The sequence below is a fragment of the Iodobacter violaceini genome (genome assembly GCF_011601265.1).
Lineage (GTDB): Bacteria > Pseudomonadota > Gammaproteobacteria > Burkholderiales > Chitinibacteraceae > Iodobacter > Iodobacter violaceini.
In genome coordinates this window covers 403,700-634,385 of record NZ_JAAOLX010000001.1, presented here as the reverse complement: position 1 = coordinate 634,385, position 230,686 = coordinate 403,700, and the positions used below count along the sequence as shown (strand labels likewise).

Here is a 230,686-nt window from a genome sequence, read left to right as displayed (position 1 = left end):
GCCATGGTTGGCCTTGCGTTTGGTGCTTATGGCCTGACGCAAGCCTTATTGCAACTGCCTTTTGGTATGTGGTCAGATCGTGCAGGCCGCAAAAAAGTGATTTATATCGGCCTTGCCCTGTTTGCCCTTGGCAGCATGATGTGTGCCATGGCCGATCATGTGGCATGGCTGATTGTGGGCCGTGCCGTGCAGGGAGCGGGGGCGATCTCGGCGGCCATTACCGCTCTGCTGGCCGATTTAACCCGCGAAGAAAACCGTACCAAGGCAATGGCGATGATAGGCGGCAGTATTGCCAGCACCTTTGCGATTTCTCTGGTGGCAGCGCCCACTTTGGCTGCATGGATTGGTTTACCCGGCATTTTTATCCTGACCGCCGTGCTTACCGTTGCCGCCATGATAGGCGTAAAGAAGATTATTCCTGATCCCATTGTTTCGCGCTTTCATTCCGATGCCGAAATCAGCGCCACCCGTTTGCCCGCCGTATTGCGCCACCCGCAACTTTTACGCATGAACTATGGTGTATTTGCCCTGCATGCGGCGCAAATGGCCATGTTTACCGTGATGCCATTATTACTCACTAAGCTGGGTGGAATTAGCCTGGAGCATCATTGGTGGGTGTATTTACCGGTGGTGCTGGTGGGCTTTGTGCTGATGGTACCTGCCGTGATTTATGGTGAAAAAAAGCAACACTTAAAAGAAGTGTTTATTTTTGCCATCAGCCTGATGCTGCTTGCCCAGCTGGGTATGGCGCTGTTTATGCCCAATCTGGTCATGATTGTGGTGTGGCTGTCGGTGTATTTCATCGCATTTAATATTTTGGAAGCCACTCAGCCCAGCCTGATTTCCAAAATTGCCCCAAGTGATGCCAAGGGTACGGCAATGGGTGTCTATAATACTTGCCAGTCTTTAAGCATGTTTTTAGGCTCAGCCATTGCGGGCTGGCTGTATCAGCAGCATGGCAGTGTGACGGCGATCTTTTTGCTTTGCGCTGCACTGATGGTGATCTGGCTGTTTTTTGCCGCTGGCATGCAGCCACCGCTGCCGGTGAAAACACAAATGTTCCACATCGGCGATAATTGGGCAGGCGACGGGCAGGCACTGTCTGTTAAACTTGCCGCAATTGACGGCGTGAAAGAAGTCGTCGTGTTAATTGATGAACGCGTGGCCTTGCTTAAAGTCCTGCAAACCGGCTGGGACGAAGCTGCGGCGCGGCAACTTATTGAAGAGACGGCTGGTTTGACTGTCCCGTCTGCCCTGTAAAAGATAAAACAAGAGATAAACCAATGGCTTCATTGAATAAAGTAATTCTGATCGGTAACCTGGGCAAAGATCCTGAAAACCGTTTCCTGCCATCGGGCGGCGCAGTCTGTAATTTCAGCATTGCCACCACCGAAAGCTGGAAAGACAAAGCCACCGGCCAAAAGCAGGAAAAAACCGAATGGCACAATATCACCATGTACAACCGCCTGGCCGAAATCGCCGCACAGTACCTGAAAAAAGGCTCATCGGTTTACATTGAAGGCCGCCTGCAAACGCGTAAATGGCAAGATAAAACCACCGGCCAGGACCGCTACACCACCGAAATCATCGCCGACCAGATGCAAATGCTGGGTGGCCGCTCTGGCGGCAACAGCGCACCGGCAGACAGCGGCTATGACGATGGCGGCTTTAACCAGCAGCCCGCCTACCAGCAAGCCGCCCCAGCCCCGGCCCGCCGCCCGGCCCCCGCCCCGGCAGCTGCCGCACCGAAGAGCTTTGATGATTTTGAGGATGATATTCCGTTTTAATCGGAGTATCGCCCAAATGTATTAAGCACAAAGCCCGCAGAGATGCGGGCTTTGTGCTTTTTGAAGCTCAATTTATTGAGTTAGTAGTCGATCCATAAACTTTGAGTATTCCTCATGCGAAGCTAGCTCAAGCTCAGTTTTGATGACGGTTCTGTTGCTGATTGTTTCGGTGTTTTTAATAGGGTTATAACCTTTAATTTCTTCCTGATCCCAGTAAAGCCCAACGCCCCGTTTCTGCCATAAAGGCAAATTTTCAAAATCAATGCCACGGTTTAGCAATATGTTTTTTTTCTCTTCACTTGATTTACTTTCTATCAATGAATTAGATTTGGATTTGCTTAGGCCTTCTTTTCTAAGTATCCAGTAACAATGAGCATTCAGTGCATTTCTATGCGCATCTTCATTGCGCCATCTAAAGTAATCGACAACAAGTTGCTTGCTGGGGAGCTGGCTTATGCGGCAATCAAATGCGGCCAGAGTTTGCGATAATAAAGTAAATTTAGCGGATGCTTCACCGGCTAGAATAGAGTTGTATTTTCTAAGTTTTCTATTGAAGGCACTGATATTTAAATCAAATAATAAAGATATTTCATCGCTTTCAGTGTAGGCATAAATGACTTTAAAGCCACAGTTCATCAGATGTTTTGTAGTTTCAATCATCAAGTCTCTGAATTTTATGTCAAATGGAATTTCAAATAGTCCAGTTTCTTTAGTAAGCGTGGTGAAGCTTCTGCCATCAATTCTGGCAACCATATAAATATCAGCGGCGACGCTGTAATCAGATATGGTTTCATAGGGTCGCATTAATTGCTCAAGATCATTAAATTTCATCGCACCATTCCTTGCATAAAAATTTTCCTTGAGTAAAATCTACATAAAAAATTTTATCAAATCCTTCTGCAGATTCTGGACATTCCAATCTTTTATATGTGCCTAAAATACCTGCTTTAGGAATGTTTTCTTTGCCGCTGCGATTTTCATTCCACTCAAGGGATCTGCTGATGTCGGGCTTAAAGTAATAGCACTTGATAGTAAAATTCATTGCTTTAATTAATTGAATATATCTTGATCTGATATCTTTGCTAACGTTGGTGTTGTCAAGAACAAAAGGCATCTTGGTTTCTTTACATAGATCCAGCAGCAACTTTTCTCTGTTTTTAGTTTTTAATAAATCATTGCTAATTCTAATATGCGAATTAAAAAAATTGTTTTTATAGAATGTAGATTTTCCACTGGCTTGTATTCCAACAAATATAATGGCTTCCAATTGTAGCTCCTTGCTTGGAATCAATGCTTTTAGCTGGGCTGAGTACCAGTATAAAAAAGATGAATAAGATCAGTCTGTTTTTACTGCGATACGATAGCTTACGTTTAATTCCATACAGTTTACATCTAAACTATGCCGCTGCTGAACAGGGACGGCTGAGGTTTTAACTTCGTCTGTAACTTAGTAACAACCGTACACCCTAAAAAAAAGACCTTCAAACGTTTAGATTTGAAGGTCTTTTTTTACCTGTGCCAAGAGCGGGGTCAGGCAGTCTTTGCCACAAAACGCCCTCGCGCCGCATGCAGTTTTCTGTAGCTGTCGATCAGGCGGTGGTGCTTATCCAGGCCTTCCAGTTTCATACTGGTTTCTGTCAGGCCGAAGAAGCGTACGCTGCCGTTGGTGGAGCCTATGGCTGCATCCATGCGTGGGTGGCCGAACATGCGGCGGAAGTTGACTTCGTAGTCGGCCAGTTCCAGCTCGTCGTCCAGCAACACATCCAGCACCGCATTGAGGGCCTGGTAAAACAGCACGCGATCTAAGGTGTTGTCATTGTATTGCAGGAAGGCACCGACCAGATCGTGCGCGTCTGCAAAGTGCTGCAAGGCCAGATTAATCAGCAGTTTTAATTCCAGCACGGTCAGCTGGCCCCACACCGTGTTTTCGTCAAATTTAATGCCAATTAAATCTGATACCTTGGAATAGTCACCCAGCTCGTTGTCTTCCAGGCGATAGAGCAGTGCCAGGAGGGCGGAGTCATCCAGCCTGTGCAGATTCAGGATGTCTTCGCGGAACAGCAGCGCTTTGTTGGTGTTATCCCAGATCAGATCTTCTACCAAATAAATCTCTGAATAGGCGGGTACCAGAATGCGGCAGGCTGTGGCGCCTAACTGATCGTACACCGCCATATAGGATTCTTTACCCAGCTCTTTCAGAATACCGAACAGGGCCGCGGCTTCTTCGCTATTGGCGTTGTCGCCCTGGCTGGAGAAATCCCATTCCACAAACTGGTAATTGGATTTCGCACTGAAAAAGCGCCAAGAAACAATGCCGCTTGAATCAATAAAGTGCTCAACAAAGTTATTTGGCTCGGTTAAGGCGTGGCTTTCAAAGGTTGGGCGGGGCAGATCGTTCAGGCCTTCAAAGCTGCGGCCTTGCAGCAGCTCGGTCAGGCTGCGCTCTAATGCGACCTCCAGGCTGGGGTGTGCGCCGAAGGATGCAAATACACCGCCGGTACGCGGGTTCATCAGGGTGACGCACATCACCGGGTAAACACCGCCCAGCGATGCGTCTTTTACCAGCACCGGAAAGCCCTGCTCTTCAAGGCCAGCAATCCCGGCCAGAATGCCCGGGTATTTTGCCAGCACTTCTTGTGGCACATCGGGCAGGGTGATTTCGCCTTCCAGAATTTCACGTTTGACTGCACGCTCAAAAATCTCTGAAAGGCATTGCACCTGCGCTTCGGCCAGCGTGTTGCCCGCGCTCATGCCATTGCTGACATAAAGGTTTTCGATCAGATTGGAAGGGAAATACACCGTCTCGCCATCGGACTGGCGCACAAAGGGCAAGGAACAGATACCGCGTGCAGTATTGCCTGAATTGGTGTCATACAGATGCGTGCCCAGTAATTCGCCATCCGGGTTGTAAATTTCACGGCAGTAGTCGTCCAGAATTTCAACGGGCAGGGCGTTTTTGGGGCCGGGCTGAAACCAGCGCTCCTGCGGGTAATGCACGAACTCGGCATTAGCGAATTCTTCGCCCCAGAATTGGCCGGCATAAAAATGATTGCAGCTGATGCGCTCGATATACTCGCCCAGCGCCGAGGCGAGTGCAGATTCTTTGCTGGCGCCCTTGCCATTGGTAAAACACATGGCCGAGTGTGCATCGCGGATATGCAGCGACCACACATTAGGCACAATATTGCGCCATGAGGCGATTTCAATTTTGATGCCCAGATCGGCCAGCAGGCCGGACATATTGGCGATGGTCTGCTCCAGCGGCAGATCTTTCCCCAGAATAAAGGTAGCGGTATCGCTGGCGGGGTTGAGGGTAAGCAGCGCCTGGGCGTCTGCTTCCAGGCTCTCTACTTCTTCAATCACAAACCCGGGGCCGGTTTGCACGACTTTTTTAACGGTGCAGCGGTCGATAGAGCGCAAAATGCCCTGGCGGTCTTTGGCAGAAATATCCGCAGGCAGCTCGACCTGAATCTTGAAAATCTGCTGGTAGCGGTTTTCCGGATCAACAATATTGTTCTGCGATAAGCGGATATTTTCGGTAGGAATATTGCGGGTCTCGCAGTACAACTTCACGAAGTAAGCAGCGCATAAAGCGGATGAAGCTAAAAAGTAATCGAATGGTCCAGGTGCCGAGCCATCGCCCTTATAGCGGACAGGCTGGTCTGCGATCACCGTGAAATCATCGAACTTGGCTTCCAGGCGAAGCTTGTCGAGAAAGTTGACTTTAATTTCCATGGGTAATTCCTTAAATAATGCGCATTTTTGGCCGCATTATCCCTTGTTTTTCAGGCATCGTCCTGTGCTTAACTGCCAGCCGGCCTGAGATGGCTTTATAAGGCTGCCGGATAAAGTTGATTGGTGCTTCATCTTGCTGGGAGTTAGCTGCCGGAAGGGGCGTGTTTATCTGGATGTGAAATATCGTTTTTTGACCAGATCAGATATCTGCAGCCGATAAGAGTGGCGCTATTGCTGGCTGGTGCACATACTGAAGCTGCCAGGCTAAATGTGGTGCAGAGAAAGGGGCAGGGTGCATGGGGTAACGAGGTGAAATATGGGTGCTGATCCAGGCGCTGCTGCTGATTGTACTGCTGTGGCTGCCGCATATTGGCCCCGCCTGGCCGCAGCCGGTGGTGTTTAATGCGGTAGGATGGGGTATTGTTTTTATGGGGGGCATTTTGCTGGCGAAAAGTGCAGTTGATCTGGGGCGCTCACTCACGCCTTTTCCCACGCCATTGGCGCAGAGCGAGCTGGTCATTACAGGTTTTTATCGTTTTGTGCGCCACCCGATTTATTTGGGGGTTTTGTCTGTTGCGCTTGGAATTTCATTCGTCAGCCAAAGTAATTTACGAATTCTGATGACGATTATTTTATTTATATTCCTTGATTTAAAAGCGCGTCGTGAAGAGTTTTGGCTGGAGCAGCGATATCCTCAGTATCTGGCTTATAAAATGCGGGTCAAAAAAATCATTCCATTTTTTTATTAAAATTATTTTTATAGTAGTGCTCATTACTGTTAGTGTTAAATTATATTGTACGGCTGATCTATAGTTTAAAAATTACCAGTGTTTTTTTATTGTGTTTATCGCTGCGAAACGACGCATGAAACTTTTTTTAACAGCTTTGCTGAGTATATTGAGCATATTCTCGCCCGTGATGGCGAATGATAAGGTGACGCTGCAATTAAAGTGGGAGCATGCCTTTCAGTTTGCAGGCTATTACGCTGCAAAAGAGCTGGGCTTTTATGAGCAGGCAGGCCTGAATGTAGATATTAAACCCGCCTTGCCTGGCACAGATCCCATTGCTGAGGTTGTATCCGGGCGGGCTGATTATGCCACCGGCACCAGCAGCCTTTTGCTGGCCCGTAAAATGGGCAAGCCCCTTGTTGTTTTAGCCGTTATTTTGCAGCACTCCCCCTTTGTGCTGATTGCCCTTGAAAAATCATCCACACAAAGCATTCATTTCTTAAACGATAAGCGGCTGATGCTTGAGCCGCTTGCCGAAGAGCTGCTCGCTTATTTAAAGCGGGAGGGCATTGCACTGGATAGCCTGAAGTTAGTTGCTCATAACTTTAAAACGGATTCGCTGCTGGGGGGGAACGTAGATGCCATTTCTGCCTATCTGACTAATGAGCCCTTTATTCTGGATAAGGCGGGAATTAAATATCAGATCTATACACCGCGCTCTGTTGGCATTGATTTTTATGGTGATAACTTGTTTACCAGCGAGCGTGAAATTGAGCAGCATCCCGAGCGGGTAAAGGCTTTCAGGGCTGCCAGTCTGCGGGGTTGGGAATACGCGATGGCGAATCCTGATGAAATTATTCAAATGATTTTAAGAAAATATGCGGGTAGCAGAAATCAGGCGCAGCTTGAATTTGAAGCCACCCAAATGGCGGCACTGATGCGGACCGATCTGGTTGCAGTAGGGTATATGAACCCCGGACGCTGGCGGCATATTGCCGATACCTATGCAGAAATTGGCATGCTGCCTAATGGCTTTTCTCTGAAGGGTTTTTTGTACGATGAACACCCTAAAGTGGATCTTTCCTGGATCTACAGGCTGCTTGGCATTTCATTCAGCCTGCTGGTGCTGGTGGGATCTATTGCGCTTTATATTCATTATCTGAATGGCAGGCTGGCCAAAGCGCTGGCAGAAGGCCGTCTTACAGAGCAGCGCTTAAAAGTTTTTTCAACCGTGATTGAACAAAGCCCCACACCCGTTTTAATTACCAGCCCTGATCGGGTAATTCAGTATGTAAACCCCAAGTTTTCTGAAGAAACAGGCTATGCAGCGGATGAAGTACTTGGCAAAACGCCAGGCTTTTTGCGTGCAGACGGTGTGGATGAATCGGCCTACGTAGAAATGTGGAGCCATCTGGTAAGAGGCCATCGCTGGGTGGGGGAGCTGCTGACCAAGCGTAAATCGGGTGAGCAGTGCTGGGAAGAGGCCTATGTGGGGCCGGTCAAGGATGGCTCTGGGCTTATTACGCATTTTGTGGCGGTGCTGCTGGATATTAATGAGCGCAAGCAGATTCACCAGCAGCTTGCACACTCAGCACATTACGATTTGCTGACGCAGTTACCTAACCGTATTCTTTTATTCGAAAGAATCAGCCAGGCCCTCAGCAGGGCAAAGCGTAATCAAGGCAAGCTGGCCATCTTATTTATTGATCTGGATAAATTCAAACCGGTCAATGATCTTCACGGCCACGCCACCGGAGATTTGCTGCTGGAAGAATCAGCAAAAAGAATGGTGGGCTGCCTGCGGGATTCGGATACCGTAGGGCGAATAGGCGGGGATGAATTTATGGTGCTCCTGCCTGAAATCAATAGTGAAAGCGACGCCCGGGCCGTGGCAGAAAAAATACGCGAAGCACTGAAGCTAACCTTCATTCTTGAAGAAAAATCCCTCGCCATCTCATCCTGCATCGGCATCGCCCTATTCCCCGATCACGGCACAAATGTGGCTGAACTGGCTAAAAATGCAGATGCAGCCATGTACCAGGCTAAAGCTTTGGGCGGGGATGGGGTGAGTGTGTTTGTACCGCCTTTAGTGAATTAACCCTGCTTTAAAAAACAAGTCTGAATATCAAATGGGTCTATGGATTAAAAACCTTTAGCCTCTGCTTATTTGCCAGAGTTTCCAGCTTGTTTTTTAATTGGCATTATCGGTAAGATTAAAATAGTTTCATGATAATATTGATTTTAATGTTTGGAGAATGATTTAGTTATTTAAAAAATTCAGGAGAGCGGCGTGTCGGGTAATTGGGACTTTTATCTGTGCCAGGTAGAAAATCAGCCTGCTTCAATGTTTGTTGATCTGGATATTGCTGCGCCTGTTGATGGCTTTGCCGTGATGGGCTATATCCGGGTATTTATGAATTCACCCCGCGAAGATGGCTTGTCCAGCCAGGAAGAAGCTGCCACTTTAAATCAAATAGAAGACCATATTGCACAGCTTGTTAATGACACTATGCTTTATGTGGGCCGCTGCACTAAGGATGGCTGTCGTGATTTTATTCTTTACTTAAAGGAGGCAGATTTATGGGCGGAAAAGGCCGGAAAAGTAATGGAGGCCTTCCCGGAATATGAATACGAGACCGGAGTTCAGGATGACAGGGATTGGTCGGTTTATCTGAACTATCTTTCCCCATCTCAAACAGACAGACAAATCATTAATAACCGCCGTATATGCAACACTTTAAAAAAACACGGGGATGCTTTGGATCAGGCCAGAGATCTTGATCATTGGGCGTATTTCTCCGATGCAAAGTCAAGAGCGGTATTTATCGAAAAAGTATCCGCATCAGGTTTTCTGATTGAAAAACTGATTGAGCCTGATGATGAATATCCGGAATATGGCGTTAAATTAAAGCGCAGTGATATACCAAGCCATTATCGTATTGATCAGATTACCTTGCCTTTATTTGATCTTGCGGCCGAATTGGGTGGCAAATACGATGGCTGGGCAACATACCTTGTAAGCTGATTGATTTTTAATTGATAAACAGCAGAGCGATCTTATGTCTCAGCACACAGCAGAAATTCTTTGGATTCGGGGTGAGCAGGATTTTCTTAGCAATCGCTACAGCAGAAAACATCTGCTGCGCTTTGATGGTGGTTTAGAAATCCCCGGCTCATCATCACCACATGTGGTGCCCTTGCCGATGTCTGATGCTGCAGCACTGGACCCGGAAGAAGCTTTTATTGCCTCGCTTTCCAGTTGCCATATGCTGTGGTTTTTATCGATTGCCGCCCGGCAAAAATTTTGTGCAGACCGCTACTTTGATGCGGCCTTGGGCGAGATGGCTGAAAACGCGGCAGGCAAAAAATGGCTGGCGGTGGTCACGCTCAGGCCGGAAGTCAGTTTTTCAGGGGATCGCCAGCCTACCAAAGAAGAGCTGGCCCAAATGCACCATCAAGCGCATGAAGAATGCTTTATTGCCAACTCGGTTAAATCAGAAGTGCGCTGCCAGCCAGTGTGGAGAACCTGATGTTTGTTGCAGAGCGATTGCTGCAGCGTGAGCTAAGTGTGGCCAAAGAAATACATGCGGTACAAATGGCGGCTTATGCTCAGGAGGCTGAGCTGATTGGTGCAAAACACTTTCCGCCTTTAAACACCACGCTTGATGATATTTTGCAGAGCCATGAGCATTTCTTTGGCATTGCCGATGAAGGCGGATTGCTGGCTGTAATCAGCCTGTGTGAAATGAATATCTGCTCTTTAGTTGTGGCCCCAAATCATCAGCGTAAGGGCCTCGCAACTTGTTTATTAAGGTTTGCAACTGAGCACGCTGAGGAGTTAACAGTGATGACTTCAGTTAAAAATACACCCGCCTTAGCTTTATATGCCGCGTTTGGTTTTGCAGAGTACCAGCGCTGCTTTAAAGGCCCGGAAGCCTTAGAGCTGGTTTTTTTACGGCGTAAGCCTGCTGCCTGATAGCGATTTTTTGAATCACTTTTTGCGGGCCGCCTGGCAAGGCTTCCATATCGCTTAAATACGGAATCAGCATGCAATATGTATTAGTCAGCGCCTGTTTATTGGGGCGGCCTGTGCGGTATAACGGCCGGGCTGCGGCGGGAGATCATCCTGTGCTGGCCGCCTGGGAGAGCGAAGGCAGGTTAATTGTGGTTTGCCCGGAAGTGGCAGCAGGATTGCCTGTACCACGGCCTCCGGCTGAAATCACGGCGATGCAAAGTGGCAGGGATGTATTGCAGGGCAAGGCTCAGGTGCTGGAATCAGGTGGCCGGGATGTGAGCCGGGTTTTTGTAAGTGGCGCTAAGCAGGCCTTGGCTGTCGCAAAAGGAAAAAATATACAAATCGCCATTCTAAAAGAAGGCAGCCCATCCTGTGGCACGTCTTTTATTTACGATGGCAGCTTCACCGGCACTAAGCACCCACAAGCCGGGGTGACTGCGGCGCTGTTACAAGATGCTGGGATTCGGGTATTCAGCGAGCTGGAGCTGGACGAGGCGGCTGCATATTTAAAGGGCTTAGAGGCAGAGATTTCTGATGAAAATGGCCAGCATAATGGCATGAAAATCACAGAGTAAATATTTTGATTCTGCACGAAGCGCAATTTAAAGAATTAATTTCAAATTCAGGCTGGATTAATCAGGCTATTGATATTGCAGAGACGCTTGCTATACCCAATTACTATATTGCAGGCGGTGTTGTGGCACAGGTAATCTGGAATCAGCTGACCGGGCAGGATATTCATTCAAATATTAAAGATGTGGATGTAATTTATTTTGATGCCAGCGAATCTAAGGCGCAGCGTGCAGAAAGAGAAGCCTCGTTTACGGCTTTATCCAAAAATCAATTCTTGCCGGATATGACTAATCAAGCCTTTGTGCATGAATGGTATCGTAATCAATCAGGCGGGCAAGTTAAACCTTTGACGAGCGCCGGGCATGGCATCGATACATGGCTGTCTGCTTTTGCGGTTGGAATAAGGGGGCGTGATTATCAAATCTATGCACCCTATGGTTTAACTGATTTATTTGCAATGCAGCTTCGGCCAAATTCTTTACAAATGGGCAAGGCAGTTTATTTAAAAATGGTGGCGGGTTATACCCGGCGATGGCCACAATTAAGGGCTGATCCATGGGATGATTCTTCGCAAGATCACTGATTTTTATGCTATCTTTTGCACTTGATTTTTGGATATTTAAATTTATATACATTCACTTTGGTGGAATCAATGAATATCGAAACGCTACAAAATCCACCTGCTGCTTTATTTGAAGAATTAGAAGAAAAAATCACTGCATTTAATGAAGAGCGCTGGGAAGTTAAAACGAAATACCCTTTAGCAATTGCGGTTCGTGATGAGAATGGAGCGTTATTGGCGGGGGCAAGTGCCAGAACATTTGGCCTGTGGCTGCTGATTGAAAACCTCTGGGTGAGCGAGGCATTACGCGGGCAGGATATGGGCTCCAAAATATTGGCGCAATTAGAGGCAGCTGCAATTGACCGGGGCTGTCAATTTGCCATTTTAGATACGCTTAATTTTCAGGCCCGGCCATTTTATGAAAAATTTAATTATCAGGTGGGCTGGGTGCAGCCATCGTATCCGGCCACAGGGTGCAAATATTTTATGAGTAAGCAGCTTATTAGTATTTAAGGCAGGCATTGATGGCGGCAAATCTTAATTTTGAAATTAAAAAAGCCATACAGGACGATTGCCTGAGCATCGCTCAAATCCATGTGTTGTCTTGGCAGCACGCCTATTGCGATTTATTACCTGGCGGGTATTTGGCGCAATTATCGGTCGAAAATCGTGCAGAAACGTGGCGCAATGCGCTGAAGGCGGGCAGTAGCCAGGTTTTAGTGGCTCAGTCTGACGGCACCCTTTTGGGTTTTATCTCTTTTGCCGCCTGCCGGGATGAAGATGCTGCAAGCGATCAGGCAGAAATCTGGAGTTTGTACGTCTGCCCGGCTTACTGGTCCACAGGTGTGGGGCGAGCTTTGTATACGGCGGCCAGGGCGCTGATTCAGGATCAGGGCTTTAAAGCGCTAAGCCTTTGGGTGCTTGCGGGTAATCAGCGGGCACTGCAGTTTTATACTAAGGCGGGCTTTGCTCCAGATCTGTCTAAGACTTTTGAGTTGGCAGGGGTAGAGCTGCAAGAGCTGCGTCTGGTGCAGGGAATTGTGTGATGAAGCTTGTTGCCGTGTTGCTGTACCCTGGCTGTATTTTTTTCGAGATTGCCGCCGCCGTGGAGCTTCTTGCCCAGCATGGCAGGGTGCAATATTTTACGCCCGACGGCAGTCCTCATGAGTCATCCAATGGCGCATGTATTGTGGCTAAGGGTTCGTATGCTGATTTGGCCGGTTTGACTGTAAATGCAGTATTAGTGCCGGGAGGAAACCCGGATTCGATTCTGGAATTAAAGCTGGCGAATGAATGCCTGCAAGCGGCTTATGCCAAAGGGGCCGTGCTGGCAGGAATTTGCGCAGGGGCTTTAGTAATCGCTGCAACTGGCTTATTAGCAGGGCGGCGTGCTACGCATAATTACACCGCTGAGTTTACGCCATTGCACATCGTGAATTTTGTGGCTCCACTGTGGCAGGGGGTTATGTATGAGCGGGCAAATGCGGTGATCGATGGCCGCATAATTAGCGCTCAGCCTTGGGCGGTGTTTGAGTTTGCGGCCTTAATCGGCGAAGCTTTGAGCGTAATGAACCCTGAAGAGCGGGCTAAATATCTGGCTTATTATCAGCCTGGTCGCTTGGGCTAATAAGCTTTATCACTCCATCTAACCTATAGGATTCATCACAATGCAATCACTCAGCCCTGCCGATGTTATTCAACGCCAATTGGATGCTTATAACGCCAAAGATGTCGATGCCTGGCTTGCTACTTATGCTGCTGATGCGCAGCAGTTTGCCTTGCATGGCGGGCTGCTGGCGGCGGGGCATGCGGCGATTCGCTCGCGGGTTCTGATCCGGTTTGCCGAGCCTGATTTACACGCCGAGCTTTTACAACGCACAGTAATGGGGCCGGTTGTGGTGGATTATGAGCGCATCACGCGTAATTTTCCTGAAGGGAAGGGTACGGTAGAAATGCTCTGTGTTTATGAAGTGGCCGATGGCTTAATTCAGAAGGCTTCGTTTGCTTTTGGTGAGCAGGTGGTGACTGTTCCAGCATTAGCCCTGTAGCTTGGGCTGATTTATCAGCCTGAGACATCACGATGCATTTTCATCAGCAATTAACGCTCTGGCTAAAGGCCGACCCTTTACGCTGCCAGGCGCTGCGTCAGGCGGCAGCGCTGGGTTTGCCTGATTGGTGCATTGCGGCAGGCTTTGTGCGTAATCTGGTCTGGGATCGCCTGCATGGTTTCACCAGGCCAACACCTTTGACAGATATTGATCTGATTTATTTTAATACAGAGGATATTTCGGAAGAGGCGGACAGGGCGCTGGAGCAGCGCTTGATGCAAGATTCGGATCTGCCCTGGTCGGTTAAAAATCAGGCCAGAATGCATGTCCGCAATGGCGATGTGCCGTATTTAAATACGTTGGATGCGATGTCCTGTTGGCCAGAGCCAGAAACGGCGGTTGGCGTCCGGCTGGAGCCTGATCTGGCGTTTATTTCTCCATTCCCCTTAGAAAACCTCCGCGATTTACAAATTACGCTGAATCCAAAACGCCCCAAAATAAGTGATTTTGAGGCGAGAGTGGCAGAGAAAAAATGGCTGGAGATCTGGCCAAAACTACAGGTGAACAGGGAGGGGGATGATGAATAGGCTGCTAATAATTCGCCATGCAAGGGCTGGCGATGCTGAGGAGGCCGCTGTTTTGCTGGGGCAGCTGGGTTACCCGAATGATGCTGATTTTGCCAGACAAAAAATAGCCAGGCTGCATGGTCCGCAAGACGCGGTGTTGGTGGCAGATCTGGCAGGGCAGGTAGTGGGCTTACTGGGTTTGCATCTGATCCCTACCCTGCATGATGCTGGTTTTTTGGGGAAGGTGACGGCATTGGTGGTACTGGAGACGTGCAGTGGGCAGGGTATTGGCTGTGCTTTATTGGCAGAGGCGGAGCGTTTTGCCGCGGCGGCAGGTGCATTAAGGATGGAGGTTTTGAGCGGTAATCATAGGACTGAAGCTCATCAATTTTATCGGGCGGCTGGGTATAGCGGGAGCGATCATAGCCGCTTTGTTCGTGCTTTGGGGCCAGGTAAATAATCGCTTCCCGTTTCCGCAGCATTGTCATCCCCGATAAAAATACCGGGGGATGATCGTTTTTTTGATCATTTATGAATGAATGTGTTCCGACCCACATCCTTGGCCCGGTAGCTAAATTTGGAGCCTCTGAGGTTTAAGGCGCGGGTTTTGCCATTTATTTCAGCATGGCTTTATGCCGTTCTGGCATAAATCCGCGTATTACGCAGTGTGCCGTCAGGGGCTGATCTTTCATTTTTTAGTATGCCTTCAAGCTCAAACCCAGCTTTTTCGGCAACCCGCCAGCTGGCTGTATTTAAATCATCTGCAATAATCTCTAAACGTTTGGCTTTTAAGTGTTCAAAAGCAAACTGGCTAAGAGCGCTGACGGCTTCGGTGATCAGGCCGTGCCCGTGTAATGAAGTGCGGCACCAATAGCCTATTTCAAATTTGGGAATCTCCCAATCGATTCGGTGCAACCCTGAAGCGCCCACAATTTGCCCGGTTTCTTTTAAAAACACCAGCATATTTAAATTGCTGCGGCTCATAAAATCAGCATGGCTCTGGCGGCAAAAAATTTCTGCATCGTCTGCTGTTGGCTCGTGCATGGCCCATGGCAGCGAGGCGGGAAACTGGCGTAATTGCCGGATCGATTCTGTTTTGGCCTCGTGCATGGCCAGGCCATCGCCCGCACGCGGGCAGCGGATAATCAGCCGTTTAGTGGTGATTTCATCAGGAAAATCCAGAAGGATTGGGTTCATGCTCATGCTCTGAATTGGTTTATTGGATAGCCCGGATGGGGACGCTGGCACCGCATAAATCGACATGGCCTGGGCTGTTAATAAACCATTGCTCAGCCCTGATACGGCGGGCTTGCAGCAGGTTTTGCCAGCTTTTGCTGTCGGTACGCAGTATTTCCAGCCTGGGGCGCTCGCTGTCAGGCAGATCGCTTAGCAGCCTTACCCGGTTGATTGTGGTTCTTTGTTCTGGTTTTTCATAAAAGCCCATCGCCGCTGTGCCTCGTGGCAGGCCGCTCAGCCATTGCATACCTTGCAGTACCCGGCCAACAAGGGTGATGTTTAAATCCAGGCCGCGTGGTGCCTGGCCAATAACGGTGTACAGCTCACTGCCATTACTGCTGTCAGCGGCCATATCGCGCCCTGCACCCACCATTCCATAGCAATGTGTGAGCCAGGCGCGGCCTGTTTTTGGATTAGCCGCTGCAGGCATGCCGTTTACCCAGCCTGTTACCGGGGCAAAGGGATCGGTTTCTTTAAGGCGGGTCAGGGGCAGGTTTTTGAGGGGGATATCAAATTCGGCCGGGAGTTTTGTTTCTGCACTGCCTAATGATTTGGGGCTGCTTTCGCTGTTTGGATCGCCCCACTGGCTGACATAATTATCTTGCACACGAATAATCGCCAGCTGGTCAAAATATCCTTCATGGGCCAGTTTGCGGATATTGGCAACGTGGCGCGGGGCAAAACGGGGGGCCAGCTCGATGATGACCTGTCCTGCTGCTAAATCCATGATCAGGGTGTTGTCCGGGTCCAGTGGCCGCCAGTCGCTTGCGGGGGATTTTTCTAAAACCTGAGCACTGGTGATGCCCTGCTGTTTACCGGCGGCAAAGCTGTTGGCGGCCAGTAGAAGGCCAAGGGTAAGTGCTGTCCATTTGCTCAACATAGAAACTCCAGAAAGGACCTGCAGGCTGAAAAGGAGGGCTTAACTGCTTAAGGCTTGTAAGAATTCATTGCTGTCAAAGCCATCTTTCATCTGGTGGCCGCGTACAATCAGAAAAGGGGTGCCCACTGCGCCATAGGCGTTAAATTCCTGCTGGCAGCGCTGATCAATTGTCATATTGCATTCGGTAAATGTAAAACCATTCTGATTTAACCATGATTTAGCCTCTCTGCAATAAACACATTCTGTAGTGGAATACATGGTGACTTCGCCGGGCTTTACGGCCGATGCTAATTGGCTCATCTGGTTTGTGCTGTATTCGGTATTATTATTTGAATAATGTTTCCAGGCAAATTGCAGTGCACCGGCAATAATTAATAGTGTAATTAACCGCAGCATGGGAGGATGTCCTGTTTTAAATCAGCGCAAATACTTATTTTAAATAATCCGGATAAAAAAATGCTTCAGGCCTTGGCTTGAAGCATTTGTATATTACGGCTTTGAGCATATTTATTGCAAATATGTACTTACATATGAATATTTTTGTGTTGTTTATTGCGGTATTAATCAATCACTATGGGCCGCTTTGTCTGGCTGTCCAGTATTTTTTGTAAGGGGCTGTCGGCGGTTTCATATTCGCTGATCAGCTGCTGCTCTGTGCTATTGGGGGCTCCCAGCCAGCGTGCACTGGCGTCATCCGTTTTGTAGCGGGCAACAATCCGTTTTTGAGCGGGTGAATAAAGCATGCTAACCGAGTGGCCGCAGTTGTGTGGTTCGCATACGGAGCTAAGCAAATAGGGCTGCTTTGCGATCAGCAGCGGGGTTACCGGGCTTGATACCCCTTTGCCCACCCAGCGTGGCATTTTTATGCCTGCAGTTTTAAATATTTTATCCAGCTGCTGGCGCAGTGGTTTATCTGCAGCGTAAAGATCAAAGAAGTAGGCACACTTGCTGCTGTCTGTGCAGGAGAGCGCTTCTTTGCTGCTGATCTTTTGAGCCTCTGCGTTTAAAGGAATAAAAAACAGCGCAAATAATGCGCTGCAGATTGAAAAATGGCGTAGTCCTTGCATGATTGTTCCTTAGCTAAGACAGCCTGCAGGGGGGGGGCTGATTCACCTGCAGGCTTTGTTTTATTCGTTTATGGAATGACGGTGGTAAATAAATAAACGGCAAAAATCACCAGCAGAACCACGCCCGGCAAGACCGTTGTTTTACCTGTGCCTAAAGACAGCATGGTGGTAAAGAGCGACAGCACCAGTAATACGGTGGATTTGATATCCAGCCCAAGGGTGAGTGTTAAGCCGCTGATCAGCGAGAGCACGGCAACCGTTGGAATCGTCAGGCCAATACTGGCAAGCGCCGAGCCCAATGCCAGATTCAGACTGGTTTGCAGGCGATTTGCCCGAGCGGCATGCACGGCCGCAATGCCCTCCGGCAGCAGGACAACAGCCGCAATAATAACGCCAACCACGGCTTTGGGCGCACCCATACTGGCTACGCCCTGCTCGATACTGGGTGCCAGAGCCTTGGCAAGCAGTACGACTGCGGCAAGGCATACCAGCAGCAACAGGCTGCTGATGGCGGTGGTGCTGAGCGATGGAGGGGCCGCATGTGCTTCTTCATCGCCTGCTTCGCCATGGCTGGGCAGAAAATAATCGCGGTGCCTGATGGTTTGAACCAGCACAAAAGTGCCATAGAGCGTGAGTGTGACCACGGCAATAAAGATCAGCTGGCTGGAGGTATAAACAGGGCCAGGGGCGCTGGTTGTGTAATTGGGTAATATCAGCGTAAGCACTGCAATGGCGGCCAGTGTTGTGAGTGCCGCGCTGACACCATTCAGGCTAAAAGTTTGCTCTTTATAGCGCGCACCGCCAACCAGCAGGCAGATACCAATAATGCCGTTAAGAATAATCATAACTGCAGCGAAAACAGTATCTCTGGCCAGTGCCGTGGTTTCCGGCCCGCCTGCCATCATCAGGGAAACAATCAGAGCGACTTCAATAATGGTGACGGCTACAGCCAGCACCAGCGTTCCATAGGGCTCGCCAACACGGTGGGCAACAACCTCAGCGTGGTGAACCGCCGCTAAAACGCCGCCAAATAAGCCAATAGTTAATAAACCAAGATAAACAGCGCCCATGCCCTGCCCTGGGATCAGATAAAGCAGCCAGGCAATGATGGGGGCGGCGATGGTCCAGACTGGTAGTGTTACTTTCATCGTGACGCCAGAGAGAGAGGATTCAACATAAGATGCTCCAGTGTGAGGTCAGGCTGTGGGGGACAATCTATTGTGCACAGATATGCATATCGGGCACATAGCTGATCTGCAGATTTGTGCAAATCAGACGCTATTGCTCATATTAAGGAGGGTATTGCAGGTAAAGTGTCGTATGAATGACGGGGCAACGCGAAAGACTATGCGCTGGTTAGAGCGGCAGGGATATAAAAAGTTCATTGTAAACAGATGTTTTTTTGAACAAGATAAGCATGCTGCTGTGATCGTTTTGTAATATAAAAAAACCACAGCAAAAAGTGGCTGTGGTTTTTTAAAGGCAAATCAAAAAGTTGTTTTTTTATCTGATTTGCTTGCGGCGGCGTGAAACCCATACGCTGACGAGGCCAAGACCAAGCAGTGCATAGGTTTCTGGCTCTGGTACCGGGGTAGTAACAATATTATCAAACTGGCTGTTTGCACCTGCCCAAGATACTTTTGTCAGATCTGTTTTATTAAAAATGGCAGTTTGCAAACCTTTGGCAGAATCAAAAACGACTGTTTCATAGCTCGTGCCCAGTTTGCTGAAAAAGCTGAATGTAATTGAGCCTGTTTCACCCTGGTTAAAAACATCTGCCAGATCAATAGAATTAAAATTAAATAAAGATTTATTGGCCAGCTCAATACTGGTTTTACTGCCGCTGTAATTTACAAAAACTGCGGCATGGCCAGTATCTGCCTGAAAATCAGAATTGGCACCCCAAACGCCTAAGCGCTCATCCCCCAGGCTGTCATTACTAATTATATAGCCATTGGAATTAATCGAACTGAAACCATGATAATAATCGTCATGGCTTAAATCATTGAAATCAATTACGGTAGCATTTGCAAAAGTGCTTAAAGCAAAAATTGAGCTGGCAAGAAACAGCCTGGTTCGCAGCATAGCGTGTCCTTAGATTAGAAAATAACGATATTTGAGTATTTTCTGTCCCAGGACTTGCGTATGTCAAAACAATAATTTAATTTGTTGTAAGTCTGGTGTTTGTTTTTGTTGTGGTTTGCTTCGTATCCCGAATGAGCGTGTAGAGAGCTTGCCTTGCGTAGTGGTGGCACCCGCAGTGGCAAGCCGGATCGGTTTAGTTGTCTGCCTGGTCTTTACGCTTAACCGTCACAATTTGATAAACCCCGCCAAATATCGTGCGTTTTTGCCAGATGTATTGATCTGCATGGCTGGCGAAATGGCTGATTTCATGATGCCAGAGTGCTTCTGCAAAAGGCTCTAACTTAGCGTTTACCCATTTTAAGATCCAGCGTATGGGTTGCCAGACGGATGGCTTATGGTAATCCACAAACAAGACTTTGCCGCCAGCGGGCATTTTGTTCAGCATATGGTCAACGATGACACGCTTTTTATTATCGGGGACTTCATGCAATAAAAAGAAGCTGCAAATCAGATCAAATGTTTTATCGCACTGATAAGTTGCTGCATCTGAGCGGATGACTTTGGCCCACGGGTAGATGGCGAGCTTGCGCTGGCCATGCTCGATTTGTGCCGGAGTGATGTCGGTGAGGTGAAAGCAGCCATCCGGCCCTGTTTTTTGCGCCACTTTACGCACTAAATCACCATAAACATGGGCTACTTGCCAGACTTTCATGCCCGGTTGAATCTCATTCAGATAAGCCCGCATCAGTCGCTGATCATTGCCAAACAGCAGTACCTTGACCACCAGATTATGGTCCAGCTGATTTACACGGCGCGGGTTGACATAAGCCCAGTCGTATACCTCGGTCATGTAATCAGGAACGCCTTCGTAATAAGGGTTCTCAGGCAGTTTGGGATGATTTTTTGTCATGGCGGCGCTTCCTGAATAATGTCATTAGCTTAGTTCGGTTTTGCCCATGGGGTTTTGAGCTGGACCAAGATTTGCGCCTGACATATTCACATCCCTGGCTGTTTATTGAGCGCAAAAAAAAACGGCGCTGAGCGCGCCGTTTGGGGATGTATTAAAGCTTAATGATGACGGCCGCCAGAGCGCTTGATCGGTGCAAATAGTGCTGCAACCGGGGTATTTTCATTGCTCAGTGGTTGTTGATCGCCACGTGGCTTGGCTGCCGGGCGCGATGCGCTGTTGCGGGCATCGCTGCGCGGGGCACGATCAGGATAGCCACGATCTTGCGGTGCACGCGAATCACTGCGGCCGGTACGCGGGTTGCTGCGGCCGTCGCCAGCCGGACGAGGGCTGGAGGATGTACGTGCTTCACCGCGCGGATTGGTGTTAAAGCGGCCTTCGCCAGCCGGGCGCGGGCTGGCGGAGGTGCGTGCTTCACCGCGTGGATTGGTGTTGAAACGGCCTTCACCCGCCGGGCGTGGCGTTGCGGGTGAACGGGCTTCGCCACGTTCATTATTGAAACGGGGGCGTGCATCCGGGTTAAACGGCGGGCGTGCAGGGCGTGGCGCATCGCCAGCCGCTGCGGCTGCCGGGGCACGATCGCTGCGATTATGCCCGCGTGGCGGACGGCCGCTGTTTGGGTTGCGCGGGTCATGCTTGCGCTGTGCGCCATTGCGGCCATTTAAAATTGGCTCGGCTTTGATGCTTGGATCAACCGCAAAACCTTCCACGCTTTCACGGGTGATCTCACGTTTGATCAGGCGTTCGATATCGCTCAGCAGCTTATGCTCATCTACACAAACCAGTGAAATCGCTTCGCCTTCTGATCCCGCACGGCCGGTACGGCCAATACGGTGAACATAATCTTCGGCGACGTTAGGCAGCTCAAAGTTCACCACGTGTGGCAATTCTTCGATATCAATACCGCGGGCGGCGATATCGGTGGCGCACAATACTTGCAGCGTGCCGGATTTAAACTCGGCCAGTGCACGGGTACGGGCGGCCTGGCTCTTATTTCCGTGAATCGCCAGTGAGTTAATGCCTTCTTTAGTCAGCTGCTCGGCAAGGCGGTTTGCGCCGTGCTTGGTGCGGGTAAACACCAGCACCTGAAACCAGTTTTTATCTTTGATCAGCTTGGTCAGCAGTTCACGTTTACGCTCACGATCAACAAAGTAAACCTTTTGCGTAATCATTTCGGCGGTGGCATTGCGGCGGGCCACTTCGATCAGCGCAGGGTTATCTAAGAGGCCATCAGCCAGTGTTTTGATTTCGTCAGAAAAAGTAGCGGAGAACAGTAAGTTCTGACGCTTGGCAGGCAGTAGAGCCAGCACTTTTTTGATGTCACGAATAAAGCCCATATCCAGCATGCGATCGGCTTCGTCCAGAATCAGCACTTCAACACCGCTTAAATCAACGGTTTTTTGTGAGATGTGGTCAAGCAAACGGCCGGGTGTGGCCACCAGAATATCAACCTGGCTGCGCAGCATTTTGATCTGCGGATTAATGCTGACACCACCAAACATCATCATGGATTTCAGTGGCAGATATTTACCATAATCACGCACACTTTCTTCAACCTGAGCGGCCAATTCACGCGTCGGGGTCAGGATCAGCGCACGGATTTTTTTGCTGGCCGAAGGTTTGCTGCTCAGAATATGCAGCAGTGGCAGGGTAAAGCCGGCGGTCTTGCCGGTGCCGGTTTGTGCACCAGCAAGTAAATCACCACCGGATAACACAGCAGGAATAGCCTGCTGCTGAATAGGGGTTGGCGTGGTGTAGCCAAGTTCAGTAACGGCGCGGACGATATCGTCCGCAAGCCCTAGGGCGGAAAAACTCATTCAAACTCCAGAGGAGAGTATCGGCCTGTCGCTAAGGATAGCGCCAGTCAAAGGCAGATGGGGTAGGTGTTTAGAAACCTTAGCCAAGTAGGATATCAAGATAGATCACTCAGCTGCATTCTGCTTAGCTGAATATCAGCCAGCTTTAAGCGACTCAGGCTGCACTTGCTTCACCTGATTTTAAAACCATCGTGAACAGACTGGTTGTGTAAATCCGGCCAAACATGGCGCTGAGTTGTCTTTCACTTCAGCCCGCTAAGCCCAGTAGTTTGCAGGGTTGACCGTGAATGATTTTGTAACAGCTGAGGATGAATATGCTTGATGGCGTACCTGGATTGTGCAGCGCGCTGACTGGGTAACGTGCTCACTGCGGGCATTATACCTGTGTACGTGCCGTGCCGTGCAAAGCAATCTTCAATTAGTTGGAAATACCGCTGCTGACCGGAATGGCACAGCGGCGATTATTCACTGTGGACGCTTGTTTTTATTGCGTGTTTTGATGGGTTTAATGGCGTATTTATTTGGGTTAAAAAAGAGAATAAAGGCATTCTCTGCCCTTTTTTTGCTTGATTAGTGATGTAAATGCTATTTTCATAATATTCAATTTCTTTCAGCTAAAGAAATTATGAAGAAATAAAATCGTTGTGTAGTATATGAGCTCTTTTTATCTGGCCCGGGCTGGAAATGGGTATTACTTTTCGCTTAGTTTTAACTGGCAAATTATTGCCCGGCGCCACTTTTGATAGTGCAGCAGCCGCTCTTGCCCAGTTACTGAGGCTGGATCATGCAAGGGCCGAATCACTTTTAGCCAGCGCACCTGCGGTGATTAAAAAAACGCTGCCGCACAGCGAGCTGGAAACCTATCTGAAAATACTGCAAAAAACGGGGGCAGAGGTTCTGGCCGAAGCCAGCAATGCTTCTGTGCCCGCACCGGCCTTGCCGCCTGCTGTGGATACGTCTGCCGCTATTCTTGAGCTAATTGAGCCTGCCAGTACCATCACTTGCCCTAAATGCCACAGAGAGCAGATACGGCGTAATTTATGTATTGAATGCGGCACAGATATGCCGCGGGCGCTGGCTATGCAGGCAGAGCCGATTATTGCTCGTGCGCGCCCTTTGCCCATTGTGATTAAAGAGCCAGAGTTTGATACCCCTTCCTTTTGGGGCGTGAGCACAGCGGGGCGGTTGGGCCGGGTGCGTTATCTGACCTCCAGTTTATTAGTGCTTTGTCCATTTATAATTCTCGCTATCTTTGCGCCATTCATGGGAAGCAAAACGATGAGTGGCGGGCTGCTCGTGCCGCTTTTTGGTCTGATGGCATGGACGTTATGGCAGTCTTTCAGGCTGATGATTTTGCGTTTACATGATTTGAATAAGCCTGCCAGCTGGATAGGATGGTTTCTGCTGGCTGCCGCGCTTGTCGGGATGATGCCAAAGGCTTTGGGTTTAAATGGTGTCAATGTTCTGGGCTCTTTATGCATGATTATTGCTTCATGTGCGCTTAGTTTTGCACCGGGTGATCATGATGAAAATGATTTTGGGTTTCCGGCTGAGCCGCCCGCTTTATGGCATTCAGCCTTAGCGCTGGTGGTTTTGCTGATTTCATTATTTAGCCTGCCAAGTCTGTTTGTGCGTGGAAAATCCGTGCCTTTATATCAGGGTCAGTCGCTCAGCGAGGCAGATATCCAGGCCCGTTATCAACAGCAGCGCAAAATCTTGTCTGAGCATGATCTTGATCTGATTGTTAAAAATGAATCCATGGAAAACAACGGTGCGGCAGTCAATCGTGAAGAAGTCAGAAGAAGGGTGCAGCAAAGTCTGGATGAGCAAGCCATGAAAGAAGCGCGTACGCCGCCCGAAGATGCTGCTGGTGCTATCCCGAACCGCAGGATACTGAGCGAGAGCGAGCTGGATGAGCTGGTGCGCAATATTTCCAGGGAAAATGGCACAGCTGCAAACCGTGAAGAGGTCAGACGCGAGGCTCAGCGGATGATGGATCAGCAGGCAAGAAAAAAAGCAGGAATGGTGAGTGGCTGATGATGCGCTGAAAGGCTGCAGCTTAATCTGAAAAAATCTGAAAGATATTTAGCCCGCTTTGCAGGGCATAAAACTTGGGCCACAGGGCACACAGGGCAGCGTGCTTTTTTGTGAACGCTGTGGCTCAAGTTTGGATTGATTTATAAAGCTGAAGCCGCTTTAAGCGTCAGAAACGCTTAAAGCGCTGTACTCCTCTGGTTTTACTCGCCCAGAAAACGCATCTTAAAGCTGCGGCCTTTGATATTGCCCTGGCTCAGGCTGTTAAAGGCCTTGCTGGCAACGCGCCTGTCGATGGCCACATAGGTTAAAAATTCAAACACATTGATTTTGCCGACTTGTTCTTTCGTTAAGCCCGCGTCGCCAGTCAGCGCACCAAGTAAATCACCAGGGCGCAGCTTGTCTTTCTTGCCGCCCATAATGCACAGCGTGACCATAGGCGGGCGCAAAGGGCCGCCTTCTGCAGGCTCCAGCTTTTCCAAATCAAACCAGCGTACCGGCCCGCCTTGGTATTCTTCGATCAGCGTGACCCATTTTTTTTCATTGGGCGCGGCAAGGCTTAGCGCCAGGCCTTTGTCGTGGCCGCGGCCGGTGCGTCCAACACGGTGGATATGCACTTCGGTGTCTTTGGATACGTCCACATTAATCACCGCGCCCAGGCTTTGGATATCCAAACCACGGGCGGCTACATCGGTGGCGACCAGAATCGAGCAGCTTTGGTTAGCAAACTGCACAAGGATCTCGTCGCGCTCGCGTTGTTCTAGCTCACCATAGAGCGCCAGGGCACTAAAACCTTGATCCCGCAGCTCTGCTGCAAGCTCGCGGCAGTGGATCTTGGTATTGCAGAAGGCCAGTGTCTGAACCGGTTTGTAGTGATTGAGTAGCTGCGCCACGGCGGCATTACGCTCTTCGTGGGCAACGGAATAGAATCGTTGTTCGATTTGGCTGTCAGCATGTTGCGCCTCTACTTTCACTTCGGCAGGCAGCTTCAGAAACTTTGCGCTGTCTTTACGAATATTGTCGGGATAGGTGGCCGAAAACAGCAGGGTTTGGCGCCGGCCCGGGCAGGCGCTCACAATACCGGCAATCTCGTCGTAAAAGCCCATATCGACCATGCGGTCGGCTTCGTCCAGCACCAGTGTTTGTACCGTGGATAAATCAATTGAAGCGCGGCCAAGGTGATCGCGCAGGCGGCCAGGCGTGCCCACAATAATATGCGCACCGTGCACCAGAGAGGCTACTTGTGGCCCCATTGGAGTGCCGCCGCAGAGCGTTAAAATTTTGATATTTTCAGTAAAACGGGCCAGGCGGCGCAGTTCTTTAGCTACCTGGTCGGCCAGCTCGCGCGTTGGGCAAATCACCAGGCCCTGAATGGCAAAATAACTGGGATTGAGCTTATGTAACATGCCAATCCCGAAGGCTGCGGTTTTGCCGCTGCCGGTTTTTGCCTGGGCAATGAGATCGCGCCGCGCCAGAATCAGCGGCAGGCTTTGCGCCTGAATTTCCGTCATTTCGACATAACCCAGGCTATCCAAGTTTTGCAGCATGGCCGGCGAGAGAGGTAGATTGGCAAAAGATGTAGTGTTCACAATGACTTAACTCGCTGGCCGAAAGGGGCAGTAGTCTAACAGGGGAAGCGCTTCAGAGCCAGCCATCACTACAGATGGTTTTATTTAACGAAAACTACGGGGTAAATCTTTCAGGCTGATGACAGGGGATGCAGCTTATGTGAGTGTAGTTTCTGCGTGAAACTACGTGTTCTCTGTGGCCTTACTGCTTCAAGATTTGGGTTTCCGTTGCGTTACATCAGCTAGTAATATAGCTGCCGTGGGTGATCCCCGCACTCTGAAGACACAAGGAATCCAATGAATCACAAAGCACGCCGCCCCACTTTGCAGGATGTGGCGGATAAAGTGGGTGCGTCCAAAATGACGGTCAGCCGCTATTTGCGGGAGCCACAGCAGGTGGCTGAGGCGACGGCTAAAAAAATTGCCGTGGCGATGGAAGAGTTGGGCTACATCCATAACCGCGTGCCCGATATGCTGGCTAATGCCAAAAGCCGTGCGATTGGCGTGTTGCTGCCTTCGATGTCAAATCAGGTTTTCTCCAGCGTAGTGCGTGGTATTGAATCGGTCAGCGGCCCTGCGGGCCTGCATGCGCTCTATGGGCACTATGGCTATAGCATGGAGCGGGAAGAGCAGCAGATCGCGCAATTGCTGTCTTTTAATGTAGACGGGCTGATTTTGTCTGAAACCCAGCATACCGATCGCACCTTACGGATGCTGGAAACCGCTGCAATCCCCGTTATGGAAGTGATGGAGCTGCCGGAGCATCCGGTTGATCTGGCTGTCGGGCTGAACCACACAGCGGCAGCCAAAGAAATCGTGGGCCTGATGATTGCCAGAGGAAGAAAGCGGATTGCCTATTTAGCCGCACGTCTGGATCATCGTACCCGTCAGCGTGAAGCGGGTTATTTGGCTGCAGTTACTGAGGCAGGGCTGATCCCTGTTTTGATCCATACCGATCAGCCTTCCAGTTTTACCTTGGGAGGCCAGCTGTTACGTAATGCCCTGCAAGCCGCGCCCGGTCTGGATGGTGTGTTTTGCACCAATGATGATATCGCCGCAGGTGCATTGCTTGCCTGCCAGGCCATGGGGCTGAGCGTGCCAGCGCAAATCAGCGTGGCGGGTTTTAACGCGCTGGATATTGGCCATGCCCTCGCGCCGCAACTCGCCAGCGTTATCACCCCCCGTGAAGCCATTGGCCGCGTCGCCGCAGAGCGTTTAATTGGCAGAATGGAAGGAAAAGTGTATCCGGACAGGGTATTGGATATGTCTTACGAGATTTTCCTGGGGCAGAGTTTGTAATGGTTTTGGGGATATGCGCTAAGCAAAATAAATAAAAACTTGTTTAGTGCCTTCAGCAGGTTGATTTTGGAGCGGTGACCACCGCGGGCATAAGTATCTGCGCCCCTTGATGGCCGCACTTCAGTGCTGCAACTCCTCCTTGCCCCCCTTTTTCAAAAGGGGGGGCCAAGTGTACTGACTTGTGCAGATGGCTGTGTTTTTACCCTTCTGTACCTTCTCCTTTTACCTCTCATTTGATCTGCAACAAATTTATTGCTTGGCAGTTTTTTTATTGCGAGAGATACTGTCGCTACAAAATGTTACCAGTAACATTAATAACCAGATGATGTAACAGGAGTCGATTCAATGAGTCAGATCGATCAGGTAATACCACACCAAGTATTTGTTGTAATGGGTGTTTCAGGAAGTGGTAAGTCTGCAGTGGGCAGTGCGGTATCCCGCGCGCTGGACTGTGGATTTCTGGATGGCGATTTTCTGCATCCCCGCGCCAATATCGACAAAATGGCTTCCGGCCAGCCTTTAAATGACGACGACAGAGCGCCATGGTTAGGTGCATTAAGCACCGCTGCTTATGCCATGCAGCGTACTCAGACTATTTCGGTGATTGTGTGTTCTTCACTGAAAAAAGCTTATCGGGATATTTTGCGCGAAGGGAACCCTAATCTCTCTTTTATTTATCTGGGTGGCACGTTCGAGCTGATCGAATCCCGCTTAAAAGCGCGGCAGGGTCATTTTCAAAAGCCAAAAATGCTGGTTTCTCAATTTGCCACACTCGAAGTGCCGGGCAGTGATGAGCCAGATGTTGTGCATATCGATATCGATCAAAGCTTGGAAAACGTGGTTGCCGCTGCCGTGCAACACATCCGTGCAAAAACCGCTCAGGAGTAAGCAGCAATGGATACATTAACCTTACTGGTCACCGCGATTGGCTCGGTGCTGATGTTGTTGTTCCTGGTGATGAAGGCACGTTTACATGCTTTTGTTGCCTTAATGCTGGTGTCGATTGCTGCAGGTATTGGCTCGGGCATGCCGCTGGATAAAATTGCCGACACTATGCAAAAGGGCATGGGCGGCACCCTGGGCTTTTTAGCTGTGGTGGTAGCGCTGGGCGCGATGTTCGGCAAAATTCTGCATGAAACCGGGGCGCTGGATCAGATTGCCGTCAAATTATTGGCCATGTTTGGCCAGAGCCGTGCCAACTACGCCCTGGGGATTGCCGGGCTGATTTGCACCCTGCCTTTGTTCTTTGATGTGGCGGTGGTGCTGTTGATTGGCGTGGTGTTTGCTGTGGCCCGCCGCACAGGTGGCAATGTGGTGAAGCTGGCGATTCCGCTATTTGCTGGGGTGGCTGCTGCTGCAGCTTTCCTGTTGCCTGGCCCGACCGCCATGCTGCTGGCCTCGCAAATGAAAGCCGATTTTGGCTGGATGATTGTGCTGGGTCTGGCTGCTGCGATTCCTGGTATGCTGCTGGCTGGCCCTGTGTACGGTAATTTCATTAGTAAACACGTGCATCTGGCATTGCCTGCGGATGTGAGCGAGCCTAGTCTGGGTAAGGGCCAGATGCCTTCCTTTGGTTTCAGTCTGGCGCTGGTGCTGTTTCCGCTGATTCTGGTGGGTTTAAAAACCATCGTGGCACGTTTTGTTGACCCGACAGGCTCAGCTTATCAATGGCTGCAACTGATTGGTCACCCTTTTATTGCCATCTTGGCGGCATGTCTGGTCGCAATTTATGGCCTGGCTCTGCGCCGTGGCATGAGTAAAGACAAGGTGATGGAAGTATGTAGTGCTGCCTTGCAACCCGCCGGGATTATTCTGCTGGTGACGGGTGCGGGTGGTGTGTTTAAGCAGGTGCTGGTGGATTCCGGGGTTGGCCCTGCGCTGGGTAATGCGCTGATTGGTGCAGGCCTGCCAATTGCCGTAGCCTGCTTTGTATTGGCTGCAATGGTGCGTGTGATTCAGGGCTCGGCTACTGTTGCCTGCTTAACTACGGTTGGCTTGGTGCTGCCGGTGATTGAGCTGGCTGCTTATTCAGGTGCACAGCTCGCTGCATTATCGGTATGTATTGCGGGTGGTTCAATCGTACTGAGCCATGTGAATGACTCCGGTTTCTGGCTATTCGGTAAGTTTACCGGGGCGAATGAATTGCAAACCCTGAAAACCTGGACGGTGATGGAAACCATCCTTGGCACAACCGGTGCCTTGGTGGGGATGGCTGCATTTACCATGCTGTAAAGTGAGCATGCAGTAATAAGAAGCCCTGTCTTGTATGCAGACAGGGCTTTTTTATGCCTGGCATCCTGAGCGCTTGAATATAAATTCTGTTTAATCAGGCAGGGCAGAGCGAGGAGCTAAAGCGACTCACATGAAACCACTTTGTTTCTTCCGCCATTTTTTGCAAGATAAAGCGCCTTATCGGCGCGGGCTTCAACCATTGCAATCGTGTCGCCCGGCTTGTAGCAGGCTATGCCAAAGCTGGCAGTACGTGTTCCGATGTTGGCAAAGTCATATGCTTCTATGCAAGATCTGAGTTTTTCTGCCACGGTCAGTGTGTCGGCCAGGGATGTGCCGGGGCAAAGCACCAGAAATTCTTCTCCGCCCCAACGGCCGACGATATCGCTTTCCCGCATCGTGTCTTTCAGTATTTTGCTGATGGTTTTGAGCACGTCGTCACCAGCATGATGGCCGTAAGTATCATTAACCTGCTTGAAGTGATCAATGTCGATCAGGATAAGAGAAAAAGAGCTTCGCTGGCGTGTCACCGCGGCAAACTCGCGTTCCAGCATCTGATCCAGAAACAAGCGGTTGTAGAGATGGGTTAAGCGGTCTGTGATAGCCAGTTGTGCCAGCTCCTCATTTTTTTCAACCAGCTGGCGTGTGCGCTCACACACAATATGTTCAAGCTCTTCATTAATGCGCTGTAATTCCAGATTACGCTGTTGCAACTGATCGTCCAGCTCGTAAGCCCGGATGGCGGCTTGCACCGTAAGAACAATATCTTCGTTTTGCCATGGTTTTTCTAAAAAGCGGAATAAATTGGCCTCGTTGATTGTGCGCTTAACCCCGTTTAAATCGCTTTGGCCGGTCAGCATGATTTTGATGGCCTTGGGGTGTTGCTCGTGCACTTTTACCAGAAGCTCATCACCTTTCATGCCGGGCATAATGTAATCAGCAATGATGACACTCAGGGCTTCGCCATCTTCGGCCAGCTCTGCAATGATTTCGAGCGCTTCATTACCGTTTTCCGCAATTTCAACAGACTGATGATGTGGCAAACGCTGGCCAAGCAAAGATCGCAGTGCGCTTAATACATTGCTGTCGTCGTCTACACACAATATGGTGGTCATGGGGCAGTCTCAAATGACAAGTGTTGCTGCTTTGTGGCTTGTTTAAGCCCTGTCTTTGCTTGTTGTTGCTGACTTTTTACAGGTAAATAACTTACGTGTTTTTTGCTTTGTAGTTCAAAAGATGCCGTTTGCATGGCATTTGCGACTACTGAGCAGATGCTTGGTTAATGATGCTGATAGGGAATAAACACCGAAAAGGTGCTGCCTTGCCCTTCCAGACTCTCTACTTCGATACGCCCCTGATGTTTTGCGACGATTTTTTTCACAATATCAAGGCCAAGTCCGCTGCCTTCGCCTGCCGGCTTGGTGGTGAAAAAAACATCAAATATTCTGGAGCGGATATTTTCAGCAATGCCGCAGCCGTTATCCGAAATGGCAACAACGGCTTCATTTCCCTTCCGGCTGATCGCTATGGTCAGTACGCCTGAAAACTGCATGGCTTGCAGTGCATTGTGGATAAGATTAGTCCACACCTGATTCAGCTCGTCAGGAAAGCAAATAATGGGTTCGATATCCTGATAGTGACGGATGAGCTCAATATTTTGTTTAATTTGATTCTGATAAATGGTGAGGACGGTTTCCATGCCTTCTTTTAAATCAGACTCAACGCTCACGCCCTCATGATCAAAGCGGGAAAAAGATTTAAGGGCAAAAATAATTTTACTGACCCGCTCCACTGCCGTATTGATATTGTCGGTATTGCTGATAATGCTGGCGATACTGTAGGCAGTGTCAAAGATCAGCGGGCTGTCCGGGTGATGCAGTAAAGGCAAATAGTCTGCAAACGTATCTTCAGCATGTAATTGCACCAGAATACCTGCCATATACCTGGCATCAGCAACACCAGCGGTTTCCAGCAGGGGCTGCAGCTGGCGGATTTTGTTTCTTTCCTCCCTGGGGCTCAGCATGCGCTGGGGTTTGTAGCCGATCAGCTGCATAAAGCGCTGCTGATTATGCTGATCCAGAAGCTGAAAAAGCTTAGGCAGGTTTTCCAGGGCATGGTTGAGCGAGTCGGCGATGTTTTTGCCGCTGGATTTCACTGCGCCGATAGGCGTATTGATCTCATGCGCCACGCCCGCAATCAGCTGGCCCAGCGCTGCCATTTTTTCGGATTGAATCAGCTGGCCCTGCGCCTGGCGCAGGTTTTCCAGGGCATCCGCCGTTTGTGCTCTGGATGCTTCAGTGGCCGCATAAGCTGTTGCATTGGCCAGCGCAATGGCTGCATAGATGGCGATAGAGCGCAGCAGCTCCAGCTCTCTTTTTTGAAAAGCATTGGCCTGATGGCTTCGGATAGAAACAACGCCAATGCGTTGTCTGTTTACAATGAGGGGGCGCAGTACAACAGAGCGCATAGGAGATACCGGGCAAATGCCATTTGGAACAGGTGCTTTTTCTATCAGCGATTCATCCGCAATAATCAGCTCATGCTCGCCTTTAAAGGCTTTCACTGAAAGTGAATCCGGATGATCCAGCATCACAAAATAAGGCGGGGCAAGCTGGCCGTCTTCGATATAGTAAATCTGGTTTAAGCGGTCTCCTTCCGGGGTAAGCAGGGCCACGCTAAAGGCATCAAGGGGCAGCAGTGCCTGCAGGTGCTGATAGAGTGCCTGGCAAATGGCATTGGGATTAAGGCTGGTGGTGAGCTCCCTGCCAATATCGCCTAGTTGCCGCAGCGTTTCTGCGGAGCTTGCCAGCGCTTTATTAACCTCAGATAACTCCGCAGTGCGCTCTGATACCCGGTCGGCCAGGTGATCGCGGTGTTCAGCCAGCTCGCGCTCGTACAGCTGCTTTTGCTGTAAGTAATCAGACAAACTGTTTTGCAAATGATTAATGCCTGATACAAGCATGGAAAGCTCATCCTGGCGGGCCGGAGAGCGAGGCATTACAAGGGGCTGGTCTAAATTGGCGGGGCTTAACTGGGCAAGGTGGCGGGCAATCCGCTGCACATGCACGGTAACGGAGCGGTTAAAAATCAGCATAATAAAACCGGCAAGCAGCAGGGACTGGATAATCTGCGTAATGACGATGGCCACCACCTCACTGCGCAGCCGGGACCAGAGAACACGCTCATCCCCCAAAAGAATTAATTTGCCAACCTTTTGGCTGGGTGAATTAAAAAAGGACTGGTAGCTTAAAGTAATTTCCTGAGAAGGCGCGATGCTCGATTTTTTCCAGCCGGGCTGGTTAAAAGAGAAGGTTTCTGCCGCCAGCTGCTCCGGCATGATGGTGATTTCAATTTGGCCAACGGATGCAATTTTAGAGGCGCTGGTTAAATGTGTATGCAGGGCATCCCGGTCCATTTCCCAAATAGCTTTACTTAATGTGTGCTGATAAACCTGTGCAATCAGATTGAGCTCTGAGTGCATCGCAGCCAGATTAATCTGCCATGCAGACCATGTTTTGACCGCCACTGCAGCAAGCGTAAAGACAAAACAAAACACCAGCGTAGCCAGCACCATTCGGCTTCCGAGGGACAGACCAGATTGTGTGTTAGGTGGCATGGTTTGATAAGTTTGCTTGAAAGGTTTTGTATGTTGAGTCAATGATTCAGCTGGGGCTGATTAAACTGTCTCCAGTTCATTGATCAGAAAAAGCTGATTAATAAACAGCCTTTTCTTTTTATGAAATTTAAGTGCTTATTAAAGTTGATAAAGATGCGTTGCACAAATTTAATTTATCTCTGCTGAAGTCCACTTTTTTTTAATCGTATCAAACGTGCCATTTTTTTTAATGTTTTCCATGCCCTGCCTGAACCGGTTAACTAATTTATCTGATGTCTTCTGGCCAAAGGCCAAAAAATAGCCATTTTCGCTCAGATCCAGTTTATAAACTTTTACGAGTGTTTTTGCCGGGTCATCGCCTGACTGGCGAACCAAATGATAGGCTGCCATTTCATTCATTACCCACAGATCGATACGCCCAAGTTTTAGTTTCTCGTAATTAAGCTGGTATTTCACACTGGATTGCAGGTTTTTCCCTTTAACAAAACCCTGAGATTCTAAAAACTGTTCACCAATATCGGTGTTTACACTGCCTGTCTGATATTTTTTTGCATCTGCCAGCTGCCTGATTTTAATATCATGGCCTGCATATGCAAAAAGGTAATTGCTTGCCGGAGCAATAGCCCCAACCCATTTAAATAATTTTTCTCTTTGCGGTGTCCGGCCTATTGAATAGATCAGTACGTTTTCATTATTGATTGCGCTTTCGTAAGCTCTGGCCCATGGCATGGATTGAAATTTACCCTCAATTTTTATGTCTTTAAGAATGGCCTGAACTATTTCGGTGCTGAATCCGGTTAAAACTCCTTTCTCTGTGTAGTTATAAGGGGCGAGCTCCTCTGTGACAATCCGGATTGTTTCGGCACCCGCCATGGCCCCGTTCGCTATCATCAGCAACAAGATAAAAAGATAGTGCAGCCCTGGCAAAATTTTCTCCATTTTATTATTTAAGCCCGCTGAAATTATTTTTTTCCATTATTTTTTTTAAATGGCCTTCTGCTTTGATTTTGTCAAAAGCGGCTTGTGTCTGTTTAACCAGTTTATCTGATGTCTTTTTACTATAAGCGATGTATATCCCGCTGCTTAACTCATTCAGTGTAAACAGGCTGTCTAATTGATTACAATCAAACTGATGCTGTTTGCAGAGTGTGGCGATATCGCCTTCAAATAAAGCAATCAGATCAACCTGATGATTTAATAATTGCCTGAATGCGTCTGATTGCTGGGCGGAAATGCTTAAGCGGGTAAATCCATTTTCCTGCAAATACTGCTGGCGGGCATCATCTCTGACTACAGCAATAGAGTAGCGTTTAGCATCTTCCAGCTTTTTAATGCTGATGTCGCTTCTTTCTTTAAGCCTGACTAAAAAACACTGCGATTTAAATAACTCGCCTACCCATTTAAAATTTGTTTCTCTGCCAGGTGTGCGGGCAATTAAGTAGATAAGCACATTGGCTTTTTTTAAGGCCATATCATATGACCTTGCCCATGGGTAAATGCTGATACTGTAATCTGTAAGCCCTGCGTTTTTAAGGCTTAATTCCACAACCTCGGTTGCCGGGCCTGCTACTTTTCCATCTTTAATATAAGAAAAAGAAGTTGTTTCCGTGACTGCATTAATCCGCTCTGCGAGGCAAAGCGCAGAATAGCTTGTAATTAGTAAAGTCAGAATGGGCAAGGTTTTCATGCGTTTAAATTTCAGCCGTTCAGAGCGTGTCATTTAAATAACATTGATAGCAGAATAGATCCGGCATGCCGGGCAAAATAAACAATCTTCAGCACTGAACGGGGGAATGTAAGTTAAATACTGAGAGGACAATTGTGCAGCGGCAGCCGGGCTGTTCAGGCTTCACGCCAGGCCAACGGGTGCTGGCGGGGTAAGCGCATAGATGGGGAAGGGGAAATCAGGGTGGCAGGACAAAAAAAGGCTGCATATCGCACTGGATATGCAGCCTTCACCGCTATTTTAAATAACTTGCAGCACAATTTTGCCACGGGCACGGCCGCTTTCGCTGTGCTCATGGGCGAGGGCAGCCCCGGCTAATGGGAAGACACTGTCTATCACTACTTTGATGTGCCCGGCATCCAGCAATGCAGCAATTTCATTTAACTGAGCTGCGTTGGGTTGTACAAAGCAAAAATGAGCACTCACTTGGTGTTTTTGTGCGGCAGCCGCATCGGGCTGATCACAAATTGAAACAAGGCGGCCACCTGCTTTTAGTGTTTGCCAGCTTTGGGCCAGAATATCGCCACCCAAAGTATCAAACACCAGATCCAGATCGCGTAAATCTGCGAAATTGGCTTGTGTGTAATCGATGACATGATCGGCACCGTGTGAGCTGACCAATTCAGCGTTTTTACCGGAGGTGGTGGTATATACCTCGGCACCGCGCCACTTGGCTAATTGAATGGCGAACAACCCCACACCACCGGCACCAGCATGGATGAGCACTTTCTCGCCGGCCTGCAATTGGCCAATCTGAAAGAGTGCTTGCCATGCAGTCAGCGCAGCTAAAGGCACGGCGGCGGCTTGTTGCCAATCCAGGCTTTGTGGTTTTTTGGCAATTTCACTGGCTCTGACAGCAACAAACTCTGCATAAGCGCCATTACGGGCAATATCAGGGCGGGAATAAACGGCATCGCCGATCTGCCAGCCTGTGACTTGCTCGCCCAGGGCAACAATTTCACCTGCCACATCCCAGCCTAAAGTGAGCGGCATTTCATAAGCCAGCATGGATTGCAAATAGCCTTCACGGATTTTCCAATCCACCGGATTAACCCCCGCTGCATATACTTTAATCAGTACATCATCAGCGGCGATTTGAGGTATAGGCGCGTTTTCCAGTTGTAATACATCACGCTGGCCGTAGCGGTACTGGCGAATGGCTTGCATGTTTGCTTTCATTTTTATTCTTCCGGCGGGTAAGTGAATGAGGTCAGTTTAGCGGTGAACCGCTGGATTGATTAGTACTGACAAAAGCATTACATTGTTGCCAAATTTGCAACAATAGGTCGAAGGAATCATTCATGCCACTTTCTCTGGATACCTTGCCTGGCCTCGTTTTGTTTTCCTGCGTAGTACGCCATGGCAGCCTGACGGGGGCGGCACAGGAGCTGGGCCTGAATCGCTCGTCGGTGAGTAAGCAACTGGCACGGTTTGAAGCACAACTTGGCGCAAAGCTACTGCAAAGAACAACCCGCAAGTTAGCTCTCACCGAATTAGGCGAGCGGGTATGGCAGGAGGCGCAAACCATTGCTGCGGCTTTGGAAAATGTGGATGCCATTACCGAGGATTACCGGCAAAACGTGCGCGGGCGGCTGAAAGTAAGCTGTTCTTCGTCTTTAGCCAGGGTGCATTTAGTCCCTTTGCTGCCCATATTTAACCAGCGTTATCCGGAAGTGGATTTACTCTTGCAGCTGGAAGACCGCTTTGTGGATTTAACCACCGAGCAAGTTGATATCGCCATACGGGTGGGGCATTTGCCTGATTCATCCCTGGTGGCGCGTAAGCTGGGTGAATTGCAGTGGCAGCTGGTAGCCAGCCCTGGCTATCTGGCAAAGTACGGCGCTCCACAAACACCTGCAGATCTTGCCGGGCACGCCTGCCTTTTTTACCAGAATGGCCTGCGTGCGATGAATCTGTGGACGTTTACCGGGCCCAAAGGCGAGGAGCAGGTGCGGGTGAAGGGGGCTTTGGCGATGAATGATGCCTGCGCCCTGGTTGATGCGGCCATTAATGGGTTGGGCATATTATTGATTGACCGTGCTTTACTCTCATTACCACTTGCCAGCGGCCAATTGTTGCCGCTGCTGCCCGATTACCAGCTGGCCGCCGGATTACCAGTCTATGCCGTTTATCCGGCACGAGAGTGGCTGCCGGCTAAAGCCGCCGCCTTTGTTGAGTTTATCATTCAGGAATTCGCCCCCAGACTGGCAACGCCCCGGTTATGAAAATGAAATGAGTCATTCCCTCAGCAAAAAGATCTGCAGGCACAAAGCACACAGAAAAGCCCTGATTATGTCCGGTTTTTCTCTGTGTTCTTACGGGGCTGTGTGTCTGCTGGTTTGAGGTTTTTGAGGGGGCGCAGCAGCATGCAGCCCAGGGCGCTTCTTATAAGCCGCCGTTTTCCATCATGGTGCGGATCACCCGGTTAAATGGCTCAATCCAATCCGGATCAAACTGCTGATCAGACGCGTTGACTTCGGCAATGGCCCGCAGCACTGATTTGTTCTGGCCGCGATGGCTGTGTTTAAGCATGACGGCTTCAAAGGCATCTACCAGCGCCAGAATCTTGGCGCCCGGCACAATATCGTTGCCACTGAGTTTATTGGGGTAACCGTTACCTTCAATGCTTTCGTGGTGCTGCAAACACATGGTGGAAGCGTCTTGCCAGCCATCCATTCTGGCTAAGAGGCCTGCAGCCCAGGCTGGGTGATCAACTAATTGTGCCCGCTCGGTATCGGACATTCTTTCTACTTTCAGCCAGAGCGATTCGGGCAAAAACATCATGCCGATATCGTGCATATAGACGGCCGCTTCAAGCTGGGTGCTGGATACCACGCCGCCAGCGGCTTTATTTGTGGCTAAGGCCAGTTGTAAATTGCGTGCGGTACGGCCACGAAACAGTGGTGAGCGCATTTCCAGTTGCAGCGCCATATTGCGAAAAAATCGTAAATCCTGGCTGCGTTCTTCATTTGAGCGTTCTACTTCGGCACGGGTACGGTCTGGCAATGTCACTGCGGCATGTTTAAAACCGGTCACGGCTTCGATCAGCCGGGAACAGGCAGGATCAAGCTCTTCAGCCTGCAAGGTGGAAAGCCCGTCAAGGCCACGGGCTAAAGTTGGCAAATGCAGGCTGCTGGCCGATGAATTATTGCTGAGCGATTCAACCGCTTGCTCAAGCCTGTCTAAAGTTAGCAGCAAAACTTCAGATAAGACTTCGGTGAGCTGCAGCTCGCCCGCCCGCATTCTGGAAAGCAGGGTTTCTATGCCGTGCACCAAGGGCACAACAAACTCTACGCGGCACAGCCCGGCATCGCCTTTTATATTGTGAAACGCACGGAATAAATCAGAAATTAAAATCATCTTGCCGGGATCACGCTTCAGCTCAGCAATAATCTGCTCGATTCTTGGCGCATGATCTGCAAGGCTTTCCCGAAAATCCTGGAAAGTATTGATATCGTGAATTTTCGGTGTGAGTAAGCTGTCGTAGTTCATAGGGACACCTTCAGATGGATTTGGTTTAAGCATAAGTCGTGCTGGCTGCAGAAGATATTCAATTTTCAGATTAAATGCGCGGAGTGGCAGTAATAGCTTGTCTTTGTTGGGTAATATTCGCCGCATATAATGTAATTTATGCAACGACGCAATTATTCTCTGAAATTAGAATGATGGCTGCTGAAACGTAATGTGAACATTGAATCGAATTCGATGTTGTTTCATCTCTCTCCTCTGTATGTATTTACGCCACCGGCCCGGTGGCGTTTTTTTTTGCCCGTAGCGGGTACAATGGCAGATTGCTCTTATGAAAAGTATTACGACCATGACTGAATCCATCCGCTTATCCAAACGCATGACCGAACTGGGCATGTGCTCACGCCGCGAGGCCGACGAATTTATTGAACAAGGCTGGGTAAAAGTCGATGGTGTAGTAGTCAATACGCTTGGCAGCCGTGTTTTGCCTGAGCAAAAAATCACGTTAGAGCGCCAGGCTACGGTATTCCAGGCTGAGCGCGCCACCATTTTGATGAATAAGCCTGTGGGCTATGTATCCGGCCCTGCCGAGCCCGGCGAGCGCCCGGCCTGGACGCTGATCAAGGCTGAAACCCGTTTTATTGGTGATAAATCCGGCATTGTTTTCCTGAAAAAACATATGCACAACCTGGCGCCTGCCGGTCGTCTGGATGTGGACTCATCGGGCTTGCTTGTATTAACGCAAGATGGCCGTATCGCTAAAAAGCTGATGTCTGATGCAGATGTAGAGCGCGAATACGTGGTGCAGGTTGAAGGCTTTTTGTCTGATGAAGGCATGAAGCAGTTAAATAACGGCTTAAGCCTTGATGATGAGCGTTTAAAGCCAACAAAAGTCAGCTGGCAAAGTGAAGATGCATTGCGCTTTGTTTTGCGTGAAAACCGCCCGCGCCAGATTCGCCGGATGTGCGAGCTGGTTGGCTTAAAAGTAATCAATATCCGCCGCCTGCGTATTGGCCGCGTATCGCTTTCTGATTTACCGGTTGGCCAGTGGCGCTATTTGCGTATGGAAGAGCGGTTTTAACAGGCTCTCTGCCTGAGCGATTGCTGCCCGTGATTTAAAAACACAAACCCTTGTCTCGCAGTTGAGCAAGGGTTTGTGTTTTTTTCAGGGCAGAATTTTTGATGATCTTTTTGTCATGCTCATGCATGACAATTTTATAAGGCTTTTTTGCGGACTAAGAACTTTTTTTGATGCAGGCAATCAGAAGACGGGCTGGGTGATTGAGCAAGATACTTGCCAAGCAGTCGCATCAGCATAGACAATTCAATTTCAATCTCATTTAAGAAGTGTATGCAAGCCTCCGACCATAACAGCGCTCACTCTAATATTTTAGGCAAAATCATTTTTGGCAGCCGCTGGTTGCAGCTGCCTATCTATCTTGGTTTGATTATCGTGCAGGGGGTTTACGCGTATAAATTTCTGTCTGCACTCTTTACGATGATGACGAATCTGACCACGCTGACAGAAACCCAAATTATGCTCTCGGTACTGGGCCTGATTGATGTGGTGATGATTGCCAATTTACTCTTGATGGTGACCGTGGGCGGCTATGAAACATTTGTATCCCGCTTGCGCATCAGCACGCATCCTGATCAGCCGGAATGGCTGGATCATGTAAACGCCACGGTGCTGAAAGTTAAATTATCGATGGCGATTATCAGCATTTCGTCGATTCACCTGCTGCAAACCTTTATCAACGCCGACAAAATGAACCCTGTTACCATGCAATGGCAGGTGATTATTCATTTGTCTTTCCTTGTTTCTGCTGCTGCTTTGGCATACACGGATAAGCTCTTGCATTCGGTTGCTCCGCAACACCATAAGTAATCGGATAAGCGAAGCTTTATCCCGCTGAATTGAAAAAGCCTCCTTGGTTTAAAAGGAGGCTTTTTTATTTAACAGATGTTTTCCCAATGAAATTTTCGTGTGCCGTGTGCTTCATGGTGGCTCTGTTACATCGCTGAATCAGGGGCCGGTTTAAGCCTCTTCTCTGTGCTGATACATCGTCAGCAGCAGTGCCTTGGCCATTTCTGCAAAGCCCTCATCGGCGGGCAGGCTTTGCCCGCGCCAGGCCATTTCGTACCATGTTTCTGTTTCTTCGCCGGCAAAGCCGCGCAGGCTGTTGCCGTGCCATCCCTCGAAGGCGGCTTTTTCTGCGGCGCTTTCAGTGCCGTCTTCCTGGCTAAGTGCTTCGGCATATTTGGCGCTGCTGCGGGTGGCAAAGGGCAGGCGGGCGGAGAGGCCTTGCCAGTAGTAATGCAGCCATTTTGCAAGCTCTGCACCGGCGTTTTCCACCGGCCCAAAGCACCAGTGGCCTTTCTGGCTGACGATGCGGGTTTCCTGTTGCACGCCTTCGGGGGCGGCGTGGCAGAGGGCGAGGTGTTTCAGCCAGCAGGCGATCAGCTCGATGGGCGAGCTGTGGTCTGTCCAGACTGCCACCTGCCCGTTGGGGCGCAGCTGGTGCAGTGCGCCATTGAGCTGCATATCGTTCGCAAATTTAAACAGAAAAGTATGCGGCGCCAGCGTGGCATCGCTGAGTAATGGCTCGGCGGCGTTATAGAGCTTACGCAGCGTGGCGGATTGCTTGGCGGCGCTCATATCGCCAAAACCACCGTGCGGCAGCAGGCCCGCGGCGCGGCCAGTAGCGATGGAATCACTGCTCCAGCCCTGCTCGAGGGATTGCCAGATCACCTGGTTTAGCTCGCTTTTTGCAGAAAAAGACAGGCTGAATGGCTCGTTGCTTTCAAACTCTACCGCCTCGTCGGCAAGCCGGATGCCGATGCGGTTTCTGAGTAAATAGCGGGTGGGGTTGCGCCAAAATGCGAGTAAATCGTTAAATGCGATGTTTTTAAATTCTGGGTCGGGCAGCGGCAAGCTTTCTGCCAATACCGAGAGCGGCAGGCACTGTGGCTGGCCTATGGCGGTGGCTGCAGCAAACCAGAGCGGTGAATAGGCGGGCAGGTTTTTACCAATGGCCGAGTCTTTAAAATAGCGAGGGCTAAAGGGCTGCAGCGGGTGTTCGGTAATCAGATGCTTAAAGAGGCGCTCGCGCTCAATGCGCCGCCATTTCAATGCCTCGTTGCCAAGGGCCGGTTGTGGCGGGGCGTCTTCCAGCACAAAGCTGCGGCCTACGGCATCGAGTAAATCAGATACCACCACTGATGGCGGAATCACGCCATTATCCTGGATACCACGGCCTACATAGCTGAGATACAGCACATCGCTGGCCGAAAGCAGGGTTTCCAGGAAAAGATAACGATCATCGGCGCGGCGGGATCGATCACCATATTGCGGATTGTGCGCCATCAAATCAAAACCCGGCGGGCGTGACTCGCGCGGGAAAGCGCCGTCATTAAAGCCCAACAGGGCAATCACTCTGAAGGGCAGGCAGCGCATCGGCACCATGGCGCAAAATGTCACCGCGCCGGTTAAAAATCCACCACTTGGAATCTTGCCGGACAGCGCACCATTGAGCCAGCTGCGTGGCACGGATAAATCCACCGGCGCATCGTAGCTGGCGGCGCGGCTTTGCTCGGCAAATTCAATAATCTGATCACGCAGCTCAGCCAGAACCAGCGCTTCATCGTCATCCGGCGCAAACAGCGCCTCTATCATCTCTATTAATTTTTTATGCCACACCTCGGGTGTGTGCTCCCCCGATAGCGATGTGGCCTGCTCAAACAGCGTCTCGGCAAAAGCCGCGAGGCCCGCCGCCAGCTGTGCCTGATTGCCCGCTACGCCAGAGCCTGGCAATGTGCCGGCAAACAGCGGTGCGGCAGCGCCCGCCACGCCAGCGGGCAGGGCGATGCTCAGCAGCAGTCTGTTCAGCCCAAAGCGCCAGGTGTGCTCAAAAGTATTGGGCAAACCCAGCTCGGCCTTATGCTCGCCATCTCTGCCCCAATGGATGCCCAGCTCGCTGATCCAGCGGTGGATGGTGGGCAGTTCGGACGCCGGGATTTCAAAGCGGCGGGCAATGGCGGGGATATCCAGGAGTGCCATCATCCAGTCGCTGGCAAAGCGGCATTGCGGCAGGGTGAGCAGCTCCAGCAGGGCTTGCGCCAAGGGCGCTGCGTCCTTCAGGCTGCGGTCGGCAATGGCAAAGGGCACATGGGGAGCGGCGAGCAGAGATGCGCTGCCCTTTTCCAAATGGCGACCGAATACGGCCTCAATATAGGGAATGTAATGCTCGATATCGGGCATCAACACCACAATATCGGCCGGGGTGAGCGTGGCATCGCTCTCGAACAGTGCCAGCAGCTGATCGTGCAGCACCTCAATTTCGCGCATGGCCGAATGGCAGATATGCACTTGCAGGGATTTATCATCTGCCGCCACCCGCTGCGCGGTTTCCGGGCTGCGGGCCACCAGCTCAAGCACATCGCTTTTTAGCGTTTGCAGCATGGTGTCGTGGTTGCCAGGAAAAGGCGTGAAGTATTCGACGATCTCCGGCTCGGCAATCAGCTGGTTAAAAAACTCCCGCCCCTGCTTGCCCCATACCGCCAGCAGCGGATTACCGACTTCCAGATACAGGTCTTCAGGATCAAAACCATCAGAAAGCCGCGCGATTTCCGCCGCATCCCGAATTTCGCCCCAAGGCTCGCCGCAAGGGTTGAGCGCATGGATAAACACCTCGCAGCGTTTGGATAGTGCGCGCAAAATCTCCATATACACCGGCGGCAGGCTGGATATGCCAAACAGCGAAACACGGCTGGGTAAATCCAGCGGGCGAGGGTCAAGCAGCCGCGCATGGGTAGCCGCCAGCAAAGCGCCGCGATGCCCGCCATCCACACGGATATCCAGCTCATCTTTGGATAAATAGCGCCACAGCGCAGCCTGCCAGGCCTCATCATCCCCCAGCCCCAGGCTCTGATTTTTTTCCCAGGCCAGCAGCCAGTCGGCGCGGTAAACCAGATATTGATCGAATACATCGGCAATGCGCGTGGCGAGTTCAAAACGCCGAAAATCCCCGCCTTCACGCAGATAATTAAGCAGCACCGGCGCATTGGGCTGCGAATCCAGCCAGGCCAGCACCCGCCAGCCCATAATCTCCCGCGAAAACGGCGATTTCTTCGGCAGATTGCCACCCAGCGTGCGCTGCATTAAATCCCAGAAAAAAGACGCCAGCAGCGGATAGCCCATCTGCGCTGTCATTCCCTGCTTTTCTGCCAGACGAAAATTCAACCACCGCCCCATCCCCTTAGACTGCACCACAATCTTTTCCTGCTCGAAAGGGGATGCCAGAGGTGAGGCCTCTAACTGATGCGCCAGCGCCGCCAGCAGAACATCGATACGATTGGATTGGAATAAATGCAGCACGGGAAAGTCTTATTCAATGGGCTTGGGGGAGAGGGTAGCGGAAAGTGGGGGGGAATGCAGCAGGTGGAGGTTTGTGACTAGGGCAATTTTTTTGAAAACCCCATATGATTGAGCCATTTTTGTTCATTGTTTCTTTATAAAAGAAACGTAAGGAAGAAATAAATGTATTTCTTGAGCCATATGAAAAAATCAGCTTTGCTGGTTTCAATGCTTTTATTCTCTGCTTCTGTGTATGCAAACGTTGCCGGTCAGACTGAAATGGTTTGTTTAAAGCGCAGCCAGATTAGTATTCATAGCGTGAATCTGCTGGATAAAAGTGATATCGTTTTTAAAAAAATAGGCCAGCCAGAGCAAACCAAGCGCTATAAATATCATTCAGAAGGTAATGCTGGTTCTTATTTTCTTAAAGATTTAATCTATCAGGGTTTAACCATTACGATTGCAGATGAACAAAAAAGAGAGAAGCAAATAGAGCGGATTAGCTTATCAAATCCAAAATATAAGCTGGGAACTCAGTTTTATATCGGGCAGAAAAAGTCAGAAATAATGGCTTTGCTGGGCATAAAATCAGAGAAAGAAGTGATGAGCCTCGCTGAAAGAGACATATCACTCAGAGGAAAAACGATACAGCTATCGGCTGCAAGTAAAAAGAACTGGGCATTAAGTCAATGCGGGGATGATGTTGGCACGATTAATATCGAATTTTATTTCGATGCCGATCATAAGCTATCGAAAGTTAAAATATATTTTGACGATAGTTTTATTTAAACGCGTTTAAATTGATAGCGTGTCGCATCTTTATAAGGCTTTTCCTTCTAAACTAAACCCCATGCCTAAACCCAAACTCCCCCCATTAAACGACGCCATCCGTGCTGATTTGTTTACCCATCTGGCAACGATGGAGAAAGCAGGTTTGCCGGTGGCGCAGGCTTTTTTGTCCTTGCGGCTGGCCAAGGCCGCCCAGCCAAGGGTGGATGAGGCGCGTAAGTGGCTGGGGCGGGGCAAGGATGTGGCGGCGGCGGGGCGGATGGCTGGCTTGTTTAGCGATCTGGAAGCGGATTTGCTGCACGCGGCGATTAGTGCGGGCAGCCCGGCGCTGACCTACTTTCGCCTGGCTGAGCGCTATGCGCTGAAGGCTAAATTAAGCCAGCAGATGCGTTCCAAAATGATGCTGCCCATCGTGGTATTTGTGCTGGCTTTGCTGGTGCAGCCTTTGCCTGATTTGGTCTTGGGCGCGCTTAGCCCTGCTGCTTATTTGTGGCGCTGCCTGCGGCCCATGCTGTTTTTTATCAGCATCTATGGTTTGTTCAGAGGGGTTTCAGATTGGCTGGAAGTCTCTGGGCCGTCGCGTTTACGGCTTCAAATTGAAACGCTGCTGATCAAAATGCCGTTGTTTGGGGCCATGCATGTACGGCGCAATGCGCGGGATTTTTTTGAAAGCCTGGCGCTGATGCTGGAGGCTGGCCTGCCGATGTTTGATGCCCTGCCCAAGGCGAACCGGGCGATTCATAACCAGCTGATTCGCAGCGAATACAGCCGCATTCTGCCCAAAATGCAGCGTGGGGCAAGCCTTGCCAACGCGCTGGAGCAGCAGTCTTTTTTGGGGGAGGAGCGGGTGATTGGTTTTGTGCAAACAGGGGAAGCCAGCGGCACTTTGCCAGAAATGCTGCTGCGGCATGTGAATATGGAAAGTGCTTCAATTGCTGATTTCCAAAGCAAAGTGGCCGAGTGGTTCCCAAGAATCATGTACGGCCTGCTGATGCTGTGGATGGCTTATGGCATGGTGATTGGAAGTGGCGCGCCGCAGATGCCTGCTGATTTGTAGATTGCATATTTTTCAAAAAGTGATGTTATGCAACAGAAACTCAAATCTTGAACTACGGAGGGCAGAGAGTTTCACTTAGAAAAACCGCACCTGAATCAAATGTGCCGAAGGCACCAAAAAGCAGATTGCGGCTTAACTCACCTATTTTGCACTGCAAATAATATCCGCCAGTTGTTTGACCTTTTCATCCATACGCTCACAAGGCACCTGTGCATAGCCAAGAATAAAGCCGTTGACGGGGCTTTGATTGCCTGTGGTGTAGCTGCTTAATGCGCGGGCCACCAGGCCTTGTTTTAAGGCGGCTTCGCTAATGGCCTGGTCAGAAAAAGCATGATCCAGCGCAATGGATAAATGCATGCCTGAAGAACCTCCATAAATCGTAATCAAACCACCCAAGTGCTTATTGAGTGCCTCGCTCATGGCATCCCGCCTGGCTGCATAAAGCTTGCGCATCGCGCGTAAATGGCTGCTAAAGCCGCCGCTGTTAATAAATTCGGCCAGTGCTGATTGCTCTGTCTGGCGGCCTCGCGGCTGGCACTGGCTGAGCATATTTTCGACCATGGCTGCTAAATGGGCGGGAACCACCATAAAGCCTGTGCGTAAGGCGGGGAACATACTTTTGCTGAAGGTGCCAAGGTAAACAACAGGCGCATGGGGCATCAGCCCTTGCATTGCGGGCAGGGGCTGGCCATCGCGGCGAAATTCACTGTCGTAATCGTCTTCGATGATTAAGCTGCCGTATTTCCGGGCCTGCTGCAGCAGCATTAAACGCCGCTCAAGGCTAAGCACGCTGCCAAGTGGGTATTGGTGCGATGGCGTCAGGTAAATCAGCCTGGGCGGGGCCGTCTGCCAGTCTGTTTCTTGTGGTGCGATGCCATCCTGATCAAGTGCGATGCCCGTAATATTAAGCTCGGCTGCGATAAATGCATTGGCTGCTCCGGTATAGCCGGGGTTTTCTATCCACGCTGTATCGCCTGCATCGGCAAAGAGCCTGGCGCATAAATCGAGGCTGTTTTGGGTGCCATCGGTGATGAAAACCTGGCTTGCATCACAGACCACGCCGCGGCCAGCCCGAAGGTGTGCCGCAATGGCTTCCCGCAAAACATCTTCTCCGGCCGCATGGCCATAGGCGAGTTTGTCTGGCGTGCTTTTTTGCCAGCTGCGGGCCAGGGCGCGCTGCCAGCGGGCGATGGGAAAATCTGCCAGTGATGGCACACCAGGGGTAAAGGCTTGCAGTGTTTCATCGGAAAAGCGTGCAGCAAATGGCTGGCAGCGCCGGGATAATAAGCTTACTGATGAGTTTGCAGGTGGGGTTTGGCTGCTGCCCAGCTTTAAAGGGGCGACTTTGGTACCGCTTCGGTCTGCAAGCAGAAAACCTTCTGCTGCTAATTGCTCATAAGCGTAAATCACCGAATTACGCGCCATGCTTAATTCTTGTGCCAGCTGCCTTGATGAGGGCAGGCGTGTGGCGGGGGAGAGCGTTCCTGCCAGAATAGCCGCTCTGAGTGCCTCATACAGGCCATGCTGGCGCGAGCGGCCTGTAGTTTGACCGGGTTTAAGCAGGAGTGAGTAATCCATTGCTGGCTCTAAATTTTTTGCAGGTATTGGATCTTATCCTGGGGCCAGTGCTTGAGATAGTCTGTATGCATATCAACTTCACACAGAGCACATCATGTCCAGCTATCCAAGTGGCCGCACCCGTATCCGCCGTGTTCCAGAATTAGCCAAATACGATCAAGACACGCTGTATCAGATTATTGATGCGGCTTATGTATGCCATATCGCTTTTTATGATGGAACGAGCACGCACTGCATTCCTACAGCTTGCTGGCGCAGCGGCGGGCATTTGTACATTCATGGCTCTAACGGCGGGCGGCTGATGAAGCTGTTGTCCAAAGGGGTTGAAGCATCAGTTGCAATTACCCATCTTGATGGCCTGGTGCTGGCCCGTTCGGCATTTAATCATTCGATGAATTATCGCTCTGCGGTGATTTATGGCCAGTTTGAGCAGGTGATCGCTGAGGCGGATAAATCGGCCGCATTAGACGCACTGATGGATAAGATTGCCATTGGCAGAAAAGATGAAGTGCGGCCCGGTAATTCAAAAGAAACTGCTGCAACCATCGTGCTGCGTGTTTCATTAACCGAAGCCGCTGCCAAGGTGAGATGTGGCGGGCCGCTTGACGATGCAAAAGATATGCAAATTGGCGCATGGGCAGGGGTTTTACCTTTAGAGCAAGTGCAGACTACACCTATGCCTGATGGCAAGTATTCTGCGATTCCGAAGTATGTACAGGAGTGGGGAGGCAGCTGGCCGGTGATCTGCAGCACCATCCTGGCGGGCCTGGGGATCGCTTCGTCATCGCACTCTGAGTGAGCTTTGCTGGATACCTGATTCAAAGCACTGGGGAATAATGTCTTTTTGAGATGTGCTTTGAGGGGCTTACCCCGGGCCTTCTTTAACGTTAGGGGTTATGCTGAATGAATATATTCGGGCATGGTTGAAAGTTTTTATTGACTTGGGTGTAAGTAGCTGAGTATGATTCGCAGTCTTGATGGAGAGTTGGCCGAGTGGTCGAAGGCACTCCCCTGCTAAGGGAGCATACGGGCAAAACCTGTATCGAGGGTTCGAATCCCTTGCTCTCCGCCAAGTGTTTCTTACTTGGCAGAGTCAAGTAGTAATAATGGGAACTGAGCGAGTTTAAATGCGCTTCAAACGCCCCGGAAAAAACAGCCCTTGTTGATCAAGGGTTTTTTTTCGTCTCAGGGATGGCAATAGCCCACCACCATCAGCTTTGTCTTTCAGTGTTTTCCTCCCCGCAACGCTGAATTCTCAGTGTATTAAAATTTGGGTTTTACCGGGTAACATCAGATCCAAATCAATAAGCAAGCAGATCTGTCTGCCTTTCTCTCACCCTTAAATCTAAAATCAGATATTGGGGGATTTATGACGACATCTTTTGATTTTAATCGTGCGCCGTTTAATAGCCTGAATACCGCAGAGCGGGATCGTGTGGCTGCAGCGCTGGATGTGGCTTATTACGCGGCCGGATCGGTGATCCAGCAGCAGGGTGAGGGGGTGGATGCCTTGCTGGTGGTGATGAAAGGCCTGGTCAGGGAGGCGGGCGAGTCCGGCTTTTATGGCTGCTTTGATGTGCTTGATAGCAAATCGCTGCTTAGTGGCAATGCCTGCTGCACTTTGCATGCGCAAGAAGACACGCTGCTTTGGCATATCCGGCGCGATGTGGCGATGAAAATCAGCGATGCCAACAGCCAGTTTGCGGCGTTTTTTTACGCCGATGTGGCGCGTAAACTGGCCGCGCTCAGCCAGCCCGTGCAAGAGCTGCAGCCCAGGGTAGCTGATGCGGTCTTGCATACGCCTTGCTGGCTGGCAGAAAGCGCCACGGTGATGGATGCGGCGCGGCTGATGAAACGTGCGCACAGCCGGGCGGTGTTGGTGCGGGAAGCGGAGGGCGTGGGGATTTTTACTCAAAGCGATTTACGCAATGTGGTGGTGGATGGGCTGGATGCCAATCATGAAGCCATTTACCGCCACCTTAAGCGCCCGCTGATTTGCGTAAAAGCCGAAGATGATTTGCACCACGCCATGCTCTTGATGATGCGTCACTCGGTGCAAAGGCTGGTGGTGCTGGAGGGTGACGAGGTTTGCGGCGTGCTGGAGCAGGTGGAGCTGATGTCGGCGTTTTTTAATAACGCCAATAATCCACGTGGCATTACCGCGCAAATTGGCCGTGCAAATCACCCTGATGCGCTTTTGGCTGCGGTGAAAAGCACGCAGCAATTAATACGCACACTGCACGGCAATGGCATGAAAATCACCTTGCTGGCCGAGCTGGTCGGGGAAATTCGTCAGCGTTTATTCAGCCGCTTGTTTACCCTGCTGGCCCCGCCAGAGATGCTGCCGCATGTGTGCCTGCTGGTTTTAGGCTCGGAAGGGCGGGGCGAGCAAATCTTAAATACCGATCAGGATAATGCGCTGATTATTGAAGATGGCTATCAGCATCCGGATCTGGAGCGCGTGTGTCGTGAATTTAATCAGCATCTGATCGCCTTTGGCTATCCGCCTTGCCCGGGTTTAGTGATGGTTTCTAACCCGCTGTGGCGGCAAAGCGTGTCGGAGTATAAGCGGCAGATAAATACCTGGACCAGCAGCGCCAGCGGCGAAAACGTGATGCATATGGCGATTTGGCTGGATGCACGGCCAGTCTGCGGGCAGCTGGCTTTGTTTGAGAGGCTGCGCCAGTATTTGCAGCAGGATTTAGGCGATAACGCGGCATTTTTATCGCGCTTTGCCTTCCCTGTAGAGCAATTCTCTCCGCCGATTAATCTGTTTTCCAGGCTGATTGCTATAGCCGGGCCGGATAAGGATGCGCTGGATATTAAAAAAGGCGGCATTTTCCCTGTGGTGCACGGCCTGCGCAGCCTTGCTCTGCAATATGGGATAGATGAGTGTAATAGCTACCAGCGCATTCAGCGTTTAAGCGATACCGGCCATTTAAATGAGAATTTTGGCCGTGATTTGGCTGAGTCTCTGGCGTTTTTACAGGGCCTGCAGCTGAAAGCTGGGCTGCTTAATCAGGCTATGGATAAGCCGGTTGATCATCTGATCGATCCTGCTGCTTTAACTACCTTAGAGCGCGAGTTATTAAAAGATACACTATCGGTGGTGAAGCAATTTCGCCAGCTGATCAGCCATCATTTCAAGCTGGGCATGTTATGAGTGCCTTTACCCCAGTGCCTGAGCGATTAAAAGGCATGCTGCCGGTGGTGAAGAAATATTGTCAGCTGATCAGCCATCATTTCAAGCCGGGCATGTGATGAGTGGCCTGATGGATTATTGGCAACGCTGGCGCAGATCGCGCAGCCAGGCGCTGGCAAACCCGGCGTTTGCCTGTTTGTGGGATGAGGCCCCGGCTGGGGAATACGTGAGCCTTGATTGCGAAATGAGCTGCCTTGATCCAAGGCAGGCAGAGATTTTAAGCATCGCCGCAATCAGAATAAAAGGCTCGCGGATTATCGTCTCAGAGCATCTTAAATTATTAGTAAAACCTGCTGGGCAGATTGATCCGGCCAGCATTGCCGTGCATGGTTTGCGCCATCAGGATGTGCAAGAGGGCATGGCGATAGAGGAGGCTCTGTCGGCCTTGCTGCACTTTATCGGGCCACGGCCCCTGGTGGGTTATTATTTGGAATTTGATTTGGCGGTGCTCAATCGTCTGCTCAAACCCATGCTGGGTGTGGCTTTACCTAATGCCAGCATCGAGGTGTCCGGCTTATTTTATGATCAAATGGTAACGGCGCATCGCCCTGATGTGGATCTGAGCCTGAGCCATATTCTGCAAACGCTAAACCTGCCCGACTTGCCCCGGCATGATCCGCTGAACGATGCGCTTCTGGCGGCGATGGTGTTTTTAAAATTGCGCCGCCAGCCCGTTGTTTAACCCCCGCGTATATATCTCAATAGCCTTCCCTTATAAGCACTGCCATCGTGCAAAGGGGTATTGATCAGCGTTTCATAAAGCCCAAAGCCGTGCCCGGCCATCTGGCGGTTGAAGGCGCTGCGGTTGCCGCGGTTGGGATCAATAATCAGCACCTCGGCAAAAGCAGCAGCATGCAAATCAATAAAGAGCGCAAGGGCTGCAGGCTGGTTGCGCTCGTACAGAATATCGCTGCCAATGATGAGATCAAACTTCCCTAATTCAGGATTGGCCCTGTCCCAGTTGCCGGTGCTGTATTTCAGCGCAGGCAGGGTATTGAGCTGCAGATTGGCATTCAGAAACGTTTCGGTTAAGGGGTGGCAATCGCTGGCGGTGATATCGCCATGTCTGCGGTGCACCACCATACTTGCCAGTGCCAGGCCACAGCCAATTTCCAGAATCCGTCTTTCCCCAAGGGTATAAATCTGCATTAAATCGGCCAGTTTTTGGGCTGAAGGCCAAACCAGACCAAAGAGTGGCCAGCTGGCTGCAGAGATGCCTGCATCTTCGGCTTCGCCATCGGGATCGAAATACTGCTGAATATCGAGCAAAGAGCGGATATTTAAATTTAAACCGCCGGCAACGGCAATATCATGAGTTTTGACTTGATAGCCAAGAGGGGCGAGATGGGGCATTGGGGCCTTTTGCAGGTGCGGCGTAGGATGCTTTTCGAACCGACGCAACGCTTCTACAAGAAGGGTTTTGCAAGAAGGATTAGTATTCGGCGGGGCAGGTACATAGTCAGGGGAATCTGATGCTAACACTCATTGGCTATTGCAGTACTGCATTCTGGCCTTAAAGGTATTAGGGACATTATGGGGTGGTGCATTGTTTGTATATTGCTTACATTGCACTGTATTTGTTCATTTTCTTAGTAAGCAGCTGCTTTGAATTGTGCGTACTTATGATGTTATTTTTCTGCATTTTATGTGCTGTTTTTTTATAAGTTTTATGCGGAAATACTCATACGTCCGGGATTAAATGCGGCTACTCTTACGTCTCAATCCTTCTCCTTTTTAAAGGGTGATGCCCATGGGAAAGCTTGGTTTTCGCGCCAAAATAATGCTGACAGTGCTGGGCTCTTTATTTGTTATTTTAGGATTGATGCTGTCTGTGCTGGCCTGGAATACGCGGCAGGAAATGAGTGCCGAGTCTTTTAGCAGTGCAGAGAATATGGCGAAACGCTATGCCTTATTTGCGCAAAACGAGCTGGAAAAACCACTGGGCCCCTTGCAGACACTGGTCAGCGGATTGGAAAGCAGCAAGCAGCACGGCCTGTTGCAGCGTAATCAAACCAACAGCCTGCTGCTGCAGGCATTAAAAGATAATGCTGATCTGTATGATCTGTGGCTGATTTATGAGCACGGTAAATTTGATGGCAAAGATGCTGAATTTACCAAAGATAAAACGGCTTATCCTTCCGGGGCTTATGCACCATGGGCTTTGCGCAAGGGCGAAAAAACAGAGCTGATGGAATACGCCTACAGCGAGGGAATGGATGAGGCGGCTATCCGCAAATGGGAAGAGGCTTATTATGGCGGCGCCTATTACACCGCGCCTAAAGCTTCTGGCAGGCAAACTGTCATTGAGCCCTATGTGGATAGTGATACCAAAGTCTTAATGATGTCGTTTGCTTTGCCTTTGCAGTATCAGGGCCAGTTTTTAGGGGTGGCGGGCAGCGATATTCCAATGAGTGATTTACAAAAAACGCTGAGTCAGGTCAAAGTCTTTGAAAGCGGTTTTATCAGTTTAATCAGTGCGGGAGGGCTCTATGGCAGCCACCCGGATTCTGCGTTTTTAGCCAAGCCTGTTAATAGCAGTGAAATACCTGCCAATGTATTGGCAGAAGTTCAGACGGGTAAATCTTTGCATATTGAAAATGGCGGTTTTATTCGATTTTTTATGCCGGTTAAAATGGGCAAAAGCGGCACAGTCTGGAGTCTTATAATTAATGTGCCCATTTCCGAGTTTTATGCACGCTCTGATCGCTTGTTGCGAATGTCATTTTTAATTGGCGGGCTGGGTTTAATTTTATTGTCGCTTATTCTGTCTGCCACGCTCAGCTATTTAACTCAGCCTATTTTGAGATTAAATCAGGCCATGATGCAATTGTCGGCAGGGGATGCTGATCTAAGCCATCGCTTAGAGGTGAGCAGCGGCGATGAAATTGGCCGTACTTCGCAGGCCTTCAATCTGTTTGTAGCGTCTTTGGCCGAAATGATCAGCATGGTGAAGCTGCAAGTTAGAGAACTGAACGCACAAATTGCCCATCTGGCTGGCCACGCGGATACGGTAGCGCAGGGCTCAACGATGCAGGCTCAGGCTGCAGAGCAAACGGCAGGCGCGATTGAAGAAGTGTCAGTGGGGATTAATTTAATTGCCGAAAATGCCCTTGCCACAGAAACCATGAGTCACGTTGCTGAAACCAATGCGCGCCAGGCCGAATTTGGTGTGCGGGCCACCTCGGGTGAAATCGCTAAAATTGAGGCCGTAGTGAAGGCGCAATCCGTCTTGATGAATGGTTTAAGAGCGCGCTCAACAGAGATTTCAAATGTGGTTGGTGTGATTCGTGGCGTAGCAGATCAAACCAATTTACTGGCTTTAAATGCAGCAATTGAAGCAGCCAGAGCAGGAGAGCAGGGCCGTGGCTTTGCCGTGGTGGCCGATGAAGTCAGAAAGCTGGCAGAGAACACCAGCAATGCCACGCTGGATATTGGCAAAATGATTACGCTGATTCAGGATGAAACAATGCAGGCGGCGCAGGGTATGGAGCTGGCTTTGCAGCAGGTGGAAGAAGGCGTGGAGTTATCCAGGGAGGCGGCAGATCAGATTGCTGAAATCACTGCGGGCACAAATAAAATGTCGGAAAGCGTTCATCACATTGCCAAAACAACGGCGCTGCAATCCAAGGCCACGGAGGATATCTCGCACAATGTGGATAAAATCAACACCATGGTGCACGATAATAACCAGGCCTTGCAGCAGGTGCGTGATGCAGCCAGAAACTTAAGCGATCTTTCTTCTGATTTACAAAAAGCAGTGGATCGCTTTAAGGTTTGAGTGGATTATATGGATTCATCATCTTGTTTTTTGCTCAAAAAGAAGCATGCTGGCTCTGCCGTATTCATAAATGCTTCATTGAGAAAAGCTATGATGAAGATGAACTTTGTTGATTGGACAGAGTCCGACTAATTACCCCAGAATACAGCGGGTTTAATTTTTTAAAACAATTAGGAGCATCAGCATGGCCGTACTCGTTGGTAAAAGCGCACCAGATTTCACCGCAGCAGCCGTTCTCGGTAATGGCGAGATCACAGAAAGCTACAACTTTAAGGCAGCAACCGCTGGTAAATACGCCGTGGTGTTCTTTTATCCACTCGATTTCACTTTCGTTTGCCCATCCGAGCTGATCGCTTTTGATCACCGTCTGGAAGAATTCAAAGCACGTAATGTAGAAGTAATCGGCGTGTCGATCGACAGCCAGTTTACTCACGCTGCATGGCGTAACACTCCGGTAGAAAAAGGCGGTATTGGCCAGGTTGGTTACACCCTGGTTGCCGATATCAAGCACGAAATTTGCCAGGCTTATGATGTAGAGCTGGCTGGTGCTGGCGTTGCATTGCGCGGCTCTTTCCTGATCGATAAATCAGGCGTTGTTCAGCACCAGGTAGTAAACAACCTGCCACTGGGCCGTGATATCAGCGAAATGCTGCGCGTGGTAGATGCACTGCAATTCACAGAAGAGCACGGCGAAGTTTGCCCGGCTGGCTGGAACAAAGGTAAGGCAGGGATGAAGGCAGATGCTGCTGGCGTTGCTGACTACCTGGCTAAAAACGCTAAAGATCTGTAAGCACTAAAAAGCTTTTTATTTAGTCAAAAAATCCCCCGCTGGCCTTGTGCCTGCGGGGGATTTTTTTTGAAGCTTAAGATTGCTGTGAAGTAATGATTTCCAGCCGCTGGGCAATATCTCTTACAGAGCTTGCTTGCTGTTCGGATGCACCGGAAATTTCGCCGATCAGATTACGCATCGCGCCTACATCCTGCACGATCCGAACTAAAGCTTTTTCTGCGCTTATCGCTTTTTCCTCGCCAGCTGTGACATCTTTTTCACCCGAATTCATGGTGCCTACTGCACGTTCGATTTCCATTTGGATGGAGTGAATCAAAGCGCCAATTTCGGCGGTGGCTTTGGCGGTGCGTTCGGATAATTTACGCACTTCATCGGCGACCACCGCAAAGCCCCGGCCTGTATCGCCTGCTCTCGCGGCTTCAATGGCGGCGTTCAGTGCCAGTAAATTGGTCTGATCGGCGATATCTTTAATTACGCCTACAATCACACCAATTTTGTCGGATTGGGTATTGAGCTGGCCAATAACACCGGCTGTGGTGCGGACTAATTCAGCCACATCACGCATACCGCGCACCGCGCCTTCCACCACAACCTGCCCTTCATTGGCGCTTTCAAAGGCGCTATTGCCCCGGTTGCTGGCTTCGGCCGTGGTATGGGCCACTTCATCAATACTGGTGCTGACTTCTTCCATTGTGGCTGCAATATAAGAAACCTGTTCGTGCAGCTCATTAGCCTTGCAGGCAACATCTTTTTGCAGCTCTTCGTGTTTTACTTTGCTGGTGATATCTTCCCAGCAGGCCAGATAGCATTTCACTTTACTGGAGTCTGCTGCGTCCCAGATTGGGTAAGCCTTAGTGCGTAAAGTAATGCTGCCTAAGGGAATATCAGCTACGTGGGTGGCATTTTTTGCACCGCTGCCCAATTCTTGCAAAATACGCCTGACCCTTTCCGGATTATGGTGAAAGCGGTGAATAGAGCTGCCCTGTGCCGTGGATGGGTCTGCCCCCCGTAAAACTTGCGTCATTTCATTGCGATATTTTTCAAAAACATTTTTTGCGGTCTGATTCACATAAAACACATTGTTTTCATGGCTGGTATCGCAGAGCAGGATCATATTATCTACATGATCAAGAATTGCTTTCATCGTGTCGAGTTGAACATCTGCTGTGTTTTTTGTTTCTGTTTTTTGAGTAAAACCAAACATAAGATGACCCTCTTGAGAGACTGATTAAAAGCAGATGCTTGTCATCTTTATAGAGCGGTTTTGATTAAAATCAATTGCCGTTAATTCAAATGTGCCCGGGACGGTTTTATCTGGATGAATGGTCTGTTTTTTCAGAATGATGATTTAACGGTTCTCATTTAAAGCTGAGTTATTTCTGAAATAGAAGTAAAGGCTTGCAATCGATATTGATTTAATTCAGAAAGGATTAAGTCTTTGCCAGGTAAATTGGGCCTGTTGCGGATATAGTTGGCAATAGGCCCAATTTTTCTGACAGTAAACTAAAGAATTAATGTATTTAATTTGCAGGATTAGGGCTTTGCTTATGAATCGCTTCAATCGCTGCATCTAATTCTGGTGTAATCACGATATCCAGACTGCCAATGTTTTCTTTAAGCTGAGCCATGGTGGTGGCACCAATAATATTGCTGGCCACATACCAGCGGCTGCTGACCCAGGCCAGCGCCATTTGTGCAGGCGATAAGCCATGCTCGCGGGCAAGCTTTACATAAGCTTCAATTGCGCCAGGTACAGCGGGTTTTAAGTAACGTGCGCCAAAATTGCTAAAGCGCGTCATCCGGCCAGCGGCTTGCGGGTTGTCAAAATACTTGCCTGAAAGCAAGCCAAACGCCAGCGGGCTATATGCCAGAAGGCCTACATCCTGACGATGGCAGGTTTCAACCAGGCCATTTTCGAAATTGCGGTTAATTAAATTAAATACATTCTGAATGGTGGCAATGCGTGGCAATGACTGTGTTTGTGCGACGTGGCAGGCCTCCATCACGCCCCATGGGGTTTCATTCGACAGGCCGATATGGCGCACCTTACCGGCCTGCACCAGCTCATTGAGTGCCGAAAGCTGCTCGGTAAAATCCGGCGTATGGGCAGGCTCTTGCTTGGGGTCGTAATAGCTTTGCCCAAACATCGGTACATGGCGGGCAGGCCAGTGCAATTGGTAAAGATCGATATAGTCGGTTTGCAGGCGTTTTAAGCTGGCATCACATGCAGCATGAATCTGTTCCCGGTTTAATTGTGGCCCGCCGCGTATCCAGTCCATGCCGCGATTAGGGCCGGAAATCTTGCTGGCCAGAATAATCTTGTCGCGGCTTTGCTTAGCCAGCCAGCTGCCTACATAGCTTTCGGTTAAGCCCTGAGTCCCGGCCTTGCCTGGCACGGGATACATTTCGGCGGTATCAATAAAGTTGATCCCCGCAGCCACTGCGTAATCCAGCTGCTCGTGCGCATCGGCTTCGCTGTTTTGCTCGCCAAAGGTCATCGTGCCAAGGCAGAGGGCTGAGATATTTAAATCGGTTTTGGGTAAAAGGTGATATTTCATCGGGCTGGTCTCGTAAGGCGTTTGCGGTGCACTGCGCTGAGTGTCTGATCTGCGGGGGGTAAGCACTGGCACAAGTTCATGGCACCCCTTCAGCGCCATGACTTGTGCAGATACTTATCGTGCGGGAGGATGGTGTACAGCCTATTTCACCGGGCTTACCCGGTAGCCTTGATCGCGCAGGCTTTGAATCAGGCCGGTTTTGCCTGGCAGATGCAGGGCTCCCACGGCAATAAAGGCATTGCCTTCTTTTAGCTTGTCACCAAGACGCCCGGCCATGCGCGGGTTGCGGGCTTCGAGTAATTGATTCCGCCATTGGCTGAGCCACGCCTGATCTGCCATTTTAAAATCGTCTTGTGCGGCATACTCAGCAAGGCCATTGATATCTTGTTTCAGATATAAATCCAGAATCTTCTGATAGCTTTTTTCAAGCTCGGCCTGCTGATCCAGCACAGCGTAAAGCAGCTCGATTTGTCTGTTTTCCGGAATTGTTTCAAAAATACTCAGTTGCTCATCCAGTGTTTCCAGGCCGGAATAATCCTTTTGTCCTTCAATGGCCATTTTGGCAAATAAAAGATCAAGCGGCATCTGCCCTGGCTGACGTACTGGCGTCATCAGCAGCATGGCAGCGCCCCATGGCCTTAGCTTGGCGGTAGCGACTTCCGGATAGCCGCGCGCTTCAAGCGCGGGTAAAAGCTTCTGATAATGTTCTTTATCAATAATTTGCGCAAGCGATGGCTCTGGCGTCAGCATGCGCTTACCCATTTCCATCATCATGCCAAAATCGAGGCGAATTTCTGTCACCACTTTTTTGGAAGTCTCAAAAGCCGCTTCGGTTTTAGGGCTCAGCTGGGTCACGCGCGGATCGCCCACATGGGCGGTGCCGTAAAGCCAGGAAGCAGGTGTTCCTTTTTTCTCGATTTTCCACAGCAGGCTGTTGTTGTTTTCTACTTTATTGCTGGCTGAAACCGCTTTACTGACGGCAGCATGGGAGAGGGGGGCAAGCAGGGTTGAGGCGACGGTGACGGCAATAATCAGAGGGCGAAATCGAGCAAGCATCCAAGTCTCCGGCAATTTTTATGTTTGGATTGCCAGTATAAAGCGAAGCGGCGGCAGATGCCTTAGTGAAGCGCATAGTCCTGCGATTTCTTTAGCTTTGCCAAGGGTAAATTGATTGCATTCAGAAAGGCTGATCGCTATTTGTTTGTCATTATTCTTTTGGTATGCTGACAATTGTTTCACAGCATGAAATCTTTCAGGCCACAGCAAGTCATTTTGCATGGATTAGTTATGCACTGGCTTATGGCTGCCACCGTTGTCATCACATCAGAGTCAGCATGCAAGCAAATAATACGTTTCTAAAAGCGTTCAAGTACAAGGCATGGGCAAATGCGGAGCTTCTTTCCTGTGGTGAGCAGCAGCTTCATTTGCTGTCGGATGATGATTCCATTTTCTTTGCCCGTATCCTGAACCACACCACCGTTGTGGACAGTCTTTTTATTAGCCGCATATCGGGCAGCCCAGAGCTGTATACCAATAACAATACCCCTGAAACGCCTTCACTTTCTGAGCTAAAAGAGCGGATGCAGCAGAATGATGCCTGGTTGGTGGGCTTTACAGAAGCGGTTAGCCAGAATGAGCTGGGCAGACAGATTTGCTTTCAATTTACAGATGGGGATCAGGGGCAGCTTTCTGTTGAGGAAATTCTGCTGCACCTGTTAACCCATGGCAGCAACCATCGGGGCATGGCCGCCCGGGTTTTGGCCTCTAATGGACTTGAGCGCCCTAAAGATACCTTTACCCGTTATCTGCACCAAGTTGAGCCTTGGCGGCGGGACAGGCTTGAAAATTTGTAAGCGGAAAAGGTTTTGCTAAATATGAGCGGCAGGGTTCACATTCATCAGCGACAACTACAGATTGCAAATCGACGCATTCTTTTGGCTCTGGTGCTTGCCGCTTACACCTTACAGAAGGCAGAGCGGCATGAAACAGCTAGTAGAAGCAGTCGGTATCGTTGAAGCAGTGCGCCCCCATGCAGAAGACGATTTTTGGGGAGGGGAAGAGTCTTGCATCTCGCTGTTTGAGCCTTTTACTGCCGAAGCGTTACAGGGCCTGGCAGACTTCTCACATATTGAGGTGTTATTTCTTTTTCACGAAGTGGAGCCGTCTAGAATCGTTTTTGGCGCCCGTCACCCAAGAAATAATAAGGAATGGCCTGCCGTGGGCATCTTTGCCCAGCGGGGTAAAAATCGCCCCAATCGTATTGGCAGCACGATTTGCCCTCTTGTGCGTGTGGAAGGGACAAGGCTGATTGTTACTGAGCTTGACGCAATTAACGGCACGCCGGTGCTCGATATCAAGCCCGTTATGATTGAGTTTTTGCCCCGCAAAGAAGTGCTCCAGCCTGCCTGGTCGCATGAACTTATGCAGGCGTATTGGTTGAAAAAAGACCCGCAAGGTCACTTGGGCTAAAGTTTTACCCGCCCAATATTTCTCCGCAATACACTGGTTTCACGCTTCGGGTTTGGTTTAATCAATCCCAATTAAAGTCTTTACCGCATCTACATACTGATCAGCATGGGTGCGTGCTTTGCTGGACTGGCGCAGGGCCATATTCCAGCGGGCAATGACTACTTTGCAGTTACTTTCATTGCATTGCTGTATTTCTTCAATTAATGATCTGGCCATAATGCCGAGGCAATGCCGGGCGCTTTCTATCATCAGCTTTTTGGCCTGCTCAAGCAAAAGAGGGTCGATGCTGAGGGGGCTGATTGATGGCGGAGCAGTTGGGGCGGCTTGTGCAGCAGCAGGCGCTTCTGCTGCCCTGGTGTTTATTTCTTCCTGCCGGGCAGGCTCTTTTAATTGAATAAAACCAAGGCCAACTAATTCTTCCAGTCTGGCTGAAAGCTCAAATTCCGCCAATAACACGGCCAGCTCGCTGCTGGATTTTGTGCCGTCAATTAAGATCAGCAAACGGCGCTGTCTGGCCGGAAGGCCTGAGCTGCGCTCAGCAATCTCTTTTTGACCCCGGGGCGTTTTGATATAAATGCGATCAAGCAGCTCACTTGAAATACTCATGGATCACTCCCCAAAGTCATATAGCAGCCAGAATACCAGCGGGGTATTACAGTTTTTAGAACGCTGGAAAAATAGACGTAAGACTGTGTGAAGCCCACTTACTGCCAGCCGCTGCTTATTTAAGGAGAAGAGCAAGAAACGGGTCGCTCGCTCTGTTTGGGCTTTGTATGCTTTGAGCTTGATTGCATGAGGAGCAGAAATGATGAATTTCCAGGTTCAGGCACTGGCAAAAGAGCTGTTTCAGCCGTTTTTTACAATGGATGATGCTCAGCTCGCCAGCCATGGCGCAAGGCGCGTCATCGCCGATAAACCCCTGGGCTACCCTTGCCGGGTAGGCCTGCGCGATGCTGCTGTGGGGGAGCGCTTAATACTGTTGCCCTTTAAGCATCACCAAGTGGACTCACCCTATCAGGCAAGCGGGCCTATTTTTGTACGCGAAAAGAGCGAAGCTGCTGCTCTGGCAATGAACCAATTGCCTGAGGAAATGAAATCAAGGCTGATGTCGGTACGCGCTTACGATGCTGAAGGAATGATCAACACAGCTGAGGTAGTGGATGGCGCTCAGCTGGCTTTGCGTTTACAGCAGCTATTGCAAGTGCAAAGTATTGCTTATCTGCACTTACATTATGCGGGCTATGGTTGTTATGCCTGTAAAGTGGAGAGGGTGCAGGAGCGTTCACTCCAGATGAGTTAAGCGATTTTCTATTGGTAATCAGCAAAATAATCTGTCAAGCCACAGCGTTTTTATCGGGGATCCGGTTGTTCAGCCGGGCCCCCGCCAAAGGAATGTGGAAATGGCGACGTTTTGCCGGGACCACATATCAGGCAAGTGCTTACAGCTTAAACCGCTCCACAACCCCTTGTAAATTTGCTGCCAATTCAGATAAATCTGTCAGGGTGACACGGGTGTTTTTCAGTGCGATGTCGGTTTCTGTAACCTGATGGTTGATCTTTTCGGCAACCTGGGCGATTTGTTCGGTGGCCATCGATTGCTCGCGGGTAGCGGTGGATATTTCAAAGATTTTGCCCGATACCGATTGCATTTCTGTTTGCATATTGCCGATGCGTTCGGCGATGACCTGGGCTAGTTCCTGATTGCCGCTTACCATCTCTTTGGTGGCTTGCATTTTGCCTACGGCGTGTTCGGTTTTCTCACTGATCGATCCCAGCATGTGTTCGATTTCTTCGGTGGCGCGGGCGGTGCGCTCAGCGAGTTTTCGCACTTCATCGGCCACTACCGCAAAGCCGCGGCCCGTTTCGCCTGCACGAGCGGCTTCAATAGCGGCGTTCAGTGCCAGTAAATTGGTTTGGCCGGCAATGTCTTTAATGGTGACAGTGATCAGGCTGATTTGCTGCGATTGCTGCAACAGCTCGTGCATGGTGCTGCTGAGTTCACCAACTGTTTCGGCCATTTTATTTGTGTCGTCCCGCATGGTGTTCACCGCTTCGGCACTGGCGCTGGCGCCTGAATCGGCTTCACGCACGGTGTCTTCAACTTGCTGGGTGCTGTCGGCAATATGAGCAATACTAACGGTGACTTCTTCAATATTGGCGGCAGATGCAGAGGCCATATCGGCTTGTTTATGCGATTCTTGCGATAGTTTTTGCGCCATTTGTTCGATATCGGCCACGCCACCAGTGAGCTTGCCGGCCTGGGTGCGAACCTGAGCAATGATTTTATGTAAATCGCTCAAAAATTGATTAAATGCGCTGGCAATTTGGGCCGTTTCATCGCGGCTGCTGCTGTCTAAGCGCACGGTCAGATCGGCGTTGCCGCTGCTTAAGTTTTGCATCGCAATTTTTAAGCGATTAAGCGGCCGGGTGACTAAATTAGCCAGCCACAGCGATGCCAGTGTGGAGAGCAAAATGGCAACCACGCCTAAAATCACCGATTTGAGCAAAATGTTGTTCAGGGTTTCTTTCACTGAAGATAAATTGGCGTCGGCCGCGGCAACAATGGTTTCACCTTTGCTATTGGTGAAGGGCAGAAAAATGGTGCGAAAGCTGCCAAACTTGCTGTCGTATTCATCAAACGTTCGCTGCTTGCTGCTGATTGCCGCTTGTAATTGCTTGCTGGTTGAATCTGATGGGGTGAGGTAAACCTCGGCATCGGGCTTGCTTTCTTCTTCTGGCGATAAGGACGAGAGTACGTAATAGGTTTTATCCCGCTGAATATAGCCATAAATAAACGGCAGGCCCAGCTCTTTGCTATAGCGGGTAAGCCGCTCTGAAAGCTGACGCATCTGGTGCAGATCGGCTTGCTCCCGGGGTTTTAGCTCTGAATGAAAACCCTCGCCTAAAACATAACGGTAGCCGGTAGCTGCGGCCATCAGCTGGCTGTCAATGGCTTGCAGGGCATGGCTGCGTGCTTGCTGATAGCTGAAGTAGGTAAAGAGCGCGACAGTGATTGTCGTTAAGATAATCATGACGGCCTGAATTTTGCCTTTAAGTGTGTAAAACATATGTATTTTCCTCTATCCAGCTTGTTTATTTTGGTTTTTTAATTTGGCGGATGGTATTACAAATAAATAAGGCAAGTTGAAGAATCTATGGAACTAATATGAAAGGTGCTCCTTATTTTTAATAGGTGCAACCAATTGGGTGCAACCTTGGGGATAGTCCTTACATTTTAAGGTGCAACTCAATTTATAATATGCCATCTTGATCAAACAGAATGTGAAAAATGGCCAGCACAACTCTAGGTATAAAGGTAGACGATGATTTGCGGGCGCGGATTAAAATCGCAGCGCAGCAATTAGACAGAACGCCTCATTGGCTGATTAAGCAATCGATTTTTGCTTATTTGCAACAGGTAGAGCAGGGCGCCCGTCCGCAGGAGCTGGCGCAGGATGGCGAAGCGCTGCCCGTGCTGGATGATGCCGATGGCGCTGAAAGCAATCTTCCTTTTCTGGAGCTGGCCCAGAGCATTGCGGTGCAAAGTGTTTTGCGCTCTGCTATTACCTCAGCCTATCGCCGGCCAGAGACCGAATGCCTGCCGGTACTGATTGAGCAAGCCAAAATGCCAACGGAGCAAATGGCTGGGCAAACTCAGGCGCTGGCGTATAAATTGGTGGCGGCATTACGCGCCAAGCGCACCGGTGGCGGCGTTGAAGGCCTGATTCACGAGTTCTCTTTATCCAGCCAGGAAGGCGTGGCGCTGATGTGCCTGGCCGAAGCCTTGCTGCGTATTCCTGATCGCGCCACGCGTGATGTATTGATCCGCGATAAAGTCAGCAAGGGTGATTGGCATGCTCATCTGGGGCAATCGCCATCGTTGTTTGTGAATGCCGCCAGCTGGGGGCTGATGCTGACAGGTAAGCTGGTTGCCACCAATAGTGAAGCAGGCTTGTCTGCCGCGCTGACCCGTATGATTGGTAAAGGTGGTGAGCCATTAATCCGCAAGGGCGTGGACATGGCAATGCGCCTGATGGGAGAGCAGTTTGTTACCGGCGAAACCATCGCCGAAGCGCTGGCCAACAGCCGCAAATTTGAAGCACGTGGCTTCAGATATTCTTACGATATGCTGGGTGAAGCGGCGACTACCGCGGAAGATGCCAAGCGTTATTACGCCGCTTACGAGCAGGCGATACATGCCATTGGTAAGGCATCAGCCGGGCGCGGTATTTACGAGGGCCCGGGGATTTCGATCAAGCTTTCTGCCCTGCACCCGCGTTATTCACGCGCGCAGCAAGACCGTGTTACCGCAGAATTATTACCCAGTGTGATTGCGCTCGCCCGCCTCGCCCGCAGCTACGATATTGGTTTAAATATTGATGCCGAAGAAGCAGACCGCTTAGAAATCTCGCTCGATTTACTGGAAGCCATGTGCTTTGACGAAGAGCTGGCAGGCTGGAACGGGATTGGTTTTGTGATTCAGGCTTACCAAAAACGTGCGCCGCATGTGATTGATTATGTGATTGATCTGGCCCGCCGCAGTGGCCACCGCCTGATGATTCGTCTGGTCAAAGGCGCGTACTGGGATAGCGAAATCAAGCGTGCGCAATTGGATGGCCTGGAAGATTATCCGGTATACACCCGTAAGGTTTATACCGATGTGGCTTATCTTGCCTGCGCTAAAAAACTGCTGGCTACACCTGATGCGGTCTACCCGCAGTTTGCCACGCATAATGCGCAAACACTTTCTGCGATTTATCACCTTGCCGGGCAAAATTATTATCCCGGCCAGTATGAATTCCAGTGCCTGCACGGCATGGGCGAGCCTTTATACGAGGAAGTTACCGCGCGTGAAAAACTGGGCCGCCCTTGCCGCGTGTATGCGCCGGTGGGCAGCCATGAAACGCTGCTGGCTTATCTGGTGCGCCGCCTCCTGGAAAACGGTGCCAACAGCTCGTTTGTAAATCGTATTGCCGATGAAAATGTGGCTATCGAAGAATTGATTGTTGATCCGATTGCTCAGGCTCTGGCGGTGGTTCCTGCTTTTGCGCCGCACGATAAAATCCCTTTGCCACGGCTCTTATTCGGTGCAAGTCGCTTAAATTCCAGCGGTTTGGATTTATCCAATGAGCATCGCCTGGCTTCACTCTCTGCGGCTCTGCTGGCTGGCGCAAATACAGAATGGCTGGCTGCCCCGATGTTAGGCATGGCAGGCGAGCTGGATGTGTCCCGTAAACAGGCAGTTAAAAATCCGGCCGATCATCAGGATGTGGTTGGTCATGTGATCGAAGCTGATGTGAGCGAAGTGGCCGCAGCCTTTACGCATGCCGCAAATATCGGCCCGATCTGGCAGGCAACTGCGGTTGCAGAGCGCGCAGCCTGCCTGAACCGCGCAGCGCAATTGCTCGAATCCGGCATGCAGCCGCTTCTGGGTCTGATTGTGCGTGAAGCAGGTAAATCGCTGCCCAATGCAATTGCCGAAGTACGCGAAGCGGTCGACTTTTTGCGCTATTACGCCGTGCAAATTGAGCAGGATTTTGCCAACGACAGCCATCGTCCGCTTGGCCCTGTGGTTTGTATCAGCCCGTGGAATTTCCCGCTGGCCATCTTTATTGGCCAGGTCGCCGCAGCTTTGGCTGCAGGTAACCCGGTGCTGGCTAAGCCTGCCGAGCAAACCCCGCTGATCGCCGCCGAAGCAGTACGCATTTTGCGCGCGGCCGGTGTGCCTGCCGGTGCGGTGCAACTCTTGCCTGGCCGTGGTGAAACCGTAGGCAGTGCCTTAATTAACGATGCGCGCTGCAGTGGTGTGATGTTTACCGGCTCTACCCAGGTGGCGCGTTTAATCGCCAGCAATCTGGCTAAACGTCTTGATAAAGATGGCCGTACTATTCCGCTGATTGCCGAAACAGGCGGCCAGAACTGCATGATTGTCGATTCATCGGCACTGGCAGAGCAGGTGGTGGGTGATGTGCTGATGTCGGCCTTTGATTCGGCCGGCCAGCGCTGCTCGGCGCTGCGTGTGCTGTGCCTGCAGGAAGAAGCTGCAGATCACATCTTGCATATGCTGAAAGGCGCAATGCAGGAGCTGAATATTGGCAAACCTGATTCTCTGGCCGTGGATGTAGGCCCGGTGATTGATCTTGAAGCGCAGCAAAATATCGCCAGCCATATCGCTGCATTCAAGAGCCGTGGTGCTGAAGTATCAGAGCTGCCGCTGCCTGCGGTCTGCCAGCAGGGCACCTTTATTGCGCCAACGCTGATCGAAATCAATAGCCTGTCTGAGCTGAAGCAAGAAGTCTTCGGCCCGGTGCTGCATGTGATTCGTTATCGCCGTGAAGCGCTGGATCAGCTGATTGATGATATCAATGGCACCGGCTTTGGGCTGACTTTTGGTGTGCACACCCGAATCGATGAAACCATTGCTCATGTGGTGGAAAAAGTTCAGGCGGGGAATATCTATGTAAACCGCAATGTGATCGGTGCTGTGGTTGGGGTGCAACCTTTTGGTGGTGAAGGTTTATCCGGGACAGGCCCTAAGGCCGGTGGCCCGCTGTATCTGCCACGCCTTCTTTCCCGCCGCCCGGCACAAACCCTGCCAGGGGACCAGGCAGCGCTTGCTCCGCTGCTGGCGTATCACGATCATTTGCAAGCTCGTCAGGAAGACGATGCAGCTGCACGTTGCAGCCGCTATCTGGCCGGATCTGGCTTAGGTGCAAATATCGATTTGCCAGGTCCTACCGGCGAGCGCAACCGTTACCTGCTGCATCCGCGTGGCCCGGTGCTGTGTATTGCCGCAACGGAGCTGGGCGCAAAAGCGCAATTTGCTGCGGCTTTAGCAAGTGGTAATCCTGCCGTGTTTATTGCGCATCCTGCGGTAAAAGCGATGGTTGAAGGCCTGCCCAAAGCGTTGTCTGGCGGCGTCTTCATGAAGGCTTCGATTGCCGAAGCGGGCGTGGTTGGAGCAGTCTTGTTTGAAGGAGACAGTGATGCGCTTGCTGAGGTCAACCGCAAGGTTGCAGAAATCGCCGGGCCTATCCTGCAAGTACAAGGCTTATCCAGCGAAGCCCTTGCTGCCGGTGAAGATTTCGATCTGGCCCGCCTTCTGGCTGAGCGCTCTATCAGCGTAAATACCGCAGCAGCAGGTGGTAATGCCAGTTTGATGAGTATTAGTTAAGGGCGAGCTGTGTGCATTAAGTGGTTTGCTTCAGCAAACAATGAAATAACGTAATGACCACACTCATGGCATAGGGCTTTTTCCCCCCTTGAAAACACGCTTCGCTCCGAACAAGCGGGGTGGGGCCGTCGTCAATTCGTGTTTGAGCGAAGCGAGTTGACACAACGCCACTGTCCGCAGCGAGGAGTCTTCGTGTTTTGAGGTTGTGGCTTGGCTTCGTTTCCTGGCCGCGCAAGAAAGGAAGGTCCAGCGGGACGCCCGCAGCAAAATCAATGTGCCGAAGGCACTAAAAGAGGTCTTTTTTATTTTGGCTGGCATGTATGGGGTGAAGCTCCCGGGCTTCATTCCATACATTTTTGCAATTGAATTTAGTAAGCTTCGCATCATTTAAGTGCATAATAAACCCATCTGCCTGATCTGCCGGTGATCTATGACTTTCCTCCTTTCCCTGCTTGAAACCCGCATTCTGGGTGTGTTAATCGAAAAGCAAATTACTGTTCCTGATACCTATCCTTTATCTTTAAATTCCCTTGTTTCAGGTTGTAATCAGAAATCCAGCCGTGATCCTGTCATGTCAATTAATGACACCGAAGCGGATGAGGCACTGGTGCATTTAAAAGAGCTGAAGCTGATTGAGTCTTCACACTTGGGCGGGCGTATTGCGCGTTATTCGCAGCGCTTTGCCGCCGTGTTTCAAGTGCCATCGCAATCGGTAGCCATTTTAACGGTGCTGATGTTGCGTGGCCCGCAAACAGCAGGCGAGCTGCGTCTGGCTTGTGAGCGTTTGCATAAGTTTTCGGATATTTCAGCGGTAGAGGCTTTTTTAGAAGAGCTTGCATCCCGTAGCAGCGGGGCTTTAGTCGTAAAACTGCCTCGCCAGCCAGGGGCAAGAGAGTGCCGCTGGGCGCATTTATTATCCGGCGAGCCGGTGATCAGCGAGACTGCGCCAAGTGCCAAAGGCAGTGCCGATTCAGCCTTGCAGGCTAAAGTGGATCTTTTAGAAATCGAACTCTTTGAATTAAAAGAAAAAGTGGCCAGAATTTGCGCTGAATTAGGCGTGGAATAACTGGCGATGCTGACGTTTGACTGGCAGTTTCGATAAGCCTTTAATCAGACGTCAGGCCCATGCTGGCTTGCCATGCGGCAAAGAATGCCGCCTGGCAGGGGTATTAAAGTCTTCTTATATGCTGCCGATGATCTGGCTATGTGGCTTGCAAGCTTTCGGAACTTTGGCACGATGCTTGCATAGTTTTTTGATAACGCTTGATCATCAGGATGTTTATCATGAGCACTTTTGTCATCCACCCTATTTGGCCGGTCAGTGAACCCGAAGTAATGGAATACGGCCTTTTCCGTGTGACCCGCCATGGCGAGCTGGAGCTGCTTCGCAGTGCTTGTCTGGAAAGTCTGACCGATGTGCATCACAAGATGCTGCATTTGGCAGAGCATGCTAAAAACCCCAGGCAGTGCAGGGCGGATTGAGCTTTAACATTTAGGGTAAGATGCGGGCTTATTTCATTTTTCTCGTGATCCGCTATGGCCCTGAAGGCAACTATTTTTAAGTCTGATCTGCAAATTGCAGATATGGATCGTCATTACTACGCTACCCATTCTTTAGTGATTGCCCGTCATCCTTCTGAAAATGATGAACGCATGATGGTGCGCCTTTTAGCCTTTGCTTTGCATGCCAGCGAAACACTCGCGTTTACTAAAGGCTTAAGTGATACCGATGAGCCGGATATCTGGCAAAAAGATTTTACTGGTGCAATTGAATTGTGGATTGAATTAGGCCAGCCGGATGAAAAGCGAATTCGCCAGGCCTGTGGTAAAGCGCAAAAAGTAGCGGTGTTTACTTATAGCGGCAATAGTGCGGATGTTTGGTGGAAAGGCATCGCCAGCAAATTAGAGCGTTTGGATAATCTGCAAGTGATTAATGTGCCGGTAGAAATGACCCAAACATTAGCCGCCCTGGCTAATCGCAATATGCAATTGCAATGTACGATTCAGGATGGCCAGGTTTGGCTGGCAGATAACAGCCAGTCTGTTGAAACACATTTCACTATTTTAAAAGCATTTAAATAAGACCGGGTGGGTGAGCATTTATGCCCACGCGCCATTGATGATTACATATCAATAAGAGCCGCCATTTATGGATTTAAACCAGCTTATGCTCGATGTCCGCCAGTTTGCACAAGCGCGCGATTGGGAGCGTTATCACACGCCTAAAAATTTATGCATGGCGATGTCGGTAGAAATGGCCGAGTTAGTAGAGCACTTTCAATGGGCAACGCCAGAGGAATCTCAGCAATTAGATTCAGCTAAGCGTGAAGCGGTAGAGCAGGAAATGGCCGATGTATTGCTTTATATGATCAGGCTGGCCGATGTGCTGAATGTAGATTTAGAACGCGCCATTCGGGCAAAAATGGTTTTAAATGCCGTTAAATATCCACCTTTGTAAATATGATGAATTTATCCAACGATCAAATTATTCAGGATACCGAGCGCTGGCTGGAAAAAGCCGTGATTGGTTTAAATCTTTGCCCCTTTGCTAAAGCGGTGCATGTTAAAAAGCAGCTTCGCTATGCAGTGAGTGATGCTCGTAATATTGATGTGCTGATTGAGACATTAATTAAAGAGCTGGAGCTGCTGGCAGAAACAGACCCGGCAAAAATTGAAATGACGCTGCTGATTCATCCCTATGTACTGGGGGATTTTCTGGCTTATAACGATTTTCTTGAAATTGCCGATTCTGTACTGGAAGAGCTTGATCTGGACGGGATATTTCAAATCGCCAGCTTTCACCCTCAGTATCAGTTTGAAGGCAGCGAGCCGGATGATATCGACAATTACACTAATCGCAGCCCCTATCCTACTTTGCACTTACTGCGTGAAGACAGTATCTCTAAGGCGGTTGAGGCTTTTCCAGATGCGGATGTTATTGTTGATCGTAATATTGCCACTCTGCGCAGCATGGGCCATGAGGGTTGGAAAAAGCTCTGGGTGTAGGGGCTGAGGCAGATATGGAGCAGATACGCAGCATTTACATTAAAGATTAAATGAACTTTGGCGCTGTGGGTCATCCTAATAAGGATTGATTGCCAAGGATGATTTATGCTGCCCCGTTTTGCCATCTTGATCGTGGCCATTTTACTGAGTGCTTGCCAGGAAAAAAGTACGCCGCCTGCAAAAGCGGTTGCCAGGAACGAAGCCAGTACGCCTGATCTGTTTTTTAAGAAAAATCAGGCAGAGTGGGACAGCCTTTTGCAGTTTATCGGCCAGAATCCGCAGGATATCAATTTGTGGGAAAGGCCGCCTCTGAAGCACGCGCTGCGCCTCTTGCTTGGGCCCCAGCTTAATGTGTTTAAGCAGTATATGGAAAAATGCAGCCCTGTATTGCAGGATGAAGTGCTTTATATCAGGGGCAGTATGCAGGATGAAAGCAAGGGGCAGGCCTATCTGTTGATTGATATTGAAAACAGAAAGCTGGAAGTGGGGCTGATTAGCAATGGAAAACTGGAGGTTCTTTCAACACCGGGTGAGGCTATCCGGTTGCCGGATGATTTAAAGCCGCTGACAGATAATCTAAGTATTCAAATGTAAGTTTGCTTAAAGGCAGTAAGCGATAACGGCCTCAGCGTTTATGTTTTCTGCTCTCTGCGTCACCGCCTCTGTGCCGGGTAAATTTTGCATAAGCATTTACTCCTGTCAGATGACAGGTATAATACGCCCGCTGCAGCAATCATGGTCCTCGTAGTACAACGGATAGTACAAGTGCCTCCTAAGCGCTAGATACAGGTTCGATTCCTGTCGGGGATACCAGCGCAAACACATCAACCCGCTTTACGCGGGTTTTTTTGTGGGCGGCGTTTGGGCTAAGCCTTGCCGCCATCAACAGCCTCGTTAAGGGCTGCTGATGGCTCAGGGCTAAAGCTTGAAGCGGCCAAACTGCTCGGTCAGGTAGGCGGCCAGCTCGTTTAAATCATGCACGGTTTTGGTGGCATGCTGCAGATTAGAATCAGACTGCTGCATTTGATTGGTAATGTTTTCTGCGCTTTGCGCCATGGCGGTGGTGGCGTTTTGTTGCTCCAGCGTAGCGTGGGCAATTTCGCCAATCTTGGCCATCACTTCATCCATATTTTCGCGAATCGTGCCAATTTTGGCTGCGGCTTCTTCGGATAAGTTCACGCCGCTTTGCACTGCGGTAATGGTGGTTTGCATATTATTAACTGCAATGCCTGTTTCACCCCGAATCCCGTCAATCATGCCGGTAATTTCAATGGTGGCCGAAGAGGTGCGTTCCGCGAGTTTACGTACTTCATCCGCTACAACAGCAAAGCCGCGTCCTTGCTCGCCAGCCCTTGCGGCTTCGATTGCCGCATTAAGCGCAAGCAAATTGGTTTGGTCGGCAATTTCTTTAATCACCCGAATAATGCCGCTGATATCCTGAGCTCTTTGATTCAGCCGGTCGAGCAGGCTGGATAAATCACCGACTTCTCTGGCCGATTTGCCGACTTCATTGGCGACTTCTTTTACTGTAGAGGCCGATTGCCCGGATAAAGCACCGGTACTGGTGACCAATTGATTGGCATCTCTGGAATTATCAGCAATATGCGAAATGCTGACGGTGATTTCTTCAATTGTGGCGGCATTGGAGGCGGATAAATCGGAAAGCCGCTGTGAGTCATTTGCCAGATCATTCAGAACCGAATTAATAGCACCAATACCCGTGGTTAAATTAACTGTTTCCTTGCGAATATCGACAAACATGGTGCGTAATTGTTCGGTAAAGCGATTAAAGGCCTTAGCGGTCGCCGCAATTTCATCGTTGCCTTCAATTTCTATTTTGCTCGTTAAATCACCACCGCCCTGTGCAATTTCCTGCATGGCAATGCGGACTTTATCCAGACTCCTGAGCATTCTGCTAATCAGAAAGCCGGCAACGGGGATCACTATAATTAATAGAATGACCAAGGCTGCTATGGCTTGCCACACTAATTGATTAAGCGGCTCCAGAATGGTGTGTTTATCAATGACAAGGATAAGGTCGATATCCGTTCCCTCTACAGGCTGAACAAATACGTATTTATCTTCGCCACCAATGCTGATTTCTGCCAGCTCACGGCTGTTTGCAATTGTGGCCATACTGGCAGCGTTAAGGTCGCTGGCAATATCAGTAGTGGGTTTGTTTAGTTTATCTTTGTCTGCATGGGCCAGAATTTGCCCAGTTTTATCAGCAAGCACAGCATAGCCATTGCCTGTGAGTTTAATGTTTAAAACATCTTTTACCACCCCTGCAAGTGATATATCCACTGCAGCAACGCCTTTAAACCCGGCATCGCCTTTTACCGGGGATGCAAAAGATAAAATAAGCTGTTTGCTTTCTGCATCGATATAAGGCGGGGTGAGAATGGTTTTTCCTGCTGCCATCGCTTGCTTATACCAGGGCCTTGATGTCGGATCAAAATCAGCAGGCATATTAACGACATGGCCGCTGATAAATTTTTTATCCGGGGTGCCGATATAGGCTAAATCGAATTTAGCACTTTTTTCGGTTTGATATAAAGCCGGCACCGGATCTGTGGCTTTTGATATTGCATCCGCGAGGCCTGAAACTATATTTTGTTTTTCTTCTACCCAATTACGCAGCACGACATTGTAGCCAGTGCTAATCCCGATAATTTCATTATGCAAACTGACATTAATCATTTCGTGACGCATTTTTAAATAGCTGCCATATGTAAGTATGGCGCCAGAAATAAGCGTGAGTAATGAAATAAATGCGATCAGTTTTACTTTCAGAGATTGGTTCATGATCGGGCTCTTTTATGCAAATAACATGATTTATACAGAAAGAGCAAAAGGCCATAGCGATTGAATTGCGAATGAATCCTGATTCACAATAAAAAAGCAAGCCCTGCTTCAGGTATTTACATGGTAAGTATTGCATATAAAAGAGCAAGCGCCAGGATTAATTAGCCTTTGCTGATCTAAGGTATTACCCGCGTATAACACGGATCACTTCATTCACGTCTTGCAATTTAATTAAGATTCTTTGTAATTGTTCGGCATCCCGGATTTCCAAAGTAAATCTCATTAATACCCGCTGATCTTTGTTTTGCGTATTCACGGCAGTGACATTGATTCGCTCTCTTGCCATGATGTCGCTTAAATCGCGCAGCAAAGTACCGCGGTTATGCGCTTCAACTAATAAATCTGTGGCAAAAACATGGCCGCGCTGAATGCCCCAGTCTGCATTAATTAAACGCTCTGGTGCTGCGCTGGCCAGGCGTTTTAATGTGCTGCAATCACTGCGGTGAATGGAGATGCCGCGGCCCTTGGTCACAAAGCCCATGACATGATCGGGCGGCACTGGCTTGCAGCATTTGGCGAGCAGGGTCATCAGTTTATCTACCCCCTCAATCAGAATGCCCTCGCCATTGCCATTTGCCCTTGCTGCTTTGATAAAGTCGTTAGGCTGCTCTGAGATGGGCTCGATAGGGGCCAGGCTTTCCCTGAAGGCCTGATTAAGCTCGCGCTGAGAAATCTCGCCCTGGCCAAGCGCCGCAAACAGCTCTTCGATATGCTTGCAGCCTAATTTAACGGCGATATTGTCCTGATTGGCATCTCTGGCTGCACAGCGGGCGGCTTCTTTATCGTAAATTGAGCGGCCTGCTTCAATGGCGATATCCTGGTGCTGCTGGCGTATCCAGTGGCGAATTTTGCTGGCGGCACGGTGGCTCTTTACATAGCCCTGATGCAGCCAGTCAAGGCTTGGGCCGCCTTCTTTGGCCGAAAGGATTTCTACCCGCTGGCCGTTCTCCAGTGCGGTATAAAGCGGCACAATCTGGCCGTTTACTTTTGCACCACGGCAGCGATGCCCAAGATCGGTGTGCACGTGGTAGGCAAAATCGACCGGCGTGCTGCCTTTGGGCAGGGTGATCACGCGCCCTGCCGGGGTGAGTATATAAATAGTGTCGTCAAACAGCTCGGCTTTGAAGGTTTCGGCAAATTGCGTTTCGCTGGCCATATCTTCACGCCAGTCCAGGAGCTGGCGCAGCCAGGCAATTTTTTCTTCGTAACGTGCATCGCCCTGGCCGCCTTCTTTATAGCGCCAGTGTGCGGCCACGCCGTATTCGGCGTGTTCGTGCATTTCTATGGTGCGAATCTGTACTTCAACCGCTTTATCATTTTCACCGATCACAGCGGTGTGCAGGCTGCGATAAAAATTGCCTTTGGGGTGGGCGATATAATCGTCAAACTCGCCTGGAATAGGCTGCCAGAGGTTGTGCACAATACCAAGCGCGGTATAGCAGTCTTTTAAATCAGGCACCAGAATACGCACGGCGCGGATATCGTAAAGCTCAGAGAAATCGAGCTTCTTTTTCTGCATCTTTTTCCAGATACTGAAAATATGCTTGGGCCGCCCCATCAGATCGGCTTTTACACCCGCGTTATTCAGCTCAATTCTGAGGGTGCTTAAGACCTCATCAATAAATTTTTCCCGGTCAACCCGGCGCTCATCCAACAGTTTGGCGATTTTTTTATAAGTGTCGGGGTGCAAGTAGCGAAAGCCCAGATCTTCCAGCTCCCATTTGATTTGCCATACGCCTAAGCGATTGGCCAAGGGGGCAAACAGATCCAGTGTTTCCTGGGCAATACGGCGGCGTACATCGTCCGGAGCCTGAGCCAGCTCGTGCATGGTTTGGGTACGCCAGGCCAGCTTGATCAGCACGGCGCGAATGTCTTCCACCATGGCGATCAGCATTTTGCGTACGGCCTCGATCTGCTGTGCGGCATCTGCCGCTTTGCCACCGGCAGGATGGGCCAGGCTGCGTAATTGGCTGACCTTGCTTGCACCGTCAAGCAGCCGCGTGACATCAGGGCCAAAGTGGGTGTTGATCAGCTCCATAGGCTGATTCAGCTGGGTAGGCAGGGCAAATAAAAGGGTGGCGATGACGGAATTGGCATCAAGGCGTAAATCCGCCACGATAGAGGCGCTGGCAACGGCGTGCTGAAAGAGCGAGCTGCCGGTATCGGTATGAATGCGCTGGCCGTACTGTTCAAAGACCCAGTCCAGTGCTTGTCGTAAGCGTACGATATCTGTTGGCGGGTAGCGCTCTGTTAAGGCACTGAGCCAGCGATCAGGATCTGCCGCTTCTGCAATAGATTGGGCAAGCGGGCGGGTAACGGCAACCATATCGAATCACTACGAAAAATTAGAAGCTAATTTTGCCTACTTTGCGTGGCTAGTCATAGAGTGAACTGTGTTTATTGTAAATAATTTCTTGTTTTTATATAAGAAGACTGCTGTTTTTTACTTACAAGAAACAAATCGCAGATTAAATGTGCCGGTATTGTTCTGAAGCCTGGCGCTTTGTTGTTGGCATATTATCTGTAAACCGAAACAGGCTTAGCCGTTTTCTCTGGTTTAATTGAAGGAATGCTCAGAGTTTAAAAAATTGAATTTTATCCTGCACAAGCTGAGTTTGAGTGCCGATATCAGAGGATGTTGCGCCCAACTCCTCTGCAAGCGCGGCATTGATGCTGGAGATGCTGTTAAATTGGCGCATGGTTTCACTCATTTGCCCAATTGCACCGGATTGGTTGGCCGCAGATTCGGAGATTTGCGAGATAAGATCGGCTGTACGCTGAATTGAGTTTTCAATCTGATCCAGCGCCTGGATGGCGGCATCTGATTTATCGATACTTTCTTTTGCCAGCGCTTCAATATCAGAGGCTGCAATCTGGCTTCTGAGCGCCAGCTTTTGCACTTCTGTGGCGACAACAGCAAATCCTTTGCCGTGTTCTCCCGCTCTGGCGGCTTCAATGGCAGCATTCAGTGCCAGCAAATTAGTCTGGTAGGCAATGTCGTCAACAATACTGACTTTTTTGGCGATTTTACGCATCACACTGACTGTTTCTCTGACGATGTGTGCGCCATTTTTAGAGGCTGCAACTGCGTCTTTAGATTGCGTAACAGACTGCTGGCTGTTTTTAAGCGTGTGGCGTGTGGTATCGCTGAGCAGATTTAAAGTGCTGGTATTTGCCTCAATGCCGCTTGCCAGCTCACCACTGGAGTCCCGCAGCTGCTGTGAGGTTGCGTTAATCTGAGCAGAGAGGGTAGAGAGCGTTGCAACGCAGTTTTGGGTTTCTGAAATAACCAGCTTTAAATGCATCCCCATGGCCTTAATACCTGCCAGCAGGCCCGTTGCATCTTGTGGATTCAGTGCGGTAACGACTTGTAAATTACCTGCTGCAATGTGGGTCATCACATTCGCCATAGCAGGCTCGGCTTCTAATATGCGGATCACTTTCCTGTAGGTGGAGGCCACAATAAAGGTAATGATGATCAGGGTGATGATTAGCAAGCCCAGTGCCAGCTTACTGCTTTTTTGACTGGTTTCAGTGGCGGCTGTTTCTTCCTGCTGCTGGTAAGCCAGCGCAAGCGGAACGACGGCATCGATGGCTTTGCGGTGAGTTACATAGAGTGCTTGTAATTTGAGGGCAGTTTCTTTTAAAGAAAGGCTGTCGTAGTTTTCTATTGCGGGCAGCAGCTGCTGATTTAAAAGGCTTAAGTACTGCCGGGCCGGGGGATAAGCCGCATCACGCATGGCGTTAATAATGGAAGCGGGAAATGCGCTGTTTTGCCAGTATTTTTGCCGCTCTTCGAAGTTTGCGACGGCTTTTTTCAGGTCCTGAATCAGCAGGGCCCGCTGCGCACCATCGTTACTGTTAATTAATTGCTGGGCCAGTAAATGTGTTTCTACCAGATTGGCTGGCGGTGGGAGTACATCGGCAATTAAATCTTTACTTGTGATAATGCGCTGATAGCGTGGCCCATTGATCAGTACTTCAGAAGAAATGCGCCAGATAATGGCTGTTTGTGTCAGCAATAATAAAATAATAAGCAAAAGCAGGCTGATAAATTGCCTGCGAACGGTTATTGCTTTGCTCATTAATCATCCCTCGCTGTTGAAATAAGAAACCAGGCCGCTTGCAGAGTAAATCGCATTCTGCAAAATAAAATATGGATACGGGATATTTTGGGCTTAATTTCTTATTTAGCTTAGCTTAGGCTGTGCATTTCTCAAACATACATAAAGTGCTGCTGATTTATTTAATAGCGGCTGCCAGAGCTTAATTCATCTTGTAAGCGATGAAGCAGAGCAAGCCTTTGCGGGCTGATCGTGCCTTCTTCCACTCCCGCCCGCATACCGCAATCGGGCTCCTGGCGGTGGCGGCAATTATGAAAACGGCAGGTGCCGATGCGCTCTCTGAACTCCGGGAAATAAGCGGGTAAATCTTGTGCCGTAATATGTGCCAGGCCAAATGACTGCAGGCCTGGCGAATCTATCAGCGCTGATTCGGCATCCAGGTGATAAAAAGTAGCATTCGTGGTGGTGTGTTTACCAGAATCCAGCGCAACCGAGATTTCATTGACCCGGGCATTGGCATCGGGCAGAAGGGCATTGGTAATGGTGGATTTACCCATTCCTGACTGCCCTACCAGCACAGAAATATGCCCGACTAATGACTCACGCAATGGCGCGATATTATCCAGCGCTGAAATCTCTACCAGCTTGTAGCCCAGGTTTACAAAGTATTCCAGGCGCTCTCTGGCGGCCGCTGCTGAGGGTAAATCGCATTTATTTAAGCAAATCAGTGTTTGAATGCCACCGGCTTCGGCGGCAATGGCACAGCGGCTGATCAGCTCGGTTGAAAAGCTGGGCTCTGAAGCTACCACAATAATCAGCTGGGTGACATTGGCGGCAATCAGCTTGCTTTTCCATGCATCCGAGCGGTACAGCAGGGTTTTGCGTTCTAAAACACGTTCAATGACGGCTTGTTCATCATTTAAAATTTGAATATCGACTAAGTCGCCACAGGAGTAATCCGTTTTCTTACCACGGGTGCTGGCCCGAAGGCGCTTGCCACCCGCGCATTCAATAATATAAGACTTGCCGTGGCTAGCGACGATACGGGCTGTTTCGGTCATGTAGTTGCTTTTTAAAGTGAGGGCGTTCCAGTAGGGCAACGCAGATAAATCATTCAGGCAAATGCCATCAATACGAGTAAATACCGGGGCCGGGCGCTGGCCCCGGAAGATGCTTAGCTTTTCTTATGCAGTGCGTCTGAGCGTGCGGCACAGATAAAATCATTACGGCTGACACCATTGGCGCTATGGGTATTCCAGCGCACGCGGCAGCGGCTGTAGCTGACATCCAGATCCGGGTGGTGATCTTGCTGATTGGCCATCCAGGCGACTGCGTTTACAAAGCCCATGGTTTCATAAAAGTTTTTAAAGCGAAATGTTTTCTCAAGATAGGCTTCAGTAACGATCCAATCCTGCAAATCGGTAGAGAGCATTTCTGCTTCAACTTCACTGAGTTTAGCGGCATCGTCCTGGCAATTTTCTGTGCTTAGCATTTTTATTCTCTCTCTGAGGGGATCAATATTAGCAATTAGTCTAATTCAGTTTTTTCAATGCTGCGATCCGTAATGCTGCAGGCGGGTGACTATCGTAAAACATGCTGTGCAAAGGATCGGGCGTCAGCGTGGCGGCATTATCACGATAAAGCTTTACCAGTGCATTAATCAGATCATGGGCTGATTCTTGTTTGGCAGCGTAGGCATCGGCTTCATACTCGTGTTTGCGCGAAGACATTGAGCTGACCGGGGCAAAAATAAAGGTAAACACCGGCATCACTAAAAAGAACAGCAGCAGTGCTGTTGCCGTGGACTGGCTGCTGACGCCAAGCCCCTGATAAAACCAGAGTTCTTGTTTTAATTGCCCTAAAACCCACAGCATGCCCAGCATCAGGCCAAAGGTCCAAATCATGCGTTTGGCAATATGGCGATGCTTAAAGTGGCCTAATTCATGCGCCAGGACGGCGGCTACTTCACTGGCATTTAAATGCTTGAGCAGGGTATCAAAAAATACAATTCGCTTGGCTTTACCAAGGCCGGTGAAATAAGCATTGCCATGGCTGGAGCGCTTAGAGCCATCCATCACAAAAATGCCATTGGTTTTAAAACCGCAGCGGCTTAACAGCGATTCGATCCGCTCTTTTAAATCCGGATCAGATAGCGGCTCAAATTTATTAAAAATAGGCGCAATAAAAGTTGGAAAAGCCCACATTAATAAGAGTGAAAAGCCCACCCATACGGCCCAAACCCATAGCCACCAATATGTGCCCATCTGCTCCATCAGCCATAACACGCCAGCTAAGAGCGGCAGGCCAATGACGGTGGCCACAGCGGTGGTTTTAAGTGTGTCGGCAATAAATAATTGGGCGCTCATATTATTAAAGCCAAAGCCAGCTTCAATTTTAAATGTGGAAATCAGAGTAAAAGGCAGCGTGATTAAGCTGTGGATAAGGGTAATGCCCATAATCAGGGCTACGCCCGCCCAAAGCGATGAGGTAAACCAGCCTGATATCAGCTGATTCAGCCATTCAATCCCGCCGCCCAAAGTAAATGCGCCCAAAAGCATGGCTTCAAACAGAGTAACGATCATGCCAAAACGTGTTTTTGCCACAGTGTAATCGGCGGCGCGCTGATGCGAGGCCTGGGTAATTTCGGAGATAAACTCAGCAGGAACGCTGCCTCTGTGGCGTTTTACATGGTTGATATGGCGCATTGCCAGCCAGAGTTGCAATATTACGCTGGCCGTTAAGGCAAACAGAAAGAGGAGGGAGAACTGATTTGCGTTCATTTACGGGTAAAATAGCATTTTTGTGTGTTGAATAGGGCCAAGTATGCCACAAGACAAGAACCACCTCATCTGGGTTGATATGGAGATGACTGGGCTTGATCCCGAGAAAGAGCGCGTGATCGAAATTGCCGTCATTATTACCGATAGCAATCTGAATATGATTGCCGAAGGCCCCGTGCTGGTGGTGCATCAGGATGACAGCGTCTTAGATGCCATGGATGACTGGAATAAAAATACCCATGGTAAATCAGGCTTGATTGATAAAGTAAAAGCATCGGTGATTACAGAGGCCGAAGCACAAGCGCAATTGATCGCCTTTTTGGAAGAATATGTTCCTAAGGGCGCATCACCACTGTGCGGTAATTCAGTTCATCAGGATCGCCGCTTTTTGGTGAAATATCTGCCTGAGCTGGAAGAATTCTTCCACTACCGCAATCTGGATGTTTCTACCCTTAAAGAGCTGTGCAAACGCTGGCAGCCAGAAGTTGCCAAACAGTTTAAAAAGCGTGGCGCGCATACGGCATTAGCAGATATCCAGGAATCGATTGATGAGCTGAAGTTTTACCGCGAAAACTTTATTCGTGAGCCAGCGGTGGCGGTTGCAGCCGGGGTTTAAAAAAGCGGGCCGGGCAGGATTTTCCCATCGCCCTGGCCGCAACTCCTGAACTGCAGAGCAAACAATCTTATCTGTGAATCTCTGTATTTTCTGCGGATTCAGGTGTTGCTTTCTCAGTATTCAGCTGAAGCATTTTGATGATCAGTGACTGTGATGCCCCCGCGCAGCGGCGTTTTATTTTCAGCCGTGCGGGCATCACATCCTGCCCGTCTTCAGAGTTTGTTTGAAATATAAAGGTGTCACCCCCATGTTGGTACTAGCAACACAACTCGGACGCTTGCTGCTGGCGCGTGGCCAGAGTGTTACAACTGCAGAATCCTGCACTGGCGGCCTGATTGCCGGCGCAATCACCGATGTGGCAGGCAGCTCGGCGTGGTTTGAGCGTGGTTTTATTACTTACTCCAACGAAGCCAAAATGGATATGCTCGCCGTTCCGCCGGATTTTATCGCAAGGCTTGGCGCCGTGAGTGAGCCTGTTGTTGCAGCCATGGTGCAGGGGGCGTGTCATTTGGCGGGAGCTGAATGGGGTGTTGCTGTGAGTGGTGTGGCAGGCCCCGCAGGGGGCAGCGCTGATAAGCCGGTGGGTACCGTTTGCTTTGCATTTGCAGGGCCGGCAGGGATTATCACCGAGCAGGAATTATTTGATGGCGACAGAGCCGCAGTGCGTATGCAAACCGTACGCCATGCCCTGATTCGCCTGATTGAGTTGATTGAAGAACAAGATTGAAACGACTCTGAAAAAAAGAAATGAAGGAAAATAAATGACCACGGTAGTAGTCGTTAAAAAAGGCGATCAGATCGCCATTGCGGCGGATAGCCAGTCTACTTTTGGCGATACCCGGCTGGGTGCCGGGGATGATGCATGCTGGAATAAAATTTTTGCCGCGCACGATGGTTATTTCTCGATTGCAGGCAGTGCTGCACATGATCTGGTTTTGCAGGCCGCGCTTAAAAAAGTAAAAAATCTGGATTTCAGTGACAGGCCCGCCATTTTTGAAAGCTTCAGAAAGCTGCATCCCAAGCTTAAAGACGATTTCTTTTTAAAAGTAGACGAAGAAGAAGACGATCCTTACGAATCCAGCCAAATGACCGTGCTGCTGGCTAATCCGCATGGCATTTTTGCTGTCTACAGCCTGCGTGAAGTCTATGAATACCAGCGTTTCTGGGGCATAGGCAGTGGCCGCGATTATGCGATTGGCGCGATGAATGCCGTTTACGATAATCCGGATTTAAGCGCTGCCGATATCGCTCGTATTGGCGTTGAGGCTGGTTGTGCTTTTGATGTCAGCTCATCGATGCCGATGACCAGCTATTCGGTCAACCGGGTACAAACTGCCACTGCAAAAACGGGCAAATAATAAATATATTTGTGGTTCGGCAGTCTCTTGACTGGCGAATTGCAGCTTTTTAGGTAGAGAGTAAAACATGAAAGATTCACTAGAGCGTTTTTTGTTTGATGGCCTGCCAGTGCGCGGCGAAATTGTTCAGCTTGATGGCACTTATAAAGAAGTGCTTACCCGCCACCCTTATCCGCCTGTATTGCAAAAGCGGATTGGCGAGCTGCTTGCTGCTGCCGCCTTACTCACTGCAACCATCAAGCTTGATGGCACTTTAGTGATGCAATTACGCGGTAATGGCCCGCTTAAAATGCTGGTGGTTGAATGCACCAGCGAAATGACCATGCGCGCTACAGCACGCTGGGAAGGCTTGCTTTCCAGTGATGCCACTCTGGCCGGGCTGATTGGCCAGGGCCAGTTTTCTATCATGATTGATCCGCAGGATGGTGAAACATGGCAGGGCGTGGTGGGCTTTGAAAAAGGCCAGAGCGTGGCAGAGATTATTGAAAACTATATGCAGCGCTCCGAGCAGCTCGATACCAAAATCTGGCTGGCTGCCGATGGCGAAATGGCCGGTGGTCTCTTGATTCAAAAGCTGCCGGAAGGCCAGGGCGATGCCGATGGCTGGGACAGAGTTACCGCCTTATCGCAAACCATCCAGGACGAAGAGCTGCTTACCCTGCCGCTGCGCGAAACACTTTATCGCCTGTATAACGAAGAAAAAGTCCGCATCTTTGACCCGGTATTCCCAAGCTTTGCCTGCACCTGCTCCAGAGAGCGCGTGGGTGGCATGCTGAAAATGCTGGGTAAAGAAGAAATCGAAGGCCTGCTCGCCGAACACGGTCATGTGGATGTGGGTTGCGAGTTTTGCAACGAGAAATACCAGTTTGATCAGGTGGATGTGACCCAACTCTTTATCGGGCACGGGATCACTGAAGTGAATCCGCAGCTGCATTAAGGATAATGATGAGAAGCCCTGCCCAGCTTGCTCAGGATCAGCTGGAAGCCTACAACGCTAAAGACCTGGATGCTTTTTGTGCCTGCTACAGCCCGGATGTGCAAGTCTGGCACCCGCCTGCGGCCAGCCCGGGATTGCGGGGCATGGATCAATTCAGGGCGCGTTATGCCGCCAGCTCTTTTGCTAATCCAGCGCAGCGGGCAGAGGTGGGCCAGCGCATCGTGATGGGCAATAAGGTGGTGGATCATGAATGGGTATACGGGCGCAGTGCGCAGCCTGAAGCGGTGATCGTGATTTATCACTGTGAGGATGGGCTGATTAAGGATGTGTTCTTTTTTAGTTCCTGATCCGGATCACATTCAATGATCTGTTCTTGCAGTTAAAAAAATGCCCCATTATTTTGGGGCATTTTTTATGGCTTAAGAATTTACGGCTTATTGCTCAACCGCAGGCTGTTGCCAGGGCAGCGGTACATTGATGCCATTGAGCGTGAAAGCGCCTTTTTCCAGCGAAGCTTTTGCTGAGAGCAGGCCGTTTTCGCTGCGGATCAGGTTTTGATCGGTCAGCTTATTGATCTGGCCTTCTACAAATTGGCCTGCCAGATAATCCAGATCGTCTGCTGCTACGCCGCTGTCCGGGCCGCCGAACATATTGCGGGCTTGCCACATCACCATGGTTTCGATCACTTTGCGTGGTACAGAGAAATCGGCTCTGGCGTGAAGCTTACTTACAAATTCGACTGGTTTATCCAAGTCTTCAGGCTTAAAGCCTTTGAGGCCAACTTCGGTGGTAAAGCGGATTGAGCCGTCAGGCAGTTTAACGTCAAACTTTTTAATGGCCAGCAGCGGGTCGTGCGTCAGCAGCGGCATGCCGTGGGTTTTAACCAGCTTAACCAGCTCGGCTGAGAACTCATCGCGCTTCAGTTGTTTTTTCTGCAGTGCGGTAAATTCATCCGCCAGCTTTGCAAGCGTCGGGCCGTGTAAATGGCTGGCAGAGGCTTGCAGCTCGGCAGGACCATAAGGCTGATCGTCGAGGATTAAGCGGGCAAGGTTGATATTGGCGCCGCCGTTAATAAACTCGCCTTCTTCTGCAATATTGCCAGCGTACTTCAGGTTTTCTAATTTAAGCTTAATCGGGGTGCCTTCCGACAGCTGCATATTAAAACCTGCCAGATTGGCATTGGTTGTACCCAGCATCACGCCGGTTTTACCACGCACATGATCAAAGCCAAAGGTTAAATCATTAAAGGCAAAGGAGAGTTTGCCCTTGGCTTCACCCGATAAACCAGGGGCATTGGCAATGAGTTTTACGCTGTTGAAATCACCACCATAATTAAGAGTGGCATCAAAGCCTTTCCATTTGGCTTTTACGCCAGAAATGGCTTCTTCATAATCAAAGCTCGGTACTTTTACAGAAATAACGCCATCGTCATTAAAGCCAATTCTGTTTTCAATATGAATGGGTTTTTGTGTGCCAAAGAATTGGGTTAAAAACTTTTGTGTTTCCGGCGAAAAAACGAATTCAGATTCAACCACTGCTTTATATGGACGCAGATTAAAGCTGCTTAGCAGTGGGAAGGGGCCGTGCTTAATATGCTGGGTATAGGTCACTTCAAATTTAGGCAGCTCAGTGCCTGCACGCTCAATAAAAAAGCGATAAAGCTCAGGATTAAGCAATAGCGTGGTTTTTTCGTTTGAGCTAAACCAGCCGGGCTGATATTCACGATTTTTTACAATAAAGTAGGGCAGGCTGCTTAGCCATTCATGCTGCTTTTGCAGTGTTTTTTCAGCGGCTTTTCCAGCTACATAGGCACCGCCAATATAGGCTGTGGACAGGATGGCGGCTGTGATTGCACTACCCAGTAATACTTTACGTTTCACCATTGTCTCCGACATTCAATATCGTGCCTCGCGCATCAAAAAGGCGTTTCAGATGCAAGCTTGGCAGAAAAACGGGCGCTTGTGGCGCCCGTTAAGATTGGATTTTATATCCGTTGCGCGAGTTCTACAGCTTTACCAATGTAGTTGCTTGGTGTCAGCTCTTTGAGGCGGGCTTTTTCCAGCTCGGGAATTTCTAAACCATCAATAAATACAGCCAGTGCTTCGCGGGTCATACCGCTCTTGCCACGGGTAAGCTCTTTTAGCTGCTCGTAAGCATTAGGCACGGCATAACGGCGCATGACAGTCTGGATTGGCTCGGCCAGCACTTCCCAGTTGGCGTTCAAATCATCAAGCATGGCCTGACGATTGACTTCCAGTTTGTTCAGGCCTTTTAAGCAGGCACTGTAAGCCAGCAGGCTATAGCCTAAACCAACGCCCATATTACGCAATACGGTAGAGTCGGTAAGGTCACGTTGCCAGCGGCTGACTGGCAGCTTTTGCGAAAGATGAGTCAGCATCGCATTGGCCATGCCCAGATTGCCTTCGGAGTTTTCGAAGTCAATAGGGTTAACCTTATGCGGCATTGTGCTGGAGCCAATTTCGTTCTTATTGACGCGCTGTTTAAAGAAGCCCAGCGAGATATAACCCCAGATATCGCGGTTCATATCAATAAGAATGGTGTTGGTACGGGTAAACGTGTCGTACAGCTCGCTCATGTAATCATGAGATTCGATTTGCGTGCTGTAGGCGTTAAAGCTGATGCCAAGGCTTTCTACAAAACGGCGGCAGAAGTTTTCCCAATCAAAATCAGGGTAGGCCGAGATGTGGGCATTGTAGTTACCAACCGCGCCATTGATTTTGCCCAGCAGTTCAATTTTTTCGATTCGAACAAGCTGACGCTCAAGGCGGTAGGCCACATTGGCCATTTCCTTGCCCATGGTGGTCGGTGTCGCTGGCTGGCCGTGGGTACGGCTCATCATTGGCGCATCGGCTAAATCGTGGGCCAGTTCTTTGAGCTTAGCGATCATTTCTTTGAGCTTTGGCAGCATCACCGCGTCACGCGCGCCTTTTAACATCAGGGCGTGGCTAAGGTTATTGATGTCTTCCGAAGTACAAGCAAAATGGATGAATTCGTTGGCGGCGCTGACTTCGGCGTTGCCGGACAAGCGTTCTTTCATCCAGTATTCCACGGCTTTCACATCGTGGTTGGTGGTGCGCTCGATGGTTTTCACTTCCAGCGCGTGCTCTGGTGAAAACTGGGCGACAACCGCATCGAGTTCAGCGATGGTGGCTGCAGAGAAGGGCTTAATCTCTTCAATGGCCGCTTCTGCGGCAAGGGCTTTTAGCCAGGCAATTTCAACGGCCACGCGGCTTTTAACCAGTGCGTATTCGCTAAAATGTGGACGTAAATCGGCGAGCTGTTTTTCATAACGACCGTCGAGCGGGGATAGGGCGGTAAGGGCTGAAAGTTCCATTCTAAGCCAAGTCTCACGTCTACAAAAATCAAGGCGCTAATTTTACCACAGCACACGCCTGCTGCTCTTGCCAAACTGCATTGACCAGACAAATGAAATGGTAAAAAAAACGATGCAGCCGCCGTTTTACAACGGGGGCGGGGCCGTTATATTCATTACCCTGGCTGGGCGGTTATTTAATATCCTACTTTAATGTTAAGTATTTGATCAGTTGAGTGAAATTTTACCAAAGTATTTATCTTGTGTTGTTTGCAACGCCAGAGCAAATAAGGATGACAGCAGAGGCTGAGTCTTGTAAGAATATCACTACAAATAAATCAATAAGAGGATGGGACGATGAATACTGAAATTACAGCAGACTGGCAAAATTGGATTGTTGAAAACCTGGCCAGGGGCTGCGTACCACAATCACTGGTTGAGGTGATGGCAGGAAAAGGCTTTGACCCGATTTTTGCCAATGCCATTGTTTTTCATTTTTCTAATTTATCAGCGCAAACGACAGCGGCCGTGCCTGCCGCAGCTTATGTGCCTGAGCGCCCCCGTTTTCCAATGGAAGGCGGGGTTATTCAAACGCATGACCGTGTTGTCCGGGTGAGTGCCAGAGTGAATAAGCCTGTTGTGGCGATTTTGGATGATGTTTTGTCGCCGGATGAGTGCGATGAGCTGGTGCGCTTATCTAAGAGTAAATTAAAGCGCTCGACGATTGTTGATCCGCAAACCGGTGCTGAAGAGGTGATCGATGATCGCAGCAGCTACGGTACTTTTTTTACGGTGAATGAAAATGAGTTTATTGCCCGGCTGGATCGCCGCATTGCTGAAGTTATGCACTGGCCGATTGAAAACGGTGAAGGCATGCAAATTTTAAATTACAAAATCGGTGGTGAATATAAGCCGCACTTTGATTATTTCCCGGTTGCCGATAAAGGCAGTCAGGTGCATTTAAAAAATGGCGGCCAGCGTGTATCCACTCTTGTGATGTATTTAAATGATGTGGACGAAGGTGGTGAGACGATTTTCCCGGAGCTGGGGCTTGCCGTTGCGCCAAAAAAAGGCTCGGCTGTTTATTTTGAATACTGTAATAGCCAAAGCCAGACGGACCCAATGACTTTACACGGCGGTAATCCGGTCAGGAAGGGCGAAAAGTGGATTGCCACTAAATGGATGCGCCAGGGGAGGTTTGGTTGATGCAGGTCGGGTCAGACGGTTTATTCGCGGGTTTTGGCGAATTGATGACAGCACTTCTGTGCTGCAGCCTCCCCTTTTATTAAAGGGGGCTGAGGGGGGAGGGGGATTTGCCTTTGGTTTTTGGCTAACTTCAGCCCAACATCAACTGCAAATCAGCCCCCCTTTTACAAAGGAGGAACGTGTGCTGACTTGTGTAGATACATTGGCCCTAAGCCTGATCTGCCCGACGTAAATTCAGCGTTTCGCCTCGCCCGGTAATCGCTTTGATCTGCTCCAGCCAGGGCTGAATATCAATCTTCCGTTCTGCCAGCCACGCATCGTTGTAATAAGAATGCGCGTAGCGCTCTCCGCTGTCGCAAAGCAGGGTCACAATGCTGCCACTTTGTCCTGCAGCTTTCATTTCTAAAGCCAGAGCCAGTACGCCAGCTAAATTACAGCCAGTGGAGCCGCCGACTCTGCGGCCCAGTTTTTCTGCCAGCCAGCGCGTTGCGGCAATTGACAGTGCATCGGGCACTTGAAACATGCTGTCTATCACAGAAGGGAGAAAAGACGCTTCAACTTTAGGGCGGCCAATGCCTTCAATCAAAGATCCACAATGCAGGCTTAAGCTGCGATCCTTACTGCAAAATGCATCAAAAAATACCGAGTTATCCGGGTCCGCGCAGGCAATTTTTGTGCTGTGCTGGCGATAACGCACATAGCGGCCAAGGGTGGCTGATGTGCCGCCCGTGCCACAGCTGGCAACAATCCATTGCGGAATCGGGTGAGGCTCTAATGCCATCTGAGCAAAAATAGATTCGGCAATATTGTTATTGGCCCGCCAATCGGTTGCGCGCTCTGCGTATGTAAACTGATCCATAAAGTGGCCGCCGGTTTCTGCGGCAAGCCTGAGTGATTCACTGTGTAAGGTGGTTGGATCATCAACCAGATGGCAGCGCCCGCCATAAAAAGTAATGGCTGCAATTTTTTCGGGGCTGGTGGAGGCAGGCATAACCGCAATAAAGGGCAGGCCTAACAGCCGTGCAAAATATGCTTCTGAAATCGCGGTTGAGCCGCTGGAGGCTTCAATGACCGTGCTTTTGGCATGGATCCAGCCATTTGCAAGGGCATATAAAAATAATGAGCGGGCTAAGCGATGCTTTAAGCTACCTGTTGGATGGCTGGATTCGTCTTTTAAATAGAAATCGATGTCAGGAAAACCCGGTAAATTGAGCGGGATTAAATGGGTATCTGCAGAGCGGTTAAAATCGGCTTCAATCGTGCGAATAGCACGGGCAACCCAAGTGCGGCTATCAGTCATATGCGTCATTACTTTGGTGCGAAAGATATCAGAGCATTTCATGGGGGGCGCTCTGGTTCAAGTAAAAAATGCGGGCAGGGCAAATAAAGCTTTAAGAGTAGGTGGGGCAGGTATAAAAAAAGGCACCAGCGGTGCCTTTTGTACTGAATTGTGAGCTTATTTTTTAGCTGGCTGACTGGCTTTCATGGCTGCTTTAGAGGCCGCTGCAGCGGCAGGTTTTTCGGCCTTGGCCGGGGCTGCTGTAGCTGCTGCTTTACCGCCAACAGAAATCTCGCCTTTTACTTTGTTGTAAACACCATCTTTAATGCCGGGTACTTTTTTAAGGTCTTCAGCGCTCTTAAAGGGGCCATTTTTGCTGCGGTATTCAATGATAGCTTTTGCTTTGGCAGGGCCAAAACCATTCACCGCTTCCAGTTGTTCCTGGCTGGCAGTGTTAATATCTACCGCAGCAAGCGTCATACCGTGCAGTGCAAATGCACCGAGTAATGCGATTAGCCATTTCTTCATGAGATTCCCTTTATTTAAGATAAACAGACGGGCTCAGTGCCTCGGCGAGGCAGTGCAGCTTTAATATAGCACGCCCTGTGTGTTTTTCGTGTCAGATTAGGTTCAGCTTATGGTTGCCATTACATCAGAACAAGCCGTTGGGCATTATGAGAATTTTCCTGTTGCGTCTTTGGTTTTGCCCCGCAAATATCGTAAGGCCGTTGCGGCTGTTTATCACTTTGCCCGTCATGCCGATGATTTGGCCGATGAGGGCGATGCCACGCCTGAAGAGCGTATCAGTGCGCTGGGGCAGTGCCGTGCCGAATTAGATTTGATTGCTGCAGGGAAAACACCTGTGACGGCGCGCTATCAGGCGCTGGCTGTGGCGACGCATCAGTACCAAATCCCTGCTCAGCTTTATCACGATCTGTTGGATGCGTTTACGCAAGACGTCACCAAGCATCGCTTTGCCGATTTTGGCGAGCTGATGTATTACTGCCGCCGCTCAGCCAATCCGGTCGGGCGTATTTTGTTGTATATCTTTGGCCTGGCTACGCCGCGAAATCTGGCGCTATCAGACGGTATTTGCAGCGCCTTACAGCTGATTAATTTTTGGCAGGATGCTGAAAAAGACTGGGCCAATGGCCGTGTTTATTTTCCACAAGCTGATTTAGAACGTTTTGGCGTAAGTGAAGCACAAATTGCCGCCGGTGAAGTGGATGCAAACTGGCGGCGCTTAATGGCATATCAGGTGCGGCGCAGCCAGAAAATGCTGCACGCTGGCGCGCCGTTGGGAAAGATCTTACCTGGCCGTATCGGGCTGGAGATCCGTCTGACTATCCTTGGGGGGGATGCGATTTTAGAAAAACTAAAATTGCAGCCCGATGTGTTCCGTCATCGCCCTGTTTTAGTCTGGCAAGACTGGCCACGCTTGCTGTGGCGGGCGATTCGGGCGAAGTAAACAGAGGTCATTTTTAGCTACTTCATTTCAAAATGGCGATGGATGCGCTCTTTAAGTAAATCATGCGCATCGGCTTCGCTGATATTTGCCAGCTTTTGAAAGATATCCGCTGCCAGCGGGCGAAAAACATCCATCACGCCGGGATCAAAGTGGCTGGCCCTGCCTTTTTCCAGAATGCCCATTGCATCCTCAAAACCCATGGGCTCTTTGTAAGGGCGTTTAGAGCACAGAGCGTCAAATACATCGGCTACGGCAAAAATACGGGCGGAAAGCGGAATTTCTTCGCCTTGTAACTGGCGCGGGTAGCCAGAGCCATCCCATTTTTCATGGTGGGCTGCCACTACTTCATGCGCACCATCCAGCCAGCCCATGCCTTTTACAATTTGCTCGCCCTGACTGACATGCGTGCGCATAATGGCCAGCTCGGCCTCATCCAGCTTGCCCGGTTTTAATAAGATGGCGTCGGGGATGCCGATTTTGCCCACATCATGTAAAAAACTGCCTGCAATCAAGCCCTGCATTTCCCTGCCTGAAGGCCCTGCTTTCATCTGCTCGGCAATAAAGGCGGCGATCCAGGCAACGCGGTAGTTATGTGCGCCGGTATCAGAATCCCGCTTGGCAATGGCCCGGCCCAGTGCTTCCATCATTGAAATATGCGAATCGAGCACTTCGCGGGCTTTGCGCTCATTATCTGCTGAAAGATGCACCACCACCGGGTAAAGCGCAGCGCCGCAAAGGAGCGCCGCAAGGCAAACCATCAGCGCGACCGTGAGTGATGATGAAAGTATTTGCCGGTGCTGCCATGCGGGCACTACCCGCACTCCTTCAAAATAGCCTGTTACTCTGTTGTCTGAGCCATGCAGAGGCACAAAAACTCTTAAAACCCAGCGATTGCCAGGAAGCTTTAAGCTCTCATAAGATGCCTCGGTGTAGCCAGGGCGGCCATGTGCGCTCAGATAAAAATCGACGGCCTCACCTTCGCTGGTTAAGGATTCGGCCAGTTTTTGCCCGGCAGCGTTATAAATCTCCGCAATATCAAATAAACCGCCGGAAATGGTTTGAGCGGCGCTTTTAGCATGCTCTGCAGTATTGGGGCCGCTTAAATTGATGGCATCGTAGTGGTGCAGTAAGCGCCTGGATTCTTCAATAGCCAGCGATACGATTCCTTCCTCTGTATTTTCTTTTTCTACATACCATGCCACGGGGCTGGCTAAAGAAGCGAGCGCAATACTGACAGCGGCAATCCGAATTGCAGTACGCTTTTTGAAGGCATTCATGTGTAAATTGCTGCTTTATCTAAAATGATGAGTAGAAGATAGGTAAGCCGGAGGCATGTTTAAATCCTGGCTTGCTGATTGCAATGCTGGGTTTTGTGTCAGCTCAATATATATATTAGTAGGCAATGCCTTGGAAGCAATAGCCAGCCTTGCCGGGCTGGTGTGTTTTATCTGATCACTCAGATTGCAAGCTTGGGTAAAGGAGGGGGGATGTGGCGGGGATGTTTACTGATTTTATTACTCAGCGCCTGCAGGGCTGAACAAGCGCCAGTTGCCCTGCTATCCGGTATGGTTATTAAGGTGAGCGATGGAGATTCACTGCTGATACGTGATGATCAAAACCAGGAGCACCAGCTGCGCCTGGCATATATTGATGCGCCTGAATACAGCCAGCCTTTTGGCAGCGAGGCAAGGCGCAATCTGGATCGCCTTGTGTATCGCAAGCAGGTTTTGGCGAAGGTAGTGGATACTGATCGCTATCAGCGCAGCGTGGTGGTTTTGCAGCTGGGAAATACAGATATTAACAGCGAGCAAATCAAGGCGGGCTTAGCCTGGCACTATCAGCACTTTGCCAGGGGGAAACAAAGCAGCGCTGATTTTGAGCGCTACCAAAGCCTGGAGCAGCAGGCAAGGCAGGCCAGGGCCGGGCTTTGGCAGGAAAGCGCACCTGTGCCGCCATGGGATTATCGCAAGGCTCACAGGGGAGGTAATTAGCTGAAGGCAGGAGAGGTTTTAGCCGCGAAAGCTCAGCGGCTTGCAAGTCATTTGCGTAAAGGCACTCCTGCAAAAAACATCAAAACAAGCTGGATTTACGCTTATATCTCCAGCGCAATCAATTCTTGCACCGTCTGGCGGCGGCGGATTTGGGTAATCTGATCGCCATCAACCAGCACTTCCGGGATGAGGGGCCGCGAATTGTAATTGGATGACATGCTTGCGCCGTATGCACCAGTGTCGTGAAACACCAGCAAATCGCCGATTTCACAATGTGGTAAATCCTGAGTAGTGACTTCCCCGCCTTCAATCTGGGTAAATACATCGCCAGATTCGCATAAAGGCCCGGCCACAACGGTGGGGCGAAGCGCACCGCTGCGGGGGGTGCCATCAGGCGCATAGCTGCTGATCCGGTGATAGCTGCCATACATCGCCGGGCGGGCCAGATCATTAAAACCTGCATCAACCAGGGCGAAAAAGTTGCTGCCCACTTGTTTTTGCGCGCGCAGCTCAGAAATTAAGCAACCTGATTGCGCCACTAAAAAGCGGCCGGGTTCGATTTCCATGTTGATTTTGTGGCCAAGGAATGCCTCGATTTCCTGACGCGCTTTATCCCAAATATGGAAATAATGATCGGTATCGACAATCGCCTCGCCAGCCTGGTAGGGGATTGATAAGCCACCGCCAATCGAAATCGCGGATAAATCCTGAGCGCAAGCTTTTACCTGGGCAATCATGGCATCGCAAACGCTTTGCAAATGATCATAATCGACGCCCGAGCCAATATGCATATGCAGGCCAATCAGCTTGAGCTTGTATTGGGCGATCAGCGCTAGGCTGGTTGCAAGATGCTCAAACCAAATACCATGCTTACTTTGCTCGCCACCGGTATTGGTTTTACGGCTGTGGCCGTGGCCAAAGCCGGGGTTGATACGCAGCCATACCGGATGGCCAGGGTGCGCCTGCCCCAGTTGCTCCAGCATTTGCGGCGAGCCACAGTTCACAGGGATATTGAGCTCCACCACGCGTGCCAGTGATCTTTTGTCTAAGAGATCGGCGGTAAAAACAATCGGCGCATGTTTGGCTGTGCTGTCTGGCACAAAGCCTGCTGCCAGCGCACGCTCGACTTCGCCCAGCGAAACTGAATCCACCAGCACACCTTCTTCACGCATCAGCTTGAGTAAATGGATATTGCTGGAGGCTTTTTGTGCAAAGCGAATCACATCAAATTGGCGCAGACGGGCTATTTGTGCCCGGATGGTAGCCGCATCATAGGCCCAGCAAGGGGTAGAAAACTGGTCGGCAATCCGGGCAATCTGGCAATTTGATATCATGGCTTGGCACAGTAAGTAGATATAATGGGCTTATAATTTAGCAAGGTATTCGTTTGGAATACAGGGCATTTCATAAGTAAATGCCGGATCCAGCCTGAGTTTCACCGGAAATGAACCAAGTATACTTATGAATCCGAAAATCGACCTTTTTGACCAGAAAATACTCCAGCTTTTGCAGACGGATGCGCGTATGTCGCACGCAGAAATAGGGCGGCAAGTGCACCTGAGCCAGCCCGCGGTTTCTGAGCGGATTAAAAGACTGGAGAGCAGTAATGTGATTCGTGGCTATCGGGCTGATATTAACCCTAAGGCGCTGGGCTATCAGATTACCGCCATGATCCGGCTGTCTACCCGGCAGGGCAGGCCCTATGCGCAATTTGTGGCGGACTGCCCTGAGATTATTGATTGCTATACGGTCACCGGCGAGGATGGCGCGGTGATGCGGGTGCTGGCCACCGATGTAGAGCACTTGCAGCGCATAATTAATGAGCTGAATGCTTTTGGCTCAACCTCTACAGCCATCGTTTTAACCACTCATGTGCTGGGGAAAACGATTTCTATCGTTTAGGGGGAGCACGTTTTGCTGCCCGCTCTGTCAAATTGAACGGCATGGTTCACGCAGGCACGATATGCCGCAGTGCCTGTTTATTTGGATGCAGCAGGTGCGCTGGCCGTGGTGCTGGCTGGCTTTTCAGGCAGATAAAGGCCACCTTTAAAACCGCAGGCTGTAAGAGTGGCAATGGTCAATAGTAATAACAGCGCACGTATCATTTTGGCTACTGGTCAGTATTTAGTGGCAGAATCGCAATTCTAACATGCAGGGAATAGATTGAATGACCGAGTCCGAGTTTCTTGACCTCAGCGATAGCGTATTCGCAAAAATCGAAGCGGCACTGGATGAGAGCGGGCTGGATACAGATACCCTGCTCTCTGGCAATGTATTAGAAATTGAGTTTGAAGACCGCAGCAAAATTATTGTAAACCGCCATGCCGCCAACCAGGAGCTGTGGATTGCCGCGCGCTCAGGGGGCTATCACTATCGTTTGCTGGATGGTGTGTGGCAAAGCACCCGTGAGGCTGGTGAGTTTTTTGCTGATTTAAGTAAAGCAATCAGCGCCCATGCCCAGGAAGATTTTAGCTTTTGATGATTGAGCCAGCGTGGCTGTCGGGCTTGTTTGCCTCGGCTTTTTTATCGGCCACCTTGCTGCCGGGTAATTCTGAAGCAGCCCTTCTGGCCTATCTGCACTTTAATTCCCAGGGATTAATTCCTGCCTTGCTGGTGGTGACGGCCGGTAATACGCTGGGCGGATTACTTACGGTATGGATGGGCCGCCGTCTGCCTGCCGCGCCCAAAGGGAAGGCTGTGGCCTGGGCTGAGCGAATCGGCCCGGTGAGTTTACTGCTGACCTGGCTGCCGGTGGCGGGTGATGTTTTATGTGGTGTGGCTGGCTGGTTGCGCTGGCCATGGCGACAGGTTGCGCTGTGGATGTTATTAGGTAAAACCGCACGCTATCTGGTGCTGGCGGGCGCAGCAAGCTGGCTGACAGGAGCTTAATTTGTCCCGACGTTTATTGGCATTGATTCTGGCGGCAAGCCTGGTTTCTGCACCCCTGCAGGCCGATGTACAGTTGCCCAATTTGGGTGAATCCTCGCAAGAAGGATTAAGCCCATTGCAGGAGCGGCAGATTGGCGAGTCGGCCATGCGCGAGCTGCGGCGCAGCGGTGCCATGAGTGAAGACCCGGAGCTGGTTGCTTATTTGCGCCAGCTTGGCGGGCGCTTACTGGATGCCAGTGGCGAAACCGAAACCAATTTTGTTTTCTTTCCCATGCTCGATCGCAGCGTTAACGCCTTTGCTATTCCTGGCGGCCTGGTGGGCGTGCATACCGGCCTGATTGTGCTGTCCCAGCATGAATCAGAGCTTGCATCTGTGTTGTCGCATGAAATTGCCCACGTCACTCAGCATCACTTTGCCCGCCTTTTAGAAGGGCAAAAAATGGCCCCCTGGGTGACGCTGGCGGCTTTAGGCTTAGCGATTGTGGCTGCCAGTGCGGGCAAGGGCGATGTGGCGATGGCGGGCCTGATGGGCAGCCAGGCCTATATGATTCAGCGTCAGCTTGATTACACTTATATGTTTGAGCAGGAAGCAGACCGGCTTGGCATGCAGACCTTACAAAAGGCGGGGTTTGATCAGGCTGCCATGCCGGTATTTTTTGATCGTATGCAAAAAAACTCACGACTGGGGGAGGGGAATGCTCCTGAGTTTTTACGCACCCACCCCGTGACGTATAAGCGGATCAGCGACGCGCAAGCCCGTTTAAAAGATAAGCCTTACCAGCAGTTTAAAGATTCCTTGGATTTCTTATTTGTGCGCGAAAAAGCGCGATTCTTGCAGATGGATGAGCAAGACGCGCTGAATTACTATCGAAAAACCCTGGCAGAAAAAAAATACGCTCATCTGCCATCGCACCTTTATGGTCTGGCTTTGGCGCAATTAGCGGCTTTTGATGCCGATGGTGCATGGGCTTCTTTGCAAAAAGCAAAACAAGCTCTGGGTAAAACGCACTCTTCACTGGAATATCTGGCTGGCAGCATCCGCCTTGCACAAAAGCGCCCTGATGATGCTTTGCAAATATTTAAAGAAGCCAGTAAACGCTTTCCCGCCAGCCGGGCCCTTGTTTATGGCGAAATCGACGCGCTGATTGCTAACCAGCAATTGGGCGATGCCTTGGCCAGTGCCCAGTACGCCAGTGAGCTTTATCCTTCAGACGCATATCTCTGGCAGCGTATTTCCAAAATTCAAAATGCACGGGGCGATGCGGTACGCCAGCATCAGGCCCAGGCCGAGTACTACACCCGTCTTGGTGAATACACCGCAGCGATTGAGCAGCTGCAGCAGGCGCAAAATGCCGGTGCTGGCGATTTTTATCTTTTATCGGCGATTGAGGCGCGTTTAAAAGAGCTGAAGCAATTGCAGCTGCCGCTTAAATAAGCAGGCAGATAAAGCGCTGATGCAAAGGTTTTTCACTCCAGGCGTGGCTTACCATCGGTATGTGTAATGCAGCGGGGAGGTATTTCTGGCGGGAATTTTATACCGGAGCCCTTATTTCAACTGCCCCACCTTAAAACGCAGTATTTCTAAATACACTTCAGGATCGGGCGGGGTGTTGTTTCTTTGGGCTTGCCACATCATTTCACCCAAACCATCCATCATGGCATGCAGGGCGGTATGTTCCAGCGATAATCTTTCGCAAAGCTGCTGATATAAAGCTTTAACGCCAGCGGGCTGATCGATTGATATTTGCTCTTCAATGGCAAGGTGCATACTGATATGTAAAAAAGGATTGGTTTCGCCATATTCAGGGGGCCAGTCTTTATCTAAGTATTCTTCAGACAGAATCGGCTGGTATTCGGGGTGATGCAGCAAAATGCCCGCGATGATTTTTTCGATATCTGCCAGCGGCGCATTCGCCTGATGTTTCTGCCATGCTTGAATAAAAAAGCGGCGGGCTTCATCGCGGGATGGATTAAATAGCATGTGTTCTCAACTAAGGATAAATAATGAGCAATATTGGTGATTTTAGCGTGCAAGGCATAGCTGGGGAAACGGTTGATTTGGCTCAGTATGCCGGTTCGGTAGTTTTGGTGGTGAATGTGGCGAGCCAATGTGGCTTTACGCCGCAGTATGAAGGCTTGCAAGCGCTTTATGAGCAATATAAAGACCGTGGTTTTGTGGTGCTGGGTTTTCCGTGTAATCAGTTTGGTGCGCAGGAGCCGGGCAGTGAGGCGGAGATTCTGGATTTTTGTACTACTAAATTCAATGTGAGCTTCCCTCTCTTTGCCAAGGTGGATGTGAATGGAGAAAACGCGGCTCCGCTCTTTACGTGGCTAAAAAGTGAAAAGCCTGGTTTGTTGGGGATTGAGGCAATCAAGTGGAATTTCAGTAAATTTTTACTGGATAAGCAAGGTAAGGTGGCAGATCGCTTTGCTCCGATGACAAAACCCGAAGAACTCAGTGCTGAGATTGAAAAGCTGCTGTAAGACTGTAATCTATTCATAATGAATTTGGCTTCACATTGATAGATAAGGGCTTTTACGGTACAATGTGGCTCAATTTTGTGCGAGCGGGATAGCTGGGGCTATCCCGTTTTGCCATCCTCAGAAATATCCGAACTCAATCTTGTGGGCGCAATGCCCAGGAGCCGCCTGTGTCAAAACCAGCCCTTCTTGCGCTTGCCGACGGCACCCTCTTTCATGGTATTTCCATCGGATGCGATGGCTCAACCATTGGTGAGGTCGTGTTCAATACGGCGATGACCGGTTATCAGGAAATCCTGACCGATCCATCGTATACCAAGCAAATGGTCACTCTGACCTACCCACATATCGGTAACTACGGCGTAAGCCCGGAAGATGTTGAGTCACATTCCGTGTTTGCCGCAGGCCTGATCATTCGTGATTTGCCACTCTTACATTCTAATTTTCGCTCTGATATGAGTCTTGGCGATTACCTCGTTAAGAATAATGTTGTGGCGATTGCAGATATTGATACGCGTAAGCTCACGCGTATTTTGCGCAGCAAAGGTGCACAGCCAGGTTGTATTGTTACTGGTGACAATATCGATGCGGCGGCTGCTGTTGAAAAAGCCAGGTCTTTTGGCTCAATGGCAGGGCAAGATCTGGCTAAAGTGGTGAGCTGTAAAGAATCTTTTGCATGGACAACTGGTGAATGGAAGCTGGGCACGGGTTACACCGCGCAAACAAATCCAGAATTCCACGTTGTTGCCTACGATTTTGGCGTGAAGTACAACATTTTGCGCATGCTGGCTGAACGCGGCTGTAAATTAACCGTTGTGCCTGCGCAAACGCCTGCCAGCGAAGTATTGGCCCTGAAGCCCGATGGCGTGTTTTTATCGAATGGCCCGGGAGATCCTGAGCCTTGCGATTACGCGATCAGCGCGATTAAAGAAATTCTGGCGACTCATTTACCCGTGTTTGGTATTTGCCTTGGCCATCAGCTGCTGGGCCTTGCCTCTGGCGCCAAAACCAGCAAGATGAAGTTTGGCCACCACGGTGCAAATCATCCTGTGCAGGATTTAGTCAGCAAGCATGTGATGATCACCAGCCAGAATCACGGTTTTCAGGTAGATGAAACCAGCTTGCCAGCCAATGTAACGGTGACCCATCGCTCACTGTTTGATGGCACAGTGCAAGGGATTGCCTTGACTGACAAACCTGCGTTTTCTTTCCAGGGGCACCCGGAAGCAAGCCCGGGGCCAACCGATGTAGCTTATCTGTTCGATAAATTTATTGGTTTGATGCGCGAGCAAAAAGCAGCGGTTTAAGGGGCGTACTGTGTGGCTTCTGGCCGCACAGCCTAGCGAATAGTGGTTTGAGGGTAGAGCAATGCCAAAACGTACAGATTTAAAAAGCATCTTAATCATTGGTGCTGGCCCGATTGTGATCGGCCAGGCTTGTGAGTTCGACTATTCCGGAGCGCAGGCATGTAAGGCGCTGCGTGAAGAGGGTTACCGCGTTATTTTGGTGAACAGCAACCCTGCCACCATCATGACTGACCCAAATATGGCGGACGTGACTTACATCGAGCCAATTACCTGGCAGATGGTTGAAAAAATTATTGAGAAAGAGCGCCCGGATGCGCTGCTGCCAACCATGGGTGGCCAGACTGCTCTGAATTGCGCGCTGGATCTGTGGCGCAATGGCGTACTGGAAAAGTACAGCGTAGAAATGATTGGCGCTAAGCCGGATGCCATCGATAAAGCGGAAGACCGCGGTAAGTTTAAAGATGCAATGACCAAAATTGGCCTGTCTACGCCAAAATCGGGCATTGCTCATAATATGGAACAAGCGCTGGCTGTGCAGGCCTCGGTTGGGTTTCCAACACTGATTCGCCCTTCCTTTACTATGGGTGGATCGGGCGGCGGTATTGCTTATAACCGCGAAGAATTCCTGGAAATATGTGATCGTGGTTTTGAAGCTTCGCCAACCAATGAATTGCTGATCGAGCAATCGGTATTGGGCTGGAAAGAGTACGAGATGGAAGTGGTGCGTGACCGCGCCGACAACTGCATTATCATCTGCTCGATCGAAAACTTTGATCCGATGGGCGTGCATACTGGTGATTCGATCACCGTGGCTCCTGCGCAAACGCTGACCGATAAAGAATACCAAATCATGCGTAACGCCTCTCTGGCGGTATTGCGTGAGATTGGCGTGGATACGGGTGGTTCAAACGTCCAGTTTGCTACTAATCCAGAAAATGGCGAGATGATCGTTATTGAAATGAATCCACGCGTAAGCCGCTCTTCAGCACTGGCTTCTAAAGCAACGGGTTTCCCGATTGCCAAAGTGGCTGCCAAGCTGGCTGTAGGCTTTACGCTGGATGAATTACAAAACGAAATCACTGGTGGCAAAACACCTGCTTCGTTCGAGCCATCGATTGATTACGTTGTAACAAAAATTCCGCGTTTTGCTTTTGAAAAATTCCCGCAGGCCAATGACAAGCTGACCACACAAATGAAGTCGGTTGGTGAAGTGATGGCGATTGGCCGCAGCGTTCAGGAATCCATGCAAAAAGCTTTGCGTGGCTTAGAAACCGGCATGTCTGGTTTTGATGAAATGACCACTGACCGCAGCGTGATCGAAGCAGAAATTGCAACGCCAGGCCCTGAGCGTATCTGGTATGTGGCAGATGCATTCCGCGTAGGCATGAGTATGGCAGAGGTATTCAATCTGACTAAGATTGATCCCTGGTTTCTGCGTCAGATCGAAGATCTTGTTCAGGAAGAAAACGCAATTCGCGGCACGGCGCTTGAGTCAATTGACTATGCCACCATGCGCCGCTTAAAGCGCAAGGGCTTCTCGGATCGTCGTCTTGCTGCATTGTTGGATACCGATCAGGCCGCGGTGCGTAAAGCGCGTCATGCCCTGAAGATTCGTCCTGTGTACAAGCGTGTGGATACGTGTGCGGCTGAATTCTCTACCGATACTGCGTATATGTATTCCACATACGAAGAAGAGTGCGAAGCTGCGCCTACCGATAAGCGCAAAATCATGATTCTGGGCGGCGGGCCAAACCGCATCGGCCAGGGGATTGAGTTTGATTATTGCTGCGTGCATGCCGCACTGGCGCTGCGTGAAGATGGTTTTGAAACCATTATGGTGAACTGTAATCCGGAAACCGTATCCACCGATTACGACACTTCGGATCGCTTGTATTTTGAGCCGCTGACACTTGAAGACGTGTTGGAAATCGTTAATATCGAAAAGCCGGAAGGCGTGATCGTGCAATACGGTGGCCAAACGCCGCTTAAATTAGCCCGTGCGCTGGAAGCAAACGGTGTGGCCATTATTGGTACTACACCAGATATGATTGATGCCGCTGAAGATCGCGAGCGCTTCCAGAAATTATTGCAGGATTTAGGTCTGCGTCAGCCGCCAAACCGCACTGCACGTAATGAGCGCGATGCACTGTTGCTGGCTGCTGAAATTGGTTATCCGCTGGTGGTTCGCCCCTCTTATGTATTGGGCGGCCGTGCGATGGAAATCGTGCACCAGCAGTCTGATTTAGAGCGCTATATGCGTGAGGCCGTGAAGGTATCGAACGACAGCCCGGTGCTGCTCGACCGCTTCCTGAACGATGCTATTGAAGTGGATGTGGATGCGATTTGTGATGGCACCGATGTCCTGATCGGCGGCATTATGGAGCACATCGAACAAGCTGGCGTGCACTCGGGCGACTCAGCTTGCTCTTTGCCTCCGTTTAGTTTGCCGAAAGAAATTCAGGATGAGTTACGCCGCCAGACTGTTTTGATGGCAAAAGGCCTGAATGTGGTGGGTCTGATGAATGTACAGTTCGCGATTCAGGGCAAGGGTGATGCTGCTATCGTGTTTGTGCTTGAAGTTAATCCGCGTGCATCACGCACTGTGCCTTATGTATCTAAGGCAACAAGCCTGCCATTAGCTAAAATTGCCGCACGTTGTATGGCCGGGCAGAGCCTTGCCTCGCAAGGCGTGACGCGTGAGGTGATTCCTCCATACTTCTCGGTTAAAGAAGCGGTATTCCCGTTTATTAAATTCCCGGGCGTAGATTCTATTCTTGGCCCGGAAATGAAATCGACCGGTGAAGTGATGGGTGTAGGTGATACATTTGCGGAAGCTTTTGTAAAATCGCAACTCGCTGCAGGGGTGGCATTACCAACACTGGGTAATGTATTTGTATCTGTGAAAGATGGCGATAAGGCAGGTGCTTTAGAGTGTGCCAGGGTGCTGACAGACCTGGGCTTTAAAGTTTTTGCGACCAAGGGTACTGCTGCTGCCATCGGTGAAGCAGGCGTTGTTGTTCAGAGTGTGAATAAAGTAACTGAAGGGCGTCCGCATATTGTGGACATGATTAAAAATGGTGAAATCGCCATGATTGTGAATACTGTCGACGAACGTCGCCAGGCCATTCAGGATTCTTACTCGATTCGCCATGAAGCCATGAAGGCCCGCTTACCTGTGTTTACAACGATTGCAGGCGCAAAAGCGGCGTGTATTGGTATGCGTGATTTGGGTGAAATGCGGGTTTATGATCTGCAGGGCTTGCATCGTACGATCAAACACTGATAATTTACGCCCTAAGGTTCGTGGATGATGTTTTACCTTAGTCAGATATCACCCGCTGGAACTTAAGTAAAAGCCGCCGTCCACTCGTGACGGCGGCTCTTCTTTTTGGATGGAGACTGTAAAGAAATGATAAAAATTCCGCTCACCGTACAAGGTGCGGTAAAACTGAAAGCCGAACTGCAAAATCTGAAGAGCGTAGAACGCCCTTCTGTGATTGCAGCGATTGCCGAGGCACGCTCGCACGGTGATTTGTCGGAAAACGCTGAATACGATGCAGCGAAAGAAAAACAAGGCTTCGTTGAGGGCCGAATCGCTGAATTGGAAAGCAAGCTTTCCAATGCCCAGCTGATCGAGCCTGCCAGCCTTGCAGAAACCGCCGAAGGCCGCGTGGTATTTGGCGCAACGGTTGATCTTGAAGATCTTGAAACCAGCAATAAAGTGACCTACCAGATTGTGGGTGATGATGAGGCTGAAATTAAAGAATTTAAAATCTCCGTATCCAGCCCTATCGCTCGTGCTTTGATCGGTAAGTATGCCGGTGATGTTGCCGAGGTCGTTGCCCCGGGCGGGATTCGTGAGTATGAAGTACTCGACGTAAAATATATTTAAAAGCCCTGGCGCAAGCTGTACCTTCACTGATCGTATGCCGGAAATGGCTTAAAATCTTATTGCCAGCGTGGGTGATGGTTTTTCGTCATTTTGCCGGGTACTTCAGCTTGTTATGACGTTTTCAACTGATGATTAAATCTGGGAATGCAATGGGCTTAGGTTCAGGTTTAAAAAACCTTCTCACCGTACTGTGGATCGGCGGTATGTGGACCATAGGCGTTATCGCAGCTCCTGCTTTGTTTGCAGGCTTAGATAAAGCGACTGCTGGCATGGTGGCAGGAAAGCTGTTTCATGCGATTGGTTGGGTGGGGATTGTTGCAGGTGTGTACCTGGCCATTTGGTGTGTCTGGCAGATGGGTATGCGAGGATTTCAGAGTAGTAAGTTCTGGCTGGTGATGGGGATGCTGTTTTGCACCCTGATTAATCAGTTTGCTATTTTTCCCTTAATTGCCAGTTTAAAGCCTGCTGTAAGCACGGCAGCAGAAGGCGTGTTTGGCGGTGGATTAGCGCAATGGCATACTATTTCCAGTCTGATTTATCTGTTGCAAAGTGTGTTTGGTATAATTTACATATGGTCAGATAGTGATCGCTAGACACAAAAGATTAGGGCGACCTGAGTCGCCCTAACGTATGTAAAACCCGTTTATTTGGCTTTTTTTGCCTTGGGTAGTACGATTCGTGGCTTGTCGCTGTTCGATGCGCGGTAAACAATTAATAGCTTACCAATGTGTTGAACGGCGGACGCGCCTAACTCAGAGCAGATCTTTTGCATGTATTCTTCACGCAGGGCACGATCATCACCCAGAACTCGGATCTTAATGAGTTCATGTGCATCTAAATTAACAGCAATTTCGCGGATTACCGCGTCTGCTAGGCCATTATTCCCGATCATCACGACTGGATCGATATGATGAGCCAGGCTTTTCAGATGGCGACGCTGATCCGATGTGAGTTCCATTGTTTCAAATCCTTGACTAAACAGGCAATTTTACCTCATGGCTCGTAGCAATTCCAGTAATGCGTGGATGAAGGAACACGTCAACGATCATTATGTTCATCAGGCGAAAAAAGAGGGCTACCGCGCGCGCGCTGCTTATAAGCTGCTTGAGATTAATGAAAAAGATAAATTATTCAAACAAGGCCTGTGGGTGGCCGATCTGGGAGCTGCACCAGGAAGCTGGTCGCAAGTCGCCAGTCAGCATGTTGGTGAATCAGGGCGCGTTTTTGCGCTAGACTTACTGGATATGACGCCGATCCGGGGAGTGGACTTCATTCAGGGGGATTTCAGAGATGAAGAAGTGCTGGCTCAGTACACAGAATTACTTGCTGGCCGTCAGGTAGACCTTGTGATTTGCGATATGGCCCCCAATATAACGGGGAACGCGGTGATGGATCAGGCTCGCAGTATGTATTTATGTGAGCTGGCTTTGGAATTTGTTCGTGAACAATTGAAACCAAACGGGTATTTTCTGGTCAAGGTATTCCAGGGTTATGGTTTTACCGAGTACATGAATGCCATGCGTGAGACATTTACTAGTGTTGTAACCCGTAACCCTAAGGCTTCGCGTGATCGCAGCAATGAAACGTATTTGCTCGGCAGGCAAAAAAAAGCCTGAAACAGCTTGTTGGATTTAAGTACCTGCAGCAGGCAGTGCTAAGCTTATGCAGACTTCCAGCCATAAACGCGTGGAATTTTTTCTTTCATCCCCTTGGGGATAATCAGGAGTAGCGCCGTGAACAATCTCGGCAAGAACATCGCCATCTGGCTTGTCATTGGTCTGGTATTGATGACAGTCTTTAATCAGTTTTCCCGCAAGCAAGATGCGAGCGGGCAAGTGGCGTATTCACAATTTATGGCCGATGTAGAGGCTGATCGTATTGCGAGCGCAGAAATCGAGGGCAACCCGATTCGTGGTCAGATTATTAAAGGCAAGCGCAACGACGGCACGGCGTTTTCTACACTGGCTCCATTTGATTTTCGTATGGTTGATACGCTGATCAAGCACAACGTGAAGTTTGCGGCCAAAGCGGAAGAGGAACCCAGCTTCCTGATGAATTTATTCATCAACTGGTTCCCAATGCTGCTCCTGATCGGTGTGTGGGTCTTTTTTATGCGCCAGATGCAAGGTGGCGGTAAAGGTGGTGCTTTCAGTTTTGGTAAATCAAAGGCGCGTCTTTTAGACGAAGCGACCAATGTGATTACCTTTGCCGATGTAGCGGGCTGCGATGAAGCCAAGGCTGATGTATCAGAAATTGTTGATTACCTGCGTGACCCTAGCAAATATCAGAGCTTAGGTGGCCGTATGCCACGCGGTATCCTGCTGGTAGGCCCTCCGGGTACGGGTAAGACACTGCTTGCTAAAGCGATTGCTGGTGAAGCAAAAGTGCCTTTCTTTAGTATTTCTGGTTCAGATTTCGTGGAAATGTTTGTGGGTGTGGGTGCTGCCCGTGTTCGCGATATGTTTGAAAATGCCAAGAAAAATGCACCATGCATTATCTTTATCGATGAAATTGATGCTGTGGGTCGTCAGCGCGGTGCCGGTATGGGCGGTGGTAATGACGAGCGCGAGCAAACGCTGAATCAGATGCTGGTTGAAATGGATGGTTTTGAAGGCAATTCCGGCATTATGGTGATTGCAGCCACCAACCGCCCTGATGTGCTTGATCCTGCTTTGCTGCGCCCGGGCCGTTTCGATCGCCAGGTGATGGTGTCCTTGCCGGATATCCGTGGGCGTGAGCAGATTCTTGGTGTGCATATGCGCAAAGTGCCGATCTCTAACGATGTGGATGCGCAAGTGATTGCACGTGGTACGCCTGGTTTCTCTGGTGCTGATCTTGCCAACCTGGTGAATGAAGCGGCTTTGTTTGCAGCCCGCCGTGTAAAACGCCTGGTTGATATGGATGACTTTGAGTCGGCTAAAGATAAAATCATGATGGGGGCGGAGCGCCGCACCATGGTGATGAGTGAAGAAGAAAAGCAAAACACTGCTTATCACGAATCAGGCCATGCCGTTGTAGCTAAGCTTTTACCTAAGTCTGATCCTGTGCATAAAGTCACCATCATTCCGCGTGGCCGTGCGCTGGGTGTAACCATGCAACTGCCAGAAGCGGATCGCTATGCTTATGATCGCGGCTATCTGATGGATCGCATTGCCATTCTGTTTGGTGGCCGTATTGCCGAAGAATTGTTCATGAATCAGATGACCACAGGCGCATCGAATGACTTTGAGCGTGCAACTTCTTTAGCCCGCGATATGGTGACTCGTTATGGCATGACTGATGCTTTAGGCCCGATGGTTTATGGGGAAAATGAAGGTGAAGTATTCCTGGGCCGCTCGGTAACGACGCACAAGAATATGTCTGAAGCGACTATGCAGCAGGTTGATGCTGAAATTCGCCGCATTATTGATGAGCAATATGGCTTAGCCCGTCGCCTGCTGGAAGAAAATCGCGATAAAGTTGAAGCGATGACTGCAGCCCTGCTGGAGTGGGAAACCATCGATGCAGAGCAGATTGAAGACATCATGCAAGGGCGTACTCCAAAGCCACCTAAAGCTTTGCCTGTAAAGCCTAATGCTCCCAGTGGGGGTGATCGCCCAAGTGGTGAAGCACCTGCAACTCCTGTGATTACAACTCCGGCAACAGAAGCATAATTGGGTTGTAAATAAAATGGGCGGCCTTACAGGCCGCCTTTTTTATGCCAGCACTGCTGAAAGCGGCTATTTAAAAAGACTGATTTCGAGGAATATGATGGAAGCGTTGCAATGCGGGCGTTTTAGTTTGGAGCTGAACCGGCCCCTGGTTATGGGTATTCTGAATGTCACACCTGATTCTTTTTCTGATGGCGGGCATTACAGACAAATTGATGCGGCTTTAGCCCATGCAGAAAAATTACTGGATGATGGCGCCGATATCCTGGATATCGGCGGTGAATCGACGCGGCCAGGTGCTGCTTTTGTCCCTGCAGAAGAGGAAATGAACCGGGTTATTCCGGTAATTAAATCACTGCAAAGTTTGAATGTCCCTTTGTCCATTGATACACGTAAATCCGCTGTTATGCGTGCTGCTTTAGATGCAGGGGTGGATCTGGTCAATGATATTGCCGCGCTGGAAGATGAAGGTGCTTTGGAGCTGCTTGCGCAAAGTAATGCGGCAATTTGTCTGATGCATATGCAGGGAGAGCCGCGCAGTATGCAGGCAACACCCTGCTATCAGAATGTGGTGGCAGAGGTACTGTCTTATCTGGCGGCAAGACGGGATGCTGCATTAGCAGCAGGAATATTGCATAACCGGCTGCTGCTGGATCCGGGGTTTGGTTTTGGTAAAACGCTGGAGCATAATATCGCGCTCTTTAAATCTTTACCGCAGATGAAAGAGCGTTTGGCAACACCATTATTGATCGGTGTTTCACGTAAAAGCATGTTGGGGCAAATTACGGGGCAGTCTGTGGCTGAAAGAATGCCTGGCAGCATTGCAGCTGCACTGATGGCAGCACAAGCGGGCTCTGCAGTTATTCGTGTCCATGATGTTCGGGAAACAGTGGATGCTTTAAAAATTTTGCATGCCTTACAATAATTGCCAGTTGGTAGTTTGTTGTTGAGCAATACTCTTCTTCTCAGAATGAGTAAGAATGCAAATTAATGATGATTGGGGTGAAGAATGGGTCGCAAGTATTTTGGAACAGATGGCGTACGTGGTTTAGTGGGTGAGTACCCAATTACCCCTGATTTTGCAATGAAGCTGGGTTACGCTGCAGGGAAAGTACTTGCTGCTGAAAGTAAGCGTGGCAATGGTGATCATGCAGCTGTTCTGATCGGAAAAGACACTCGTGTGTCAGGTTATATGCTGGAAGCCGCCTTGCAGGCGGGTTTAAATGCCGCTGGGGTGGATGTTTACCTCACTGGGCCCCTGCCTACCCCTGGCATCGCTTATTTAACACGCGCCTTGCGTTTGTCTGCTGGCGTTGTGATTTCTGCATCGCACAATCCTTATCATGACAATGGAATCAAATTTTTTGGCGCTGGTGGCAAAAAACTTGCGGATGATGTGGAGTTGGCCATTGAAGCGGCAATTGATGAAGTGCAGCCCTGTGTTTCACCTAAGAAAATTGGTAAATCCTGGCGTGTGGATGATGCCGCAGGCCGTTATATCGAGTTTTGCAAATCCACTTTTCCAAATGAGCTGGATCTGCGTGGCTTAAAGCTGGTGGTCGATTGCGCCCACGGTGCAACTTACGATATCGCTCCCCATGTATTTCATGAGCTGGGCGCTGAAGTCATTAAGATTGGCGTGACGCCCAATGGCTACAATATTAATGAAGAAGTGGGGGCTACTCACCCGGAAACCGCGCGTAAGGCCGTGTTATCCGAAGGTGCTGATTTTGGTATCTCTCTCGATGGCGATGGTGACCGCCTGATTATGATTGACCGGGACGGCACCATTGTTGATGGTGACCAGCTTCTTTATGCGCTGGCTTGCTACCGCCAGGATAAAGGGACTTTAGGGACAGGGGTAGTTGGCACACTCATGACCAATTTAGGCGTAGAAAATGGCCTGAAAGCACGCGGCATCGGATTTGAGCGTGCCAAGGTGGGCGATCGTTATGTGCTGGAAAAACTATTGGCGAATAACTGGCTGGTGGGCGGAGAAGGCTCCGGGCATTTACTCTGCCTTGATAAGCATTCCACTGGGGATGGCATTGTCTCTGCACTGCAAGTACTGCAAGCCTTAAAAGAAAGCGGTAAGACTCTGGCTCAGTATTGCCACGATCTGGTGCTCTCAACCCAAGTGCTTAAAAATGTCCGTATTGCTAAAGGTTTTGATTGCCATGCTTCAGAGTTAATTAAGGCTGAAGTTGTAAAAGCAGAAGCAGCAATGGGTGAAGAAGGGCGTGTTTTGCTGCGTCCTTCAGGTACCGAGCCCGTTGTGCGGGTGATGGTAGAGCATACCGATGCGGCTATTGCCCGTGATTGGGCAGAGCGAATTGCAAAGGTTGTGAGCAGCGAAGCTACTGCTGAATAAAACAGAAAGGGCTGATTAGTTCGCAGGATTAAGGGCGGACTTTTATGTCCTTTAAATGTAAGGGAATTCTTTTAATGATTTGTCATGGCAATTAAACAATTCTGTAACTTAATCCTTTTAGAATCGTATTAGTTAATGGCCTGCAACAGGGTTATCTGTTGTCACAACAATCTGAGAGAATGATCTTATGAAATTAGCCCGCCTGATTTTGGTATCCAGTGCTTTAGTTTTTGCTATGGGCACAGTGAATGCTGCAGATACACCTGCTATTCCGGCTTTGAGTGGTGATGCATTAGCTGCTGCAGTAAAAGGCAGCCTGGATAATGATTTGGTTCTGCAAAAATATAATTTGAAAGTGAAAGGCAAAGAAGCCGATGTAACGATCGAAGGCAGCGTTGATGAAGGTGAGCAAATGGCGCGGGCCGGTAATGTTGCAGAGCAGGTTAAAGGTGTGCGTTACGTATTTAATAATATTGTTCCAAAAAACTAAGCACATCTTATTTAACAAAAAAAAGCAGCCTTGGCTGCTTTTTTGTTATTAAATACTGGAAATTTAATAGAATACAGGCTTGTCTATGTATAGACAGGCATAAAAAAAGGCAAGCTTATGCCTGCCTTTTTTGCCGGGGATATTTAATTAACCAAATTTACCCGTAATATAATCTTCAGTTGCTTTCACTTTTGGAGTTGTAAAGATGGTATCTGTTTCACCGACTTCAATCAGCTCGCCTAAATACATATAGGCAGTAATGTCTGAAACACGTGCTGCCTGCTGCATATTATGCGTCACCATTGCGATGGTGTAGTCCTGTTTTAATTCATGAACCAGCTCTTCAACGTGTGCCGTAGAGATTGGATCTAGCGCAGATGTTGGCTCATCCAGTAATAAAATTTCCGGCTTAACTGCAATCGCACGGGCAATACACAAACGTTGTTGCTGACCACCAGAAAGGCTTAAGCCCGATTGCTTGAGTTTATCTTTGGCTTCATTCCAGAGCGCTGCTTTTTGCAATGCCCATTCAACCCGGTCGTCCATTTCTGATTTTGGCAGTGTTTCATATAATTTCACGCCAAAAGCAATATTGTCATAAATAGACATTGGGAATGGTGTGGGCTTTTGAAATACCATCCCAACCTTGGCACGCAGCATATTTAAATCAACGTCATTTTCTAAAATATTCTTGCCATTCAGGATGATTTCACCCTCTGCACGCAGCTTTGGATAAAGATCGTACATACGATTAAATGTGCGCAGCAAGGTTGATTTACCACAACCAGAAGGGCCAATAAACGCCGTAACTTTACCTTCCTGAATATCCAGATTTACATTTTTTAAGGCGTGGAAGTTGCCGTAATAAAAGTTCAGATTTTTAATCGCAAGTTTTGCGGGATTTTTAATAATCATGATTAAGCTGTTCCGTATTGATTTATTAGTTTTGTTTCGGTTCGCGCAGCATGACGCGCGCAATAATGTTTAAACCGAGTACAAACAGGCCAATTAATAAAGCACCTGTCCAGGCTAATTGATGCCATTCATCATACGGGCTCATCGCAAACTGGAAGATGACTACCGGTAAATTAGACATCGGCTGGTTCATATTGGAGTAGAACTGGTTATTCAGTGCAGTAAAGAGCAGTGGCGCTGTTTCACCCAAAATACGGGCAATCGCAAGTAAAATCCCTGTTGCAACACCAGCTTTTGCGGCACGCAAGGTCACAAACATAACCATTTTCCATTGCGGAGCACCCAGCGCATAAGCGGCTTCACGCATTGCGGTTGGTACCAAACGCAGCATGTTTTCTGTGGTACGGAGCACCACTGGAATTACCAGAATGGCAAGTGCCAAAGAGCCTGCCCAGCCAGAGAAATGCTGAGCATGAGCCACATACATTTCAAAAATAAACAGACCAATTACAATGGATGGCGCAGAAAGCAGAATGTCGTTAATAAACCGGGTGGTGGGGGCCAGCCAGCCTTTATTTCCAAATTCGGCTAAATAGGTGCCGGCCAGAATGCCAACCGGTGTTCCAATGGCCACACCAATAATCGACATTTGTAAACTGCCCAAAATTGCATTGGATAAACCACCTGCACTGCCTGGTGCGGGAGTTGTCTGGGTAAAGGTCGACAGGGTTAAGCCGGGAAGACCGTTTTTAAATAGCGTAAACATAATCCAGAATAACCAGAATAAGCCAAAGGCCATGGCAATAATGGAAAGGGTTAAGCTTAGGTAATTGATTGCGCGGCGGCGGTTATAAATATTCATAGTGTGCCTCACGAGTTTGCGCCTTCATTACGCTGTAAACGCAGCAATAATAATTTGGAAAGAACGAGTACCACGAAGGTAATAAAGAAAAGCAGTAAACCTAATTCAATCAGCGATGAAACATAAAGCTCGCCATTGGCTTCGGTAAACTCATTAGCCAGAGTGGCTGAAATAGTTGTGGCAGGATCAAATAATGAGCTCATTTTTGCCTGTGAATTACCAATTACAAAGGTAATGGCCATTGTTTCACCTAATGCACGGCCTAAGCCCAGCATAACGCCGCCAATAATCCCGTTCTTAGTAAAAGGTACAACCACATTCCAAACGACTTCCCATGTTGTTGAACCAAGGCCATAGGCAGATTCTTTAAGCATGGGCGGCACAACTTCAAACACATCACGCATAACCGATGTGATATATGGAATTACCATAATGGATAGAATCAGACTGGCAGTAAACATACCGATACCCATCGGTGCGCCTACAAACAGCTCCCCAATAAAGGGCCAGTTTGCAGTTGTTTCTGTGAGCCATGGCTGTACATGATCGGCAAACAATGGGGCAAATACAAATAAACCCCACATGCCATAAATAATAGAAGGCACACCGGCAAGTAATTCAATGGCCACACCCAGCGGGCGGCGCAGCCAGGTAGGCGATAATTCAGTCAGGAAAATTGCAATACCAAAGCTCACTGGTACAGCAATAATTAAAGCAATAAATGAAGAAATTAAAGTGCCGCGAATAGACGGCCATGCACCGAATTCTTCTGTAACCGGATTCCAGCTTTCAGATGAGATAAAGCTTAAGCCAAAGTGTTTGATGCTGGGCATTGCACCATATAATAAAGAAAGAATAATACCGCTTAATAAAGCAAGTACAAAAAAAGCAAAGAAACGCGTACTACCGACGAACAGAGCATCTTGCAAGCGCTGCTGTTTCATTCGTTGATTTTGATTCGGCATTAAAATCTCCATTCCACCGAGGCTTCACAACAACACAACAGGAGCATCATGGCTCCTGTTGTGTTTAGACATGCAACAACACGGTTGTCACAGTAATGGCGGGCTTATTTCCAAACTGGCGCAGAACCATCGGTGATTTGGGCTTTCCAGTTTGCCTTGACCAGATTAACAACGCTGTCTGGCATTGGGATGTAATCTAAATCAAGGGCTACTTTGTCTGCATCATTACCGTAAGCCCAGTCAAAGAACTTCAGTACTTCAAGTGCCTGAGCCGGCTTGTCTTGTTTTTTATGCATCAAAATAAATGTTGGGTTGGCGATAGGCCATGATGTTTTGCCTGCCGAGTTGGTGGTTAGCAAGTACATGCCTGGGGCATTTTTCCAGTCCGCACCAGCTGCTGCAGCAATAAAGGCATCTTCTGAAGGTTGAACAAAAGCACCGTCACGGTTTTGCAACTGAGTGTGGGCGAGTTTGTTTTGTTTTGCGTAAGCAAACTCAACATAACCAATCGCACCCTTGATACGTTGTACGTAGTTGGAAACGCCTTCATTGCCCTTGCCACCAACACCAACCGGCCATTGCAGGGAGGTATTTGCGCCTACTTTTTCTTTCCATTCTGCAGAAACTTTGGACAGGTAGTCAGCAAATACGAACGTTGTGCCTGAGCCGTCTGAGCGGCGGACAACAGTGATATTTTGCTCTGGCAGTGTAACGCCTGAATTCAGCGCAACAATCGCAGGGTCATTCCACTTCTTGATTTTGCCCAGGAAAATATCTGTCAATACTTGTGGGGTAAGCTTCAGCTGGCCTGGCTGAACGCCTGGAATATTTACGACCGGTACAACACCACCGATCACGGTTGGAAATTGCAGCAGACCCTGTTTATTTAATTCTTCTGGTTTTAATGGCATATCGGAAGCGCCAAAATCAACTGTTTTGGCTTGAATTTGCTTGATACCACCACCCGAACCAATTGACTGATAATTCAGCCCTGTACCCGTCTTTGCTTTATACATTTCCGCCCATTTTGCATACAGCGGATACGGGAAGGTCGCACCTGCGCCAGTAATGTCTGCCGCGATAGCATGTGTGAACAGGCCGGCAGTAAGGCCGATAGTGACAATTAGTTTGCGTGCAAGTGCCATTACTAGAAACTCCGAAGGCTAAAACGTTTGGACGAAAAGAATAGTGCCTATGCTAGCTGCTGATTGTTGCTGAAATATTACAAGTCACTCAGTGTGGGTGAGCTTGACCTGAAAATCAATGAACCGACAGGGCTCGGTTTGACTGGGGGTAGGCGTGGGAATACAATCTGGGACTTTTGAAACAGGTGCTTCTCGTCGTATGACAAGACAGCTTGTAATTGGTAACTGGAAGATGCACGGCAGTATTGGTAAGGTTCGTTCGGTATTACCCGAACTGGCACGCGCCAAGCTGGGACCCAATGTTGCGGTATGCATTCCTTACCCGTATGTCATGTTGGCTAAGAGTCTGCTGAAAGACAGTCAGGTTCAGGTTGGAGCTCAGGACGTCAGCGAGTATCATGTTGGGGCTTACACAGGTGCAGTTTCTGCATCGATGCTGGCCGATATTGGTTGCGAGCTGGTGATTGTCGGGCACTCTGAGCGCCGTCGTTATTTTGGTGAGAGCAGTGAAAATGCCGCTCGTAAACTGCGTGCCTGTCTGGACGCGGGTCTTTTTCCCGTTTATTGCGTGGGTGAAGATGCTGAAGAGCGTGCCAGTGGCCGGCATAAAGAAATTATTGCGGCAGAGTTAGCCGTATTACGTGGTTTGCCGATTGGTCTTTACGCCGTTGCTTACGAGCCATCATGGGCTGTAGGTACGGGTGTCATTGCAACATCAGAGCAAATCGCTGAAATGCACGCATTTATCAAAGAGACCCTGGAACCCCGCACCCGTGTGTTGTATGGCGGTAGTGTAAAAGGCAGTAATGCTGAAGAAGTTCTGGCGGTAGATGGGGTAGATGGTGTGCTTGTTGGCGGAGCCGCTTTATCAGCGTCCGAGTTTTTAGACATCTGCATGGCTGCGCGCTAGTCAGGGAATATAAAACCCGCTAGAATGCGCGCCGCATAGAAATGAGAAATTAATGGAACTTATTAAATCACTCGTGCTCATTTTGAACGTGGTTTCTGCGATTGCTACCATCGTTTTGGTGTTGATGCAGCACGGTAAAGGTGCCGATATGGGCGCTGCTTTTGGCAGTGGTTCAGCGGGCAGCCTGTTTGGCTCGTCGGGTTCGGCTAATTTTTTAAGCCGTACTACTGCAGTGACAGCAACACTGTTTTTTGCAAGCTGTCTTGCATTAGTTTTACTGGTAAGCCCGGCTAAAAAGTCAGATTTGGGTGTGATGAGCACGCAAAAACCTGCAGTACAGCAGCCAGCTCAGCCGAGTAAAATTCCAGAGTAAGCCGTAATACTTCTGGAAGATTAATTTGTTTTTAATGCCGACATGGTGAAATTGGTAGACACGCTATCTTGAGGGGGTAGTGACTTCGGTTGTGAGAGTTCGAGTCTCTCTGTCGGCACCAGATACAAAACGCCCGCGCAATGTGGGCGAATACAACATATAAAAATATCCTTAACTTTCAAATCTGGGGAGTGCCATGCTCGCTAACTATTTCCCCATCCTGATGTTTCTGGCTGTAGGACTCTTGGTGGGCGTTGCCCCGCTTGTTCTTGGCTGGGGGGTGGGCAAGATTCTCGGGACCAACCGGCCTGATCCTGAAAAACGCTCACCTTACGAGTGTGGCTTCGAAGCTTTCGAAGACGCGCGCATGCAGTTTGATGTTCGCTACTACCTCGTTGCTATCCTGTTTATCTTGTTCGATCTCGAAGTGGCCTTCCTTGTGCCATGGGCTGTTGTGCTCAAAGAGCTCGGCATGTTCGGCTTCCTTGCAATGATGATTTTCCTGACCGTACTGGTTGTGGGCTTTATCTTTGAATGGAAGAAGGGCGCACTGGAATGGGAGTAATAAATATGGATGCTCAATCCTTAGCAAGCGTGCAGTCTGCAGACAAAGGTTTTGTTACGACTTCGCTCGATACCGTGATCAACTGGACACGCACTGGCTCTTTGTGGCCAATGACGTTTGGTCTGGCCTGTTGCGCGGTTGAAATGATGCATGCTGGCGCGGCGCGTTATGACCTGGATCGTTTCGGTATCGTTTTTCGCCCAAGCCCGCGCCAGTCTGACCTGATGATTGTTGCAGGCACGCTCTGCAATAAGATGGCGCCTGCACTGCGTAAGGTTTATGACCAGATGCCTGAGCCACGCTGGGTGATCTCGATGGGATCCTGTGCCAATGGTGGTGGCTACTACCATTATTCTTACTCTGTCGTTCGTGGTTGTGACCGGATTGTCCCTGTAGACATCTATGTGCCGGGCTGTCCGCCAACTGCCGAAGCTTTGCTTTACGGCATTATTCAGCTACAGAATAAGATTAAGCGTACTAACACGATTGCGCGTTCAGGTGTATTGGCGAGTGAGAGGGTAAACAGTGGATCGTAAACTTAGCGTCCTGATGGACAGCCTGAAGGCCGTTCTGGGCGAGGCAGGTGGCTCTAATATTGCCAGACTGGTCTGTGCTCTGGATGAAATCACGATTGAAGTGCCGGTTGCCGTGTGGCCTGAGGTTGCTCTGGCCTTACGTGATAATGCCGCACTGCATTTTGAATCCTGTATTGATGTTTGTGGTGTTGATTACAGCGCTTACAAAGATGCTGTTTGGGAAGGGCATCGTTTTGCTGCGGTGTATCACTTCTTATCCTACAAACACAATGTCCGTCTGCGCGTTCGTGTGTTTTGCACGGATGATGATTTCCCTGTTGTGCCTTCCATGGTTTCTGTCTGGCCTGGTCTTAACTGGTTTGAGCGTGAAGCATTCGACTTGTTCGGGATTATGTTCCAGGGACACCCTGATTTGCGCCGCATACTGACTGATTATGGTTTCGTTGGTCATCCTTTCCGCAAGGATTTTCCGCTTTCTGGCTATGTAGAAATGCGTTACGACCCTGAGCAGGGCCGTGTTATCTACCAGCCTGTCACTATCGATCCGCGAGAAACAACGCCGCGTATCATCCGCGAGGAGAATTACGGTGGCTGCTGAAATCCGTAACTACACGCTGAATTTTGGACCGCAGCACCCTGCGGCGCACGGTGTTTTGCGCCTGGTGCTTGAGTTAGACGGTGAAGTGGTCGAACGTGCTGATCCGCACATCGGTTTGCTGCACCGCGGTACTGAAAAATTAGCTGAATCAAAAACCTATATTCAATCCCTGCCTTATATGGATCGGCTCGATTATGTGTCGATGATGTGTAATGAGCACGCCTATTGCATGGCGATTGAAAAAATGACCGGTATTGAAGTGCCGCTTCGTGCTCAGTATATCCGTGTGATGTTTGATGAAATCACGCGCATTCTGAATCACCTGATGTGGATTGGTGCGCACGGTATTGACTGCGGCGCGATGACCATCTTCCTGTACGCTTTCCGTGAGCGTGAAGACCTGATGGACTGCTACGAAGCAGTGTCAGGTGCGCGTATGCATGCGGCCTACTACCGCCCGGGTGGTGTTTACCGTGATCTGCCTGATCAAATGCCGCAGTACCAGGCTTCTAAGGTACGTAACGCCGCTGCGATCAAAAAATTAAACGGCAACCGCGAAGGCTCTTTGCTTGATTTTATCGAAGACTTCACTAACCGCTTCCCAACTTATGTGGATGAATACGAAACCCTGCTTACAGATAACCGTATCTGGAAGCAGCGTACCGTGGGTATTGGCATCATCACACCTGAACGTGCTCTGGCGCTGGGTCTGACTGGACCTATGCTGCGAGGCTCGGGTGTGGAGTGGGATCTGCGTAAGAAACAGCCGTATGAAGTTTACGGTGCACTGGACTTTGATATTCCGGTCGGTAAAAATGGCGATTGCTATGACCGTTATCTGGTTCGTGTTGAAGAAATGCGCCAGTCCAACCGCATTATCAAGCAGTGCGTGGCATGGCTGAAAGCAAATCCTGGCCCTGTGATTGTAGATAATCATAAAGTGGCATCACCTTCACGCGGCGGTATGAAAGCCAATATGGAAGAGCTGATCCACCACTTCAAACTGTTTACCGAAGGAATGCATGTTCCGGAAGGCGAAGCTTACGCCGCTGTTGAGCATCCTAAGGGTGAGTTTGGTATCTACATGGTGTCCGATGGTGCCAATAAACCTTACCGCCTGAAAATTCGTGCACCAGGTTTTGCACACTTGGCATCTTTGGATGAAATGGCGCGTGGCCATATGTTGTCCGATGTGGTGGCTATTATCGGTACACAAGACGTTGTATTCGGGGAGATTGACCGCTGATGTTAACTACTCAATCCCTTGCATTGATTGATCGTGAAGTAGCGAAATACCCTGCGGAGCAAAAGCGCTCTGCCGTGATGGGCGCGCTGCGTATTGCGCAGACCGAGCACCGCTACCTTAGCAATGACATGATCGAATTTGTAGCTGACTATCTGGGCATTGCGCCGATGATGGCTTATGAAGTGGCTACTTTCTACAATATGTATGATTTAAAGCCGGTAGGTAAGCACAAGATCACTGTGTGTACCAATCTGCCCTGTGCTCTTTCGGGCGGCTATACCGCTGCGCATTACATCAAGCAAAAGCTTGGCATTGGTTTTAATGAAACCACACCCGACGGCAAATTTACGCTGAAGGAAGGGGAGTGCATGGGCGCCTGTGGTTACGCGCCGGTGATGCTGGTGAATAACCACGCCATGTGCAGTCATATGACGCCTGAGGCGATTGATAAGAAACTGGCGGAGCTCGAATAATGACCGTCTATGCAACTGGTGTCATTTTTGATGACGTCAATTTTGAAGATCCAAACTGCTGGCGCATTGACGAATACGTTAAGCGCGGTGGCTATGCTGCTCTCAAAAAGATTCTGAGTGAAAATATCACTCAGGATGAAATCATTGCGCAAATGAAAACTTCCGGCCTGCGTGGCCGTGGCGGTGCGGGCTTCCCGACTGGCTTGAAGTGGTCATTTATGCCGCGCAGCTTCCCCGGGCAAAAATACCTTGTTTGTAATACCGACGAGGGCGAGCCAGGTACCTTTAAAGATTTAGACATTATTGTGTCTAATCCGCATGCACTGATCGAGGGCATGATTATTGGTGCTTACGCCATGGGCATTACCGTAGGTTACAACTATATCCACGGTGAAGTGTTCGAAGCTTATGAGCGTTTTGAAGAAGCACTCGAAGAAGCACGCAAGGCAGGCTTTTTAGGCGACAAAATTCTGGGCTCAGAATTTAGCTTCCAGCTGCATGCACATCATGGTTATGGTGCTTACATCTGCGGTGAAGAAACTGCGCTGCTTGAATCGCTGGAAGGTAAAAAAGGCCAGCCACGCTTTAAGCCGCCTTTCCCTGCCAGCTATGGCCTCTATGGCAAGCCAACCACAATTAATAATACGGAGACGTTTGCCTCCGTACCATACATTATCCGCGAAGGCGGTCAGAAATTCCTTGAGCTAGGTAAACCTAATAACGGTGGAACCAAGTTATTTTCGGTTTCTGGCCATGTTAATCGCCCTGGAAACTACGAAGTGCCGCTGGGCATGCCGTTTTCTGAGCTGCTGGAATTATGCGGCGGTATGCGTGATGGTAAAAAACTCAAAGCGGTTATTCCGGGCGGATCATCCTCGCCGGTCTTGCCTGCTGACATCATGATGCAATGCACCATGGACTACGATTCGATCGCTAAAGCGGGTTCGATGCTGGGTTCAGGCGCGGTGATCGTGATGGACGAAACAGTCAGTATGGTGCAGGCGCTGGAGCGTTTGTCTTACTTCTACTTCGAAGAATCGTGTGGCCAATGTACACCGTGCCGCGAAGGCACCGGTTGGTTGTATCGCATTGTTCATCGTATCGCACAGGGCCACGGTGTTCCGGAAGACTTGGAACTCCTGGACAGTGTCGGTAATAACATCGCAGGGCGAACCATTTGTGCCCTCGGCGACGCAGCTGTTTTCCCGGTGCGCGGAATGCTAAAACACTTCCGTAGCGAATTCGAATACCTTATCGAACACAAGACTGCATTGCAGGCTTGGGTTTGATTCAATAGCCATTGAGTAGAGCATGCTGGAAATTGAAATCGACGGTAAGAAACTGACAGTACCTGGCGGTAGCACGGTAATGGACGCAGCCAATTCGGTTGGCGTGCATATCCCGCATTTTTGCTATCACAAAAAGCTGTCTATAGCCGCAAACTGCCGTATGTGCCTTGTTCAGGTTGAGAAAGCGCCTAAGCCTTTACCTGCCTGTGCAACTCCCGTCACGGACGGGATGAAAGTCTGGACCCACTCTGATCAGGCCGTGAAGGCGCAGCAGGGGGTGATGGAATTCTTGCTGATTAACCACCCGCTGGATTGCCCGATTTGCGATCAGGGTGGCGAATGTCAGCTGCAGGATCTGGCGGTAGGCTACGGCCAGTCTGGCTCCCGCTATACAGAAGAAAAACGCGTTGTTGCTAATAAAGACCTTGGCCCGCTGATTTCTACTGATATGACTCGCTGCATTCATTGCAGCCGCTGCGTTCGCTTTACCGAAGAAATTGCCGGTTTCCAGGAATTGGGTATGGCAGGCCGCGGCGAATTTACCGAAGTCATGTCCTTTATTGGCAAGACAGTTAAATCGGAAATTTCCGGCAATGTGATTGATCTGTGTCCGGTTGGCGCTCTGACCAGTAAGCCGTTCCGCTACTCAGCACGCACATGGGAATTATCCCGTCGTAAGTCTGTCAGCCCGCATGATGGCCTGGGTTCCAACCTTGTTGTGCAAGTCAAAAACAACAAGGTAATGCGCGTTCTGCCGCTGGAAAACGAAGCCATTAATGAATGCTGGCTGGCCGACCGTGATCGTTTCTCTTATGAGGCCTTAAACAGCGCTGAGCGCTTGCAAAAGCCAATGATTAAGCAAGGCGGCGTATGGCAGGTGACTGACTGGCAAACTGCGCTTGAATATGTAGCAAACGGCCTGAAGCAAGTGGTGTCAGACCATGGTGCGGCATCAGTTGCTGCTGTGGCCACACCAAACAGCACCGTTGAAGAGCTGTTTATGCTGCGTAAACTGATGGCAGGTTTGGGCGTAGAAAACGTCGAAACACGCTTACGCAATGCAGACTTCAGCCTTAATACTGCAGGTGCAACCTGGTTGGGCCAATCAATTGCTGATTTGGCTGCATCAGAGGCCGTGTTAGTGATTGGTTCAACATTGCGCCAGGAGCAGCCTTTGCTTGCTCAGCGCCTGCGTCAATCGGTAAAGAAAGGCCTGAAGCTTTCCTTGGTGAATGTGCATAGCGATGATTTGCTGACTAAAGTAGCCGCGCAATCTGTTCTTCGCCCTGATCAGCTGGTGGAAGGCGTGCTGGCCGTGATTAAGGCTGTTGTTGAAGCTGACACCAGCAAGGCCGCTCCTGCACATCTCGATTTGGCTGGCGTTGAAGTGACTGAGGCAGCCCGCGCGATTGCTGCAACTCTGACTGGTAAATCTGCTGTATTGCTGGGTAATATCGCAACGCACAATCCACGCGCCGCTGAGTTACACGCTGCAGCTGCAGCATTGGCTGAGCTGACTGGCGCAACACTGGGCGTAATGAGCGAAGCCGCAAATACCGTGGGCGCTCAGCTGATCGGTGCAACCGTTGGTGGCAATGTTTTCGCTGCGCCTAAAAAAGCTTACGTTCTTTTAAATGCTGAAACCGAGTTTGATACGCATAACGGCGCGCAGGCTCTGGCAGCAGTAAAAGCGGCTGAAATGGTGGTAGTGATGTCGGCATTTAATAGCTGCGCGCTTGATTTTGCCGATGTGATTCTGCCGGTTTCACCATTCTCAGAAACCTCCGGCACTTTCGTCAATATGGAAGGCAAACCACAAAGCTTTAATGGTGTGGTGCGTCCTCTGGGCGAGACACGTCCGGCCTGGAAAGTATTCCGCGTCTTGGGCAATGTGCTTGGTTTTAATGGCTTTGATTACGAATCGTCTGAACAGATTCGTGATGAAGCCCTGCCGGGTGATACCGCTGCCCGTCTGAATAACACCGCCGCAGCTGCTGTGGCAGTTAAAGCTCAGGCTGTTTCCGGCCTGGTTCGCTTGGGCGAAGTGGCGATGTATCAGGCAGATGCGCTGGTACGCCGCGCTCCAAGCTTGCAGGCCACGCTGGCCGCTCCGGCTCTGAAAGCCAATGCAGCCACACTGGCAGCTTTGGGTCTGGCTGTGAATGATCTGGCGCGGGCAGAGCAGGGTGGTCAGGCTGTATCGCTCTTTGCTGAGCTGGATGCGGGTCTTGCAGACAACGTGATTCGTGTGGCTGCATCGCATTCCGCAACGCGCGAGCTTGCTGGCATGTTCGACAGTCTCTCGGTTTCTAAAGCTTAAAGGGCGCCCAATATGGAAATGTTACAAGGGTTGTTCGGCACAGAGATCGCGTTTGTCCTCTGGACCTTACTCAAGATCGTTTGCATCGTTGCGCCTTTAATGGGCGCGGTGGCTTACCTGACATTAGCTGAACGTAAAGTGATCGGTTATATGCAGATTCGTATCGGCCCGAACCGGGTTGGTCCGTTTGGTCTGCTGCAACCGATTGCCGACGGTGTAAAGCTGCTGCTGAAAGAAATTATTTCTCCATCTGCTGCCAGCACTGGTCTGTTCTTTTTAGCGCCGATTATGGTTCTGGTACCGGCACTGGCGGCTTGGGCCGTAGTGCCGTTTTATCCTGGCTATGTTTTATCGGATGTGAATGTCGGCTTGCTCTACGTGATGGCTATCACTTCGATGGGCGTTTACGGCGTGATTCTGGCAGGCTGGGCATCTAACTCCAAATACGCTTTTCTTGGTGCAATGCGCGCTGCGGCTCAGGTGATTTCTTATGAGCTGGCAATGGGCTTTGCCCTGGTCGGTGTGATGATGGTTTCGGGCAGCTTAAATATGACCGAAATTGTGAATCAGCAAAGCCAGGGTGTAGCTGGTGGCTCGATTCTGTCATGGAATCTGATTCCCTTAATGCCGCTGTTTGTTGTGTACTTTATTTCTGGTGTGGCTGAAACCAACCGCGCGCCATTTGACGTAACCGAAGGCGAATCAGAAATTGTTGCGGGCCACATGGTTGAATACTCGGGCATGAGCTTCGCACTGTTCTTCCTGGCCGAATACGCCAATATGATTCTGATTTCAGCAATGACATCGATCATGTTCCTTGGCGGCTGGTTAAGCCCGTTCCCGGCAAGCTGGGGTATTCTGGGCGCGCCATCGGTACTGTGGTGGGTATTAAAAGTAGCCTTTATGCTGTTCTGCTTCTTGTGGTTCCGCGCTACTTTCCCCCGTTATCGTTACGATCAGCTTATGCGTTTGGGTTGGAAAATTTTCATCCCGGTCACCTTGATTTGGATTGTGGTAGTGGGCGCCTGGATGCAGACGCCGCTGTCCCTCTGGAAATAAACAGGATCCGCTATGGAAAAGATTGCTTATTTCTTTAAAACGTTCTTGCTTGTGGAATTGGTAAAAGGCCTGATGCTTACCGGCCGCCATATGTTCCAAACCAAGATCACAGTGCAGTTCCCTGAAGAAAAAACACCGTACAGTCCGCGTTTTCGCGGCCTGCACGCACAGCGCCGCTATGCCAATGGTGAAGAGCGTTGTATCGCCTGTAAGCTTTGTGAAGCAGTTTGCCCGGCTCAGGCGATTGTGATTGAGTCAGACAAGCGTGAGGACGGCACACGCCGCACTACTCGTTATGACATCGATCTGACTAAATGTATTTTCTGTGGTTTTTGTGAGGAAGCTTGCCCGGTGGATGCCATCGTGGAAACGCATATCCTTGAATATCACGGCGAAAAACGGGGCGACCTCTACTACACCAAGCCAATGTTGCTGGCAGTTGGTGATAAGTACGAGAGCGAAATTGCTGAACGTAAAGCGCAAGACGCTAAGTACCGCTAAGGGTATCCGATGACAATTGCTCTATTTAGTTTCTTCGCACTGGTGCTGCTGGTTTCTGCACTTGGCGTAGTCAGTACCAAAAATCCGGTACAAGCCGCTTTACTGCTGATTTTGTCTTTCTTTACCGCAGCTATGCTGTGGATGCTGATGAAGGCAGAATTCCTGGCTGTTTCCCTTGTGCTGATTTATGTGGGGGCAGTCATGGTGCTGTTCCTGTTTGTGGTGATGATGCTGGACATTAATTTCGAGGAGCTGCGTAAAGGCTTCTGGAAGTTTGCTCCTGTCGCCGGTGTTGTTGCTGGCACCATGCTGGTGGAAATGGTCTTGGTGATTACCCATGGCGCAAGCCAGCTGGAAGGTGCTGCGCTGGTTGAGCGTCCTGCTGGCTATAGCAATGTGCATGAATTAGGCCGTTTGATTTACACCCAGTATTTCCTGCCTTTCCAGTTAGCTTCAGTGATTCTGCTGGTGGGTATGATTGCCGCCATTGGCCTTACTCTGCGTAAACGTAAAAGCAGCAAATACATCAATCCTGGTGAGCAGGTTCGTGTTAAAGCCAGTGATCGTCTGCGTATCGTCAAGATGGCAGCCACCGTTAAAGAGCTGGCAGAAGTTCCTGCCAGCGATGATAAACCAGCAGCCTAAGTGCCCAAGGAAAAGTTTTTATGCTTGAGTTGACGCATTATCTTGTGCTGGCGGCTTGTTTATTTGCCATCAGTATTTTCGGTATCTTTATGAACCGTAAAAACTTAATCGTGCTGCTTATGGCGATTGAGTTGATGTTGCTTGCGGTGAATATGAATTTCATTGCTTTCTCGCAGTTCCTTGGCGATTCAGCAGGGCAGATTTTCGTGTTCTTTATCTTGACGGTGGCCGCGGCTGAAGCCGCAATTGGGCTGGCGATCCTGATTGTGTTATTCCGCAATCTGCGATCGATCAACGTCGAAGATCTCGACAGCCTGAAGGGTTAAGGGGACAGGGTTATATATGGATATGAAAACGATTTATCTCTTAATCCCGCTGGCGCCCCTGTTTGGCGCGCTGGTTGCAGGCTTGTTTGGCTGGGCAATCGGGCGGCGTGCATCGCATATCGTCACGATTGGTGGTGTTGCTGCTTCGTTCCTGATGTCGGCTTATGTTTTAAACCATCTGGTGTCAGGTGGCGATAACTTTAACGGTACGGTTTATACCTGGCTGACTGTTAATGGTGTTGATTTCAATGTTGGTTTCCTGGTTGATAAGCTCACCGCAATGATGATGTGCGTGGTGACCTTTGTATCCCTGATGGTGCATATCTATACCATTGGTTATATGTCTGAAGACCCGGGTTATCAGCGTTTCTTCAGCTATATCTCGCTGTTTACCTTCTCGATGCTGATGCTGGTGATGGCGAATAACTTCGTTCAGCTCTTCTTCGGCTGGGAAGCGGTAGGTTTGGTTTCTTACCTCTTGATTGGTTTCTGGTTCAAAAAGCCAACGGCCACTTTCGCCAATATGAAGGCTTTCCTGATCAACCGTGTAGGTGACTTTGGTTTCCTTTTAGGGATTGGTCTGGTGCTGGCTTACTTTGGCTCGCTCGATTACGCCGATGTATTTGCAAAAGCACCTGCACTGAAAGAAGCCACGATTAGCTTGTTCCCAAATGTGACCTGGTCCTTGTTGTCGGTGACTTGCATCTTGCTGTTTATCGGTGCGATGGGTAAATCGGCTCAGTTTCCGCTGCATGTCTGGTTGCCGGATTCGATGGAAGGCCCGACACCGATTTCCGCACTGATTCACGCGGCAACAATGGTGACGGCAGGTATCTTTATGGTGGCGCGTATGTCGCCATTGTTTGAGTTATCAGATACTGCGCTGAATTTTGTGATGGTAATTGGCTCGATTACTGCGCTGTTTATGGGTTTCCTCGGGATTATCCAGAACGATATCAAGCGCGTTGTGGCATATTCCACTTTGTCACAGCTCGGTTATATGACGGTTGCTTTAGGTGCATCAGCTTACTCGGTAGCGGTATTTCACCTGATGACGCACGCATTCTTTAAAGCGCTGTTATTCCTTGCTGCAGGTTCTGTGATTATTGGTATGCATCACGATCAGGACATCCGCAATATGGGTGGCTTGAAGAAATACATGCCAATTACCTGGATTACCTCTTTGATTGGCTCTCTGGCCCTGATCGGTACACCGTTCTTGTCTGGTTTCTATTCTAAAGATTCGATTATCGAAGCGGTGCACGCTTCAAACTTGCCAGGCGCTGGTTTTGCTTACTTCGCTGTTGTGGCTGGTGTGTTTGTAACGGCTTTCTACTCTTTCCGTATGTACTTCCTGGTGTTCCACGGTGAAGAGCGTTTCGGTAAGGCGCATGATCACCACGGCCACGATGCGCATGCACATGATGATGATCATCATGCTGATGAGCACCATCATGGTCTTGCTCCAGGGCAAAAACCGCATGAAACACCTTGGGTAGTGACTTTGCCGCTGGTGATGCTGGCTATCCCGTCGCTGGTGATTGGTTACTTTGCAATCGATCCTATGCTTTACGGTGATTTCTTCAAGGGTGTGATTTTTGTAAATCATGAAGCTCACCCTGCTATGGAAGTGATGAAAGAAGAATTCCATGGCGCAATCGGCATGGGTATTCACTCTCTGACCACCTTGCCATTCTGGCTGGCCTTAGCAGGTGTAGCGGTGTCCTGGTACTTCTACCTGGTGAAGCCAAGTATTCCTGCTGCTCTGGAACGCTTCTTTACATCGGTAGGTATCAAGAAACTGCTGGATGAGAAGTACTACATGGATCACCTGTATATCAATGGCTTTGCAGCAGGTGGTCGTGTATTGGGTACTTTATTCTGGAAAGTAGGGGATACCTTCATCATCGACGGCTTGCTTGTTAATGGCTCAGCTAAGCTGGTGGGGCTGTTTTCAGCGTTGGCGCGTAAATTGCAATCTGGTTATATCTACCACTACGCTTTTGCCATGATTATCGGTGCAATTGGCCTGATGACGTGGTGGATTGCTGGCCTGCTGGCCTAATAAGATGGCCGGCGTACAGCCGGGGATCGGGGGGCTTTGCCCCCCTCGGATTAAATAACAAGTAGGTTGACTATGACGGGTAATCTTCTAAGCCTCGCGATCTGGCTGCCGATCGTGGCAGGCCTTGCAGTACTCGCGACAGGCGGGGACAAAAACGCTAAAGCGGCGCGCTGGCTGGCGCTGGCTGGCGCTTTGCTGAGTTTCTTGGTAACCATTCCGCTGTATACGCAGTTTGAGTCTTTGCACGGCGGCATGCAGTTTGAAGAAATGATCCCTTGGATCACTTCATTTAATATCAACTACCATCTTGGGGTTGATGGCATTTCGATGCTGTTTGTAATTTTAAATAGCTTTGTCACTCTGATGGTTGTATTGGCAGGCTGGCAGGTTATTGAGAAACGCACCGCGCAATATATGGCCGCTTTCCTGATTATGTCGGGCCTGATCAATGGCGCATTTGCTGCGCTTGATGCGATCTTGTTCTACGTATTCTTTGAAGCGATGCTGATTCCTATGTACCTGATTATTGGTATCTGGGGTGGCCCGCGCCGCGTGTATGCATCGATTAAATTCTTTCTTTACACCTTACTTGGTTCTTTGCTGACACTGGTTGGTTTTATCTACCTGTATCAGCAAACGGGCGGTAGTTTTGAAATTGCTGATTTCCAGCGCCTGCCGCTGGGAATGACCGCTCAGACTTTAGTACTGATTGCCTTCTTCTTTGCCTTTGCTGTGAAAGTGCCAATGTGGCCTGTTCACACATGGTTGCCGGATGCCCACGTTGAAGCGCCTACTGGTGGTTCGATGGTACTGGCAGCTATTACCCTGAAACTGGGGGCTTATGGTTTCCTGCGGTTTGCCCTGCCGATTGCACCGGATGCTGCACGCGAATACGCATGGGTGTTTGTAGCATTGTCACTGGTTGCGGTGATTTACATTGGTTTGGTGGCACTTGTGCAAACCGATATGAAAAAGCTGGTTGCTTATTCATCGATCTCACATATGGGTTTTGTCACGCTGGGCTTCTTTATGTTTGCCGGCGGCACGCAAATGAACCAGTACGCAGTTGAAGGCGCATTACTGCAAATGATCTCGCACGGCTTTGTGTCTGCCGCGATGTTCTTCTGTATTGGCGTGATGTACGACCGTGTACACAGCCGCAAGATCGCCGATTACGGTGGCGTGGCGAATAAAATGCCAATTTTCGCCAGTTTTATGATGCTGTTTGCAATGGCTAACTCAGGTCTGCCGGGCACTTCTGGTTTTGCCGGTGAATTTATGGTGATTCTGGGGGCTGTACAAGTGAACTTCTGGTACGCCTTTGCGGGTGCTACAACGCTGATCTTTGGTGCTGCTTATACCCTGTGGATGTACAAGCGGGTGTTATTCGGTGAGGTTGCCAATGATCATGTTGAGCATCTGAAAGACGTAAATTCACGCGAATTCCTGATCCTTGCTGTATTAGCTGTAGCGGTATTGGGCATGGGCCTGTATCCGAAGCCATTTGCTGATGTAATGCATGTGTCTGTTAATGATTTGATCTGGCATGTATCACAAAGCAAATTGCACTGATTCGAGATAGTCGGGCATTCATTTTATGAATACCCGACTTTATCCAGAGGTAGAAACATACCTTCGGACCACCATACTATTATTTGATAGGGTTGAATAATGACCTGGACCAGCCTGAATGCTTGGGTGGCAATGCCGGAAATTTTCCTGCTGCTTGCCAGCTGTGCGGTACTACTGATTGATTTGTTTGTGTCGGATGCCAAGCGACACATTACTTATGTGTTGACGCTGCTTGTGTTGGCGGTAACCGCTTTCCTCGTTGTGAATGGCTATCAGGCCACTCCGCGTCTGGCATTTAATGGTTTGTTTATTAGTGATCCAATCGCTGATTTTGCCAAAATCGGCATGATCCTGGGCGTGGCACTGGTGCTGATTTATGGCCGTGATTACAGCATGGTGCGCGGTCTGTTCCGTGGCGAGTTGTTTACGCTGACTCTGTTTGCTCTGGCGGGCATGATGATCATGGCCTCCAGCGTTAATTTCTTAACGCTGTACATGGGCCTTGAGTTGCTGTCCTTGTCTTTGTACGCCCTCGTGGCGTTGCAGCGTGATTCAGTGCAATCCACAGAAGCTGCGATGAAGTACTTTATTCTGGGTGCTTTAGCATCTGGTATGTTGCTTTACGGTATGTCGATGATTTACGGCGCGACCGCTTCGCTGGATGTGTTTGTGATCGCCCATAAGATTGCCAGTGGTGAAGCAAACCGTATGCTTGCCGCTTTTGGTCTGGTCTTCCTTGTGACAGGTATTGGCTTTAAATTGGGCGCAGTACCATTCCATATGTGGGTGCCGGATGTTTATGAAGGTGCACCTACACCTGTAACTCAACTGATTGGTTCTGCTCCTAAGCTGGCTGCCTTTGTATTTGTGATTCGCTTATTAGCGCAAGGTATGGAAGGCTACGCTTTTGACTGGCGCGGCATGCTGGTGGTGTTGTCAGTGCTCTCTATGGGTATTGGTAACCTGACCGCAATTGCTCAAACCAGCATGAAACGCATGATGGCTTACTCCACGATCTCTCATATGGGCTTCTTGCTCTTAGGTATCCTGGTTGCCAGCCCGGTTGGTTACGCCGCGTCGTTTTTCTACGCCATGGTTTATGTACTGACGGCGGCAGCGGGTTTCGGTATGGTGATGCTGCTGTCCCGCGAAGGCTTTGAAGCCGATAAGATTGATGATTTCAAAGGCTTGGCAGCGCGCAGCCCGTGGTTTGCCTGCATGATGATGTTTGTGATGTTCTCTATGGCAGGTATTCCGGTCTTTGTTGGTTTCTTTGCTAAGTTGTCGGTATTACAGGCAGTGGTAAATCTGGGCTATGTCTGGCTGGCGGTGATTGCGGTGATGTTCTCGCTGGTTGGCGCGTTTTATTACCTGCGCGTTGTGAAGATCATGTATTTTGATGAAGCAACAGACTCAGCGCCGATTGAGGCAGGTTTTGATACCAGGCTGGTGCTGTCTGTGAACTGCATTTTGTTGCTGGTGATGGGTCTGATGCCTGATCGCCTGATGGCAGTGCTGTCGCAAGCCGTTACTTCATCACTGACTGTGCCAATGTAATGAATAATGTGTACCTGCTCTGTGGATTGGCGCTGATTGCTGCCAATCTGCCGTTTTTCTTTGAGCGTATTATTTTTTGCATTCCGGCCAAAAAGGTGAAGGGTTTTCACTGGCGCATGTTAGAGCTGATTTTGCTCTATCTTGCGCTGGGCTTGCTGGCAAGGGTACTGGAGGGACGACTCTCTCCGGTGCACGCGCAAAACTGGCCTTTCTTTGCCACGACCTTTGCGATGTTTATCGTATTTGCCTGGCCTGGATTTGTTTGGCGCTATTTCTGGCGTAAACCTGGAATCTAAAAAAAAAGCCCAACATTGTTTGGGCTTTTTTGTGTTTAATGATAAGCGTATGCCTGTGTTTTGCTACCCGCTCATGGAGCCTCAATGATTGCTAAACTGTCTGCTTTGTTTTTTTGCCTGAGTGTTTCTTCTTCTTTTGCGGAAGAAACTTTGCATAGTTTAAGGGCAGAAATTGGCAGTGCCAGGTGCGTGCAAGATACGCAATGCCGAACCGTGGCTGTGGGGGCACAGTCATGCGGTGGCCCTGAGCTGTATCTGCCATGGTCTGTTGCAGAAGGGCAAGGGGAAAAAATAGCTTTGCTTGCCAGGCAATATAGTCAGCAAAGGGTGTCTGATATTAAAAAAAGCGGTGAGTTATCTGCATGCCAGTTTGTGGCAGACCCAGGCGCAGTATGCAGGCAAAAGCAGTGTGTTTTACAGAGTACGGGTGTGATGAACTAGGCGTGTTTGATTTTTAGGCATAAAAAACGGCGAACCAAACTGGCTCGCCGTTTTGCATTAAAGATCACATGCTGCTTAGTTAAATACCCGCACTGACCGCGCGCGATGTTGAAGTAGCACTTGGGACAGGATCATTGGTTTCAACAAGTAGTGATGTATTGCTTTGTGCTGCCCCGTCAATCAGGTAAGACACATTAGCAAGGTAGCGTTTACCTGTTGGCAGATCTTTCCAGCTAAAGCCTACAGAAGCAGTACCGCCTACATAGATTTTACCTGGAGCGAGCGCTTTAAACGAGCCACCTGTATCGCCAGCGTTCACAATCCAGCTGGATAATGTGTAATCTGTGGTGCCTCCTTTGACTGCATAACCCACAACGCACGCTTTGTAGTTGCCTGCAGGCAGGTTAAAAAGCTGAACACTTTCGTTTGAGCCATCGCTTCCGCTGCTGCCCACTTTCACACCCGCAGCGTTCATCACCAGTAAATCGAGGTCATCTTCGCCACCGTGTGTGGTATCAGCGTTGTAAAGTGCAAAGCGTGTTGCCAGATTGCCGGCAGGAACACTAAATGAATGAACGATCACGCCAGCAGTACTTGTTCCTGCTGTGCATTCACGTACACCATCTTTTGCTGCGGAATCCGTTGCAACAGTTGCTTTGTTCAGCGTCGCTTCTTTCAAGCCACCCTTCACTAAAGTGAGTTTTCCGTCGCTGCCAGTCGCAATGGTCACCACTTTATTGCCTGTGGTTTCTTCGCTGTTCAGTTGCGAAACGGTGGCAAGTAAGCTGGCTCTGGCTGTTAAGGGTGAGCGCACGGTATGAGTGCCATCAGACCAGACGAGCGAGCCGTATTGGTAAACACTCTTTGGTGCGGTGGTACGGCTTAAAGTAACGGTGAATGATTTACTTTCACCCGGATTCAAGCTCAGAGTGGATGGTGATACAACGGTATCAAAGCCACTGATTGACGCTTGAGCCGTGTACGTTGCTACGCGATCACTGACATTCGTTACTGTACGGTTGAATGTAAATTTGCCCAGCACGTTTGCTGCCGTCAGCGATGGCACGTTTAAGTTGTAAGGCTGAATGCTGCCGATTAAGCTGCATTTGCTTGGGCTTAGCTGATTTTGTCCGCACAGATAGCGGTCGTAATCCAGCGGGCTTACATCGTAAACCAGGCCCGGGTCTGCTGCCGTATTCGGGTTAACATGGCCTGCGCCCTGTGCCCATGGCAGCAAACCGTTTTGTAATCCCGGCTGACCGTCGTTTAGTGTTGAATAAGCGCTGGTCATGAGGGCTGACTTAATCGCAGCTGGTGACCATGTGGGGTGCAGCTGATGCAGCAGCGCACCCAGTCCTGCCACATGCGGGCTGGACATCGATGTACCTTGCATGGATTGCCATTCAGCAGGGGCCGCAGCACCATTTGCAACCTGGTTACGCTGAGCTTCAGTCAGTTCAGGCCGTGAAGCGGCCAGAATATCCACGCCAGGCGCGGTTAAATCTGGTTTAAGCACGTTGGCATCAGCACGGTTTGGCCCTCGTGATGAAAAATCAGCCATTACAGGGGCATTGCCGGCCGAGGTCGTTACCGATGCGCTGAATAATGCCTGTGCAGTATTACCCGCTGCCGCTGCGTAGGCTTTTGCAGCCACGCCATCCGCGGCACTGATATGGACCGTTGGAATCACATGTGAAAACGCGGTAATCGTTGCAGCACCGCCAGCAACATTGGTCAGCAGCATGCCTGCACCGCCTGCTTCTTTTACTGCTGCACTTTTATTGAGCAAAGCAGATGAGCCGCGATCGCACAGCACAATTTTTCCGGCTACTTTGGCCGGATCAAGTTTTGCATCTGCAGGGACGCTATCTGCATCGCCGTAGCAACGATCCAGTGCTGCTTTGCTGGCTGGTGAAAGGCTTTCATAGTTTGAAATACCCGCATTTTTGGCCACAATCAGATTGCCTGACAGCGGAGCAGGGTTCACTGACCCACCTTTATATACGCTGTTGCCAAGGGTGACGGTGCTTTCCTGTACCCGGTCATGAGTGGATGCTGCAACAGTGGTCAGCCATGGACCAATATGCGCCACCATATTCGCCGGGCCGCTGTTACCTGCTGATGCAGCAACAAATACCCCGGCATTTGTTGCTGCCAGAAAGGCAAGGTCAACCGGATCATTCAGCTGCTCACCGCCGCTGATGGAGTAATTCAGTACATTTACCCCGTCGCTGACTGCCGCCTCAATAGCTTTGATGCTGTCACCGCCATAGCAATTGTTTTTGCCTGCAGCAACAACAGGGTCATTGGATGTCCAGCATACTTTGTAAGTTGCAAGGCGGGCTCTGGGCGCAATACCAGAAATATAGCCAATTGACGCACCACCAATAGCCGCCGCTACTTTGCCATTGCCACCGGCCGTAGATGCAGTATGTGAACCATGGCTATCGCTGTCGCGCGGAGAGTTATAGTCGCTCCAGTGCGGTACTTTGGCCCCGCTGGCAACCAGCGCATCGTACTGAGCCCTGAATTTTTTGGCACCAATCAGCTTGTTATTACAATTTGCATTGGAAAAACCTTCGCCATTTTCGCAAGAGCCTTTCCATGCGGCAGGCGGCGCACCATAGACTTGGGTACCAGCCGCATCATGTGTAGCTTCGCCATTCGCATTAACGCGATCAGCAAAAGAAGGATCTTCAGGCCATACACCTGTATCAATCACACCAATAACAATGTTTTCACCGGCGCTGGCCGCCCCATTTAATTTTGACCAAAGGCCAACACCTGGTTTATCCAGCCCTAAAAATTTAGGGGTGTAATTGGTTTGGATGGTCCGTGGCAGATCCAGGGTAATGGCAACAACATCAGTGTTATTTTTGAGTTTTCGTACTTCAGCATCCGTCAGCATGGCTGAGAAGCCATTAAATACAACCTGGTAGTTGTGCACGACAGGTGCATTGCCAATGCTGGCAATCACGTTATTTTGCTTGCGCTCGATATAGTTGATGTAAGCCTGAACATCATAAGCATTGATATCCAGTAACTGACCACTAACTGGTTTTGTTGCTTTTAAGCCACTGATTGCACCTGTATAAGAGGCGGCTGGCTGATCAGTCAGCTGAATAATATAAGGCAGGCGGGCCTCTTCTGCTGATGCAAAGCCGGCAGCACCAGCAGTCAGTAATGCGGTGATAGCTAAATTAATAATGCTGCGTTTCATCATGATGCAATCCCTGCAGAGTTGTTTTGAGCTTTGTTTTTACGGCGCATCATCATGGTGATGCTTGCCAGGCCCAGTGCCATCAGCAGCCATTCAGCAGGCTCTGGTACGGCGGCAACATTTATATTGTCGATAGCAAATTGCGCCTGGTTATTGCCAAAAGCCACGCAAGCACCTGCCTCAGTTGTCAGGCAGGCAGCAAAACTGATTTCTGTAAAGACACGGTTATTTGCTGTGTATTGGAAATCGCTGAAAGACCATTGCCCGTTCGAGTTTTGCCCTGGCAAAGTAAAGCGATCAATAAAGCTTTCGCCACCGATGCCCTTGCCCAGAACAATTAAATTAGCCACGCTGAAAGGGATATTTGCCAGAAGAGGGGATGTAAAGCTGCTTGAAAAGCTGCTTAGTGTGAAGCCAGTATCGTTGGAGATACGCAAGCCACCATCGTTTAAGCCAAGGTAGTAAGGCGTATCGTTGCCGCCCGGGCAATCAATAATTGTGCAAGTGTCGGCGGAGGCAATTGCGCCGGCCATGCCTTCGCCCAGCACAGATAATTTAAAAGAGGAATCTGCCTGTACAGTGTCCCCCCCTTCATAAATTTCGCCTTTTAATGAGTCAAAGTTAATAATCGAAGCCTGTGCAGCAGGCATGGAGAAACCAATGGCTGCCGTCAGCAGTGCCATCTTGAGTGATTGCTTCATATAACTCCCTGTGTCTTGGATTTGAATGAACAACGGGCGTGCTCAAGGCTCAGGCATAAAGTGCCTCTACTGACTTAATCTGACTCTTTTGCCTGATTATTTTTATGTGATTTATTTAGTTGATGTACTGATTGCCTTTCATATTTATGAAGTTGGCGTGTAAATAATAACAAAATATGCCAATACGTCTATATTTCACCGTCATAAATCATTTATTTGTATCTGTTATGTAGCAGTATTGAGAAAACAGCATTTTTTGATGGTTTTTCTTTCTATCTTTGAAAGTAAATCAAGGCACAAGAAGTGCTGATTTTTCATTGCAGATGCAAACATTTTCAGGCTGAAATATATAAACCGCTTTTAATTCAAATGGTTAATTTTATGGTTAGGCTTATCTTCGGGGATGGAGTGAAATTTTTTTATTTCTGGCTTGTGCCGGTGGAAGATCTCGTTTAGAATGCTGTCTCTCTGATCTTGTTGTTCAGCACCAAGTCAGTTAAAGCGCTAGGGTTGTAGCTCAGTTGGTTAGAGCGTTTGGTCGACATCCAAGAGGTCGTGAGTTCGAATCTCACCAACCCTACCAAAAAATTTATCGGTTATGATTAGCAAGAAAAATCATAACCGTACTTCAAGGAGTTAAGCCCCATGAATCAAACGAGCACCACCACAGAATAACTCTGGCGGCGTGTGCGCGGGGCTTGATTTATAAAAAGTGCGGCGTAAGCCGCACTTTTTTTTCGTTCATTTTTTACAGCATCTGTTACTGTTTGTTTTCTTTTTGAAAGCCTTCTAACCTTATCTAAAACGCGCAGCACAGGATAAAACATGCCTATCGTGACCCTGCCAGACGGCTCTGAACGACAATTCGACGCCCCGCTTACCGTGGGTGATGTAGCAGCCAGTATCGGTGCGGGCCTTGCTCGTGCTGCATTGGCGGGTAAGGTTGATGGTCAGCTGGTTGATACCAGCTATCTCATTGATCGTGATATTCAATTGGCGATTATTACGGATAAGGATGCAGAGGGTTTAGAGATTCTCCGTCACTCTGCGGCTCACTTATTAGCGTATGCAGTAAAGCAGCTCTTTCCTGATGCGCAAGCCACAATTGGTCCTGTGATCGAAAACGGTTTTTACTACGATTTCGCCTATAAGCGCCCGTTTACGCCTGAAGATTTGGTCGCTATTGAAAAGAAAATGATCGAATTGGCGAAAAAAGACATTCCGGTTGAGCGCTACGAGCAATCCCGTGATGAGGCGGTTGCCTACTTTAAATCGATCGGTGAGGCTTATAAGGCTGAGATCATTGAGTCAATTCCGTCAGATCAAGTGTTGAGCCTGTATCGCGAGGGTGAATTTACTGACCTTTGCCGAGGCCCGCATGTGCCATCTACCGGCAAGTTAAAAGTATTTAAGCTGATGAAGGTTGCTGGTGCTTACTGGCGCGGTGACAGCAAAAATGAAATGCTGACCCGTATTTACGGTACCGCATGGGCAAAAAAAGATGAGCTTGAGCAGTATCTGCATATGCTTGAGGAGTCAGAAAAGCGCGATCACCGTAAAATTGGTAAGCAGCTTGATTTATTTCATATGCAAGAAGAAGCGCCGGGTATGGTGTTCTGGCATCCTAAGGGTTGGGCGCTGTGGCAGTCGATTGAGCAATATATGCGTAAAAAGCTCGATCAGCATGGCTATCAGGAAATCCGTACGCCAATGGTGATGGATCGCAGTCTGTGGGAAAAATCGGGTCATTGGGAAAACTACCATGATGCGATGTTTACTACAGAGTCAGAAAAGCGTGATTACGCTGTAAAACCAATGAATTGCCCGGGGCATATTCAGGTCTTCAATCAGGGGTTGCGCTCCTATCGCGATTTACCATTGCGTTTTTCAGAATTTGGTTCTTGCCATCGAAATGAGCCTTCAGGCTCCTTGCACGGCATTATGCGGGTGCGTGGTTTTGTGCAGGATGATGCACACATCTTCTGTACCGAAGAGCAGGTTCAGTCTGAGGCCGCCTCGTTTATCGATTTGCTGCAAGAGGTTTATGCAGACTTTGGTTTTAATGAAATTCTGGTCAAGCTTTCCACTCGTCCGGAAAAACGTGTCGGAACTGAAGAAAGCTGGGATCATGCCGAGGCCGCACTGGCAGCAGCACTGGATTCCAAAGGGTTGGCTTTCGAGTATCAGCCGGGCGAAGGTGCGTTTTACGGCCCGAAAATTGAGTTTTCTTTAAAAGATTGTCTGGGTCGCGTGTGGCAATGTGGTACTTTACAGATCGACCCGAATTTGCCGGAGCGTTTAGGCGCGGAGTATGTCGGTGAAGATAATGCAAAGCATCGCCCATTAATGCTGCATCGCGCAGTGTTAGGCTCGATGGAGCGTTTTATTGGTATCCTGATCGAAAATCATGCGGGTGCATTTCCTGTTTGGCTTGCGCCAACACAGCTTGTGGTCTTGAATATTTCAGATGCACAGCGTGAATATGCCGTAGAAGTGTGCGAAAAACTCAAGTCCTTAGGCTTTAGGGCTCAGGCGGACTTGAGAAATGAGAAGATTACCTATAAAATCCGCGAGCATAGTCTGCAGCGTCTTCCTTATCAGCTCATTGTGGGCGATAAAGAGAAAGAGGCAGGCCTAGTGGCCGTGCGGAACCGCAGTGGTGAAGACTTGGGGCAGTTAACGATTGAGGCGCTTGTTGAGCGTCTTAAATCGGAAATGCCTAAAGTTTAATCGTGGGCTGTCGCCGGTTTTGATTTTGAATGACTTGGAGAATCACAATAGCTTCTCAGGATAAAGAACCACGGATTAACGGTGAAATCACCGCTCGTGAGTTACGTTTGCAGGGTGTGGATGGCGAGCAGCTTGGTATCGTCAGCCTTTCCGAGGCTTTGGCTCTGGCCGAAGAGGCCAATGTTGATCTGGTGGAAATCGCACCAACAGCACAGCCACCTGTTTGCCGTATTATGGATTACGGCAAATTTAAGTATCAGGACGCGAAAAAGAAACACGCCGCCAAGCAGAACCAGAAGCAGGTCCAGGTCAAGGAAATCAAGTTCCGCCCGGGTACGGACGAGAACGATTACCAGATCAAACTGCGTAATCTGACCCGCTTCCTCGCCGATGGCGATAAAGCAAAGATTACTTTGCGCTTCCGTGGCCGCGAAATGGCTCACCAGGAAATCGGTATGGCTCAGCTGAAACGTGTTGAAGCTGATCTTGGCGATTTGGTTGTGGTTGAGCAATATCCGCGTCTGGAAGGGCGTCAAATGGTGATGATGCTGGCTCCTAAAAAGAAAGCCGCTTAATTTCCCTTTGTAAAACGACCGGGCTAGCGGCTGCGCCTGGTAAGGCTGGTTGTTTGTTTAAAACCAGCCAGCAGCCGTAATAAAAGCGTGGTGGCAGGTATTAAGTGCAGAGCGGGCAACCGCTATGGCGCCTGTCGCCCTATCTAACTCAGTAGTAGGAGTTCATCATGCCTAAGATGAAGACCAAGAGCAGCGCTAAAAAGCGCTTCAAGGTTCTCGGTGGTGGTGGCGTTAAGCGTAGTCACGCTTTCAAGCGTCACATCTTAACCAAGAAAACCACTAAGACTAAGCGCCAGCTGCGCGGTACAAGTATGGTCGATGCGTCGAACATGCCTTCTGTCCGTGCAATGTTGCCCTACGCATAACTAAAGGAAAAGACTCATGCCTCGCGTTAAACGTGGTGTTACAGCTCGTGCCCGTCATAAAAAGATCCTCGCTCTGGCCAAAGGCTACCGTGGTCGTCGTAAAAATGTCTATCGTGTAGCCAAACAGGCTGTCATGAAGGCAGGTCAATACGCTTACCGTGACCGTCGTCAGAAGAAGCGTCAGTTCCGTCGCCTATGGATTGCGCGTATCAACGCTGCTTCCCGTGAGTGTGGTCTGGCCTACAGCCGTTTCATGAACGGTCTGAAGAAAGCTGGTATTGAAGTTGACCGTAAGGTTCTCGCTGATATGGCTATCTTTGACAAACCAGCTTTTGCTCAGTTTGTTGAAGTTGCTAAGGCGAAACTAGCCGCCTAATCGGCTGGTCGACAAGAGGGGGAGGCTTCTGGCCTCCCTTTTTTATTCCTTTGGTTTATCCAAGGGGGTGCTTTTGCTGATTTTCTTTATTGGTATGTCAGCTAAAGCAAAACAATTTGCCTGAGATTGCCGCAAGATCATGGTTGATAACGTACAAGCGATTCTGGAAAAAGGCCTGGCTGCATTAAATGCAACCAATGACCCGAACGAACTTGAAAATGCCAAGGCGCAATTTATTGGCAAGCAGGGCGAGATTTCTGCGCTCTTAAAACAGTTAGCCACCTTGCCGCCCGAAGAAAAAAAATCTTTTGGTGCAATTGTTAATCAGGCTAAGCAAGCTTTTGAAGCATCACTAAATACTCGTCGTGAAGCCATTGCTAATGAAAAATTAGCAAAGCAGCTGGCGGCTGAAGCACTTGATATCACTCTGCCAGGCCGTGGCCTTGCTGCAGGTGGTTTGCATCCGGTGACTAAGGTGCGTGAGCGCATCGAAGCATTGTTTCACTCTATGGGTTTCGCAGTGGCCGATGGCCCCGAAATCGAAACAGATTTTTATAATTTTGAAGCCTTGAATCTGCCGCCGGATCATCCTGCCCGCGGCATGCAAGACACCTTTTATGTAGAAGGTGGTGAAGTGTTGCGCACGCATACTTCCCCGATTCAAGCGCGTTACATGGAAAGCCACGAGCCGCCGATTAAAATTATCGCGCCGGGCCGGGTTTACCGTGTTGATTCTGATGCCACACACTCGCCAATGTTCCATCAGATGGAAGGCTTGTGGGTTGATCAGGATGTCTCCTTTGCCGATTTAAAAAGCGTGATTGTTAGCTTTCTGCGTCAGTTCTTTGAACGTGATGATCTGGAAGTGCGCTTTCGCCCCTCTTTCTTCCCCTTTACTGAGCCTTCGGCTGAGATCGACGTAAAGTGGTCTAAGGGCTGGATGGAAGTGGGCGGTTGCGGCATGGTGCACCCCAATGTGCTGAAGAATGTAGGTATTGATAGCGAAAAATTCACCGGCTTTGCATTTGGTATTGGCCTGGATCGTTTCGCGATGCTGTATTACGGTGTAAATGATTTACGCCTCTTCTTCGAGAACGATATTTCCTTCCTCGAACAGTTCAAGTAATAAGTTGAAAAGTGGCGCAGCTAAAGCAGTTCTTTAAAGAGAGCTGTTCTGGCTGGCTTTCTACAGCGGATGTTGTACCGTCCGCGCATCTGTAGGTGCGAGTGATGAAATTTTCTGAACAATGGTTGCGTAGCTGGGTGAACCCGGCACTAAATTCTGAGCAGCTGGCCCATTTATTAACAATGGCCGGTTTAGAAGTAGAAGAAAATGACCCTGCTGCCCCTGAGTTTACTCAAGTGTTTGTGGCAGAGGTGTTGTCTGTTACCAAGCATGAAAACGCCGACAAACTGAATGTTTGCAGCGTAAATGTAGGTGAGGCTGAGCCACTGCAAATCGTGTGCGGCGCACCGAATGTGGCTCCAGGCATTAAAGTGCCTTGCGCCCGCGTGGGGGCTGCTTTGCCTGGCGATTTTAATATCAAAAAAGCCAAGGTTCGCGGCGTTGAATCCTTCGGTATGCTGTGTTCTGGCGATGAATTAGGTATGCCAAGCGATGTTGACGGCCTGATGATTTTGCCAAGCGACGCGCCTGTTGGCATGCCGATTCGCGAATACTTGCAGCTTGATGATCGCTTGCTGACTTTAAAGCTCACTCCAAACCGCACTGATTGCCTGTCGATTAAAGGCATTGCGCGCGAAGTGGCTGCTTTAACGGATGCCGTGCTTCATCCGGTTGAAATTAAAGCCGTCGTTCCAGCCTGTGACGATGTGATTGCCGTATCACTCAATGCGGGCGCAGCATGCCCTCGTTACGCTGGGCGTGTAATCAAAAATGTAAATCAAGCTGCTGTGACTCCAGATTGGATGAAGCAACGCTTAGAGCGCTCAGGTTTACGTACTGTCTCGGCGATTGTTGACGTAACAAACTACGTCTTGCTGGAGCTTGGCCAGCCAATGCACGCCTTTGACGCTGATAAGCTGCAAGGTGGTATTCAGGCACGCTTTGCTCAGCAGGGCGAAAAAATTACGCTGCTGAATGAAAAAGAGTTGATGCTTGAAGCCGATATGCTGGTGATTGCCGATGCTGCTCAGCCCTTAGCACTGGCAGGTATTATGGGTGGTTTAGCATCGTCTGTAGTGGCTGGCACACAAAATATCTTTTTAGAATCCGCTTTCTTTGCGCCAGGCACGATCGCAGGCCGCTCTCGTCGCGTGGGTTTCAGCTCAGACAGTTCGCATCGTTTTGAACGCGGTATCGACTTTGCCAATGTGGTGAATGCACTTGAGCGCGCTACACAGCTGATTCTGGATATCTGCGGCGGTGAAGCTGGCCCGGTTACAGAAGCAAAGGCTGAGCTGCCAGCTCGCCCGGCTGTGGCCTTGCGTGTATCGCGCGTGGCTAAAGTTTTGGGTATTCAGCTATCCGCAGATGAAATCCTTGCCTTGCTGGCTCGTCTGGCTTTGCCAACATCGCTTGCTGGCGATGTGATTACTGTGACGCCTCCTTCTTTCCGGTTTGATATCGAAATCGAAGAAGATCTGATCGAAGAAATTGCCCGCCTGTTTGGCTACGACAATATTCCTGTTGCACCTTCAGCATCGCGTCAGGTGATGCTGCCGCAGCAGGGCGATCGCCGTGCAAAAGCCGCACTGAAATCAATTATGGTGGCTCGCGACTATTTCGAAGCCATCAGCTACGCCTTTGTTGAAGAAAAATGGGAAGCCGATTTTGCGGGCAATACCTGCCCGGTGAAATTGCTTAACCCTATCGCCAGCCAGATGAGCGTGATGCGCTCCAGCCTGTTTGGTGGCCTGATCTGCGCATTGCAAGGCAACCAAAAGCGTAAGCAAGAACGTGTGCGCCTGTTTGAGCTGGCCCGCGTATTTAATGGTACGGCCGCTGATGCCCAGCCAGAGAAAATCGCTGGTCTGGCATGGGGCCACCGCTGCGCCGAGCAATGGGGCATAGCTAAGCAACATGTTGATTTTTATGATGTAAAAGCCGATGTAGAAGCACTGCTTGCTCCGCGTAAAGCAGACTTCCGCCGAAGCGAACATCCAGCCCTGCATCCTGGCCGCGCTGCCGAAGTATTACTGAACGGTATCGTGGTTGGAGTGATTGGCGAGCTGCATCCTAAATGGGTGCAATCGTACGATTTAGGCACAGCGCCCATCTTGTTTGAATTGGATGTGGAAACGCTTGTAAGTGTTGAAATGCTTACAGCTAAGCCAGTATCCAAGCTACAAGTTGTTCGCCGTGACCTTGCCTTACTGGCAGATGAAAGCTTGTCTGTGGCAACACTGCAAGCCGCATTTGCCAAGCTGAAAAAACCGCTCCTAGTAGCATCAGAAGTGTTTGATGTCTACCGTGGAAAAGGTGTTCCAGAAGGTAAAAAAAGCCTTGCTTTCAAGATGTTAATGCAAGATACTCACAAAACTCTTACTGATGAGGAAGTCGACGCTGTAGTCGCGGATATGATCCGTGCTGCCGAAGCAAGCGGTGCGACGCTGAGAGTCTAATGCTAATGCAGTATACCCCCACTACAATGATGACGCTTACTAAAGCTGACTTGGCCGATATGTTGTTCGACAAGGTTGGTTTAAATAAGCGTGAAGCCAAAGACATGGTCGAAGCCTTCTTTGAGGAAATCCGCACGTCTCTTTCAGAGGGCGATTCGGTAAAACTCTCCGGTTTTGGCAATTTTCAGCTCAGAGACAAGCCACAACGTCCTGGGCGTAATCCTAAAACAGGCGAAGAAATCCCAATCTCCGCCCGGCGCGTGGTTACTTTCCACGCCAGTCAAAAGCTGAAGGGAATGGTCGAAAGTCACTATGCAAAGCACCAGCCTCGTCATACCGACCAGTGATCTGCCTTCAATCCCCGCGAAACGCTACTTCACCATCGGTGAAGTTAGCGAGCTCTGCGGTGTAAAACCGCATGTGCTGCGTTACTGGGAGCAGGAATTCACGCAATTAAAGCCGGTAAAGCGGCGCGGAAACCGACGCTACTATCAGCACCATGAAGTGCTGCTGGTGCGCAGAATCCGCTCTTTACTTTACGAGCAAGGCTTTACCATCAGCGGCGCCCGCAACCAGTTGTCAGCACTCCGGGGAGATGCTGATGGCGTGGAAGAGGGCGCAACAGTGACAGAATTACGTCATGAATTAGAAGCACTACTTGCCTGGTTGGATGACTAGCCAGGCAAGGGGACGTAAGGTATAATACGCCCTGAGTTCGGAATGTGGCGCAGCCCGGTAGCGCACTTGCATGGGGTGCAAGGGGTCGGAGGTTCGAATCCTCTCATTCCGACCAACTTAAGTATTTGATTAAAGGCCGCTTTTTAAGTGGCCTTTTTTCTTTTTGTACTTCTGATAAGGGTCAGTGCGGGAGTTTTGCGGGACAGGTCTTCTGTCACCTTGTTTGCGGCATCTATCAGCTGGCTTAATTCAGCCGCAGAATAGTGTGTTGTGACATTTCCATTTGTATGGCCTAGCAACACTTGCCGGTCTTCATGGCTTACACCAGCCGCCCGTAAGCGTCGGCCAAAGGTGTGCTTTAAGTCATGCACCCTCACATTGGCGAGTCCTTCACAGAAAGGCCGCTTAGTTTCTTCTGCCATCCGCTCTGCTGCCCTGTTTCTTGCTTTACGCCAGGCGTGATCATTCATTCTCGCAAGGCACCGGCCTTCGTATGGGAATACCCATTCCTCATCAATTCCGCGTTGATTGCTTATAACCTGTTTTGCCATCTCATTTAAAATGATCACTCGGTCATCTCCATTTTTTACACCGCGTGCGCCATCTCTTCCGCCAAAATTCCAAGGCACTACAAAAACGCTGGTATTTAATTCCGGGATTTTTACTTCCCATTCCCAGCGCAATTTGCAGACCTCTTGTTCCCGTACTCCAACATTCACTTTAAACAATGCCATTCTCTTTAAATGCTCTGGCAGTTCTAACATTAAATATCGCTGCTCATCAAAATTAAGAGGGTAGGGCTCGCGGGCGGTTTCTTTTTCATTTAGCTTGGCAATCATTGGAGGTGAATCAAGCCATGTCATCCCGTGCTCATCGCGCCAACTGCGAGAGGCCAGATTTAATACCCGGATAACTTTCTCTAAGGCCATATTGATGGTTCGATGGCTAACCCCCTGTAATAGGCGGGCCTCAATAAATGCGGCTAATGTCCCGTCGTGTAATTTATTTAATGGGCAATTACCAATAAATGGATCCAGCTGAGAAAAAATGAGGGCTGTTAATTTAATAGAAGGTTGCTCCAAATTATCCCGCAAGTATTTCGTTGCGGCTTCCCGCCAGATCCGCTCTGGCCGAATGCCATAAACCGTGGCATTACGGATTGCCTCTAACCTGTGGATTAAGTAGCTTTCTGCTTCTTCCCTGTCGCCAGTGCCAGTGCTTTCGCAAAGTCGTCCGTACCCCTTAATTTGTTTGTCGATGTGCCAGGCACCTGACCGGAGCGTAAGACCGGTGATATTCTTTCTTGCCATGTTGAGATCTCTTTATGTTGTCTTTCTACGGGGCCTGTTTTCGGAATATTGGCAGCTGGTACTCGGCAGCCATTGATACGCTGAAAGCCGACGTCTTGTTTGTATTGCGTCACCCATTCATCCAAGTCGAGACGGTCAAATGCGACGCCTTGAATGCCGATAGGAACGGCGACCACATTAGGCTCGACTGTCTTTGTAAACTCGTTTTTATTCATGCCCAGATAGGCAGGGGCATCGCTTTTACGGATAAGCCTTGGGAGGATTTGCATAGAAGTGTCCTTTTATCGGCCTGCAATGCGCTGGGCTTTTTGTTTGGTGGCGTTATGCCCTTGCCAGTCCCTGGCGCACTCTTCGCAGCAGAACACCGCATCATTGACAGCGACCGCGCTGCACCAGCGGCATTCCCCGCTGGGCAGAGGGGTTTTATCTTTGCTTAGCTTTGCATTGACGTAGTGGGCTGCGATGGCGTTGCAGCGCATCAGCTCGGATACGTCGCTGGCTTGGTCTATCTTGTCGCTCATGGTTCAGATTCCTGTTCAGATCGATGAATGATTCAGCTGCTTACGTCGGGCTGGATGCGGCAGGCGTAGCAGGGCCTTGGTCGTGCTTTAAATTTTGTTTTTGGCGTCGATATAGGCCTGAGCACCGTACTTCTGGGCGTTGATTCTTGCCCGTTCACTCAGATCCGGCGGGGCCTTCTCTTTTCTTATGCCTTTATCATTAAGTGCCTGATCCAAAGTGCTAGAAACAGTTAAAGCCACATGACCTAGGGTCGAAGGCTTCGCCCTCTCCCTACGCTTGCGCTTCGCTTCAGCGGCAAAGGCCACCCCTAAAAACACGGCTTCTTGTTTCTGCTTTTGGGCGCGCTTCATTTCGGCCACTTCGTGCGGGCTGTATTCAATATGCGATGCGCCCTTAAATGGGCCTTTTTGGGCCTGGCAAGTTTTACCCAGCCGGGCTTTGCCTTTAGCTCCCCATTGCACCTTCCAGCCTTCCTTATGGGTGAGCACCTGGCCACGCTGGCTTTTTACGCCGCAAATAACAGCAACCACTTCGCCGTAGCCGTTGATTTGTTCGCGCTTTACCAGCTCCAGCGGATCGTTTTCCATGGCGACCATATAGGCTCTGAAGTCGCCCTTGTCTGCGGCGTCCCATGCGCTGCCCAAAATGCGGGTAGGGCAAACGATCTGGCCATCAAGATGTAAGTCGCGTAAAGCAGTGAGCGGGGCCAGTACATCGGCGCGGCCTGACCGCATGGCCTTCATGGCTTCGGTAATACATGGCTGCAGATTGCCGTCGATTAGTCCCTTGGCGGCTTCAGCAATGGCCGGCTCTTTATCCAGCGCAATCAGTTGCTCTAACAGGGTTTCGGCGTCTTTGCGCACGCGGCGGGATTCGCGGTAAGGCGTGACCGGCGCGGTGCCAAACATCTGAAACTGACGACGGCCTAAAATACGCGCCCAGACCGTTGCACGCTGTGCGCCGCTGATGGCACTCATGCCCGCCTCGGTATCGCCGTCTACTTTGTAGCCGTCGATATTTTTGGCGATGTAGGCGATGGCATAGGCCACAGCGGCGTAAACCATATCCTGGCCTTTGCGGGGTTTGATGGCGTCGATTTTTACGCGGACTTTTTGGGCGTTTTTTTCGTTGGGTTCGGCTTGCAGATATTTATCCCGGATGATCTTCAGGGCTTCGCTGGCGTGCTGCGGTTTCACAAAAAAGATTAAGTGCCAGTGCGGGGTGCCGTCTTTGTGTGGCTCTAAGGTGCGCAGCCCCATAAAATCAATTTCGGCTTTGCTAAATTGGGTACGGCATTGCGCCCAGCATTGGGTCAAATAGCTGGCGGTTTGTTGTTGGCTGTAGCCATTCCATTTCTTATTGAGGATCAGCTTTAAGTGCGGTTTTTCGCCAACGCTGGTGCAGCGGTGATAACAGCCTGGCGCCGTCAGCGTGATGGCATAAGCGCGGTAGCCCATTTCTTGCGCTCGTTCGGCCATGCCCTTCATGCGGACAATTAACTCAGTGCGCTTGTTCTTGCCGTTGGCCATGCTGCCTGCCAGTACATTAGCCATATCGATCACTTCACCATCGGGCGAAATAGCCACCGCTTCGGCCATGGCCACCGCGCTTTGTTGGGCACGGATCACCATCCGTTCTAAATTCCATGGGCTGACATAAGCCTGATCTTTACCCATGCCGATACCGTAGGAATAAGCACGGGCTTCGGCGGCGCGGATAGCGAGGGTACGCAAGCGCTTACTCCACCACTTATCTGACTTGATCCGCGCGGCCAGCTCCAGCACATAACGGCGCTGGGACGGTTTCATCTTCTTATATTCAAGGTGCTTTACGCCGTGCTCGGGTAATACGATCCAGCCACGCGCCACCACCATTTCTAGCAATTCCAGCGGCTCTTCGATATTTGAGCAACGGACAGCAAATTCTTTGGCCTTGGCGCGGCACTCGCTATCTGTGGCGGTTTCCAGCCATGCTTGTAAATTGAATTTAGGATTCATTGCGCAGTGGCCTTGGCATACCACGCGTTTTGCAGCGTGGTTTCGCCTTCTGCGATGACACTACCCAGCAAGCCGCGTATCTGTTTCAACTTGGCGGATTCACGGGGCAGATCAAATTGATTCAGGCGGGCCATTCGGGCATGGATGGCCGCGTCGGCTTTTTGTGCCCAGGCGAGTAAATCGGCCAGCTCTTGGTTTTCTGCCTGGTTTAATACCGGCAAAGGCTTGCGCTGTGGTTTCAGTGTGGCGAGGACTTCTTCACCGTCATCCGCATAGATAAAAGCAGGGCGCTCTTGTTTTACTTCTGGCAAAGGCATGGCTGGGGAGTTTCTGACCATGGCTAAAACCCGGCTTCGCGCATCAACATTGATCTTTGTTGCCACACAACGCTTAGGTTCTAAAGCGCTGACTGGTAAATCAATCCTTGCTTGTAACTGCTTTGCGAGAGCGGCCATGTTTTATCCAGACGTGACAAAGCCCCAGCGGCTGTTAAACAGGCGCGGGAAGGCTTAGATAAAAGGGGGATTACTTCGGGTTAAAGCGCGAGGGTGAGTTGCTGTTCTTTAAACTTTGGATCATTAGAAGGAGGAAAGTCAGTCCATTTAAAGACTTCATGATCTTCGCTGTACTTGGCGACCCTGGCCTCTGTGATCTGGAAGCCTACTTTTAGCCTGGCGCCACAGCATCGGCAGCCGATTTGGGCGGTAGTGGCTGTTGGAGTAATCCGGACGCTGGTTCGCGTATGCGTTTTAGAATTACAGTATGGGCAATGAATCTCTACGGCCATGATGATTACTCCAAAGCTAACAAAAATTACAAAAGCAAAAGGCAGAGCCACAAACGACTACCATTCGTCGGGCAAAACGCTTATATTTCTTAGCGTTACTTAAACGGTCATTAAGCGGCTGCCGTATGTTCATTGCAGATTAAGGCCATTCCTTCTTGGCTTTCATGTTCCTCTTCGGGGATTTCAATCCCGCGAAATGCGAGTCCATCGATGACAAGCATTCGGCACATTGCAGCTTCAGATCTAATATCTTTCTTGGCCATACCGCAGATCAGAGATAGCTCTGCAGGGCTTAATCGCAAACGGATACCTCGCTTGCTTAATATGCCGCGAGGTTGCCTCGGCGTTACCTGACTGGATTCATTCATTAATCTGCTACCATTAGAAGGACTTAGAGTGTCTTTATGTGACGCAAGAAAATTTATAAATCAATTATCGGCAGATTTCGTTATGTTGTCAAACAAAGAAGAACGATATCTTCGTATTTCGAGCCGTTTGCGTGAAGAAAGAAAGCGTCTGGGGTTGTCTCAAGCAGATCTTGCAAACGCACTAGATATCTCAGTTCGAGCCTATGGTGGCTATGAAAAGGCTCAGGTTATAGCCCCTCTTTCGGTATTAGTTACCCTTGAGGATTTAGGTGCAGATACGCACTACATTGTTTCTGGCGAGCGCTCTTTGTCTAAGCTTTCACCTGAAGATGATCAATTGTTGAGTGCCTTCCGATCTGCGACCGCAGAAGCTCAGTCTGCGATCCTCGCTGCTGCTACTGCCTTATCTGGTGCAGGTACTGTAGGTAAAAAGCCAAAGCCAGCGGCAACACAGATTTTTCACGGGGAAGTTGGTCAGACGATTACCGGTGATATCAATGCCAAACAGACATTTAACTTTAAAAAATAGATGAATGTAAAAATGTATGGCTAATTCTGACTGGAGTATCAGTTGAATGAAAAAACCCGCAATTTTGCGGGTTTTTTTATGGCTGGATGAAGATGAAAGATCAATCATTCTTGGGTGAGGTTGGCATAGTTACAGGTCAGGAAATCAATATTAAACACGCTTATTTTTATACCTCCGCGTCACCACGTTTACTCTTAGCTGCATGTGTAATTCTGTCTTTTGCTCTCGGAGTAGTGACGGGTAGGGACTATTTGCCTGTACGGTATTCTTCGGGGGATCAGCCCGCCATGACAGAGCAAAAGGATGACCCTCTGGTACTGACAATCAATGCGAGTTCTGCTGTTTAAATTCTCAGTAAACTGAAGGCCTATATTTGAGGGGCTTAGTTTTTCTTGTGGCGGATAGATTTAAGTTAATAACTCCGGAGTTATTGACTTGTTTGCATTTGGGGTTATAATAACTCCATCAGCAATAAGGAAGGCCAGTTGAATGACGAGTACAGAACTTATAAAACTGCTGATGACTGATGGTTGGTACAAAGTTGCAACGAAGGGGAGCCATCATCAATACAAACACCCCACGAAGCAGGGGCGAGTTACTGTTCCACACTCTAAGAAAGATTTACCAATCGGAACGATTAACAGTATTAAGAAACAAGCTGGCCTGAAGTAGGGCCGGTTTTTTTCCTGACAGTATTGGAGCTAAAAATGTTTTATCCCATTGCAATTGAGTTAGGCGATGATCAGCACGCATTTGGCGTTATTGTTCCTGATTTACCTGGCTGCTTTTCAGCTGGTGAAACATTGGATGAAGCCATCAGTAACGCGAAAGAGGCTATTTCTTTGCACTTGGAAGGACTAGCTGAAGATGAAGATGCAATCCCTGAAGGGAGTATGGTTGCTGCTCATGTTGGTAAGCCAGAATATGCAGGTTTTATATGGGGCGTTGTTGAGATAGATGTCTCGCGCTACTTAGGTAAGGCTGAAAAAATCAATGTGACCTTACCCGGCTTATTAATTCATCGTATTGATGCCCGCACAAAAAACCGTAGCGGCTGGCTGGCAGAGGCTGCGATTGAGAAAATCGCCCGAGAAGCACACGCTTAAGAATTGATCGTTTTAAAATGATCTGAATAGAAGAACGGCGGCCAGATGGTCGCCGTTTTTGTTTATCCGTCTACCTCACTAGCCTTCACTTCCAGCTCCAAAGCCGTGGTGTAGCCGCTATCGGTCAGGCTATGCGTGGCGCGGCTGATGATCCAGTCTTGCTTGTCGATGATGGGCTTAAAGCCTGAAACGCTGGCGGGTAGTTCGGGGAAGAGTTCGGGGCGGCCATAGGCGAGGGTGATTGAGAACTGAGCCACGCCGCGCTGCAGTTTTTCCCACTCTGCTTTTGCGGCCCGTTCGGCGTTGGTTTTGCTGGCGTAAACGTGTCTTAGGGTTTTGACGTTATCGTCTGCGCCTTGGATGACTTCACCTTGCCCAGGGCCTGCTTTTTTCCTGGGTTTGCGTTTTACGGTGGTGGTTTCTTTCCTGGCCGTTTTGGTGTTTTGCCATGCGGCTTTCACGCCGCTATATGCGCCCCGGTCTGCAATGCCAAAGCGGTGACTATCCCCAGACTGGCGCGTAATCAGCACCTTACCCAGGGGCTGGCCGCTGGCCGTGGTGGCCTGACCTGCTTTCATAAACAGCAGGTTGCTGTCTTTGACCGTGGCAATGGCGTCAAACATTTTAGCGAGGCGGCTTAAAAAGCTGGCGTCGCTTTCGCTGGTTTGATCGATGTGGCTAATGGCTTGCCCGGCTAAGTCTGGCCCGATCCGGTGCTGGATCTTGTTTTGTTTGGCGATGGTTTCCACAATCGCCCCCACGGTGGTTTGATGCCAGGAGCGCTCTTTCTTAACCGACAAGCCCGCGCGTAAATCGGCACTGCGGGCGCGGATGGTGAGCTGATCCGGTGCGCCGCTGTGTTCGACTTCATCGACGGTATATTGGCCCTTATCGACCAAGCCGCTATCCGACCAGCCCAGCGACACGCTGACAACGGCCCCGCGTGGCGGGATTTCCAGCCGGCCGTCGCTATCGTCCAGCGTAATATCCAGCTGGTCCGCTTCAAAGCCGCGATTGTCTGTCAGGTTAACCGACACCAGCCGGTCGTTCACCAGCTTAGTAATATCCTTGCTGCCGACTAAGATTTTAAAGCGCGGGGCTTTGTGGCCTTCATTCATTGCAACAGGCCCATGATGGTTTCGAGCGGGTCGGATGTGATCCGCTTCAGGCTTAAGTTAAATTCAATTTTGCGGGCTGAGCCGTTCTTGTAAAACAGGCTGCGGGTGGTTTTGATGGATTCGATCACGTACTCGCCATAAATCCAGCCGGTGCCTTCAATTAAAAAATATTCCTCCCCTGTATCGGCCATTTCTTCCAGCGCCAGCAAAGATACCTCGCCCGCATTCAGTTCTTCATACAACACGCCGCTGAGCGCGATGGTTTCCGCATCTGGCCCTAAAAACTGATTAGCCGGGCCGATACCAATTCGCGTCTGGTTGGCGTGCCGCCATGACTTTGACTGCTCTAAAGTTTGGTAAGGGGCGCTGGCCAGCTCAAATACAAACATACCTAAGACCATCATCATCAGTCGCTGTCTCCTAAGCGTGAACGGTTACGCGCCTGCTTCAGGCGGTCGGCTTTGGCGATTTCTTGCGCGACCAGTTGCGCCAGTGCCTGTTCGTTCATCCCTGGCGCGGCATTGATCGTGATTTGGATTGATGGCGCTTGGCTGTAACTGGCTTGTGCAGACATGGGCGGGCGCTGATCCAGTTGGATATCGGCCATGGCTCCCAAGCTGGTGCCGCCAATCATCAGGCCACTTGCAGCGGTCGCCATTTTGCGGGCCATGTTTTTAATGGTATCGAGTGGCGCTTGCTGGCTGTCGCTTAAGCCTTTGTCCAAACCTGCGACGGTATGCCGCCCGATCTGAGCAAACACGCGGGAGGGCGAGTGGATATCAAGCGCTTTTTGTACTGGTTCGGGCAGCATTTTGGCCAGCTCGTAGAACTTGCCTTTTAACCAGTCCCATTTACCGGCAATGCCTTGCCATAAGCCGTCGACCATCATCTGGCCATAGCCGGTAAAGGTGGCGGGGAGTTCCAGGCCAAACCAGCTGAAGACCTTGGCAAAGGCGCTGTAAAACAAACCCAGCGGCGACCAATTGAGGATTAAAGCGCCGATCCCTGAAATGCCACCATTAAACGCTTCTTTGATCTGATCCCACAGGCCACCAAAGAAGGCCTTAATCGGCTCCCAATATTTGTAAATCAACAGGGCGGCAAGGGCGATACCCGTGACCAACAGGCCGACAGGATTCATCAGCAGGGCGCGGCCCATAAATAGTGCGGCATTGCCGGCCAGGCTTAAAGCACCGGTCAACAGGCCATAACTCCATGTGGCGGCTTTGGCTAACACTGAGCCAATACCCATTTGAATATTCATCGTGGTCAGGGCAAACCGAACCATGGCAAAGGGGCCTAACAGTGCCGCTGCGGCCAGGGCTAAGCCGCCCAGAATCGCCACAATAGCAGCAGCGGATACGCTGACTTTAACCAGTGTCGCGGCCAGCTCTGGGTTGGCCTTCATCCATTCGCCTGTTTTACGGATAACGTCGGTGATATTTTGCAGCAGCTCGCGCAGGGGGCTGTTGCTGCCTTCAAACATTTCAATGCCCACATCTTCCCAGGCGGATTGCAGCGTCTTGATATCGCCCGCCGCGTTGTCGCTCATGGTGGCTGCATTTTTACTGGCTTCTCCGGCGGATTGTCTGAGGGTGGCAATCAGTTCTTGCAGCTTGCCGCTACCGGCTTGTGCGGTCAGCACTTGCAAGGCGCTGAAGGCTTCTTCACCGGCAATATGCTTAAAGTATCCGGCCCGCTGGGCGTTCCCCATGTTTTTAGTTTTTGCTTCCAGCTCGGCAAGGATGGTCGGCAGGTCGCGCAGATTGCCTTTAGCGTCTTTGGCCTGCAGTCCCAGCTCTTTCATGGCGTCTGCGGCCATTTTTGGCGGGGCTGACAAGCGGGACATAATGGCGCGTAAAGCCGTACCACCCATACTGGCCTGAATCCCCGCGTCACCCAGCTTGCCGGTCATGGCGGCGGCGGTTTCCAGATCCACGCCCAGGCCGGCAGCAACCGGCGCGGCGTATTTCATGGTTTCGGCCAGCATTCTTAAATCCACATTCGAGCGCGTGAACGTGCCGACCAGCACATCGCCTGCACGGCCCATCTGTTCTGCGTTCAGCTTAAAGCCGGTCAGAATATTAGAGGCCATATCGGCAGCGGCGGGCAGTTCTACCCGTCCGGCCTTGGCTAAATCGAGCACACCGGGCATGGCTTTTTGAATCGCGGTCGGATCAAAGCCTGCCATGGCTAAATAGCCTTGCCCCTGTGCGGCTTCGTTGGCGGTAAAGCTGGTAGCTGCGCCTAATTCCCGCGCCTGTTTGCGTAAAGCGGCAAGCTGCGGGCCGTTTTTATCCAGCCGGGTGAGTGCCTGTACGCTGGACATTTCCGCGCCAAAGTCTAAGCCCGGACCCATCACCCGCTTAGCCGCATACAGCGCACCGCCGCCCGCAACGGCCATACCCGCACCGGCTCCCGCCAGATTGTTTCTGGCGTTCATGCTTCGGTCGTAAGTCGCCCGGGCGGCGTGCTGGTGCTGCATCTGCCGGCCTAAGCGTTCCAGCTGCTGTTGTTCTCTTTGCAGTGCGGCGCTGGTGCTGGTGGCGTTTTGTCGTAACTCGCGCTGATGCTGGGACAGATTGCGCGTAGAAATACCCGCCGCATTTAAGGAGGTGCGCAGGCTTTGTTGCCGGTTAACCAGCTGAGTGTGGCGGGCGGCCAGTTCCGCTGCTTCTTTTTTAGCGCGGTTAAATTCTGCGCTCATTTGCCGGGTTGGATGGGCCGTGGCGGCGAGACTTCTGCCCAGCGCGGTGGCGCGTTCCTGGGCTGCTTTCATGTGCTGCGAGGTCTGGGCGGTATCGCGGGTCAGCTTTTTAAACGAGTCAATCTGGCCCTGGGTTTTATCCAGTGCTTTCATTTTGTTTTTAAGTTCGCTGACTTGTCTGGCTACTGCCTTGCTTTGATTCAGTACCCCTTTAAACGGCGCGGTAAATTGATCAATTGCTTTTAACACCACTTCTAATCGTAAATTTCGCGCCGCGCTCATTAGTGCTCCTGTGCCAATCGTTCTAAGGCAATATTTTTGTATTCCTCGCTTAACTCACAGCCCAGCCAGTCGTAGCCTTCCAATTCCGCCGCCAGCAAGGTCGAGCCTGATCCGGCGAAAGGGTCCAGAATTAAACCGCCTGGCTCGCAGATCTTGATCAGATCGCGCATTAAGTCGGTGGGCTTGCCGGTGATATGGAACTTGTCTTTTTGTTTGACCACTTCCTTATAAACACCGCGCAATACGCCCACATCGCGGGCCAGTGGCATATCGCCCTTACTGCCCCACACAATGTATTCAGCCTGATTCCTAAAGCGGCCCATTTGTGGCCGCACGCCTTCGCCCTTGTCCCAGACGGCAATGCCGCGCCAGGTAAAGCCCGCAACCTGCAAGGCGTCGGTGGTCAGCGGCAATTGTCGCCAGTCGGTAAACAGGCAAATGGGTGCGCCGTCTTTCATGACGCGCAGGCATTCAGACAACCACAGCGTCATCCAGCGCAGGTGGGCGCGTTGGTCGCGGTGATCGCCGGTAAATTCAGGGTATTTGCGGACGGTGTCGTTGTTTTGGTATTTCTCGCTTGTGCTGCGGTTTTTAGAGCCGATGTGTAAGCCGCCCGAGGCGTAAGGCGGATCAGTGATCAGCGCATCAACCCGGGCGGCGGGGAGGGATTCTAAGAAGGGCAGGCAGTCGCCTTGGTGGAGGATATTTTTCATGTGTTGTTTTCTGGGTTGTATCGTTTGCGCGCTTCTTCGCGCCATTCCATAAGATCCGATACCGACATGTCGTCCATCGCCGCCGGGGGCCAATGGAACACCATGGCGATATCGGCCATGGCTGAATTTACGCTTGCGGGTAGTCCGCTTTGGCGTCCTTCGGCAATAAAAAACCGGCGGTAATCCCGGCCAATTGCAGCAGGTCGGCGGGGTCCAGATTGCGAACGTCCTGCTCGGTGAGCGCAGGGTCTGAAATACGCGGCAATACCCGGGTGATGGCTTCCACATCCATCTGCAGTAAGTCGCCCAGCTTTACACCACGCAATGCGCCGCTTTTGGGTTTGATCAGCGTAATACGGCTAATCGTTTGATCGCCGCGCGTGATGGGGGTATCGAGTTCGACGGTGTTTGGGTTTTTTTCTTGAACATTCATTTTTGATTAAATCCTTTTCATTACAGGCCAATGGCGCTGCGCATTTTTGCGAGGCGGTCGGTACCGTCGATGATTTCGATCATGTTCACCGTATCGATTTCCACCAGTGTTTTGCCGTTCAGGGTCAGCTTGTAATAGCTGAGGGAGCTGGATACTTTGAACTCGGTGTCGTCGCCCGGCTTGGCGCTGCCCATATCGATTTCTTTATGCCGCCCGCGCACAATCACTTCGACCGCATCGACTTCTTCCGAGTCTTCCCGCTGATAGCCACCGGCAAAGCGCAGCAGTACCGCGTCGTGTGTGGCCGCGCCAAAGCTGGCGAGGATTTCGCGCATAAAGCCGCCGTAAGTCGCCGACATTTCGAGCTTTTCAAGTCCGAGGTCGATATCGACCGTGCCGCTCATGCCGCCGCCCCGGTACTCTTCCATCTTGCGGCTGAGTTTGGGCAGGGTCACTTCCGTAACCTGTCCTGCAAAGTTGATCCCATCCATAAACAAATTGAGGGCTTTTAACTTACCTGGTAAAGCCATATTGATTCCCCTTGATTAGCCGACGCTGGCGCTAAAATTCATCAGGTATTGATCGGTGATGCGCTGGCGCAGCTCCAGGTTTTCCAGAGGAGGGACGGGAGTGTAGTCATAATCGATGATGAGCTTGCCCGCCTTCAGATCCTCTTTCCCGTTGGCCTCAACATCCAGCCAGGCGTTAAAGCCCAGCAAGTAACCAGCCGAAACCCATGCGCGGCCCTTTGCATTAATCCCTTCCAGAATGTCTTTGGCTAAGCTTGGGGTCATGGGCTGATCGATGGCCCACATATGCGCTTCGCCCATGGTGTCGGCGATGACTTGGGCGCTGCGGGTGTAGTTCTCAAACATAAACAGCGGATCAGCAGACAGGGTACGGTTGCCCCAGAACACAAAGCCTTTGGCGCGAACAATGGTGGTGATGTCTTTGCCATTGAGCAGGCCCGCGTCGGTATCCGGGTCTTGCAGATCCCAGAATACGTCCTGGCTTAAGCCGGTCACGCCATTAATCACCACATTGGAAAGCGTCTTATGCCAGCCGGTTTCCTTATCCAGTTTGGCGCGTAAGCCGATGGCGTAGGCAACGGCTAAGTCGAGGCCTTCATCATCAAGGCCGGACCAGTTGGGATTCTTAAAGTCTGGCCAGATCATCATTAGCTCGCGCTGGCCAAAGTTGGCGCGGTACTCCAGCGCTTCTTCCACGCTATTGCAGCCGCGTGCGCTGATGTAGGCAAAGGCGCGAAGCTTCTGGCAGATGGTTGCCAGCTCATTGGCGACCAGCAAAGTGTCGTAGCCCGGTACGCCCAGAATGCGCGGTTTTACATGCACGATGCTGTTGGCGGCGAGTAAAGCTTTAAGGCCGGTAAAGCGGCCCGTTTCATCGGTGCCGCCGATGATGTTCTGCTCGGTTTCTTTTTCGTCTTTGCCTTGCTCGACGCGCACCATGACGACAATCGGGCTGGTCTGTTTAGCAATGGCATTAAGCGTGCGCAGCATGGTGCCTTTTGTGCCTGCTTTGCCAATGGCTTTTTGTACGTTGGTGATCAGTACCGGCTGATTGAGCGGGAAGAACTTTGCATCTGCATCGGGTGCGGTGCAGACCAGGCCGATGACGGCGGTGCTGATGGTTTGAATGGTGCGCGTACCCTCGTTAATCTCGATAACGCGCGTACCATGGTGGAATTGATCGCCCATGATTTCCTCGGTTTGAATTGACCGGGCCATCATGAGCGTTTACGGCTGAATTCGCTTTCACTGGGGATTGTGAAGCCTTGAACGACACCGCTTAGGCGGGTGTTTCGCTTAAAACCTGCGCTAATAAGCTTTCAAGCCGTTCTACCTTTTCATTTAAGGCGAGCAATTGATCGTCAGCGATGACTGGCGGCGAGTCTAAAACCAGCGGTATGGGCTGAGCTTCCGTGATCCATTTTTTACCATTCCAGACCGCCCCTTCAAAATACGGCAGCAGGGTGAAGCCTTCGGGGATCGGGCCTAATGTATCAATTAAACGCGCTGCGCCGTCGCTGGTCTGGTATGCAATCATCTTTCGGTAGTCTTCAATCAGCGCCCAGCACTGATCTGCCTTATCCCGAATGATGGCTTTGTTTTTAGCAGGTCTGACTTTGGGCGCATCCAGCACCGCACCGGCAGGCAAGCCGCAATCTTTAGACACCCACATTTCAGCCTTGCCGATATATTCGAGCGTGTGGGTATCGTGGCAAAAGCAAGGCACGACGCCGTCGTGGCTGGCAAAGCCGTCATGATCGAAGGAAACCGGCGGCAAGGGTTTTGTTTCTGGCCGCTGTTCCGGGCGGGTGTTGTCAGGTTTTGTTGTGTTCTTAAGCATTGGATTATCCCCACCGAACGATGTAATTAAATGCGACGTTATCCGGGTGTGTTCTGCCCTGCGGGCCATCAACTGTGGCCCTTGCTCTTGCAATCACATAATTAACACCCGGTTGCCCCCCACCCCCTGAGTAAGACAGCCAGCCGCCATCATCAAAGGGGACGGTGTGCTGGTGCTCGCCCACATTGGCGGCCTGATAGCTCAATACGGTTCGCCCCGGATCAATACCGCGCCCCGCGTCCCAGCCTGAGATATACATGCCGCGCAGGTCGGGCAGGGTGGCGCCATAGAGCGAAGCAAGGACAGGGGCTTCGGCTGGATTAATGCCTTGACCCTGTAAAAAGATCCAGCCAGCGGGCGGGGTATTGCTCGGCCATGGAACAGGGACGCCGGTTGGTAAGCCGAAAGAGCCATCGACCAGCTTGTCGGCAAACCGGCAGGAATCCACCCGCACACCAAAGGTGTTCTGGCCATTCCAGCCCATAAGGACAGGTTGTGCGTTGACCCATGGCATTTCTGCATCGCGGTTATTAACAGGCGAACCGGTGGGGGACTGGCTGGCACTTGCATCAAAAATCACGTGCCCTCCGCCGTAATTTTTCCAGCGCAGATTGTGAACGATCCCGTCATAGTCTCGGGCTGGGTCTGCAATGCTGCCCGCTGGATCGCGTGATTTCAGGTAATAGGTATGCAGTTGGCTGGTGAGAACACGGCCATCGCTGATCGACATGATTTTAGTCGGCAGGTTGCCGTCGCCATTGGTGGTCGTGCCAAAATGCAGCTCCCCCCAATTGCCAACGGTGCCCGCTCCTTCTGCCCAGATGGCGGCCACATTAGAGACAGCGGAAACATCTCTGAATGAATCCCAGGTAATCGCCCCTAAAATCTGCTTAGTCTCGCTGGGGTTCTTTTTTTCAAATACGACCCGCGAAAAATCAGCGGCTTCAGTAGCTTGATTCAGCGTCAGGTTTTTTGTCAGCAGCGTACTATCCTGGCGCATCTCCCAGCGCCCCAGCGCTAAATCCCCCTCGCCCGTCATTTGAAAGACGATGGACGCCCCGTAAGCGTAGCCATTGCGATAGGTGCCGATCCTGCTCAGGATCGAATAGCCTTGGGAATACTGTGTTCTTTGTGAGACAAGCCAGGACGCTTTGTTGTCCAGGGGAAATTGGGTGTAATTGTGGAATGCACCCTGTGTCCAGCTATACAAACCGCCTTCAGAAAACAATTCCGCATTCGAGTTGTACACGCCATTGATAGAAAGTGATTTTCCTAAATACGCTCCAAGTATTGGGTATCTTTCATCCGCTTCGCCCTTCAGGTAATAGTGCTCGCCATGCGGGTTAGGTGCGTTGACGTGCTCTTGAATCAGCCCCCTGGTTTCCCCTTCGGTGGTGTATTGCGGGTGCGGGTCTGCGGCCTGGCTGTGGGCTGTGTCTGCTTCATCTGCATGATGGATCGCTTCATCGCGCCCACGGCTGCCTTCTTTGACTGCGGTATCGCTGAGGTCTTTCTTTAGGCCGGCGTTGGTTTTGTCGGAGATTTTTTTGTTGTAGTAATCTTTTGAATGCGGGTCGTCATCGGCAATATGCTGCTTCATGGTTTCTTCGACCAGCTCAATGCTGGCGATCCCAATATCCTGGCTGACGCTAATTGTGACGGCGGCGGTGTTGCTGACAACAAACACCATTCTTAAGGTTTGCACCTTGCCCGAGCCTTCTTCTAACTGCGGCTTGTAACTGGCTGGGCAATTGGCGACGGCGATCAGGCCGCCTTTGTCGTCATAGATCCCCATTTCCCGAATCCACCAGCCGCCGATATTCTCTTTAATGATGAGTTCGGCAATCACCGTATTTTTGCCCGCTTCGGATTTAAGCGAGTTTAAAGGGCTGCGGTAGTTCTCTTTGATCAGTTGGGTCTGGTTTTCATCGGGGGTGGTGTCGTTGCCGTTGCCATCGCCTACGGCCATTTTTTCAATATGGATGGTTTTGTTTTGCGCGGTGGCTTCGGCAATTTGGGCTTCGCCATAGGTGGTCAGGATTGCAAAGTATTTTTGGCTCATAGGGTGTCGATTGCCTTGGGGTAGATGTTGATGACTTCGCCCTGGTATTGGCCGACGCCGATATAGATCAGGCCGCGTGGCTCGACGCTGATATTCATTTCTATTAAATGGCGCGAGAGCGGTTTGGCTTCATCGATTAAATAGTTCAGCTCGATCTGGGTTTCTTCGGTAATGCCGTGGTCTATCGTTTTGACTTCCAGCCTGAAGGTGCCGCGCGGGCCGATGGGGTTTTCTTCCCACCATTCGGTGATCTCTAAGCGATAGCCCAGCGGCTCGACGATGCGTTTAAGTGCGCCGATGGTGCCCTTGTGCTGATGCACAAAGAACGATTGCCGGATCACTTCCCGCTGCACCGGCTCGCTCCAGTTCTCGTCCCAGCGATCCACTGAGAACGCCCAGGCTAAATAGGGCAAGGCGGCCTTGGGGCAGGTGTCGGCATTCCAAAGCGCCGCCAGCAGAATTGGCAATTCTTGGCCGGATTGGCAGCTGCTCGCTATGGCGCGTTCTAATTTGCTTGATCCGGTTGGCAGCAAGGATTTAGTCATCGATGCCGCCGACGCTGATTTCCACTGCTGTGCAGTGCGCGGCCTGTGTTTCATCAAGCACCACATCTTTAGCCGGCGACACGAGTTCAACACGCTGCACGCCTTCCACATGCAGCGCGGCAAAGATGGCCGATTGGCGGATATCGCGCCCCATGCGGCGCTGGGTGCTGATGTATTTTTTAAGCTGGGCGTGGGCGGCTTCTAAAATCGGGCCTTTTTCCGGGCCTTGATAGAGATATAAAACGGCAGTGACGGCGTAATTGACGATGCTGGCCGACTGCACGGTAAGCCGATCGCCAACAGGGCGCACATCTTCGCCCGATAGCAGTAGCCTGACTTTACTGAGCAAATCAGCGGGGGCGCTGCCGTCGCCATCGTTTGCCAGCACGCTGACGACCACTTCACAGGGCTGGGGGCTGATGGCGCTTGCATCGGCCACACGGGCGTCAGCCGATAAAGCATGAAAGATATACGCCGATCTTGGTCCTGCCACGCTTAAGCCTTCAAAGGCCCGCTGGCCCCGTGCGCGTAATGAATCATCAGATTCTAAAACCACATCGGTGGGTGGTACCGCGTTTGGATTGGCGGGCGTAATCACAAAGCGCTGCACATTAAAGTTGGCGACCAGATGGTCTAAATCGGTCCCCTGGCTGAACGCCAGCATACAAGCCGCGCCACGCTCGTTAATGCGTTGCCGCTGGATCACTTCACGGTAAGCGTTTTCTTGTAACAGCTTGGTGAGTGGTTCAGATTCCAAAGTAAGCACGGCGGCCGCATCGGGATAGAGCGCAATCAGTGCCGCTTTGCGTTCATTAAAGATCGTTTCAAAATCCAGCGCCTCGATCAGGTTGGGCGGGGGCAGGCGGGAGAGGTCTACTTCTTGGCTTTTCATGGCTTAGGCTCGCAGAGGAATAGAAAGCGCCACCGGCTGCTGGCCGCGCGGGCCATCGATGCGTTCGGCTTCTACGGTGACGCTGAGTGCGCCGTGTGGCTGGCCCTGCTCTAAAGTGACGCGCTGGGCGCGGATACGCGGTTCCCACTTTTTAAGCGCGGTGGCGGTGGCGGCCATGACGCGTAAGCGGGTAGCGCCGTTTAAAGGCTGATCGATCAGCTCGGGGATTTCAGAGCCATAGTCGCGGCGCATTAAGCGGCTGCCCAGCGGGGTGGTCAGCACATCGGCCACTGATTGCTGGATATGGGCCAGATCATCAATCGAATGGCCACTGTGTTTGTTCAGGCCCGCCATTAGGTTGGCCCGCCGGTATTGCTGCCACCGTGCTCTACGCCACCGTGAGTATGTGAATCCAGAGCCACGCCATTACTGGTGATCGCGCCACCGCTTTGGGTGATTGGGCCGGTGATCGTCGTTGCTCCGCCCCCTTCTCCGCCAGTACCTCTCATGCCTGCGGCGTAGCTGAATGCGCCCAGTACATCGGCTTTACCTTTGAAGGTGCTGTCGCCCTTAATGACCAGATCACCACCCACGGTCAGATTTCCGGTGGTGGTGGTTTCCGGGCAATCTACGGTGACATGATCTGTGGCTTGAATCTGCGCAGTCTTGATGCCGGTGGCGCTGAGTGCGCCGCTGGCGTAGTTGTAAGTCATTACCGCGCCATCAGGGTAGGCAGTGCAACAGAGGTCAGCAGACTGGCTGGGCGCAGGCATCGCATCTGAAAACAACCCGGGCAACACCACACCCGCGCCCACTTCACCCGACTGGCTAAACAGAACGACTTGCTCGCCGATGCTGGGCGGACTCCATACGCGGACATTGCCCGCGCGGGCGGTGAGCCATGGCAGCCAGTCGGTCAGCAACTCGCCACTTTGCACACGGCAGAGCGCGCTGGTGTGATCCACTTCGGCGACGGTACCGATACGGATCAGGCTTTCTAAAATTCGGGAATGTTCGGCTGTTTGATTCATCCAGCCATAGTGCCGCGCCTGTGCGCGATGTTCACGCACAGGCGGGTGTGAGGAGGTTTTTTACATTAACGACTGGTTTTTTAAACTGTGCTACGAAGTGTTTTTGTTGTTAACTGGACAGTCTGGGCTGAATGCTTTAGGGCAGTCCTTCTCTTCAGTACAGTTGTATTCGTGCTGGAAACATACCTCGCAGCTACCCATCTCTGATACATCATGAATGAATTCAATCATTATTATGGTCTTGTTAAAGATGTTGCAAAAGAGTGGTTTTTTAAGCTTTCTCATGACATTTTCCTGCTGTTGTAAACATAGTCAAGAGTGCCATCACGACGATGATCAAAAAAATCGGGGGAAATGAAAAACTGATAAACGGCAGGGTATCTTTATCATTGAAATAAATTTCATAGCTAACTAACCTCACTCAAATTGACAAATTACTTGCTAATTTGACTGAGGATAGCCTCTGCAATGAGTTCATCATCGCTTTGGCTAAAACCCAGCAATTCACGCGCTGCGTATTTGTGCCTGATCCCGCGCTTGGCATTGACGGTATCCACTAAACCAAACTGATGAACACGCGCCAGGCGGTTGGCGCTGGGGCTGAAATGCACGGTGGCCCCGTTGGCGTTGCTTTGGGTTTTTAGGTGGCGGGCGGTGCGCAGCTTGGTAAACAGCTTGCGCTTAATGCGTCCGCCTTTTTTTCGCATCTGCGGCAAGCGCGGGGCGTAAGGCGTGCCGTCGGGGTTTTGGTTGGCTGCAATATGGGCTTGCTGGCGTTTACGCAGTTCGGTAGCGAGGCGCTTATTCATGCCGCGTAATGCTTTGGCGTCCAGATTACCAAGCAGGCCAGAGGCCCAGCCTTCCAGCGCTTTAAAGTTGTCGCTCATTCAACTGGCCACGGCTGATCGCGCAAGAATAAAGCCCAGTCTTTGCCCGCGTATTCATCCAGCGGCGGCTCGCCGTAATGGGTAATGACGGGCTTGCCATCCACCTCTCGCACCACCACGCGCTCGGTCAGATTGATCTTTATCGATAGGTCGATGGTGTTGTGGTTCAGTATATCCGCTTCAAAGCTAATGCCGTTCTGGCGCTTGTCTGCATTACTAAAAAGCTCGGGCTGATTGCTGCTTACCCAAGCCAGCACCGGCACCATAATGGTGTCGGGGTGGTCGGCGTAATCCTGAATGATGGCGTTCAGCGTGTACTGATATTCAAAAGAAAGCGATTTGCCCGCTGTGGCAATCAGATGGCCTTCATCAATAAAGATGGCCAGCTTGTCAGGATTGTGGGCAAGGTGGCGCACCGTTTTAGACAGGTATTCGCGCAGGTCGGCGGGCTTAATCATGGGGCGGCCTTAGCGGTCTGCTGGCATTGCAGCACCATATCGACTTGCGCCGCGCAGCTGTGCCATGCGGCTTCCAGATCATCAATCGACAGATTCAGTTCGCCGTTGGTCCTGGCTTGGCTCGCTGGCAGGCGGCAGGCTGTCACGGTGGGACAGCCAATCCCGATAAGCTGCACCGCTGGCGATTTCGGGGCGCTGGCGCAGGCGGATAACATCAGCAGGCAAGCGAGTATCAGCCCAGTCCCTGACTTCTTTGCTTTCATTTTTAAGTTGCTCCATAGCGCGTTTGTTCTTAAGCAGTGCGGTGTTGACGCTTTCAATGCTGCTGCGTAAATCAGCCTGGGCGGCGTCGTTGTCGCTGCTGGCTTTGTAAAGCTGTTCAAGCAAGGCCGCTTGCTGGGCCTTGTCTTGCTCGCTGGCGTTTAATTCCAGTTGCAGCAGCTCGGCTTTGTGCTTCTGGTTTTGGTGCAAATTGATGGCAATCAGCAGCGCGGCCAGAAAGCACAAAGCGATAAGGGCAAGGGCGGTGAGGCGGCTCATTTAACCCCCGCGTAATAGGTTTTATCCCCGGCAAACTTGGTCAGCACTTGCCGCCGGTTGGTCCCTTTACGAAAGCCAATATGCACCCATGCGCCCGGTAGCGTGGGAGACTCTAAAATCAATTGATCGAACTCGATATCAGAGGCGGCCAATACCCTTGCAATCGTTCTGGCCGTGCCAAACTTCGGGCAGCGGATATCTACGGCGCGGGCGGTGGCGTGATCGCTGCTGGCGCTGCCTCCTACCGCTTTATTTAATGCAGGGTTACGCCAGCCGCTAGTAATAATGAGGGGATTGTTTCCGAGTATTGCCCGGACTTTTTCGAGTTGTTCGCAGGTGTGGGTCGCGTTTTCGTGCATGTTTACGGGCAGGCTGTTGTCGATGTTGTACCGTGCTGCGGTTTGGCTGGCGGTGAATTCGCGCAGGCTGAAGTGTGGGGAGAGCTGGGGTGAGGTGTTCAATGTGGGGCTCCTGTTTGAGTTTTAATAATTTCCGGATGGGCCATGCCAAAGCGGCCCATAAATCGCTGACATTGCCGCGCTTAAAGCAGAAATAAAGGCCGCTACATAGCAGTAAAAAGGTCAGCGGCGCACTGGCGGGCGTGATCCCCAGCAGAAGGCGGATCGCTGTGAGGCCGTAACAGACTGTTAAGACGTAGGCAAAAATAGAAATGCTTTTGCTATGGGCTTTGCTGCTTCGATTGAAAAAGGCAATACAGAGCACCGCTAAGGCGCAGGCCAGCACGCTGATGAGTAAATAGAGGTTCATTTTTTGCCCCCGATATTGAGCAAGTCCTCGGGGTGTTCAGCTCGCAAGATCAGCCATTGCAATAGCTTCATGCTGATCGCCCCCGCAATCAGTGCGCCGATCCCCTCGCTGACGACAATCGAAGCGGGCAGGGGGATGGCGATCAGATCCGCCACCAGTTTTGCGGCCACGCAACCGGCCACAAAGGCGGTCAGAAAGAAAACGATCTTCTGTAAAACGCTGAGCTTTTGCGCGGTCATGATAAACACCACCGCCCCCGCAAAGCTGCCCATGAGTACGTCGGCGTGAATCCCTGAAAATAGCCCCGCAATGGTGAGTAAAAACACGGTGAAAGAGGCGGCGGTGCCGGTGAGCGGTTCGGTCATTGGTTTAGTCCCATAGTTGAATCATGGTTGTTTGGATGGCGGGTGGACTGATGTTGGGCAGCTCGATCACGGTACCCATCTTGAGCACTGGCCCCATATCGGCCAGCCTATGATTGGCGGCGAGCACCGCCTCGGTAATGCCGGCAGTTTTGCCGTAAACCCGAAAGCAGATCTCGTCCAGCGTCTCGCCCTGGCTGGCAATGACTTGCATCAGAGCAACTCGACCGTGGCGCGGGCGCTGCCGATCAGATCCCGGATGGCCCAGCGTGCGTCGCGGTTTAAGTCTTCGATGGGATCGCTGAGCTGGTCGGCCTTGTTGTGGCCGTCGCCGGTACTGTCAAAATCGCGGTAGCGCTCGGTCAGGTTGGCTTTGGCTAAGCAGTACACGGCGCGGATGTAATGCCCGACTAAGATGTTCTGGCCGTCGATGGTGTCGCTGTCCACCTCGATCAGGTCGCTAAACCCCAGCCCGATCTGTTTAGCCTTGTACTTGCGCAGGTCTTGATTGGCGCTGGCCATCGCGGCAATCAGTGCCATCTTTAAGCGCGGCGAGGTGACGGTGCCATCGATACGCATGGCGATTCGTGCATCGGCAATATCGATATCCGGCCAGAAGCCGCTGTTCTTAATGATGGGCTCTAAGATTTCATCGTTTTTTTGTGCTGCAATAAATCCCATGTTTTGCCCTTTTAAAGAAGAGGTGGAGGGGGATTTGAAAGAACCTTAAAAGGCTTCGCCTCCCCCTGCCTCTCGCTGCGGGGTTCGCCCGGTAGGCTACTTTTCAGCGGCCTTGTTCTTCATTTCCCGCTCCAGCCGTTCCAGGTCCTTAATCACGCCGCACTTGGGGTGCAGCGCTAAGGCTTTCCGGAAATAGTCGGCGGCAGCGGGTTTATTGTGCTCAGATAAGCCGTAAGCAATGGCCTTAAACAGCTTGGCCTTCACCTGGTCGGGCATATCTTCGGCCTGGGTGATTTCGGCAATCTCTTGAAGCCCGGCTACGTCGATGACTTCGCCCAATGCCCGGCCATTCATGGCGGTATCGGCCATTTCCTCGACAACCAAACACGCCAGGGTGCGCTGGTACTGATCCGGCAGAAACAATTTATGCTTGATCGCATAGCGCACAATCGGCAGGGCGGCGGTGAAGTTTCCGGTGTCGATCATCCACACCATGACGGTCATCAGCACTTCATCCTGCCCGCCGCCCTGGGCGGACAAAGCCCCGCTGATCCATGGTGCGTAATCGGGCAGCATCTCGCGCTTGGCATCGATCTTGCGGCTGAGTGACTGGATCTGCTTAAGCCGTCGCTTGTCGCCCGCGAGTTTGGAAAGCATCAACTCATAGCCGGTGGCGTTGGCCAGCGGGTTGTGAGCGGATACTTGCGCGGCAGTCATGCGTAACAAGTGGGCTTTTGCGGGGCTGATTACGCACCGCCTTTGGGTGGATCGATGGGCGCGGCTTCGGTGCGCTCAGTTGGCAACAGCTCGATGTTTTCAATCAGGCAACCGGCTTCGAACACTTCCACTACGTAAGCATCATTCGAGCTTTCGTAATTGGCGACCTGGTTGTAATCCGGCTCTTCCCGCACATGACGGCGACGGCCCCCGATTTGCCAGTACAGCGACAAATTGGAAAGTGTCGTAATCATCATTGCGCCTTTGGGGAAGAAAGGCACGGTTACAGCAGGGAGACCACCCACTCGTTTTTGACTGATCAGCATATCCATTGCCATTTCTTCGGTCGGGGCGTGGTCTTTGTTGATCTTAGGGAAGTATTTATCGACCAGTAATTCGCTGGAGGTGATCACCACCAGCTGCGGGTTCTCGCGGAACTGCGGATGGATTAGCGTATTGATGGCATCAAAAACAAGGGCGTCTAAATTCAGGTAGTCGCCGTCTTCTGTTTTCCATTGCTTGCCTTCTTTGGTTTTAACGCTGATCGAGCCAACTGTAATCTTGCCCGATGCAGGCTGGCCTTCGGCCATTACATTGGTGGGCGCATGGTCGCGGTACTGTTGCAGCCAGCCGATGTTCACGTCCTGTAAAAGCGGGAATTTTTCGCGGTCGGTTTCTTCGGCGACAGATACGCCATTCAGGCCGATCATGATTCGATCCAGCGCTTGCTGATTCACAATCAGGTTGCGAAGCTTGGCCTGGAAGTCGGGGAACTTGGCCCACATATCCAGCTTGTGGAAGTTAATACCGGTATCAAAATTGGTTTGTTCACAGCGGTAACGGCCAGAACTTAAACCGGATACATCGCGTGGTTTACGCGGTCCCTTTTTGGTATTGGTGCGGCCTGCAATCGTGCCGGTGAGTCCCAGTCCCAGCTTCTCGCCTTCCTGCTCGGTGACGCCTGGCATATTAATTTTGCTGAGAAACAGGCTGGAGAGTTGGACGCGGTTTTCAAGCTTTTGCTGTACCGATGGATCGACGGAGAATGTCTTGCTGATATCGCCTACATGATTCAGGTTGGCAATTTGTTTTTCAAACTTTTCATAAACGAGTCGCGTGTCATTACGCATAAATTAGATTTCCTTTTATATGTTTTTTTAATTAGCAATCTGTGAGCAATTCAACCGCGCCGCCGGTAGCTCGGTCCCGCCCGCCAGATAAATGACTCGGCTCGTTTTCAATCTTTGATTTGAATTCGCGCAGTTCGGCCATTTCGTTTTTCAATTCATCGATGCGGCTTGTCATTGTGCGAAAGCCATCATTGTTTTCTGCGGTTTGCTCGGCGATGGCTTCCAGTGCTTGCTGGATATCCGCAAATTGCAGGTTTTCTTTTTCAGCTTTTTTAGAAAAAATATTCTTTACAGATTCCAGCATCGACACGGCATGCGTTCCTTCTTCTTCGAGTGCAAACTCGATGGCATTGGTGAATAAACAGTTTTTGTTTGTTTTGCGGGCCATCAGCGGGCTGGCACCGCCGACTGAGGCAGAGAATTGCAGCATTGATGTACCCAGGCTGGCGGGGTTGTCGGTGACGGCTAAGCCGGTTAAGTAGGCTTCCCCGGTGCCTGCAAAGTCGGGGTCACACTCGATGGAGGTGTAAACCTTCTGGCGGTTCTGATTCATCGCCACCAGTTCGGGTGTGGGATCAATGGTGGCAAACAGGGCCATCTTGCCGTCGATCTCTTTGGCTTCCAGCGCCACCACATCGCCATAGGATTTAAAAGCGCTGTCCGGGTAAATGCCCCGGATATGCTCCATATTCACCCGCGCCCCGAAAGTAGCCGGGTTGTAGTTCTTTGCCATCTGGCTGAGCCATGCGCGGGTAATGGTGCGGCCATCCGTGGTTGCGCCTTCGGTAGCGACCCGAAATGATTTAAATTTTTTGTCCATAGACCCTTCTGCGATTTGATTGAATAGCGGGGTTAATTCCTGAAGGCACCCACTATCGCCACAAAAGAAAGGGTCATCAATTTGCTTTCGGTGTGAACCGCCAAGCCACAAAAGCCAACAAAATACAGCCGTCTTTGATTGCCTTAGCCTTTGGCTATGGAAAATATAAAGAGCAAAGACCCGCGTATTGAGGCTCGCCACCTGTATTGGTCAGGCTGGCGTATTTCACGGATTGCGGAATCATTAGGCGAAAAGCCCGCCACGGTGCATAGCTGGAAACGGCGCGATGAGTGGGACAAAAAGAAGCTGATTGAGCGCGTCGAAGAGTCTCTGGAATCGCGCTATATCTTTCTTTTGAATAAGGACAAAAAAGAAGGCATCGACTTTAAAGAGATTGATTTGCTCTCGCGGCAAATGGAAAGAGTCGCCCGGATCAATAAATACAACGGCGGTGGTAATGAGGCTGATTTAAACCCGAACATTGCCAGCCGCAACAAGGCAGAGCGCAAGAAGGCCACGAAGAACGATTTCAACGATGAGCACGTCGACCTCATTAAAGACGCCTTTATGGATTCTTTGTTTGCCTATCAGCACGGCTGGTTTGAGGCAGGCAAGAAACACAGCTTCCGCAATGTCTTAAAGTCCCGCCAGATTGGTGCAACCTGGTACTTCGCCCGGGAGGCTTTATTTGATGCAATGACCACGGGCCGCAATCAGATTTTTTTAAGTGCCAGCAAGGCGCAGGCCCATGTGTTCAAGCAATACATCATCGCCTTTGCCAAAGACGCCGCCGATTTAGAGTTAAAAGGCGATCCCATCGTCTTACCCAATGGCGCAACGCTGCACTTCCTCGGCACCAACGCCCGCACCGCGCAGAGCTATACCGGCAATCTGTATGTGGATGAGTATTTCTGGATTCCGCGCTTTCAGGAACTCCAGAAAGTCGCCTCGGGCATGGCCCTGCATTCGCACTGGCGGCAAACCTATTTCTCGACACCTTCCAGCCTGAACCACGATGCCTATCCGTTCTGGTCTGGCGATGCTTTCAATAAAGGCCGCGTCAAAGCCGACCGCATCCTGCTGGACGTTAAACCCGCCAGCCTCGCCAAAGGTCGCCTCTGTGAGGACGATCAGTGGCGGCAGGTGGTGACCATCGAAAACGCGATTGAAGGCGGTTGTAATCTGTTTGATCTGGACAAGATCAAAAAACGATACAACCCCAACGATTATCAAAACTTGCTGATGTGCGAGTTTATCGATGATAGCGCCAGCATCTTTCCGCTGGCTGAATTGCAAAAGTGCATGGTCGATAGCTGGGAAAAATGGGAAGACTTCAAAGCCATTGCCCCGCGCCCCTTTGGCCACCGGCCTGTGTGGCTTGGCTACGATCCGGCTTTATCCGGGGACAGCGCGGGCCTGATCGTACTGGCCCCGCCGCTGGTGCCTGATGGCAAGTTTCGCGTGCTGGAGAAACGGCAGTGGAAAGGCATGGATTTTGCCGCGCAGGCCGAAGGCATTAAGCAGATCTGCAGCCAATACAACGTGGCGTATATCGGCATTGATACGACGGGGATTGGGCAGGGCGTTTATCAACTGGTTAAACAGTTTTACCCAGCGGCGAGGGCCATCAATTACAGCGTGGAGATGAAAGGGCGCTTAGTCATGAAGGCGCAAGACGTGATCCGCAAAGGGCGCCTGGAGTTTGACGCGGGCTGGACGGATCTTGCCGCCGCATTTATGGCGATTCAAAAAACCATGACCGCCAGTGGGCGGCAAGTCACTTACTCGGCCAGCCGTTCAGAAGAGCTTAGCCACGCCGATCTCGCTTGGGCATGTATGCATGCCTTACTTAATGAGCCGCTCGAAGGCTCGACTTCCACTAATTCCGGCTTTATGGCGATCTATTAAATGAAAAAACAATCTTTTTATCAGGCAAAAAACAAACTCACGCCAGAAGCAAAAGCGCCTGATCAATCTGTGGCTTTCACCTTTGGCGAGCCTTCCGCCGTGCTCGATCGCCGCGAGCTGCTGGATTTCTTAGAGTGCGTGAACAATGGGAGATGGTACGAGCCGCCGATGTCATTTGATGGCCTGGCTAAGACTTACCGCGCCACCGTTCACCATTCCAGCCCCTTACAGGTAAAGCGCAATATCCTGTTAAAAACCTTTATCCCGCACCCGCTGTTAAGCCGGTCGGAGTTCTCCAAGTTTGCGCTGGATTACCTGATCTTTGGCAATGCCTACTTAGAGAAGATCACCAGTCGCACCGGCAAGGTGCTGGGCCTGAAACATGCGCTGGCTAAATATATGCGGGTGGGGATGAAAGAAGAGCAATACTTTCAGATCCTTGATTACGCCAATGAGCACCAGTTCCAGCAGGGGGCCATCTTCCATTTATTAGAGCCCGATATAAATCAGGAGATTTACGGCCTGCCTGAATACCTGTCGGCGCTTAATTCAACATGGCTGAATGAATCCGCCACGCTGTTTCGCCGCCGTTACTTTGCCAATGGCAGCCACGCTGGTTTTATCCTGTACATGACAGACGCCGCGCAGAACGAAAGCTATATCGATGATTTGCGCACTGCATTACAAGGCAGCAAAGGCCCGGGCAATTTCAAAAATCTGATGGTGTACGCCCCTGGCGGCAAGAAGGACGGCATGCAGATCTTGCCCATCTCTGAAGTGGCGGCGAAGGATGACTTTTGGAATATCAAGAACGTGACCCGCGACGATCAGCTGAGCGCCCACCGCGTACCGGCACAACTGATGGGCATCATCCCCAACAACACTGGCGGCTTGGGAGACGTCGAGAAGGCCGCCACGGTGTTTGCTTATAACGAGATTGAACCACTGCAGGAGCGGATGAAGGAGCTGAACGACTGGCTGGGGGTGGAGGTGATCCGGTTTAAGCCTTATTCAGTAATTGCAAGTTAAATACAATATCTATTGATTCTTTTTAAGAGATGGTGTTTTTATCCTCTTCTTCTTTAGATCTTTCTTCATAAATCATTAACCATTTATAAGCAATAAAACAAGATTTCGCTGTTAATTCTCTTAATTTTTTATTGTTCATGTCTCGTGATCTGAGGTCAATTAAGTAGGATGCTCGGCGTGAAGTATGAATTGCTCTCGCTGCTATTTTGTTAATGCTTAATGTTGTATTTTTCATAATGCTATATTTTTCCTATTAAATAATATGGTTTGTATTTTAATTTTTTCTTTTAAAATAATAATCATATTGTTTACTATAGATAGACGATTTTTATTTATTTTGCATGAGGATTTTTATTTTAAGTCAGACCAGCAGCGTGGTGAATTAAAAATAGTATTGAGGGAATTTTTTAGTAAGTATCAGGCCGCGTAGTAGCGGGCCATTTTTATGGTCGTCAGCAGGGCAGCTTCTACCCGGCAGTTAGAGCGATCAATTACAGCGTGGATATGAAAGGGGGCTTAGTCACGAAGGCACAGGATCTGATCCGTAAAGGGCTGCTGGAGTTTGACGCGGGCTGGATGGATCTTGCTGCCTCATTTATGGCGACTCAAAAAAATATGACCTCAAGCGGGGGCAAGTCACTTACTCGGCTAGTCGTTCGGAAAGCTATATTGATGATAAGCAGCCAGCCCGTAAGTGCGGGCTTTTTTACGCCTGCATTTTGAGAAGAATCTGCAGTCAGCGCCCCAGCGCGCGCCCTCGTGACCCCGCCACGCCTGCCCACTTAACCCACTATTTTTTGTGCACCTGCATGAGGAAGGCTCAAGCCGCGCCAAATATGGCCCTAAACGGTAAAAAATGCCCCTATAAAAGCTTGCATAATTTGCGTATTACTTGCTTATTATTGCGAGGTATGAAATGCCTGTCGTGTCAAGGGGGGCATAATTTTACTTCTACCTATGATTCTTTTTAGGGGGGGGCAGTGGAAAGCGGTTGGATGGAGTTAAACTACATGCAGCGATGGAAATTTATCAGTAAATTACTACTTTATAAAAGTTAATTACCTATATTAATTATTATAAACAATTAAGTTATAATTTTAATTCAAACATTTCAGAAGAATTAGTCATTTTTTTGAAACCAAATGACTCGTACCAATAAATTAGAATTTTTGTAGAAACAGTTGGATCAAGGCTCCGTGGTGTTAGGTAAATTTCTTTACGATTATGATCTTTTGCTAATCTTAAAATTTCTTTAACTATTTGTGTCCCATGCCCTTTATTTCTATGTTTTTCTTCAACTATAATTTCATATAAATGCAAGTATGTTTTGTTTTCTGGTATTTCTAGAGATATAAAAGCTAATTCCTCTAAATTTAATTTGGCAATATAGTGGATAGTGTCTGATCGCATTTTTGAATTTTTTATTTTATCTAATAAAAAATCGGACAATATGGTCGATGTTGGATTTATTTTACTTAACGTTATTTTCACAAAATTATACCCTAATCTTCAATGTGGTAATGGATAGTTGAATGTATCAGTGATGGTAATGCTTGATTATATTATTTTTCTGATGCTAGCTCACTGATCCATTAAAAAATCATGCAGTAGCTAACTGCAACATAAGAAAGTGACTTTGCAGTTAGCTGAATAATAAATAATTAACTATAATTTCCCTAAATGAATTTCTGGTATTTTGATTTTACTTGAAAAAATCATTACTTCTTCGCCAACTGTTTTATTTTGGGCGCTATATTGTAGAGAATATTCAATTTTTCTGAAATCTCTATAGATTTCACGAATCTGTTCTGCATTGTCGTAGGATACAATCCAGTTCAAAATTTTTGATTGACTTAACGCTAACATTATTTCAATATGATCGTTGTGACAATAAAAATTTCTATATAAATCTTGTCCCTTTATATAATAAGGTGGATCTAGGTATACTAATGCATTTTTATGCAAGTCAGCAGGTAAATTCTTAATTAGATCTGCCGTGTCTTTGTTGTGTAAAATAATTCTTGATTCATAAGCTGCAATTTTAGTAATTCTTTCTAATAGATTTTTTTTTGTGTATCTAACATCTAGCTTCCATTTTCCTGATTGCTCTTTTCCTCCAATAACGCCTGCTTTTAAAATCCCTGAACGATTTGTTCTATTTAAGAAGAACGTGGCAAAGCCTATTTCTAGTAAACTATGATTTATAGTATCTGAGATTATTGCTTTTTGCTCATGCCAAGTTGCCATATTTACAGGCGTGTCATTGATTAAGCGGCAAAGTTCATCAGTTTCATATAGGACAGAGTGCCAGAAACCATGGACAGCTGGGTCAATGTCATTGATATGTATCTTCCGAACATACTCTTGCATTAGCAGTTCAATAGCTACTCCTGCCCCCCCCGCGTAAGGCTCAACATAATGTCCATCATGAAGATTGTTTTCTTCAATCAATGACTTAACGTAGTAAGCTAGCTTGCCCTTGCCCCCAGGGTAGCGCAGCGGAGTATAAAATGCCATTAAAATTCCATCATTAATATCTATTTATCAAGGCAAAGAGTAACACGTAAGCGTTAAGGCTGGCCAGTCTTAACGCTGGACTGTAACTTGTGTCAACGTTGTGTTTTTGGGGACCAAATAGCTTCAAGTAAAGGCTGAAAATTGTCCCATTCGGTATTCACAATATCTCTTGAAGGAATCATGTGTTGGTTATGTACATATTGCTGGATTGTCCCATTTGCATTTAGCTTTGCTTTAGAGAATGCGCCGATTGAAGAGCATTGTGTTTGTGTTAATAACTTAGCGGTTCTCAAGTAGTCACTACACATAACTACTTTATCGTGCAGTCCTGGGAATTTGGGGTGGTCTTTAAATATAATTTTTTTTCTTTCAATAAATTCAGTTAGAGATAGGTCAAGAAAAACGCGCAACATAACTGATATAGAAAATGCTGTCGTATCATGAGTCATTTTTGTTTTCAATTCATTGAATATCTTGGAGCATTTTATATTTCCATCAAAGTTCAATTTTAAAGTTGATGGTATTAAAATATTTCTGTTTGTTTTTGGAATTGGTTTGTTTTTGTTAATGATGTTTTCATCGCTATTTGTAACAGATTCATCTTCTTTTTTTTCTTGAGAGCCATTCTCTGTCTTTTTTGTTTCATCTTTTTCTATTTCATCTTTTTCTATTTCATCTTTTTCTATTTCATCTTTTTCTATTTCATCTTTTTTATTTTCATTTGTATTTGATTTTGTTGCTTTTTCTTTTGCGTCAGGATCATTTAAACGCCATGCATTTGGAAGTAATTCAGGGTTTTCTATAATTTCAAGTTCATTAAGAAAAACTTCACGATCTTCTGTTGTATAAATTCTATTTACACTAAAATCAGGCTTCTTTCTTTCTAAGTTTATATCAGTCATTACATTAAGAATTTTTTTAAAATTTTCAATGAATGTTATGTAAGGTATTGAGCAATACAAAGAACCATCTAATGATGTCAGGCCAAAGCGAGACATTGTTTTTTTATCTCCAAAAAGTCGGCTAAGGTTTGTTGCATAGACAAATTTCTTGTTTTGAATGATTTCTTTGTATTCATCTTCTTGACTCATCATAAATGCATAAAGTTGACTTTGATAAGAGATTTTTCCATGCTTTGCCCTGTAACGATCGGCTTCGGGTGTTGTCCAACGTTCACGTCCAACACCTTTATTATCACCTGTATGTTTCAAATTAACCCAGTGTACATAGCTTTCATCTTTAACTATAACTGAGCTAACTTTAGAAAGACTTATTATAGTTTTTTCTTTTATCTGAGCAAAAATCTTACGAATTCGATTGTTTTCAGATAGGTCCGGCTGTGCAATTAACTTTAGAGCGGTTGTTCTTCTATTTCCTTCGGCAACAATATAAAATCCAGGCTCGTCAGGGCTTTCATAGACGATAAGGTTTTCTGATGGATCAATACCATTAATTGAAATATCTTTTGCTAATCTTATTATTTTCTCTTCTTGAAGTTTGAGCATTAAATTAATGGCTGCCCGCTGGTTATTTACCTCACTTGGGAAGCGTGGATTTTCAAGGTCAAGTAATAGCTTGTTGATGCTTAATTGTCGGATGTCATTCATAATAACCGCCTTTTTTATTTGATAGAAATGATTGGCATGCCCCGGGCAATGTTTATTTCATTCACTCTGTTTATTAATGATGTCATAAATAAATCTTTTTTTAGCTCATTATCACAATAATAACCAACGTACATTTTAAATGAGCTAGCTGAGTTTTTTGCCCATTTTTTGCAGTGATCTATTTTTGTTATTTGCTCGTCTAATATTTGGTGGACTTCCGCTTGTACTACTCCTGCATCTTTAATTTCAGAAATAAAAATGGCTTTTTCTTTTTTGAATTTTTTAAAGAATTTATCATCGTTTTCTAAACCTACTATGTAAGCTATCATTCTGCGCTCCAATGCAACATTTTTAGCATCTGGTAGCAATAAAAATGTATTTTTTGCTTTGATTCCATTAGTGATGTTTTCTTTGACATCGGGATCTAATATTACAATTGATTCTTTTAATAAATCTGGGAAATTTTTACATAAACTAATGAGGGCGCTATACGGTGTACCTGGATTTTTTGTTTCACTTTCAAATTTATACTTGAAATTAAATGCACTAAGTATTTTTGTGCTTTTAACTATTTTCTTGAAGAACATTAATGCACAGTCATCTTCTAGAAAAATAGATATTTTTTTATTATTTATTACTTCAATTGGTTCTTTAAAAGTCAGCTCTTTGTATGCTAAATTGTAGTTTGGATTTATCAATATTGGATAGTTGTTGTCACTTCCAACTTCAGAGCAGCTGAAAAAATTAATAGTAATTCTATTTGCACTCATGTTTGAGAAATGACTTGTGTAAATGTCTTGTATTAAGTGTAAAGAGTGTGTTGTAATTATTATTTGAACTTTATATTTTTGTGCCCAACTATATAAGAAATTTAGTAGTTTTATTTGTGCTACTGGATGCAGACTTGCTTCAAACTCATCGATGCAAAATATGCCGTTTCCTTCTGATGAGCTAGCGTCAAAAGATCTTACATAACCTATCATTTTATTAAATATTGCCCCTAGGTTATCTTCTCCTGAGGATATTGATTCATAGCCATATTTAGCAGATGCACCTACTGGTGCAAAAGTTGATTTATTAACCCCATCCTTTACTGCTGAAAAACTACCAAATCCATTTTTTGAGAAAACGGTTTCATAAAAATTTTGCTGGAGTTTTTTTTCTTCCGCGCTTAGATCAATTGAGATTGGTGCCGCATTAACATCAACCATTGGTAATAAACGTTTCATATTTAAAAATGAAGTGTTATATTTAAAGTTACCATCTCCTGAATTCGCCCCTGAAACTACGACTCTAAATCGGTTCGTTTTTCCAGTCACGTAATAGACTCGCACTTCTTCAGATAATAGCTTGTTACTTCCACATATTTTAATGTTTAGATCATATGAATATGGTTTGTTGTCATGCTCGTTGGAAAGTTTAAACACATCCTTAAAAGAAGTTTTTAATTCTTTTCCAAAAGCATCCTTTATTAAACTATCAAAAGGATGTGCTAATAGGCCCATAAGGGTTGTTTTCATCGTCCCATTTCTTCCAACAAGGACTGTAACTACGTCGCCGAGAACAATTTTTCTTTCACTAAACGATCTGAAGTTATTAATAAAAATAGAATCTATTTTTTCTATTTTTACATCTTTATTATCTACAATACCCAAATCTTTTTTTGAGTATTTTATTTTATTTTCAATTTTCATGAGTTATATCTTAAAAGATAATATTACAAAGTATATGAAGTGTATTTTATTAGTATTCTTTTGCTTATAAAGGATGATAGCAAACGTATACTTACGTTGAGTACAATAATTTACAGAGTATACGGTGAGCCTACTAAGGCAGTCAAAAGCGGTGTTTTTTTTGTAAGTTTATTTGTTTTTTTTGTGGGTTTTTTGTAAGTTTTTGTGGCGTAGGTTATTTTGTATAGTCAGTCGGGAGTAGTTAGACGTTGTACATATTTTTATAGTGCCCATTGAGGGCAAACTAAAAAATAAAGTTACGAGCACGCGTGCCTAACGTAAAAATAACCGGCTGCGCGCTTTTTTTGCGGTCTGGGTTGAACGTAGGGTTAGTCTTAGTACGCTGCAATTGCTAATAAGAGTGTATTTGCTATCGCGTCAAACCACATGTATAGAAGCCCGCTAGGCCATATGCGAATTACGCAGATGAGAACCCAACATGCGACGAAGCACAGTCAATCGCCCCGGGTTTTCTAGATACTTCCGAGCCGTTCGAAATACTGCTTTTCATACTCTACTAGTGATAACCCATTATTGAAACTATGGCGTCGCCTGGGGTTGTAAAACATCTCGATATAATTAAACACATCTCGACGCGCAATCCTCTCGGTTACGGTAGGTTTGTCGTTTGATTCGTTCCCGCTTCAATAACTGGAAGAAACTTTCCGCGACCGCATTGTCATGGCAATTGCCTCGCCGACTCATGCTTGGCTTTAGATTATGCGCACGCAGCAGATCCCGCCAATCATAACTACTGAATTGACTACCTTGATCTGAATGCACGAGCACTTCTTACTTAGATTGACGCCGCCACACGGCCATCAACAACGCTTTAATCGCTAATTCACGATGTAGTTCAGCGACTTCTGCGACAGGATAGTTGCGTTCTGCCACTTGCTTGACGGCTTCGATTTTGAATTCTTCGGTGTAGCGATTGGATTTACTCATAAGACCTCCTAATAACCTCATTTTGAGGCTCTTTAGGTGTCTAGGAAACCCGAGGCGATTCAAAAGTTAAATTGAGGGGCAGGCCGCTTCTGGCCTGTCCCTCTCGAATGTTAGGTTAGGCTGTAACCACGAAACTACCTTGTAGTACACTTCAAAATGCTCCGATTTCTTCCCAAGAAATTACTCAGGGGGAAGTGTAAGACTGATGCCCTCTAGGCCTGTGTGCTCCCTGAGGCCAAAAGATTTCAGTACACCACCATCGCTTGGGGTTGTGGTTAGCTGTTCTTGCATTAACTTACCATCGACAATTGGTCCAATGAGGCTAACGCTAGCCATAAATCTTGTGCCACTTTTGCTTTTGTCGTTTTGAAATGTGCCGCTTGCAGTAGCCACACCATAGCTACCTTCAGCCAAATGGCCTGTTTTGGTGTACGTATTTGTCGATATTTTTGAAAGGGTAATAGCTGATATGCACCAGTATTTTGTAGTACTTGTAAATGCTGCGGGATGATTAGCTACACAAGTATCTATATCGACGGCACTGTCTGTAACAGAAACCACATCAGAGATAATCAACTCATCAAGAAACTTTTTATCTCTGTTGAATTTGAATAAATTTACAATATTGATTCCGATATTTTGGGTATTGCTAACAAGCTCGTGAAACACCTCGCGATCCTTCAGATCAACTTGGGTTGTCGATGTGGTTTTATTTACATGCGTCCCCAACAAGTTAATTCCCTCACCAGTTTTTGTAACATAAACACCGACAACATTTTTAATTGCCGTAGCCCAATTTATTGCGTCATCCTTTTTTATGAATGTTCGAGTCATGAAATCAGCGAGCGCACCCTGCGAATCAAATGATTCAGCTGCGAATAAGGGTTGCGCAATAAGCGCCAATATTAGGACTGTTATCTTTTTCATGCTCTGGTCACCTTAAAGCAGCCACTAAATAAAAAGGCCTGACTGGGACGGAAACAGTCAGCAACATTGTTCAGAAAGCCTAATAAGATTTAGGCATCCGCAAATGGCATAAAAACCACCACCTTCGGTGTATAAAAAAACTGTACCCCCTTGAAAGACCTTGTAGGGTGTGGTCTGAAATGCTATATGCTAATGTATTATATCCGGTTGAGCGGGGGGCTCACCTTTTACTTGCTTTTGAGTCAGGTTATTTATGGATTGCTTGGGGCTAGGCGTAAGGTAATAGCATAAATTTGATATGAAAACATGTGTATTTACTTAATGTGTATGCGGGGTTTTTGCGGGGCAGGGTGATCATCTGTTGCGATTTGTAGTGATCCCCTGTAATACGCCATAATGCTAAGTTATTGATTTTATGTGTTGTATTTACACCCCTCACGCATGGGGTACAAGGCTGGATTAAACGCACAGATTTGTTAAAAAATAGATTGGTGCATTTTGTTTTGTATGTTGATTTTCTAGCTGCTTATATTGATGTGGTGACCATTAGGCAGAGGGGAAGATTGGGGTAGGTTCTATTTTGTGTGAAAAATATAAAGACTTAGCCCCAATCTGTTTGTTTATTCTACCTCGCGCCAAACATTTTTCCATTCATTGCCAAATAGTCGTTTTGGAATAACATAATTTAAATAAACGGTGTAAACCATCATGAATATTAATGGTGGTGATATTAAAAATCCAAGGGCCGCACAAAAAAATCTAACCATTAAATCTGGGTTGGGTGATAGTTTATAAACGCCACCAACCATTGCTAGACCTATTAAAATTAATATAGGTAAAGCAGTTGAGAATAATTCTATGAATTTGAATGGGTATTTATTTATTGTATCATCAACCGTGTTTATGGCTTTTTTCTTGATAATTGTTTTTTTTCCATCGCTAAGGAAGCCAGATGTTGCTAGTTTAATGACTGCTGGGCAATTTTCTATTGTTTTTATTGATCTTTTTATGCTCAGATAAATATATAGCACAACACCTGTACCTAGGGGAATAGCCAGCACTGAAGGTATAGGTGGAGCTATTAGAGATAAAAACAGTAAATTAAATGGAAAGATAGCAAAGAATACAAAAATAAAAGGTAGAGATAGTAAAAAATAATTTAACAAGGTGCTTTCAAAGTTGTTTCTATATATTTGAAATAAAACCCATAGGCAAACGAACGAAGAAATAATGTAAGACGTTGAACCTGCTAGGTAAATATAATAGCTTGTTTCGCGATAAATTCCCTCGCAGAATTGATATGCAAAAAAAATAAAAACAAAACAGCCGAGTATTATTTTTTTATATAGTTCTGAGATAGGGAAATCGATTTCTTTACTCATGATAATTTAGTTTTTCCGTGATGTTGGGTAATTGCTTGCAGGGTGCAATGATGTACTAACCCCATAAGGACGGTATGTTGCTTTGTAAGAGTTTGGTTCAACGCTTGTAATATATTCCCAGGACTTTCTTAGGGCCTCAGTTACTTTGCTTGTCGCTGAAAGTTCAGCATCTACTTTGTTTAAATAAAAACCAGCAAATATAGCGATTCCCACTGCAACTCCAGCGACAACTAAGCCTACGGGAGTCAACCCAGCCACCATCCCAATTGAAGCAAGCAAACTTAATGCAAGGCTGCCTACTTCTCCAGCCACTACAGTTTTAACCAGACTGAGCCCAACATTGCCTGCTAAATCAAAAAAATCTTTCGTAGGTTTTCCATGTGCATCTAGTTTGCTATAGTCGGCATACCACTCAGCAACACTAATACCTATTGAAAAAATAATTGCGATGCCTACTCCTGTAGGCCTCATACCTGCTCCCGAGCCTGATATAAGAACAGGGTTTGCAGCGCTCCATGCTGCTTTAGCTGTTCCTTTAAATGACCCCGCTCCGCCAAGAATAGAAAGTACCTTTGCATTGTCAGCTGCATAACGCGAGGCAGTAAACAGCGTCCGCAGACGAGCATTACCTTTAAAAATGATATATGTCTTATTACCAGACTTATGAGTGACTCGTTGCAATCGAATAGATTTATTCCATAACTCAGCAATCCATTGCTTATTATCGACTCCATATCCTGCTGTGCCAACTACCTGGGAAACAATCCAATTTATTGTTATTACATTTTGAGAATCGAGCTTTAATGATTCTGCGCCAGAACGAATTGCCGATAAAATATAGTCAGGCGCTTGTGCCTCAGATTTAACTTCAACGATATGCATCATTTCTTGTTGTGCAGAAATGCTACTTGCTTCTTTTTGATTATCTTTTGATGCTTCAAGTATTAGTGGGGCTGGCTTGTAAGTATAATCATTATAAAGTGAATGTTTTTTTTCTTGTTCAAACAATTTAGCAATTTCAAAATTTGCATATATCGTTTTTCCGGATTTTAAGAACAAGCTTCCTTTGAAATCCCGGCCAACCCACAAGTGAACCTTTTCTCCATTGGCATATTCCATCCGTTTTAGGCGTTGTTTGCTTTTTATGTCGTAAAAGAAATCCTGGTCAGACTCCAGTGTAAATTTCGCAAATGGTGATGGCAGATTAATATTGATAATGACATCTCTCGGCCTGCGTAAGACTATATCTAGTTGCCCATTAAACGCGTTTGATTCCCAAGGCTCATCGGGTAAGTCGATAAATATTTTATTATTTTGGCTCATTTAAATTAACCTTCTTGTTTGGGTTTTGTGCCCATTATTTTGCCAAACTTAATCTCTTTCAATTCAACGAAACCTTTAGAGTCAGGCTGTTCTACACGCATATTTGAATCGCTTAGGTGCAGGCCGATAGAATCAGATACAGCGCTCTTGCCATCCGCATTAACATATCTGATTTTCATATTTAATGGCTGATCAGTAGGTAAAATTGGCATGTTGATGCTGGTGCTGGTTCCTCCGCTTATTTCATGGCTCGCGCCTTTTATACTCACTTCCCCCGGGCAATGGATTTCAATATTGCCACCTTTTAGCCGGATATAGCCGCCGCCCGCTGTGAAGAGCACTTCGTCCCCAGCGGCGATTTCTATTTTTTCTTTGCATGCAGTTATTTTGACGTTTTTGTCGGCGGTGATTTCAATATCGTCGCTTTGTGCTTGCATCTGGATTTTGCCCTTGGCAGCAATGAGCTTAAGTGCAACTTTGTCTTTTACGCCAGCTACAAACAAGCTGATGTGTTGGCCGACGTTATGAATCCAGCGGCGGCCGCTGCTTTGGTTGGTGTCGCGCTGGGCAATAAGGTCTAAGTTTGTGCCTGCGCTGATTGTCTGGCTTTGTGGGCTGGTGATAGCTAAGCCGTCCTCGCCGTGCAGCAAGATGATTTTTTGCTGGCCTGCCTGGTCTTTGGATTTGCTCTTGCCATCTTTATCGGTATTGCTGCCAGCTTCAAAGCTTTTGCTGGCGTGTACGTGGTGGTGCAAGTGGCCGGTGGTGGCTTTACTGCCTGCGCTATTGTCTGGCTTGACGGTTTTATCGCCTTCGCCGGTTTCCATCGTGTCAGCAAGTTGGTTGGTGGCTGTTTCGCCTAGACTTTGGGCCAACGCTAAAGCTGATTCAAGCTGGCTTTGGGCTGGGCTATGGTCAAGTTGCTTGCCGCTTGCGCCGCCTTTGGCTTCAGTGCTGATCAGCAGGCCATTGGCACGGATTGCGCCTTGATTATCGGTGCGCAGCTCAAAACCTTCGCCGCGTGGCTCACCTTTTCCGTCGGTGCGCGGGTGGATCAAATAACCAAGGTTGAGTTGGGTTTTGCCGTGCTCGCTGGATAATTTGGTACGGACTTCGCCTTTTGTATCGTCAAACAGCAGCTCGCCGTACTGGCCGCCTTCATGCTCTTTGGTTTTGATGCCTGATAGCGTTTTATTGGCCGGTAAAGCACCCGCGCCGCTGAAGGCGGGGACTGGATGGCTGCCGTTATAGGCAACGCCCGTCACAATCGGGCGGTCGATATCGCCTTCGATAAAGTCAACCAGCACTTCTTGCCCGATACGCGGGATGAATTGGTGGCCCCAGCTTGCGCCTGCCGATGGATAGGCAACACGAATCCAGCAAGAGGATTTATCGTCGAAATTAGCGCCAAATTCGGGGTGCTCACTGGCGCGTTGCCAGTGTAGCTGCACCTTAATTCGCCCATATTCGTCGGTATGTACCTCGGATCCGGCGGGGCCAACTACGGTGGCTGTTTGTACGCCCAGGCTGGTGGGCTTGGTAAATTCTTGCCCGCCTAAATGGCTAAGCACCGGCTGGCCGCGTCTTTGGGCGGTAAAGTCCGCTTGATAAGGCGCGTTATCTTTGGCTGAAGTGGCAAGCAGGCTGGGCGCAACCAGGCCAAGTTGCTGGGTTAAATCTGCGGGCAAGTTATTGTTTGCCGTGAATTTAAGCTCAGTGATGGCAAATTCGCGCTGCTCGGGGCTATCCCATTCGTGGGCCGGGTGATCTTCCAGACGGAACCATTGACCGGCCTGCAGGCTGCGTAAAGTGCCTGAGCCGGTAAATGATTTCTTTTGCCCGTCCAAAGCATTCTGGCGCAGTTTTGCATCCTGGTTCAGCTGGTCTAAATCACTGGCGTAGTAATGCGCTTGCGGGTCGTAATATTCCAGACTTGATTGGATTTGTTGCCCGCCTTCGCCCTGATCAATCGCGCTTTCGTTCAGGCTGTGCTGGGTAAGTGTGGCTTTGTAATCGAAGCTGGCAAGGGCAACCGAACTGCTGCCGATTTGCCGCTGGCTGTGCCATTGGGTCAGTGCATCGCTTTCTTCTGTTGCATCTGCGCGGTGAAAGCGAGCGACAGGCTCCAATGCTTCGGGGATAGAAAATACATCATCAAAAACCATGAGCTGTACTTGTGGGGAATCACCCGCCAAATGTTCAAAACGCCAGGATAAACCGCTTTCTTTCATTAGGCGGCAGAGGAAGGCGTAATCGTCTTCACGGTATTGCAGGCAATAAGAGCGCGGCGGGTAATTGCCCGATAGTTTGAAATCCACCGTTTGCACTGAAGCAAACACCGGGTTTTTGGCCTGATGTTCAGCCAGCACCTGTTTCACAATCTCGACGACAGATAAATCCTGAAACACCCGGGAAGTGCGGCGATATCTAAGCAGGGCAAAAGGCGGCTCTACCGTCAGCGCATACTTTGCAAAGCCTCCGTCAGACCCTAAAAGCTGTGCCTTGCTAATGACCCCGCAACGCTCAATTGCATCAGCATTGGCGTTTTCTATCGCCAATACCACCGGCAAGCCTAACAGCGATTTAAGTTCTAAAGCGCCATCGGGGGAGAGGCAGTCTATCTGATAGCAATAAGCCTGATTGATCCCCTCGCTGCCTGTTACCCGCTGGGGTAATAACTGTTCGCCCCATGCTGCACCATCGCCAAGCTGAAGAGAGATAAGGCGCTGATCCTGATTAAAAGCAGCGGCAAACGAGGCAAGTAGATCGAAGGTCATTTGAAACCAAGGGCTTACGAGAAGCTCCGTATATTACACGAAGCTTTTTTTTTGCTGTTTATGATTGGTTGTAATTACTGCACAAAATCCTATGAATTTTCATTGTTCGTGTAAGTATTGCACCTTACTTTGTAGTCTTGGTGCCTCCTAAATTTGCTATTTGCCTATGCTGTTTAGGGGCGAAATTGTTCTAATACGTTGATTCTTAGGTCAATAAAAATGCGGCTTAATCAGCTTCAATGAAGCATGAAATTATTAGAACATTGTTTTTGTTTTTCTCTTATAATCAGCATGTTATAAGTGTTTGAGCTGGCGAATGGGGTGCAAGGGGGAGGGGGGAGTTTCTTGCTTGTCCTTTTGATGATAAAAAACCTCGTTTATATGCGAGGTTTTTTGTTGGGTTGGTGTTTTTTGTAAGGAATGTTGTGATTAATGTTGCTATTGTTGGGCTTAAAAGGGCCTTTTTAGGCATAAAAAAAGCCACTTAGATTTCTCTATGTGCCGTTAAGCATAAAGTGTCCATTAATAAAGCATAAGTTGTCATTCTAGGAGTCGAATTCGGCTCTTTTTTATTCATAAATAAAGCATAAAGTGGCATTAAGATAAAAAATAAAGCATAAACTGTCATTAAATATTTTCATTAATAATCAAATATTTATCTTGTATTTTTTGTTGGGAAGCGTGACTCTAGTATTGTGGATTGTCGCTAGAGGTGAGAATTATGGACCCAAAATCATCCATTTTTATATACTTAGATTTCGATGGCGTATTGCATCAAGACGGCGAGCCTGCAATCGATGAAAACGGACGGTTGTGCAAGAATCCAAACTTGTTTTGCTGGCTCGATGACCTTCAGCACGTGCTTAATGATTTTGAGGACGTAAGGATAATTGTGTCCTCGGACTGGCGTAGACTTTTCGAGGATGAAACGCTGATTCGATTACTTGGAAATGTCGGTTCTAGATTTAGTGGTGTTGTTGAATGTACTAATTCAGAAAGATATGTAGAAATTCTTCAAGATGCCTCCAATAGAAAAATTATCTATTGGTTAGCCATCGATGACCATGAATCCATCGAGGTTGCCGCTCCATCAGATGAAAGACTCATTTTTTGCAGGCCAGATAAAGGCATTGGCGAATTAGCGAAGCAGGAAGAGCTGAAGCAAAAAATTAGAGCTTTGCAAAAGAAGATACAATCCCCATAACGAAAAAAACAGACCATATTTTTCTGCCGCCTTGGCTGAAAGTAATGCAGTGAATTTTGGTAGTTGCATCAATGCCTGACAAGTTAAAGGCGGTCATTGCAAGTTTAATTACCGCTGGTTCTTGCTGAGGTAGTTGAAGCCAAATCTCGCTGCTTTTCATCAGCCAAGCTTAGTTCGGACTTACTACCGCGCATCTTGACGCCCTACATGCAGATGGGGTAAATTTTACTTTGGTGCCAACCGTACTTGCACACGAGTAAAAAACGGCCTGTATTACCCAATTCAATTTCCATCCTATTTGCATAAATTACTCTCCTTTTGGAGCCTCATCGTCGAGGTCTTAAACGTGTGCCTTAACTCGAATCGACGGGGCTTATTTTAGGAAGTAAATATGACTATCAAAGAGTTTGCATTCACCGCCCAGCAACACATCCAAACCACCACAAGTTCCCAGTTCAAACGTGCTCATATCTATGAGCTGATTTCTGCTTCGTTCGGCTACAAATCATTTGCTGCTTTTAACTCCGAAGCTATTTTTGTGGATTCGACAATTGGCAGTGCTGCAAATAACAATATTGCTGACCTCGTCGGCCGAGTTATTCAACTAGGTTATCCAGGAGAGCACGCTTCTAACGTTGCAAAGTGCTTGGCCGACAAACTAGCTGAGTACAGCATCACGTTTATTAAAATACGAGATTTGCTTGCTCGGCTTGACCCTCCTAAGCCTGAAAAATCTAGAGACCCATATTACGACGAGTATGAAGATGATGACTTCTATGACGATATCGATGAGGAAGAGGATGAGGAAGAGGATGAGGAAGAGGCTAAAGTAGAAGTCGATACCGGCATTGATTTTGTTAATTCACCAGTTTTGATGGAGAGTTTGCAACAATTAGCGGTGCAGAATCATCCTGATGCCAATTATGCTCTGGCAATCATCTATCGTATTCCTGAGCCTAGTAGCTACTTGTATGAAGAGTCGTTGCGGGGTAGAAAACTTACGTCTATAGAGCGCCAATGGGTTGATGAATACTTGGTGCAAAAACCAATTTACGAAAAATATCAGCATCATTTGAAAGTTGCGGCACTGAATGGTTGCCAAGCGGCTTCACTAGAATATGCGACAACATTTGATGACGGCGCGTTCTTTACTCTTGCAGAGAAGATGGATGGCGACATAAACGCATTGCGAATGTCAGAGGTTGCGGCCAGCTTAGGGTTTTACGAATCAAGCCAAGTTTGGCTAAAAAGAGCCGCTGAGGAAGGTTCTAATGACGCACTTGAAGAGCTGGCTGAATCAGGTGAATACTGGGCATTGAAAAGACTCGGAGAGCTGGGTGATTTGGCTGCAATCCGGGCTTTAATTGAGCGTGAGCTTGACGCGAACCACCAAGAAGCTTGGACTTGGCACCACTTAGCGTTGCTGCTTGGTAAAGATTTTACGAAATCTACGCTCAGAGCCTATCACGATGGTGGCATGTACGATGGTCAAGAATATGATGATGACTACGGCGGCGCACTTTATGTTGCAGGCGACGAGGGCGTTTACATGCCGAGTATTGAGGAGGAACTGAACAAACAAGCGCTCGACGCAGCAGAAGTTATGTTTGCCAACATCCAGAAGAGCCAAGAATAGTGCGAAGAAAAAGCCCGCAAACGCGGGCTTTTTTATTGGGGTGCTATTGAGCGTTCTGCTGAAGCCCTATTTCCATCGATATTCGCTTAATTGTTAGGGTTAATGGTCGCCTCTGTGTTCCAAGCTGTGCCACTACACGCAAATGACAGACTGATTTTTGCAAGCAGGAGAACGGTATTGGTGAACTAGAAAAGCAGGAAGAGCTGACGCGAAAAATTAGGGGCCTACAAACGAAAATGACATTACTAAGGTGTTGAAAAAAGTCGACTATGCCCATGCCAGCTAGTATCGTTAGGTCAACAAATCTTGGCATTTGGCTAAAACAAGTCAGCGTGAACATTCAATCGACAGCTGGGCATTGAACCGGAATAAAAGTAATGTTCGCGCTGCGTGTTTTTAAACAACAGCGATTTGTAGGCCATGAGATAAATAACTTTTTAGCCGATTAAGCTGTAGATGCTGCTGCCGAAGCACCGCTCAAGATTATCCGCTTGAGTTGTTCAGGCACTGTTCCAAGTACAGTTAAATCAATCGTTGCAACCTTAACTCTCTTGAAGTCTTCTACTGCGCCTCGAATCCAAGGATTTAATGCAAACAGGCTTCTGATTCCAGCCTCACCATTTAACTCGGAGTGATGGGGATATAAAAGGACGACGTCTTTCGTGTCATAGCAATGTGCATAAGCATACATTTGATAAAGGTCATCTTGCTGAACGCCCTCTTTGGACTTTTGCAAAGATAACGGTTTCCATTTCGTATCTAAAATCCAAGCAACCGCACCAGCGTGAAGGCCAACAATGTCTGGCTTCATAGCAAAAACGCTATTTTTTTTGTGTAAATCAAAAGCAAGGTGTTTTTGAGGCCCTTGAAGAATGACATCATAACCGATGGGCATTAGCACTTTTCGTGCAATGCGGCCGATGTATTTTTCAAAAAGCTGGTTCATATCAAAAAACAAAGAAAAACCGTGCACTTGTCCCCCAGTAACATCAGGTGGGATTCCTTTGAGGAAAAGTTCAGCTAAATGAAAGCAAGGCTTATATCGGTCACTGAGCCTATCAAATTGAACTTTGACCCAAGGGAGTGAGTATTTATGCACCTCTCGGACGGACTGAAAAACCAACATTAATTCAGCAAGTAGCTGTTGGTTACGAATATCTCTAGCAACTTTCAAAAGAAACTTGATACACGCTTTAAGTATCTGATTCAGCGGATTGTCATCTTGGAACTCGTCAAAATGGCAATATAGTCGTTCTGGATTTCCCGCGTTTAACCTTACTTGTTCCGCTATACCGAGTCGACCACGGAGAACCGATAAGTTATCTTCTTTTGCCTCATATCGGTGAATTAAGCCACGATGAATTTGGAGGAATAACTTATCACAGAAGATGCGAATTAATATTTCTAAAATCCCATGGTTTTGCTTTGCAAGCCGAGCAGCTTCACCTTCGCTGATATCTAAATCATGAACAACTGAAAGCATGGCGACTAAATTCCGTCGTACATCTTTAGTTTGTCCATCAATCTTAGGGAGCACTTCAATCGTGTGTACCCCAAGTTGAAAAGTCCCCACATATTGTTGCGCTGACAATGTTCGCCCATTGATGTACTTGAATACTTCAAAACCATATACAGGTTTTAGGTTTGTCAGCACTTCGGCTTGCTTTGATGTGACTGAGGGAGTGTTAGGGTCCCACTCAGCAATACGGAGTGAATCGCCCCAGGTTTTCTAGACACTTCCGAGCCGTTCGAAATACTGCTTCTCATACTCTACCGGGGAGAACCCGTTATTGAAACTGTGGCGACGCTTGGGGTTGTAAAACATCTCAATATAATTGAAGACATCACGGCGGGCTTCTTCACGATCCCGGTAGGTTTGCCGCTTGATTCGTTCTCGCTTCAGTAGTTGGAAGAAGCTCTCTGCTACCGCATTATCATGGCAATTGCCGCGTCGACTCATGCTTGGCTTCAAATTATGTGCGCGCAGCAAATCTTGCCAATCGTTGCTGCTAAATTGGCTCCCTTGGTCAGAATGTACCAACACTTCCTGATCTGGTTTACGCCGCCAAACTGCCATCAATAACGCTTTGATGGCCAATTCGCGATCCATTCGTGCGCCCATTGACCAACCCACCACTTGCCGTGAGAACAAATCCAAGACGGCGGCCAGATACAGCCAACCTTCATGCGTACGAATATACGTAATGTCCGTGACCCACACCCGATTGGGCTCGGTGACCGCAAATTGCCGATCTAAATGATTGGGCGCAGTGACGATTGGCCGTCCACCATAAAAACCACGCCGCCGACGATAGCCCGTTTGCGAACGAAGGCCTGCCAAACGCATGAGGCGAGCAACACGATGCTTGCCGCATTGCTCACCTAAATCACGCAAATCAGCACTAATCTTCCGGTAGCCATATACGCCACCACTTTCTTGCCAAGACGCCGTAATTACACCCGTTAAACGCTGATCATCTAGTGAGCGAAGTGACTGGGGTTGCCGCAACCATGCGTAATAACCACTAGGGTGCACTTGCATCATGCGGCAAAGTCTTCGCACAGGGTGCACCGCTTGGTGCTCGCGAATGAAGGCGTACTTTACTCGGACAGCTTGGCAAAGTACGCGGCGGCCTTTTTTAGAATATCTCGCTCTTCGGTGACTCGCCGTAGTTCGGCTTTGAGTTGTCGAATCTCATCTTGTTGAAGGTCGGTGTGGGCTGAAACAGGCACAGGATTGGCGTAACGTTTGATCCAGCTATAAATACTGTGGCCAGAAACGCCGAGCCGTTCGGCGACCTCTGCGACAGGATAATTGCGCTCGGTCACCTGCTTAACGGCTTCGATTTTAAACTCTTCGGTATAGCGTTTTGATTTGTACATAAGAGCTCCTAATTACCTCATTTTGAGGCTCTTTAGGTGTCTAGGAAACCTGGGGCGATTCAGTATTCAAATACCACACCACTGAGCCACACAAGAATGTGTGGCTTTTTTTATGCAGTAAAGCGAATGAAACAATATTTGTTGACAGGATTTGTTAGGACGAATATTGTGCAGTATCGCCGATGAAACTACACAAACATGCAACTGAAACACCTAGCCAACATCTCTGCCGGGCACCCCTTTCGGGGGAAGATTCCTGAGTCGCCAGGCTCTGGAATTGTAGCTGTGCAGATGAAAGATGCCTCGTCACTCGGCGGTGTGGCTTGGGCTGATTGCATTGAAACCGAGCCCACAGGCCGCCGTGATGACTGCCTGCAAGTCGGCGATATTCTGGTCGCCGCCCGTGGCAGCCGTAATTATGCTGTACTGATTGATGACTCACTCACCGTAACGGGCAAGCAGGCCATCGCTGCACCGCAGTTTTTCATCGTCCGCACCACTGCGCTGCAATTATTACCCGAATACCTGTACTGGTTTCTCAATCAACCACCTAGCCAGCGCTACTTTGACCTCAATGCCGAGGGTACCCTTACCAAAGCCATTAAACGCAATGCCTTGGAAGAGATACCCATTGCCGTACCTGATCTAGCCCGCCAGCAGGCCATCATTGGCCTTGCCAATACTCTGCAGCAAGAGCTGCGCCTCATCGAACAACTGCGCCGGAATGGCGAGCAAATGCTTGCGGCCATCGCCAATGAACTCGCCGCCGAACTGCTCACGGCCCCAACGCCCGCAATACAAACCATTAAAAATACGCCATCCAAGGAATAACCATGACCGACCAAATCAATCAGGACGACATCAACAAAGCGCTATGGGCTGCCTGCGATACGTTTCGCGGCACCATCAGCGCCGATACCTATAAAGACTTCGTGCTCACCATGTTGTTTCTGAAATACATCAGCGATGTATGGCAAGACCACTACGATGGCTACCAGGCCGAATACGGCGACGAACCAGAGCTGATTACCGAGATGCTCAAAAATGAGCGCTTTGTGCTGCCCAAAGAAGCCAGCTTCTACAAGCTGTACGAGCGCCGCTTTGAAGCGGGCAATGGCGAGCGTATCGATCAGGCACTACACGCGATTGAAGAAGCCAACGGCACCAAGCTCAAAGACGCGGGCAAAAGCGTGTTTCAGGACATCAGCTTCAACACCGACAAGCTGGGCGAAGAAAAGCAGAAAAACACCATTCTACGCCACCTGCTGGAAGACTTTGCCAAGCCTGAACTCAACCTTAAGCCTAGCCGCGTCGGCGCGCTCGATATCATCGGTAACGGCTATGAGTTTTTGATTAATAACTTTGCCGCCAGTGGCGGGCAAAAAGCGGGTGAATTTTATACACCACCCCAAGTTTCAGAATTGCTGGCCGAGCTGCTCGACCCACAGCCGGGCGACACCATTTGTGATCCGGCCTGCGGCTCGGCCTCGCTATTAATGAAGTGTGGCCGTAAAGTCGTTAGCAATCACGGCAGCAAAAACTACGCGCTGTACGGGCAGGAAGCCATCGGCTCGACCTGGTCGCTGGCCAAGATGAATATGTTTCTGCATGGCGAAGACAACCACAAAATCGAATGGGGCGACACCATCCGCAACCCCAAGCTGCTGGATAAAAACGGCGAGCTGATGCTGTTTGACATCGTCACCGCCAACCCGCCGTTTAGCCTGGAAAAATGGGGGCACGACGAAGCCGAAAACGATAAATTCAGCCGCTTTCGCCGTGGCATTCCGCCCAAAACCAAGGGCGACTACGCCTTTATCCTGCACATGATCGAAACGCTGAAACCCGGCAGTGGCCGCATGGGCGTGGTGGTGCCGCATGGCGTGCTGTTCCGTGGCAGCAGCGAGGGCGCAATCCGCCAGAAACTGATTACAGAAAACCTGCTCGACGCAGTCATCGGCCTGCCGGAAAAACTGTTTTACGGCACCGGCATTCCGGCGGCGATCCTGATTTTCAGCAAGGAAAAATCCGACACCAACGTACTGTTCATCGACGCCAGCCGCGAATGCAAAGCCGGTAAAAACCAGAATGTGCTGACGGAAGACAACATCGCCAAAATTGTCACCACCTACCGCGAAGGCCAGAGTTTTGATAAATACGCCTATGTGGCCAGCTTTGACGAGATCAAAGAAAACGACTTCAACCTGAACATCCCGCGCTATGTCGATACCTTTGAAGAAGAGGAAGAAATCGATCTGTTGGCGGTGCGTGCTGAGCGCGAGCAACTGAAAGCGCAATTGAATGCGCTGGAAACCGAAATGGCAAAATATCTGCAGGAGCTGGGTTATGTTGCCTAAAGAATGGAAAATAAAGAACTTAGATTCAATATTTAGAGTTTTTGACTCACTTCATCAAACGCCGACATTTTCTAATGCAGGTTATCCAATGGTGCGCGTTGCGGATGTTAATGGTGCAAACCTTGATTTGAGCAATACTGCTATGGTCTCTGTTGATGTATTTATGGAGTTTACAAAAAAGTACCGCCCCAAGCGAAATGATATTGTATTTAGCCGGGTTGGCAGTTATGGAATTAGTGCATTTGTAGATACAGATGAGCCATTTTGTTTAGGGCAAAATACAGTAATTGCGGAGTCTAATGACTCCGCTGATCCCAAGTATGTTTTCTATGTTTTAAAAAGTAACTATATAAAACGACAAATTGAAAGGACCGTAGATGGCTCATCGCACAAGACGGTCAGCCTAAAAGTAATTCGTGATTTAGAGTTACCAGTTCCAGTGTTACCCGAGCAAAAGAAAATCGCCCAAATCCTCTCGACTTGGGATCAGGCCATCGCCACCACCGAGCGCCTGCTCGACCTCGCCCGCCAGCAGAAAAAAGCCCTGATGCAACAACTGCTCACCGGCAAAAAACGTCTTCTTTCTAGTGATGGGCAACAATTTAATGGCGTTTGGAGATATTGCACTGTCAATGACTTTTTTAAAGTAGGTTCTAGCAAACGTGTTCTGCAAGAAGATTGGACAGATTCAGGCGTTCCATTTTATCGAACACGGGAATTAGTTTCTTTGAGTAAAAACGAACCCTTCCGAAGCGAAATTTATATTTCAGAACACCTGTTTGATGAAATTACTAAAAAATATGAAACGCCATCGACAGGCGATTTTTTAGTAAGTGGAGTTGGCACCTTGGGTATTTGCTATCAAGTTAAGGACGGAGATCGTTTTTACTTTAAAGATGGGAATGTCCTTTGGTTTAAACGCGAAGGCGATATTGACTCGGACTTCTTTTATCATTGTTTTCAGTCCGACTTTATTCAAAAGCAAATAACCGATCAGGCTGCAGTAACAACAGTTGGCACGTATACGATACAAAATGCAAAGAAAACCAAGTTGTATTGTCCACCAACGTTAGAAGAACAGCGCAAGGTTGCAGCAGTTCTGAACTCCGCCGCCCAAGAAATCGAAACCCTGCAATCCCAGCTCGACGGCCTGAAGCAAGAGAAAAAAGCCCTGATGCAAACCCTGCTCACCGGCAAGCGCCGCGTTTCTGTTGATGAATAATTAGGAGTTACAGATGAGTCTGAAATTCACTGGTACTTATGAAGAGTTAAAGCAGAAACTGGGCTCACTGACGGGCACTTGGGATGATTCACAAACCGGAAAAAAAGTCCTTCGCTTTGATGAAGGGGTGATGAATTGGTATGAGTCAACCGGCACAATTCAGTTTCAAGGAAAAGGTGGTGGCAAAGCACGACTGGAAGCCGAGGTGCCAAAACTGCTATATCCAGAGGAAAACACAGATAGCCTTATTGCTACTGCCGTTGCCTCTGTAAACGCATCCGCAACCTTAACCGTGACCAAGGCTACGGTCGAATCCTTGGAGCAACGCTTCCTAACTACTGGTATCAACGAGGGTGAGTTAGTTATTGGTATCGTTAGTGCGGTTGGAACTGAGTCAACTCGCGTTATAGGTCCATTAACTGATCGACTAAAAGGGTTTGGCTACACCGTTGAAGATATTCGTGTTTCATCTATTCTGCCAGCTCCTGCAAGCGCATCGCGTGAGTATGACCGAATCAAGCACTATATGTGCGAAGGCGATAAATTACGTGAATTGAGCAAGAATAATGCGATTCTAGCTGCCGGTGTAGCTCAGCAAATTGCACAAAAACGTGGCGGAGCCCCAACAAAAAAAGCATACATTGTTAATTCTCTAAAACACCCGCGTGAAGTTGAGTTTCTGAGAAAGGTATATGGCGATGGCTTTTATTTAATCGGCATTCATGCCGATGTCAAACGACGCCATCGGTTCTTAACTGAAGATAAAAGTTGTACTCAAGAACAAGCTCACGAATTGATTAAGATCGACGAAGATGAGAGTTTTGATCATGGCCAAAAAACGAGAGACACTTATCATCTCGCTGATTTTTTCTTAAACTTCGGTAACAATGATGACCCTATTAAAAATGGGCTGCAACGTTTTCTGGAGTTGATTTTTTCCCACCCATATAAAAACCCAACGTTCGATGAGTTCGCCATGTTTATGGCATTTAATAGCTCGGTTCGTTCCGGCGATTTGTCGCGTCAGGTGGGTGCTGTAATTAGCCGTGAACGCCAGATTATTGCAACTGGTGCCAACGATGTTCCACAATCTGGTGGTGGATTGTACTGGGCTGAAATGGACCCAGAAACAGGAAAAGTTATTGATCGCCCTGACGGTAAAGACTATACCCGTGAGGTGGATTCCAATAAGGAAACACAAGCATCAATCATCAATGAAATTGCTCGCACTCTTTTGGCAGAAGGGGTTGTAACAAGTGAAAAAGAACTCGATTTAGCTAGGCTGCTAAAAGAAAGCAAGATTTCAGATTTGACCGAATTTGGTCGCATTGTTCACGCCGAAATGGATGCCTTGCTCTCTTGCAGCCGAGCAGGGATTCCAACGGTGGGGAGCACTTTATATTGCACCACGTTCCCTTGCCATAATTGCGCTAAACACATCATTGCGAGCGGGATTTCACGCGTTGTGTACGTTGAGCCATATCCGAAAAGCCGAGCGCTTGAGTTTCACTCTGAAGCAATTGAGCTTAAATCCGAACTCAATACCGCCACGGCAGATAACGGACTGGTGAAATTCGAGCCATTCGTTGGTGTGGGGCCAAGACGCTTCCTCGATTTATTCTCAATGAGTCTAGGCTCCGGTTCTAAGTTGCGCCGAAAAAATAATGATGGCTCAACCGTTGATTGGGACAAAGTAATTGCGCCAATCCGAACTCCGCTAATTCCAAAATCGTATTTGGAGATTGAAGCTGCGGCAGGGGGTATTTGGAATGAGAATTCAAATGCCACGCCACCATTCGAATGAAGCCGATCAAGTCGTAGCCCAATTTGTTACGCGACATAAAAAACCAGCACTAACCGAATAGCAAAGTGATAGCAATTGGAACCAAAATGAACGATAAATTTAGCCCCCAGCCAGTTCAAAAACAAAAAAAAGAAGTTAAGCCATCGATTCAAAAGCGGATTGGCGCGCTCATCAATTCGGTGAGTGCTGGCATGTATGAGCGTGAAGAGATTATTGCGGTTGCTTTGCTGGGGGTCTTATGTGGGCAAAACACGTTTTTATATGGCCCGCCGGGTACGGCAAAAAGCTTGATTTCGCGCCGGATTGCTTGCGCTTTTGATCAGCCTGCGTATTTCGAATATTTGATGAATCGTTTTAGTACACCTGAAGAAGTGTTTGGGCCTGTGTCGATTAAGGCCTTGAAGGAAGATCGATACATTCGCAAGACGGATTGCTATTTACCTAAGGCCGAATTTGCCTTCCTTGATGAGATCTGGAAATCAAGCCCGGCAATTCTGAATACGCTGCTCACACTGATTAATGAGCACATCTTCCGCAACGGCGAATCCATCGAAAAAGCCCCCCTCAAAGCGTTAATTGCCGCCTCCAATGAAACCCCAGAGCCTAACCAAGGGCTTGATGCGCTGTTCGATCGCTTTATCGTCCGTCTGATGGTGGGGCCAATTTCAGAGGTAGAAAACTTTGAGCGATTGCTCGATAGCAAACCGACTGAGGCTGCAATTACCGTGCCGAGCGATTTGATCGTGAAGCAAAGCGAATGGAATGAATGGCGGGTTGCAATCGGGAATGTCGCTTTATCGAAAGAAACGCTAACGATTATTCACCTGATCCGCGCTGCGCTCGCCGAGCGTTATGAAGAGTTGAAGGTTTATGTGTCGGATAGACGCTGGCAACGGGCTGCGATGCTGATGAAAGGCGCGGCTTTTTTTAATGGGCGCAATCAAACCAACCATAACGATGCGCTGCTGCTCTCACATTGCTTGTGGACACACGCAGACAATCGTGAAGCGGTGATCAATATCGTTGAGCAAGCGATTTTGGATGCTGGTCTAGATACGGGGATTAGTTTGGCTGAGTTGGATAGAAAGAAAGACCAGCTAGATAAAGAAATCAACGAAGAGTTATATCACACCGAAGATCAATATAATTACAATACTGTTTCCATCAAGGGCAAAGATTATTTCCAAGTTGAGTGGGGTGATGGTGTTAATCAGGCTAATCGCTTTTATATTTCATTAGAGCAATACAAAAGCCGCCAAGAATTTAATCCAATAGATAAAAATGGGAATGTGCTTGCACAGTACCAAAGCGTGTTTGATGGGCAAGGCTCTTGCCATATTTATTTCAATAGGCGCAATTTCCTGCAGTTCAAGCCAAAAGTTAAGTTAGCCAAGGGTTCGCAAAAGGAAAATGTTAATCGCAGGCTTATTTCATCATTAGAAAAAGATGTAAAGGAGATTAGAAAGAGTTTTGTTTTAATTTTAGAGCAGGTTGAGGCGCAACGATCTGGTTTTGAATCTCAACTTTACTCTGTGTTTTCTCCTTCAGAGAAAACTGATATTGCAATACAAAGCATCAATCAGCAGATTGATGCGCTCAATTTGCGCATATTAGACTGCGATCGTCTGGAAGCACTATGTCGTTAAATAGGGTCAAACTTGCGGCCCAAGCTGCTAATGACGCTATCTTTGCCAGCTTTGATGCGCAAATTACTCAGCAGTCAGCAGTCAAGCAGCATATCGAACAGCAAATTCAGCGATGGGAACGGCACACATCCGTAACCTTAGCGGATAGCTATCCTTTCGAAGAATACGAAAACCAGCTTAATCGCTATATTTCTCAACTTCAATCGGAAGGCATTCAAGACGAGTCCTTTTCTACAGCCGTAGAGGATTTTCTTGGCTTTTGTCGAGCAAGTAAATTGCCCACGAATGAGCAATTCTGGCGCAATTACACTGAAAACAGCGCCGAAATTGCGAAGGATGGTTCTGCAGAGATCGACTTCACTGCTTCAAGCCAGCTCTTAGCCAATGAGTGGCAAAAGGCTTTGGATAAAGTAAAAGCCGAGTGGGAGTTGAAAAAAATAGCCGAGTTGCGTGCGGCATTGCTCAGGCAGTTGAAAAGTTTGCTGGATGTGATTGCACAGCTGAAGCAACTACTAGATGACTTAGGGCTAGATGCTGGCCTTTTGTTTGATTTTTCAAGCGGTTCACTATCTGCTCAGGATATTGAGACTTTTCAGCGCTGGCTGAACTATTTGAATGAAAGTGATGGCGTAAGGCAGTTGTGTGATTTACTCGGTAAGCTGCGGCAGCTCGAATTCTCTGAGCGCTTAGAAAAGGTACTCGTTAATCATGCGCAAACAATTAATGTGCCTGACTTTAACTCCCGCGAAGAAATTGTTGGCATACGGCTAGGGCGGGATATTGAGCATGCTCTACCCAGTGAACTGGCCTTGTTATCCGATCCCGATACTGCTCTGCTATTTGATCTGAAATTTGTTGAGTCACGCTTAATGTGCTTTGAAATGCAAGGCCAGCAAGCAGAAGAATTCTCGCACGAGGAAGATCGGACGATTTCGGAACAAGACAAACTTGGACCTATGGTGATTTGCGTTGATACCAGTGGCTCAATGCGAGGTATGCCAGAAACAATCGCCAAGGCCGTTACCCTATTTATGGCTTGCAAAGCCAAAGAGCAAGGCCGTGCTTGTTATGTCATCAATTTTTCAACCGGTATTAAATGTCTCGACTTAGGTCTAGGCATTGAGATGGATAGTCTTATTGATTTTTTGCGCATGTCTTTTCATGGCGGCACCGATGTTGCCCCAGCATTGGATCATGCTCTGACTGTTATGAAAGAAGACAATTACCAGAAAGCCGATTTGTTGATGATTTCTGATTTTGTGATGGGCGGACTTCCGCAGGCTGTTCAACAGCAAATCGAAGCGCAACGCGCCTTTGGCAATCAATTTTATTCACTTGTGGTTGGTTCTACTTTTATGTCTGAAAGACTTGCGACCTTATTTGATCACGAGTGGATTTTTGACCCTCACTCAAGCCAGATTCATGAACTGATTTCGTTTAAAGAACGAATGTCCGAACAAAGAGTGCCAGTATGAACCAGTCGTTCAACCCTAAATTCCAAGAAGAATATAGCGCCAAAATACCTGCGCTGACGCTGCTGACCAACCTTGGCTGGACTTTTCTGCCGCCCGAAGTGGCATTGGCCAAACGTGGTGGCAAGCAGGATGAGGTGGTGTTGCGCGATGAGCTGCGGCAAGTTTTGCACACGCGCCGTTTTCGCTTCGAGGGGCGTGAGCAGGCTTTGTCAGAAAAAGCGGTGGATAAGCTGATCGCGGAGGTGTGCAGCCCCGCGCTCAATGAAGGCCTCGCGCTGGCCAATGAAAAGCTCTACAACCACATGCTGTACGGCATTTCGGTGACCGAGTTTATGGATGGCAAAAAGGCCAACCCGACCATTGCGCTGATTGACTGGGAAAAGCCAGAGAACAACAGTTTTCTGTTCACCGAGGAATACAGCGTAACGCGCACGGGGGGCATTGATAGCCGCCGCCCTGATATCGTGTGCTTTGTGAATGGCATTCCGCTGGTGGTGATCGAGGCCAAGCGCCCCGATGGTAATGCCAAAAAAGGCCCGACCATTGCCGAGGGGATTTCGCAATCGCTTCGCAATCAACGCTTTGACGAAATCCCGCGCCTGTTTGCCTATGCCCAGCTGATTTTATCCATCAACGGTACCGATGGCCGGTATGGCACTTGTGGCACACCGGAGAAGTTTTTCGCTGCTTGGCGCGAAGAGGATATCTCGGATGCCGAGATGTATGCACTCAAAAACAAGTCATTAAGCGAGTTGCAGACAGATACCCTGTTTAATCATCGCCCAGCCAAGGATTTGGCTTGGTTTCAATCGCTGCTGGCCGGTGGTGAGTTGGCTGTGACTGGGCAGGATAAACTGCTGATCAGCTTGCTCAAGCCCGCCCGCCTGCTGGAGATGGTGCGCTATTTCACGCTGTACGATAAAAAAGTCGGCAAGATCGTCGCCCGCTATCAGCAGGTGTTTGGCATTAAGCGACTCATCGCCCGCATCAATACCCGTCGCGCCGATGGTGGCCGCGAAGGCGGCGTGATCTGGCATACCACCGGCTCGGGTAAATCGTTCACGATGGTATTCCTGAGCAAGGCGCTGATCCTGCATGATTCGCTCAAGCAATGCCGCATTGTGGTGGTCACTGACCGCGTTGATCTGGAAAGCCAGCTATCCAAAACCTTTGCTTCTGGTGGCGAATTAGCGGGCAAAAAGGACAAAGAGGCCGCGCTGGCCACCTCGGGCAAGCGGCTGGCCGAGCAGATTAGTACTGGCACCGAGCGGATTATTTTCTCGCTAATTCACAAGTTCAATACTGCGACCAAGCTGCCAGAATGCGTGAACACCAGCCCCGACATCATCGTGTTAATTGATGAAGGCCACCGCAGTCAGGGTGGAGAGAGCAATATCCGCATGAAGCAGGCCATGCCCAATGCCGCCTTTGTGGCCTTTACTGGCACGCCATTGCTCAAAGAAGACAAAACCACCAGCAAATTCGGCCCGATTGTGCATGCCTATACCATGCAACGAGCAGTGGAAGATGAAGCTGTTACGCCACTGCTGTACGAAGAGCGCATCCCTGATCTGGATATTAATGACCGAGCAATTGATGCAGGCTTCACTCGCATTACCACCAGCCTGACCGATGAACAGAAAGCCGACCTGAAACGCAAATACGCCAAACGTGGTGAGCTGTATCGCGCTGAAGACCGTATCCAGCTGATTGCCCGCGACATTGCCGAGCATTTTGATAAGAATATCACCGCAGGTCTGAAAGGACAGCTGGCTTGCGATAGCAAAGCATCGGCCATTAAATACAAGAAATATCTCGACGAAGTTGGCCTATTTGAATCCGCCGTGGTGATTAGCGCACCGGATACCCGAGAAGGCAACTCCGACGTTGATGAGTCTTCGATGCCGGAAGTAACACAGTGGTGGAAAGAGAATGTCGGCTCGCAAGATGAACAGGCCTACACCAAGCAGGTGATCGAGCGTTTCGACAAAGACGAATCGCTGAAGCTTTTGATTGTGGTGGACAAGCTGCTCACCGGCTTTGATGAGCCGAAAAACACCGTGCTGTATATCGACAAGCCACTCAAAGAGCACAACCTGATTCAGGCCATTGCGCGTGTGAACCGGCTGCATCCGCTGAAAAAATTCGGCCTGCTGATCGACTATCGCGGCATTCTGGCCGAGCTGGATACCACCATTGCCAAGTATCAGGATCTGGCTTCGCGCACTCAGGGCGGCTACGACATCAACGATATCGCTGGCTTATATAACCCAATGAGCACCGAATACAAACGCCTACCGCGCTTGTATAAGCAGTTGTGGGCGATTTTTGATGGCGTAAAAAACAAGAACGACATCGAACAGCTGCGCCAAGTATTGATCCCTAAAACTGAAGAGCGCAATGGCGAGTTGGTCGATATCAATCAAAAAGTACGGGATGACTTCTACGAGGCGTTGAGCGAGTTTTCTAGCTGCCTGAAAGTGGCACTGCAATCGGCTACCTTCTTTGAAGACACCAGCTTTAGCGATGCCGACCGCCAGCATTACAAAGAAACGGTGAAACAGTTTTCCAGCCTGCGCCAGTTGGTGAAGCAGGATTCTGGCGAAGCCATCAACTACGACGACTATGCCGCGCAGGTGAAAAAACTGCTGGATAAACACGTTGTCGGCGTTGAAGTGCGCGAACCGGGCGGCACCTATGAAGTCGGTAAAATGGGCAGCAAACCCAAACCGGAAGATTGGTCAGAAGAAAAAACCCGCAACGAGACTGACATCATTAAAACCCGTGTGGCCAAGATGATTGAGCAGGAATTGCGTGATGATCCCTACGCGCAAGAAGCATTCTCTAAGCTGCTGCGCGACGCGATTGCCGAGGCTGAAAAGCTATTCGATCATCCGCTAAAGCAATACCTACTGTTCCACGAATTTGAAGAGAAAGTGCAAAATCGCCAGCTGGATGAATTGCCCGATGCATTTAAAGGGAATCGCCATGCGCAAGCCTATTTCGGCATTTTTAAAAAATCGCTGCCGGAGGTATTTGCCATCAGTGATCCACAGGTACTCGATAAATGGGTCGCGCTGGCTTTTGATATCGACCAGCTGGTTGAGCAAGTTGTGGGCGAGCATTCTATCAATCCGCAAAACATCGAAGCCAACATCCGCAAGCAATTGCTGCCGCTCTTGTTCAAAGAGTGCAAAGCCATTGGTGCAGGCATGGATCAGGCCAAGGCAATGGTGGAATGGGTGGTACAGATTACTCGTGTTGGTTTGAATGCGGCTGGGGTTTAAGTTGAACGTCGCGATCAAACCTAAGCAGAAGCCGAGCAAAACCAATCTCTCGTTCAACTACTCCGACGAACTGATAAGTTTTGAGCGGCTACCACGCACAGAGGGCAGTGGCAAAATACTAATCAAGGTATTGCCAGATTGCCGTGTGCAAATCAGTGCGCCTGAAACAGCCAGTAATGAACAAGTGATCGCAGCTGCCAAGCAGCGTGCGCGATGGATTTATCAGCAACTACGCGAGTTCCGATCCCGCCTGGAACATGTACGCCCACGGCAATACATCAGCGGCGAAAGCCACTACTACCTAGGCAAACAGTACGTCCTGAAAGTGATCGAAAACACGACAGAAAAACCATCCGTAAAACTATTGCGCGGTAAGATTGAAGTAACGGTGCGGGAAAAGTCAGCAGAGAAAATCAGCGCCTTGCTTGCAGACTGGTACAAAGCCCGTGCCAAGGATGCCTTTGCCCGTCGATTAGAGGCAATGCTGGAACAAGCCCTTTGGGTCAGCGAAAAACCACCACTACGGGTATTAACCATGCAAACCCAATGGGGCAGCTGTTCACCAGCAGGACGACTGACGCTTAATCCCCATTTGGTTAAAGCCCCCAGAGATTGTATTGATTACGTAATCCTACACGAGCTATGCCACCTAGCCGAGCACAACCACAGTGAGCGGTTTTACCGATTAATGGGGCAAGTGATGCCGCAGTGGGAAAAAGTAAAGAGTCGACTGGATGGGATGGCAAATGTGCTACTGAGCTAATTTCAAGTTAAGTTTCAGTAATTGCCTAGGGAATTGCTAAGCCATCACCCGAATAATTAATTTTTATAATGGAGTGAGTAAGCATTAGGCGTTTTAATTGCTACCCGTAGTTCAGTTTGATTTATCAGCGAATCATCTTCTCTCAGAAGCTTGCCAAGCTTAGGTGCATTAATTGCCTCAAGAGCTACGTGACGGATTAATTCTCGGAGAAATTTGGGGCGATGACCCCCCTATGGCCGAACAATCCCGCATCGTCGCCCGCGTCGAAGCGCTGCGCGCCCTCTGCACCCAACTGCGTGAACGCCTCACCGCCAGCCAAAAATCCCTTACCCACCTCGCCGAAACCTTGGTCGAACAGGTATAGGGCTATAAGCCGCTTTTATCAAAACTCTGTGTAAATACCTTTGAGGGGTAGCCTGACGGCTACCCCTTATTATTGTTGGGTATCTGACGGATAGATAAGTAACCCTAGAAACCGTTGAGCGAAGCGAGCATTATTCTGGAACTTGCGAAGCTAAAAAGTGCAGGCTACGGTGAAAGACTGGGCGCAGTCTCGCCCAATTAGATTTGAATTGTAAGAACAATCTGCTTACCTGCTAAGTGCTAGCTCCCCTCTGCCCTATTTATGAAAGGGTATTGAAAGGAGTTGGCGTAATGTTATCTTCCCCGTTATATCAAACAGCAGCGTTAAATTTCTGGTTTGTACCGTATCGATGTGAGCTGGTCTGGAATTTCAATAGTCTGAACCTCAAGCGCAGCCAGACAGGCAAACAGGAATGCTGCGGTAAATTTCTTGCGGTTAATTTTGCGATTAATTTGGTCTGGCGACTCTTCGATGCCAAATTGCTCAAGCAAACTTGCCAGCTTTTTGAAACTTACTTTTTGTTTTTTCATCTCGGCGCGCAGCAGCTCATTCGCTCTATCTTCCCACGGTTGAAATGCCGCCTCTGGCTGCAGTGCAACGGCTTTCTTTGGTCGAGTATTTCGTATGTCGTTACTCATCAGCTGCTTCCATCAGACCTAATCTCGCTATTTTCGGTCATTATCGACCGATTTGTAAATCATGTAGTCACTACGACACTAGACGTCTTTATCACCTTTAATTTGTTGATAAAGAAATGTTGAGCAAAGAAGAAATCACTGAGCTTTTTGATAAGCTCAGTATCCCAGAGAAAGGCCGCAACCTGACATTCAAGGCGCGGATTGAAGCTCCTGTGCGCGAGGTAAAATCTTACAGCGGAAACGTTATTACGTATTTGGCCAGCCGAAAAATGGGCTGTGAAATTGCTACAGAAAGTCGTCATATAGAGTTTGCGGCAGCTGTTGACCATGAGTTTGATGGCGGCGTGTTGGAGTATTACGCGCAGCCCGCAGAACTTAAACTAGAACTGATCGATACCGCTACAGGTGAAATCAAAAATATCCGGCATACACCGGATTTCTTGGTGATTACAGACGATGGCATCACTTTTGAGGAATGGAAATCTGAAGCAAAGCTGAGCAGGCTTGCTGAAAAATATCCCTATCGTTATGCGAAAAGCACGGATGGCGAGTGGTATTCACCCCAGATTGAACAGCAGCTTGCCGAATTGGGCTTTCACTATCGCATACGCAGCGAAAAGTCGATTCCTCGCCGTCGCGTTGAAAACTTGCTGCATCTCGCAGACTATTTTCATCCTAGCTGCGAGCCTCCCGATGCACACGAATCTGCTCGTTTACTTGCTGCACTTCGCGAGCACGGCTCACTTTATTTTAGTGAGCTGTTATCTACGCCATTTTGCTTCTCCGCTGATTTACTCAACAAATCAATCGCAGACCATTTAGTCGCGGCAGATTTAGATAATGAAAAATTAGCGGATATACGTCGTTTTCGCTTATATCGCGACAATACATACCGGGACTTTTGTCGAGGTCAAGTTGCTACTCGCAACGTGTTAGGTATTGAGCATTTTGTGCTCGATATCAAAGCGGGCTTGCAGTTTGCATTTGACGGTAAACAGCTAACGATTGTATTGGCTGGTGAAGAAGAATTGGTTTGTCAGAGCCCTAATGGACAAAATTGTAATTTGTCACGGGAATGGCTGTTCGATGCTTTTGAACGCGGCGCGGTTAAACCCATTTCTGCCCCAGAGAATAATCTGCTTGATATCAGTCGCTTTTCTGAAGAAGAGCTCAAATGTGCATTGCAACGACAAGCTATTTTGCAAAATGGTGTCGTCTCTCTAAACGCTAGTGAGAGAACTCAATTTCGTTGGCGAGCGAAGCAAGACGAGATGGTTGCAAATGGCGGAAACGAAATACTTGCGCTTGTTCCAAAAACAGCTGCGCGGGGAAATCGAAGCGCGCGGCTGTCAGAAGAGCAACTAAGCACGATACAAAGTGTAATTGAGCAGGACTGGCGTAATCATCGCGCCATCAATTTCAAAGCATGTCATCGGATATTAATCGATATCTGCAATCAAAAAGGGATTCAACCTCCATCATATCCAACTTTAATTTCTTTCATCAAAAGTGAAGAAACGAATCAAGATGTTCGAGTTCGCCACGGAAAACGGATGGCTACCCAACAAAGTGAATTTGTATCAGCACTTATGTTAGATACGCCTGTACATGGCAGTCGTGCATTTCAGTACGTACACATTGACCACACACAGATAGATATCGAATTGATTTCTAGCCGAACTGGCAAACCGCTGGGTAGGGCATGGCTTACTTTTGCGATTGATGCATGGTCACGGCGAATTGTAGGCGTCTACCTAACCTTCGACCCGCCGTCCTACGTTTCAGTGATGATGGTTGTTAGAGATATGGTTCGTCGCCATAACCGACTGCCTGAATTTATCGTCGTTGATAATGGCAAAGATTTTGCGTCGGATGCATTTGAATCTTTTTTGATGGTCATGGGAGTTCATTTGCGCTTTCGCCCGGCAGGGCAACCTCGCTTTGGTTCGGTGCTCGAGCGAATTTTTGGCCGTATTGATACCGAATATATTCATAACTTGGCGGGCAATACGAAAGCAACAAAAAATGTTCGTATGACAACGGGCAAGCATTTGCCGGTCAATTTTGCTGAATGGACTCTTGAGTGTATGTATTGCGGTATCGAGCATTGGGCTATGCAGTTTTACGACCAAGAACCCCATCCCGCGACAGGACTTACTCCACGTGAAGCCTTTCAAAAAAGCTTGCACGAAAGTGGTGCGCGGCCTCAGCGCCATATCTCATTTAATCAAGATTTTTTGATTGCAACTTGTCCGCCTGTTGACCGGAAAGGGACGCGCTTAGTGAATCGGCAGACAGGTGTAAAAGTGAATCATTTGCTGTATTGGCATCCGATTTTTCGTGACCCTAAAGTTGCGGGGCAACAGTTGCTCGTGAAAATGGACCCTTGGGATGCCGCGTCTGTTTTTGTCCGGGTTAATGGTGCATGGATACAAGCGACTTGCCGAATGTTGTCTGATTTTCGCCAGCTGACTCATACAGAGTGTGCTGTGTTGAGTGAGGAATACACCCAACGCAATCCTACTAAGTTTACTGACCCCACTGCAGCACATCGCTTGCGCGAATTTATGCAAGTTTTCACACCTGTAGGTGCTCTAGCAGATGCGATGGAGCGACAGAGCGAAAACGCCAGTCTTTATGGCGCATTGGCATTCGGCGGTGTTCAGCCAAAACAAATACAAACGCTCACTCGCTCGATTGGCAGTTCTTCATCATTAAAAACAACTAATCAGGCTGGCACCGAGATGCCAGCGTTCGAGACGCGCTCTGACTCATACGACGACCTGCCTGATTTTGACTCACTATAAGAATAATCATTATGCAACCGACTCTTTCTAAAATTTCCAATCCAGCGATTCAACTTCAGCAGTTGCGAATCAAGCATAGTCGTATCGACGAAGTGCTTACAGAATTAGATACCCTCATTTATCCAGGCAACCAGGACAGTATTTTGGTCATCGGGCCAACTGGCGTAGGGAAAACTATGCTGGCAAAACATATGCGTGATTCGGCAGTTCAGGCCGCAGTAAACGAGATGCAGGCTGATGCTGGGCATATTCCTGCTGTCTATGTGGAGGCACCATCTTCTGGTGAAAAGGAGTTCTCGTGGCGTCTCTTTTTTCAGCGGATTCTGGCGCAATTGGAAGGTGAACTGAACTTACCAAAGGTACATTACGGCATTGACACGGCAAGTGGCCGATTTGTAAAGCCCCGTGGCCAATCAAATAATTCCTTGGCGGCATTGCGCACTTCAGTAGAACGCGCACTGAAAGAACGAGGTACACGGTTTTTGGTAATTGACGAGGCTGCACATATTATTCGTCAATCGAGCAATCAGCGACTTTGCGTCCAGCTTGATACGTTGAAATCACTTACAAATGCCTGCGGTACACAAATTGTGCTCGTCGGAAGCTATGATTTGTATCCATTAGTTTCACTGTCAGCACAGCTTGCTCGACGTTTGCACGTGTTACATTTTGAGCGGTATCGTCTGGACTCAGATACTGATATTCGTGCTTTCAGGGCATGCATTCGCAGCTTTGAAAGAACTTTGCCGGATTTATGGGAAGGGAAGCTGTTGCTGCATGCTGATGCACTTCAAGAAAACACCTTGGGTTGCATTGGCACTTTGAGTTCAGTTTTGACACGTGCAGCCATGTTGGCACAACAGGCAGGAAAATGGTCAGATGAAGTTTTGCGCCGCGCACTACTTACCGACGCTCAGCATAAGCAAATATTGTCAGAGACACTAGACGGTGAAATGGCGATTAATCCAAGTTTGACTCGAACCTTTGCAGAGGAAAAACCAAAGCAATTTGGTAAAAGGAGTGCCGCATGATTTTAGCTAACCCGCGCTCTACATTGCATGCACTCAAGCCAATGGGCATTGGTAGTACTGACGTTGAAAGTCTAACAAGTTATCTGTGCAGACTCGCCGTTTCACATAGCGTGTCATTGCCATCAATGGCGAAGCTAATTGCAGGTACGATTCAAGAAACGCTCAGAGAAAATTTTGATTGGCATGAGCGGCAACTATCGGGAATTAGTGAGACAGCGCATATTTGGGCAAGTGCAATCTCTATGCTGACTGGCGTTGGTTCTTTGGACCAGTTGACACTAAGTCCTTGGGCGCAAGTTATTCCTGCAAAAGGTCTGATTACTAGGCAAGTACGGTGGTGTCCTGATTGTTTTCGTGATGATACTAAAGCTGGGCATGAGCGATACTATCGACTCAGTTGGAATATCGGAGTCGTGACAATATGTCACAAGCACCATCGGCCATTGATTTTAGCTTGTCCAGAATGTGGTCGGGTCAATCAACGCCATAAAGCCAGCTATGTGATTCCCGGTTGGTGTTCGAATTGTGGCTGCTGCCTTGCTGAGCAGGCGGCACAGGATTTAGATTCTACGTACCGAGTTAAGCCTGAAGAAATGTGGATTGCTCGCCAAATCGGACTGTTACTCGCTTGTCAAACGAGTCTTGAGCTCTTACCGTCTGCAACGATAGTTAGAGAGAACATCCGTCTGATTATTACAGGTCTAGACCATGGTATTGGTGCTAATTTTGCAAAACGAATTGGTGTGAGCAAATCTTCGGTCCACTATTGGCTCAATAGTGGAGGGCTTCCCACGTTAAATAACTTGCTACAAATAGCCGCGCACTCCGGTATTTCTCTGGCTGACTTGTTAACTCAACCATTAAAAAACTGGACTCCGCCCATTGACCATCCGCAAATCGCATTAGACCTTGGACATATGAACAAAGAACGGCTGCTTCCACGAGTGTTGGATTGGGAGAAAATCAAAACAGAATTAATGGTTTTTGCGCGTTTGCCAGTTCCCATCAGTGTTGCCGAAGCGGGGAGACGGCTAGAAATTGACGACCGCTATTTATATTTACAAGCCAATCAAGAGGCGCGTGTGCTTGGTGTGCGGTGGAAGCAGTATGTTGCTAGGAGAAAATACTTGGCAATGCTTGAAATAAAACCAACTTTAGAATCAGCCTGTCGTGAAATTATCGAAGATGGGCGCTCTATTAATCTTCGTGAAATCGAGCGAAAAGTGCCGTATGAAATCTTAATGAAGGTTGAGCATCTGTATGATGTACTGAATGAAATAAAGGAAAAGTTGCGTATAACCTGAATACGTATTTCTTGAAAATGCAAAAAAGCCGACTTGAAGTCGGCTTTTTTGTTTCTTACCCTAACTAGTAGCTGTTTTCCGCGGTATCACATTTTTGCAATAAAGCATAAAGTGGCACTTCGAAAAATAAAGCATAAATTGTCATTACTGCCACTTTATGCTTTACGCCACACTCTAAGTGGCTGATTTCATTGCTTTATACTGGTGGAGCCGGCGGGAGTCGAACCCGCGTCCGGAAGCACTCTATAGTGAGTTCTACATACTTAGTCATGTCATTTGGTTTTAATTCCCGACCACGCCGACCGACAGGCTTGGAGAGAACGAGTTACCTTAGATTTAACCCCTGCCCAAGTAACCCGGACTGAAGCGATCCCATCTTAATGACTCTGCGTGTCGTTTTTAGGCGACCTACCCGATGGGCCCTGTAGTGCAGAGTCTAGCGCGATTAAGCGGCTAGAGCGTAGTTATTGTCGTTTGCGACTATATAAATTCAGTGTTTTACGGGAATCTGAGACCCCGGTATGCCCTCATCCACTTCGCAACCCCCGTCGAAACCATGGCGGCCCCAATGAAGATCTCTGATTATACGCGTAAGCCAGTGCTTGCACAATGATAGCCTTTGCCATTGCTTGCTTCTGGCGAGGCTTGCTGGTGCTGATGGCTGGATTTGTGAGCGTTAACAAAGGCTTATGCAGGGTGTGTGGGGGAGGGGTTTGGCGCTGCTTGGGGGAATACTTCTGTAAAAGCTGCGCTAAATCCCCCTCGGTCCCTCTTTTGCAAAGGGGGAGGCAAGGTCAAAATCATGCAGAAATTGACTTTGCCTTGCATTTTGCTTGTTTTATGGCGGGCCGGGCTTGCTTGCCAGAGCGGGCTTTAGCCTGGCAGATGTTGCAGCAGGTCCAGCGGGTGAGCAATGCGGTGGTCTGCGCCCCATTCGTGAGGTTTGTCTTGGCCGCTGATATAGCCGTAGTCGGCCAGTACGGTGCGCATACCTACCTTGCGGCCCGCTTCAATATCCCGCTCGGCGTCGCCTACGTAGATGCAGTGGGCGGGGTCAACGCCAAGCCGGGCGGCGGCAAAGTACATGGGTTTGGCGTCTGGCTTGGCCACACCTACGGTATCCCCTGAAACCACTACGCCGGGGCGGCTTGGGAAGGGGAGTTGCGCGATCAGCGGGTCGGTATAGCGGGCAGGCTTATTGGTGACGATGCCCCATTGCAGGCCGCGGGCTGCAATTTTTTCGATCAGGGCATGAATGCCTTCAAACAGGGCGGTTTCTTCACAGAGGCTGGCTTCATATAACGCCAGAAAACGCTCACGCAGCGCAGCAAACTGCTCGTCTTGCGGGATAACACCAAAGCCCAGCTCGATCAGGCCGCGTGCGCCGTGGGATGCCAGCGGGCGGATGGCGGAGTAGGGCTGCGGTTTACGGCCTTCTTCGGCAAGCAGGCGGTTGAGCGCGGCGCCTAAATCAGGTGCGGTATCTGCCAGCGTGCCGTCAAGATCGAACAGGACTGCGGTAATCATGGTGTTTTCCTTGTGAGGTTAAATGGATGGTTTGTTTTGATTTAAGGGGCTTTCCTTGTGGCAATCAGGTAGTTCACGGCTGCATCGTCATCCAGCTTATAGATTTTGGTGAGCGGGTTATAGCTCAGGCCGCTGAGCGATACGGTTTCGATTTCTGCATTGCGGGTCATGCGGGCCAGCTCAGATGGCTTGATAAATTTGGCGTAGTCGTGCGTGCCGCGCGGCAGCATGCCCAGCACGTATTCAGCGCCCACCACAGCCAGCAGATAGCTTTTGGCGTTGCGGTTGAGGGTAGAAAAGAACACCCAGCCGCCAGGTTTAACGAGGCGTGCGCAGGCGGCGACCACGCTGGCCGGGCTTGGCACATGCTCCAGCATTTCCATGCAGGTAACGATGTCATAGCTTTCTGGCTCATCGGTAGCCAGCTGCTCCACCGGCACACAGCGGTAATCGACTTCCAGTTTGGATTCAAATAAATGCAGTTTGGCAACTTTTAGCGATTTTTCTGCCAGATCAATACCGGTAACCTGTGCGCCCTGGCGTGCCAGGCCTTCGGCCAGAATGCCGCCGCCGCAGCCTACATCGAGGATTTTTTTGCCGGCCAGATCAATGTGCTTCTGCATAAAATCGATGCGCAGCGGGTTGATCTCGTGCAGGGGTTTGAATTCGCTTTCGGTATCCCACCATTTATGGGCAAGGGCAGAGAATTTGGCGATCTCGGAAGGGTCGACATTAATAGGTGCTTCAGTCATTCGGTTTCCTTGGTCTTAGAGCTAATGCGTTGTTGCCAGCGGCGGGCGCGGTTAAGCGTTTCGCGGGCATGAAGGCTGAGATGCCGCCCTTCCTGATAAACACAGCGGCCAGCAATCCATACATGGCTGACTTGTGAGCGATCAGCGGCATATACAATTTGTGACAGCGGATCGTATAAGGGCTGAGTGTGGGCGGCGGATAAATCAATGGCTATCAGATCCGCCTGTTTCCCTGCTGTAATACTGCCTATTTTATCATCGAGGCGCATGGCTTTGGCACCGTTTATGGTAGCCATTTCTAAGGCTTGCCACGCAGGGATGGCATGTGCATCGTTTGCTTCGGCTTTTGCAAGCAGGGCTGCAAGGCGCATTTCGGCAAACAGATCGATCTTATTATTACTGGCCGCGCCATCTGTACCGATGCCGACATTGATGCCTGCCTGCTGCATGGTATGAACACGGGCAATGCCAGAGGCCAGCTTTAAATTGCTTGCCGGATTATGAGCAATACTGACGCCATATTTGGCCAGCAGGGCGATTTCCGGATCGCTGGTATGCACCATGTGTGCTGCAACTAAGTTTGATCCTAAAAAGCCCAGCGCGGCGAGCCGCTCCAGCGGGCGAACACCGTATTGTTTCAGGCTGTTTTTGATTTCATCTTGGGTTTCATGGATATGGCAGTGCAAGCCCAGGTCAAATTCATCGGCAAGGGTAATCACTTTGCTGAAGGTTTGGTCACTCACTGTATAGGGGGCGTGCGGAGCAAGGGTAAAGTGGACTAATGGCTCGCCGCTGAATTCTGAGCGCGAATTCAGCGCTTTTTTAATATAACTATCCGCATCAGAGGCATAGGGCGTGGGGAATTCTAAAATAGAGCAGCCTATGCCCATTCGGAATCCGCTGGAAACCGCCGCTCGTGCCACGGCGCTGTGCTCAAAATACATATCATTGCTGCACGTTGTGCCGCCGGCAATCATTTCCATAATGGCGAGCGTTGTGCCATCACAAACAAAATCATCGCTGACATGTGCTGTTTCTGCTGGCCAGATATGCTCATTCAGCCAGGTCATCAGGGCTAAATCGTCGGCATAGCCGCGTAATAAGCTCATTGCAGAATGGCTGTGCGTATTAATAAATCCGGGGAGGAGGGCGTGTTCAGGCAGCTGGATTTCCTGGGCTGCCGGGTAGTGGCTGCGCGCTGCAGTGAGCGGCATGATCCGGATAATTGTGTCTCGATCAATGATGACGGCATGATTCATTAATACCTGAGCCCGGGGCTCAATTGGAATCAGCCAGCGGGGTGCAATAATCTGCATGGAATCGTCCCGAATTAAGCGATAAAAATAGCAGGGTCTGTTTTTATTTAATGGGCATAAATGGAAAGATTGAAATTGTTTTGTGCTTTGATTGTAAAGGCAGAATTGATCTGATTATGATTTTTTAATGCCAGAGGAATGATTTGATTCTGGTCTTGATTTTAAGCAGTATTGAATGCGGGAATAGAAAAACAAAAAGCCGGCCTTGCGGCCGGCTTTTTTAAAGCGATGCTACTGGCTGATTACTTAGCAGCAGAAGCTTCGGAAGCAGCAGCTTCGGAAGCAACAGGAGCTGCTTCAACAACAGCAGATGCTGCTTCAACAGCAGGTGCAGATGCTGCTTCAACAACAGCAGATGCTGCTTCAACAGGAGCTTCATCTTTCTTGCCGCAAGCGGACAGAGCAACAGCGATCAGAGCAGCAACTAGCAGGGACTTTTTCATTATGAACTTACCTTTGACAGAGACGAATGGGACAAACGAAATTAAATAGGTGCAATCAACCGTGGATCGATGCTGAAAAACTGCAATCATTCAGTGACCGACCGACAGCGCAAATAATATCACGTTTTATTTGAAAGAACAGTCCAACACATTATGAATACAGCTATTTAGGCAAGAATTCTGCAACGCCATGTAACAACATGTTAAATACCTATAAATATATACGTTGCCATTCATTACTCGGGCTTGATTGCTCCCAAAGAGCATTAAATTGTTGTTGCATCATCGCAACAATATGCGGCTCGGTTGTGATTTCTCCACGTGCCCAATCAAAATGATAGCGGTGTAATAAGCAGGTTTTATCCGCCAGAATAAAGCCCTGTTGCCAGCTGGAGCAAGATTCATGGGCAAGACGCAATTCAATTTTTGAAGGAAATTTTTCTGTCAATTGTAAAAATTTCGGACATCTCTGGCTAAGGTATTGAGTATCAAAAGCAATCAGCCGCAGATGAGCTGCTGGCTGAGATGTAAAAAATGCCCATAAAGCATCAAAAACGGCTTTGCTGCCCAGATCACAGTGTGAAAAGTTGCGCTCGCAAAGGAGTAATTCATGTTGCGCCGAAGCCAATAATTGCGCCACAGCGGCCGGGTAAGCCGCATAGGCATCAAAAGTTTGGGCTTCAGGAAAGCTGCAGGTAGCCATATTCGTAGCATTCATAAAGAATAGTGATCAGGCTTTCAGGGTAATCAGCCGCAGGCAATTTGCGCTGATCGGCCAGTTTTTGCAGCCAGGGCAGCGCTTCAGCCTCAAATTCCAGCGCTTCGCCATTGGCATAAACCCGCTCAGATTCATAAAGCATCAGTGCTTTGGCATCGATTTTAATGCCGCCCGCTGCCACTGCTGCGGCAAATTCATCAAAATCCAGTGGCTCATCCGGCTGATCATAAAATACATGAGGCTTAGGCTCGGTGAAATAACTGCCTACAAAGCGACGGATGGTTTCGTCGTTCCATGTGATGTTTTTCAGCATTTCACCGATTTGCCCGACAAATTCGTTATCGATTTCTGCGGGTTTATGGGTGGGCTGGCGCTGCGGGTCACTATACATTCCCTCAAGACACAATTCGTCCTGCAGAAACTCTAAGAATTTACCTGCGATTTCCTGGGTTTTTGGTGCTCTGAAGCCGATGGAATAAGTCATGCCTGGCTCCATTGCTACGCCATAATGGGCGTACATCGGCGGTAAATACAACATATCGCCGTGTTCCAGCACCCACTCCTGCTCAGGATGAAACTCTTTTAATACCCGGATGGGCGCGTCTTCAATAAAGCCGCTGGCGTCGTCGCTTGAAATTTGCCAGCGTTTCTTTCCGCCCACTTGCAGCAGAAATACATCGTAAGAATCGTAGTGAGGGCCAACCGTGCCGCCGGGTGGCGCGTAAGAAATCATCAGGTCATCTAGCCTGGTGTAAGGCAGAAAGTTAAACTGATAAAGTAAATCTTCAATATGCGGAACCAGATGGTTCACATTTCCGACTAATACAGTCCAGTCAGTTTCTGGCAGGCGGCTGAAGCGGGATGCTCTGAAAGGGCCGGATTCGGCTTTCCAGCGGCCCTCTTTATATTCAATCAGTCTTGATTCCACATCGCTTTGTTGGGCAAGGGCTGTGAGGCGTGCGTAATCAATCAGCTCGGGAAAATTGCTCCAGGCATTACGGATGAGTAATGGTTTTTTTTGCCAGTAATCTCTTAAAAATTCTTCTGGACTGAGTCCGCCTAAAAGTTGCATTTTTTTGCTCTATAACAGAATGGATTACAACAATTATCGCATGGAGAACACATGCTGAACGCAGGAGACAGAGCGCCAGATTTTATTTTGCCTGATGCTCAGATGGAAAATGTGCAATTAGCGCAGTTTCGGGGCCAATCTCATCTTGTGTTGTACTTCTTTAATAAAGATCACACGCCCGGTGGTATTACCGAGGCGGTTGAGTTTAGTGATCGTGTCGCAGCATTTCGGCAATATGACACAGTTATCCTTGGTGTCAGCATGGATGATTGCTTGTCGCACGAGCAATTTCAAGACGAGCAGGGCATAGAATTCGACTTATTGGCCGATACAACAGGCGAAGTAAGCCGGCTCTATCACGCTCTGCATGAGTGGGAGGCACATGGCGTGGTAAGATACGGCATAGACCGTTCCACGTTTGTAATCGATAAGGACGGCGTGATCCGCCATGCGTTTTATCACGTTGTCCCTAAGGGCCATGCGGCGGAAATTCTTAAACTCGTGAAACAGCTAGGGTGAACCCATGCAAATTGCAAAAAATACCGTTGTAACCTTACATTATGAAATGTTTGATGCCTCAGGCAAGCAAATCGACAAAACTGAAGAGCCGATTGCTTACCTGCACGGAGGTTACGACAATGTCCTGCCTCTGGTAGAAGAAGCGCTGGAAGGCAAAAACGTGGGTGACAGCATTGATGTAACAATGGAAGCAGAAGACGCTTTCGGCGAACACGATGCAGATTTAGTACGTGAAGAAGAAAAATCTTCGTTCCCTATGGAAGTTGAAGCCGGCATGATGTTTGAAGCCGATGATCCTGAAACAGGCGAAGTATTGTTATTCCGTGTTACAGAAATCGAAGGCAACCGCGTTGTAGTAGATGCTAATCACCCATTCGCCGGTATGACAATTCGTTTTGTTGGTACCGTTTCAGATGTGCGTGAAGCAACTGAAGAAGAGCTGGAGCACGGTCATGTGCACGGCGAGCACGGCCATCATCACTAAGATGATTTTGGTTTGATTGAAGAGAAAGCGGGCTCAGGTCCGCTTTTTTTTGTGCCCCTCAAACGGTCGTCATTCAGTTTTTGGCAGGAAAAACCGCTTTGAGCGGGTTGTTTTGCAGGGTGTAAATATTACACTTTTGTAAATGTCATATTTCTGCAGCATGGTTTTTTTGCAATGAAATGTCATTTATTTGCCATTTTTCGAAAGAAAATAAGGCAGCCTGTGTGACTGAACTGTAATTGAAATATTTTATTAGCATAAATGTAACAAATATTTAAGAAAACAGGCTTACCTTGCGCTCTTCCTCTCTGGGAGCGTCAAATTGAAACGCCTACTTATTACTGGCCTGATGGCCAGTGCATTTTCTGCGGCGGCGTCTGCTGCACCTAAAAACGTTATTTTCTTTCTTGGCGATGGCATGGGTTTAACCACCATGACCGCTGCGCGCATCTATGCCGTGGGCGAAGACGGTGATCTCACGATGGATACCCTGCCAGAAACGGCCTTTATCAAAACGTATTCAAATGATGCACAAGTCACGGACTCTGCCCCGTCGATGTCCGCCTATATGACAGGCGTAAAGATGAATAATGAAGTCATCTCTATGAGCCCGGATACCAAGGCATCAGATGCGGCAGGCAATGCTTACCTGAGCGGCGCCGACAGCCGCTGCCCTGCTGACAATGGCAAGCCGGTTCGCACCTTGCTTGAGATTGCCAAAGCGGCGGGCCTTGCAACGGGCGTGGTCACCACAACCCGCGTTACCCATGCCACACCGGCAGCAAGCTATGCCCATATTTGCCACCGCGATGCAGAAAACGATATTGCCGCCCAGTTTGTGCCGGGAGGCAAGGGCTATAACGTTGCCTTGCAAGATGGTGTGGATATTTTAATGGGCGGGGGCAGGCAGTTTTTCACTCCTGCCAGCGCTAAGGGCAAACGCACGGATGATCGAGACCTGGTTGCAGAATTAAAAGCCAGGGGCTACAGCATTGCCGCAAACCGTGCAGAGTTTGATGCTTTGGATGCAGCAAAGAGCACTAAGTTTGTTGGCTTATTTACAGCCAGCCATATGAGCTACGATCTGGACCGCGATCCGGCTAAAGAGCCAAGCCTGGCAGAAATGACAGTTAAGGCTTTGCAAGGTTTAAAGAAAAACAGCAAGGGCCTGTTTCTGATGGTGGAAGGCGGCCGTATTGATCACGCTTTGCATGAAACAACGGCCAAAAAAGCACTGCAGGATACCGTGGCATTTGATGATGCAATTAAAGCTGCGATCACTGAAGTTAAAAAAACGGATCCGGAGCTTAAAAATACCCTGATCGTGGTAACGGCAGATCATGACCATACTCTGGTGCTGAATGGCTATGCTAGGCGTACAGGCAAATCGACGGCCACAAATCCCGGCGTATTAGGCCTTGTAAAAGATGTGATTGGTAATAAGGCATCATTAGATGCAGAGGGCATGCCTTACACCATTATTGGTTTTGGTAATGGCGAAAACCGCGCACAGGGCGAGCGTAAAAGCTTTGCTGCATTAGATGACAGCACGGTGTTTGCAAATACCTATCACCAGGAAGCGGCGATTCGCAGAAATGCAGGTGATGAAACCCACGGCGGCACCAATGTTTTTCTGGGTGCGATGGGCAAGGGGAGTGAGCGGTTTTTTGGTGTGATGGATAACACCCATGTATTTAAACTTATTCGCGAAGCTGCCGGCCTGTAAGCCTGCCCCTGCACAGATCAAGGAATTATCATCATGATGAAAAAATCACTCCTAGCAACGGCCTGCCTGCTGGCTTTTGCACAGGGCGCACAGGCTGCAGCCAAGAATGTTATTTTCTTTTTAGGCGATGGCATGGGGCCGGCCACGGTTACGGCGGCACGTATTTATAAGTACCAGGAAGAAGGTGCTTTAAATATGGAGAAGCTGCAAAACGGCCAGTCCCGCACGGCCCGCATCAAAACCTATTCTAACGACGCCCAGACAACGGATTCTGCACCTTCTATGGCTGCGTATATGACCGGCGTAAAAATGAATAACGAAGTCATTTCGATGAGCCCGGATACGCAGGCCGCTGATGCAAATGGCAATGCTTATTTAAGTGGTGCTGATCATAAGGGCTACGACAGCATCTGCCCGGCAGAAAATGGCAAGGCCGTTGAGACCATTTTAGAAATCGCAAAGGCTAAGGGTAAGGGCGTGGGGGCGATTACCACCACCCGTATTACCCATGCCACGCCCGCCACAACCTACGCCCATGTTTGCCATCGCGATGCAGAAAACACCATTGCCATGCAAGCCGTGCCAGGCGGTGAGGGCTATAACAGCAAGCTGGGTGCGGATGGGCTGGATGTGCTGATGGGGGGCGGCAGAAAGCACTTTTTACCTGCCTCTGTTAAAAGCGGAGTACGCACCGATGGCCGTGATTTAGTCGCTGAAATGAAAGCCAGGGGGTATCGCTATGCCAGCTCAGGCAGCGAGCTGGCAGCGCTGGATACCCGCGCAACGGAGAAGTTGTTTGGCCTGTTCAGTGCCAGCCATATGGATTACGAGTTAGATCGCGTTAAAAAAAATCTGGATCAGCCCAGCCTTAGCCAAATGACCAGCAAGGCCATTGAAGTACTGGCCAAAAAACCGGCGGGTTTCTTTTTGATGGTAGAGGGCGGGCGTATCGATCATGCCTTGCACGGCAATAATGCAAAGCGCGTGATGGAAGACACCATTGCCTTTGATGATGCAATCAAAACCGCTTTGGATGAAATGCAAAAACGCGATCCGGGTTTAAAAAACACCCTGATTGTGGTGACTGCAGATCACGACCATACGCTGACAATTAATGGTTATGGTAAGCGGGGCAGCAATATTCTGGGTACGGTTAAAAACTATAAAGATGGCTCCGAAGCCAAAGACGCGGATGGCATGAATTACACCACCCTGGTGTTTGGTAATAGCTCAAACCGCAAGCCTGTTCGCACCATGCTGACAGAGGCCGAAGTGCTGGCCGATGATTATCAGCAGGAAGGCGGTGTGCGGGTGAAAGATCAGTCAGAAACACATGGCGGTGGCGATGTCATGCTGTTTTCGGCGGGTGCGGGGTCTGGTGTATTTAAGGGCACCATGGTCAATACCAAAGTCTTTGATTTAGTGAAGCAGGCATTCGGCTTTTAATAGTGAGTAATTAAAAACAGGTCAGCGTGGTGCTGGCCTATTTTTGTAAGGAATTGATACAGTGAAACACCTTTTCAGCGCTTTGATTATTGCCGCAGCCACATTCAGCGCCCACGCAGCAGCCAGCCCTGATATCGCCGCACTGGTGACTTATGAAACACGGATGGTGAGCACCGAAGGCGTGACTAAAACAACCCGTTTTCAAGAAACATGGCTGCGCACACCCCGCCGTATCTGGAGTGAGCGCCTGGTGCCTCAAAACGCACTGCCCGAAACACGCGGGCAGGAGAACAATCCCAAAGGGCACGAGGGCCACAGCCATAGTATTAATTTTGCGCTGGCGGGCAAATCGGTTGAGCTGGGAGATAAGGGGGAAGTAAAGCTTCATTTTATTGATCGTAAAATGCGGCAAGTGATTGAAATGGGCGCTACAGATTTTCGTGAAATGGGCTTTGATGGCCAATGGGAAAGTGCCGCTTATATGCTGGACAGGCAGCAGCTAAAAACAATGGATAAGCGCGGCATTCCCGCCGCAGCTGGCGAAGTGTGGCTGGAAACCCGCAAAAACGGCATGTATACCCTGGTGCTGTGGTCAGAAAAACTACAACTGCCACGGCTGATAGAAACCGGTAAAGAAGATGGCGGCAGCTGGAGCCGCATTACCGTAGAGCCGCAAGCCATGCCAAAAGCAATGCCATGGCCCGATACAGCAGGCTACAGACAAAGAGACTATATGGATTTACTGGATTAAGCCGGCTTTGCCAGCGGCTATCGCAGGCTGCGGATCGTCTTTTGAATACTGCATGAGCGGCGCTTTTCTCAGCAAGGCGCCGTTTTTTTCTGGCCAGCAAAAACAGGGCATGATTGTTTATTAGGCAATTAATGCTGTCTCTGGGGTCTGGGGTGTTTATGCCATTGGTGTGCTTTTTTTAACGATGGTTTATGCTGTGATTTGTCGTTTTTTTTATGATGTCGTTTTCCTGCTACAGCGCTCAAACCGCATAAATACTCGCTTTGCGGAAGCTGCTTTTTTTTGTACATTCGCAGCCTTTTTTCTTGCCCATCATCTGCTTGCCACTTTCCCCGAAAGACACTAGTATTTGTGTTAACTCTTCTTGTTAAACACTACATATAGTGTTTCTCCACAAGAAATCCACAGAATTATCCACAGCGAGACGTGCCCACTCAGCCGCACGCGCAACTCAATGAGAGCCCTATGACCGATAGCGTTAACACTGCTCAGCAGCACAGCAGCTATGCCGATTACAAAACCATTCGCCGCGATGGATCGGTGGTGTCTTTTGCACCTAATAAAATCACCGTAGCAGTGACCAAAACGTTTATCGCTGTATTAGGTAGTGATGCCGCTTCCAGCGCTGCCGTGCGCCAGAAAGCCAGCTTATTAACTGAATCCGTGGTGTCGGCGCTGATGCGTCGCAAGCCGGAAGGCGGCGCGATTCATATTGAAGATATCCAGGATCAGGTTGAGCTGGCGCTGATGCGCGCCGGCGAGCACGATGTAGCCCGTGCCTATGTTTTATACCGCGAAGAGCGCAGCAAAGAGCGTCATTCCCGCTTTGAGCCTGAGCATCATCACGAAATCAATGTGCTGTACCCGAATGGCAGCAGCCGCCCGCTCGATTTAGCGCAATTAAAAGCGCTGATCGCTTCTTGCTGCAAAGGCCTGGAAGGCACTACCGATCAGGCCGCGATGCTGGCTGAAACCCTGAAAAACGTTTACGACGGTGTACCGAGCGACGAAGTTCGCCGTGCACTGATTATGTCGTCGCGTCAGCTGATTGAAAAAGACCCGGCGTACAGCTTTGTAACTGCACGCTTACTGCTGAACAATCTCCGCTCTGAAGTTTTGGGCAAGGAAGTGAGCCACGAAGAAATGGCATCGCGCTATGCCGATTACTTCCCGCAATTTATCAAGCGCGGTATTGATGCTGAGCTGCTGGATGAAAACCTCGCTCAGTACGATTTAGCCAAGCTGGGCGCGGCGCTGGATCACAACCGTGATTACCAGTTCGGCTACCTTGGCCTGCAAACCTTGTACGACCGTTATTTCCTGCATATCGAAGACACCCGTATCGAGCTGCCACAAAGCTTCTTTATGCGCGTAGCGATGGGCCTTGCGATGAATGAGATCAACCGCGAAGAGCGCGCGATCGAGTTCTACAACGTCTTGTCCAGTTTTGATTTTATGAGCTCGACCCCAACGCTGTTTAACGCCGGCAGCCGTCGCAGCCAGCTTTCCAGCTGCTACCTCACCACTGTTTCCGATGATCTGGAAGGCATTTACGAAGCGCTGAAAGAAAACGCGCTCTTATCTAAATACGCTGGTGGTTTGGGTAATGACTGGACACCTGTGCGCTCCCTGGGCAGCCATATCAAGGGCACCAACGGCAAGTCGCAAGGGATTGTGCCTTTCCTGAAAGTAGTGAATGACACCGCTGTAGCGGTAAATCAGGGCGGCAAGCGTAAGGGCGCGGTGTGTGCCTACCTTGAAACCTGGCACGCAGATATCGAAGAATTCCTGGAAATGCGTAAAAACACCGGTGATGACCGTCGCCGCACGCATGATATGAATACTGCCAACTGGATTCCTGATCTCTTTATGAAGCGCGTGATGCAGGGCGGCGAGTGGACATTGTTCAGCCCGTCCGAAGCGCCTGATCTGCACGACAAGTTTGGTAAAGATTTTGAACAGGCTTACGTGGCCTACGAAGCAAAAGCGGCGCGTGGCGAAATGAAAATCGCCAAGAAGATTCCTGCGCTGGGTCTATGGCGCAAGATGCTTTCCATGCTGTTTGAAACTGGCCATCCATGGATCACTTTTAAAGATCCTTGCAATATCCGCAGCCCGCAGCAGCACGTTGGCGTGGTGCACAGCTCGAACCTGTGTACAGAGATCACCCTGAACACCAACGAGAACGAAATTGCGGTATGTAATCTGGGCTCGGTAAATCTGGTGAACCACATTAAAAATGGTGAACTGGATACCAATAAACTGGCGCGCACCATTAAAACAGCGATGCGCATGCTCGATAACGTGATCGACATTAACTTCTACCCGGTACGTAAAGCGCGTGAATCCAATCTGAAGCATCGTCCGGTAGGGATGGGCATTATGGGCTTCCAGGATTGCTTGCATATGCTGCGCCTGCCTTATGGCTCGGATGCTGCGGTTGAGTTTGCCGATATCTCGATGGAAACCGTGGCTTACCACGCTTACTGGGCTTCTACAGAGCTGGCGCAAGAGCGCGGCACTTACCCAAGCTACAAAGGCAGCCTGTGGGATCGCGGTGTATTGCCACAAGATTCGATTAAGTTGCTGGCGGAAGAGCGCGGCGGCTATCTGGAAATGAATACCGGCTCCAGCCTCGATTGGACCCAGCTGCGCGAACGCGTTCGTGTACACGGTATGCGTAACTCCAACTGCCTGGCGATTGCGCCAACCGCAACGATTGCCAACATCATTGGTGTATCGGCGTGTATCGAGCCAACTTACCAAAACTTGTTTGTGAAATCGAACTTGTCGGGTGAGTTCACCGTGGTAAATGAATACCTGGTACGCGATCTGAAAGAGCGCGGTCTGTGGGATGCGGTGATGATCTCTGACCTGAAATTCTTTGACGGCTCGGTATCTAAAGTAGAGCGTATCCCGCAAGACCTGCGTGATCTCTACGCCACCGCGTTTGAAGTAGATCCAAGCTGGCTGGTTGAATGCGCATCGCGCCGCCAGAAGTGGATCGACCAGGGCCAGTCGCTCAACCTCTACCTTGCTGGTGCATCAGGCAAGAAACTGGACGAGCTGTACAAACTGGCGTGGTTACGTGGCCTGAAAACCACCTACTACCTGCGCACCATGGCCGCTACCGCCGCAGAAAAATCCACCGGCAGCGGTGGCGAGCTGAATGCCGTGCCAGTAAATGGCGGCTACAGCAGCACAGCAGCCGTTGCAGGCAGCAGTGCAGCAGAACCCGCTATGGCCGCAATCGACGCAGCATTACCTGCAACAGATATGAAATTCTGCTCGATTGATAATCCTGAATGCGAAAGCTGTCAGTAATAGAATAAAAAAACCCACCATGTTGACGCATGGTGGGTTTTCTTGAAAAGCATGGAAGTAAGGTGTCCCTCTGCTTGCCATTGAGTGCTCTTCTTTTCCTTGTGGGGAACACTGATAGTAGCACTCCTTGGTTATAAAATCACCGTCAAAAATAGATTGAGGTTTTTTTATGACTGAAAAACTTGTGGATGTCTGTGCTTACACACGCCGCCGTTATGGGCGTATCGAGTTTGTCTGTAAGCATCTTCGTTCGATGCCTTCACATTAAGTATTAATGAGTTACAGGCTGCTTTTTGAGGGCTTGTAACTTTATTTTCTTAGTTATCGTCGTTGAGGAGTGTTAAATGAAAAATCAGTGGGTCGTAAAGCATGATAAAAATTGGGCCTTAAAGGGCGAAGGTAATCTTCGTGTGACTAAGGTCTATTCAACTCAAGCAGAGGCAATTCAGGCCGGAAAAATAGCGGCTCAGAGTCAGGAGTCTGAATTAATAATTCAAGGTCGTGATGGAAAAATAAGAGAACGTTCAACTTACGGTAAAGACCCATTTCCACCTAAAGGTTGAATTTTTGTAGTTTGGGTAACGAAGGTGTTACCCAAACTAATTTTATGTATGAACTTGTTAAAAACACCTTGAGAGTCAAATGACCGAAGCCCTGCACCCTGTCGATCAACTGATCCTCGCCTTACCCAAAACCGAGCTGCATCTGCATATCGAAGGCACTTTAGAGCCGGAAATGATGTTCGAGCTGGCGCAAAAAAACGGCATTACCCTGCCTTACGCCAATGTAGAAGAAGTTCGTGCTGCTTATTCTTTTGATAATCTGCAGTCATTTTTAGACCTGTACTACGCCGGTGCCAGCGTGCTGGTGACCGAAGAAGATTTTTACGATCTGACCTGGGCCTACTGCGAGCGCGCTTACTCAGATCATATCGTGCACACCGAGATCTTTTTTGATCCGCAAACGCATACTGCGCGTGGCATTGATATTGGCACGGTTATCAACGGCATTACCCGCGCCCTGCAGGATGCCACCGATAAGCTGGGCATCAGCTCCAGGCTGATCCTGTGCTTTTTGCGCCATTTATCCGAAGCCGATGGCAAAGCCACGCTGGAAGCCGCGCTGCCTTATCTCGCGCAAATTGATGGTGTGGGCTTAGATTCCAGCGAGCTGGGCCATCCGCCTGCCAAGTTTCAGAAGTTATTTAAGCGTTGCCGCGATTTAGGTTTGCCTGTCGTAGCCCATGCCGGTGAAGAAGGCCCTGCTTCTTATATCACCGAAGCACTGGATCTTTTGGACGCTAAGCGTATCGATCATGGCGTGCGCTGTACTGATGATGCCACCCTGGTGGTGCGTCTGGCGACAGAGCGTGTGCCGCTGACTGTTTGCCCGCTTTCAAATTTAAAGCTCTGTGTGGTGGATGATTTATCCAAACATAATTTACGTAATTTGTTGGCAGCGGGCCTGTGCGCCATGGTGAACTCGGACGATCCGGCGTATTTTGGTGGCTATCTCAACGCAAACTTACTCGCTTGCCGAGCTGCTTTGGATTTATCTGCCAGTGAGGTCGTTCAATTGATTAACCATAGTTTTGAAGCATCATGGTTGCCAGACGCCGATAAAGCACGCTGGCGTGCCGAAGTTTTACGCATCGCCTGTATCGCCAAGTGAGTTTTCTGTTGCGATGCAAACGCAGCGTCGCCGCTCTGGCCAGCGCCTTCGTGGCTGCTTGCAGTGGTCAGCCCGCGATGCAAATTGAAAACGGCAGGCTGGTTCCGCCCGCAGGGCAGGGCTATGTGGTGCTGGCTTTAAGCCTGCAATCTTTGTCATCAGACCGGGCTTCGCTGCAAGTGGAGCTGGCCGGGGCAAATGCTAAGCACAGCCTGCGTGCCGATATCAGCCGCGATGTGATCAGCGGGCCAGACAGCGAAACGCGCGGGCGATTATGGGTTTTACCGCTGGCAGCGGGCAGCTATACGGTAAGTGAAGCGTGGGGAGAATGGGCGGTAAACGGATCAAACGGACGGGGCGGGCAGCCGCACTTTAAAATAGAGCGGCAGTTTCAGGTTGCCGCAGGCGAAGTGCTGTATTTAGGCGAGATGAACGCAGCGCTTAATTTTGCCTCTGCCCTGACGTACAGCGATCAGGCACCGCGCGATTTTTATCAACTCAGGCAGTGGGGCGTGCAGGACACCAGCAGCATCACTACCCGCTTATTGCAATAGGCAGCCGAATGTTTAAAAGTTTAATTCTCAGCACTGTTTTATTTTTAAGTGCCTGTGCCACAGCGCCGGTGGCCGTGGTGCAGGGCAAGCTTACTCCGCCAGCGGATCAGGGCTATGTGCTTGTGGCCTTAACGCTTAATTCCTTTGATCAGGATGGCGCCAATGCATGGATGCGCCTGGAGGGGCCAGGTGGCCGCCGTGATTTAAACGCCAGTATTTTGCACGACACCATCGCCGCGCCAAATAAAAATGCTATTGGCAAGCTGCACCTGCTCAGCCTGGCACCAGGCCAATATACCGTGCCGCAGGCTGTGGGTGACTGGAACTACACCGCCGCAGGCTGGCCGCAGCAGCGCCGTGATCAGCTGCCGATAGGGCAAAGTTTTGAAATCAAAGCCGGTGAAGTGGTTTACCTCGGCGAAGTGCATCTGGCACTGAGTTTTCAATCCAGCCTGATCATCAGCGATCAGCATGAGCGCGATTTTTACGCCCTGGGCCAGAAGTATGGCATTACCGACACCAGCAATATCAAAATCCGCTTGCTGAGCAAACCGGCTCCGTAAGCATCAGAAATATTAAAACTCGCCCGCTGAGTGCTACAAATCAGCAGGTATCAACATCAGTAAGACAGGAATAGTAATGCTCAACTTTGACGATGAAATCAGCAGCCCGGCTACCGAAATCAATCTGGATGCCGCTACCGCCAAACGCGTAAAAGCCTCAGATAAACGCGTGATTAACGGCACCACCGACGTGAATCAGCTGGTGCCGTTTAAGCACAAATGGGCATGGGAAAAATATCTGGCGCAGTGTGCAAACCACTGGATGCCGCAAGAAGTAAACATGCAGCGCGATATCGAGCTGTGGAAAAGCCCGAACGGCCTGACCGATGACGAGCGCCGTTTGGTCAAACGCAATCTGGGCTTCTTTGTTACGGCAGACAGCCTGGCTGCTAATAACATCGTTCTGGGCACTTACCGCCAGATCACTTCGCCAGAATGCCGTCAGTTTTTACTGCGCCAGGCTTTCGACGAAGCCATCCACACCCACGCTTATCAATATATTGTTGAATCTTTGGGCTTGGACGAGGGCGAAGTCTTTAACGCCTACAACGAAGTGGCCTCGATCCGCGATAAAGATGAATTCCTGATTCCATTTATCAATATCCTGACCGACCCAAGCTTTAAAACCGGCACGCTGGAAACAGATCAGCAACTGCTGCGCTCTATCATCGTATTCGCCTGCATTATGGAAGGCCTGTTCTTCTACGTGGGCTTTGTGCAAATCCTGGCGCTGGGCCGCCAGAACAAAATGACCGGCGCTGCCGAGCAGTACCAGTACATCCTGCGCGATGAATCCATGCACTGTAACTTTGGTATTGATCTGATCAACACCATCAAAATGGAAAACCCGCAGCTGTGGACCGAAGAATTTAAAGCTGAAATCTACGGCTTGTTCAAGCGCGGTGTAGAGCTGGAATACGCCTACGCCGAAGACACCATGCCCCGCGGCGTGCTGGGCCTGAATGCCTCGCAATTCAAAGAATACCTGCGCTTTATCGCCAACCGCCGCTTGCAGCAAATCGGCCTGGAGCCAATGTACCCAGGCGTAACTAATCCATTCCCATGGATGAGTGAGATGATTGATTTGAAGAAAGAGAAGAATTTCTTTGAGACACGGGTTACTGAGTATCAGACTGGCGGGGCTTTGAGCTGGGATTAATATTTAATTGAAATAGAAAGGCTGCCTTTGGGCGGCCTTTTTTTTGGGGTGAATATGAAATATTTATTTTTTTATTTGTGATCTATTTTGTATATTCACTTTACTTAGGCCATAAAAGAAGAGTAAAAATATCCTCAGGTATGATTGATAAATGGTTAATTGACAATAACTATTTAATAGATCCATTGGATGGTTGTGAAAAAAGTATAAATGCGTGGGTTATGCCTGTGAATGCTGAGGTAATTGCAAAGAATGAAAAAGGCGTATTTTTTAAGATTAAATTTTCTATCGGTACTGTTTTTAGAAACAGGTTTAATAAAGAAATAGAATGTATTGAGATATTTGAGATAGATGCTTAAATAAACGTAGGTTGGGCATGTTTTATCTGCCCAACGTGCAATGCTGAATCGAGAACTGGGCTCAATAAAGCATCTAAGATTGCCTGTTTATTCTGAAATAGATTGAATTGATGGTGTGTTTGATCGGTACTTTTTAGTGCCTTCGGCACGTTGATTTAGGTGCGGGAATCCCCCGCAGGGGACTCACTTTCTTGAACGGCCAAGAAAGTAAGCAAAGCAGGCCGCCCCGGCCAGCACGAAATCCCCTCACTGCGGACAATCGAGTCGGCGGCTGCGGGACTCACTCGCTGCGCTCGTTCAAACATCCTCGCCGAAACCCCGCCCCGCTTGTTCCTCGCTTCGGCGTGCTTCAAGGGGAGACTTAAGCCCCGTGCGATGAGTTGTGATATTAATTCGCTGGGGTGAAAATTCTCTAAAGCTAAAGCTAAAGCCAAAGCCAAAGCCAAAGCCAAAGCCAAAGCCAAAGCCAAAGCCAAAGCCAAAGCTAAATCGAAGAGCAAGCCTGATTGTTTGTCTCCGTCTTTGCTTTTCTCCGTGTATCAAGATGTGGGTTTTGCGGTGCTAGGGCTGCTTATTTTCCTCTTTTTGATGCAGGTCCTGCCTTGTATAAATCTTATTGTGCCCGATCAGCCATCTGGCGATGTCTTGCTCCCATGTGTAGGAGGGGATGTGGATGGCGGTTTGGGGTTGCGACCACATGATGAACACCAGTGCGGTAAAGGCGATGGGGATGAGTCTTTTCAGGGGGGCGAAGCTTTGGATGCGGGCTTTCCAGAATGGGTGCACAACCATATAGCCCAGCAGCCAGCCTGAGATGACTTCACTGCTGCTGTGTGCGTTCACTTTCAGCCGCGACCAGCCAATGATTGCGGCGATGATTAAGCCCAGTGCTAAACCTGCTTTGCTGAAGCAGCCTTCTTTACTGATAAATACCCACGCAAATAACACGGGCAGAATGGCGGTGGCCAGCAGGGTGTGGCCGCTGAAGCCGATAAAATTGATGGCAGGGATGCCAAAGCCCATGGCAAAAAAGGCGATTTTGCTGATAAGCGTGATGGTGATCGCCAGCAGCAGGCGCAGGGCAAACCGGGCCCATAGCGGGTGGGCACGCATCAGGGCCAGGCCCAGTATCAGGGCAATGGCCAGCGGCAAAAGTAAGCCGGCTTCACCCAGCCGGGTAATAGAAAACCAGTTCAATAGCATGGGGTATTTTCTGTAATAAGTGCAGGGCTGCATGATAGCGCGTACTTGATGACTTTATCTCGCATTGACGGGGGTATTGCTGCAGGGGCTGTTGTTCAGGTTTGGGTGGCTTGAGTAATATTATATTTGCTTACATGGTTATTGCTGTTTTTTATTGCCGCCTGATCTGTTTAATGGTGAATAATTTCGTATTAATTACCAGTTATAGATTATAAAAGTAAGCCAGCCCCCTTTTCCGGAGTGCTTGCATGCATCTGCTCTTGCCTGAAGATATTCAGGAGATTTTCCCTTTACTACTGGAAAATGTGCCGACAGGTGTCGCGGTGCTTGATCGCGGGCTGCGGCAGCTGTGCATTAATTCCCGCCATGCCAGTGTTAATCATATGAGCGTGGCAGATCACCTTGGAAAAAGGTTGGAAGAGTTTTTACCTCAGGCTGCGATGGTGATCGAGCCCAAGCTGCAGTTTGTGCTGGATACCGGCAAGCCGCTTGTAAAGCAGGAGATTCGTGGTAAAGCGGGCGTGGATGGGCATACGGTGCACAGAATGGCTTCGTATTATCCCTGGAAAGGTCAGGCGGGAGACATACGCGGGGTGCTGGCAATTATTCAGGATTCCACGCTGGATAATGTGGCCGAGCAGCTTTTGCAGAACAGCCAGCATAAGCTGCTTAAGGTTCTGGATAATTTATTTTCTTTTGTTGGGGTATTAGAGCTGGATGGCACCTTATCCGAGGCCAATCTGGCGCCGCTGCTTGCTGCTGGCCTGAGTATCGATGATGTACGCGGTAAAAAATTCTGGGATTGCTACTGGTGGTCTTATGATGAAGCCATTCAGGCCAGGCTGATTGATGCGATTAGCCGCTGCAGGCAGGGCGAAACGGTTCGTTATGATGTGCCTGTCAGAATGAAAAACAACAGCCGGATGTGGATCGATTTTATGCTGGCCCCTCTGCGGGATGAGGAAGGCAATATCACGCATCTGATTCCTTCGGGCATGGATATTACCCAGCGCCATCAAAGCGAAGCGGCTTTGCATTTATCCGAGGAGCGTTATTTTTCGGTGATTGAATCATCCGATGACGCCATTATTACTAAATCATTAGACGGCATCATTCTCAGCTGGAACTCTGCGGCAGAGCGTTTATTGGGCTATGCGGCGGCAGAGGCGATTGGGATGTCTGTCAGCCGCTTATTTCCGCCCGGTCAATTGAGTGAAGAAGCCTCCATTTTGCAGCGCATCGCAAGCGGCGAGCGGGTGCCTTCATTTGAAACTGCGCGTATTCATAAAAATGGCAGCGAGGTACAGGTTTCGGTCACGATTTCTCCGCTTCGTGATCGCCAGGGCGTGGTGGTGGGCGCGTGCAAATTAGCCAGGGATATCAGTGCGCAGAAACGTCAGCGGGAAGATCTGCAGCATGCCCTTGATGAAAAAACGGCGCTGCTGCACGAGGTGCATCACCGCGTAAAAAATAATTTGCAAATTGTGTCCAGCCTGCTGAATTTACAGGCTCGGAAAGTGCCCCCCGAAGCCATGCCAGCGATAGCAGAATGCCAGGGGCGCATCAGCGCAATGGCGCTGGTTCATCAGCTTTTGTACGAATCTGATCATCTTTCTGATGTGAATTTAGCTGATTTTTTGTCCCGCCTGGTGTTTCTGATGGAGGCCATCTACGGGGTGGCAGAATCTAAAATAAAACTCGTTTTTTTAGGGGCAGAGCCTGAGGCCACGCTCGATGTCACGAGGATTATCCCTTTTGGCCTTGTGATTAACGAGCTGGTTTTAAATGCCATTAAGCACGCTTTTCCAACAGAAAAATCAGGCCTGATTGAAGTCGGCTTAAAGCTGCTGCCTGATCAGCAACTGCAATTATTAGTGCGTGACAATGGCTGTGGCTTACCCGCGCAATTTAGCTGGGATCAAAAAACAGGCCTTGGATCGCAGCTGATTCCCATGTTTGTCAATCAGCTGCAAGGGCGCTTGCTTACGGAATCATCCCCTGCTGGTGCCAGCTTTATTCTTTTAATCAATGAATATAAAGCGCAAAGGGATGGCTGATGAAGGCTGAAAACATCTTAATCGTGGAGGATGAGCCTGTTGTTGCCTTAGATTTGCAGCAAACACTGGAAGAAATGGGCCATCAGGTGTGCGCTATTTCGATCAGCATGGAGGGGGCGATCGAGGCGGTTGCATCCCATCAGCCCAGCTTATTACTGATGGATATTCATCTGCAGGGCCATGGTGACGGCATTGAGGCCTGCCATGAAATTTACCGGCACTGGCAATTGCCTGTTATTTTTTTATCAGCCTATGCCGATGAAAAAACAGTGCGGCGCGCCGCTGTGGCCAAACCCTTTGGCTATTTAACCAAGCCCTACAATAAAAAAGACTTAAACGCCGTGATTCAGGTAGCCCGCTCGCGCCACGATGCAGAGCAGGCTTTGGCAAAATCAGAGCAAAAGCTGGCCATTGCCATCGAGGCTGCAGAGCTTGCCACCTGGGAGTGGGAATCCCCGCATGATCATCTGATTGGGGATGAGCGTTTTCAGCTGATCTGGGGAAGCAGCCTGCAGCCCTTTATTGCCAGCTTATCGGCGATGCTTGCCAGAGTGCACCCGGATGACAGACATAATGTTGAAAGCACTTTACGGACACAGGGCTTTTTTAAGTGCGATTTCAGGGCGCTGCGCGATTCTGGTGAATATGCTTATTTAGAAATGTTTGGTCATTTGCGTATAAACAGGCCGGAACAGAAGCTGGTGATTGGCGCACTGAGAGATGTGACACCGCGCAAAAAAATGGAAGAAAGGCTGCAGCAGGCCAGCATTGTATTCAGCACCATTTCCGAGGGCATTATGGTGCTGAATACCGATGGGCGTATTTCATCGGTAAACCCTGCGTTTTGTAAATTAACAGGTTATGCGGAAGAAGCGGCGCTGGGGCATTATGCCGCCGAGTTTATGGTTAACCGCCGCGATATGGAAATCTCTTATGCTGATATTGCCTGCACAGCCAGCGGTTTCTGGGCGGGCGAGGTAGGCTGCAGGCGCCAGGATGGCACCATCTTACAAACGCTGCTGCATATTTGCACCGTAAAAGATCAGCACGGAGAAGTACTGCAATTTGTGCAAACGTTTTCAGATATCTCGGCCATCCGGGAGGCCGAGCGGCAGTTGCTGCATCTGGCCTACCATGATCCGCTGACCGGCCTTGGTAATCGTTATCTGCTTGATCAGAATCTTGAGAGCGAATTAGCCAGAGCATTCAGCCATCAGCGGGTAGTGGCGATTATGTTTATTGATCTGGATGGGTTTAAAGCGATTAATGATTCTTTAGGCCACCATATTGGTGATCGCGTTATTCAGGAAGCGGCGGGCCGGATTGTTCGCCAGATTCGCCGCCACGATGAGGCTGTTCGCCTTGGCGGGGACGAGTTTGTGGTGATGATTCCTGATGTGCTTTCTTCTGGCGAAGGCTTGCTGGTGGCTAATAAAATTTTAAGATCGCTCGCCGCCCCCATGCAGATAGACGAACAAAAGCTGGTGATTGGGGCCAGCATCGGCGTGGCGTTTTTTCCGCAGGATGGCCAGACACTGAGCGATTTACTCAGCGCTGCAGACAGCGCAATGTACGAGGCCAAACGGCAGGGCAAAGGCCGGGTGTGTGCTTATTCAAGCGATTTAGTCGAAAACGTTCGCACCCGGCTCAATTTAGAGCAGGGCATGCACGGCGCATTGCAAAGAAATGAGTTTGTTCTTTTTTA

The 230,686-nt window shown here is 49.3% G+C and carries 219 protein-coding genes, 5 tRNA genes, 1 other RNA gene and 4 pseudogenes (2 of these 229 cut by a window edge); 126 read left to right on the top strand and 103 right to left on the bottom strand.

The genetic code is table 11. The features are described 5' to 3' along the window. Both HA050_RS02825 and ssb read left to right on the top strand, forming a co-directional pair. A protein-coding gene (locus HA050_RS02825) for an MFS transporter (RefSeq protein WP_166821753.1) crosses the window boundary here: on the top strand, positions 1-1,260 show its 3' portion. The gene continues 129 nt to the left of window position 1, outside the view; the window shows 1,260 of its 1,389 coding nt (coding positions 130-1,389); the start codon falls outside the window, past its left edge; its stop codon occupies positions 1,258-1,260. A 23-nt stretch (positions 1,261-1,283) separates the two neighbouring features. After that, entirely contained in the window at positions 1,284-1,787 is a 504-nt protein-coding gene (gene ssb / locus HA050_RS02820; protein ID WP_099397899.1) for a single-stranded DNA-binding protein, read from the top strand. Between the two features lie 72 nt (positions 1,788-1,859). On the opposite strand, the gene HA050_RS02815 is transcribed toward ssb, so the two are convergent. The 3 genes from HA050_RS02815 to HA050_RS02805 all read right to left on the bottom strand — a co-directional run bounded on the left by HA050_RS02815 (position 1,860) and on the right by HA050_RS02805 (position 5,522). Further along, positions 1,860-2,618, bottom strand: coding sequence for a tRNA(His) guanylyltransferase Thg1 family protein (locus HA050_RS02815; protein ID WP_166821750.1), 759 nt, complete (start codon positions 2,616-2,618; stop codon positions 1,860-1,862). Further along, positions 2,608-3,054: an AAA family ATPase gene (locus HA050_RS02810; protein ID WP_166821747.1), complete on the bottom strand. Its 447-nt coding sequence runs from the start codon at positions 3,052-3,054 to the stop codon at positions 2,608-2,610. Before HA050_RS02810 ends, HA050_RS02815 begins: the two co-directional genes overlap by 11 nt. Before the next feature lie 263 nt (positions 3,055-3,317). Continuing rightward, entirely contained in the window at positions 3,318-5,522 is a 2,205-nt protein-coding gene (locus tag HA050_RS02805) for an OsmC domain/YcaO domain-containing protein (protein ID WP_166821744.1), read from the bottom strand. Positions 5,523-5,842: 320 nt separating this feature from the next. Between HA050_RS02805 and HA050_RS02800 the strand changes: the two genes are divergently transcribed. The 13 genes from HA050_RS02800 (at position 5,843) to HA050_RS02740 (ending at position 14,474) form a co-directional block, all read left to right on the top strand. Next, on the top strand, positions 5,843-6,271 hold the full coding sequence (locus tag HA050_RS02800) for a methyltransferase family protein (protein ID WP_166821741.1): 429 nt from the start codon (positions 5,843-5,845) through the stop codon (positions 6,269-6,271). Between the two features lie 115 nt (positions 6,272-6,386). Continuing rightward, on the top strand, positions 6,387-8,348 hold the full coding sequence (locus HA050_RS02795) for a GGDEF domain-containing protein (RefSeq protein WP_166821738.1): 1,962 nt from the start codon (positions 6,387-6,389) through the stop codon (positions 8,346-8,348). Between the two features lie 192 nt (positions 8,349-8,540). Then, entirely contained in the window at positions 8,541-9,275 is a 735-nt protein-coding gene (locus HA050_RS22445) for a DUF695 domain-containing protein (protein WP_166821735.1), read from the top strand. A 34-nt stretch (positions 9,276-9,309) separates the two neighbouring features. Then, positions 9,310-9,780 carry an OsmC family protein gene (locus HA050_RS02785; RefSeq protein ID WP_166821732.1) on the top strand — a complete coding sequence of 157 codons (471 nt, stop codon included), beginning with the start codon at positions 9,310-9,312 and terminating at the stop codon, positions 9,778-9,780. Further along, positions 9,780-10,226 (top strand): GNAT family N-acetyltransferase, encoded by a 447-nt coding sequence (locus HA050_RS02780; protein WP_166821729.1) that lies wholly within the window; start codon positions 9,780-9,782, stop codon positions 10,224-10,226. Before HA050_RS02785 ends, HA050_RS02780 begins: the two co-directional genes overlap by 1 nt. 71 nt (positions 10,227-10,297) lie before the next feature. Next, entirely contained in the window at positions 10,298-10,840 is a 543-nt protein-coding gene (locus tag HA050_RS02775; protein ID WP_166821726.1) for a 2-thiouracil desulfurase family protein, read from the top strand. A 5-nt stretch (positions 10,841-10,845) separates the two neighbouring features. Continuing rightward, a complete protein-coding gene (locus tag HA050_RS02770) occupies positions 10,846-11,421 on the top strand; it encodes a nucleotidyltransferase family protein (RefSeq protein ID WP_166821723.1) in 576 nt (191 codons plus the stop codon). 69 nt (positions 11,422-11,490) lie between these two features. Then, positions 11,491-11,913: a GNAT family N-acetyltransferase gene (locus HA050_RS02765; protein ID WP_166821720.1), complete on the top strand. Its 423-nt coding sequence runs from the start codon at positions 11,491-11,493 to the stop codon at positions 11,911-11,913. An 11-nt stretch (positions 11,914-11,924) separates the two neighbouring features. Further along, on the top strand, positions 11,925-12,446 hold the full coding sequence (locus tag HA050_RS02760; protein WP_166821717.1) for a GNAT family N-acetyltransferase: 522 nt from the start codon (positions 11,925-11,927) through the stop codon (positions 12,444-12,446). Continuing rightward, on the top strand, positions 12,446-13,027 hold the full coding sequence (locus tag HA050_RS02755; RefSeq protein ID WP_166821714.1) for a DJ-1/PfpI family protein: 582 nt from the start codon (positions 12,446-12,448) through the stop codon (positions 13,025-13,027). Before HA050_RS02760 ends, HA050_RS02755 begins: the two co-directional genes overlap by 1 nt. Before the next feature lie 40 nt (positions 13,028-13,067). Further along, positions 13,068-13,448: a nuclear transport factor 2 family protein gene (locus HA050_RS02750; RefSeq protein WP_166821711.1), complete on the top strand. Its 381-nt coding sequence runs from the start codon at positions 13,068-13,070 to the stop codon at positions 13,446-13,448. A 32-nt stretch (positions 13,449-13,480) separates the two neighbouring features. Then, positions 13,481-14,035, top strand: a complete 555-nt coding sequence (locus HA050_RS02745; protein WP_166821708.1) for a nucleotidyltransferase family protein — start codon at positions 13,481-13,483, stop codon at positions 14,033-14,035. After that, the gene (locus HA050_RS02740) at positions 14,028-14,474 is read left to right on the top strand and encodes a GNAT family N-acetyltransferase (protein WP_166821706.1); all 447 of its coding nucleotides are present in this window, start codon (positions 14,028-14,030) and stop codon (positions 14,472-14,474) included. The genes HA050_RS02745 and HA050_RS02740 overlap by 8 nt, the downstream gene beginning before the upstream one ends. 170 nt (positions 14,475-14,644) lie before the next feature. Here HA050_RS02740 and HA050_RS02735 read toward each other — a convergent pair whose 3' ends face one another. The 8 genes from HA050_RS02735 to HA050_RS02700 all read right to left on the bottom strand — a co-directional run bounded on the left by HA050_RS02735 (position 14,645) and on the right by HA050_RS02700 (position 22,066). After that, positions 14,645-15,211: a GNAT family N-acetyltransferase gene (locus HA050_RS02735; protein WP_166821703.1), complete on the bottom strand. Its 567-nt coding sequence runs from the start codon at positions 15,209-15,211 to the stop codon at positions 14,645-14,647. Positions 15,212-15,230: 19 nt separating this feature from the next. After that, positions 15,231-16,130 carry a peptidylprolyl isomerase gene (locus tag HA050_RS02730; protein ID WP_166821700.1) on the bottom strand — a complete coding sequence of 300 codons (900 nt, stop codon included), beginning with the start codon at positions 16,128-16,130 and terminating at the stop codon, positions 15,231-15,233. Between the two features lie 39 nt (positions 16,131-16,169). Then, a complete protein-coding gene (locus HA050_RS02725) occupies positions 16,170-16,526 on the bottom strand; it encodes a glutaredoxin family protein (RefSeq protein ID WP_166821697.1) in 357 nt (118 codons plus the stop codon). A gap of 164 nt (positions 16,527-16,690) precedes the next feature. Next, on the bottom strand, positions 16,691-17,197 hold the full coding sequence (locus tag HA050_RS02720; protein WP_166821694.1) for an Ivy family c-type lysozyme inhibitor: 507 nt from the start codon (positions 17,195-17,197) through the stop codon (positions 16,691-16,693). Positions 17,198-17,265: 68 nt separating this feature from the next. After that, positions 17,266-18,345, bottom strand: a complete 1,080-nt coding sequence (locus tag HA050_RS02715; RefSeq protein WP_166821691.1) for a calcium:cation antiporter — start codon at positions 18,343-18,345, stop codon at positions 17,266-17,268. 355 nt (positions 18,346-18,700) lie between these two features. After that, positions 18,701-19,282, bottom strand: a complete 582-nt coding sequence (locus HA050_RS02710; RefSeq protein ID WP_166821687.1) for a PEP-CTERM sorting domain-containing protein — start codon at positions 19,280-19,282, stop codon at positions 18,701-18,703. Between the two features lie 193 nt (positions 19,283-19,475). Next, a complete protein-coding gene (gene rquA / locus HA050_RS02705; protein WP_166821684.1) occupies positions 19,476-20,192 on the bottom strand; it encodes a rhodoquinone biosynthesis methyltransferase RquA in 717 nt (238 codons plus the stop codon). A gap of 158 nt (positions 20,193-20,350) precedes the next feature. Next, the gene (locus tag HA050_RS02700; RefSeq protein ID WP_166821681.1) at positions 20,351-22,066 is read right to left on the bottom strand and encodes a DEAD/DEAH box helicase; all 1,716 of its coding nucleotides are present in this window, start codon (positions 22,064-22,066) and stop codon (positions 20,351-20,353) included. Positions 22,067-22,750: 684 nt separating this feature from the next. Here HA050_RS02700 and HA050_RS02695 point away from each other — a divergent pair. Then, on the top strand, positions 22,751-24,103 hold the full coding sequence (locus HA050_RS02695) for a DUF805 domain-containing protein (protein WP_166821678.1): 1,353 nt from the start codon (positions 22,751-22,753) through the stop codon (positions 24,101-24,103). A gap of 200 nt (positions 24,104-24,303) precedes the next feature. Here HA050_RS02695 and dbpA read toward each other — a convergent pair whose 3' ends face one another. Beyond that, positions 24,304-25,689, bottom strand: coding sequence for an ATP-dependent RNA helicase DbpA (gene dbpA, locus HA050_RS02690; protein WP_166821676.1), 1,386 nt, complete (start codon positions 25,687-25,689; stop codon positions 24,304-24,306). 276 nt (positions 25,690-25,965) lie between these two features. On the opposite strand from dbpA, the gene HA050_RS02685 reads away from it, so the two are divergent. The 3 genes from HA050_RS02685 (at position 25,966) to gntU (ending at position 29,199) form a co-directional block, all read left to right on the top strand. After that, positions 25,966-26,967 carry a substrate-binding domain-containing protein gene (locus HA050_RS02685; RefSeq protein ID WP_166821673.1) on the top strand — a complete coding sequence of 334 codons (1,002 nt, stop codon included), beginning with the start codon at positions 25,966-25,968 and terminating at the stop codon, positions 26,965-26,967. Positions 26,968-27,312: 345 nt separating this feature from the next. Next, positions 27,313-27,855, top strand: a complete 543-nt coding sequence (gene gntK / locus HA050_RS02680) for a gluconokinase (RefSeq protein ID WP_115225641.1) — start codon at positions 27,313-27,315, stop codon at positions 27,853-27,855. Positions 27,856-27,861: 6 nt separating this feature from the next. Continuing rightward, positions 27,862-29,199, top strand: coding sequence for a gluconate transporter (gntU, locus tag HA050_RS02675; RefSeq protein ID WP_166821670.1), 1,338 nt, complete (start codon positions 27,862-27,864; stop codon positions 29,197-29,199). A gap of 116 nt (positions 29,200-29,315) precedes the next feature. On the opposite strand, the gene HA050_RS02670 is transcribed toward gntU, so the two are convergent. The 5 genes from HA050_RS02670 to HA050_RS02650 form a co-directional block, all read right to left on the bottom strand. Further along, positions 29,316-30,311 carry a GGDEF domain-containing response regulator gene (locus HA050_RS02670; protein WP_166821667.1) on the bottom strand — a complete coding sequence of 332 codons (996 nt, stop codon included), beginning with the start codon at positions 30,309-30,311 and terminating at the stop codon, positions 29,316-29,318. A 164-nt stretch (positions 30,312-30,475) separates the two neighbouring features. Continuing rightward, positions 30,476-32,770, bottom strand: coding sequence for a GAF domain-containing sensor histidine kinase (locus HA050_RS02665; protein ID WP_166821664.1), 2,295 nt, complete (start codon positions 32,768-32,770; stop codon positions 30,476-30,478). A gap of 210 nt (positions 32,771-32,980) precedes the next feature. Further along, positions 32,981-33,685: a substrate-binding periplasmic protein gene (locus HA050_RS02660; RefSeq protein ID WP_205836259.1), complete on the bottom strand. Its 705-nt coding sequence runs from the start codon at positions 33,683-33,685 to the stop codon at positions 32,981-32,983. Between the two features lie 70 nt (positions 33,686-33,755). Further along, positions 33,756-34,532 carry a substrate-binding periplasmic protein gene (locus HA050_RS02655; RefSeq protein ID WP_166821658.1) on the bottom strand — a complete coding sequence of 259 codons (777 nt, stop codon included), beginning with the start codon at positions 34,530-34,532 and terminating at the stop codon, positions 33,756-33,758. A 246-nt stretch (positions 34,533-34,778) separates the two neighbouring features. Next, on the bottom strand, positions 34,779-35,717 hold the full coding sequence (locus HA050_RS02650) for an NADP-dependent oxidoreductase (protein WP_166821656.1): 939 nt from the start codon (positions 35,715-35,717) through the stop codon (positions 34,779-34,781). A 122-nt stretch (positions 35,718-35,839) separates the two neighbouring features. On the opposite strand from HA050_RS02650, the gene HA050_RS02645 reads away from it, so the two are divergent. Then, complete coding sequence (locus HA050_RS02645) at positions 35,840-36,763, top strand: LysR family transcriptional regulator (RefSeq protein ID WP_166821653.1); 924 nt, start codon at positions 35,840-35,842, stop codon at positions 36,761-36,763. A 160-nt stretch (positions 36,764-36,923) separates the two neighbouring features. Here the strand turns inward: HA050_RS02645 and HA050_RS02640 are convergent, their stop codons facing one another. Further along, entirely contained in the window at positions 36,924-38,030 is a 1,107-nt protein-coding gene (locus HA050_RS02640; RefSeq protein WP_166821650.1) for an HD-GYP domain-containing protein, read from the bottom strand. A 307-nt stretch (positions 38,031-38,337) separates the two neighbouring features. On the opposite strand from HA050_RS02640, the gene HA050_RS02635 reads away from it, so the two are divergent. Both HA050_RS02635 and HA050_RS02630 read left to right on the top strand, forming a co-directional pair. Then, positions 38,338-39,087, top strand: a complete 750-nt coding sequence (locus tag HA050_RS02635; RefSeq protein ID WP_240928952.1) for a pseudouridine synthase — start codon at positions 38,338-38,340, stop codon at positions 39,085-39,087. Positions 39,088-39,357: 270 nt separating this feature from the next. Further along, positions 39,358-39,894, top strand: coding sequence for a TIGR00645 family protein (locus HA050_RS02630; RefSeq protein WP_099398033.1), 537 nt, complete (start codon positions 39,358-39,360; stop codon positions 39,892-39,894). A 150-nt stretch (positions 39,895-40,044) separates the two neighbouring features. On the opposite strand, the gene recC is transcribed toward HA050_RS02630, so the two are convergent. Continuing rightward, on the bottom strand, positions 40,045-43,383 hold the full coding sequence (recC, locus tag HA050_RS02625) for an exodeoxyribonuclease V subunit gamma (protein WP_166821647.1): 3,339 nt from the start codon (positions 43,381-43,383) through the stop codon (positions 40,045-40,047). Between the two features lie 162 nt (positions 43,384-43,545). Here recC and HA050_RS02620 point away from each other — a divergent pair, with 162 nt between their 5' ends. Further along, the gene (locus HA050_RS02620) at positions 43,546-44,151 is read left to right on the top strand and encodes a hypothetical protein (protein WP_166821644.1); all 606 of its coding nucleotides are present in this window, start codon (positions 43,546-43,548) and stop codon (positions 44,149-44,151) included. A 61-nt stretch (positions 44,152-44,212) separates the two neighbouring features. After that, positions 44,213-45,208, top strand: coding sequence for a type II secretion system F family protein (locus HA050_RS02615; protein WP_166821641.1), 996 nt, complete (start codon positions 44,213-44,215; stop codon positions 45,206-45,208). Between the two features lie 141 nt (positions 45,209-45,349). Here HA050_RS02615 and pdxR read toward each other — a convergent pair whose 3' ends face one another. After that, a complete protein-coding gene (pdxR, locus tag HA050_RS02610; RefSeq protein WP_166821638.1) occupies positions 45,350-46,786 on the bottom strand; it encodes a MocR-like pyridoxine biosynthesis transcription factor PdxR in 1,437 nt (478 codons plus the stop codon). 94 nt (positions 46,787-46,880) lie between these two features. Here pdxR and HA050_RS02605 point away from each other — a divergent pair, with 94 nt between their 5' ends. From HA050_RS02605 to HA050_RS02590, 4 genes are all read left to right on the top strand, one after another. Next, positions 46,881-47,585, top strand: a complete 705-nt coding sequence (locus HA050_RS02605) for a pyridoxamine 5'-phosphate oxidase family protein (protein ID WP_166821635.1) — start codon at positions 46,881-46,883, stop codon at positions 47,583-47,585. A gap of 180 nt (positions 47,586-47,765) precedes the next feature. Continuing rightward, a tRNA-Ser gene (locus HA050_RS02600) sits at positions 47,766-47,858 on the top strand. 297 nt (positions 47,859-48,155) lie between these two features. Beyond that, the gene (locus HA050_RS02595) at positions 48,156-49,949 is read left to right on the top strand and encodes a DUF294 nucleotidyltransferase-like domain-containing protein (RefSeq protein ID WP_166821632.1); all 1,794 of its coding nucleotides are present in this window, start codon (positions 48,156-48,158) and stop codon (positions 49,947-49,949) included. Positions 49,950-50,058: 109 nt separating this feature from the next. Continuing rightward, complete coding sequence (locus tag HA050_RS02590; protein ID WP_240928951.1) at positions 50,059-50,670, top strand: 3'-5' exonuclease; 612 nt, start codon at positions 50,059-50,061, stop codon at positions 50,668-50,670. On the opposite strand, the gene HA050_RS02585 is transcribed toward HA050_RS02590, so the two are convergent. Beyond that, positions 50,667-51,341, bottom strand: a complete 675-nt coding sequence (locus tag HA050_RS02585; RefSeq protein ID WP_166821627.1) for a class I SAM-dependent methyltransferase — start codon at positions 51,339-51,341, stop codon at positions 50,667-50,669. The two genes, HA050_RS02590 and HA050_RS02585, sit on opposite strands and share 4 nt — an antisense overlap. Positions 51,342-51,738: 397 nt before the next feature. Between HA050_RS02585 and HA050_RS02580 the strand changes: the two genes are divergently transcribed. Together HA050_RS02580 and HA050_RS02575 are read left to right on the top strand one after the other, a co-directional pair. Continuing rightward, positions 51,739-53,766, top strand: a complete 2,028-nt coding sequence (locus HA050_RS02580) for a methyl-accepting chemotaxis protein (protein ID WP_166821624.1) — start codon at positions 51,739-51,741, stop codon at positions 53,764-53,766. Between the two features lie 184 nt (positions 53,767-53,950). Further along, on the top strand, positions 53,951-54,556 hold the full coding sequence (locus HA050_RS02575; protein ID WP_166821622.1) for a peroxiredoxin: 606 nt from the start codon (positions 53,951-53,953) through the stop codon (positions 54,554-54,556). Positions 54,557-54,629: 73 nt separating this feature from the next. Here HA050_RS02575 and HA050_RS22290 read toward each other — a convergent pair whose 3' ends face one another. The 3 genes from HA050_RS22290 to HA050_RS02560 all read right to left on the bottom strand — a co-directional run bounded on the left by HA050_RS22290 (position 54,630) and on the right by HA050_RS02560 (position 58,170). Then, on the bottom strand, positions 54,630-55,760 hold the full coding sequence (locus tag HA050_RS22290; RefSeq protein ID WP_166821619.1) for a methyl-accepting chemotaxis protein: 1,131 nt from the start codon (positions 55,758-55,760) through the stop codon (positions 54,630-54,632). Between the two features lie 316 nt (positions 55,761-56,076). Next, a complete protein-coding gene (locus HA050_RS02565) occupies positions 56,077-57,180 on the bottom strand; it encodes an NADP(H)-dependent aldo-keto reductase (RefSeq protein ID WP_308418882.1) in 1,104 nt (367 codons plus the stop codon). 75 nt (positions 57,181-57,255) lie between these two features. Then, positions 57,256-58,170: a TraB/GumN family protein gene (locus HA050_RS02560; RefSeq protein ID WP_166821616.1), complete on the bottom strand. Its 915-nt coding sequence runs from the start codon at positions 58,168-58,170 to the stop codon at positions 57,256-57,258. Positions 58,171-58,448: 278 nt separating this feature from the next. Between HA050_RS02560 and HA050_RS02555 the strand changes: the two genes are divergently transcribed. Together HA050_RS02555 and HA050_RS02550 are read left to right on the top strand one after the other, a co-directional pair. Further along, on the top strand, positions 58,449-58,967 hold the full coding sequence (locus HA050_RS02555; protein WP_166821613.1) for a DinB family protein: 519 nt from the start codon (positions 58,449-58,451) through the stop codon (positions 58,965-58,967). 127 nt (positions 58,968-59,094) lie between these two features. Beyond that, positions 59,095-59,583, top strand: coding sequence for an SAM-dependent methyltransferase (locus HA050_RS02550; protein WP_166821610.1), 489 nt, complete (start codon positions 59,095-59,097; stop codon positions 59,581-59,583). A 57-nt stretch (positions 59,584-59,640) separates the two neighbouring features. On the opposite strand, the gene HA050_RS02545 is transcribed toward HA050_RS02550, so the two are convergent. Then, a complete protein-coding gene (locus tag HA050_RS02545) occupies positions 59,641-60,189 on the bottom strand; it encodes a hypothetical protein (protein WP_166821607.1) in 549 nt (182 codons plus the stop codon). A 199-nt stretch (positions 60,190-60,388) separates the two neighbouring features. Here HA050_RS02545 and HA050_RS02540 point away from each other — a divergent pair, with 199 nt between their 5' ends. Then, on the top strand, positions 60,389-60,883 hold the full coding sequence (locus HA050_RS02540) for a DUF1203 domain-containing protein (protein ID WP_166821604.1): 495 nt from the start codon (positions 60,389-60,391) through the stop codon (positions 60,881-60,883). Between the two features lie 139 nt (positions 60,884-61,022). Here HA050_RS02540 and HA050_RS02535 read toward each other — a convergent pair whose 3' ends face one another. Then, positions 61,023-62,651 carry a methyl-accepting chemotaxis protein gene (locus tag HA050_RS02535; protein ID WP_166821601.1) on the bottom strand — a complete coding sequence of 543 codons (1,629 nt, stop codon included), beginning with the start codon at positions 62,649-62,651 and terminating at the stop codon, positions 61,023-61,025. Positions 62,652-62,872: 221 nt separating this feature from the next. Here HA050_RS02535 and putA point away from each other — a divergent pair, with 221 nt between their 5' ends. From putA to HA050_RS02495, 8 genes are all read left to right on the top strand, one after another. After that, positions 62,873-66,757, top strand: a complete 3,885-nt coding sequence (putA, locus tag HA050_RS02530; protein WP_166821598.1) for a trifunctional transcriptional regulator/proline dehydrogenase/L-glutamate gamma-semialdehyde dehydrogenase — start codon at positions 62,873-62,875, stop codon at positions 66,755-66,757. Positions 66,758-67,187: 430 nt separating this feature from the next. Beyond that, entirely contained in the window at positions 67,188-67,823 is a 636-nt protein-coding gene (locus HA050_RS02525) for a YceH family protein (protein ID WP_166821595.1), read from the top strand. Between the two features lie 218 nt (positions 67,824-68,041). Further along, positions 68,042-68,239: a hypothetical protein gene (locus HA050_RS02520; protein ID WP_166821592.1), complete on the top strand. Its 198-nt coding sequence runs from the start codon at positions 68,042-68,044 to the stop codon at positions 68,237-68,239. Positions 68,240-68,293: 54 nt separating this feature from the next. Further along, entirely contained in the window at positions 68,294-68,839 is a 546-nt protein-coding gene (locus HA050_RS02515; RefSeq protein ID WP_166821589.1) for a YaeQ family protein, read from the top strand. 67 nt (positions 68,840-68,906) lie between these two features. Beyond that, positions 68,907-69,215, top strand: coding sequence for a nucleotide pyrophosphohydrolase (locus HA050_RS02510; protein WP_166821586.1), 309 nt, complete (start codon positions 68,907-68,909; stop codon positions 69,213-69,215). A gap of 5 nt (positions 69,216-69,220) precedes the next feature. Continuing rightward, positions 69,221-69,763: a DUF1415 domain-containing protein gene (locus HA050_RS02505; RefSeq protein ID WP_205836277.1), complete on the top strand. Its 543-nt coding sequence runs from the start codon at positions 69,221-69,223 to the stop codon at positions 69,761-69,763. 105 nt (positions 69,764-69,868) lie between these two features. Next, entirely contained in the window at positions 69,869-70,357 is a 489-nt protein-coding gene (locus HA050_RS02500) for an Ivy family c-type lysozyme inhibitor (RefSeq protein ID WP_166821580.1), read from the top strand. A 144-nt stretch (positions 70,358-70,501) separates the two neighbouring features. Next, positions 70,502-70,576: transfer RNA gene (locus HA050_RS02495), tRNA-Arg, on the top strand. Positions 70,577-70,681: 105 nt separating this feature from the next. Here HA050_RS02495 and HA050_RS02490 read toward each other — a convergent pair. The 6 genes from HA050_RS02490 to HA050_RS02465 all read right to left on the bottom strand — a co-directional run bounded on the left by HA050_RS02490 (position 70,682) and on the right by HA050_RS02465 (position 79,472). Beyond that, positions 70,682-72,568 carry a methyl-accepting chemotaxis protein gene (locus tag HA050_RS02490; protein ID WP_166821578.1) on the bottom strand — a complete coding sequence of 629 codons (1,887 nt, stop codon included), beginning with the start codon at positions 72,566-72,568 and terminating at the stop codon, positions 70,682-70,684. A gap of 184 nt (positions 72,569-72,752) precedes the next feature. Beyond that, positions 72,753-74,954 carry a RelA/SpoT family protein gene (locus HA050_RS02485; protein ID WP_099398060.1) on the bottom strand — a complete coding sequence of 734 codons (2,202 nt, stop codon included), beginning with the start codon at positions 74,952-74,954 and terminating at the stop codon, positions 72,753-72,755. A 247-nt stretch (positions 74,955-75,201) separates the two neighbouring features. Continuing rightward, positions 75,202-76,713: a methyl-accepting chemotaxis protein gene (locus HA050_RS02480; protein WP_166821575.1), complete on the bottom strand. Its 1,512-nt coding sequence runs from the start codon at positions 76,711-76,713 to the stop codon at positions 75,202-75,204. Between the two features lie 161 nt (positions 76,714-76,874). Then, positions 76,875-77,753 (bottom strand): ribosome small subunit-dependent GTPase A, encoded by an 879-nt coding sequence (rsgA, locus tag HA050_RS02475; protein WP_166821573.1) that lies wholly within the window; start codon positions 77,751-77,753, stop codon positions 76,875-76,877. Between the two features lie 113 nt (positions 77,754-77,866). Then, positions 77,867-78,184: a 4a-hydroxytetrahydrobiopterin dehydratase gene (locus HA050_RS02470; protein ID WP_099398063.1), complete on the bottom strand. Its 318-nt coding sequence runs from the start codon at positions 78,182-78,184 to the stop codon at positions 77,867-77,869. 40 nt (positions 78,185-78,224) lie between these two features. Continuing rightward, positions 78,225-79,472 carry a M48 family metallopeptidase gene (locus HA050_RS02465; RefSeq protein WP_166821571.1) on the bottom strand — a complete coding sequence of 416 codons (1,248 nt, stop codon included), beginning with the start codon at positions 79,470-79,472 and terminating at the stop codon, positions 78,225-78,227. Positions 79,473-79,515: 43 nt separating this feature from the next. Between HA050_RS02465 and orn the strand changes: the two genes are divergently transcribed. The 5 genes from orn (at position 79,516) to HA050_RS02440 (ending at position 82,730) form a co-directional block, all read left to right on the top strand. Continuing rightward, positions 79,516-80,088, top strand: a complete 573-nt coding sequence (orn, locus tag HA050_RS02460; RefSeq protein WP_166821568.1) for an oligoribonuclease — start codon at positions 79,516-79,518, stop codon at positions 80,086-80,088. Positions 80,089-80,335: 247 nt separating this feature from the next. Next, positions 80,336-80,815, top strand: coding sequence for a CinA family protein (locus HA050_RS02455; RefSeq protein ID WP_166821565.1), 480 nt, complete (start codon positions 80,336-80,338; stop codon positions 80,813-80,815). Between the two features lie 34 nt (positions 80,816-80,849). After that, positions 80,850-81,446, top strand: a complete 597-nt coding sequence (locus tag HA050_RS02450; protein WP_166821562.1) for an MFS transporter — start codon at positions 80,850-80,852, stop codon at positions 81,444-81,446. 67 nt (positions 81,447-81,513) lie between these two features. Next, positions 81,514-82,383: an Hsp33 family molecular chaperone HslO gene (gene hslO / locus HA050_RS02445; RefSeq protein WP_166821560.1), complete on the top strand. Its 870-nt coding sequence runs from the start codon at positions 81,514-81,516 to the stop codon at positions 82,381-82,383. A 5-nt stretch (positions 82,384-82,388) separates the two neighbouring features. Beyond that, the gene (locus tag HA050_RS02440; protein ID WP_205836258.1) at positions 82,389-82,730 is read left to right on the top strand and encodes a nuclear transport factor 2 family protein; all 342 of its coding nucleotides are present in this window, start codon (positions 82,389-82,391) and stop codon (positions 82,728-82,730) included. An 87-nt stretch (positions 82,731-82,817) separates the two neighbouring features. Here HA050_RS02440 and HA050_RS02435 read toward each other — a convergent pair whose 3' ends face one another. Together HA050_RS02435 and purB are read right to left on the bottom strand one after the other, a co-directional pair. Further along, on the bottom strand, positions 82,818-84,278 hold the full coding sequence (locus tag HA050_RS02435; RefSeq protein ID WP_166821553.1) for a YdgA family protein: 1,461 nt from the start codon (positions 84,276-84,278) through the stop codon (positions 82,818-82,820). A gap of 89 nt (positions 84,279-84,367) precedes the next feature. Beyond that, positions 84,368-85,738 carry an adenylosuccinate lyase gene (gene purB, locus HA050_RS02430; protein ID WP_166821550.1) on the bottom strand — a complete coding sequence of 457 codons (1,371 nt, stop codon included), beginning with the start codon at positions 85,736-85,738 and terminating at the stop codon, positions 84,368-84,370. A 336-nt stretch (positions 85,739-86,074) separates the two neighbouring features. On the opposite strand from purB, the gene HA050_RS02425 reads away from it, so the two are divergent. Beyond that, positions 86,075-86,923, top strand: a complete 849-nt coding sequence (locus HA050_RS02425; RefSeq protein WP_166821547.1) for a 2OG-Fe(II) oxygenase — start codon at positions 86,075-86,077, stop codon at positions 86,921-86,923. A gap of 208 nt (positions 86,924-87,131) precedes the next feature. Here HA050_RS02425 and HA050_RS02420 read toward each other — a convergent pair whose 3' ends face one another. Both HA050_RS02420 and HA050_RS02415 read right to left on the bottom strand, forming a co-directional pair. After that, positions 87,132-88,265, bottom strand: a complete 1,134-nt coding sequence (locus tag HA050_RS02420; protein ID WP_277344349.1) for a PLP-dependent cysteine synthase family protein — start codon at positions 88,263-88,265, stop codon at positions 87,132-87,134. A gap of 114 nt (positions 88,266-88,379) precedes the next feature. Continuing rightward, positions 88,380-88,730, bottom strand: coding sequence for a ComEA family DNA-binding protein (locus HA050_RS02415; RefSeq protein ID WP_099398531.1), 351 nt, complete (start codon positions 88,728-88,730; stop codon positions 88,380-88,382). 109 nt (positions 88,731-88,839) lie between these two features. On the opposite strand from HA050_RS02415, the gene hpnC reads away from it, so the two are divergent. Continuing rightward, the gene (gene hpnC / locus HA050_RS02410) at positions 88,840-89,670 is read left to right on the top strand and encodes a squalene synthase HpnC (protein WP_166821544.1); all 831 of its coding nucleotides are present in this window, start codon (positions 88,840-88,842) and stop codon (positions 89,668-89,670) included. Positions 89,671-89,687: 17 nt separating this feature from the next. Here the strand turns inward: hpnC and HA050_RS02405 are convergent, their stop codons facing one another. Next, a complete protein-coding gene (locus tag HA050_RS02405) occupies positions 89,688-90,947 on the bottom strand; it encodes an HD-GYP domain-containing protein (protein WP_166821541.1) in 1,260 nt (419 codons plus the stop codon). A gap of 210 nt (positions 90,948-91,157) precedes the next feature. Here HA050_RS02405 and HA050_RS02400 point away from each other — a divergent pair, with 210 nt between their 5' ends. Further along, positions 91,158-91,661, top strand: coding sequence for a thermonuclease family protein (locus HA050_RS02400; RefSeq protein ID WP_166821538.1), 504 nt, complete (start codon positions 91,158-91,160; stop codon positions 91,659-91,661). A 101-nt stretch (positions 91,662-91,762) separates the two neighbouring features. Here the strand turns inward: HA050_RS02400 and lysA are convergent, their stop codons facing one another. Further along, positions 91,763-92,995 carry a diaminopimelate decarboxylase gene (gene lysA, locus HA050_RS02395; RefSeq protein WP_166821535.1) on the bottom strand — a complete coding sequence of 411 codons (1,233 nt, stop codon included), beginning with the start codon at positions 92,993-92,995 and terminating at the stop codon, positions 91,763-91,765. Between the two features lie 127 nt (positions 92,996-93,122). Here lysA and HA050_RS02390 point away from each other — a divergent pair, with 127 nt between their 5' ends. After that, positions 93,123-93,563 carry an Lrp/AsnC family transcriptional regulator gene (locus HA050_RS02390; protein WP_166821532.1) on the top strand — a complete coding sequence of 147 codons (441 nt, stop codon included), beginning with the start codon at positions 93,123-93,125 and terminating at the stop codon, positions 93,561-93,563. A gap of 77 nt (positions 93,564-93,640) precedes the next feature. Here the strand turns inward: HA050_RS02390 and lptM are convergent, their stop codons facing one another. Further along, positions 93,641-93,766 carry an LPS translocon maturation chaperone LptM gene (lptM, locus tag HA050_RS22520; protein ID WP_156455205.1) on the bottom strand — a complete coding sequence of 42 codons (126 nt, stop codon included), beginning with the start codon at positions 93,764-93,766 and terminating at the stop codon, positions 93,641-93,643. 62 nt (positions 93,767-93,828) lie between these two features. On the opposite strand from lptM, the gene cyaY reads away from it, so the two are divergent. From cyaY to HA050_RS02370, 3 genes are read left to right on the top strand one after another with little or no spacing between them, the layout of a single operon-like run. Next, entirely contained in the window at positions 93,829-94,140 is a 312-nt protein-coding gene (gene cyaY, locus HA050_RS02380) for an iron donor protein CyaY (RefSeq protein ID WP_099398526.1), read from the top strand. Beyond that, positions 94,140-94,550 (top strand): YqaA family protein, encoded by a 411-nt coding sequence (locus HA050_RS02375; protein ID WP_166821530.1) that lies wholly within the window; start codon positions 94,140-94,142, stop codon positions 94,548-94,550. Before cyaY ends, HA050_RS02375 begins: the two co-directional genes overlap by 1 nt. Position 94,551: 1 nt before the next feature. Then, positions 94,552-95,985, top strand: coding sequence for a M48 family metalloprotease (locus tag HA050_RS02370; protein WP_166821527.1), 1,434 nt, complete (start codon positions 94,552-94,554; stop codon positions 95,983-95,985). A 111-nt stretch (positions 95,986-96,096) separates the two neighbouring features. Here the strand turns inward: HA050_RS02370 and HA050_RS02365 are convergent, their stop codons facing one another. Then, on the bottom strand, positions 96,097-96,531 hold the full coding sequence (locus tag HA050_RS02365) for a DUF1841 family protein (protein WP_099398523.1): 435 nt from the start codon (positions 96,529-96,531) through the stop codon (positions 96,097-96,099). Between the two features lie 23 nt (positions 96,532-96,554). On the opposite strand from HA050_RS02365, the gene HA050_RS02360 reads away from it, so the two are divergent. From HA050_RS02360 to HA050_RS02340, 5 genes are all read left to right on the top strand, one after another. Continuing rightward, positions 96,555-97,034 carry a glutathione peroxidase gene (locus HA050_RS02360; RefSeq protein WP_166821525.1) on the top strand — a complete coding sequence of 160 codons (480 nt, stop codon included), beginning with the start codon at positions 96,555-96,557 and terminating at the stop codon, positions 97,032-97,034. Positions 97,035-97,201: 167 nt separating this feature from the next. Then, positions 97,202-98,338: a glutamine-hydrolyzing carbamoyl-phosphate synthase small subunit gene (carA, locus tag HA050_RS02355; RefSeq protein WP_166821522.1), complete on the top strand. Its 1,137-nt coding sequence runs from the start codon at positions 97,202-97,204 to the stop codon at positions 98,336-98,338. A 61-nt stretch (positions 98,339-98,399) separates the two neighbouring features. Continuing rightward, positions 98,400-101,621 carry a carbamoyl-phosphate synthase large subunit gene (gene carB / locus HA050_RS02350; RefSeq protein ID WP_166821519.1) on the top strand — a complete coding sequence of 1,074 codons (3,222 nt, stop codon included), beginning with the start codon at positions 98,400-98,402 and terminating at the stop codon, positions 101,619-101,621. A 126-nt stretch (positions 101,622-101,747) separates the two neighbouring features. After that, positions 101,748-102,230: a transcription elongation factor GreA gene (gene greA, locus HA050_RS02345; protein WP_099398519.1), complete on the top strand. Its 483-nt coding sequence runs from the start codon at positions 101,748-101,750 to the stop codon at positions 102,228-102,230. A 149-nt stretch (positions 102,231-102,379) separates the two neighbouring features. Beyond that, positions 102,380-102,823 (top strand): DUF4149 domain-containing protein, encoded by a 444-nt coding sequence (locus HA050_RS02340; protein WP_166821516.1) that lies wholly within the window; start codon positions 102,380-102,382, stop codon positions 102,821-102,823. Between the two features lie 50 nt (positions 102,824-102,873). On the opposite strand, the gene yhbY is transcribed toward HA050_RS02340, so the two are convergent. After that, a complete protein-coding gene (gene yhbY, locus HA050_RS02335) occupies positions 102,874-103,188 on the bottom strand; it encodes a ribosome assembly RNA-binding protein YhbY (protein ID WP_099398517.1) in 315 nt (104 codons plus the stop codon). A gap of 37 nt (positions 103,189-103,225) precedes the next feature. Between yhbY and rlmE the strand changes: the two genes are divergently transcribed. From rlmE to HA050_RS02310, 5 genes are all read left to right on the top strand, one after another. Further along, on the top strand, positions 103,226-103,846 hold the full coding sequence (gene rlmE / locus HA050_RS02330; RefSeq protein ID WP_099398516.1) for a 23S rRNA (uridine(2552)-2'-O)-methyltransferase RlmE: 621 nt from the start codon (positions 103,226-103,228) through the stop codon (positions 103,844-103,846). 117 nt (positions 103,847-103,963) lie between these two features. Next, entirely contained in the window at positions 103,964-105,883 is a 1,920-nt protein-coding gene (gene ftsH / locus HA050_RS02325; RefSeq protein ID WP_166821513.1) for an ATP-dependent zinc metalloprotease FtsH, read from the top strand. Positions 105,884-105,980: 97 nt separating this feature from the next. Beyond that, positions 105,981-106,805: a dihydropteroate synthase gene (gene folP, locus HA050_RS02320; RefSeq protein ID WP_166822099.1), complete on the top strand. Its 825-nt coding sequence runs from the start codon at positions 105,981-105,983 to the stop codon at positions 106,803-106,805. A gap of 84 nt (positions 106,806-106,889) precedes the next feature. Continuing rightward, positions 106,890-108,251 (top strand): phosphoglucosamine mutase, encoded by a 1,362-nt coding sequence (gene glmM / locus HA050_RS02315; RefSeq protein ID WP_166821510.1) that lies wholly within the window; start codon positions 106,890-106,892, stop codon positions 108,249-108,251. Between the two features lie 187 nt (positions 108,252-108,438). Next, a complete protein-coding gene (locus HA050_RS02310; RefSeq protein WP_240928949.1) occupies positions 108,439-108,741 on the top strand; it encodes a BON domain-containing protein in 303 nt (100 codons plus the stop codon). A gap of 147 nt (positions 108,742-108,888) precedes the next feature. On the opposite strand, the gene pstB is transcribed toward HA050_RS02310, so the two are convergent. The 4 genes from pstB to pstS form a co-directional block, all read right to left on the bottom strand. Next, the gene (gene pstB, locus HA050_RS02305) at positions 108,889-109,656 is read right to left on the bottom strand and encodes a phosphate ABC transporter ATP-binding protein PstB (protein WP_205836257.1); all 768 of its coding nucleotides are present in this window, start codon (positions 109,654-109,656) and stop codon (positions 108,889-108,891) included. 25 nt (positions 109,657-109,681) lie between these two features. After that, positions 109,682-110,518, bottom strand: coding sequence for a phosphate ABC transporter permease PstA (gene pstA, locus HA050_RS02300; protein WP_166821507.1), 837 nt, complete (start codon positions 110,516-110,518; stop codon positions 109,682-109,684). An 8-nt stretch (positions 110,519-110,526) separates the two neighbouring features. Beyond that, complete coding sequence (pstC, locus tag HA050_RS02295) at positions 110,527-111,483, bottom strand: phosphate ABC transporter permease subunit PstC (RefSeq protein ID WP_205836256.1); 957 nt, start codon at positions 111,481-111,483, stop codon at positions 110,527-110,529. A 104-nt stretch (positions 111,484-111,587) separates the two neighbouring features. Then, positions 111,588-112,628 (bottom strand): phosphate ABC transporter substrate-binding protein PstS, encoded by a 1,041-nt coding sequence (gene pstS, locus HA050_RS02290; protein WP_166821501.1) that lies wholly within the window; start codon positions 112,626-112,628, stop codon positions 111,588-111,590. 199 nt (positions 112,629-112,827) lie between these two features. Between pstS and tpiA the strand changes: the two genes are divergently transcribed. The 19 genes from tpiA to HA050_RS02195 all read left to right on the top strand — a co-directional run bounded on the left by tpiA (position 112,828) and on the right by HA050_RS02195 (position 129,400). Next, positions 112,828-113,538, top strand: coding sequence for a triose-phosphate isomerase (tpiA, locus tag HA050_RS02285; RefSeq protein WP_099398511.1), 711 nt, complete (start codon positions 112,828-112,830; stop codon positions 113,536-113,538). 52 nt (positions 113,539-113,590) lie between these two features. Continuing rightward, positions 113,591-113,911, top strand: a complete 321-nt coding sequence (gene secG / locus HA050_RS02280; RefSeq protein ID WP_099398510.1) for a preprotein translocase subunit SecG — start codon at positions 113,591-113,593, stop codon at positions 113,909-113,911. 36 nt (positions 113,912-113,947) lie between these two features. Continuing rightward, positions 113,948-114,032, top strand: a tRNA-Leu gene (locus tag HA050_RS02275). 75 nt (positions 114,033-114,107) lie between these two features. Further along, positions 114,108-114,476: an NADH-quinone oxidoreductase subunit A gene (locus HA050_RS02270; RefSeq protein WP_046352288.1), complete on the top strand. Its 369-nt coding sequence runs from the start codon at positions 114,108-114,110 to the stop codon at positions 114,474-114,476. Between the two features lie 5 nt (positions 114,477-114,481). After that, complete coding sequence (locus tag HA050_RS02265) at positions 114,482-115,012, top strand: NuoB/complex I 20 kDa subunit family protein (RefSeq protein WP_115225711.1); 531 nt, start codon at positions 114,482-114,484, stop codon at positions 115,010-115,012. Positions 115,013-115,025: 13 nt separating this feature from the next. Then, entirely contained in the window at positions 115,026-115,610 is a 585-nt protein-coding gene (locus tag HA050_RS02260) for an NADH-quinone oxidoreductase subunit C (RefSeq protein WP_166822090.1), read from the top strand. Then, positions 115,600-116,856 (top strand): NADH-quinone oxidoreductase subunit D, encoded by a 1,257-nt coding sequence (locus tag HA050_RS02255; protein WP_099398506.1) that lies wholly within the window; start codon positions 115,600-115,602, stop codon positions 116,854-116,856. Before HA050_RS02260 ends, HA050_RS02255 begins: the two co-directional genes overlap by 11 nt. Further along, positions 116,856-117,329 (top strand): NADH-quinone oxidoreductase subunit NuoE, encoded by a 474-nt coding sequence (nuoE, locus tag HA050_RS02250; protein WP_115225713.1) that lies wholly within the window; start codon positions 116,856-116,858, stop codon positions 117,327-117,329. Before HA050_RS02255 ends, nuoE begins: the two co-directional genes overlap by 1 nt. Further along, positions 117,329-118,618: an NADH-quinone oxidoreductase subunit NuoF gene (gene nuoF / locus HA050_RS02245; RefSeq protein WP_166821498.1), complete on the top strand. Its 1,290-nt coding sequence runs from the start codon at positions 117,329-117,331 to the stop codon at positions 118,616-118,618. The genes nuoE and nuoF overlap by 1 nt, the downstream gene beginning before the upstream one ends. A 22-nt stretch (positions 118,619-118,640) precedes the next feature. Next, the gene (gene nuoG, locus HA050_RS02240; protein WP_166821495.1) at positions 118,641-120,938 is read left to right on the top strand and encodes an NADH-quinone oxidoreductase subunit NuoG; all 2,298 of its coding nucleotides are present in this window, start codon (positions 118,641-118,643) and stop codon (positions 120,936-120,938) included. 12 nt (positions 120,939-120,950) lie between these two features. Continuing rightward, positions 120,951-121,997, top strand: coding sequence for an NADH-quinone oxidoreductase subunit NuoH (gene nuoH / locus HA050_RS02235; protein WP_099398502.1), 1,047 nt, complete (start codon positions 120,951-120,953; stop codon positions 121,995-121,997). A 12-nt stretch (positions 121,998-122,009) separates the two neighbouring features. After that, the gene (gene nuoI, locus HA050_RS02230; RefSeq protein WP_046352280.1) at positions 122,010-122,498 is read left to right on the top strand and encodes an NADH-quinone oxidoreductase subunit NuoI; all 489 of its coding nucleotides are present in this window, start codon (positions 122,010-122,012) and stop codon (positions 122,496-122,498) included. 9 nt (positions 122,499-122,507) lie between these two features. Further along, positions 122,508-123,143 (top strand): NADH-quinone oxidoreductase subunit J, encoded by a 636-nt coding sequence (locus HA050_RS02225; RefSeq protein ID WP_166821492.1) that lies wholly within the window; start codon positions 122,508-122,510, stop codon positions 123,141-123,143. Between the two features lie 20 nt (positions 123,144-123,163). Next, positions 123,164-123,469, top strand: a complete 306-nt coding sequence (nuoK, locus tag HA050_RS02220) for an NADH-quinone oxidoreductase subunit NuoK (RefSeq protein WP_099398500.1) — start codon at positions 123,164-123,166, stop codon at positions 123,467-123,469. Between the two features lie 16 nt (positions 123,470-123,485). Continuing rightward, positions 123,486-125,534 carry an NADH-quinone oxidoreductase subunit L gene (gene nuoL / locus HA050_RS02215; RefSeq protein WP_166821489.1) on the top strand — a complete coding sequence of 683 codons (2,049 nt, stop codon included), beginning with the start codon at positions 123,486-123,488 and terminating at the stop codon, positions 125,532-125,534. A 72-nt stretch (positions 125,535-125,606) separates the two neighbouring features. Then, entirely contained in the window at positions 125,607-127,106 is a 1,500-nt protein-coding gene (locus HA050_RS02210; RefSeq protein ID WP_099398498.1) for an NADH-quinone oxidoreductase subunit M, read from the top strand. 99 nt (positions 127,107-127,205) lie between these two features. Beyond that, positions 127,206-128,663 carry an NADH-quinone oxidoreductase subunit NuoN gene (gene nuoN, locus HA050_RS02205; RefSeq protein ID WP_166821486.1) on the top strand — a complete coding sequence of 486 codons (1,458 nt, stop codon included), beginning with the start codon at positions 127,206-127,208 and terminating at the stop codon, positions 128,661-128,663. After that, positions 128,663-128,959: a DUF2818 family protein gene (locus HA050_RS02200; protein WP_115225721.1), complete on the top strand. Its 297-nt coding sequence runs from the start codon at positions 128,663-128,665 to the stop codon at positions 128,957-128,959. Before nuoN ends, HA050_RS02200 begins: the two co-directional genes overlap by 1 nt. Before the next feature lie 84 nt (positions 128,960-129,043). Then, a complete protein-coding gene (locus HA050_RS02195; RefSeq protein ID WP_166821484.1) occupies positions 129,044-129,400 on the top strand; it encodes a hypothetical protein in 357 nt (118 codons plus the stop codon). Positions 129,401-129,479: 79 nt separating this feature from the next. Here HA050_RS02195 and HA050_RS02190 read toward each other — a convergent pair whose 3' ends face one another. Both HA050_RS02190 and HA050_RS02185 read right to left on the bottom strand, forming a co-directional pair. Further along, on the bottom strand, positions 129,480-132,623 hold the full coding sequence (locus HA050_RS02190) for a S8 family peptidase (protein WP_166821481.1): 3,144 nt from the start codon (positions 132,621-132,623) through the stop codon (positions 129,480-129,482). Continuing rightward, on the bottom strand, positions 132,620-133,321 hold the full coding sequence (locus HA050_RS02185; RefSeq protein WP_166821478.1) for an NF038120 family PEP-CTERM protein: 702 nt from the start codon (positions 133,319-133,321) through the stop codon (positions 132,620-132,622). Before HA050_RS02185 ends, HA050_RS02190 begins: the two co-directional genes overlap by 4 nt. 506 nt (positions 133,322-133,827) lie before the next feature. On the opposite strand from HA050_RS02185, the gene HA050_RS02180 reads away from it, so the two are divergent. After that, a tRNA-Val gene (locus tag HA050_RS02180) sits at positions 133,828-133,904 on the top strand. Positions 133,905-133,971: 67 nt separating this feature from the next. On the opposite strand, the gene HA050_RS02175 is transcribed toward HA050_RS02180, so the two are convergent. After that, positions 133,972-134,148 (bottom strand): hypothetical protein, encoded by a 177-nt coding sequence (locus HA050_RS02175; protein ID WP_166821475.1) that lies wholly within the window; start codon positions 134,146-134,148, stop codon positions 133,972-133,974. Here HA050_RS02175 and thrS point away from each other — a divergent pair. From thrS to HA050_RS02130, 9 genes are all read left to right on the top strand, one after another. After that, entirely contained in the window at positions 134,147-136,051 is a 1,905-nt protein-coding gene (gene thrS / locus HA050_RS02170) for a threonine--tRNA ligase (protein WP_166821473.1), read from the top strand. The two genes, HA050_RS02175 and thrS, sit on opposite strands and share 2 nt — an antisense overlap. A 29-nt stretch (positions 136,052-136,080) precedes the next feature. Next, complete coding sequence (gene infC / locus HA050_RS02165) at positions 136,081-136,626, top strand: translation initiation factor IF-3 (RefSeq protein ID WP_099398121.1); 546 nt, start codon at positions 136,081-136,083, stop codon at positions 136,624-136,626. Between the two features lie 167 nt (positions 136,627-136,793). Next, positions 136,794-136,991: a 50S ribosomal protein L35 gene (gene rpmI / locus HA050_RS02160; protein ID WP_099398122.1), complete on the top strand. Its 198-nt coding sequence runs from the start codon at positions 136,794-136,796 to the stop codon at positions 136,989-136,991. Between the two features lie 16 nt (positions 136,992-137,007). Continuing rightward, the gene (gene rplT / locus HA050_RS02155; protein ID WP_099398123.1) at positions 137,008-137,367 is read left to right on the top strand and encodes a 50S ribosomal protein L20; all 360 of its coding nucleotides are present in this window, start codon (positions 137,008-137,010) and stop codon (positions 137,365-137,367) included. Between the two features lie 139 nt (positions 137,368-137,506). Further along, positions 137,507-138,493, top strand: a complete 987-nt coding sequence (pheS, locus tag HA050_RS02150; protein WP_166821470.1) for a phenylalanine--tRNA ligase subunit alpha — start codon at positions 137,507-137,509, stop codon at positions 138,491-138,493. 104 nt (positions 138,494-138,597) lie between these two features. Next, the gene (pheT, locus tag HA050_RS02145) at positions 138,598-140,952 is read left to right on the top strand and encodes a phenylalanine--tRNA ligase subunit beta (RefSeq protein WP_166821467.1); all 2,355 of its coding nucleotides are present in this window, start codon (positions 138,598-138,600) and stop codon (positions 140,950-140,952) included. A 29-nt stretch (positions 140,953-140,981) separates the two neighbouring features. Next, positions 140,982-141,299: an integration host factor subunit alpha gene (locus HA050_RS02140; RefSeq protein ID WP_046352592.1), complete on the top strand. Its 318-nt coding sequence runs from the start codon at positions 140,982-140,984 to the stop codon at positions 141,297-141,299. After that, positions 141,265-141,630 carry a MerR family transcriptional regulator gene (locus tag HA050_RS02135; RefSeq protein WP_166821464.1) on the top strand — a complete coding sequence of 122 codons (366 nt, stop codon included), beginning with the start codon at positions 141,265-141,267 and terminating at the stop codon, positions 141,628-141,630. The genes HA050_RS02140 and HA050_RS02135 overlap by 35 nt, the downstream gene beginning before the upstream one ends. A 38-nt stretch (positions 141,631-141,668) precedes the next feature. After that, a tRNA-Pro gene (locus tag HA050_RS02130) sits at positions 141,669-141,745 on the top strand. 28 nt (positions 141,746-141,773) lie between these two features. Here HA050_RS02130 and HA050_RS02125 read toward each other — a convergent pair. The 7 genes from HA050_RS02125 to HA050_RS02100 form a co-directional block, all read right to left on the bottom strand. Beyond that, positions 141,774-142,712: a tyrosine-type recombinase/integrase gene (locus tag HA050_RS02125; RefSeq protein ID WP_240928948.1), complete on the bottom strand. Its 939-nt coding sequence runs from the start codon at positions 142,710-142,712 to the stop codon at positions 141,774-141,776. Between the two features lie 95 nt (positions 142,713-142,807). Continuing rightward, positions 142,808-143,209, bottom strand: a complete 402-nt coding sequence (locus HA050_RS22035; RefSeq protein ID WP_240928947.1) for a hypothetical protein — start codon at positions 143,207-143,209, stop codon at positions 142,808-142,810. 12 nt (positions 143,210-143,221) lie between these two features. After that, the gene (locus HA050_RS02120) at positions 143,222-143,461 is read right to left on the bottom strand and encodes a hypothetical protein (RefSeq protein ID WP_166821458.1); all 240 of its coding nucleotides are present in this window, start codon (positions 143,459-143,461) and stop codon (positions 143,222-143,224) included. 87 nt (positions 143,462-143,548) lie between these two features. Then, complete coding sequence (locus HA050_RS02115) at positions 143,549-145,459, bottom strand: replication endonuclease (protein ID WP_166821455.1); 1,911 nt, start codon at positions 145,457-145,459, stop codon at positions 143,549-143,551. Further along, a complete protein-coding gene (locus HA050_RS02110; RefSeq protein ID WP_166821452.1) occupies positions 145,456-145,914 on the bottom strand; it encodes a hypothetical protein in 459 nt (152 codons plus the stop codon). The genes HA050_RS02115 and HA050_RS02110 overlap by 4 nt, the downstream gene beginning before the upstream one ends. 80 nt (positions 145,915-145,994) lie before the next feature. Beyond that, positions 145,995-146,246 (bottom strand): hypothetical protein, encoded by a 252-nt coding sequence (locus HA050_RS02105; protein WP_166821449.1) that lies wholly within the window; start codon positions 146,244-146,246, stop codon positions 145,995-145,997. Positions 146,247-146,356: 110 nt separating this feature from the next. Next, entirely contained in the window at positions 146,357-146,614 is a 258-nt protein-coding gene (locus HA050_RS02100) for a hypothetical protein (protein WP_166821447.1), read from the bottom strand. A gap of 28 nt (positions 146,615-146,642) precedes the next feature. Between HA050_RS02100 and HA050_RS02095 the strand changes: the two genes are divergently transcribed. From HA050_RS02095 to HA050_RS02085, 3 genes are all read left to right on the top strand, one after another. Continuing rightward, positions 146,643-147,143 carry a helix-turn-helix domain-containing protein gene (locus tag HA050_RS02095; RefSeq protein ID WP_166821444.1) on the top strand — a complete coding sequence of 167 codons (501 nt, stop codon included), beginning with the start codon at positions 146,643-146,645 and terminating at the stop codon, positions 147,141-147,143. Positions 147,144-147,632: 489 nt separating this feature from the next. Continuing rightward, positions 147,633-147,815 (top strand): type II toxin-antitoxin system HicA family toxin, encoded by a 183-nt coding sequence (locus HA050_RS02090; protein ID WP_166821441.1) that lies wholly within the window; start codon positions 147,633-147,635, stop codon positions 147,813-147,815. Between the two features lie 35 nt (positions 147,816-147,850). Continuing rightward, on the top strand, positions 147,851-148,249 hold the full coding sequence (locus HA050_RS02085) for a type II toxin-antitoxin system HicB family antitoxin (protein WP_166821438.1): 399 nt from the start codon (positions 147,851-147,853) through the stop codon (positions 148,247-148,249). Between the two features lie 62 nt (positions 148,250-148,311). Here the strand turns inward: HA050_RS02085 and HA050_RS02080 are convergent, their stop codons facing one another. The 26 genes and pseudogenes from HA050_RS02080 to HA050_RS01965 form a co-directional block, all read right to left on the bottom strand. Then, positions 148,312-149,367: a phage late control D family protein gene (locus HA050_RS02080; protein WP_166821435.1), complete on the bottom strand. Its 1,056-nt coding sequence runs from the start codon at positions 149,365-149,367 to the stop codon at positions 148,312-148,314. Then, positions 149,364-149,774 carry a phage tail protein gene (locus tag HA050_RS02075; protein ID WP_166821432.1) on the bottom strand — a complete coding sequence of 137 codons (411 nt, stop codon included), beginning with the start codon at positions 149,772-149,774 and terminating at the stop codon, positions 149,364-149,366. The genes HA050_RS02080 and HA050_RS02075 overlap by 4 nt, the downstream gene beginning before the upstream one ends. Then, positions 149,774-152,356 carry a phage tail tape measure protein gene (locus tag HA050_RS02070; protein ID WP_166821429.1) on the bottom strand — a complete coding sequence of 861 codons (2,583 nt, stop codon included), beginning with the start codon at positions 152,354-152,356 and terminating at the stop codon, positions 149,774-149,776. Before HA050_RS02070 ends, HA050_RS02075 begins: the two co-directional genes overlap by 1 nt. Then, complete coding sequence (locus HA050_RS02065; protein WP_166821426.1) at positions 152,356-153,069, bottom strand: DNA-methyltransferase; 714 nt, start codon at positions 153,067-153,069, stop codon at positions 152,356-152,358. Before HA050_RS02065 ends, HA050_RS02070 begins: the two co-directional genes overlap by 1 nt. Next, entirely contained in the window at positions 153,066-153,188 is a 123-nt protein-coding gene (locus HA050_RS02060; RefSeq protein WP_166821423.1) for a GpE family phage tail protein, read from the bottom strand. The genes HA050_RS02065 and HA050_RS02060 overlap by 4 nt, the downstream gene beginning before the upstream one ends. 8 nt (positions 153,189-153,196) lie before the next feature. Further along, positions 153,197-153,502, bottom strand: a complete 306-nt coding sequence (locus HA050_RS02055; RefSeq protein WP_166821420.1) for a phage tail assembly protein — start codon at positions 153,500-153,502, stop codon at positions 153,197-153,199. A 20-nt stretch (positions 153,503-153,522) separates the two neighbouring features. Then, positions 153,523-154,032, bottom strand: coding sequence for a phage major tail tube protein (locus HA050_RS02050; RefSeq protein WP_166821417.1), 510 nt, complete (start codon positions 154,030-154,032; stop codon positions 153,523-153,525). A 15-nt stretch (positions 154,033-154,047) separates the two neighbouring features. Further along, positions 154,048-155,220, bottom strand: coding sequence for a phage tail sheath protein (locus HA050_RS02045; protein WP_166821414.1), 1,173 nt, complete (start codon positions 155,218-155,220; stop codon positions 154,048-154,050). Positions 155,221-155,311: 91 nt separating this feature from the next. Then, a complete protein-coding gene (locus HA050_RS02040; protein ID WP_166821411.1) occupies positions 155,312-155,872 on the bottom strand; it encodes a hypothetical protein in 561 nt (186 codons plus the stop codon). A 4-nt stretch (positions 155,873-155,876) separates the two neighbouring features. Beyond that, positions 155,877-157,934 carry a phage tail-collar fiber domain-containing protein gene (locus tag HA050_RS02035; RefSeq protein WP_166821408.1) on the bottom strand — a complete coding sequence of 686 codons (2,058 nt, stop codon included), beginning with the start codon at positions 157,932-157,934 and terminating at the stop codon, positions 155,877-155,879. Next, on the bottom strand, positions 157,931-158,479 hold the full coding sequence (locus tag HA050_RS02030; RefSeq protein WP_166821405.1) for a phage tail protein I: 549 nt from the start codon (positions 158,477-158,479) through the stop codon (positions 157,931-157,933). Before HA050_RS02030 ends, HA050_RS02035 begins: the two co-directional genes overlap by 4 nt. Next, complete coding sequence (locus HA050_RS02025) at positions 158,472-159,371, bottom strand: baseplate assembly protein (RefSeq protein WP_166821402.1); 900 nt, start codon at positions 159,369-159,371, stop codon at positions 158,472-158,474. The genes HA050_RS02030 and HA050_RS02025 overlap by 8 nt, the downstream gene beginning before the upstream one ends. A gap of 3 nt (positions 159,372-159,374) precedes the next feature. Then, positions 159,375-159,725 (bottom strand): GPW/gp25 family protein, encoded by a 351-nt coding sequence (locus HA050_RS02020; protein ID WP_166821399.1) that lies wholly within the window; start codon positions 159,723-159,725, stop codon positions 159,375-159,377. Continuing rightward, on the bottom strand, positions 159,725-160,441 hold the full coding sequence (locus HA050_RS02015) for a phage baseplate assembly protein V (protein ID WP_205836254.1): 717 nt from the start codon (positions 160,439-160,441) through the stop codon (positions 159,725-159,727). The genes HA050_RS02020 and HA050_RS02015 overlap by 1 nt, the downstream gene beginning before the upstream one ends. A gap of 395 nt (positions 160,442-160,836) precedes the next feature. Further along, a complete protein-coding gene (locus HA050_RS02010) occupies positions 160,837-161,289 on the bottom strand; it encodes a phage virion morphogenesis protein (RefSeq protein ID WP_166821396.1) in 453 nt (150 codons plus the stop codon). Next, entirely contained in the window at positions 161,286-161,747 is a 462-nt protein-coding gene (locus HA050_RS02005; RefSeq protein ID WP_166821393.1) for a phage tail protein, read from the bottom strand. The genes HA050_RS02010 and HA050_RS02005 overlap by 4 nt, the downstream gene beginning before the upstream one ends. Beyond that, complete coding sequence (lysC, locus tag HA050_RS22515; protein WP_369698410.1) at positions 161,744-161,962, bottom strand: Rz1-like lysis system protein LysC; 219 nt, start codon at positions 161,960-161,962, stop codon at positions 161,744-161,746. The genes HA050_RS02005 and lysC overlap by 4 nt, the downstream gene beginning before the upstream one ends. Next, positions 161,886-162,287: pseudogene (lysB, locus tag HA050_RS02000) on the bottom strand (Rz-like lysis system protein LysB); the annotation flags it as partial. The gene lysC and the pseudogene lysB, both read right to left, overlap by 77 nt. Then, on the bottom strand, positions 162,284-162,748 hold the full coding sequence (locus HA050_RS22030; RefSeq protein ID WP_240928946.1) for a D-Ala-D-Ala carboxypeptidase family metallohydrolase: 465 nt from the start codon (positions 162,746-162,748) through the stop codon (positions 162,284-162,286). The gene HA050_RS22030 and the pseudogene lysB, both read right to left, overlap by 4 nt. Before the next feature lie 70 nt (positions 162,749-162,818). Further along, positions 162,819-163,055 (bottom strand): annotated as a pseudogene (locus HA050_RS22510) (phage holin family protein); the annotation flags it as partial. Beyond that, complete coding sequence (locus tag HA050_RS01990; RefSeq protein WP_046350634.1) at positions 163,052-163,420, bottom strand: putative holin; 369 nt, start codon at positions 163,418-163,420, stop codon at positions 163,052-163,054. The gene HA050_RS01990 and the pseudogene HA050_RS22510, both read right to left, overlap by 4 nt. A gap of 4 nt (positions 163,421-163,424) precedes the next feature. After that, the gene (locus HA050_RS01985; RefSeq protein WP_166821388.1) at positions 163,425-163,631 is read right to left on the bottom strand and encodes a tail protein X; all 207 of its coding nucleotides are present in this window, start codon (positions 163,629-163,631) and stop codon (positions 163,425-163,427) included. After that, positions 163,631-164,098 carry a head completion/stabilization protein gene (locus tag HA050_RS01980; protein ID WP_166821385.1) on the bottom strand — a complete coding sequence of 156 codons (468 nt, stop codon included), beginning with the start codon at positions 164,096-164,098 and terminating at the stop codon, positions 163,631-163,633. Before HA050_RS01980 ends, HA050_RS01985 begins: the two co-directional genes overlap by 1 nt. A gap of 96 nt (positions 164,099-164,194) precedes the next feature. After that, on the bottom strand, positions 164,195-164,815 hold the full coding sequence (gpM, locus tag HA050_RS01975; RefSeq protein ID WP_166821382.1) for a phage terminase small subunit: 621 nt from the start codon (positions 164,813-164,815) through the stop codon (positions 164,195-164,197). A gap of 29 nt (positions 164,816-164,844) precedes the next feature. After that, positions 164,845-165,945 (bottom strand): phage major capsid protein, P2 family, encoded by a 1,101-nt coding sequence (locus HA050_RS01970; protein WP_166821379.1) that lies wholly within the window; start codon positions 165,943-165,945, stop codon positions 164,845-164,847. Between the two features lie 31 nt (positions 165,946-165,976). After that, a complete protein-coding gene (locus tag HA050_RS01965; RefSeq protein WP_205836252.1) occupies positions 165,977-166,765 on the bottom strand; it encodes a GPO family capsid scaffolding protein in 789 nt (262 codons plus the stop codon). Between the two features lie 156 nt (positions 166,766-166,921). Between HA050_RS01965 and HA050_RS01960 the strand changes: the two genes are divergently transcribed. Then, the gene (locus HA050_RS01960; protein ID WP_166821376.1) at positions 166,922-168,673 is read left to right on the top strand and encodes a terminase ATPase subunit family protein; all 1,752 of its coding nucleotides are present in this window, start codon (positions 166,922-166,924) and stop codon (positions 168,671-168,673) included. After that, a complete protein-coding gene (locus HA050_RS01955) occupies positions 168,674-169,702 on the top strand; it encodes a phage portal protein (protein ID WP_166821373.1) in 1,029 nt (342 codons plus the stop codon). A gap of 22 nt (positions 169,703-169,724) precedes the next feature. Here the strand turns inward: HA050_RS01955 and HA050_RS01950 are convergent, their stop codons facing one another. After that, a complete protein-coding gene (locus HA050_RS01950) occupies positions 169,725-169,937 on the bottom strand; it encodes a hypothetical protein (protein WP_166821370.1) in 213 nt (70 codons plus the stop codon). 251 nt (positions 169,938-170,188) lie between these two features. Between HA050_RS01950 and HA050_RS22505 the strand changes: the two genes are divergently transcribed. Continuing rightward, positions 170,189-170,425, top strand: a complete 237-nt coding sequence (locus tag HA050_RS22505; RefSeq protein ID WP_369698412.1) for a phage terminase large subunit family protein — start codon at positions 170,189-170,191, stop codon at positions 170,423-170,425. Positions 170,426-170,791: 366 nt separating this feature from the next. Here the strand turns inward: HA050_RS22505 and HA050_RS01940 are convergent, their stop codons facing one another. The 10 genes and pseudogenes from HA050_RS01940 to HA050_RS01900 all read right to left on the bottom strand — a co-directional run bounded on the left by HA050_RS01940 (position 170,792) and on the right by HA050_RS01900 (position 182,916). Further along, on the bottom strand, positions 170,792-171,193 hold the full coding sequence (locus HA050_RS01940; protein ID WP_166821367.1) for a GNAT family N-acetyltransferase: 402 nt from the start codon (positions 171,191-171,193) through the stop codon (positions 170,792-170,794). A gap of 174 nt (positions 171,194-171,367) precedes the next feature. Next, on the bottom strand, positions 171,368-172,219 hold the full coding sequence (locus tag HA050_RS01935) for a DNA adenine methylase (protein ID WP_166821364.1): 852 nt from the start codon (positions 172,217-172,219) through the stop codon (positions 171,368-171,370). Between the two features lie 92 nt (positions 172,220-172,311). Beyond that, on the bottom strand, positions 172,312-173,826 hold the full coding sequence (locus tag HA050_RS01930) for a ParB N-terminal domain-containing protein (RefSeq protein WP_166821361.1): 1,515 nt from the start codon (positions 173,824-173,826) through the stop codon (positions 172,312-172,314). Between the two features lie 14 nt (positions 173,827-173,840). Further along, the gene (locus HA050_RS01925; RefSeq protein WP_166821358.1) at positions 173,841-175,520 is read right to left on the bottom strand and encodes an AAA family ATPase; all 1,680 of its coding nucleotides are present in this window, start codon (positions 175,518-175,520) and stop codon (positions 173,841-173,843) included. A 512-nt stretch (positions 175,521-176,032) separates the two neighbouring features. After that, positions 176,033-176,405 (bottom strand): annotated as a pseudogene (locus HA050_RS01920) (IS3 family transposase); the annotation flags it as partial. Positions 176,406-176,420: 15 nt separating this feature from the next. Next, positions 176,421-176,507 (bottom strand): annotated as a pseudogene (locus HA050_RS22025) (transposase); the annotation flags it as partial. A gap of 180 nt (positions 176,508-176,687) precedes the next feature. After that, entirely contained in the window at positions 176,688-177,434 is a 747-nt protein-coding gene (locus tag HA050_RS01915; protein WP_166821355.1) for a hypothetical protein, read from the bottom strand. Positions 177,435-178,054: 620 nt separating this feature from the next. Beyond that, positions 178,055-178,816 carry a hypothetical protein gene (locus HA050_RS01910; protein WP_166821352.1) on the bottom strand — a complete coding sequence of 254 codons (762 nt, stop codon included), beginning with the start codon at positions 178,814-178,816 and terminating at the stop codon, positions 178,055-178,057. Positions 178,817-178,822: 6 nt separating this feature from the next. Continuing rightward, a complete protein-coding gene (locus tag HA050_RS01905) occupies positions 178,823-180,139 on the bottom strand; it encodes a hypothetical protein (protein ID WP_166821349.1) in 1,317 nt (438 codons plus the stop codon). A gap of 5 nt (positions 180,140-180,144) precedes the next feature. Further along, the gene (locus tag HA050_RS01900) at positions 180,145-182,916 is read right to left on the bottom strand and encodes a type VI secretion system Vgr family protein (protein ID WP_166821346.1); all 2,772 of its coding nucleotides are present in this window, start codon (positions 182,914-182,916) and stop codon (positions 180,145-180,147) included. Between the two features lie 721 nt (positions 182,917-183,637). On the opposite strand from HA050_RS01900, the gene HA050_RS01895 reads away from it, so the two are divergent. Beyond that, positions 183,638-184,120 carry an HAD domain-containing protein gene (locus tag HA050_RS01895; RefSeq protein WP_166821343.1) on the top strand — a complete coding sequence of 161 codons (483 nt, stop codon included), beginning with the start codon at positions 183,638-183,640 and terminating at the stop codon, positions 184,118-184,120. A 391-nt stretch (positions 184,121-184,511) separates the two neighbouring features. After that, positions 184,512-185,756, top strand: a complete 1,245-nt coding sequence (locus HA050_RS01890; RefSeq protein WP_166821340.1) for a hypothetical protein — start codon at positions 184,512-184,514, stop codon at positions 185,754-185,756. A 445-nt stretch (positions 185,757-186,201) separates the two neighbouring features. Here HA050_RS01890 and HA050_RS01885 read toward each other — a convergent pair whose 3' ends face one another. Both HA050_RS01885 and HA050_RS01880 read right to left on the bottom strand, forming a co-directional pair. Further along, positions 186,202-187,410 carry an McrC family protein gene (locus HA050_RS01885; protein ID WP_166821337.1) on the bottom strand — a complete coding sequence of 403 codons (1,209 nt, stop codon included), beginning with the start codon at positions 187,408-187,410 and terminating at the stop codon, positions 186,202-186,204. Positions 187,411-187,485: 75 nt separating this feature from the next. Then, positions 187,486-188,639 (bottom strand): IS3 family transposase gene (locus HA050_RS01880; protein WP_166821334.1). Its coding sequence is split into 2 segments (ribosomal slippage): positions 187,486-188,399 and positions 188,399-188,639, totalling 1,155 coding nucleotides; the frame shifts between segments, so codons are not numbered across the junction. 198 nt (positions 188,640-188,837) lie between these two features. Between HA050_RS01880 and HA050_RS01875 the strand changes: the two genes are divergently transcribed. The 9 genes from HA050_RS01875 (at position 188,838) to HA050_RS22285 (ending at position 201,557) form a co-directional block, all read left to right on the top strand. After that, a complete protein-coding gene (locus HA050_RS01875) occupies positions 188,838-189,470 on the top strand; it encodes a restriction endonuclease subunit S domain-containing protein (RefSeq protein WP_205836250.1) in 633 nt (210 codons plus the stop codon). A gap of 2 nt (positions 189,471-189,472) precedes the next feature. Next, positions 189,473-190,996 (top strand): type I restriction-modification system subunit M, encoded by a 1,524-nt coding sequence (locus HA050_RS01870; RefSeq protein ID WP_166821331.1) that lies wholly within the window; start codon positions 189,473-189,475, stop codon positions 190,994-190,996. Further along, on the top strand, positions 190,986-192,218 hold the full coding sequence (locus HA050_RS01865) for a restriction endonuclease subunit S (RefSeq protein WP_166821328.1): 1,233 nt from the start codon (positions 190,986-190,988) through the stop codon (positions 192,216-192,218). The genes HA050_RS01870 and HA050_RS01865 overlap by 11 nt, the downstream gene beginning before the upstream one ends. A 13-nt stretch (positions 192,219-192,231) precedes the next feature. Then, positions 192,232-194,022: an anti-phage dCTP deaminase gene (locus tag HA050_RS01860; RefSeq protein WP_166821325.1), complete on the top strand. Its 1,791-nt coding sequence runs from the start codon at positions 192,232-192,234 to the stop codon at positions 194,020-194,022. A gap of 86 nt (positions 194,023-194,108) precedes the next feature. Continuing rightward, a complete protein-coding gene (locus HA050_RS01855) occupies positions 194,109-195,668 on the top strand; it encodes an AAA family ATPase (RefSeq protein WP_166821322.1) in 1,560 nt (519 codons plus the stop codon). Continuing rightward, entirely contained in the window at positions 195,659-197,143 is a 1,485-nt protein-coding gene (locus HA050_RS01850; protein WP_166821319.1) for a VWA domain-containing protein, read from the top strand. The genes HA050_RS01855 and HA050_RS01850 overlap by 10 nt, the downstream gene beginning before the upstream one ends. Then, positions 197,140-200,430, top strand: coding sequence for a type I restriction endonuclease subunit R (locus tag HA050_RS01845; protein WP_166821316.1), 3,291 nt, complete (start codon positions 197,140-197,142; stop codon positions 200,428-200,430). The genes HA050_RS01850 and HA050_RS01845 overlap by 4 nt, the downstream gene beginning before the upstream one ends. A 1-nt stretch (position 200,431) precedes the next feature. Continuing rightward, a complete protein-coding gene (locus HA050_RS01840; protein ID WP_205836249.1) occupies positions 200,432-201,193 on the top strand; it encodes a M48 family metallopeptidase in 762 nt (253 codons plus the stop codon). A gap of 232 nt (positions 201,194-201,425) precedes the next feature. Then, positions 201,426-201,557: a hypothetical protein gene (locus HA050_RS22285; protein WP_277344348.1), complete on the top strand. Its 132-nt coding sequence runs from the start codon at positions 201,426-201,428 to the stop codon at positions 201,555-201,557. Positions 201,558-201,880: 323 nt separating this feature from the next. Here the strand turns inward: HA050_RS22285 and HA050_RS01835 are convergent, their stop codons facing one another. Next, positions 201,881-202,195 (bottom strand): DUF6471 domain-containing protein, encoded by a 315-nt coding sequence (locus HA050_RS01835; RefSeq protein WP_166821310.1) that lies wholly within the window; start codon positions 202,193-202,195, stop codon positions 201,881-201,883. Between the two features lie 116 nt (positions 202,196-202,311). On the opposite strand from HA050_RS01835, the gene HA050_RS01830 reads away from it, so the two are divergent. From HA050_RS01830 to HA050_RS01820, 3 genes are read left to right on the top strand one after another with little or no spacing between them, the layout of a single operon-like run. Further along, positions 202,312-205,002, top strand: a complete 2,691-nt coding sequence (locus tag HA050_RS01830) for a TnsB C-terminal domain-containing protein (RefSeq protein ID WP_166821307.1) — start codon at positions 202,312-202,314, stop codon at positions 205,000-205,002. 11 nt (positions 205,003-205,013) lie between these two features. Then, positions 205,014-206,033 (top strand): TniB family NTP-binding protein, encoded by a 1,020-nt coding sequence (locus tag HA050_RS01825; protein WP_166821304.1) that lies wholly within the window; start codon positions 205,014-205,016, stop codon positions 206,031-206,033. Beyond that, positions 206,030-207,337: a TniQ family protein gene (locus HA050_RS01820; protein ID WP_166821301.1), complete on the top strand. Its 1,308-nt coding sequence runs from the start codon at positions 206,030-206,032 to the stop codon at positions 207,335-207,337. The genes HA050_RS01825 and HA050_RS01820 overlap by 4 nt, the downstream gene beginning before the upstream one ends. A gap of 202 nt (positions 207,338-207,539) precedes the next feature. Here HA050_RS01820 and ssrA read toward each other — a convergent pair. From ssrA to HA050_RS01785, 7 genes are all read right to left on the bottom strand, one after another. Continuing rightward, positions 207,540-207,904: a transfer-messenger RNA gene (gene ssrA, locus HA050_RS01815) on the bottom strand. Between the two features lie 306 nt (positions 207,905-208,210). After that, positions 208,211-208,864, bottom strand: a complete 654-nt coding sequence (locus HA050_RS01810; protein WP_166821298.1) for an HAD family hydrolase — start codon at positions 208,862-208,864, stop codon at positions 208,211-208,213. A gap of 41 nt (positions 208,865-208,905) precedes the next feature. After that, positions 208,906-209,616 (bottom strand): bifunctional 2-polyprenyl-6-hydroxyphenol methylase/3-demethylubiquinol 3-O-methyltransferase UbiG, encoded by a 711-nt coding sequence (gene ubiG, locus HA050_RS01805; protein WP_166821295.1) that lies wholly within the window; start codon positions 209,614-209,616, stop codon positions 208,906-208,908. Next, positions 209,613-210,932 carry a TRZ/ATZ family hydrolase gene (locus HA050_RS01800; RefSeq protein ID WP_166821292.1) on the bottom strand — a complete coding sequence of 440 codons (1,320 nt, stop codon included), beginning with the start codon at positions 210,930-210,932 and terminating at the stop codon, positions 209,613-209,615. The genes ubiG and HA050_RS01800 overlap by 4 nt, the downstream gene beginning before the upstream one ends. A 242-nt stretch (positions 210,933-211,174) precedes the next feature. Beyond that, positions 211,175-211,465, bottom strand: coding sequence for a hypothetical protein (locus HA050_RS01795; RefSeq protein WP_240928945.1), 291 nt, complete (start codon positions 211,463-211,465; stop codon positions 211,175-211,177). 121 nt (positions 211,466-211,586) lie between these two features. Continuing rightward, positions 211,587-212,078, bottom strand: coding sequence for a DUF7931 domain-containing protein (locus HA050_RS01790; RefSeq protein ID WP_166821289.1), 492 nt, complete (start codon positions 212,076-212,078; stop codon positions 211,587-211,589). Beyond that, positions 212,056-213,165, bottom strand: a complete 1,110-nt coding sequence (locus HA050_RS01785; RefSeq protein WP_166821287.1) for a cupin domain-containing protein — start codon at positions 213,163-213,165, stop codon at positions 212,056-212,058. Before HA050_RS01785 ends, HA050_RS01790 begins: the two co-directional genes overlap by 23 nt. 51 nt (positions 213,166-213,216) lie before the next feature. Here HA050_RS01785 and HA050_RS01780 point away from each other — a divergent pair, with 51 nt between their 5' ends. The 12 genes from HA050_RS01780 (at position 213,217) to HA050_RS01725 (ending at position 225,721) form a co-directional block, all read left to right on the top strand. After that, a complete protein-coding gene (locus HA050_RS01780) occupies positions 213,217-213,684 on the top strand; it encodes a peroxiredoxin (protein ID WP_099399778.1) in 468 nt (155 codons plus the stop codon). A 4-nt stretch (positions 213,685-213,688) separates the two neighbouring features. Next, positions 213,689-214,168, top strand: a complete 480-nt coding sequence (locus tag HA050_RS01775; protein WP_099399779.1) for an FKBP-type peptidyl-prolyl cis-trans isomerase — start codon at positions 213,689-213,691, stop codon at positions 214,166-214,168. 322 nt (positions 214,169-214,490) lie between these two features. Continuing rightward, on the top strand, positions 214,491-215,894 hold the full coding sequence (locus tag HA050_RS01770) for an alkaline phosphatase (RefSeq protein WP_240928944.1): 1,404 nt from the start codon (positions 214,491-214,493) through the stop codon (positions 215,892-215,894). A gap of 33 nt (positions 215,895-215,927) precedes the next feature. Next, positions 215,928-217,340, top strand: a complete 1,413-nt coding sequence (locus HA050_RS01765; RefSeq protein WP_166821284.1) for an alkaline phosphatase — start codon at positions 215,928-215,930, stop codon at positions 217,338-217,340. A 61-nt stretch (positions 217,341-217,401) separates the two neighbouring features. Beyond that, entirely contained in the window at positions 217,402-218,091 is a 690-nt protein-coding gene (locus HA050_RS01760; RefSeq protein ID WP_166821282.1) for a hypothetical protein, read from the top strand. Positions 218,092-218,556: 465 nt separating this feature from the next. Beyond that, positions 218,557-221,415: a ribonucleoside-diphosphate reductase subunit alpha gene (locus tag HA050_RS01755; RefSeq protein WP_166821280.1), complete on the top strand. Its 2,859-nt coding sequence runs from the start codon at positions 218,557-218,559 to the stop codon at positions 221,413-221,415. 344 nt (positions 221,416-221,759) lie between these two features. Continuing rightward, complete coding sequence (locus HA050_RS01750) at positions 221,760-221,978, top strand: DUF2188 domain-containing protein (RefSeq protein ID WP_166821277.1); 219 nt, start codon at positions 221,760-221,762, stop codon at positions 221,976-221,978. Between the two features lie 79 nt (positions 221,979-222,057). Continuing rightward, on the top strand, positions 222,058-223,086 hold the full coding sequence (locus tag HA050_RS01745) for an adenosine deaminase (RefSeq protein WP_166821275.1): 1,029 nt from the start codon (positions 222,058-222,060) through the stop codon (positions 223,084-223,086). A gap of 8 nt (positions 223,087-223,094) precedes the next feature. Next, complete coding sequence (locus HA050_RS01740; protein WP_166821273.1) at positions 223,095-223,640, top strand: hypothetical protein; 546 nt, start codon at positions 223,095-223,097, stop codon at positions 223,638-223,640. 8 nt (positions 223,641-223,648) lie between these two features. Then, positions 223,649-224,203: a hypothetical protein gene (locus tag HA050_RS01735; RefSeq protein ID WP_166821270.1), complete on the top strand. Its 555-nt coding sequence runs from the start codon at positions 223,649-223,651 to the stop codon at positions 224,201-224,203. Positions 224,204-224,279: 76 nt separating this feature from the next. Then, positions 224,280-225,362 carry a ribonucleotide-diphosphate reductase subunit beta gene (locus tag HA050_RS01730; RefSeq protein ID WP_166821268.1) on the top strand — a complete coding sequence of 361 codons (1,083 nt, stop codon included), beginning with the start codon at positions 224,280-224,282 and terminating at the stop codon, positions 225,360-225,362. A gap of 140 nt (positions 225,363-225,502) precedes the next feature. Further along, positions 225,503-225,721 (top strand): hypothetical protein, encoded by a 219-nt coding sequence (locus HA050_RS01725; RefSeq protein ID WP_166821265.1) that lies wholly within the window; start codon positions 225,503-225,505, stop codon positions 225,719-225,721. Between the two features lie 561 nt (positions 225,722-226,282). Here HA050_RS01725 and HA050_RS01720 read toward each other — a convergent pair. Next, complete coding sequence (locus HA050_RS01720) at positions 226,283-226,924, bottom strand: phosphatase PAP2 family protein (protein ID WP_166821263.1); 642 nt, start codon at positions 226,922-226,924, stop codon at positions 226,283-226,285. A 248-nt stretch (positions 226,925-227,172) separates the two neighbouring features. Between HA050_RS01720 and HA050_RS01715 the strand changes: the two genes are divergently transcribed. Further along, positions 227,173-228,981 carry a PAS domain-containing protein gene (locus HA050_RS01715; RefSeq protein WP_166821260.1) on the top strand — a complete coding sequence of 603 codons (1,809 nt, stop codon included), beginning with the start codon at positions 227,173-227,175 and terminating at the stop codon, positions 228,979-228,981. After that, positions 228,981-230,686, top strand: partial view of a two-component system response regulator gene (locus HA050_RS01710; RefSeq protein WP_166821258.1) — the 5' portion only. It continues 736 nt past the right edge of the window; 1,706 of the gene's 2,442 nt are visible here — the first part of the coding sequence; it begins with the start codon at positions 228,981-228,983; its stop codon lies off the right edge, out of view. Before HA050_RS01715 ends, HA050_RS01710 begins: the two co-directional genes overlap by 1 nt.

Coding starts and splice junctions, on each gene's coding strand:
- ssb (WP_099397899.1), top strand. CDS start 1,284: ATGGCTTCATTGAATAAAGTAATTCTGATCGGTAACCTGGGCAAAGAT.
- HA050_RS02815 (WP_166821750.1), bottom strand. CDS start 2,618: ATGAAATTTAATGATCTTGAGCAATTAATGCGACCCTATGAAACCATA.
- HA050_RS02805 (WP_166821744.1), bottom strand. CDS start 5,522: ATGGAAATTAAAGTCAACTTTCTCGACAAGCTTCGCCTGGAAGCCAAG.
- HA050_RS02795 (WP_166821738.1), top strand. CDS start 6,387: ATGAAACTTTTTTTAACAGCTTTGCTGAGTATATTGAGCATATTCTCG.
- HA050_RS02785 (WP_166821732.1), top strand. CDS start 9,310: ATGTCTCAGCACACAGCAGAAATTCTTTGGATTCGGGGTGAGCAGGAT.
- HA050_RS02780 (WP_166821729.1), top strand. CDS start 9,780: ATGTTTGTTGCAGAGCGATTGCTGCAGCGTGAGCTAAGTGTGGCCAAA.
- HA050_RS02775 (WP_166821726.1), top strand. CDS start 10,298: ATGCAATATGTATTAGTCAGCGCCTGTTTATTGGGGCGGCCTGTGCGG.
- HA050_RS02765 (WP_166821720.1), top strand. CDS start 11,491: ATGAATATCGAAACGCTACAAAATCCACCTGCTGCTTTATTTGAAGAA.
- HA050_RS02760 (WP_166821717.1), top strand. CDS start 11,925: ATGGCGGCAAATCTTAATTTTGAAATTAAAAAAGCCATACAGGACGAT.
- HA050_RS02755 (WP_166821714.1), top strand. CDS start 12,446: ATGAAGCTTGTTGCCGTGTTGCTGTACCCTGGCTGTATTTTTTTCGAG.
- HA050_RS02750 (WP_166821711.1), top strand. CDS start 13,068: ATGCAATCACTCAGCCCTGCCGATGTTATTCAACGCCAATTGGATGCT.
- HA050_RS02745 (WP_166821708.1), top strand. CDS start 13,481: ATGCATTTTCATCAGCAATTAACGCTCTGGCTAAAGGCCGACCCTTTA.
- HA050_RS02740 (WP_166821706.1), top strand. CDS start 14,028: ATGAATAGGCTGCTAATAATTCGCCATGCAAGGGCTGGCGATGCTGAG.
- HA050_RS02735 (WP_166821703.1), bottom strand. CDS start 15,211: ATGAACCCAATCCTTCTGGATTTTCCTGATGAAATCACCACTAAACGG.
- HA050_RS02730 (WP_166821700.1), bottom strand. CDS start 16,130: ATGTTGAGCAAATGGACAGCACTTACCCTTGGCCTTCTACTGGCCGCC.
- HA050_RS02725 (WP_166821697.1), bottom strand. CDS start 16,526: ATGCTGCGGTTAATTACACTATTAATTATTGCCGGTGCACTGCAATTT.
- HA050_RS02720 (WP_166821694.1), bottom strand. CDS start 17,197: ATGCAAGGACTACGCCATTTTTCAATCTGCAGCGCATTATTTGCGCTG.
- HA050_RS02715 (WP_166821691.1), bottom strand. CDS start 18,345: ATGAAAGTAACACTACCAGTCTGGACCATCGCCGCCCCCATCATTGCC.
- HA050_RS02710 (WP_166821687.1), bottom strand. CDS start 19,282: ATGCTGCGAACCAGGCTGTTTCTTGCCAGCTCAATTTTTGCTTTAAGC.
- rquA (WP_166821684.1), bottom strand. CDS start 20,192: ATGACAAAAAATCATCCCAAACTGCCTGAGAACCCTTATTACGAAGGC.
- HA050_RS02700 (WP_166821681.1), bottom strand. CDS start 22,066: ATGAGTTTTTCCGCCCTAGGGCTTGCGGACGATATCGTCCGCGCCGTT.
- HA050_RS02695 (WP_166821678.1), top strand. CDS start 22,751: ATGGGTATTACTTTTCGCTTAGTTTTAACTGGCAAATTATTGCCCGGC.
- HA050_RS02685 (WP_166821673.1), top strand. CDS start 25,966: ATGAATCACAAAGCACGCCGCCCCACTTTGCAGGATGTGGCGGATAAA.
- gntK (WP_115225641.1), top strand. CDS start 27,313: ATGAGTCAGATCGATCAGGTAATACCACACCAAGTATTTGTTGTAATG.
- gntU (WP_166821670.1), top strand. CDS start 27,862: ATGGATACATTAACCTTACTGGTCACCGCGATTGGCTCGGTGCTGATG.
- HA050_RS02670 (WP_166821667.1), bottom strand. CDS start 30,311: ATGACCACCATATTGTGTGTAGACGACGACAGCAATGTATTAAGCGCA.
- HA050_RS02665 (WP_166821664.1), bottom strand. CDS start 32,770: ATGGTGCTGGCTACGCTGGTGTTTTGTTTTGTCTTTACGCTTGCTGCA.
- HA050_RS02660 (WP_205836259.1), bottom strand. CDS start 33,685: ATGGCGGGTGCCGAAACAATCCGGATTGTCACAGAGGAGCTCGCCCCT.
- HA050_RS02655 (WP_166821658.1), bottom strand. CDS start 34,532: ATGACACGCTCTGAACGGCTGAAATTTAAACGCATGAAAACCTTGCCC.
- HA050_RS02650 (WP_166821656.1), bottom strand. CDS start 35,717: ATGAAAGCAAACATGCAAGCCATTCGCCAGTACCGCTACGGCCAGCGT.
- HA050_RS02645 (WP_166821653.1), top strand. CDS start 35,840: ATGCCACTTTCTCTGGATACCTTGCCTGGCCTCGTTTTGTTTTCCTGC.
- HA050_RS02640 (WP_166821650.1), bottom strand. CDS start 38,030: ATGAACTACGACAGCTTACTCACACCGAAAATTCACGATATCAATACT.
- HA050_RS02635 (WP_240928952.1), top strand. CDS start 38,338: ATGAAAAGTATTACGACCATGACTGAATCCATCCGCTTATCCAAACGC.
- HA050_RS02630 (WP_099398033.1), top strand. CDS start 39,358: ATGCAAGCCTCCGACCATAACAGCGCTCACTCTAATATTTTAGGCAAA.
- HA050_RS02620 (WP_166821644.1), top strand. CDS start 43,546: ATGTATTTCTTGAGCCATATGAAAAAATCAGCTTTGCTGGTTTCAATG.
- HA050_RS02615 (WP_166821641.1), top strand. CDS start 44,213: ATGCCTAAACCCAAACTCCCCCCATTAAACGACGCCATCCGTGCTGAT.
- pdxR (WP_166821638.1), bottom strand. CDS start 46,786: ATGGATTACTCACTCCTGCTTAAACCCGGTCAAACTACAGGCCGCTCG.
- HA050_RS02605 (WP_166821635.1), top strand. CDS start 46,881: ATGTCCAGCTATCCAAGTGGCCGCACCCGTATCCGCCGTGTTCCAGAA.
- HA050_RS02595 (WP_166821632.1), top strand. CDS start 48,156: ATGACGACATCTTTTGATTTTAATCGTGCGCCGTTTAATAGCCTGAAT.
- HA050_RS02590 (WP_240928951.1), top strand. CDS start 50,059: ATGGATTATTGGCAACGCTGGCGCAGATCGCGCAGCCAGGCGCTGGCA.
- HA050_RS02585 (WP_166821627.1), bottom strand. CDS start 51,341: ATGCCCCATCTCGCCCCTCTTGGCTATCAAGTCAAAACTCATGATATT.
- HA050_RS02580 (WP_166821624.1), top strand. CDS start 51,739: ATGGGAAAGCTTGGTTTTCGCGCCAAAATAATGCTGACAGTGCTGGGC.
- HA050_RS02575 (WP_166821622.1), top strand. CDS start 53,951: ATGGCCGTACTCGTTGGTAAAAGCGCACCAGATTTCACCGCAGCAGCC.
- HA050_RS22290 (WP_166821619.1), bottom strand. CDS start 55,760: ATGTTTGGTTTTACTCAAAAAACAGAAACAAAAAACACAGCAGATGTT.
- HA050_RS02560 (WP_166821616.1), bottom strand. CDS start 58,170: ATGCTTGCTCGATTTCGCCCTCTGATTATTGCCGTCACCGTCGCCTCA.
- HA050_RS02555 (WP_166821613.1), top strand. CDS start 58,449: ATGCAAGCAAATAATACGTTTCTAAAAGCGTTCAAGTACAAGGCATGG.
- HA050_RS02550 (WP_166821610.1), top strand. CDS start 59,095: ATGAAACAGCTAGTAGAAGCAGTCGGTATCGTTGAAGCAGTGCGCCCC.
- HA050_RS02545 (WP_166821607.1), bottom strand. CDS start 60,189: ATGAGTATTTCAAGTGAGCTGCTTGATCGCATTTATATCAAAACGCCC.
- HA050_RS02540 (WP_166821604.1), top strand. CDS start 60,389: ATGATGAATTTCCAGGTTCAGGCACTGGCAAAAGAGCTGTTTCAGCCG.
- HA050_RS02535 (WP_166821601.1), bottom strand. CDS start 62,651: ATGTTTTACACACTTAAAGGCAAAATTCAGGCCGTCATGATTATCTTA.
- putA (WP_166821598.1), top strand. CDS start 62,873: ATGGCCAGCACAACTCTAGGTATAAAGGTAGACGATGATTTGCGGGCG.
- HA050_RS02525 (WP_166821595.1), top strand. CDS start 67,188: ATGACTTTCCTCCTTTCCCTGCTTGAAACCCGCATTCTGGGTGTGTTA.
- HA050_RS02520 (WP_166821592.1), top strand. CDS start 68,042: ATGAGCACTTTTGTCATCCACCCTATTTGGCCGGTCAGTGAACCCGAA.
- HA050_RS02515 (WP_166821589.1), top strand. CDS start 68,294: ATGGCCCTGAAGGCAACTATTTTTAAGTCTGATCTGCAAATTGCAGAT.
- HA050_RS02510 (WP_166821586.1), top strand. CDS start 68,907: ATGGATTTAAACCAGCTTATGCTCGATGTCCGCCAGTTTGCACAAGCG.
- HA050_RS02505 (WP_205836277.1), top strand. CDS start 69,221: ATGAATTTATCCAACGATCAAATTATTCAGGATACCGAGCGCTGGCTG.
- HA050_RS02500 (WP_166821580.1), top strand. CDS start 69,869: ATGCTGCCCCGTTTTGCCATCTTGATCGTGGCCATTTTACTGAGTGCT.
- HA050_RS02490 (WP_166821578.1), bottom strand. CDS start 72,568: ATGAACCAATCTCTGAAAGTAAAACTGATCGCATTTATTTCATTACTC.
- HA050_RS02485 (WP_099398060.1), bottom strand. CDS start 74,954: ATGGTTGCCGTTACCCGCCCGCTTGCCCAATCTATTGCAGAAGCGGCA.
- HA050_RS02480 (WP_166821575.1), bottom strand. CDS start 76,713: ATGAGCAAAGCAATAACCGTTCGCAGGCAATTTATCAGCCTGCTTTTG.
- rsgA (WP_166821573.1), bottom strand. CDS start 77,753: ATGACCGAAACAGCCCGTATCGTCGCTAGCCACGGCAAGTCTTATATT.
- HA050_RS02470 (WP_099398063.1), bottom strand. CDS start 78,184: ATGCTAAGCACAGAAAATTGCCAGGACGATGCCGCTAAACTCAGTGAA.
- HA050_RS02465 (WP_166821571.1), bottom strand. CDS start 79,472: ATGAACGCAAATCAGTTCTCCCTCCTCTTTCTGTTTGCCTTAACGGCC.
- orn (WP_166821568.1), top strand. CDS start 79,516: ATGCCACAAGACAAGAACCACCTCATCTGGGTTGATATGGAGATGACT.
- HA050_RS02455 (WP_166821565.1), top strand. CDS start 80,336: ATGTTGGTACTAGCAACACAACTCGGACGCTTGCTGCTGGCGCGTGGC.
- HA050_RS02450 (WP_166821562.1), top strand. CDS start 80,850: ATGACCACGGTAGTAGTCGTTAAAAAAGGCGATCAGATCGCCATTGCG.
- hslO (WP_166821560.1), top strand. CDS start 81,514: ATGAAAGATTCACTAGAGCGTTTTTTGTTTGATGGCCTGCCAGTGCGC.
- HA050_RS02440 (WP_205836258.1), top strand. CDS start 82,389: ATGATGAGAAGCCCTGCCCAGCTTGCTCAGGATCAGCTGGAAGCCTAC.
- HA050_RS02435 (WP_166821553.1), bottom strand. CDS start 84,278: ATGTCGGAGACAATGGTGAAACGTAAAGTATTACTGGGTAGTGCAATC.
- purB (WP_166821550.1), bottom strand. CDS start 85,738: ATGGAACTTTCAGCCCTTACCGCCCTATCCCCGCTCGACGGTCGTTAT.
- HA050_RS02425 (WP_166821547.1), top strand. CDS start 86,075: ATGAATACTGAAATTACAGCAGACTGGCAAAATTGGATTGTTGAAAAC.
- HA050_RS02420 (WP_277344349.1), bottom strand. CDS start 88,265: ATGAAATGCTCTGATATCTTTCGCACCAAAGTAATGACGCATATGACT.
- HA050_RS02415 (WP_099398531.1), bottom strand. CDS start 88,730: ATGAAGAAATGGCTAATCGCATTACTCGGTGCATTTGCACTGCACGGT.
- hpnC (WP_166821544.1), top strand. CDS start 88,840: ATGGTTGCCATTACATCAGAACAAGCCGTTGGGCATTATGAGAATTTT.
- HA050_RS02405 (WP_166821541.1), bottom strand. CDS start 90,947: ATGAATGCCTTCAAAAAGCGTACTGCAATTCGGATTGCCGCTGTCAGT.
- HA050_RS02400 (WP_166821538.1), top strand. CDS start 91,158: ATGTGGCGGGGATGTTTACTGATTTTATTACTCAGCGCCTGCAGGGCT.
- lysA (WP_166821535.1), bottom strand. CDS start 92,995: ATGATATCAAATTGCCAGATTGCCCGGATTGCCGACCAGTTTTCTACC.
- HA050_RS02390 (WP_166821532.1), top strand. CDS start 93,123: ATGAATCCGAAAATCGACCTTTTTGACCAGAAAATACTCCAGCTTTTG.
- lptM (WP_156455205.1), bottom strand. CDS start 93,766: ATGATACGTGCGCTGTTATTACTATTGACCATTGCCACTCTTACAGCC.
- cyaY (WP_099398526.1), top strand. CDS start 93,829: ATGACCGAGTCCGAGTTTCTTGACCTCAGCGATAGCGTATTCGCAAAA.
- HA050_RS02375 (WP_166821530.1), top strand. CDS start 94,140: ATGATTGAGCCAGCGTGGCTGTCGGGCTTGTTTGCCTCGGCTTTTTTA.
- HA050_RS02365 (WP_099398523.1), bottom strand. CDS start 96,531: ATGCTATTTAATCCATCCCGCGATGAAGCCCGCCGCTTTTTTATTCAA.
- HA050_RS02360 (WP_166821525.1), top strand. CDS start 96,555: ATGAGCAATATTGGTGATTTTAGCGTGCAAGGCATAGCTGGGGAAACG.
- carB (WP_166821519.1), top strand. CDS start 98,400: ATGCCAAAACGTACAGATTTAAAAAGCATCTTAATCATTGGTGCTGGC.
- greA (WP_099398519.1), top strand. CDS start 101,748: ATGATAAAAATTCCGCTCACCGTACAAGGTGCGGTAAAACTGAAAGCC.
- HA050_RS02340 (WP_166821516.1), top strand. CDS start 102,380: ATGGGCTTAGGTTCAGGTTTAAAAAACCTTCTCACCGTACTGTGGATC.
- yhbY (WP_099398517.1), bottom strand. CDS start 103,188: ATGGAACTCACATCGGATCAGCGTCGCCATCTGAAAAGCCTGGCTCAT.
- rlmE (WP_099398516.1), top strand. CDS start 103,226: ATGGCTCGTAGCAATTCCAGTAATGCGTGGATGAAGGAACACGTCAAC.
- folP (WP_166822099.1), top strand. CDS start 105,981: ATGGAAGCGTTGCAATGCGGGCGTTTTAGTTTGGAGCTGAACCGGCCC.
- glmM (WP_166821510.1), top strand. CDS start 106,890: ATGGGTCGCAAGTATTTTGGAACAGATGGCGTACGTGGTTTAGTGGGT.
- HA050_RS02310 (WP_240928949.1), top strand. CDS start 108,439: ATGAAATTAGCCCGCCTGATTTTGGTATCCAGTGCTTTAGTTTTTGCT.
- pstB (WP_205836257.1), bottom strand. CDS start 109,656: ATGATTATTAAAAATCCCGCAAAACTTGCGATTAAAAATCTGAACTTT.
- pstA (WP_166821507.1), bottom strand. CDS start 110,518: ATGAATATTTATAACCGCCGCCGCGCAATCAATTACCTAAGCTTAACC.
- pstC (WP_205836256.1), bottom strand. CDS start 111,483: ATGCCGAATCAAAATCAACGAATGAAACAGCAGCGCTTGCAAGATGCT.
- pstS (WP_166821501.1), bottom strand. CDS start 112,628: ATGGCACTTGCACGCAAACTAATTGTCACTATCGGCCTTACTGCCGGC.
- tpiA (WP_099398511.1), top strand. CDS start 112,828: ATGACAAGACAGCTTGTAATTGGTAACTGGAAGATGCACGGCAGTATT.
- secG (WP_099398510.1), top strand. CDS start 113,591: ATGGAACTTATTAAATCACTCGTGCTCATTTTGAACGTGGTTTCTGCG.
- HA050_RS02270 (WP_046352288.1), top strand. CDS start 114,108: ATGCTCGCTAACTATTTCCCCATCCTGATGTTTCTGGCTGTAGGACTC.
- HA050_RS02265 (WP_115225711.1), top strand. CDS start 114,482: ATGGATGCTCAATCCTTAGCAAGCGTGCAGTCTGCAGACAAAGGTTTT.
- HA050_RS02260 (WP_166822090.1), top strand. CDS start 115,026: ATGGACAGCCTGAAGGCCGTTCTGGGCGAGGCAGGTGGCTCTAATATT.
- nuoE (WP_115225713.1), top strand. CDS start 116,856: ATGTTAACTACTCAATCCCTTGCATTGATTGATCGTGAAGTAGCGAAA.
- nuoF (WP_166821498.1), top strand. CDS start 117,329: ATGACCGTCTATGCAACTGGTGTCATTTTTGATGACGTCAATTTTGAA.
- nuoG (WP_166821495.1), top strand. CDS start 118,641: ATGCTGGAAATTGAAATCGACGGTAAGAAACTGACAGTACCTGGCGGT.
- nuoH (WP_099398502.1), top strand. CDS start 120,951: ATGGAAATGTTACAAGGGTTGTTCGGCACAGAGATCGCGTTTGTCCTC.
- nuoI (WP_046352280.1), top strand. CDS start 122,010: ATGGAAAAGATTGCTTATTTCTTTAAAACGTTCTTGCTTGTGGAATTG.
- HA050_RS02225 (WP_166821492.1), top strand. CDS start 122,508: ATGACAATTGCTCTATTTAGTTTCTTCGCACTGGTGCTGCTGGTTTCT.
- nuoK (WP_099398500.1), top strand. CDS start 123,164: ATGCTTGAGTTGACGCATTATCTTGTGCTGGCGGCTTGTTTATTTGCC.
- nuoL (WP_166821489.1), top strand. CDS start 123,486: ATGGATATGAAAACGATTTATCTCTTAATCCCGCTGGCGCCCCTGTTT.
- HA050_RS02210 (WP_099398498.1), top strand. CDS start 125,607: ATGACGGGTAATCTTCTAAGCCTCGCGATCTGGCTGCCGATCGTGGCA.
- nuoN (WP_166821486.1), top strand. CDS start 127,206: ATGACCTGGACCAGCCTGAATGCTTGGGTGGCAATGCCGGAAATTTTC.
- HA050_RS02200 (WP_115225721.1), top strand. CDS start 128,663: ATGAATAATGTGTACCTGCTCTGTGGATTGGCGCTGATTGCTGCCAAT.
- HA050_RS02195 (WP_166821484.1), top strand. CDS start 129,044: ATGATTGCTAAACTGTCTGCTTTGTTTTTTTGCCTGAGTGTTTCTTCT.
- HA050_RS02190 (WP_166821481.1), bottom strand. CDS start 132,623: ATGATGAAACGCAGCATTATTAATTTAGCTATCACCGCATTACTGACT.
- HA050_RS02185 (WP_166821478.1), bottom strand. CDS start 133,321: ATGAAGCAATCACTCAAGATGGCACTGCTGACGGCAGCCATTGGTTTC.
- thrS (WP_166821473.1), top strand. CDS start 134,147: ATGCCTATCGTGACCCTGCCAGACGGCTCTGAACGACAATTCGACGCC.
- HA050_RS02175 (WP_166821475.1), bottom strand. CDS start 134,148: ATGTTTTATCCTGTGCTGCGCGTTTTAGATAAGGTTAGAAGGCTTTCA.
- infC (WP_099398121.1), top strand. CDS start 136,081: ATGACTTGGAGAATCACAATAGCTTCTCAGGATAAAGAACCACGGATT.
- rpmI (WP_099398122.1), top strand. CDS start 136,794: ATGCCTAAGATGAAGACCAAGAGCAGCGCTAAAAAGCGCTTCAAGGTT.
- rplT (WP_099398123.1), top strand. CDS start 137,008: ATGCCTCGCGTTAAACGTGGTGTTACAGCTCGTGCCCGTCATAAAAAG.
- pheS (WP_166821470.1), top strand. CDS start 137,507: ATGGTTGATAACGTACAAGCGATTCTGGAAAAAGGCCTGGCTGCATTA.
- pheT (WP_166821467.1), top strand. CDS start 138,598: ATGAAATTTTCTGAACAATGGTTGCGTAGCTGGGTGAACCCGGCACTA.
- HA050_RS02140 (WP_046352592.1), top strand. CDS start 140,982: ATGACGCTTACTAAAGCTGACTTGGCCGATATGTTGTTCGACAAGGTT.
- HA050_RS02135 (WP_166821464.1), top strand. CDS start 141,265: ATGCAAAGCACCAGCCTCGTCATACCGACCAGTGATCTGCCTTCAATC.
- HA050_RS22035 (WP_240928947.1), bottom strand. CDS start 143,209: ATGCAAATCCTCCCAAGGCTTATCCGTAAAAGCGATGCCCCTGCCTAT.
- HA050_RS02120 (WP_166821458.1), bottom strand. CDS start 143,461: ATGAGCGACAAGATAGACCAAGCCAGCGACGTATCCGAGCTGATGCGC.
- HA050_RS02115 (WP_166821455.1), bottom strand. CDS start 145,459: ATGAATCCTAAATTCAATTTACAAGCATGGCTGGAAACCGCCACAGAT.
- HA050_RS02110 (WP_166821452.1), bottom strand. CDS start 145,914: ATGGCCGCTCTCGCAAAGCAGTTACAAGCAAGGATTGATTTACCAGTC.
- HA050_RS02105 (WP_166821449.1), bottom strand. CDS start 146,246: ATGGCCGTAGAGATTCATTGCCCATACTGTAATTCTAAAACGCATACG.
- HA050_RS02100 (WP_166821447.1), bottom strand. CDS start 146,614: ATGAATGAATCCAGTCAGGTAACGCCGAGGCAACCTCGCGGCATATTA.
- HA050_RS02090 (WP_166821441.1), top strand. CDS start 147,633: ATGACGAGTACAGAACTTATAAAACTGCTGATGACTGATGGTTGGTAC.
- HA050_RS02085 (WP_166821438.1), top strand. CDS start 147,851: ATGTTTTATCCCATTGCAATTGAGTTAGGCGATGATCAGCACGCATTT.
- HA050_RS02080 (WP_166821435.1), bottom strand. CDS start 149,367: ATGAATGAAGGCCACAAAGCCCCGCGCTTTAAAATCTTAGTCGGCAGC.
- HA050_RS02075 (WP_166821432.1), bottom strand. CDS start 149,774: ATGATGATGGTCTTAGGTATGTTTGTATTTGAGCTGGCCAGCGCCCCT.
- HA050_RS02070 (WP_166821429.1), bottom strand. CDS start 152,356: ATGAGCGCGGCGCGAAATTTACGATTAGAAGTGGTGTTAAAAGCAATT.
- HA050_RS02065 (WP_166821426.1), bottom strand. CDS start 153,069: ATGAAAAATATCCTCCACCAAGGCGACTGCCTGCCCTTCTTAGAATCC.
- HA050_RS02060 (WP_166821423.1), bottom strand. CDS start 153,188: ATGGCCGATATCGCCATGGTGTTCCATTGGCCCCCGGCGGCGATGGAC.
- HA050_RS02055 (WP_166821420.1), bottom strand. CDS start 153,502: ATGAATGTTCAAGAAAAAAACCCAAACACCGTCGAACTCGATACCCCC.
- HA050_RS02050 (WP_166821417.1), bottom strand. CDS start 154,032: ATGGCTTTACCAGGTAAGTTAAAAGCCCTCAATTTGTTTATGGATGGG.
- HA050_RS02045 (WP_166821414.1), bottom strand. CDS start 155,220: ATGGGCGATCAATTCCACCATGGTACGCGCGTTATCGAGATTAACGAG.
- HA050_RS02040 (WP_166821411.1), bottom strand. CDS start 155,872: ATGCTTAAGAACACAACAAAACCTGACAACACCCGCCCGGAACAGCGG.
- HA050_RS02035 (WP_166821408.1), bottom strand. CDS start 157,934: ATGAGCCAAAAATACTTTGCAATCCTGACCACCTATGGCGAAGCCCAA.
- HA050_RS02030 (WP_166821405.1), bottom strand. CDS start 158,479: ATGACTAAATCCTTGCTGCCAACCGGATCAAGCAAATTAGAACGCGCC.
- HA050_RS02025 (WP_166821402.1), bottom strand. CDS start 159,371: ATGAAAAGCCAAGAAGTAGACCTCTCCCGCCTGCCCCCGCCCAACCTG.
- HA050_RS02020 (WP_166821399.1), bottom strand. CDS start 159,725: ATGGCGGGCCTGAACAAACACAGTGGCCATTCGATTGATGATCTGGCC.
- HA050_RS02010 (WP_166821396.1), bottom strand. CDS start 161,289: ATGAGCGACAACTTTAAAGCGCTGGAAGGCTGGGCCTCTGGCCTGCTT.
- HA050_RS02005 (WP_166821393.1), bottom strand. CDS start 161,747: ATGATTAAGCCCGCCGACCTGCGCGAATACCTGTCTAAAACGGTGCGC.
- lysC (WP_369698410.1), bottom strand. CDS start 161,962: ATGTTATCCGCCTGCGCCAGCGCCCCGAAATCGCCAGCGGTGCAGCTT.
- HA050_RS01990 (WP_046350634.1), bottom strand. CDS start 163,420: ATGACCGAACCGCTCACCGGCACCGCCGCCTCTTTCACCGTGTTTTTA.
- HA050_RS01985 (WP_166821388.1), bottom strand. CDS start 163,631: ATGCAAGTCATTGCCAGCCAGGGCGAGACGCTGGACGAGATCTGCTTT.
- HA050_RS01980 (WP_166821385.1), bottom strand. CDS start 164,098: ATGGGATTTATTGCAGCACAAAAAAACGATGAAATCTTAGAGCCCATC.
- gpM (WP_166821382.1), bottom strand. CDS start 164,815: ATGACTGCCGCGCAAGTATCCGCTCACAACCCGCTGGCCAACGCCACC.
- HA050_RS01970 (WP_166821379.1), bottom strand. CDS start 165,945: ATGCGTAATGACACGCGACTCGTTTATGAAAAGTTTGAAAAACAAATT.
- HA050_RS01965 (WP_205836252.1), bottom strand. CDS start 166,765: ATGGACAAAAAATTTAAATCATTTCGGGTCGCTACCGAAGGCGCAACC.
- HA050_RS01960 (WP_166821376.1), top strand. CDS start 166,922: ATGGAAAATATAAAGAGCAAAGACCCGCGTATTGAGGCTCGCCACCTG.
- HA050_RS01955 (WP_166821373.1), top strand. CDS start 168,674: ATGAAAAAACAATCTTTTTATCAGGCAAAAAACAAACTCACGCCAGAA.
- HA050_RS01950 (WP_166821370.1), bottom strand. CDS start 169,937: ATGAAAAATACAACATTAAGCATTAACAAAATAGCAGCGAGAGCAATT.
- HA050_RS01935 (WP_166821364.1), bottom strand. CDS start 172,219: ATGGCATTTTATACTCCGCTGCGCTACCCTGGGGGCAAGGGCAAGCTA.
- HA050_RS01930 (WP_166821361.1), bottom strand. CDS start 173,826: ATGAATGACATCCGACAATTAAGCATCAACAAGCTATTACTTGACCTT.
- HA050_RS01925 (WP_166821358.1), bottom strand. CDS start 175,520: ATGAAAATTGAAAATAAAATAAAATACTCAAAAAAAGATTTGGGTATT.
- HA050_RS01915 (WP_166821355.1), bottom strand. CDS start 177,434: ATGAAAAAGATAACAGTCCTAATATTGGCGCTTATTGCGCAACCCTTA.
- HA050_RS01910 (WP_166821352.1), bottom strand. CDS start 178,816: ATGAGTAAAGAAATCGATTTCCCTATCTCAGAACTATATAAAAAAATA.
- HA050_RS01905 (WP_166821349.1), bottom strand. CDS start 180,139: ATGAGCCAAAATAATAAAATATTTATCGACTTACCCGATGAGCCTTGG.
- HA050_RS01900 (WP_166821346.1), bottom strand. CDS start 182,916: ATGACCTTCGATCTACTTGCCTCGTTTGCCGCTGCTTTTAATCAGGAT.
- HA050_RS01895 (WP_166821343.1), top strand. CDS start 183,638: ATGGACCCAAAATCATCCATTTTTATATACTTAGATTTCGATGGCGTA.
- HA050_RS01890 (WP_166821340.1), top strand. CDS start 184,512: ATGACTATCAAAGAGTTTGCATTCACCGCCCAGCAACACATCCAAACC.
- HA050_RS01875 (WP_205836250.1), top strand. CDS start 188,838: ATGCAACTGAAACACCTAGCCAACATCTCTGCCGGGCACCCCTTTCGG.
- HA050_RS01870 (WP_166821331.1), top strand. CDS start 189,473: ATGACCGACCAAATCAATCAGGACGACATCAACAAAGCGCTATGGGCT.
- HA050_RS01865 (WP_166821328.1), top strand. CDS start 190,986: ATGTTGCCTAAAGAATGGAAAATAAAGAACTTAGATTCAATATTTAGA.
- HA050_RS01860 (WP_166821325.1), top strand. CDS start 192,232: ATGAGTCTGAAATTCACTGGTACTTATGAAGAGTTAAAGCAGAAACTG.
- HA050_RS01855 (WP_166821322.1), top strand. CDS start 194,109: ATGAACGATAAATTTAGCCCCCAGCCAGTTCAAAAACAAAAAAAAGAA.
- HA050_RS01850 (WP_166821319.1), top strand. CDS start 195,659: ATGTCGTTAAATAGGGTCAAACTTGCGGCCCAAGCTGCTAATGACGCT.
- HA050_RS01845 (WP_166821316.1), top strand. CDS start 197,140: ATGAACCAGTCGTTCAACCCTAAATTCCAAGAAGAATATAGCGCCAAA.
- HA050_RS22285 (WP_277344348.1), top strand. CDS start 201,426: ATGGCCGAACAATCCCGCATCGTCGCCCGCGTCGAAGCGCTGCGCGCC.
- HA050_RS01835 (WP_166821310.1), bottom strand. CDS start 202,195: ATGAGTAACGACATACGAAATACTCGACCAAAGAAAGCCGTTGCACTG.
- HA050_RS01830 (WP_166821307.1), top strand. CDS start 202,312: ATGTTGAGCAAAGAAGAAATCACTGAGCTTTTTGATAAGCTCAGTATC.
- HA050_RS01825 (WP_166821304.1), top strand. CDS start 205,014: ATGCAACCGACTCTTTCTAAAATTTCCAATCCAGCGATTCAACTTCAG.
- HA050_RS01820 (WP_166821301.1), top strand. CDS start 206,030: ATGATTTTAGCTAACCCGCGCTCTACATTGCATGCACTCAAGCCAATG.
- HA050_RS01810 (WP_166821298.1), bottom strand. CDS start 208,864: ATGATTACCGCAGTCCTGTTCGATCTTGACGGCACGCTGGCAGATACC.
- ubiG (WP_166821295.1), bottom strand. CDS start 209,616: ATGACTGAAGCACCTATTAATGTCGACCCTTCCGAGATCGCCAAATTC.
- HA050_RS01800 (WP_166821292.1), bottom strand. CDS start 210,932: ATGCAGATTATTGCACCCCGCTGGCTGATTCCAATTGAGCCCCGGGCT.
- HA050_RS01795 (WP_240928945.1), bottom strand. CDS start 211,465: ATGATTGCAGTTTTTCAGCATCGATCCACGGTTGATTGCACCTATTTA.
- HA050_RS01790 (WP_166821289.1), bottom strand. CDS start 212,078: ATGGCTACCTGCAGCTTTCCTGAAGCCCAAACTTTTGATGCCTATGCG.
- HA050_RS01785 (WP_166821287.1), bottom strand. CDS start 213,165: ATGCAACTTTTAGGCGGACTCAGTCCAGAAGAATTTTTAAGAGATTAC.
- HA050_RS01780 (WP_099399778.1), top strand. CDS start 213,217: ATGCTGAACGCAGGAGACAGAGCGCCAGATTTTATTTTGCCTGATGCT.
- HA050_RS01775 (WP_099399779.1), top strand. CDS start 213,689: ATGCAAATTGCAAAAAATACCGTTGTAACCTTACATTATGAAATGTTT.
- HA050_RS01765 (WP_166821284.1), top strand. CDS start 215,928: ATGATGAAAAAATCACTCCTAGCAACGGCCTGCCTGCTGGCTTTTGCA.
- HA050_RS01755 (WP_166821280.1), top strand. CDS start 218,557: ATGACCGATAGCGTTAACACTGCTCAGCAGCACAGCAGCTATGCCGAT.
- HA050_RS01750 (WP_166821277.1), top strand. CDS start 221,760: ATGAAAAATCAGTGGGTCGTAAAGCATGATAAAAATTGGGCCTTAAAG.
- HA050_RS01745 (WP_166821275.1), top strand. CDS start 222,058: ATGACCGAAGCCCTGCACCCTGTCGATCAACTGATCCTCGCCTTACCC.
- HA050_RS01735 (WP_166821270.1), top strand. CDS start 223,649: ATGTTTAAAAGTTTAATTCTCAGCACTGTTTTATTTTTAAGTGCCTGT.
- HA050_RS01730 (WP_166821268.1), top strand. CDS start 224,280: ATGCTCAACTTTGACGATGAAATCAGCAGCCCGGCTACCGAAATCAAT.
- HA050_RS01725 (WP_166821265.1), top strand. CDS start 225,503: ATGATTGATAAATGGTTAATTGACAATAACTATTTAATAGATCCATTG.
- HA050_RS01720 (WP_166821263.1), bottom strand. CDS start 226,924: ATGCTATTGAACTGGTTTTCTATTACCCGGCTGGGTGAAGCCGGCTTA.
- HA050_RS01715 (WP_166821260.1), top strand. CDS start 227,173: ATGCATCTGCTCTTGCCTGAAGATATTCAGGAGATTTTCCCTTTACTA.